Genomic DNA, 191,053 nt, shown 5'->3' on the forward strand with positions numbered 1-191,053 from the left:
CGGACACGCCCACTGGCGCCGCCCTGGTCGTGGTCGTGCTCGCCGCGGCGAGCATCGAGGCTGACGCGGCGATGAACGACCGCACGACTCTCGCTGATGTGCTGTCGGCCTCCAGCGAGGCGTCCAACGCCGGCTACGCGCGCAAGGCGCTGGTGGGCGCCGATCTTGCCGCTCTGGTGGTCGACAACACCAACGACCGGGTGGACCTTGACATCCCTGACCTGACGTACGCCAACGTGCAGGCGGCCGGCGGCGACTGGGGAAAGATCCTCATCTGCTTCCGGCCCGGCAGCGTGGTGCCCGACGCGCAGATCATCCCCGTGACGGCGCACGACTTCCCGATGAGCCCTGACGGCGCGAACATCATCGTCCAGACCGATGCCATCGGTTTCTACCGCGCTACCTGATGTTCATCGTTGAGGACTTCGAGGACGAGCCCCCCGTTCTCGACATCACCGGTACATGGGTCCGGACGAACGCCACAGCGGGCTCCGGCTCCTGGTCGATGCGCAGCGCGCCAATCGACCACAACGAGACCTCCGACATGGTCGTGCAGGTTCCTGTCGGAGCCACCCACCTGATCTTCGACATCCGCCTGTCGACCGAGGGAGGCGGCTACGACCCGTTCGAGCTGCGCGGGGTGGGCGAGTTCGGCGAGCTCCTCATCGACAACGCCTGGGGCGAGTTGTCCTGGTACAGATGGACGTACGCCGTCGAGGTCAGCTCCTTCACCTCGGTCATCTTCCGCTATACGCGGGACAATATCGACGGCGGCGGCCTCGATGCAGTCTTCGTCGACAATCTGACCTTTGCCGCCGCGGTGCCAGAGCGTCCCCCTGCGGTTGCGAACAACTTCGACCACGGCACCGATGAACAACTGCTCGTCCCGGAGGACTCCGGCGGGCTGAACGGCCTGGCGTTCGACTACTACTTCGGCGAGCCCCGCTACACCAGCGAGCTGGCGAGGTTCCCGGGCGCGCTCGCGATCGACTGCGGCACACCAGATTACGGCCAAGGCTTCTTCGGATGGGAAGGGCCGGAGCAGCTCGCGGGAGCGACGACGGTCTACGCCCGCTTCTACTGGTGCATGGTCGGCGCCATCGGCGAAGACGAAATGTACACGGTGCTGGCGATCGACAGCCTGTCCGACTGGCTCATCGGCCTCTGGACCACCGCGTCCGACGAACTGCGGCTGGACTTTGCCGGTCAGGCCGGTCCTACGCTTGTGGGGCTGCCCGCAGATCAGTGGATCCGCGTCGAGGTATGTCTCACCATGGACGGGTCCCTGTCGGGCCACGCCGAGGCATGGGTCTTCTACGATCCTGACTCCACCATCGCTGATCAGCACGTCGTCACTTCGACGGCCACGTTCGGCGGCCTGCCGTACAAGTACGACTTCGGTGTCCAACTGGACTCCACCGGCCACACGCTGATCGACGACATCGCCTTGGGCACCACTATGATCGGCCCGGCCGGGCTGCCGAGCACGGGGGCGATCGACGCGGTGGTTGCGCCGGAGACGGCGATGGGCCTCTACCGCCTCACGCGGGGGAGCATCGCGCCGGTCACGGGTGTCGACACGGCGCGGCTGATCAGCGGCGGCAAGCAGGGCCTGCTGGTGCCGCCCGTGGGTGTCGAGACGGCGATCACGCTTGGCGCGGCCAAGGGACGGGTTGCGGGCGCGGCTGTCGCGGCTGATCTGGCCAGGCCGCTGATCGCCGCGAAGGTGGTCACGCTCGGCGCGGCCACGGAGGACAACCAGGCCCTACGGCTGTTCAGCGACCGGCGACTCGGCCTGGCCCGTGACCAGTCACAGGCCAGGCCGCTCATGCGGATCAAGGCGCGCGGCATCGGCGCGGTCACGGAGCACGGCATCCCCGCCGCCCTCCATCCGGGGCGAGGTCGCGTTCTGGGACCGGCTGTCACGAGCGAGACCGGCACGTCCCTGCGCTGGACCAAGCTCCGGGCCATCGGACCCGTGACCGGCCAGAACGTGGCTGGCGTCTTCTACCCCGTGCTTCCGCCGCTGCAGGTGGGCCTGCCGTACCGGTCGTGGGGCGTGCGCACGCCTGAGCTGCTGAGAGGAGTCGTTGTGGACCCGATCTCTTCCCTGTCGCTGGAGTACCTGAAGGTCTTCGTGCAGCACGCCCGAGGCAACGAGCCGGTGGAGATTGCCTTTACCGCGCCCGGTGTCGAGCCGGGGCTTGAGGACTGGAGGCCGGCGAGCTGGGCCGAGACCAAGAAGAGAGGCGCGGTCGCGCAGATCCTCGTCGGCCCAGGCGGGACGGTGACGCTCCCGGACGGCACGTATCAGGTGTGGGTGCGCACGGTGCGGGCCGACGAGCGGCCGGTCCTGCCGTCCGGGCTGATCCCCATCATCTGAGCGAGGGTTACGTGACCGTCGATGAGGCCGTTCAAAATGCGGCCCGGCTGCTGTCCAATGCCGAGCTGGAGACGGATCTGGCCCGCATGGAGCGCATCGAAAAGCTAGCCGACTTATGGCTGTCGCTAGCAAATCTGCTTGCTGAAAGAGAGAGGGTGTGACGTGCCGCTCCCCACTGAAGATCAGGAGTGGCCGCCCCCGCATATGCGTGCCGAGACGCGCCTGTACCGGCAGCATGGGGCCTGGTACAGCGGTGACCCTGACCGGCTCGCCGAGGTGTACGGCAACGGGGCGGTGACGCCGGGCCTGGGCCTCGACTTGAAGGGCTGGGATCGGCCGCTGCAGTTCGCTGGCGGCGCGGTCGGCCGCGTTGCCCGGTGGTTCTGGGGCAGCCCGATCCCCGCCGGACAGTCGAGGTCGACGAAACTCCACGTCCCGCTGGCGGCGGACATCGCAGCCAAGAGCGCTGACCTGCTATTTTCTGAGCCGCCGACGCTGCGCGGCTCGGGGAAGAAGACGCAGAAGCGGCTCGACAAGATCTTGAACGAAGGCAGCGTCTATGCCGGGCTGTTGGAGGCCGGCGAGCTGGACAGCGCGTACGGCGGCGTCTATCTGCGGGTCGGTTGGGACACCGAGATGGCTGACCATCCGGTGGTCGACTCAGTCCCGGCCGACAGCGCGGTGCCGGAGTTCCACTCGGGCAGGCTGGCGGCGGTGACGTTCTGGCGGGTCGTGGGCGAAGATCAGAAAGTCGTGTGGCGGCACCTGGAGCGACACGAACGCGGGCGGGTTTACCACGGCCTCTACCAGGGCGACGATGCCCGCCTGGGCCACCCGGTGCCGCTGCAGGACCACCCCGCGACCTCCGGGTTCGCAGAGATGGTCGACGCGGACGGCGGGTTCGACTCCGGCTATCAAAAGGGCTTGCTTGTCTACTACGTGCCCAACATGCGCCCGCACCGGACGCTGAGGGGCACAGCGCTGGGCCGCTCCGACTACGCCGGGGTCGAACCCCTGATGGATGCGCTCGACGAGACGTGGACGTCCTGGATGAGGGACCTGCGGCTCGGCAAGGCGCGGATCATTGTGCCCGAGGTGTACCTGCAGAACACGGGCCGCGGCAAGGGCTCGTACTGGGACCCGGACCGGGAGATCTACAGCGGGCTCGGCATGCTGCCGCCAGCGAACGGCGGCGGCAACATGATCACCGTCTCCCAGTTCGACATCCGGGTGCAGGAGCACCAGCAGACCGCCAAGTCCCTGGTCGCGCAGATCCTTCGCGGCGCCGGGTACAGCGTGCAGTCCTTCGGCGAGGCCGGGGAGGGCGTGGAGGCGACCGCGACGGAGATCCACTCCCGTGAGCGGCAGTCCCTCACCACCCGAGGCCGGAAGATCGGCTATTGGACGCCCGCGCTGGCGTGGCTGGGCGACTGCCTCCTGCACGTCGACCACTACATCTACAAGTCGAAGGTCACCGCCGAGCGCCCGCAGATCGAATGGCCGGACGGCGTGTTCCTGGAGACCGAGGCCGTGGCCCGCACCGTGGAACTGCTCAACCGGGCGCAGGCCGCGAGCATCGACACCCGCATCCGGATGATCCATCCCGACTGGGATGACGAGCAGGTGAGTGCGGAGATGAAGCGGCTGCGGGACGAGATGGGCCTGAACGTGAAGGACCCGGACTTGTTCTCTGACCAGATCATCCCCGACGTCGCTGACGACCTCGATGGCTGACCTGATGGAGGCGGTGGACGAGCGTATCGCGTTCGCCGCCTCGATCTCTGCCAGGTACGCCGAGGCTGAGGAGCACCTGTTCGAGGTCATCGCCAAGGCGCTGGCCAAGGGCGGGAACACGCCGCAGCAGGCGAGCGCCCGGCTTGCCGAGGTTCAGGCGCTCGGCCTGCAGGCTGAGAAGGTCCTCAAGGAGTTGGAAGCGCTCGCGTCCAAGTCCCTTGAGGAGGGCGTCACGAAGGCGTGGCAGGACGGCTTCGTGCGGGCGAGCCAGGAGCTGGAGCGCTTGGGCGAGGACCAGGGCATCACTCCTGGGAAGGGTCTGGCGCAGCTGCTGAAGGAGGCGCTGGGCCTGCTGCCGCCCCTCACCACGGGGGCGTTGCGGATGGTCAACGACGTCTACCGTCAGGTGATCGCTGAGACGACGCCGTTGGCGTTGACCGGCGCGATAACGCGGGAGCAGGCGACGACCCAGGCGCTGCAGAAGTTCGCCGCGAAGGGCATCACGTTTTTCGACGGCAAGAACCGGACGTGGTCCATCTCCAGCTACGCGGAGATGGCGGCTCGTACGGCGATGGCGCGGGCAGCGAACGAGGGGCACCTGCAGACGCTGGCCGCGAACGGCCGTGACCTGGTCATGGTGTCGCGGGCGCCGTACCGGTGCCCGAGATGCTTGCCGTGGGAAGGCAAGGTGCTGTCCCAGACCGGCTCGACCGGGGACCGGCAGGAGAAGAACGTCCTGACGGGCGAGATGGTGACCGTGCGCGTCGCGGGCACGGTGGCTCAGGCCCGAGCGGCGGGCCTGCAGCACCCGAACTGCAAGCACACCTTCGGCGTCTACCTGCCGGGGATGACGAAGCCGCCGCCGAAGGTGGAAGCGAAGGGCACGTACGAGGACACGCAGCAACAGCGGTACCTCGAACGGCAGATCCGGGGGTGGAAGCGACGCGCGGCGGCGGCCCCGGCGGGCAGCCCGGAGAAGAAAGTCGCGGAGCAGCACGCCAAGGCGTACCAGGCCCAGATGAAGGAGCACCTGGACAAGACCGGGCTGCTGCGGCAGTCGTCTCGTGAGCGGATCCGCCCCGATGAGACAACGTCTCCGGATCTCCACCCGTCATTGAAGCCTCCGAAGCCCAAGCCGGCACCGGCTGGCCCGGCGGCATCTACCACGCAAGCAAAACAGCTTGCAGCTACTGCGCCGACCATCAGCGGCCGTACGTCGTCGATGCGAGACGCTGCCCGCCATCGGACTAACGCTGAGGGGCTGCAGTGGATTCAGTCCAAGATGCCCGGTATCCCTAAGAAGGGATGGGCTCGGGATGAGCTGCAGGCAATTCGGAAGTACACGGGCTTCTCGTACAGTCCGATGAACAGGGCTCTGAGGGGTCCTGCTGGTACCGGCAGCCCTGAGACTCGCCAGCTGATCGATGACCTCGATAAGGCGATGACTCGGCAGTCGGTTCCTGAGCCGGTCATCGTGCATCGAGGCGTTAAGTCGGACTTCACTAAGGCCAACGGCGTGGATCTTGGATCCCAGGAGGAGATGGAAGGGCTGGTCGGCCGGGTCCTACGCGACAAGGCATATATGAGTACCAGCGTCGGCCGGAATGCCGCATTTTCCGACAATCCTATTGCTCTCGCAGTGCGTGTTCCTGCTGGTCATAACGCACTTAATGTGGACGGCCTTACGGTCAATCCCGGTGAGCGTGAATTGATTTTGCGTCGCAATACGACGTATATCGTCCATGCGGTGTATAAAGTGAATAATAAATGGTTCGTGGAAGTCGAAGTTGTTCCCGACGATTGGTTTGATAACGGGCCACCTGCCGACTGGCGACCCGATCCGCTGGGTGACGTCGACACGGGATACAGCTACTAGGAGGATGGCGGAATGGCAGAGGAACAGAAGCCCCATCCACGGTTCTCAGAAACCATCACAGTCGTCGGCCGATCGGCTGGGACCTACAGCCGCAAGGCTGCAAACCCGGCTGACGTGCGCCGAGCGCCACTGAAGGACCAGGACGGCATGCTCCTCGGCCACGTGTGGACAGACGACAAGGACGCGGCCGGGTTCGTCAAGAACGAGGACGCGGGCAGGCCCGCCATTACGGCGGGCGCACGACTGTGGAGCATCCTCAAGGACGCCCACGATGCGGGCAGACCCGCCAGCGACGTCCTCGACCCCGCCCTGTACGCCCCAGAGTTTGAGCTGGTCGTCGACTAGCTCACCCTTTATCACCATGTGAAAGGCCCGCCCGGCGCGGGCCTTTCACATTTCCAGGCGCACCCCACCAGGTGCGCCTTTTTCATGCCCGCCCGCAGGCCGGGCGGCGTGCGACAGCCCGCAGGCCGGGCGGTACATCACGATTCGCAAGGAGTCAGCTCATGCCAGACGAGCAGATCGAGGTCACCTCCACCGTCGACCCGGCCAGCCAGGACACCCCCGCGCCGCCGGAGGTGGTCGAGGCCATCGTGCCCGAGCAGGCCCCGGCCGCCGACGACGACAAGGCCAAGCCTGACGCGCGGAAGATCAACGACCTTCCCGCGTGGGCGCAGGCTGAGCTGCGGCGAGCCCGTAACGACGCAGTCAAGTACCGCACACAACTCCAGGAAAAGGAGAAGGCCGCTGAGCAGCAGGCCGGGCCGTCCCCTGAGGAGGTCGCGGCGCAGGCGAAGTCTGAGCTGGCCCAGCAGATCGGTAAGGCCCTCGGCCTCGTCGCCGAGGAGGAGAAGCCGGTCGACCCGAAGGACATGATCGACCGGCTCACCACCGAACGGGACAGCACAGCGAAGGAACGCGACGCCGAGCGGGAGCTGCACCGACGTGCGCTGACTGAGCTGGGGGTGCACCGGACGGCGCTCAAGCTCGGCGCGGACGGGGACGCGCTGCTCGACAGCAGATCGTTCCTGCGATCCATCAAGGACCTCGACCCGAACGCCGAAGACTTCGGCACCGCTCTGGGTGAGCGGATTCAGCAGGCGATCGAGGACAACCCGAAGTTCAAAGCGGCCTCGCTGAGCGGGCCGCCCGCGAGGAGCGGAGGCGAGTTCACCGGTGGGCCCGGTGGCCGATCCAGCGACCCCGACGAGATGACCACCGACGACTTCCGCGCGCAACGGCGCCGGAAGGCCAACGCCAAGGAGTAGGCCCACATGCCGAACACTTTTCTGACCCCGACCGTGATCGCCCGCGCTGCGCTGGCCACCCTGTACGAGACCACCGTGATGGCGATGCTGGTGCACAGGGATTACGAGGAGGAGTTTGCGTCCCGCATCGGCGACACCGTGAACGTGAGGAAGCCGGCGGTTTTCACCGCGAACGAGTACGTCCGCGCGAACGGCATCCAGATCCAGAACGCGCAGGAGACCAGCATCCCGGTCACCCTGAACCACTTCGCCGACGTCAGCTTCGCCGTGACCACGGAAGAGCTCACTCTGAAGATCGAAGATTTCGGCGTGCAACTGCTCAATCCTGCGATGGAGGCCATCGCTCAGAAGATCGACCGCGACATCCTCGCCCTGCGTGACGATGTCCTGCAGGAGGTCGGTGTCGTCGGCCAGCACGCCGCGAACCCGGCTGGCGCAAACGTGTTCGCCTACGGCAACCCCAGGACCGCGATCGACGCGCGGCGCGTCCTGAACCAGCGCAACGTTCCGGCCGCGGACCGATACCTGGTGGTCGGCCCGGAGATCGAGGCCAAGTGGCTCGGCGACGAGCTTTTCCACCGGGCGGACGCCAGGGGCGACACCGATGGTCTGCGTGAGGCGTCGCTTGGTCGTCGCGTTTTCGGTTTCGACCCGTATCAGACGCAAAACATCAAGGTTCCCGCGCAGACCAGCGGCAATTCAACGACCGAGGTAGGAGTCGCTTTCCACAGGACCGCGTTCGCTCTCGTGACGCGCCCTCTGGTGCTCCCGCAGGGCGCGGCAAACGCTGCTGTCGCAAGCTATAAGGGTTTCGGGCTGCGGGTCGTGATGGACTACGACATCGACAAGAAGCAGGACGTGGTCAGCATCGACTGCCTGTACGGAACCAAGACCCTCGACCCACAGAGGGCCGTCCTTGTGAAGGGCGCTGACGTCGCCTAACGCAAGCTCTTCAGCTTGTACGTTCACCAGGCCCGCCCGCACCACGGGCGGGCCTTCCATCTCCCAGCCTCACAGGAGGGGCCACTGATGGGCCACAAGGTCAACAGCGTGGACGGCCGGGCAGGCGACGTCGATCTGTCCGCCGTCCGCACCTTCACCAAGGAGTACCGCGTCCCAGCGGGGAAGGCCGGCACCTACATGGTGACCAGGCTCCCGGTCGCCTGCACGGCTATCGCCGTGCGCGCCTACCGGGCAGGCGGGACGGGCGGCACCGTGAACGCGCAGCGCAACGGCGGCGACCTGCTCGCGGAGCCCCTTGCCACCGTCACGGACGCGTGGGCGGGCTGGACTCACCTGCAGAACGCGGTGTTCGCCGCTGGCGACGCCCTGTCGGTGGTCACCGCCGCCCCTGCCGGTAGCCCGGCCGAGGTGGTCGTGCAGGTCGACTTCCGAGTGAACCCGTAGGGCGGCGCGCGTGTACGTGTATCGCAACAGCAACACCGGCGGAATCTACGAGACGCCGCAGCGGTCGGCCCGGCTGGACGGCCTGCCGAACTGGCTGCTGATCGACGCCCCGGACGAGCAGCCGGCCGAGCCGGTGACCGCGCCCCTGGCTCGGCCGTCGCGACCGCTCGACACCGACAACAAGGCCGCGTGGATGGAATACGCGATCTCCAGAGGCATGCCCGAGAGGGACGCTCGCGCCCTCAGTAAGGCATCCCTCGTCAAGGAGTTCGGCCAGGAGGAGGACGACGATGCCTAGAGCCGACCTGCCAGTCACGAAGATCACCCGCGCCGGTCACGACCTGGCGGCTGCGCTGCCTACGCCCGCCGCAACGGACGGGCACGCGTTCGTCAACAACGGCCGCCGCATGGTCCGCGTGAAGAACACCAATGCCGCGCCGCGGACGGTCACGGTGCAGATCCCCGGCGAGGTCGAAGGGCAACCGCTGCCCGACGTGCCGTACACGATCCCGGCGGATGACGGGGACGTGCTGATCCCGCCGCTGCCCGCGATCTACAACCAGAGCGACGGCAAGGTCTACCTGGACTACTCGGCCCCGGCCGGGCTGACGGTCCACGTCCTCGAACTGCCTGCGGGGTAGCCGATGCCGACCTACGCCACGGCGGAGGAGTATCTCGACTACACCGGGCAGTCAGGCCCGGCCGACATTGACCGGCGGCTCGCGCGGGCGTCGGAACGCGTTGACGAGCTGCTGGCCGAAGCCATTTATGAGGTCGACGACCAGGAGTTCGCTCTCGATCCGGTGCTCAAGAAGGCGATGATGCAGGCGACCTGCGTCCAGGCCGCCTGGACGCTCGCCGTGGGCGACGAGTTCGGCACGGCGTCGGCGTTCAAGGACGTGTCGATGGGGTCCGTCCGACTCGCGCGGGTGGACAGCAAGGACGGGACCGCGCCCCGCTACGCGCAGGATGCCGTGTCGATCCTGCTCCGGGCCGGGTTCCTGATTGCGGTGATGACCTGGTGACCAGCATCCCGGACTTCATGTTCCGGCACACGGCGGCGATCGAGCCGCTCATCGGCGAAGGCGCGTACGGGCCGGTGTACGGGCCTGAAGTGACGGAGCCGTGCCTGGCCGACGACAAGCGGCAGCTCGTCCGGGACGCCAACGGCTTGGAGATCGTGTCCGACACGACGGTGTACTTCAAGCCCGGTGTCGTGTGCCCGCCCGGCAGCCGGGTCACGGTCAACGGCCGGTCGACCACGGCCATCACGTCGCTGATCCGCGATGGCGGCGGCTTGCCCACACCCGATCATGTGGAGGTGGCGCTGAAGTGAAGGACAGCATCGACGTAAAGCTGGACATGCACCTCAACCCGGTCGCCTTCAACGAGGAGACCAAGACGGTGGCCGCCCGGGTGCTCAAGGACGCGGCGCTGCACGTCCTGAACGTCGCGAACACCAGGGTTCCGCTGCAGGAGGGTCACCTGCAGAACTCGGGTGACACGGCGGTCGACCGCGACGAGATGCGGGCCTCCATCAGCTACAGCCAGCCGTACGCCGTGGCGCAGCACGAAAACCTCGACTGGAAGCACGCGCCCGGCCGCGAAGCGAAGTACCTGGAGAAGGCGCTGGAAGAGGAAGCCTCCGCGGTGCAAGCGCTGATCGCGCAGCAGCTCAAGGAGCTGTTCCGGTGACGCCGCCGCAGGGCTGGACTCGGCTGCTGCTGACGGGGCTTGGCCAGCTCCTGGAGGACGCTGGCGCGGGCGACTGGAACCCGGACGGCATCTACACCGCCGCCCAGACCGCGATAACGGTCGGTGGGCTGCCGTCCGCTCCGGACCTGGCCATCTCGCTCGCGACGTACGGCCTCGGCCAGGCCGGTGACGACATCGAGCAGACCGACTCGTCGGTGTTGGTGCAGTTCCGGATGCGGGGCGGCGCGGACCCGCGCGTCGCTGACGACCTGGCTGACGCCGTGTTCAACGCGGTGCACGGCTTGAGTAACCGCCGGCTGTCGACCGGCGTGTTCGTGCTGCTGGCTCAGCGGCGCATCATCGCCCCGCACACGCGGGACGGCTCAGGCCGGGTGGAGCGGGCCGACAGCTACGAGCTGCGGTGCGTCCGGCCCTCCACCTACCGGGACTGACCTTCCCCCTTTCTTCCCTTGCTGCCAGCAGTAGTGCTGGCGGCTTCCTCATGCGCTCACAAGGAGATGAGATGACGCTGCGCAGCCTGCTTGCCAAGGACTGGGTTGTCGAGATCAACACCGGCACACCCGTTGCACCGACCTGGACGCCCGTCAAGGGCCTGACCGAGTTCGCCGAGGAGATCAACACCGAAACCGAGGATGACTCGGACTTCGACGGCGACGGTTGGGCCAGCCAGGTCGTCACCCAGCGCGGTTGGACCCTGACTCTCAACGGCAACCGCAAGCGCGACGCCGACGCCACGACGTTCGTTCCCGACCCTGGGCAGGAGTTCCTGCGCAAGGCCGGTCTCGTCGTCGGCCCCGGCGCGGACGTGCATTGCCGCTGGTACCGTCGCGACGGATCGCCCGACGCGTTCGAGGGACGCGCCGGAGTCGACTACAAGGGCGCTGGCGGCGAGACAACCGACCTGGAGCCTTTCGAGGTCGAACTACTCGGCCAGGGCAAGCCCGAGGAGATCGAGAACCCGGTGGCGGCGTAACCCATGGCAAAGCTCAAGGCCCTCGACGAGTTTTTCGACGACACACTCACCTTGCCGGTCGGCGGCAAGGACTACACCGTTCCCGCGCCGACTGCGGAGACCGGCCTGCTGTGCCAGAGGCTCATGCAGGCCGGTGTCGCCGCCGCGTCCGGCAAGGAAACGGACCTGACGGACCTGGCGGACCTGGACGACGACCAGGAGACCGACCTCTACAAGCGCTGCCTCGGCCCGGTCTATGACCAGTTGCTCGCCGCCAAGGTGTCGTGGCCGGTGCTGAAGCACTGCGGCGTCACCACGTTCCTGTGGATCGCGGTCGACGTCGACGCCGCGATGAAGTTCTGGAACTCCGGCGGCGACCCGGAAGCCCTCGCCCCGAACCGGGCCGCGTCAGAGGCGGCGGCGAGTTCGACCCGGTCACGGGGCTCTGGGAGTGGTACGAACCCGTCCCGGCAGGCCCAGCGCTCACGTGGCAAGACCTCCTGAGCCACTGGGACCTCATCGAGGCCGATCTGCACAGCCACTACGGGATCGACCTCGAAGAGCCCGGTCTGATGGCGGGCCGCACCTGGCGGTGGCTCCGCACGAAGATTTTCGGCCTGCTGACGGCTGATACCCGGCTCAGCCGCCAGTTCGCCCCACCCCCCGACAAGACGGCCAGCCGTGCGCGTGGCCGCGCTCTCGACTGACCAGTGCCGTAGCTGCAAGCGCTACTGCTCGCAGCAGATGACCACCCGGGGAGGTGAACCGTGGCTCTGTCGATCGGCGACCTGTACGCGACCCTGAGCCTGCGCGACAAGATGTCGGGCCCGCTGGGCAAGGCCGTCGCGGGGATCAAGGTTCACGCCACCGGCATCGAGGCCGCCATGGTCGCCGCTGGCATGGCGGCCACGCGTATGTCGAGCACCGTCGCCTCGGCGGGCAAGTCCCTCGCCTCAGCCGGTGTGAAGAGCAGCGCGCTGCTGGCCGGGGTGGGCGCGGCCGGCGTCGCGGTGGGCGGCGGCCTGGCGGCCGTGTTCGCGGGCGCGACGCTCGCCATCGCCAAGATCGGCATCACCGCGGCCGCCGCCGCACCGGCCGTGAAGGCGGCCTTCGCCGACCTGGGTGCGTCGGTCAAGGGGCAGCTCGCGGACGCGGCATCGGTGTTCCAGGGGCCGCTGATCGCGGCAGCGGGCCAGCTCAAGGGCATGTTCGGCTCGCAGATCGCCCCGGCGCTGACGGGCATGTTCCAGCAGATCTCACCCTTGATCGGCCAGTTCACGGCCGGTCTTGGGCAGCTGCTCACGCCTCTGCTGCCCGCGATCCAGGGGATCGTGGGCGCGACCACTCCTCTGCTCAGCCAGCTCGCCGGATCTCTCGGACAGTTCGGTGGCCAGCTCGCCGGGTTTCTGGAGCCGGTGTCGGCCGCGTTGTCGCAGAACAGCGGCTTGCTGGCCACCTTGGTTACAGGGGTCGGCGGTCTTCTTCAGGCTCTCGGGCCGCTGCTGGCCGCTCTGGTGCAGCTTGCCGGGTCGGTGTCCGGGCCGCTGATGTCCGGGCTTCAGCTGATCGCGACCACGCTGTCCGCGCAGCTGGCTCCCGTCCTGGTGCAGCTTGGGCCGCTGATCGGTCAGCTGCTCACGGGTTTCGCGGGGATCGTGGCTGCGCTGATTCCGCTTCTGCCGCCGATTCTGCAGCTCGCGGGCACTTTGGCCAACGCCTTCATGCCGGTGTTGGTGCAGGTTGCTCAGACGATCGCCTCGTCACTGCAGCCCGTGCTAACTCAGCTTCAGCCGGTCATTGGCCAGTTGGCGACTGCCTTCGGCCAGGTGATCACCGCCGTGCTCCCTCTGCTGCCGCCCATCGCGCAGCTCGTCGGAACCTTGGCGTCAGCGCTTCTACCTGCGATAACACCTCTGATCCCGCTGGTGGCAGAGATCGCCGCAGCGCTGGGCGGCGCCCTCGTTCAGGCCCTTTCGACCATCATGACCGCTTTCACTCCGGTTCTTCCGGTGTTTGTCCAGCTGGGGCAGTCGCTCCTGCCTCCCATCCTGCAACTGATCCAGGCGCTAAACCCGATCTTGCAGTTCCTCGCGACCGTGTTTGCCCAGGTCGTCGGCGCGGTGACGCCGTTCCTTCCGCCCTTGATCCAGCTCAGCACGTCCATCCTCCCGTTGGTGATCAGCATCGTGACCGCCCTGGCCAAGCTACTCACCGGGGATTTTTCGGGCGCGTTCACGACCATCAAGAACGGCGTCGTCACCTTCGGCAACACGATCACCGGGGTCTTCAAGAAGCTGTGGACCTTGGGCAGCGATCTCGTCGCCGGGATCAAGGACGGCTTCATCAAGGCTTGGGACGCCTTCCTCAACACGATCAAGAATCTCGCCAGCGGCGCGGTCGACCTGGTTAAGGGCATCTTCGGCATCTCCAGCCCGTCCAAGGTGTTCGCCGAGATCGGCCGTCAGAACGTGCAGGGCTTGATCAACGGCATGGCCTCCAAGCAGAAGCTCCTGCAGAGCATGGCCAGCAGGGTGGCCAGCACTGTGCAGCGCTACGCGACACCCGCGCCGCAGGTGATCAGCGCGTCCCAGCTCGCCCCGATGGCCTCGGCGGACCCCGCCGCGCCGGCGAGCTCCGGCAGTGGCGGCGACGGCCGCCAGATCCACATGACGATCAACAACCACTACCCGCAGGCCGAACCCACCAGCAAGTCGATGAATCGCGGCTTGCAGTACGCCGCAGCGGTCGGCCTTCTCTCCTGACCTCCCCCACCCGCCAACGAACCTCAGGGAGGTGAGGCGTGGCGCTCAACGTCGGCGACTTGTTCGCCACGATCTCCCTGCGAGACAACCTCACCCCCGGCCTCGGCCGGGCGGTCGTCGCGCTGCGCGCCATGGCGAGCCGATTCGACGACGGGGCCGCCCAGATCGCGAAGACCGGCGCCGCGATCTCACTTGCGACCTCGGTGGCCAGCGCGGCACTCGCCGGGCTCGGCGTGGCCGCGTCCGCGGTCGCGGTCGGGGCCGCCGGGGCGTTCGTCGGCCTTGTCGGCGGGATCGCCGCGATCGGCATCGCCGCAGCCGCGACCGCTGACGGCGTCAAGGGGGCGTTCGCCTCGATGGCGAGTACCGTCGCGGCGCAACTGAAGGCGGCAGCGGCCACGTTCGAGCAGCCGCTGATACAGCTGGCAGGCAACCTGCAGACGATCTTCACCCAGATGATCGCCCCGCAGCTGGCGGCCATGTTCCAGCAGATCTCGCCGCTGATCGCGCAGTTCACCACGGCGCTGGTGCAGGTGCTCGTGCCGATCCTCCCGGCGGTGCGGCAGATCATCGCGGCCATCGTCCCGATGCTGTCGCAGTTGGCGGGCGCGATGGGCACCTTCGCCGGGCAGGTTTCCGCGTTCCTCGCTCCGATCACGGCCGCCTTCGCGGCGAACTCCGGCCTGCTCGCCCAGTTCGTGCTCGGCGTCGGCGGGCTCCTGCAGATCCTCGGCCCGTTCATCGCCGGGCTGGTCCAGGTCGCCGGGCAGCTCCTCGGCCCGGTGCTGGGCGCTCTGCAACTGATCGTGCAGGCCCTCTCCGGGGCGCTGCTGTCCGCGATCGTGCAGGTCACCCCAGCCATCTCCCAGCTGCTGGTGAGCGTCGGCCAGCTGGTCGCCGCCGTGGCACCGCTTCTTCCTCCGCTTCTGCAGCTCGTAGCGGTGCTCGCCACAGCGTTGATGCCAGTGATCGTGCAGGCCGTGTCGATCATCTCCAGCGCGCTGGTTCCGGTGCTGGCGCGGCTTCAGCCGGTCGTCGGCCAGATCGCGACGGCCTTCGGCCAGTTCCTCCTCGCCGTGGTGCCGCTGGTCGGCCCGCTGGCGGACCTGGTGGCACAGCTCGCGTCCGCGCTGCTCCCAGCCCTGGCTCCTCTTCTGCCGCTCGCCGGGCAGGTCGCGGCGGTCCTCGGCGGCGTCCTCGTACAGGCCCTCGGCGTGCTCGTCCAGGCCGTCACGCCGATTCTGCCGATGCTGTCGCAGGCCGTGGTCCTGTTCGGGGTGCAGCTCATGCAGGCGATGCTCGACCTGTCGCCAGTGACGCTGCAGCTCGTGCAGACGTTCTCCGCGCTGCTGCCCGCCGTGGCGCCGATTCTGCCGATGCTTCTGCAGCTCGGAGCGTCGATCTTGCCGCAAGCCGTGCAGCTCACCGTGGCGCTGGCCCCGCTGCTTATGCAACTCGCGGCGGGGTTCATCCAGATTCTCCAGGCCGTCATGCCGCTTCTGCCGTCTCTGGTGCAGCTGTCGGGCGCGGTGCTGCCACAGGTCGTCAGCCTGGTTTCCCTGATCGCACAGGGCCTGACGACACTGCTGGGCCCCGCGTTCCAGATGGTCACGACCATCGTGTCCACGATGGTGCAGAGCGTCGCCCAGCTGTTCGGCTGGCTGTACGACGTGCTGATCGGCCACTCGATCATCCCGGACCTGGTGACCGGAATCGGCCGGTGGATCGGCGGCACCCTCGTGGCCTTCTTCGCCGACCTGCCGGGCGGGATCGTACGCGCGGTCGGCGACATCGGCTCCGTGACGAGCGGCATCGGCCAGGCCATCATGACCGGCGTCTGGACCGGCGTCGTCAGCATGTACGACTGGCTGAAGAACGCCCTGTACGGCTTCTTCTCCTCGATCATGCCGGACTGGGTGCGGCAGGCCCTCGGCATCTCCAGCCCGAGCCGCGTGTTCGCGCAGATCGGCGGGTTCACGATGCTCGGCATGGCGCAGGGCATGCAGCAGTCGGCCGGCGAGGTGATGCGCACGGCCCGCAGCATCGCCGGGCAACTCACCGCGGCGTTCGCGCCGGATCTGTCCGCATCGGTCAGTCCAGGCGCGGCCGTGGGCGGCGGGCCGGGCCGGAGCGGGGGAGTGGTCATCAACCTGACCTCGATCAACCCGGTCGCTGAGCCGTCATCGCAGACGATCAACCGCGGCCTTCAGATGGCTGGCGCTATGGGGGTGGTGTGACGATGTCCGCGACGTACATCCTGGACGGGGTGCCCCTGGACCATCCGGCGGGGTGCTGGCGGCTGAAGAAGGGCACCCAGCGTCGGCCGTTGCCGGGGGTGCGAACGGTGAACCTGGCCGTGCCCGGCCGGTCGGGTGACCTGCCGGTCCTCGGCCTGGACCATGAGGCGGCAACGCTCGGGCTGGCGTTCACCGTCTACCCGTACACGCCGTCCGGCGCGGACGGCGGGGCCGAGCAGATGGAGCACAACCTCGAAGCGCTCGGCGCGCTGCTCGGGACGCGGCACCGGCTCATGGTGCTCAAGTGGGTGACAGGGTCGATCGTCCGCGTCGCCGGAGTGACCGTGGAGGCGACATCGGAACCGGAGTACTTCGCGGGTGCGGCCATGGCCCGGCTGACCGCCGTGGTGAAGATCCCGGAGGTGTACTGGCGTGACGAAGCCGACTCGACCTGGACCGGGACGCTGCCGGGCGCGGGCCAGATCGTCACGCCGCTGGCGGGCAGCACCGGCCCGATCGTGGACTCGGTGCTGCAGGTCACCGGCCCGGCCGTCCAGCCAGCTGTACGCGACGTGGCGACCGGCGGGACGGTGGCCTACACGGACACAGTGCAGGCCGGCCACCACCTGCTGGTCGACTGCGGCCGGTTGACGGCGGCGATCGTCACGACGGACACATGGGACCTTGACGCCGGGACGGACGTGACCAGCGACATCAACGCGACCGGCCCCGGCAGCGCGTTCCGCTGGCTGCACCTGACCCCGGCCATGGCGGTGGGTGACCCGCACTCCCGGGCCGTCCTGGTCGATACGACGGCCTCTGGCACGTCGGCAGCATCTCAGTTCGAGATTCGGGCTCGTCGTTCCTACCTGTGACCTTGGCGCGGTTCACCATGGTGCTGGCCAGTTCAGCCATTGGCCAAGCCCGGCATAGGCTCCCACAATCGCGATCAGAATTCCGATCCACCAACCTATAAGGGGCCACACCTTACGGTTGCTGGCACCACCGTCGCTGCTTACAAGCTCATTGACTCTGGCTGTGATATCCCCAGAATCACTCATCTGGACGGTCACGGTGTTGTGATCACCCTCGATCTTGATGTCTCCAACCGCTTTCCTGAGTGCCTTGTCCGTATCGGCCGGAGTGGGGAACTCTTGGCCTGCAGAAGTGGCCTCACGAAGTTCTGCCACGAGCACAACCAGAGCCGTCCGGATCCGGTCGAGCACGCCGAGCAGCACAGGACGAGGGATCTTCCAGTAGACGGCGGCGACAACAATGTTCGGCCTTATCGAGCCGTTCTGCTGCCAGCGACCGGTGAGGAACTGCGCCAACATCTCTGAGTTGCCGAAGGTAAAACGCAGTTCATCCTCGTGATCGTTGGCATGCTCTTCGAGAGTTCTGATCGGGTCAGGCAGGCGGAGCTCCTCGTCGATCCCGTCAAGCACGCCTTCGGGCAGATCCCGACTGAGAAGTTGCGGGCTGACTCGTTGCGACAGACGGTTGAGACCCGCCACGTTCGTCTGGTCCATGAAGAGGGACGCTGGCACGATGCGATAGTCCGGCAGGTCCTTCTTGCCCGCGTAGCCGTTGAGCTCATGACTTGCCCAATCTCGCAGGGCGGTAGACCCTACACGGCCTCCCAGCGCGATGCATATACGCAGGGCATCCGAAAGCGGGACGCTTCGGTCCAGCGCCGCGTTTTCGATCCGGTCGAGTAGGGATGCCCCGTTCTCGGGGGTCGGGGAAGCAGTCGACACCGTTCCAGTGTCCCGCGCCTGGATGGTGTCTTGCACCAGAAGTGGAGTGCCGTGTACGAGCTCAGGTTGGTTGCGTACGCCCCCAACGGCACCAGGTTGGGCCTGTTGCCACACCCGCTGTCAGTCGAGGTCGGGCACCCGCTGAACGACGTGCCCGCGATGACGTTGCGGTATAGCCGTCACGCCCTCGGCGCCGACTTGCTCACGCAGCCGCGCGAGGTCGCCGTGGAATGGTCGGAAGACGGGAAGACGTGGGTCGAACCGCCGGACGCGCGGTTCCTGCTGATCAGGCGCGGCACGGACGTCACCGACGAGACCGGCGTCGACACGTTCGAGCTGCCCGGCTACGGCTGGCAGCTTCGCAAGGTCGTGCTGTACGCGGGGCCCGCGCCGCTGGTCGACGGCAAGCGCGGGTTCACCTCGGCGACGCCCGGCAGCATCCTGCAGGCGTTCCTCGCTGAGGCGCAGGCGCGTGGCGCGCTGCCCGCGCTCGACTGGACGTTCGACACGACCCACGACAGCGCTGGCCAGCCGTGGGCGAAGATCTTGACGATCTACTACCAGCCGGGCCTGGACGCGCTCACGACGCTGATCAACCTCGCTGAGCAGTCCGTCGTCGACTTCCGGATGCAGGGCCGGACCTTGCACGTCTACAACGCGGACACCGAGTTGGCGCGCGACCTGACGACTGCACCTCGCGTGGACCTGCTGCTCGGCCGTGACGTGCTCGACGCCCCGGACACGGGCACCCTGGAGGACGCCGCGTCCGCCGTGCTCGTCGTCGGCGACGACGGGTTCCGCCGGTCGTACTCCTCCAGCGCGGTCCTGCCGTGGGGCCGGTGGGAGAACTACATCGGACAGGGCGGCGTGAGCGACGAGGGGACCGCGTTCCTGCTCGCTGAGTCGTCGTTGCTGCGCGCCTCCAGCGAGCGGGTGCAGCACACCCGAGAGATCACGCCGACCGGGGCGCGGTGGCTGCCGTGGCGGGACTACCAGCCGGGAGACAAGATCATCGCGCCCGCGAGCGGCGGCATCCTGGCACCGTTGCGGATCCGGCAGATCACGCTCACCAAGGACGCCAATGGTGTGATCGGCGGCAACGTGGTCTTGAACGACCGCTTCTTGGAGCAGTCGATCCGTCTCGCGCGCCGCACGGCCGGCATCGTCGGCGGGTCGACCGCGTCCGGCGGCTCCGGGGCGCAACCCGCCCCGCCGTCACCGCGTGGCCGTACGGCCGCTAAACCCTCGGGCCTGATCGTGGACCCGACCGCCTTCCTGGACGCAGCCGGGATCGCGCAGGGCCAGATCACCGCCACGTGGGGGCCCGTCCTCACGGACGTCAACGGCGAAGCGATCGACATCGACTCGTACGAGCTGTTTATGCGGTTCAACGTCGTCGGCGCGCCGTGGTTCCTCGTCGCAACCACAGAGCCGGGCGACACCACGGGGACCTACAGTCCGCTGCTCGTCGGTGAGGAGTACGCATTCAAGGTCCGGGCCACGTCGCAGGGCGTCAAGGGCGTGTTCTCCGACGAGTACGCCGTGTCCATCCCGGATGACGTCACCCCGCCGCCCGTGCCGACCACCCCTGTCCTGTCCACCCGGCTCGGCGTGATCCATGTCGCGTGGGACGGGATCGGCGTCGGACCGGCGCCGATGCCGGCCGACTTCCACCGGGTCCGGGTGTGGATGCAAGACCCGCTCGACCCTGGCGCGACCGAAGTCGGGTATCTGCAGGCGGCCGGGTCGGTCGTTGTCACCGACCAGCCGTACGGCGCGCTCCGCGAGTTCTGGCTGACCGCAGTCGACCACGCCGGTAATGAGTCGGCCCCGTCCGGGAGCGCGGTGATCGCCGCGGTGCAGCTTGTCAACGGAGACGCCGCCGACTTGTCGATCAGTACGGGCGCCCTGATGGCGAACGCTGTCACAACCGACCGGCTTGCGGCCGGTGCTGTCGAGGCCGGGAACATCGCGGCCAACGCGGTCACGGCCGACAAGCTGGAGGCGATCCTGGCGCTGGCCACGCGGATCGTCGCCGGGGACCCGATCGCGGCGCGGGTGGAGCTCAATGACGACGGGCTGGCCGCGTACGACGCGGGCGGCACACAGACGGTGCTGGTCTCCTCGTCCGGCGCAGTGAGCATCGTCGGGCAGCTCGCGACCGGGCTGATCGGCAACCGGCTCGTGATCAACCCGACCGGGGCGACACAGCCGGAGATCCGGTTTCTGCCGGGCACCGGGACGAACCCCGCGCGGATGTACGTGGACGGGTCCATGTACGCCGGTGAGGCGACCATCGTCACCGTGTCGGGCGTGAACGGGGCGAACACCGCGCAGTGCCGGGTGATCCACGCGGCGACCGACTACCGGATCGCCATCGTCAATCCGACGACCGGCCTCGCCGGCGGCGGCTACTTGTTCGCGAAACCGGCTGAACTCGAGGTGGGCTACAACGACGTCAGCGCGAACCTGCAGCGCTTCAAGTTCTCGGCCGCGTCGACCGAGTTCGCCGGAAAATGGTCGTTCTCAGGCAGTGAGGCCGGGCTGCTCATGCGGTCGGTGTCGCTGTCGGGCGGCGCGTCGTACGCAGTGAACTGGACATTCACGATGGTGACGGTGCCGCGCGTGGTGTTCACGGCGGACAACCCCATCCCGGACCGGCTGGCCTTCCACATGCGGACCCCGACCACCACGAACTTTTCGCTCCGCAGCTCGGAAAGCAGTCTGGGCGCGCCGACCGTCTTCACCGTGCAATTGAACATGTGGGCCTGGCGGATGTGAGGAGAAGCGATGCCGGTTGAGCAGTGGCGGATCACTGAGGTCCGAGAGGTGATCAGTCCCGGTGAGGACGCTTGGCTGATCACGTACGAGCCGGTCGACGGTGACCCGGACGCGGGATTCGTCTCGTACGTGCCGAAAGAAGCTGTCGAGGTGCGGGCTGCGGAGTACGGCCTGACCAGCGCGGATGAGGCGCTGGATGTGATCCTGCATGCGCCGCTGCTCGCGCACGCGCACGCGGCCGGGGAACTGGACATGCCGTCCCCGGCACTGGTCGACGTCGCCACCGCTCGCGCGCAGGTGGCCGAGCAACTGGCCACCTGCAAGGCCAAGTACGGAGTCGTCACCACGGCGGCAGCCGGGACCGGCCGCGCGGCCACGACGGCTGATCCGTTGCAGGTCATCCGAGATCGGACGCGGATCGACCCCGTCAGGAGCGCGACGATCCGCATGGAGATGGACCGATACCGGCTCGCCCACGAGGCCGACACGGAGAACGGAGGTGGCCGGTGAGCGTGATCCTGCCCGCTGATCTGCCCCGATACGGGCTGCGGCTGGTGGCGTACGCGCCGAACGGGCCGCGTCTGGGCCTGCTGCCGTTCCCGCTGTCGTTCGAGGTCGGGCACCCGCTGAACGATGTGTCGTCGCTGCGAGTGGACTACACGTCGTACGCGACCGGGGAGGATCTGCTCGCGCAGCCGTGCGAGATTGCGGTGGAGTACGCGGCGGGCGGCGACTGGGTCGAGCCGGACGGCGGCCGGTTCCTGCGGATCAAGCGTGGTTCCGACGTCACCGACCAGGCCGGGAAGCGGAGCTACACCTGCCCCGGCTACGCCTGGGCCTTCAAGAAGGCCGTGCTGTACCCGACTACCGGGATGGTCGATGGGAAACGCCAGTTCAACGCGGTGCCGGTGGGTGCGGTGCTGCGGACCCTCATCGATGAGGCGAAGGGTCGTGGCGCGCTGGCGGGCATGACCGCCGGGTTCAGCAGCAGCATCGACAGTAGCGGCCAGGCGTGGGCGGCCACCCTAACTCTCGCGTTAGAGCCTGGCGTCGACCTGCTGACGCTGCTGCTCAACCTTTCTGATCAGGGCGTCATCGACTGGCGGATGCGCGGCCGCGAGCTGCAGGTGTTCAACGAGGGCAGCGTGATGGCCGTGGATCGGTCGTCGGGCCCGGCGCTGGTCGACCTGCGGCTCGGCCGGGACGTCGACCAGGCCCCGGATGACGCCACGCTGGAGGATGTGTCTACCGCAATCCTTATTGCTGGCGAGAACGGGTTCACGCAGGAGGTCACCAACCCCTCGGCGGCAGCTCCGTGGGGCCGCTGGGAGACCTATCAGCAGCAGGGCGGGGTGTCTGACTCGGGGACGGCTACCGCGCTGGGGCAGGCCGCTCTGGGCCGCGCGGCGGGGGAGCGGGTGCAGATCACTCGGGCGGTGACGTTCGGCGCTGCACGGTGGCTGCCGTGGGTCGACTACGCGCCGGGGGATCAGGTGCGCGCGCCCGGCGACCAGGGCGTGATGCAGGGCCTCCGGGTCCGGCAGATCACGTTGTCTCGGAGCGGCGACGGCAGGCTCAGCGGCAACCTGGTGCTGAATGATCGGTTCTTGGAGGACGACATCAAGCTTGCCCGCAGGAGCGCGGGCATTCTCGCGGGCGGGGTGTCGTCGGGCGGTTCGGGGGCGACGCCGGCCCCGGACTCCAGCGGCCGTGTCCCGGCCGCGCCGCCGGGCCTGATTGTGGAACCGGTCGCGTATCTGGACGCGGCCGGTTACGCGCAGGGCCTCGCGGTGGTGACGTGGGGTCCGGTGATCGTGGACGTCAACGGGGTCGCGCTCGACATCGACGGCTACGAGGTTTACGCCAGGCCGAACGCTGAGGGTGAGCTGTGGTACCTGGTGGCGCAGACCGCGTCCGGTGACGTGTCGGCGGATGTGTCTCCGCTGCTCGTCAACGAGGAGTACGCCTTCAAGGTACGAGGTGTCGGCAATGACGGCACGAAGGGCGTGTTCTGCGACCCGGTTGCTGTCGTTGTCCCGGACGACGCGACTCCTCCTCCGGTGCCGTCGGCCCCGACGCTGACGACTCGGCTCGGCGTGATCCATGTCGCGTGGGACGGCCGAGGCGCTGGCGGCGCGACGATGCCGGTGGACTTCGAGCGGGTCCGCGTGTGGATGCAGGATCCGCTCGCTCCTGGCGCGGCTGAGGTCGGGTATCTGACGGCGGCCGGTGTGGTGGTGATCCCGGATCAGCCGTACGGGCAGGCCCGCGAGGTGTGGCTGACCGCGATCGACCGGTCGGGTAACGAGTCGGCTGCCACTCCGTCCGGGGTGATCGCCACGGTGCCGCTGGTGGACACGGATTTGATTGGCGAGGTCATCGACGGTGCCGAGCACATCATCACGGGGTCGATCCCTGCTGAGGCGAAGATCGTCGCCGGGTCGATCACCGCAGGCCTGATCCAGGCCCTCGCCATCCAGGCCGGGCACATCCAGGCGAACGCGATCGAGGCCGACAAGATCCAGGCCGGGGCGATCCAGGCCGGGCACATCTCGGCGAACGCGATCGAGGCCGACAAGATCGCCGCGAACGCGATCACCGCAGTGAAGATCGCCGCTGATGCGATTACCGGCAAGACGATCACCGGTGGCGTTGTCCGCAGCTCGGTGACCGGGCAGCGGTTCGTGCTCGACTCCTCCACTCTGGACCTGCGCTTCTACCCGGCAGGGAACACCAACTACAGCCGCTTCTACGCCGTCGATGGGCTGTATCCAGGCGAGACCACCACGTTCATCACCTCCGGCACCAACCAGTCCGCCAGCGCGCGGGCCGAGTTCCAGGTCGCCGCCGGCCTGATCCGGCTGCGGATCCGGAACGCGTCCGGATCCGGCGCCAACGGCGGAGTCCTCGACATCGCCGAGGGGTACGGCCGCTACGGATACTCCGATGGCATCTCCTCGACGGAGACGTACATCCACACGAACAGCACCGGCAGGTTTTACCTGCGAGGGCGGGTGTGGGACACCAACACGGCGGACTCCTACGACGCGGTGCACGCGGGCAGCGGCGTGGTCCCGCCGGACACCGGGGGAGCGACCGTCCACTACGGCCCGACGATGGCCTCCAACATGGGGCCGGTCGCGACGGTCCGCGACGGTGCGGAGAACCCGAACTTCTACTGGTGCCTCGACCTGTCCAACCAGACCGACTTCTCCTTCGGCTGGTCGGCGGGCGGCGGCGTGTTTTCCGGCAAAGCCTTCTACTGGTGGTCACACCGCCACTAACGATCATCACCAAGCCGGTAAGGGCAAGCACTTACCGGCTTCCTTTATGCCTGAGGGGGTGCCTGCGTGGCCGAAATCTGGACCATCTGGGACGCAGAGCTGGGCTACTCGACGACCAGCCTGCTGCAGGCCGGCGGCGAGCAGCCCGACCAGCGTCCGAGCCACGACGGCGCTGAGCCGATGTGGGGGATCAGCCGGGTGCGGCCGGACGGCGTGCCGCACATGCACATCATCCCGCACAGCACGTTCGAGTGGCGGTGCGCCGAGTATGGGATCGACCCCGACGACATGACGACGCTGCTCGACATCGTCCTGCATGAGCCGTGGATCCCATCACCGGACGACGCGCTGGCCCGGCTGAATCCCGTAGTGGCCGCGCAGCTGGAAGCCACGCACGGATTGCCCACATGCTGGACGCCCGGCGTGCCCGACAGCGAACGGCTTGCCGCGCACCGTGCGCGGATCGACGCGGTCAAGCAGCACCGGGTACAGATGCTGCCCGAGAACCAGCGGTTCCGGCAGGGCGTGCTTGACTACGTCGGCCTGCAAGTGACCGCGCCACAGGATCCGCTGGCGCCGGTCAAAACCGGCGCCCGGCTGGACCCCGCCCGGGTGCAGGCGCGTCGCCTGGCGGTGGAATGGTACCGCAACAACCGGGCCGCGCCGGCCACGCCGACGTATGAGGTCAAGCCGCCGGCAACCTGGATGGGTCGCAAGCCGTGGACGGTGGCTGGTGGATGAGATCCCGAACCTGGCGCTGGCGCTGGCGGAGCTGCGCGGCGCGGTTGATCTGGGGTTCGAGCGGACCAACGGCAGCACGGCGTTGATTCTGCAGCGCCTCGATCAGGTCGACGACCGGCACGCCGAGCTGGTCAAGCGCGTCGAGCAGGACCGCGCGTCGGCCGACCTTCGGTACGTCGCGTTGGAAGCCCGCCTGGACATGGTGGAGCGGGAGGCCGTGACGCGCTCGCAGTTCACCGAGCGGACACGGCAGATCATCGCCGTGGTGACGGTCCTGGTCGCCGTGGCGGGCACGGTTATCGCGCTGATCCAGCTCACCCAAAGGTGATCAGCCAGGAGACATCAACAAGAAGGGTGGTACCCGTGAGCATCAAGCTCGTCAGCCGTCGCACGTGGGGAGCGACTACCCCCAGGGGGGCCTACACCAGAATCCCCGGCGCCGAAGGGGTGAAGGTCCATTACACGGGCGGGCACGTCGACCCGAAGATCGTCACCGATCACGAGATTTGCGGCAAGCTCGTCAAGGAGATCCAGGCCCAGCACATGGCCGGGGCGCGCGAGCAGCCGTACATCGACGTGGCCTACAGCCTGGTCGCGTGCCCACATCGGCGGGTGTTCGTCGGCCGCGGCCCGCACGCGCTGCCGGCCGCGAACGGCAGCGGCTTGAACACCTCGCATTACGCCGTCCTTGCCTTGGTCGGTTCGTCGGGTTTCACGGAGCCGAACGACCTGCTGCTGCACGGCATCCGGGACGCGATCGAGTACCTGCGCGACAAGGGCAACGCGGGCAACGAGATCAAGGGGCATCGGGACGGTTTCGCCACGAGCTGCCCCGGCGGCCCGCTGTACGCGTGGGTGAAGAAGGGCGCTCCGCGTCCGCCGTCCGCGACTCCGACGCCTGTCAAGCCTGTCCAGCCCATCCCGAAGACCACGGAGGCCCTGGTGCGTAACCTACCCATCCTGAAGCCTGGCGACGAGCACCGGCACGTCAAGACCATGCGCGGCCTCCTCTTCGCGAGAGGGTACGAGCCGACGAACCTGCACAACATGACCTACGACCCGCATGACACCGACCTGATCGAGAAGGTCAAGCAGTTCAAGGCGACGAAGAAGATCCCGTCCGGCTTGGACCCGCTGGTCTGGGACGCCGCCTGCTGGGAGGCCGCTCTCACCTGACGCGAGCAATATCGCTGTCATTAACCGATCGTCCCGCCGTGGTGGCGGGCCTGTCCCTGAGGAGGGGCGCATGCATGCTGACCCGGACCCCACGTACACCCGCCCGGTCGAGGCCAAGGTCAAGGCCATGACCCTGACCGCCTACCTGTCCGGTGTCGCTGGCATGGCGGTGCTGCAGGTAGTCGCTGCCGATCCGTCGCTCATCTCGTTCCTGCCCGACTGGGTGGAGGCGATCACCCTGCCGCTGCTGCCGACCGCGCTGGCGGCCGTCGCCGGCTGGAAGGCGAGGCACACCCCACGGCCGGACCTCCCGGCCGACCAGCGGTAGCAGCCGCGCACCTGCACGCCCCGCTCCTTCCCGTCGCGGAAGGAGCGGGGCGTTTTCGCGTTTCCGATCTTGTGTCAGTCGAAGACAAGCGCGCGGAAAGCGTTCCGGATGTCCATGAGGGGGCCGCGCTTTCGGCTGTAGTGGATCTTGTTGGTGAGCAGCACGGCCCACCGATCCCCCTTGGGGGAGATCCACATGCCGGTGCCAGTGAAGCCGTAGTGGACGTACACGTGGTCGTCGGCGCTGTCGGCGGGGTACCAGAACAGGCCCCGAGGAGGGGTCAGCTCGCCGGTGTGGACCTGCAGAGATTCCTTGATCCAGGCCGCGCCGAAACCGGCCGGCCCAGCGATGCCGGGCGCGAGCAGATGCTGCTGGAAGCGGGCCAGATCACTGAGCACGGAGAACACGCCCGCGATGCCGCAGACGCCGCCAAGGAGGCGCGCGGAGTAGTCGTGAGCGACCCCCTTGAGATGAGCGCCCGTGGCCTCGTCGTACTCGGTGGGTGCGCACCGGGCCGCCGCGCTCTGCGGTAGAGGGCCGAAACAGGTGTTACGCATCCCCAGCGGATGCCAGATCCGCGTCTCGGCGAGCCGGTCCAAAGACGTGCCAGTGAGACGTTTGGCGAGGAAGCCGAGGATGAGCGCGGCCCGGTCGGTGTACTCGACGGCCTGCCCCGGCTGTTGGTGCAGCGCCTCCTGGAGGACGCCGTCCTCGATCGCGCGCGGGTCGGTCCCATAAAGCGCCCGCAGGTTGGCTCGTAGAGGGACACCGGCGGTATGGGTGAGCAACTGCCGGACGGTCACCTGGCCCAGCGGATAGTCCGCCAGCTCAGGCAGCAGAGCAGCCATGGCGTCATCCAGGCTTAGCCGCTGCTCCTCCCACAGGCTGCCGATGACCGCCCATACGGCCACGATCTTGGTGAGACTGGCCACGTCGAAGACGGTGTCGAGCTGCATTGCGGTGGCCGGATCGGCCGGGTCGGCGAGACCGCACACACCAGCGTCAGTGAGGTCGTCCGCGTCGCCCATGCCCCACACGGCGCCTGGGAACACCTGGTCGCGAACGCCGCCATCGAGAAGCTGAGCGATCTTGTCATGTAGGGCCATCGGTGTCCTCAGGATCGGGTGTCTCGTGATCAGCGTAGTGACATGGGCCGTAGACCTGCCGGATCCTCGCCTGGAGCTGGTCAGGCGATTTGCGCGGTCAGGTCCGTGAGTGCGGTGGCCGTGGCGCTGAGCGGGAACCGGGCGGCGTTGCGTCGGCCGGCGGCGCGCAGGTCGTCCAGCATGCTCGGGTCAGCCTCGGCCTGAGCGAGGACGCGGGCCAGGGCGGCGGAGTCGGCCAGGTCTACAGGCAACGCGGAGTCGCCCACGACCTCGGTAAGGCCGGGAACAGGCCGGTAGGCCACCGGCAGCCCGCACGCCTGCGCTTCGACGGCGACCAGGCCGAACGCCTCCAGCGTGGTGGACGGCATGAGCAGCAGGTCGTGTTCGGCGAAGACGCGCCACAGCATCCGCCGGGGGAGCCAACCGAGGTAGGACAGGCGGCAGCCCGTCCGCGCCAGGTCGGCCTTGCAGGCGGCGTACTCGGCTGCTGGGGCGGCGACGCTCAGGTGCAGGCCACCGACATCGGCCAACGCACGGGCGAGCGCAGCAACGCCTTTCTCGGAACTCAGCCGACCGGCGTACAGCAGCCGCAACGCCCCTTGGCGCATTGCCCGCTGGGGTGGGGTGTGCAGGAGCTCGTCGGGGATGCCCCACGGGATCTGCACAATGTCGGTGCCCCGGACCTCCGTGAGCTGGGCGAGCATGTCGGCCATGGCCGCAGTCGGGACAACGATGCGCCGGGCGGCCTTTACGGCATGGAGGAGGACACGCCGCTGAGTCTGGTGTCGCGCGGCGAAGATCAGGTCGGTTCCATGCACCAGGACGAGCCGCGGGTGCTTGGGGAGCAGGCCGATCAGGGCAGGGGTGGCGCCGAACGTGAGGTGCTGCAAATGGACGGCGGCGACCTCGCCACGGTTGATGTGCGGGTCGAGCGCTCGGCGCAGGTGCTCGACGTAGCTCCAGAACGGCGGCCCGCTCACGCATTTCCCGCGTGCCGTCACCAGCCGGATGCCTGCCGGAGCCTTCACCTCGGGGGACTCGGGGGCGAGCATGAACACCTGCGCGGCGATCGGCGGCGCAACGCCGGTGTAGAGGTCATACAGCAGCTCGACGCTACCTCCGGGGCTGCCGGCGGGCAGGTCGAGCGCGGTGATCACGGGGCTCACAGGCTGCCTCCGATTTCTTCGTACAGATGGGAGATGTCGATGCCTGGGGTGGTCCGGTACTTGCCCGCGTTCTGGTAGCTGGATGGGCCGCCGAAAGTCTGGAGGAAGACGAGCTTGCCAAAGGTCATCCCGGGATAGATGCGCACCGGCCGGGCGGCGCGGATCTCCAGGGTCCAGCGGATGGCGTGCCCGGCGTGGCCGAGTGGAGCGGAGACGTGGACCCAGATGCCGAGAGCTCCGATGGTCCGGTCGCCGTTGAGTAGTTGGGCGTAGCGCTCGCTACCCGTCCGCTCGGCCGTCAGCCCGAGATACAGTTCGCCAGGCATCAGGACGAACCCGTCTCGTGGGATGGTCATCTCGCGGAAGCTGGTGGGGGCGGCGGCGTCGAGGTTGCCGTCGCAGACGCGGATCGTGTACCCCAGCCGCCAGTCGTAGGCGTTCGGGGACAGCCGCTCAGGCTCGAACGGGTCGATCACGATTTCGTTGGCGGCGACGGCAGCGGCAATCGCAGGTCCGGTCAGGATCACGACGCCACCGCCGGGATCGGGTCCTGCCAGTAGCCGGACGGCTGCGGGCCGCGCGCGTCCTGGTATTTGCCGTGGTAGAGGTCAACGGGGCCAACGGATAAGAAGAACATGATCTGGCCGATCTTCATGCCCGCGTAGACCCGCAGTGGCCGGATGGGCGAGAGCATCAGGGTCCATTGGCCGTGGAAGCCGATGTCACCGATCGGCGCGGTGATCTCGACGAACAGGCCGAGACGCCCTACTGAGGAGCGGCCGAACAGCAGCGGCACGAAGATGTCGCTGCCGACCTGCTCTTGGGTGTGCCCAAGATACAGCTCGCCTGGCTGCAGCTCGTATCCGCTGTCGGGGATGCGCAGGCTGCGGGTCGGGTTGTGGCGGTGGGCGTCGATGACGCGGTCGGTGTAGATCATCAGGGTCTCGCCCAGGCGGACGTTGTAGGAGTTCGGGTTTACCTGGCCTGAGATGAAGGGTTCGATGCGTACCCTGCCGTCGCGGACGGCGGCAGTGATCTCGGGGCCGGTGAGGATCACCGTCTGCGCCTGCCTTTCTGGTCGGGGTAGTCGCCGGTGAGGACTTGCTGAACGACTTCCGCAAGCCGCGGACCGGCGTGTGACTTTGTGGGATCCAGGAAGTTGGTGGCCAGATAGCTGGTGGTCAGGATGCGGTGCAGGCCCGGCGGGAGCGGTGCCGGGTCCGTGATGATCGGGCCTGCTCGATCAGTGAGCATGGCGACCAGCGCGGCGGGATTGTCGGCGAACCACAGAGAGATGGCCGCGGTGACGAGCTGGTTGCCGAACGGCTCGATCGTGAGGAGGTCACCCCTGGTCAGTTCGCTGCCGAGGTCGGCGGTGCGGAGGCAGGTTTGGTTGAGCACCACGGCGTCGGCGTCGGACACAAGGCGTAGGTCGGCGGCGACAGCGGTCAGCAGCTCTGCCCGGATCAGCGTCCGGTTGCGGAACGCGCTTGTGAGCGAGCCGACCGGTTCGGCCAACTGGCCGCGCATCCGTTCAATCCGCGCCATGACCGGCTTGAGAGCGGCGGGGACCTGGTTCGCGTGCGGGAAACGGTGCACGCTGGCCTGCCAGCCGTGGTCGGTGGGGCGGGCCAGGGCGTAGCCCATGCCGAGTTCGTGCCCCTTGACTACCCAGGCGCTGCCAGCGGCCGTGGGCTCGTACCGGTCGCTGTGGCAGTGCCCGGCGAAGATCACATCCACACCGGGGCATGCCTCAGCCAGGTGGAGATCATGGTCGTAGCCGGAATGGCTCAGCACGATCCAGGCGTCAGCGCGGTGGGCGCCCATGAGCCGACGCAGGGCCTCAGCGGGATCCAGCAGGCGCGCGTCGGCTCGTTCAGCGGCGGGGATCGCCGCGAACGCCTGCTCTCCGATGACCGCAGTGACCGCTACCTGCCGCCCGGCCACGACAGCCTCGTGAAGAGGCCGCCACAGCAGGTTGCCGGCCGGGTCGGTGACGTTGGCGCACACCGTCAGCGGGCGCAGGGCGGCAGTCAGGTGGAGTCGCCAGCCGTGGTTTCCAGGGGCTATGACGTCGTACAGGCTGCCCAGCAGGTGCCGCTCCACGACGCCTCCCCCGAGGGTGTAGTAGCCGCTGCCCTCGAACCAGTCGCCGCAGTCGGCAACCAGATACCGCGTCCGGGCATGGTGGAGGTGGGCGAGCATGGGAGCCGGATTCTCCAGCGAGGAATGCACATCGGTGGTGACCATGACAGCGTCCACGCTTCGAGCCGCCGCCATAGCTCACACCAGGGTGATGATGTCGGCGCCCAGGGCATGGAGCTTGCCCGGGAGGTCAGCGTGACCGCGCTGAAGTTGAGTCAGGCCGGCCAGCTCGGTGGTCCCAGCAGCGGTAAGCGCGGCGATCAGCAGCGCAGAGCCGGTGCGTATGTCGATGGCCTCCACTGATGCCCCGGCGAGCCGCTGAGGGCCATTCAACTCGCAGGAAGTGGAGGAGACCTCGGTGATGACCGCGCCGAGACGGCGGAGCTGCGGCAGCAGATTGGCATGCCGACCGGGGTTGATCTCGTCGATGAATGTGTGGCTGCGACCGGCCAGCGTGAGGGCCAGGGCTATGAGCGGCGGCTCGAAGTCCGCGTCCAGGCATTCGGGGGATGACAGAGAATTCAGGGACGCGTCGGCGTATATCGACGTGCCGGTCAGCGTGGGCGGTGCGGACAGTTCCACTCCGTCGTTGGTGATGGTGATGGGGAATCCGAGGTCGTCCAGCAGATCAAGGAGCGGTGACATGTGGGTGGGGTTCACGCCGGAGACACGGCCGTGGCCGCCGGTGGCCGCCAGCGCACACAGCAACGTCCCGGCCTCAATCTTGTCTCCCGGCACACACCATGTGGCTGGACAGCCGTTGCCGGGCTGAAAGGACAGTACGTCATCGGGCAGATAGCTCACCTCGTGGCCAGCCTGCGCGAGAGCTTTCACCAGGCCGGCCACCTCCGGGGAGGTGTTGGGTCTGTGCAGCAGCAGCGGCCTGCCTGCCACGACTGCGCGAAGAAGCGCCACCACCGTGGTTCCACGGCTCGGGAAAGGCAGCTTGATCTCCACCGGCGTACGTCGCTGTAGAGGGCTGGCGGTGATCTGGTATCCCGCCTCGCAGGTGTGGACCCTGTCACCGAACGCCTCGTAGACCATGAAGTGCAGCTCCATGCCGCGGTCGCCGACGTTGCAGCCGCCAGGCCACGGCAGTTCGGCCCGGCCGGACGCCAGCAGCGCGGGAGCGAGGTAGTAGGAGGCGCGGATGCTGGCTGCCAGCGCGCGGTCCGCTTCGGCTGCATGGTCGAGGTCGGGGATGACATGCAGCGCCTTGTGGCCGTCGAGTACTACCCGTGCGCCAGTGGCGTGGATGAGCCGAACTAGCTTGCCTACGTCGGAGGACATCGGCACGTTCGTCAGAGTGACGGGGCGGCCGATGGCGGCAGCGGCGGCAACCAAAGGGAGCGCGGCGTTCTTGGAGCCGTCCACGGCTACGGTTCCCCTCAAGGGCCGTCCGCCGCGTACGGCCAATCCGCGGGGCAGGTCCACGCCTGTGCTGGTCTGCTGAATCATCACTGGGTCCCGTTTTCGTCGCTGTCGTGATGGATCCCGGCCCGGAGAGACGTCCCGCCTTCCCCTTCCCAAGCCCCTTGATCAGGGCGGGACCGGTCGTCTTCTCCGGGCCGTGGACGTTATGCCTGGCGGGCCTCGCTTGCAGCCTGGGGTGTGGACTGCCAGTGGGGGATGTATGAGGCCCGCCAGAGTTCGAGTTCCGCGTGGAGTATTCGGCTGCGCAGTTCGTCCGGGGTCTTGGCATGGACAGGGCGGCATTCGCAGGGGTCGGCCAGGTGCCACGCGGTGAATGCCCTGGCCCAGGACCCCCACATGACGAACCAGCCAGGGCGCTCGTGCTGGAGCATGGCCGCTTCGACGACTCTCTCGGGATCAAGACGCATGGCGGGCCCCGACATCGTCCAGTGAATCGCCGGTCAGTAGCCGGATACAGCCGGAGGCCAGGAGTTCTTCGATGGGGATGGATCGCAGGTCCTGGTAGTGCTTGGCGACCCGGTCGGCCGCGCCGCCTGCGGTGTGGGCGTAGGTCCGGAGCGGCCGGTCGCGGGTGCCGGCGATGTCGGGGATGGTCCACCAGATGATGTGATCGACGTGGGTGATGAGTCCCGGGAACACCCGTACGACGACGCCGCAGGGCGGGGTTTCCACGGTGGCGGGGATGTTGTGGCGTTCGGCGAGCAGGATCACCAGTTGCGCGGCCTTGCGTAATGGCTGCTCGTGCTCGTCTGGTGGGAGTGCGTGGCGTGGTGTCACGGTGGCGCTTCCTTCTGGCCGTATCAGGAGTCGGCGAGCCGTTCGGCCATCCACATGAGGAAGTGCGGTGCTTCCTCCGCGGGCGGCCCCTCTTGCGGGGGCATGAAGTCGATGGTGCGGACGACTCCCGGCGGCTGGATCGCGAACGGCCCGGCCAGTGCCGTGATCTCGTCCTCGCTGCGGAGGTAGATCTCGACGCCGTTCAACCGCTCGTAGACTTCTTTGCCCCGTGCTGCGTCCTCGGGGAGCATGCCGGTGCTGGTCACGTGGGTGACGACGACGAGGCTGCCGGGGACGAGATGCTCGTGCAGGGCGGAGATGAGGGCAGCAGCTTCCTGGTCGGTCATGAAGTGCAGCACCGCACCCAGAATTACCACGATCTTCTGCTTGACGCCCAAGTGGAGGTCGAGCAGGGTCAGCACTTCCGGTAGCCGGCGAAGGTCTTGCCGGTCCACATGCACGTTGGGGTTCCTGCCGACGAGCGCGCGGCCGTACACGATGGCCAGGTGATCGGAGTCCACCAGCAGCCACCGCAGGCCGGGCTGGACGCCGGAAGCGATGTCGTAGAGGTCGGGTAGTCCCCAACTGTCCGACTTCTGAATCGGAATGCCGCCGCCCAGGTCCGCGAACAGCGTGTGCCCCTGCTCGGCGGCGTGCTGTACTGCCCGTCCGAGGGCGAAGGCGTTTTCGAGGGTAACAATGTCAACTACGCCGCCGAGCGCTTTGTTCAGCTCCTCTCCGGCGGCGCGGGCAGCGGGAAGGACGCCCTTCGATCCACGCAACGCGGCATAGGTGGTTGCAGGGGTTGTCACTGACGAATCGAAGGTGCTTCCAGGGCCGCTGGGGCGAGTGCCGTCGGCGGATGGGGGGTTGGGAATGCTCATCAGAATCGTGGCCTCGTGTCGTTGTTAGCGACGTAGCGGGGCGCATGGCCGAGCTGGCGGACAGTCCGTAGGGTGGTGGAACCGCTATCACCCCGCAGCATCAAGGCCGCCAGCGCATGAGCGGCACCGGCAGGATCAGTCGCCCTGTGCCATCCCCACCTGCTACCGGGAACGGGGAACCACCGAATCCATTCAGGTCCGCAGGTGACGCTCAGCCCTTGTAGGTTCAGGATGCTGTAACAGCCGCCGCGCAGCTCCCGCACGTCCTCATCGCGTGTGCTGACACCACGGGCGGCCAGCGCAACTCGGAGTTGACTCATCGCCACGGTCGGTGTCATGGGCCGACTGTAGGTCGCTGATTGTGAAGGAGGGGACACAGATGTGTCCCCTGCTTTCGGTCACACCATTAGGCCGATTTGATCTGCCAGGTGGTGTGCCGGGACGCGCAGATAGGACGGGCCCGTTTCCACCAACTCGAACGCCATTCTCTTGGCATAGCCGTTGTACTTGATCGTCTCAGGAGCGGTCTGCTGAGCAAGCTGCAGCGCGCCCAGCATCGCGTCATAGTCCCGCTGGAGCTGGTACGCGCGAGCTACTTCGATCAGGTGACGGCCGCGCCGAGGCTGCGACGGAATGGGGACGCTCTCCGCGCTGGCGGCCTGCCGCGCCGACTCTCCGCCTTGGTGGAGTTCGACGGCGACCGTCACCGCATGGGCCTTCATGATCACGCGGGAGAACGAGGTCCACGGCTGGTAGTAGTCCTTCGGCAGCCCTTCCGCGACGCGCTGGGCCTCGCTCCAGTGACGCCATGCCTCGCCGGCCTCGCCGAGGCGAGCCGCGGTGTAGGAGAGTTCAAAGCTGAGCGCTCCCCACATGGCCCGCAGATCCACGGTGGGGTCGTCGTCGAGGTGCGGCTGGATGGCGAACATCCCCTGCTGGTTGATGTCCCGGGCCGCTTCGTAGTCGCCGGTGTCGCGGTGAGCCTGGGCGAGGAACCACACGGCGCATGCGATAGCCAGCGGGTCTTCCGACTCCTGGGCGGCCAGGAGCGCGCGGTCGGCGACGCGCCACAGCAGGTCTTGGGCCGGCTGGTAGGCCACGAACATCTGCGTTAAGCCGTAGACCTCCGCCAGGAGCGCCTGGGCGCGCCGGCGGTCGGCGGCGTGGTACATGCTGGCTGCGAGCTGCGTATCGCGCAGCAGATCAGGCAGAAGTTTGCCGAGCGCGGTCCGGTGATCTGGCGAGGTGTGGCGAGTCCGCCAGGCAGCGTCGAGACGTGCGCGGATCACGTCCAAGGGCTGGACTGTGCCGTGGGGGATCAGGAGAGGCGAAACGTTGATCGCCGTCCTCACTTCCGCCAGTGCGGGGTGGCCGGGGCCGGCGAACATTCGGATGGGCATGGACTGGACGCCGGTGAGGTCGGCCAGGTTCCGGATTTGGAGGACGTCGGCGATCCGGAGCAGGACCGATAAGGAGTCGGCGGGCCGCCGGTCGTTCTCCGCTTGCTTCAGCCAGGAGGTGGATCGGCCGATCAGCCCGGCCAGCGTTTCCTGGCTCATGCCCCGGCGCTCGCGCCAGTAGCGGATTCGCTGCCCGATGGTCAATACCACTGCGGCGGGATCGTTGGTACCTTGGTCCACAGGCCCTGCACCCTTCCTGATGACTCGACATCCTCAGGCTACGGCGCAGGGCTTATTTCATGCGAGGGGTTCTCGGCGGCGAGATCCGCGACTCCGTATCGGGTCCAAGGCGAAGTGATGCGGCAGGCGCTGAACGGACTCACCGCCGCCGATCCTGACGTATCAGGGTGGCGGCGGGTATGGGAACGGCGGCTGATCAGTCGGCGTCGCGGTCAGGGCCGTATCGCTTGTCGTACTCCTTGGCCACCAGGGTCGCGCAGTACCAGGCGATCGGCACCGCGCCGCCGCCGGTGTAAAGGGTGAGCTTGTCGGCCTGGTTCTCGTTCGCGGAGATGAGCCCGTAGAGGGCGAAGAAGACCACGACGAACACCTGGAAGCGGACCCGCAGGACATTCTGTGCGTGGGTGAGATCGGTCGATGGGGCTACCGCCAGGTCCTTGGCGACCTGGGTCTCGAAGGCCAGCGGTTTGATGTCGTCGAATGCGTCGCCGCGCAGTGCAGCTGGGACGGCTACGGCCATGAATCGGACCCACTGCTCGGAGTTTAGGTCGAGTCCGTGATCGAGGTCGAGGCTGCGGGCGAACCGGTAGAACAGGACGTCACGTACAGACTTCTCGATAGCCCCCTTCGGCGATGAGCTGTGCGTGCGGATCGCGGCGAGCAGTTCCCCCCACGCGGTGTGGGCCCTGGCACTTGTCATACTTAAAGCGTAGGCAACTGCACCGACGCTTAAGGCTGGCCGAGGTTTCTCAGCGACAGGTCGTCGGTCTGGAACCGGATCCGCCGCGCGTTCGCCACCCGCTGCAGCAGCTCCACCGGCTGGGCTTCCCCGTCTCGGGTCACGCGCTCAGCGGTCAAGACAGAGACGCCCGGCCGGAGCCGTAGCGTCTCCGCTTCGTCCTTCGTTGCGGCACGAGCTCCGATGCGTTCGCGGACGCGGGTGGTCTGCGGATCGAGCACACCGGCGGCGATGAGTGCGGCCAGGGTGCCGCCGCCGACCTTGCCGCTGCCGGCCACGGGAGTGTCGTCGACCAGGGCGAGCGGGTAGTACCCCGTGTCGAGCATGACGGCCTGGCCGTCGACAAGCGCGCGCCGGTCACGGCGGACGACGGTCGCGCCGACGCTGAGTTGCAGGGCTCGGGCGACCTCAGCTTCGGCCGGGCCACGATCGACGGAGACCAGCTGCATGCTGCCGGTGCGTCCCACGTTGTGGCAGGCGGTTTCCCAGGGTCCGAGTCCGTTGCTGGGCGTGGTGGCCATGCTGAGGTCGATGTAGAGGGGCCGGGTGTCTTGGACGATGAGGCCGCGGTTGGCGACGCGCCAGATGAGGCCCTCGTCGCGGAGGATTTTCACGGCGGCGCTGATGGTGTTGCTCGTGGTCTGGTAGGTGGCTTTCATGCTTGTCTGGTTGGGCAGCACGTCACCGGGCGCGTAGGTGCCGCTGGTGATGAGGTCGCGAAGGTGGTTCGCGATCTCGTCGCGCCTGGTTGTCACGGTGCGCCCCTCCTGCTGATGTTGTGCCTCGATCCCAGGATGTTGCCACAAGCGTTTGACAAATGATCGCGTAGTGCTTCATCATGCTCTCAGTTCGACATGTTATCTAAATAACAGAGCTTGATGATCTCATCAGAAAGCGGCCCCCGGAACACTGCGGGTACCCATCCCGCACCGGAGGCCGCCTCGGCTCCCAACCAACCCGATTAGGAGAACACGACCCGAAAGGTCTGTGGTGAGAAAAGTATGACACGCGCCAAGTCCCCGACGTCGGATCTCGCCCGACTCCGCTCCCTGTACGACCAGATCACCGAAGAGGGTCTGTGCACCAGGCCCGGAGTCGACCCTGACCACTGGTTCCCCGACGCAGAACCCGCTGGCAACGCCACGACTCAGCGCCGCTTCTACGAGCAGGCCGCCACCGCCCGCTGCGCCGGATGTAAGGCCCTGGCCGCGTGCCAGGTGACCGCCGAGGTCGAGGAACGCGCCGACCTCATGCTGCACGACTGCGCGCCGCACGGCATTCGAGGCGGCCTCGCCCCCTGGGCGCGCTTCGAACGTCTTCTTGCAAGCAATATCGCTGTCGAGACTGATAAGGAGGAAGCTGCATGACCCCCTCCGCTCTGTTCGGCTTCGCCGCCACCGCGTTCGCCTACATCACCGCGAACCCGATCAGCTCGGCCGTCATCGCGGCCATCGCATTGGCGGTCCTCGTCGGGGCCTTCCTGGGCGGTCGCGCACTCTTCCGGATCGGTCGCCGCTGGTGGACGGGCCGCCCGACCGAGGACGCCATGACCATCGTGGCCGCGTCCATCGCAACCGGCGTGTCCGCGCAAGGCATGTGGCGGTTCTCGGGGGACGTACTCGGCTTCAGCGGCCCGCTGCAGCTCCTGCTGTTCGCGTTCATCGAGGTCGCGATGGTGACCAGCGCGGTACGGGCCCGCCGGAACATGCGGGAGAACCACAAGGCGGGCGTCGACGGCCTGGCCGTGTGGGCGCTGACCTGCCTATCCGCGGTGCTGTCGTCGATGGACTCGGCCAGCTTCCCCGAGGCCGTGTTCCGGCTGGCCGCGCCGATCGTCGCCGCCTGGTTGTGGGAACGCGGCATGGCGATCGAGCGGCAGCGGCTCACCGGCCGGACCCGGATCAACTGGCGGATGACCCCGGAAAGGATGCTCGTCCGGGTGGGGCTGGCCGAGTCGTCCGACCGCACCGCGACCGAGGTCGACACCCACCGCCGCCTCACCCGCGTCGCCCTCACGGCGAAGAAGGCGAGGGCGCTGCGCGAGGCCGGCGCCTCCGGTAACAAGCAGGCTCGCGCGCTGGCCAAGCTGGACAAGGCGATGGATCGCGCGGTGGAGCACACCGGGCTGGTGCAGGACCCGGCCAAGCAGAAGCGGATGCTCGCCCAGATCGCCGCGTTGTACAACACCGCCGAGCTGACGAAGGTCGAGGCTCCCGCGTTCTGGCAGCAGCCGAAGGAGCCGAGCGGCTTCGACCAGCTCGCCTTGGAGACCAGCCGCATGAACGAGAGGTTGGAGGTGCGGGGCGAGATCCGCGAGGCCCGCGACGAGATGAATGAGGCGCGGACGGAGATCCGTGAGGCGATGGCGAACCTAGTGCCGCTGGTGGCGCTCGCGACCGGGGGTCGCGTGGTCGGCCGCAGTGTCGTGAGAGGTGGCCTCGGCGGGGGTGACACGGTGAGGGGTGACACGGGCAATGGCGCGTCAGGCGGCGCGGCACCGGCCCCGAAGCCGCCCGTGACACCTCGCGTGACACGGCCCGTGTCACGCGCACAGAAGACCGTGTCACGCAAGCAAAATGGCTTGCGTCGTGGCACACCGACGCAGCCCAGCAGAGAAGAGCTTGAGCGGCGCATCAAGTGGCTGCATGACCTGGCCAAGACCAACCCGGACATGGATGTCACGGACCTGCGTGACAAGGCCGTTGAGGAGTACGGCGTCAGCACGCGCACCGCGTACCGGTACATCGAGCAGGCCGGGCTGGCGCCCAGTGACACGGACCCCGGTGACACGCCCCGTGACACAGCTGGTGATGCATCTGATGGCACGGCCCGTGACACGCCCGATGGCCCGACACCCGGCGCGACGTGACATGACAAACGACACAGACGCCCAGGAAGACACACCATGCGACGGCCCACGCGACGACCCACCGCATTCAACGTCGTCATGTTCGTCGTGATCTACGCGTTCGTGCAGGCGGCGGCTATCGCCGTCGTCGCGGTTCTCGCCAAGTAGCCCCCGAACGACACCCACCAACCTGACACCGAAGGACACGACATGGATCCCGAGGCGAACCTCATCAAGCTCAGCACGTGCCTAGCGATATGGCAGGCCGACAACGACTCGAACTTCCTCACCGCGTGGCTGCACTACAGCCCGGCCGACCCGTGGTTCGTGCGGGTGTACGTCAGCGGCGGCATCGTCACGCTGGACGTGCCCCGCGATGTCCTCATGAAGGGCCTGCATGAGGTGGCCGCCTGCGAGGACCTGAAGGTCCGGCCGTCCGGTGAGTCGATGTGGACGCTGTGGACGCTGCGGTGGAACCCCGAGGAGCCCCTGACGTTCCGCGTGCCGACTGCCAACGTCCGGGCGTACCTGGCCGAGACGTTGAAGCTCGTGCCGTCCGGCACCGAGGAGTCCCGAATCGACTGGGACGTCGAGGTGGAAGCGCTGTTCGAGGAAGGTGACGTTCTGTGACTCGGCTGCAGGGCCGATCAGTCGCCCGCCAGGCTCTGACCGGCAGCGTCGCGGACCGCCCAACGCGCGCCCGCGCTGCGCGGCGCGCACGCCCGCGCATGCACGCGCGCGAGGCGGAGCCTATCAAAGATCACAGCCCGTAAGCAGGAGGAGTTGAAAGTGGCCAGGACCCGCACCGGCCCGGAGGAGCGGAAGGCGTTCCACACCGGCCGGATCGACGGCGAGCGGAACGGCGTGCGCCGCTTCTGGTTCGCCGTGTGCTGGGCGGCGGCTGAGCTGACGCAGCTCGCCAAGCGCGACCCCGCCAAAGCCCACGCGGACGGCCTGCACCTGGCCAAGCAGATGCGGGCCATCGCCGAAGACCTGAACACCAAGCACGTCAACCACCTCAACGCCCGGAAGGGAGGAGCGAGCCGTGTATGAGCTGAGCCTGCCCGCCGACGACAGCGACGAGCAGCAGGACAACGTGGTCATCGGCCCGTTCCCTGCGCCGGCCGACGACGCCGTCTCACCCGCTCAGCCGGACGAGCCAGCCGAAGACGCGGTGTCCGTCTGGTCGGTGGCCGCCGCCGAGATGCTGCCCCGGCTGGAGAAGCTGCTCGACGACATGGTGGTGGGCGACGGCCTGTTCGGGCAGCGGCCCGCGTCGATCGCAGCCCTGGCCCGGCAGTACTGGTTTGACCCGCCGCAGTTCGTCCGCGAGGCCATCGCCCTGCGGGTGCTCTACGGCCTGTACGGGGTGCCGGTCATCCTCGCGAACGTCGCCGCGCAGACCCTCCTCCTGATCATCCGCTATCCGACGCTGCTGGCCGCCGTGGTGGTCGTCGGCGCGGTGGTGTATCTCGTCACGTTCATCCTCGCCTGAAAGGCATGCCCCTCATGAAAGTCGAACTCTCCGTTGGCCTGGTCCTCGGCGGCCTCGTGGTGTGCCTCGTGTTCGCAGGCCCGGCCGTCGTGGTCATGCACTACAGCAAGCTGTTCAGGAAGATCCACTTCATCGTCGCCTTCTTCATGCTCCTTGGCGGGGTAGGCCTCATCGGCGTCGTCGCATGGCTGGTCCGTGTCGGCTCCGACTGGGGGTTGACCGTATGGATCGGGGTCCCCGGGTTCCTCGGCCTGGTGGCCGTCTTCATCGGCGTCCTGATCGGCGTCTCCGACTGGGGCATCGGTAGGCCGTCGCAATATGGCCTGTTCGCCCTTCCCGCGCTCATTACGCTCGTCGTGATGACGTCTGGGCCGACGTGGGCCTACGTCAGCTCGCAGTTCACCTCCAACGCCAACACCCTCAAGACGCAGTTGGAGGGGTCGAAATGATGATGGTCATCCTCGCCTTGGTGCTCGCCGCGCTCTTCACTGGCGTCATCCTGTGGCGGCGGCCGGACGCCCGTACCGCCACGAAGGCCGTCACCTCCGGCTCGTGGCAGGCGGGCCGGGCCCAGGCCGCAACCGAGTTCCGCGACGGCTACAGGGCGACCCACGACGCGTACGACCGGGCGCAGAAGGCGCTGCAGGGACGCGGCACCAAGCGCGCCCGCCTCACGTCGGGGCTGCTGGAGCTGCTGGGCGTCACGGTGGTGACGGCGGGCGGGGCGGTGTACGGCGCGGCCAAGGCCATCGGCGCGACCCAGCGCATCCTCGTCGAAGCCGCCAAGGGCGGCCTCGAAGCGTACAAGACGCTCGAGGTCGAAGCTGAGGTCATTGACGACGTCGTGCACGAGGACCCGACCTACGCGGTGCCGCCCGTGGCGAACGGGGCCAAGCTGATCACGAACACGATCATCATCGCTACCACCGAGTGCGAGAAGTGCGGCACCAAGCACTCCGTGATGCTCCAGGCAGGCCAGGACAAGTCCGTGACCAAGTGCTCGTGCGGTCAGGAACTCCGCTTCTCCCGAGCCGTCCCAGCAGAGCCGAACACGCAATCAAAAACGCAAGCAGGAATCGACAACCCCGGCGCCGGGCAGGCGCCGCAACCGGAAGGACCCGACATGTCCATCTCTCAGGAAGCAACCGGCCTGACCAGCTACGCGATGGCGCACGAGCAGATCGCGCAGCAGCTGAACGACCTCAGCGTCACCAGCAACAACCTCGTCGCATCCATGGGCGACACCATCGCCCAGCACTCGGCACTGATCGGCAACGCCGCCGTCCTCCAGGACCTGCTGAACCAGGCCGCCAGCGTCGCGACGCAGATCGCGAAGGACGCGGCGGCTGTCGCCACCGCCTGACCGCTGAGGTTGCGGGTTCCCGCCACGGCGTCGTCGTGGCGGGCTCCCGGAGCAGAGCGATCACCCGCGCAGAAGGGACCCCGTCTGATGGCCGCCACCGCCGTCAAGGTCAAGCTCAAGGACATCAAAGCCGACGAGGAAACCGAGAAGCCCGCGCCGCGCCGGGTTCGCCGCGCCCTCCGACGCATCAAGCACCGGCAACGCGGGCGCATGGCGTACGCCCGACCGGTGATGTGGCTGGCCACCATCCAGACCACCGCCGCCCTGGCCGACGTGACCGGCCTCGGCCTGAACATCACCGGGCCGGCCGTCGTCCTCGCCACAGGGGTGACCCTGGTCAAGGCGAGGCGACGCGGCCAGAAGCCCGCCATGAAGCGGACGTCGGCCGCGTGTCTCTGGCTGCTGGTGGCCACGTTCGTCGGCCCGTACGGCCTGATCGCGCTGGTGCTGTGGGTCGTTGGCATCGTCTGGTCGGTAAACGACTGGTGGGCCCTTTACCGGGCGGCGGGCCGTCCGGCCCCCCGGCCGAAGGCTCTGCCGAAGAGCACCGTGTCCGGTGTCCAGAAGTGGTGGGAGGAGACCGTCGTGCCGAACAGCGCGGCGTTCGCCGGTACCACCCTCGCCGCTCCGGAGCCCGTCCAGGGCGGGTTCACTACCGTCGTCGTCGGCGTGCCCGGCAAGACCCAGTTCGACCAAATGGAGAAGGCCCGGGGCACCATCGCGTCAGCGCGTGAGGTCCCTCTGGACCAGGTCGAGCTAGGGCGGGCGCCGGGCGGCAGCCACTCCAGGGCCCGTCTCACGGTGGTAGAGGGCGGCGACAACCTGCGGCAGGTCCGATACGTGGACGACCACGCCGCGGCCATCGACCTGGAGACCGGTACGGCGCAGGTCGGCTGGTTCTTCGACCTCAAGCCCACGCACTGGTCGTTCTGGACGACGGACGCGGGCGCGCAGATGGGCATCAACGCGGGCTCGACCGGCATGGGCAAGTCGGCGTTCGGCGGCACGAAGCTCGGGCTCGTGCATCAGTGCCCGCTCGCCGTTGCGGTGCTGCTGGACAACCAGGACGGCAGCTCGCAGCCGGACTTCAATGGCCGCACAGCGATCAGCCGCGAAGGTGTGCAGGCGTGCTGGGAGGAGCTGCTCGCGCTCGACTACGTCATGGGCCGCCGCAGCGACTTCGTCGCGCACGTCCCCTGGGCCGACAACATGGGCAGGGAGCGGCACGGCAAGCCGTTCTTTGTGCCCGGCGACCCGGACATGCAGGGCCTGATGCTGATGTACATCGCCATCGAGGAGCTGCCGTTGCTGCTCAAGGATGCCGAGTACGGAGCGTCGGCCACCGAGCTGCTGGCTGACGCGGTGAAGACCTGGCGGAAGCCGGGCGGCGCGGTCGACGTCTACCTGCAGAACTTGGGACTGGAGAACTTCGGCGGCAAGCCGATCAGCAACACTCTCCGCTCGAACCTCTCGGCCGGCGGCTCTGTCGCAGCGTTCCGCACCGGCTCCGGCGTCGACTACAACATGGTCGGCCTCGCCGCTGACCCGTCGAAGCTGCCCGAGTTCTGGGAGGGCACGCAGCAGAAGAGCCGCGGCCTCGCCTACACCAGGGGCCTCGACAACCGGCCCAGCGGCAAGTGGCGGGCGTCGATCTGGCGTGACCTGTTCGGCATCGCATCCACCCCCGCGGCCGCGCAGCTCGACGAGATGACGCTGAGCTTCTACGAGGAGTACGGCGACATGGTGCGGCGCGGCGTCGACCCGCGTGACCCGGCGGCGTCGACGCCAGCGAACGCGACGCCGGTTGCGAAGCCGCAGTGGTCGTCGGGGGACGTGGAGGCCGTGGTCGAGCACGCGCTGATCAGCGGCCCGAAGGAGGTCGGCGCGGTCTGCGTCGCGGCACGGCGGCGGCTTGGTGACGTGCCGCTCGGCGAGGTCCCGGCCGCGTTGCGGGCGTTGGAGAAGGCAGGCCGGGTGAGGAAGTCCGACGACTTGTATCAGCTGGTGAAGGAGGTTCAGTGATGAGCGTTGTTCCCGCGCCGTACGCCGGATGGTTCGACAACGGGCTGCGTGTGACGGCCGTGACGTTGTCGTGGCTGGCGGTTGTGCTGGCCACAGGACTGCTGTGCCGGCCGACGCCGGGTACCGAGGTGCTGGTGCCGATGGTGGTCGCCGTGGTGGTCGCGGTGGTCATGCTGGTCGGCCGTCCGGTCGGCGGTGCGCTGCTGCTGTTCAACACGGCGGTTCTCGCCATGACCGTGTGGGGCCAGGTGGGCGGCGCGGTCCTGGTCGTGTCGACCCTCGCCGCGCTGGTGTTGCTGCCCGTTCACGCTGTTCAGCCAGGCCCGGGGAGGGGCCGATGATGTCGAAAACCGAGGACCTGACGTACCTGCCGAGGGAGTGGCTGACCAGCCTGTCGGACCCGTGCAGCCGAGGACACTGCGCTGGCTGCAGGTACAGCCGGTGCGGCCACGGCTGCCACAACGACCCCGATCCCGCAAGCACTTCTGCTGGCGTAATCTCGACCCCCAAGGAGGCGCAATGCCAAGGAAGATGACCGGCCCGGAGCACGCTGAGGCTGCTCTGGACTACCTGGCAGAAGCGAAGAAATTCGCGATGCAGGCGGATAAGGCCAGGGCCTGCGACTGGAAAGAGGTTTACTCCGCGCAGGCTTCGGCTTGCGCCCTCATCGCCGCCGCGGAGTTCCAAGCCGCCGACCTGGCCTTGAAGGCTGTCGCGACGCCCATGGCGGACGTCGACCCGCATCAGGTCAAGGAGTGGCGCCGCGTCACGGGCGCGTACGGCTGATGGCGGACTGGAAGAGGTGACGTGAAGCCCTGCTCAAGCTGGATAAGCGATAGCGATGAGGAACGTCACTGTGGCGCCACCCCTACGAGGTTGTTCCTGCAGGGGTGGCGCTGCGCCAGTCACACTCCGTCCGCGTTGGCTGGGCGGCCGGAGCCGGGTGGCGGGTACTGCGCTCCGGCGCGGTGCTACTGCCGGAAGTGCCCCTGGTGGACGGATGCGACTCGGCCTGTCAATGCAAGCGAAACTGCTTGCGTTAAGCCGCAGAGGTAGCCCTGGTGGTCCGTGCTCGCTCGCGCTGGGCGCGGATCGAAGCCTCCAGGTCCTCCAGGGGAATGCCTCCAGGCCGGTGGGCGAGCCTGGCCGCTTCGGCGGGGGAGAGGGTGTCGCGTTCGGCGCGAGCGTGGGCCAAGAGCTGGCCAGCTGTCGCTAGCGCTTTTGCCCGCGTGATGTTGGACGGGTTAGGCCCGGAGAGGGGAGAAGTGGTCACGTGTTGATGATAGATCGCTGGCTGTGCGGCTCGCGGGAGGTGTCGCGGTGGTGAAGATCTGCCCTAGTCTCGTCGGCGTGGGGAGGCCCGAGGGGAGCCCGGATGCGGGGTCCAAAGATGTCGCTACTAATTTGAGCGCAGTACTTGAACGCGTCACCTACGCCAACGAGGAGACCGGCTACACGATCGCCCGGGTGGCGACCGACCGGTCCGGCGCCGACCTGCTGACCGTGGTCGGGCCGCTGCTGGGCGCCCAGGTGGGGGAGTCGCTGAGGCTGACCGGCCGCTGGACCTCCCACCCCCGCTACGGCAGGCAGTTCGAGGTGTGGTCCTACACCACCGTGCTGCCCGCCACCGTCCAGGGCATCCGCCGCTACCTGGGCTCCGGCCTCATCAAGGGCATCGGCCCGAAGATGGCCGAACGCATCGTCGACCACTTCGGCACCGACACCCTGGAAGTCATCGAGCAGACCCCCGAACGCCTCGTCGAGGTGCCCGGACTCGGCCCCAAACGCACCAGGATGATCGCCGCCGCCTGGGAGGAACAGAAGATCATCAAAGAGGTGATGATCTTCCTGCAGGGCGTCGGCGTGTCCACCTCCATCGCCGTACGCATCTTCAAGGAGTACGGCGAGGCGTCCATCTCCGTCGTCAGGACCCAGCCCTACAAGCTGGCCGACGACGTGTGGGGGATCGGCTTCAAGACCGCCGACACCATCGCCCAGGCCGTCGGCATCCCGCACGACAGCCCCGAACGCGTCAAGGCCGGCCTGCGCTACACCCTGTCGCAGGCGGCCGACGACGGCCACTGCTACCTGCCCGCCCCCAACCTCGCCGGCGACGCCGTCAAGATCCTCGACGTGCCCGCCGACCTGGTCAGCCGCTGCCTGGACGAACTCCTCGCCGAGCAGGGCGTGGTCCGCGAGGACCTCCCCGTGGCAGACAACCTCGTCCCGGCCGTCTACCTGCTGCCCTTCCACCGCGCCGAGCTGTCGCTGGCCTCCGGCCTGCTGACGCTGCTGCGCGGCGGCCACGACCGGCTCAAGGTGTTCGCCGACGTCGACTGGGACAAGGCCGAGACCTGGCTGCACGGCCAGACCGGCGCCGAACTGGCCGCCGAGCAGCGCCAGGCCGTCCGGCTCGCGCTGACGGAGAAGGTCGCGGTGCTGACCGGCGGGCCCGGCTGCGGCAAGAGCTTCACCGTCCGCTCCATCGTCACCCTGGCCCGCGCCAAACGCGCCCGCGTCATCCTGGCCGCGCCCACCGGCCGCGCCGCCAAACGCCTGGCCGAGCTGACCGGCCACGAGGCCACCACCGTGCACCGGCTGCTGCAGCTGCGGCCCGGCGGCGAGGCCACCTTCGACCGCGACAACCCCCTCGACGCCGACCTCGTCGTGGTCGACGAGGCCTCCATGCTCGACCTGCTGCTGGCCAACAAACTCGTCAAGGCCGTCGCGCCCGGCGCCCACCTGCTGTTCGTCGGCGACGTCGACCAACTGCCCTCCGTCGGCGCCGGCGAGGTGCTCAAAGACCTGCTCGCCGCCGACGACGTCCCCCGCGTACGGCTCACGCAGATCTTCCGCCAGGCCGAGGAGTCCGGCGTGGTGGTCAACGCCCACCGCGTCAACACCGGCCGCCACCCCGTCCTCGAAGGCATGAAGGACTTCTTCCTGTTCCCCTGCGAGGAACCCGAGGAGATCGCCGCCCTGACCGTCGACGTGGTCGCCCGGCGCATCCCGCGCAAGTTCGGCCTCGACGCCCGCCGCGACATCCAGGTGCTGGCCCCCATGCACCGCGGCGCGGCCGGCGCCGGCGCCCTCAACACCGCCCTGCAGGAGGCGCTCACCCCCGCCCGCGAGGGCATGCCCGAACGCCGCTACGGCGGCCGGGTGTTCCGCGTCGGCGACAAGGTCACCCAGCTGCGCAACAACTACGACAAGGGCGCCGCCGGCGTCTTCAACGGCACCGTCGGCATCGTCGTCGACATCCGCCCCGACGAGCACAAGCTGACCGTCCTGACCGACGAGGACGAGCAGGTCGACTACGCCTTCGACGAGCTCGACGAACTCACCCACGCCTACGCGGTCTCCATCCACCGCTCCCAGGGCAGCGAGTACCCCGCCGTGGTCATCCCGCTGGCCACCAGCGCCTGGATGATGCTGCAGCGCAACCTCCTCTACACCGCGATCACCCGGGCCAAGAGGCTCGTCGTCATCGTCGGCTCCCGCCGGGCGCTGGCCCAGGCCGTCCGCACCCGGGGCGCCGGACGGCGCCACACCGGCCTCACCCACCGCCTCGGTGAGCGGTCCGCCCAGCGCTGACCGATCCGGCTTCCCTTTTCTTGACCGGCCGTTGACCTGCGGCTGACCTCGATAAGTGATCCAAATGTGACCGAACTCTCCTAAATGCTTCCGCGTCTTACATGCAGGAGCATTAGAGTTTTGGGGTGCACTTTGCGCGCATTAGGAAGGACTGACGTGAACATGACGCCTGGTTGGAGGAAGCCCGCGGCGGGCATCGCCCTGCTCACCGCGGCCGCCCTGACCGCGGCATGCTCGAACGGCAACGCCGCCACCAACGGCGACGGCGCACCCGGCGCCACCATCTCGGCGACCCCACAGGCGCCGACGATCAAAATCTCACCCGCCGAAGGCAGCTCCAACGTCAGCCCCGACAAGAAGATCGTCGTCGCCGCCGCCGGCGGCACCCTGGACGACGTCATCGTCGAAGGCGCGGACGAACAAGTCGAAGGCAAGTACAACGCCGACAAGACCCGATGGGTCTCCAAGGGCCCCCTCAAGCCCTCCACCGACTACACCGTCACCGCCGCCTCCGGCGTCACCAGCGTCACCAGCGAGTTCCGCACCCTCAAACCCGCCATCGAACTCGCCGTCGCCGACGTCACCCCCAACGCCAAAGGCGAGAAACTCGGCGTCGGCGCCCCCATCATCGTCACCTTCAACCAGCCCGTCTCCGACAAGGCCTCCGTCGAACGAGCCCTCGACGTCGACGCCGAAAAGCCCGTCAAGGGCGCCTGGCGCTGGATCAACGACACCGTCGTCATCTACCGCACCGCCACCTACTGGCCCGCCCACCAGAAGATCAAATTCACCGCCGACCTCGAAGGCGTCAAAGCCGGCAAGGGCATGTACGGCGTCAAGGACTACACCACCACCCTCAAGATCGGCGCCAAGGTCATCAGCAAGGTCGACGTCAAGAAACACATGATGTACGTCTACCGCGACGGCAAACGCGTCCAGACCATGCGCATCAGCGCCGGCAAGGCCACCACCCGCGAATACACCACCACCTCCGGCGTCCACCTCACCATGGAACGCGCTAACCCCGTCCGCATGATCTCCCCAGGCCGCGAGAAGGACGACCCCGAGTACTACGACGTGATGATCAACCACGCCGTACGCATCTCCAACTCCGGCGAGTACGTCCACGCCAAGGACAACGTCTGGGCCCAGGGCGTCCGCAACGTCAGCCACGGCTGCATCAACTCCCGCCCCGACCAGGCCAAATGGTTCCACGACACCATGCAGCGCGGCGACATCGTCGACGTCACCGGCACCGACCGCGAGCTCGAATGGAACAACGGCTGGGGATTCTGGCAGATGTCCTTCACCCAGTGGAAGAAGGGCAGCGCCCTCAACGGCAGCCGGTGACGACCGGCTCCGACCACGGCGCAGGGAACGCGACACACCGGACAGACGACACACCCGGACAGACGACCACCCCGGCCGCGCGGTCACCCGCGCGGCCGGCGTCATCAAGCGCCGGACGGAGACAGACGACGCTGAAGGATCATCCCGGGCCACGCACCGACCGTGAACGGCTCGGCCCGGGTGAAACCACACCCCTCGTAATAGGCCACCAACCGGCCGTCGTCACCGGCGTAACAATCGACCCGCACCAGCCCCACCCCACGCCGCGCCGCCTCCTCCAGCGCCCAGCCGAGCAGCGCCCGCCCCACCCCACGGCCCGAGAACCGCTGATCGATCACCAGCACCTGCACGTACAGCTCGGGCTCCCGCGCCGGCGTCACATAATCGTGCGGCGCCCCCACCACGACACACCCCGCGGGCTCGCCATCGACCTCCGCGATGCGCATCCCGCCGCCCCCGGCCCAGCCCTCCACCTGCGCGGCGCGCCTGGGATCACCGGTGAACGGATCGGCACCCCACTGCCCGGTGCGCCCACGCGCCACCAGGAACGCCACGGCGCTGTCGAACATGCCCAGCACCGCCGCCACATCCTCCGGCCCACCCTCACGAATCCTCATCCGGCCAGCCTAGAACCCGCCACCGACACCACGCCGGGGGAGTGGCCGGACCTCAGCCCCGCACCGCCCGCCCCAGCGCCGTCTCGTCATCCGGCGCCCACGGCCTGACCAGCATCACCGGCGCCTGCGACATGAACCGCGGCCGGCTCCCCAGATGCTCGTCAGCCGCGTGCACCGTGAACGGATGCACCAGGAACACATCACCCGGCCGCCCCACCGCATGCGCCACCGGCCGCTCCACGCTCACCCGATCGACCATCGGACCGGCCACGAACGGATCCAGGACCTCACCACCCCGCTCCGCCAGCAACGCCGCCACATCCCGCTGCGAACCCACCCGGATCCGGGTCGGCGCGTCCTCCGCCCCCACCTCCGACAGCAACACCAGCAGCAACATCGTCGACGGCCGCCCGCTCACCCCCCACGTGCCATCCGCCCCCTGGGTGTTGGAGTCGATATGCCACCCGCGATCATCGGCCGGCGGCACCTTCGGGAAACGGACCGGGATATTACCCAGGGAACCCATCGGCAACCACCCGCCCCGCCCGGCCACCAGATCCAGCGCCGCGCCCAGCCGCGGACTCCGCACGATCTCACCGAACGGCCCGGCCCCCGTCAGATCGGCCGCCCACACCACCGGCTGCGTCCACCCCGCCGGATCATCGGGGGACAGGCCGATCTGCCGCCACAACCCCGCCCGCGCCTTATCGGCCACCTCACGCGGCACCACCGACTCCACCTTGACGAAACCGTCGGCGACGAACCGCTCCACATCGATGATCTGTTGCATACGCAGCACGCTAACAACGCCGTCAAGCGAATTCTCAGACCAGCGACAACTGCGGGAACCGCGGCGCCCGCGCCACCTGCTCAGGCGCCCCCGACCGCATCCCGTACATCTCACACAACTGCCCGATCTGCCCCATGATGCGCTGCTCATACGCAGGGGAGGGGAGCCCCGCGGCATCGTAGAGCTCCTCATAACGCTCCACCAGACGCGGATGCGCACCGGCCAGCCACGACATGTACCACTGCCGCGTACCCGGCGGCAGCCGCAACACCACCGGCTCCACCGCCGACGCCCCCGCCGCCGCGATCCGCCGCACCGTCGCCGACAACTGATCGGCCGCGTCACTCAGCAACGGCAACACCGGCGCCATCAGCACCCGGCACGCCACCCCCGCCTCCACCAGCGCCGACACCAACTCCAACCGAGCCTGCCCACCGACCGCCCCCGGCTCCACCGCCCGCCGGATCCGCTCGTCGACGAACGCGATCGACACCGCCACCTGCGCCCCCGTACGCGCCAGCAACCCGGCGTCACGCAACACCAACGGGCCCTTGGTATAGACGGTGAACGCCACCCCCGCCCCGGCCAGCGCCTCCACCACACCCGGCATCAACCGATAGGTCCGCTCGGCCTCCTGATAACAGTCACCCGTCACACCCACCGCGATCGGCTCACCACCCCAGCGGCCCAACTCGGCACGCAACCGCGCCACCGCGTTCGCCTTCACCACGACGCGGGTGTCGAAATCACGCCCGGAATCCAGACCCAGCCGCCGGTGACCCGCACGGGCACCGCAACCACGGCAGGCATGGGCGCAACCCCGGTAGGGCGAGACCGCCCACCGCTGAGCGATGCCCGCGATCCGCGGCACCCGCTCGATCATCGTGCGGGCCTGCGTCTCATAGAACCCGCCCCGCAGAACCGCGCGCCGCTCGATCAGCGGACGGTCGTCGTCGGCGTCCACCAGCGAAAGCGCGTCCCAACCCACACCCCACAGTGGAACACGCTTTCGACTAGCTTTTCAACCGCTTCTCACACTCGGCCAGCCGCGCCCTCAGCACGGCCACCTCACGCTCCAACTCCAGGATCCGGCCGACCGAGACGAGCGTCATGCCCTCACCGGTCAGCCGGATCACCTCCCGCACCCGCACGATGTCGTCACGCGAGTAGCGCCGCTGCCCGCCCTGCGAACGCCGCGGGCTCACCACCTCGTGCGAATCGAGCCTGCGCAGGAACGCCTGCTGCACCTGCAGCATGTCGGCCACCTGGCCCAGCGTGTAGAGGGGCGCACGGCTGTCGTCGAAAGGAAGCGAAGTCATGCGAACCCCCTCACCGGATCAGGCCACGATGGCCTTGACGTCCTTACCCCGCCGCACCTCCACCTTGCGGGGCTTGGCCTTCTCCAGCACCGGAATCCGCACCGTCAGCACCCCGCCGGAGTAGCCGGCCTCGATCCGCTCGGCGTCGAGGTGCTCCGACAGGTAGACGCGACGGGTGAAGGCGCCCATCCGGCGCTCACGCAGGAACGGACGGTCGTCCTCCTCCAGCGCCTCCTCACGCCTGGCGCCGACGGTCAGCACCCCCCGGTCGACGGTGACCTCGATCGAGTCGGGGTCGATGCCCGGCAGGTCGAAGCGGAGCAGGACGTCGTCCTTGCGACGAACCCCGTCCATCGGCATCCCGGCCGGCTCGCCAAGAGTGGCTCGCGCGAGCCGGTCGAACTGGCGCTCGAACTCCTGGACGAACGGGTCGATGGTCGTGAGCAGCATGTCTACCTCCTCGCTGAAACTCTCCTGAGAGGAAACCTCCAACTCAATTCATAGGTTAACTACACGCCGAGCTCCATGCAACCGCCAGAACTAAACTGGTACGAGCGTCCCACTCCTCCGAAGGAGACCCCCATGGCCTGGCTCCTCCTCGCCCTCGCCATCGCCACCGAGATCATCGCCACCACCGCCCTCAAACTCAGCGACGGCCTCACCCACCACGCCTGGACCGCAGCCGCCGCCACCGGCTACCTCACCTCCTTCGCCCTCCTCGCCCAAGCCCTCAAACTCCAACTCGACATGGGCACCGCCTACGCCATCTGGTCAGGAGCCGGCACCGCCGCCATCGCCCTCATCGGCGCCCTCCTCCTCGGCGAAACCCTGACCCCCTTCAAGATCGGCGGTATCCTCCTCATCATCATCGGCGTCGTCGTCCTCAACCTCGCAGGTGGCCATTGACCTCCCACACCCCACCACCCCAAGAACGCGGACGCAGACGACGCGCCACCCTCCTCACCGCCGCCGTCGAACTCCTCACCCAAGGCGGCTTCGCCGCCGTCACCCACCGCGCCGTCGCCCACCGCGCCCACCTGCCCCTCGCCGCCACCACCTACTACTTCACCTCCCGCGACCAACTCCTCGCCGAAGCCTTCGCCCAACTCGTCCAGACCGAGCTCACCACCCTCCACACCTGGATCACCGACCACGGCCTCACCGCCCTGGCCGACCAGATCGCCACCGCCGACCGCCACCGCCAACTCGGCCTCTGGGAGCTCTACGTCCACGCCGGCCGCGACCCCGTCCTCCAGCAGATCGCCCGCCGCTGGACCGACGGCTGCGTCCACCTCATCGCCCAAACCCTCGCCCACCCACCCGACCACCCCCGCGTCCGCCTCCTCTACACCACCGTCTCCGCCCTCTGGCTCGAACAACTCGTCGAACAACGCCCCGTCCACGAAACCCGCACACTCCTCACCATCGCCATCGAAAACGCCTCGCCCCCCACCTGACCGTTCCCTACACTGCCCACGTGCTCCGACCCCGCTACCCGATCACCACCGACCGCCTGCTCCTCCGCCCCTTCACCACCGCCGACCTCCACGACCTGCACGCCTACGAATCCCGCCCCGACGTCGCCCGCTACCTCTACTGGGAACCCCGCGACCTCGACACCGTCCGCACCCACCTCGACAAGAAGATCACCCGCACCGCCCTCCACCACGAAGGCGACGCCCTCGACCTCGCCATCACCCTGCGCGACACCGGCCGCCTCATCGGCAACTGCATCCTCATCTGGACCAGCGCCCACCATCGCCAAGGCGAGATCGGCTACGTCCTGCACCCCGACCACCACGGACACGGCTACGCCACCGAAGTCGGCGCACCCCTGCTGCGCCTCGGCTTCCAGGACCTCCGCCTGCACCGCATCGTCGGCCGCCTCGACGGACGCAACACCGCCTCCGCCCGCGTCCTGGAAAAACTCGGCATGCGCCGCGAAGCCCACCTCATCCACAACGAACACGTCAAAGGCGAATGGGCCGACGAGGTCATCTACGCCATGCTCGAAAGCGAGTGGACCCCATGACCATCCTCCACCTCGCCCGCCACACCGACTGGCAGCACGCCCGATCAGCCGGCGACTACCGCGTCTCCACCCTCGGCCGCACCCTCGACCAGGAGGGCTTCATCCACTGCAGCCACGACCTCACCCAACTCCACGAGGTCCACGACACCTTCTACGCCCACCTCACCGAACCCCTGGTCATCCTCGAGATCGACCCCACCGGCCTCGACATCCGCGACGAAGGCGGCTACCCCCACCTGTACGGGCCACTCCCGCTGCACGCCGTCACCACCACGCGCCCCTACCGGCCCCGCTGAACCCGCCACCGAAACAGCCCGCACAAACCCGCGCCGACCACCACAATGACCACCATGGACCCCCGAACCGCCGCACAACGCTTCGCCGACACCTGGCAACACGGATGGACCCACCACGACGTCGACAGCATCCTCACTCTGTACGCCGACGACGCCGTCCACACCTCGATGCCCTTCCGCCCGCCACACCGGGGGAGAGGGGCCATCGCCGACTACATCCGCTGGTCATTCACCAACGAGACGAACCCCGAGATCACCTTCGCCACACCCATCGTCGACGGAGACCAGGCGGCCATCGAATTCCACGCCCACACCATCGACAACGGCGCACCCGTCACCCTCGCCGGCTGCGTCTTCGCCCGCTTCGACCCCGACGGCCTCGCCGTCCAGACCCGCGACTACTGGCACACCACCGACGGCCACCACTGACCGGCACACGAAGCAGGGGAGTGGCCCCCACCGACACCCCGCACCGCGTCACACCCGACGCGGCCCCCGACGACCCACCCCGGTCAGCGAACCGCGCGCAACGCGGGCGCCACGCGAGCCGGCGGCACCTGAGCACCCGGCTGCTGAACCTGCTGCTGCATCGGCGCCACCGGGCGCGCCATCTGGCGCGTCTGCTCCGCCTCGGCCCGCCGCTCCTCGCAGCCACCCCCGCAGTAACCGTTCGTGACGATGAGCCGCCCCCGCAGCGTTGTGTACGAATCCCGCCCCGAAGCAGGCAGAACCCCCTGACAGACCGGGCATAAAACCGATTGGTTCCCCACGTGCTGCTCCTCTCGCGGCGCGATAGCAGATTCCCACCCTACGGGCCACGACCTTGCGAGAACAGCGAATCAACTGAAGGTCAAGCGTACGGTCACGGTCACGCATCGTCGCGAGAGCGGTCTACTTGACATAATGTTCATTATCAAGCAATGGGAGATGTCGTCCTCTGGACGGGCCGTGATCGCCAGATAGGATCCGCGCATGCCATAAATGGGTCTCCCCGAATTACTCATGCTGCTCTTCGCCGCCTTCGTCGTCATAGCCGTCGTCACCGGAGTCGTTCTCCTCGTCCTGGCCGTCAAGCGGCGATCGCGCTAGAACGACACAGTTCGCCAACGGCCTCTGACGCCGCCGCCGGGACGGCGCTACGATCAGTGCATGCTCAGCCTGGCGATCTCCACCCCGGGCCTTGTCGCGCTCACCGCCGTCGTCACCGCCGCGATCATCTACCTGATCATCCTGGCGGTGCGTCTGACCCATCGCCCCCGCAACAGCCCGGCCCCCAGCGACGACATGGTCGACAAGGCCCGCGAGCTCAAGGCGCTGGGTCAGGTGCGCGAGGCCGTCTTCCTGGTCCGCGGCGAGACCGGCATGAGCCACCGCGCCGCCACCCGCTACGTCAACCGCCTCTGACCTTCCCTGCGCCCCACCCGCACCCACGCCACTTCAGGGCCGAGCCACTGCGGATGCCGGGACGTGCGAGTGTTCACGGCCGAGGACCGCGCCGAAGGCGGCGGCCAGCAGAGGAAGCCCGACGACGACGGCCACAATCGCCGACCACGGGGTCTCGAACGGCACCCGTGCCGGATCATCCCACGTGATAGGCATCGTCAGGGGCCACAGCAGCAACATCCCGGCGGGGCAGCCGGCGACCGCGCCGAGGACCGTTCCGTACAGGGCGCTCAGACCCGCGCGAGAGGCGCAGAACCACTGGAAGGCCGCGGCCGATCCGTTTCCGGCCCGCCTCAGGACCCGGCCCTGGCGCGCGTTGGCGGCCTCGCCGAAGCCGGCGGTCAGCGCGCACGCGAGGGCGGCGAGGAGGGCTGCCACGACGCCGGGCACCCACCCGGTCGAAGCCTCGAAGCCTCGTTCGACGTACGCCTCCGCGACCGCGTCGTCCAGCCGGTCGTCAAGGCGCTTCTGCTCCTGCACCGTGACCTGGCGAAGGGTGGGATCGACGATCAGCTCATCCGGTTGCAGCCGGTAGCCGAGGTCCCGCACGATCTTCGAGGGGACGAAGATCGTCTCCATGTGCGGGTCGACGGTCCTGGCGGTGACCGCCGGCACGGTCTTGGTCTCCATCGTGTCGTCGTTCTCCTCGATCTCATAGAAGAGGTCGACCGAGTCGACCTTCACGTCGGCTGACGTGATCACCACGGCCGTGCCCTCGTCGTACGGCGTCGACTGATCGCCGGTGAGATACCGCAGCAGCTTCTCGTCACCGATGGCCTGATACTCGTAGAGGGCCTCCTCCGGCATCTCGACGTTCTCCGCGCGCGCCCCGAAGTGCCGAGATTCGCTCGAAGGGCGCTCGCTCTGGGCGATCGGCACCCCGGGTATCTCCCGTTCGATCGCCGCACGTACGGCGCCGGCATCGGCCGCCGAGAAAGGCTCTGCGAGGAAGACGCTCGACCGGACCAACAAGGTGCCCGGCCGGGCACGGGGAGAGTATTCGGCCCTGCTCTGCGACGTTTGGCCGACCGCGATGACCGTCAGCCCGACACCGAAGACCGTCGCCGTCATCGTCAGCGTGATCGCGCACGCCGCGCGAACACGACGACCGGCCAGGTCCCGGGCAGCCAGCCGCAAGGGCAGCGGCAGCCGTTCCGCGTACCGGCCGGGGATCTCCAGCAGCCACGCGGGCAGCGGGCCGAGACCGGCGACGAGCAGGCCCGCGCCGATGAGGGTGATCAGCAGTATCCCGAGGGCTTCGAAGCCGCCGTAGCGCGAATCCTCACGTGCCAGCCAGGCGCCGAGCCCCATCAGCCCGGCGCCGGCGAGTGACACGGACAGTCCCATGACGACGAATCGCCGGCTCATGGACTCATGGCGGTTGGGCGGGGCGGAGTGCATCGCGGCAAGGACGGCCCCGGATGCGATCGCTAAGGGAAGGCCCACGAACACGATCACAAAGGCGTAGGACACAAGATCGAGGAACATGGCGGAATGGTAGTGAGTCGCGACGGCGCCGCATAAGCATCAAGTCACCACATACGCGCGCCCGCCACGCTGGCCCACCCCCAGGAAAGACGGCCTGCCGTCTGAACGGAACACAGATTCGATACCGGACAGAAGGTGGATTCTGTTCGGTATAGCCGATATCCCATGCTCCGCCACGAAGCTACGCCGAACGCCCTGCTGCTTCTGGAGTACGAGGTGACCGGCCCAGCGCGCCAAGGCGAGTACGAGGGCGTCACCGCCTTCGCGTTCTGACAGCGCGCCGCTCGTGAGCGGCCAGGCGGCCCCACTCCCCCGGCGCGTGAGCCGCGCCGCCGCTTGGCCATCTCCTGACCGGTAGATGGAGGCGACGAGATGGTCTCGCCGCGACCCCTTCGACTACCGTGTGCGATATATCGAGCACATTGTGTCACTAAGGGGGTTGTTATGAAGGTCGCCTGCGTCGGTGGCGGACCCGCCAGCCTGTATTTCTCGATCCTGATGAAGCGGACCGACCCGTCCCATGACATCACCGTGTACGAGCGCAACCCGGCCGGGTCGACGTACGGGTGGGGGGTGACCTACTGGGACGAACTGCTCGATAATCTGCGCGGCGCCGACCCTGAGTCCGCTCAGGCCATCGACGAGAGCTCGGTCCGGTGGGACAGCTGGGCCGCGCACCTGGACGACCGCGCGGTGGTGACGGTGGAGAACGGTGAGGAGGGCTTCGGTCTCGGCCGGCACCGGTTGCTGTCGATCCTCACCGAGCGGGCCCTGTCGCTCGGTGTGCGTGTCGAGTTCGAGCGTGAGATCGCCGCCGAGGAGGAGGTGGCCGGCGCCGACCTGGTCATCGCGGGCGACGGCGTGAACAGCGGGTTGCGCGAGCGTCATGCCGAGCATTTCGGCACCGAGGTCGCGGTCGGCCGGAACATGTACATCTGGCTGGGCACGACCAGGGTGTTCGAGGCGTTCACGTTCGCCTTCGTGGAGACCGAGTGTGGCTGGATCTGGTGTTACGGCTATCCGTTCAGTGAGGGGCAGAGCACCTGTGTCGTCGAGTGCTCCCCCGCGACGTGGAGTGGGCTGGGGTTCGGGGAGGCGAACGAGGCCGACTGCCTGGGTCTGCTGGAGAAGTTGTTCGCGGGGATGCTGGACGGGCATCCGCTGGTCGGCCGGGCGCAGGCCGATGGCGGGGCGCACTGGCTGAACTTCCGTACGGTGACGAACCGGACGTGGTTCCGCGGCAATCTGGTGTTGCTCGGGGATGCCGCGCATACGACGCATTACTCCATCGGGGCGGGGACGGCGCTCGCGTTGGAGGACGCGGCCTTTCTGGTCGGCGCGTTGCACGGGGGGATGGAGTTGGAGCCCGCGCTGGCCGGTTTCGAGCGGGGGCGTCAGGTCGCGATCCGGGGTTCTCAGCGGGCGGCCCGTTACAGCGCCCGGTGGTACGAGAGTCTGCCGCGGTACATCGGTCTGCCGCCGGAGCAGTTGATCGCGGTGCTGGGCCAGCGGCATTCGCGGTTGCTTCCGCATGTGCCGCCGCGGTTGTTCTACCGGCTTGATCGGTTGTCGGGGTGGTGGGGGTCGTTGCGTGGGGGTGACCACTGACGGGCGCTCTCTTTTGTGGTGATTTGTCAGCGAAGTTTGCTCGGACGTGTCAAGATCGACGGGCTTGCCCATCCCCTCGAACGTCCGGAGGAACCTTCCGTTGCGGATCCTGCTTCTGTGCTCGTCGTTCAACGGCCTGACCCAGCGCGCCTGGCTGGAGCTGCGCCGGGCCGGTCACGATGTCAGCGTGGAGCTGGCGCTGTCGGAGCGGGTGATGCTCGAGGCGGTCGAGCTGGCCAAGCCGGATCTGGTGATCTGCCCGTTCCTGAAGGAGCGGGTGCCGGGGCGGCTGTGGCGTCACCACCGTACGGTCGTCATCCATCCGGGGCCGCCGGGTGATCGGGGGCCGTCGTCGCTGGACTGGGCGATCGCCGGCGCGGAGCCCGAGTGGGGGGTGACGGCGTTGCAGGCGGTGGAGGAGATGGACGCGGGCCCGATCTGGGGGTGGCGGACGTTCCCGCTGCCGGCCGAGCCGCCGCGCAAGTCGGCGTTGTACAACGGGGCGGTGGCGGACGCGGCGGTGGAGCTGGTCGTGGAGGTGGCGGCGAAGGCGGCGGATCCGGGGTTCGCGCCGGTGCCGCTGGACTATCGGCGGCCGGAGGTGCGGGGGCGCGCGCGGCCGGCGATGCGCCGGGCCGATCGGGAGTTCTCGTGGGCGGAGCCGACGGACGCGGTGGTGCGGCGGGTGCGGGCCGCCGACGGCGCTCCGGGCGGGCGGGCGGAGTTGTGCGGTCTGCCGGTGCGGGTGTTCGACGTGTACCGGGGTCCGGTGCCGCCGCTGCCGTCCGGGCCGCCGGGATCGGTGGTGGGCAGGGGCGAGGGTGCGGTGCTGGTGCGTACCGGCGACGGCTCGGTGTGGGTGGGGCAGTTGCGGCTGGACGCGCCGGGAGGTGTGAAGCTGCCGGCTGTCGCGGTGCTGGGTGAGCGGGTGGCCGGGGTGCCGGAGCGTCCGGGGTGGGGTGAGGTGACCTACGACCGTGGCGGGGATGTCGGGGTGGTGAGTTTCGACTTCCACAACGGGGCGATGTCGGCGGAGCAGTGCCTGAGGCTGGCGTCGGCGTTGCGGTACGCCGTGGCGCAGGACACGCGGGTGCTGGTGCTGCGCGGTGGTGAGGTGTTCTCCAACGGGATTCATCTGAACGTGATCCAGGCGGCGCTTCATCCGGAGGTGGAGGCGTGGCGCAACATCAACGCGATCAACCAGGTGTGCCGGGAGGTGATCGCGTGCACGGGGCAACTGGTGGTGGCGTCGGTGGCCGGCAACGCGGGTGCGGGCGGGGTGATGATGGCGCTGGGCGCGGATCGGGTGGTGGTGCGAAAGCCGGTGGTGCTGAATCCGCACTACCGGACGATGGGGTTGTACGGGTCGGAGTTCTGGACGTACGTGTTGCCGCGCCGGGTGGGGGCGTCGGTGGCGCGGCGGTTGACGGATGAGGCGTTGCCGGTGGGGGCCGTGGAGGCGGTGGAGCTGGGGCTGGCCGACCGGGTGGTGGCGGGGTCGCGGCTGGAGTTCGAGCGGCGGGTGGTGGAGTACGCCGAGCGGCTGGCGGCCGGCGGCGGCTTCGGGCGGTTGCTGACGGCCAAGCGGGAGGCGCGGGAGGTGGATGAGCGGCGTAAGCCGTTGGACGCGTACCGGGTGCAGGAGCTGGCGGAGATGAGCCGGGACATGTTCGATGATCGGAGCGGGTTCCGGGCGGCGCGGGAGGCGTTCGTGGGTAAGCGGGCGGCGGAGTCGACTCCGGCGCGGTTGGCGGTGCATCGGGAGTTGTCCGGCGCGTCGGGCGCGGATAACCCGATCGCATCTCATATGTGAGATATGGTCTCGTCCTGTGACAGACGATTATCTTGTACGGATTGGCCGGTTGATTCGGGACGCGCGTCAGCATCGTGGTTGGACGCAGCTTCAGCTGGCCGACGCGCTGGCGACGAGTCAGAGCGCGGTCAACCGGATCGAGCGCGGCAACCAGAACATCAGTCTTGAGATGATCGCGCGCATCGGTGAGGCGCTCGACAGCGAGATCGTGTCGCTGGGGTACGCGGGGCCGATGCATCTGCGGGTGGTGGGCGGCCGGCGGCTGTCGGGCAGCATCGACGTCAAGACGTCGAAGAACGCGTGCGTGGCGTTGCTGTGCGCGTCGCTGCTGAACTCGGGGCGGACGATCCTGCGGAAGGTGGCGCGGATCGAGGAGGTCTACCGGATCCTGGAGGTGCTCGCCTCGATCGGGGTGCGGGCGCGGTGGATCAACGAGGGCAACGATCTGGAGATCGTGCCTCCGGCGCGGCTGGAGCTGGAGGCGATGGACACCGAGGCGGCTCGCCGTACCCGGAGTGTGATCATGTTCCTCGGTCCGCTGATGCACCGGACCGAGCAGTTCAGGATCCCGTACGCGGGCGGGTGCGATCTGGGCACCCGTACGGTGCAGCCGCACATGTCGGCGCTGAGGCCCTTCGGCCTGGACATCACGGCCACGGGCGGCTTCTACCACGCGCGGGTGGATCGCAAGGTGTCGCCGTCGCGGCCGATCGTGCTGACCGAGCGGGGCGACACGGTGACGGAGAACGCGCTGCTGGCGGCGGCGCGGCACGACGGGGTGACGGTGATCCGCAACGCGTCGTCCAACTACATGGTGCAGGACCTGTGTTTCTTCCTGGAGCAGCTGGGCGTGCGGGTCGAGGGCATCGGCACGACGACGCTGACGGTGCACGGGGTGGCCTCGATCGAGCGGGACGTCGACTACTCCCCTTCCGAGGATCCGGTGGAGGCGATGAGCCTGCTGGCGGCGGCGGTGGTGACGTCGTCGGAGCTGACGATCTGCCGGGTGCCGGTGGAGTTCCTGGAGATCGAGCTGGCCGTGCTGGAGGAGATGGGCCTCGATCACGATCGGGGGGTGGAGTATCCGGCGGCGAACGGGCGCACCCGGCTGGTGGATCTGACGGTGCGGCCGTCGAAGCTGGTCTCCCCCATCGACAAGATCCATCCGATGCCGTTCCCGGGGCTGAACATCGACAATGTGCCGTTCTTCGCGGCGATCGCGGCGGCGGCGCAGGGCTCGACGCTGATCCATGACTGGGTCTACGACAACCGGGCGATCTATCTGACGGAGCTGACGCGGCTGGGCGCGTCGGTGAAGCTGCTGGATCCGCATCGGGTGCTGGTGGAGGGTCCGACGCGGTGGCGCAGCGCGGAGATGATGTGCCCGCCGGCGTTGCGTCCGGCGGTGGTGGTGCTGCTGGCGATGATGGCGGCCGAGGGCACGTCGGTGCTGCGCAACGTGTACGTGATCAACCGGGGGTATGAGGATCTGGCCGAGCGGTTGAACGCGCTGGGGGCTCGGATCGAGACGTTCCGCGACATCTGATTTTCTGTCGGTGGCGGCCGCTACCGTCTCCTCGTGGATCCTCGGGGTTGGGTTCTCGTGGCGAGGGTGAGGGGTGACGGTGCGGCCTGCGGAGCTCGAACGGGTGACGGTGGCGGAGGCGGCTGACCGCTATGTGGAGTTGGTGCGGGCCAAGTCGCTGACGGGCGCGTTGTCGCGGTCGACGGCCGAGGTCTACGCGCGTGACGTGGTGACGTTCGTGGCGCTGGCGGGCGCGGAGACGGTGCTCGACGATCTGACGGGCGCCGACATGGACGCGGTGCTGCTGGCGTTCGCCCGCAAGCCGGACGGGCGGCGCTCGGCCGCCCGGGGCGGCGGAGCCACCGGGGGTGCCGGGGGCGGCGGTGCGGGCGGTGAGGGGCGGGCCGGGGGCGCGTCGCAGTCGCCGTCGTCGCAGGCGCGTTTTCGCCGGTCGGTGTCGGCGTTGTTCAAGCACGCGGTGCTGGCCGGCTGGGTGCAGGTCGATCCGATGGCGTCGTCGACGGTGACGGCGCGGGAGCGGGGCGGGCTGCGGCCGGAGCGGCGGGCGTTGACGCGCGAGCAGGCGCAGGGGCTGATCGGCGCGGCGCGGTCGATGAGCGAGGAGCGCGGCGAGGGCCGGCGTGATCAGCGGATGGAGACGCGCGACGCGTTGATCGTGCTGTTGTTGTCGACGATGGGGCCGCGGGTGTCGGAGCTGGTGCGGGCCAACGTCGAGGATTTCTACACCAATGACGGGGTGCGTTACTGGCGGATCTTCGGCAAGGGGGGCCGCACGCGTGATGTGCCGCTCCCCCGCGACGTGGCGGCGGCGCTGGACGACTATCTGGCGCGGGGCCGGGCGGCGGTGCCGGACAAGGCGTTGCTGTTGTCGTGGCGGGGGCGGCGACTGGCGCGGGGCGACGTGCAGGCGGTGATCGACCGGGTGCGGGCTCGGGTGGATCCGGAGCGGCGGCGTTCGGTGACGCCGCACGGGTTACGGCATACGACGGCGACGCATCTGCTGGCCGACGCGGTCGACATGGACGCGGTGCGGCGGGTGCTGGGGCACAGCGACCTGTCGACGCTGGGGCGTTATCGTGACGAGTTGCCGGGTGAGCTGGAGGTGGCGATGCGGGCGCATCCGCTGCTGCGGGAGCCGCGGCCGTCCGAGTGACAGGTCTCCCCTGGGCGGTCTCCCCGGGCCGTCTCCCCTGGGCGGTCGTCGCTGGACTGGTCGACGGTGGCCCCCCCCGGGGGCGCTTGTGCCCTGAGCGGGCGGGTGCGCTCGGGTCAGTATCGGGTTCTTCACCGGTGGCGTGCCGAGCGGGCCGGCGGGTGTGCTCAGGTGGGGACGCTGGGGGTGAGCCGGGCGGCGAGGTGGTCGAGGGGGATGTGGAGGACCTCGGCGAGGGCGGCGATGGTGAAGAAGGCGGGGGTGGCGATGCGGCCGGTCTCGATCTTGCGGAGGGTCTCGGCGGACATGCCGGCGGCGGCGGCGACCTCGACGATGCTGCGTTCGCCTCGGGCTTGACGCAGGAGCAGGCCGAGGCGTTCGCCGCGCAGGCGTTCCTCGGGTGTCAGCGGAGGCCGTACCATGTGCCTCATTCTACAACCGGGATACAAATACCGTTCGGGATAGGAATACCGGTATGCGGGCCGGGTGGGCGGGTGCTCACGCCCGGCAGGCGCGGCCGGCCCGCAGGCGCGGGCGGCGCCGCGGCATGAGCGTGATGTTCTCGTCCGGGCCGTCAGGGTGCGCATGCGCGGCCCGCTCGGCACCGACGGACGCTACCCGCAGATGGACACCGGTTCCAGCTTCCTGAGGGCCGTCGCGCTCACCCCGGACAGGCCGCGCATGCGTACCATCCTCACCTACTTCCTGTCCGCCAACCCCGCCTCGGCGCACCACACCGACCAGACGGACCTCTTCTCGCGCGGCCCGTGGGTCACCGGGCGGTTCACCGAGGCCGAGATCGCCGCCGACCCGCATCTGAGGACCACCACGGTGCGCGGATGAGGTCTACGGCGTTCCGCGCCCGCGCCCGCGGCGGTGTGCCGGGTGCGGGCGCGGAAACCGCGGAACGTCACCTCGGGTGGGTCATCTGAAGGCGGCGATGTTGCGGATCGCCCACGCGGCGAACGTGCGGGGCGTGCGGCCGAGGACCTGTTCGACGTCGGGGCTGATCCTCCGCTCGGCGGGAGTGGGATCGCCGAGGATGTCGAGGGTGGTCTCGACCACGGGCTCGGGCATGAACCGCAGCATCTGCGCGCGGGCCTCGTCGCGGGTCTGCTCGACGAAGCGGATCGGCTCGCCGAGCGCGTCGCTGATCACCTCGGCTCGTTGCCGGGGCGTGCTGAGGGCCGACCCGGTCAACTCGTAGATCCGCCCGGCGTGACGGTCCTCGCGCAGGGCGGCCGCGGCTACCTCGCCGATGTCGGCCGGGTCGATGAGCGGCAGTCCGGTATCGCCGAAGGGCGCGGCGGCCGTGCGCCGCGTGCGGATCGTCTCGGCCCACGCCAAGGCGTTGGAGGCGAAGCCGCCGGGCCGCAGGATCGCCCAGTCCATGCCCGACCGCCGGATGGCGTCCTCGATGGACAGTCCCATGCGCCCATGGGAGGGCGACTCCGGCCGGGTTGCGACTCCTTAACGCGACCTCACCGCCCAGTACGGCTGCCCCACCGGAACCCTGGCCTCGGAGCTCGACAAACGCGCCGACGGTCTCGACCGGACCGTGGCCGAGGTCATGCGGGTCCTGATCGACTGGACCGAGCAACAGTTCCGCTCGATGGGCCGAAGCGACTCCCGCGACCTCGCGGTCGCCCTGATCGCCGCCTACCAGGGGATCTCGCTGCTCACCAACACCTTCCGCGACCCCGAGCTCATGACCCGCGAAGGCGACCGGCTGGAACACTGGATCGACTCGCTCGGCCGGCCGCCAGGAGATCCCGACGTCCGGCCGGCCGGCCCGCCACGAACTCGTCGGGCGAGCCGGTGACCAGCACGGCGGTGTCCGTGCCACATCTTTCGGCCCGCCGTTTGTCCTGCAGGGTGCACTCCGGTGAGCGCAAGGGTGAGCAGCCGGTCGGCCTGGGCCGCGCCGTCGGGTTCCCGCTCAACGGCCAGGCAGACAGTTGCTGCCGGGAGGGGAAGTGGCGGTGCAGCGTGGCCGAGCCGAAAGTGGCGGATCGAACAGCACATCACCCGGCTGAGCCTGCCCGCGACCTTCTTGCGCCCGGTCTCCTTCATGGAGAACTACACCGGCGCCTACCACCTGCACGACGCCACCGTGGCCACCGCGTTCGCCGCTGACGTACCCCAGCAGGTCATGGCCGTCGACGACGTCGGCGCCTTCGCCGCGTTGGCCTTCGCCCAGCCGGGCGAGTGGATCGGGCGCGCGGTCGACCTGGCCGGGGACGAACTGACCCCGCGCCAGATCGCCGCGGCCATCTCCGAAGCCGTCGGCCGGCCGCTGCCGTACATCCAGATCCCGATCGAGGCGATCGCGCAGATCGGCGAGGAGTTCGCCTTCGCCTATACCTGGCTCAACGAACGCGGCTACCGCGCCGGCCTCCCCTTCACCCGCGTGCTGCACCCCGGCCTGATAGACCTGCGCACCTGGCTGCAGCGGACGGGAGCGGCCCAGATCACCGGTTTCCTGGCCGCCCAGGACACTGCCAAGCAGGACCGATGAGCGCGCTCGGCCTCCGAGGGCCTCGGCTATCCGGCCCTGTGGTTTCCCGAGACGACCGGCCGCGAGGCGATGACCCAGGCCGCTCTGCCGCTGTCGGCCACCCGGCAGACGGTCATCGCCACCGGCACCGTCAGCATTTACGCCCGCGACGCGGTCAGCGCCGCTGCTGCGCAGCGCACCCCGCACCGCCCAGAGTCCTGGCCGCGCTGGGCCCGAAGATGCTCCAGCTCGCCGCCGAACGCGCCTGCGGCGCCCACCCGCTGGGCATGCCGGTCAAGCACACTCACCGGGCCAGAAGCCTGCTCGGGCCGCAAGCGCTGCTGGCGGTCACCCAGCTCGTTGTCCTGGACTCATCCCGCGCCCGCGCGGCCGAGCTGGCCCGGGCCTACGCGGCCGCCGCCCTGCCCAACCGGCTCGCGCTGCTGCGCGACCTGGGATTCGACGACGCCACATCCCTCAGCGACCGGCCGGTCGACGCCTTGGTCGCCACCGGCGGGCCCGAGGACATCGCTCGAAGGGTCGAGCTGCACCTCGACGCCGGTGCGGATCACGTCAGCCTGCATGTGCTGACGGCCACACCAGACGAGCCGCCATTGCGTCAATGGCACGAGCTTGCCGCACAGTTGCTGTGAGCGAGCTCCTGATCAACATCCACGCTCACGGCGTCAGAGCGGCGGCCAGAAAGCCGCGCAGCGCGGCGGTCACCTCGACGGGACGTTCCAGCGGTGGCAGGTGGCCGGTCTCCGGCAGGTCGACGCGGCGCGCACCCGGAATGCCCGCCGCCAGCAGCCCGGACACCTCCTGGATGCCCGGCACGTCCGCCAGCCCATTGATCACCAAGGTGGGCGCGGCCACCTCACCCAGCCGGCCGGCCGCCGGCGGGTCGAGCTGCCGCTCGGCGGCAGGCGGGCCGCTCCACTCGCGGCGGAACACCTCCCGGCACATCTCCACCGCGGCCTCCCACACCTCGTCGGACAGATCGGCCCGGCCCCGGTCGGGACCGGCCACCTGCCACAACGTGTGAGCCCTGGCGATGGCCAGCGTGTCAGCCGGATCGACCCGGCCCGCGGACCCGTCGCGATAGCGGGCCAGCCGGTCGGCCGGCACCGCGCCCCGCACCCGTTCGCCCGCCTGGGCCAGCATCTCCGGCGGCCACGAGTGCCCCGACAGGCCGGAACAGATGAGCACCAGCCCCGCCACCCGCTCCGGCGCCACGAGCGCGGCCTCCAGAGCGTAGGCGCCACCCATCGACGAACCCACCAGCACGGCCCGCCGCACGCCCAGCGCGTCGAGCACCGCCAGCAGATCCTCGTGATGGCACACCCACTCGCCGGGATCACCCGACTCGCCGTGGCCACGCCAGTCGTAGCGGATCACCCGGTGCCACCGCGACAGCTCCCGGAACTGGTGCTCCCACATGCGCCGATCGGCCACCCCGGCGTGCGAGAACACCACCGCCACGTCACCGCCCGGCCCCGCCTCGTCGTACCCGATCCCCAACGTGTCGATCAGCGCCATGCGCGCACCGTACCGCCGGGAAGACGGCGGCAGGCGGCCCGTTCGCCACCAGCACACCTCGCTCGTCTGGCGGTGTGCGGCGGCGTGGCGGATGTGGTGGAGCTGGTGCGGTACCACCCGCGAGAATGCCGACCGCCGCCCCAGACCCCGCCCGCGACCCCCCCAGACCGGCCACAGCACCCGCCCGGCGACCACCCCCGCGCCGGCCGACGCGCCGGCTCCAGGGCGCTCCCGCCGGCCCAGACCCGGCTCACGCACCGAGACCGAGAGCAGCCGCCGTGACCGCGCGCGCCCGCGACGGCGCCATCAGCAACTCCGCCGAATCCGACACCTGGTCCACGTTCCCCACCAACGGCAACGCCCTGACCACCGGATCCGACACCGCCTCCAGCAACGCCCGCGCGAACCGGTCACCCCCGATCACCTGGAACGGCCGATCGTGGAAACCACGCACCCGCTCATCCAGCCGCTCCGCCAGCGCCACCCGGTTCTGCAACGCCGCCACCCGCCCGTACGCCGCCGCCAGACCGCTCTCCCGAGCCCGCCACGACCGCGCCGCCAACGCCGACCCCAACGCCTCCCCCAGCTCCGCCGACCCTGGCAACCGCGCCAGCGCACTACCGAGCCACTTCGCGTACGGCGGATAACGCCGCCGCAACAACAACGCCAGCCGCATCACCTCACGCGCCAGCCGCGCCGCCACCACCGCCGACCCCAGCTCGTCACCCACCTCCCCGCACCGCCCGGGAAACGGCTCCTCCTGCGCGATGCGCCGCCACTGACACGCCAGCACATACCGCCACACGTCAGCCGGATACCACCGCAACGCCGCCCGGACCTCCTCCAACCGGCCCAGCCCATCATGGAAGACCTCACCCCCCGTCACCTCGGCCAGGCTCTGCCACGGCACCGACAACCAGTCGAGCAGCGAAATCCCACCGCCGCCCTCCGGATCGAACCCGAGCCGCCCCTCCAGCCACACCCCCAGATCCGCCACCTCGACCCCCGGCCGCACCACCCCGTGATAGTCGAACACCGTCTCAAAACCGCGAAACCGGCCAGGCAGCCCCGCCACCACCCTCGTCTCCACGGCCTCCACGGCCTCCGGCGCCGTGAACACCAGTACCCGCGGACCCCAGTCATGGTCGGCCGAACGCCCCGTGTCGAACGCCAGCACCTCAGACCCCGGCCCGATCAACGCGGCACTGTGCGGCACACCGGCCACCAGCGGCGCCACCACCTCGGCGTAGAACGCGCGGGACAACTCAATACCAGGCACAAAATCGGACATCACACCGCCCACTGTGCCTGACGTCCTCCGCAACCTCACCCGAATTAATCCCCCGAACCGTTCGCCCCGGGCTCAGCCGCAGCGAACAGGCTCAGCGGAGCCGCGACGACCTCACCGGAACCCGCCCGTACCCGATCCGCTCGTACACCCCGATCGCCGACGGATTGTCATCGTCCACCATCAGCGCCACCCGCCCATGCGCCGCCACCAGCTCACCCGACACCCACCGGCACACCCGCTCGGCCAGCCCCCGCCCCCGCCAGGCCACCGCCGTCGCCACCCCCGCCACCAACCCCACCGACGGAGCACTCCACGCATCGGCCGCCACCGCCACCAACCGCCCCTCCACCCGCAACCCGGCCCACCGCCGCACCCCGGCCCCGCCCGGCACCGCGTACGACCGCGGCGCCGCCTCCGCCAGCAACGCCGCCACCTCCCCGTCGACCTCCGGCCCCAGCCACCCCACCTCACCCGCGGCAACACCGGATCGAGCCCCACCCGCACGCACCACACCATCACCACGCGTGAACGACCCGCCGGGCAGGCTCATCCACGAGAACGCCCCCGAGACCTCCAGCCCCTCGACCTTCGACGCCACCTCGGCCACCAGCTCAGCCCCGCCCAGCGGCCGGAACGACGGCCCCACCTCCGCCAGCGCGTACCGCACCAACTCCACCGCGTCCGCCACGCCGCCCCACACCGCCAGCCGGTCACCCCGCGCCACCCCCGGCGCCGCCGCCACCACCGCGTCACCCAGCGCCCACGCCCGAGCCCCGCCCGTCAGCCCCTGCGCCACCCACACCAGCAGATCGTCATCACCACACGCCGCCCGCACCCGGTCCGGCGAGGTCAGCTCACGCATCACAAAATCGCGCCCGGACGGTAGGCGGCCGCCTCCGGATACGCCGCCACCAGCTCACCCACCTGCTGCGACACCGCCTCCACCTGATCAGCAGCCGCCCCCGTGAACGACACCCGATCAGCCAGCAACCCCTCCAACGCCGCCCGATCCAGCGGGAACCGCTCATCGGCCGCCAGCCGATCCAGCAACTCGTTGGCCACCCCACGCGACCGCATCGCCAGCGCCGACGCCACCGCGTGCTCCTTGATCAGCTCATGTGCCTGCTCACGGCCCACACCCGCCCGCACCGCCGCCATCAGCATCTTCGTCGTCGCCAGGAACGGCAGGTAACGATCGAGCTCCGCCGCGATCACCGCGGGGAACGCCCCGAACTCGTCCAGCACCGTCAACATCGTCTCCACCAGACCGTCGAAGGCGAAGAACGCGTCCGGCAACGCCACCCGGCGCACCACCGAACACGACACGTCACCCTCGTTCCACTGGTCGCCCGCCAGCTCCCCCACCATCGAGGCGTAACCCCGCAACACCACCGCCAGCCCGTTGACCCGCTCGCACGACCGGGTGTTCATCTTGTGCGGCATCGCCGACGAGCCGACCTGCCCCTCCTTGAACCCCTCCGTCACCAGCTCGTGCCCCGCCATCAACCGGATCGTCTTGGCCAGCGACGACGGCGCCGCCGCCAGCTGCACCAACGCCGACACCACCTCGAAGTCCAGCGACCGCGGATAGACCTGCCCCACACTCGTCAACCGCCGCCCGAACCCCAGATGCGCCGCCACCCGCCCCTCCAGCTCGGCCAGCTTGCCGCGATCACCGCCCAGCAGGTCCAGCATGTCCTGCGCGGTGCCCACCGGCCCCTTGATCCCGCGCAACGGGTAGCGCCCGACCAGCTCCTCCAGCCGCCGGAACCCCACCAGCAGCTCGTCGGCCGCCGACGCGAACCGCTTGCCCAGCGTCGTCGCCTGCGCCGCCACATTGTGCGAACGGCCCGCCACCACCGTCGCCTCGTGCTCCTCCGCCAGCGACGCCAGCCGCGCCAGCAACGCCACCACCCGATCACGCACCAGCAGCAGGCTGTCACGCACCTGCAACTGCTCGACGTTCTCCGTCAGGTCACGCGAGGTCATCCCCTTGTGCACCTGCTCATGCCCGGCCAGCGCGTTGAACTCCTCGATGCGCGCCTTCACGTCGTGCCGGGTCACCCGCTCCCGCGCCGCGATCGACTCCAGATCGACCCGCTCGACCACCTTCTCGTAGTCGGCCACCGCGCCCTCGGGCACCGCCACGCCCAGCTCCGCCTGCGCCCGCAACACCGCCAGCCACAACCGGCGCTCCGCCACCACCTTGTACTCGGGCGACCACAACCGGGCCAGCTCCGGCGAGGCATAACGAGCGGCCAGGACATCAGGGATACGCGGCTTCGAAGTCACGTCGGACAAGTCTATTCACCCGGCTCCACCCGCACCGCACCAGGCCCGCGACCGGATCGGCCGCCCGTCAGACCTCACCCCGATCGGGGTATGACCGGCAACGAGCACACCCGGGGGAAGGAGGACGGCGATGGACAACGACCAGGTGAACGCCTTCATGGAACGGTTCGTGACCGACCTGGCGGCGACCGACGCCGCCGGCTCCGTCGTGATCGGTCACCGGCTCGGCCTCTACCGCGCCCTCACCCGAGGACCCGCGACCCCGGAGGAGTTCGCCGAACGCACCGGATGCCACCCGCGCTACCTCACCGAATGGCTGCGCGGCCAGGCCGCCGGCGGCTACGTCGAGCACGATCCCCGAACCGGCCGGTTCTCCCTGACCGAGGAACAGGCGTTCTGCCTGGCCGACCCCGACGGCCCCAACGTGCCGGCGGCCTTCCTCATCGCCCTGGGCATGCTGCGCGCCGAACCACGCATCACCGAGGCGTTCCGCACCGGCGCCGGCGTCGGCTGGCACGAACACCACGAGGACGTCTTCATCGGATGCGACGCCTTCTTCCGGCCCGGCTACGCCGCCGCGCTGGTCCCGGACTGGATCCCCGCCCTGGACGGCGTCGACGCCAAGCTCACCGCCGGCGCCCGGGTCGCCGACGTCGGCTGCGGCCTCGGCTCCTCGTCGATCCTGCTCGCCGAGGCCTACCCGCGCACCACGGTCACCGGCTTCGACTACCACGCCGAATCGATCGCGCGGGCCCGCGCGCGGGCCGCCGAGAAGGGGCTCACCGACCGGGTCGGCTTCGAGGTGGCCACCGCGCAGACGTTCACCGGCGCCGACGTCGACCTGGTGACCATGTTCGACTGCCTGCACGACATGGGAGACCCGCTCGGAGCGGCCCGGCGGGTACGCGAGGCGCTGGCTCCGGACGGCACGTGGCTCCTGGTGGAGCCGTTCGCCTCCGACCGGGTCGAGGAGAACTTCACCCCCATAGGGCGGCTGTACTACAGCGCCTCCACGTTCCTGTGCGTCCCCAACGGGCTGTCCCAGCCGGGCGGGTACGCGCTCGGCGCGCAGGCCGGTGAGGCCGCGATCCACGAGGTGATGACGGACGCGGGCTTCACCCGGTTCCGGCGGGCCGCGCAGACCCCGTTCAATCTGGTCTACGAGATCCGGCGGTGACCCCTCCTCCGCCGGTGGCGGAACCAGCCGGCCACCAGCCCGTCGGACCGGGCACTCGACTCCGGGCGGCATTGGCGGATGTTGTGGTTGTTCTGTCGGTGTATGTAATTTGCGTGAACGACATGTCCTTTACAATGTAGATTCTTTCCTGCGATATTCCGCCACACCCTCTGACTGGCTCATCAAGTATTTTCCAATCGCTTGATGAGCGAACGAGCGCACGGTGAAGCCTCAAACAAGCACCTGGGACAGCAGGGGGAAACGAACACATGGAACAGACGATCCTCACACCGCTCCAGTCCGGCGACACCAAGCTGCTGACCGCGAAACTCTTCCTCGACGAGCTGATCGCGTGGACCGACGCCAACCTCGACACGATCACGGGATGGTGGGCCAACCCGGGAGAGGGCTGGGAGGACTCGCTGAGAACCGCCTTCACGCTGCACCTGCAGAAGAAGTACCTCTGGGCCGACCTGGGAGCTCCGCTGACGCGGAACGTCTACCCCACCGCGAAAATGGCCTGCGACTGGGTGCTCAACGGCACCGTCGCCGCCCGCGCCTCCGACAAGGTCATCGTCGAGGTGAAGGTCCAGACGATCGACGCGGCGAAGAACTTCAGAAGCAACTTCGAAAACGACATCGAGAAACTCGACAAGGTCGACACGGCCTACGCCGACTGCCTTCGGCTGGCCATCGGCGTCTTCTTCACCAGAGATTACGACCCGAACCAGAAGAAGTCCGCTCCCAAACCGAAAAAGGCTCACGAGCCCATGGAGTCCGCCGGCACCTCGCAGGGCTTCACGAAATGGCTCAACGCGTTCCACCACGTCTACTTCTCCGACACCTACAATCCGGACCCGCGGAAGCCGGGATCGGTGACCGCGACCCGGGTGCGCAAGGCCGGAGCGATCCACAGCGACAAGGGCGGCGAGGGCATCGTCAGAGCCGAGGGCGTCCCGCTGACGGACGAGGACGTCAGCGAGCTCGGCATCGTCTGGGCCCTGCTCCCCTCGAAGAACGAGCTGCGGAGGCAGCAGCAGGCGGAGAAGGCGGCCCAGGAGAAGGCGGCCCAGGAGAAGAGGGGGAAGTCGGAGAAGAGGGCGAGAGAGGAGACCGACTCGGATCAGGAAGAGGGGGCGAGTTCGTCCGACTCGGTGTTCGAGAAGAAGCCGCCGACCAAGCGGGCCAACACCACCGACAAATGATCGACCGGCGCTCGTGCACCGGCCTGGAGAAGTCAGCTCAGCGTGGCCGCCTTGCGCAGCAGCACTGAGCGTTCGCGCTGGTTGACGCACAGCCGGGCCGCCAGCTCCCACTCGGCGCGTGCCTCCGGTTGCCGGCCGAGTCGGGCCAGCAGCTCACCGCGTACGGTCGGGACCAGATGCGAACCGGGGAGCCTGTCCGAGGCGATCAGCTCGTCCACGATGGCCAGGGCTTGCGCCGGGCCCGAGGCCATGGCCACGGCGACGGCCCGGTTGAGCTCGACCACCGGCGAGGGCGCGACCCGGCCGAGTGCCTCGTAGAGCAGCACGATCCGGTCCCAGTCGGTCGCCTCGACCGAGGACGCCGACGCGTGGGTGGCGGCGATCGCGGCCTGCAGGCCGTAGGGGCCGAGACCGCGAGTCGACGCCTTCGCCAGCGCGGCCAGCCCACGACGGATCGCCGAGAAGTCCCACAGCCGCCGGTCCTGGTCCTCAAGCAGGACCGGCGAACCGTCCGGCCCGGTCCGGGCCGGGAAACGCGCGGCCGTCAGCTCGCACAACGCGAGCAGGCCGTGCACCTCGGGCTCGTCCGGCTGCAGCGCGGCCAGCGTACGGGCCAGCCGGATCGCCTCGTACGCGACGTCGGGGCGCAGCAGCCGGTCGCCCGACGTGGCCGTCGACCCCTCGGTGAAGATCACGTAGAGGACGCTCAGCACGCCGCCCAGCCGCTCCCGGCGCTCGGCGGCCGGTGGCAGCTCGAACGGCACCCCGGCCGCCGCGATCGTCTTCTTGCCCCGGGTGATGCGGGCCTGCACGGTCGGCACGGGCACGAGGAACGCGCGGGCGATCTCCTCGCTCGACAGGCCGCCGACCACGCGCAGGGTCAGCGCCACCCGGGCCTCCGGGGAGAGCACCGGATGGCAGCTGATGAACATCAGCGCCAGCACGTCGTCGTCGATCTTGTCGGGATCGATTTCGTCGTCGACCACCGGGCCGGCCGCCAGCAGGGCGTATCGGTCCTGAAGGGCGGTCCGGCGGCGGATCGCGTCGATCGCCCGCCGCCGGGCCGTGGCCATCAGCCAGCCGGCCGGATTCGCCGGAGAGGCGAGCGGCCATGACACCAGCGCCTCGGCCACCGCCTCCTGGGCCGCGTCCTCGGCCAGCCCGAAATCACCGGTGAACCGGGTCAGCGCGGCGACGATCCGTGCCGACTCGATCCGCCAGACGGCCTCGACATCGGCCGTACCCATCAGATCCGGCCGATGCTCTCGCACCCGGCCCAGTCCTTGATGATCACTCGTCGACCTGCGGGACCTCGTCGTTCCCCGGCACCCGCCGGACCTCGATCTTGGCCCCGGGGGCCGCCGGGACCCGCTTGGCCCACTCGACCGCCTCCTGTCCCGAGGCGACGTCGAGCAGGAAGAAGCCCCCGAACAGTTCCTTGGTCTCGCCGTACGGACCGTCCGTGACCACCGGGACCTCGCCGCTGAAATCGACCACAACGCTCCGGGCCGGATCGTCCAGCCCTTCCGCCGCGAGGAGAACACCGGCCTTGACCATCTCCTCGATGAACTGGTGGGTCGAGGCCATCATCTCGTCGATGTCGGCCATCATGGCCGCGTTCGACTCGTCGGTGCCCCGCATGATCAGCATGTACTTCGGCATCGCGCTCTCCTCGTCCGGCGAGGCCGCCTCTCGGCCCTCGCACCCACACGTCGAACGAGCGGCCCACGGATCGACACGGCCCCGGAGAAATCTCTCGCCGCGGCGCAGCCGATCCCTCCGGCCCGCGTTTCGCCCGTCACAGCGGCCCCTGAGCGAGGGCTGACGCGGACGCCCTGCTGATCAGAAAGCCTATCTTCCTATCTCACGAGCAAGACCGGCTGGTCGGTGAGGACCGCATCGACGCGCTGCTCGACCTCACTCCGAGGCCGGGGACCACCGAGGTATTCCTGAACCTCAGGATCGGTCGAGAGGAGGAAGCCCTCGCCATCCTGTGATGGCGAGGGCTCGCTCATGGAGCGCGGGATGTGGTGACCCGCCGGGCGGCTGACGCCTCAATGGGGTCAGGCCGGCTGACCGGCCAGACTCTCCTTCCCCGCGCCGTCCACGTCCGGGCTGGACGGCGCACCGGCGCCGGGACGGCGCCGCAGCCGCTCCTTCGCCCGCTCCACCATGACGTACAGCGTCGGCACCAGCACCAGCGTCAGCAACGTCGACGTCACCAGCCCGCCGATCACCACGATCGCCAGCGGCTGCGAGATGAACCCGCCCGACCCCGTCACCCCCAACGCCATCGGCGTCAGCGCGCAGATCGTGGCCACCGCCGTCATCAGGATCGGCCGCAACCTGCGGCGGCCGCCCTCGATCACCGCCTCCACGACCCCCATTCCCTGATCCCGATACTGGTTGATCAGGTCGATCAGCACGATCGCGTTCGTCACCACGATCCCGATCAGCATCAACATGCCGATCAACGCCGGCACGCCCATCGCCGTGTCCGTCACGACCAGCAGCCCCACCGCGCCCGTCGCCGCGAACGGGATCGACACCAGCAGGATCAACGGCTGCACGAAACTCCGGAACGTCGCCACCATGATCATGAACACGATCGCGATCGCCGCCAGCATCGCCAGCCCCAGATCCGCGAACGCCTCCTCCTGGTCCGCCGACGCGCCACCGATCTCGTACGACGCGCCGCCGCCCAGCGCCAGCCCCTTCAGCCGGTCGGTCAGCGACTGCGTCACACTGCCCAGGTCACTGCTCGTCGTCTTGGCCGACACCGTCGCCGAACGGGCGCCGTCGATCCGCGTCACCTGCGTCGGCCCGCCGACCTGCTTCACCTCGGCCACCGACGACAGCTTCACCAGCCCCGAGGCCGTCGGCAACGACAGCGCCCCGATCTCCTTGACGTCGGCCGGCGCCACGCCGCCGCGCAGCACCAGATCACTCGCCCGGCCGTCCAGCGTCACCTGGCCCAGCGGCGCCCCGCGGAACGCCTGCGCCACCGCCTGACCGATCTGCGCCTCCGACAGTCCCTTCTCGGCCGCCTTCGCCCGATCGACCCGCACCTCCACACGCGGCGCGCTCGTCTCCAGGTTGGACGACACGTCACGCAGGCCGGACACCTGACCCATCTCCGACGCGACCGTCTCCGCGGCCGTCCGCAGCGCCGCGAGGTCCGGCGCCTTCACGATCACCTGCACGGTGTCCGTGGCGAACCCGCCGCCCTGCATGCCGCCGACCTGCACCTCGCCGACGTTCGACAACCCGGCCAGCCGGTCGCGCAACGCCTGCTCCACCGCCGGCGTGTCGGCGTCCTCGGCGACCGTCACCGAGTACGACGCCCGATCCGCGCTGCCACCGGCGCCGCCCATCATGGCGTTGCCGCCGCCCACGGTCACCTGGTAGGACTCCACCCCGTCGAGGTCCGCCAGCACGCCCTCCACCTGCTGGGCCGCCTTGTCGGTGGTCGCCAGGTCGGTGCCGGCCGGCATCCGCTGGCTCACCGAGATCGTGTCCTGTCCCGAAGAGTCCAGGAAGTTCGTCTGCAGCTGCCCGGCCAAGCCCATCGTGCCGACGAACACCGCCAGCCCGATCAGCACCGTCACCAGCTTGAACCGCGTCGCGAACCGCAACACCGGCAGGTACGCCCGCTGCAACGGACTGCGCAGCTCCTTCGCCTCCGCCTCGGCGCGCTGCGCCCGCGCCTCCTCCGGCGTCAGCTCCGGCGCCTTCAGGAACCAGTACGCCAGCACCGGCACCACCGTCAGCGACACCAGCAGCGACGCCAGCAGCGCCACCGCCACCGTGATCGCGAATGGCGAGAACAGCTCGCCCACCATCCCGCCGACCACCGCGATCGGCGCGAACACCGCCACCGTCGTCAGCGTCGACGCCGTCACCGCGCCCGACACCTCGCGCACCCCGGTCAGGATGGCCGCGCGCTTCTCCTCGCCGTAGCCGAGGTGCCGTTTGATGTTCTCCAGCACCACGATCGAGTCGTCCACCACCCGGCCGATCGCGATCGTCATCGCGCCCAGCGTCAGCATGTTCAGCGAGTGGTCGCCCACCCACAACGCGATCAACGCGATCACCACCGACAGCGGGATCGACACCGCCGTCACCACCGTCGAACGCACCGACAGCAGGAACACCAGGATGACCAGCACCGCGAACGCGAGCCCCAGCAGACCCTCGGTGGTCAGGTCCTCGATCGACTTCTCCACGTACGGCGCCTGGTCGAACACCACCTCCACCGCCCTGTCCGACGAGTCGCCCAGCGCCTTGGTCAGCTCGGGCAGCTTGTCGCGCACCTCGTGCGAGATGGTCACCGCGTTGCCGTCCGGCGACATCGTCACCGACACGCCGAGGCTCGTCTTGCCGCCGGTCCGCGTGATCGTGGTCGGCTCCGCCAGGGCGCGCTCCACCTTGGCGACATCACCGAGCTTGACCGGCTTCAGCGCCCGCTGCACGGTCTGCGGCTGACCCGCCTGCGGCTGACCCGCCTGGGGCTGGGTCTGCCCCGTCTGCGGCTGGCCGGTCTGCGGCCGGCCCGGCTGGGGCTGCGCCGGCTGGGCCTGCGGCTGCGCGGGCGTCAGGTACAACGCCTTCAGCTCGGCGATCGAATCGACCCGGGCGCCCACCTGCACGGTCAGCGACTTGCCGTCGGCGGTCAGCGTGCCCGCCGGGATCGGGGTGCCGTTCGCCTTCAGCGCCTCGGGGATCTGCGCCGGAGACACGCCCGCCAGCGCCATCTTCCCGAGGTCGGGCGTGATGGTCACGACCTCCTCGCGGGTGCCGGTGACCGCGACCTCCCGCACACCCTCGATCGCCTGCAACTCCGGCACCATGGTCTGGCGCAGCTTGTCCGCCATCGCGCGCGGATCGCCACCGTCGCCCACCGCCAGCACCATCACCGGGATGTCGTCGGTGCTGCCCGCCACGACCTGCGGCTCAACCCCCACCGGCAAGCGCCCCTGGAGCCGGCTCACGGCCTGCTGCATCTTGCTGATCGACGACTCGATGTCCGTGCCGTACTCGAAGGCCACCTGGATCTGCGCCAGGCCCTCCTGGGACGTCGAAGTGGTCTGCTCCAGGCCGGCGATGCCCTGGAAGGACTCCTCCAGCGGGGCGGTGACCTGCTCCTCCACGATCTCCGGTGAGGCGCCGGGATAGGGTGCCACCACGAACGCCCCGGGAAACTCCAGCGACGGCAGCAACTGCTGTTTCAACTGCGGGATCGTGAACGCGCCGAACGCGGTGATCACGACCGCGATGAGGATCACGAGGCTGCGGTTGGCGAGGCTCAACCGGGCGAATGCGGTCATCAGGGTCCTTCCGAGAGTTCGGCCCAGACTAACACTTCGCCTCATACGAATATTTAGCCTCACCCGATCTTCCTGGTAACCTTCTCAGGAACGAGAGGTGAGCGTGAAGAACGAACGCGATGACCTGATCCACCGGATCACAGAAGCCCAGCGTGGCCTCGGCCGGGCCTTCGCCCAGCACCAGTCCCCTCTTTTCGCGTCCAACCTCACGATGCGCCAGCTGAAGGTCGTCATGCTCCTGTCGATCCACGGCTCGGCCTCCGGCCAGGAGCTCGCCACCGGCCTCGGCGTCGGCCTCGGCACGGTCACCGGCATCGTCGACCGCCTCGTCGCCCAGGGCCTGGTGAGCAGGCACGAGGACCCGCACGACCGGCGCGTACGCCGCGTCGAGCTGACCGACGCCGGCCTCAGGCTCATGGAGGAGATCAACGACGCCGGCCTGGAGCAGTACAACCTCATCATGCGGCATCTCGACATCGACACCCTGCGCGCCCTCGACATGGTGCTCGGCCGTATCTGCGCCGTGGCCGACGAGCTCTTCGGCCCGTCGAGGGGTTCGGGTTGTGGTGGTTGAGAGGGTCAATCAACCGCCCAGCGCCTTTACTTTGTAGATTTCTGGGTCAGGCGGGACAGGACGCCGGGCAGGTCACCGTCGTGGACGACCGTCAGGCGCCTGGTCGCCCTCGTCACCGCCACGTACAGATCCTGGCCGCCCATCGGCGACTGACCGAGGATGCCCGCCGGGTCCACCACCAGCACCGCGTCGAACTCCAGGCCCTTGGCCTGCGTCACCGTCAGCGCCACCACGGCCGCGTCGAGGTCGTGCCCGGGAAACAACGCCGCCACCTCGGCGTGCCGCGCGTCCGAGGTGATCACGCCGACCTTGCCCTCCCCGACGGCCGCGAGCTCCTCCCGCACCAGCGCCGGCAGCTCGGCCACCCCGCCCCGCACGGCACGCGGCTGCGATTCGCCCTCCCGTACCGACTCAGGAGGCACCTGACCGGGATCCACCGCCCGCAGCACGTCGGCCGCCACCCGCATGATCTCCACCGGCGTGCGGTAGTTGACCAGCAGCCGCTCCTCCCGCCACCGGCCCGCCAGGTGCGGATCCAGCACCTCGCCCCACGACCGGGCGCCCGCCGCAGACCCCGTCTGCGCCAGATCGCCCACCACGGTCAGCGAACGCGCGGGCACCCGGCGCATGACCATCCGCCAGGCCATCGGCGACAGCTCCTGCGCCTCGTCCACGATCACGTGCCCGTACGCCCACGTGCGGTCGGCCGCCGCCCGGTCCGCGGTGGTCAGCTCGTCATCCGGGCCGGCATGGCGGGCCGCCAGCCGGTCGGCCTCGCCGAAGATGCCTTCCTCCAGCAGCCCGGTCGTCTCCAGCACCTCTCGCGCGAAGAGCTCCCGCTCCTCCCACTCGGCCCGCGCCCGCCTGGTCGCCGCACGATGGGCCGAGTCGTCCTCGCCCAGCAGCTCGGCCGCCTCGTCCAGCAGCGGCACGTCACCCACCGTCCAGCCGGCGTCCGCCGGCCGTACCAGGGCCCGCCAGTCCAGGCCCGGAGGCGAGACCTGCCGGAGCGCCTCGGGCGCGGCCAGCAGCTCGCCGACCAGCCGGTGCGGCGTCAGCTCCGGCCACAGCCCGTCGACCGCCCGCCGCACCTCCGTCAGCTCCCACAGGCGGCGGCTCGCCAGCTCGATGTCCAGCTCGTCCAGGTCGCCCTCGAGGTCGAGCGGCTCGGCCAGCTCGGGGTCCTCCAGCTCCACCTCCTCCAGCCGCAGCGCCGCCTCCAGGGCCCGCGCCTCGGCCAGGGCCAGCTCCTTGAGCAGCTCGGTGACGTACAGCTTGCGCGCCATGTTGTGCCTCAGCCGCACCGCCCGAGCCCGCTCGCGCAGCCGCGCGCACGTCTCGTGCGGCACCCGCAGGACCAGGCCGTCGAGCTCCACCTCCAGATCGCCGGCCGGCACCCGCTGGCGCTCCCGCACCGCCCCCGCCATCACCTCGGCCATCCGCGGATCGCCCTTGACCACGGCGGTACGCGGCTCGTCGACGGCCGTCGCCCGCACCCCCGGGAACAGCTCGCCCACCGTCGACATCACCACCTGCGTCTCCCCCAGCGCCGGCAGCACCTGGCCGATGTAGCGCAGGAACATCGCGTTCGGCCCCACCACCAGCACGCCGCGCCGCTCCAGCGTGTCGCGGTGGGTGTAGAGCAGGTACGCGGCCCGGTGCAGCGCCGCCACCGTCTTGCCGGTGCCGGGGCCGCCCTGCACCACCAGCGCCCCCTGCCACGAGGCCCGGATCACCCGGTCCTGCTCGGTCTGGATGGTGGCCACCACGTCGCCCATCCGTCCGGTGCGGCCGCGCCGCAGCGCCGCCAGCAGCGCCGCCTCCCCCACCAGCGTGCGCCGGTCGCCGTCGCTCATCCGCTCCAGGTCGAACACCTCGTCGTCCAGCCCCACCACCGCGCGGTCACGCAGATGCAGGTGGCGGCGGCGCACCAGCCCGCCCGGATCGCCCGCCGTGGCGACGTAGAACGGGCGGGCGGCCGGCGCCCGCCAGTCGATCAGCACCGACTCGTACTCGTCGTCGCGCAGCCCGATCCGCCCGATGTAGACGGTCTGACCCGCCGCGTCGTCGACGCGGCCGAAGCACAGGCCGCGCTCGACGGCGTTGAGCTGCGCCAGCCGGCGGGCCTGCTCACCCGCCGCCGCGTCGCGCTCCAGCCTGGCCTGGCGCGTGCCGCCCGCTCCGCCGCCGCCGTGCGCGCGGGCCAGCGCCGCCTCGGCCCGTGACCGCGCCAGGTCGAGCCGGCCGTAGAGCATCGACACGGTCTCCTGCTCGACGTCAAGGGCCTCGGCCAGAACTTCTTGACGATTAGTCATTAGGTGATATACTCCTAACGGGTGACGTGTGGAAGCTCTTTGATTTGCGTCCAAGCAGAAGAGCTTACTCCTTTCGCGCGCCGCCGGGCAAGCCTCGGCCCGTGAGCCCGTCCCGGCATGAGGAGGCGCTCATACCGGGGAGCGTCGTCCGGCATTGGCGCCAGGGTCCGCATGCCGCGATAGTCGGCTTCATGCGCTCCCGCCTGACCATCGCACTCGTCGGCGACCACGACCCTGCATTCCCTCCGCACATCGCCACGGAGGACGCCCTGCGCCACGCCGCCGAACACCTCGGCGTCCGCGTGGACGCCCGCTGGGTGCCGACTCTCCCCCTGGAGACCGACCTCTCCCCCGTACGGTCCGCCGACGCCGTCTGGTGCGTCCCCGGCAGCCCGTACCAGAGCCTCGACGGGGCGGTGCGCGCGCTGCGGCACGCCCGCGAGCACGGCCTGCCCACGCTGGGCACGTGCGGCGGCTGCCAGCACATGGTGATCGAGTACGCGCGCGGCGTGCTGGGCTTCGCCGACGCCCAGCACGCCGAGTACGACCCCTACGCCTCGCGCCTGTTCGTCACCGAGCTCGCCTGCTCGCTCAAGGGCGCCACCATGCCGGTCGCGCTCGTGCCCGGCTCCACCGCCGCCACCCTGTACGGCGAGAACACGACCGAGGAGCAGTACTACTGCGACTTCGGCCTCAACCCCGAGTACCAGCGGGCCCTGCACGACGGCGGCCTGCGGGTGAGCGGCACCGACGCCGACGGCGAGGCCCGCGTCCTCGAACTGCCCGGCCACCCCTTCTACCTGGCCACGCTGTTCGTCCCCCAGGCCCGCTCGCTGCCCGGCAGGCCGCACCCGCTGATCACCGGCTTCCTGCGGGCGGCACTCGCCCGATGACGTTCAGCCAGCTCCGCGTCCTGGTGGCGGTCGCCCGCACCGGCAACATGACCCGCGCCGCCGCCGAGCTCGCCACCACCCAGTCGGCGGTGAGCCACGCCCTGCGCCTGCTGGAGGGCGAACTCGGCCTGACCCTGTTCACCAGGAACACCCACGGAGTGACGCCCACCGACGCCGGTCGCGCCGTCACCCGCCGGGCCGTGCTCGTCCTGGCGCAGCTCGACGCCCTCGAACAGGAGGCGGCCACCGCTCGCGGCGAGTCCCTGGGCCGGCTGCGCGTCGGTGTCATCCCCAGCGCGAACGCCTCGCTGCTACCGCGCGTGCTGCGCGCCTTCACCACCGCCCACCCCGGCGCCCCCCTGACCGTCCTGGAGGGCTCGGACGAGGAGGTGCTGGACTGGCTGGCGACCGGCGCGGTCGACGTGGCCACCCTCACCACCGCCGCACCGGGGGCGGCCACCACGCCGTTCGCCCGCGACCGGATGCTCGCCATCCTGCCCGCCGCCCACCGGCTGAGCTCCCGGCCCTCCGTCGCGGTGACCGACCTGGCGCGTCACCCGTTCATCATGTCCACGGGCGGGTGCGAGCCGCTGATCACCGACCTCGTACGGCGGGCCGGCGCGTCCCTGCGCTGCCACTACCGGGTCCGCGACACCGGCAGCATCCTCGCCATGGTCGCCGAGGACCTCGGTGTGTCGATCGTCCCCGAGCTGGCCCTGCCCGCCCGGACCACGGGCGTCTGCGCGATCCCCCTCGAACCGGAGGAGACCCGGACCATCCTGCTCGGCCTGCCGGAGGCCGGGGCGGCCTCGCCCATGGCCACCGCCTTCGCCGCCCTCGCCCTGGAGCAGGTGCCTCCCGCCCACCGCTGCCACGGAGATCGGCCGTAGTGGATGGTGAACCGTGGCTTGACGAACCCCCCTTACCTGATACACGCTATTCCCACTCGACATAGTAGGAAAAGAAGGAAAGGTGGACCCGTGCGCGCGCTCGTCCTGCTCGGTCTGGTCGGCTTCGCCGCCCAGCTCGTCGACGGCAGCCTAGGCATGGCCTACGGCGTGACGTCCACGACCCTCCTGCTGGCCATCGGCACCAACCCGGCCGCCGCGTCGGCCACCGTCCACCTCGCCGAGATCGGCACCACCCTCGCCTCCGGCGTCTCCCACTGGCGCTTCGACAACATCGACTGGAAAGTCGTCGCCAAGATCGGCATCCCCGGAGCCGTCGGCGCCTTCGCCGGAGCCACCTTCCTGTCCAGCCTCTCCACCGACGTGGCCGCCCCGGTCATGTCGCTCATCCTGCTGACGCTCGGGATCTACATCCTCATCCGTTTCACCGCCTTCGGCCTGCCCAAGGGCAACCTGGGCAAGCCGCTGCGCAAGCGCTTCCTCGGCCCGCTGGGCCTGGTCGCCGGCTTCGTCGACGCCACCGGAGGCGGCGGCTGGGGCCCCGTCGGCACGCCCGCCATCCTGGCCAGCGGCCGCCTGGCGCCCCGCAAGGTCATCGGCTCGATCGACGCCAGCGAGTTCCTCGTCGCCATCGCCGCCAGCGTCGGCTTCTTCGTCGGCATCGGCTCGGAGAACATCGACTTCTCCTGGGTCGCCGTCCTGCTCCTCGGCGGCGTCATCGCCGCGCCCATCGCCGCCTGGCTCGTGCGCCACATCCCGCCGCGCATCCTCGGCTCCGCCGTGGGCGGCGTCATCATCCTGACCAACGTCCGCACCCTGCTGCGCTCCGACTGGATCGACGCCCCCGGCAACGTGCAGACCATCGCCTACATCACCATCGCCGTCATCTGGGCCGGCGCGATCGCCATCTCGGTCCGCGCCTACCGCCGCGCCAAGGCCGAGGAGTCCGTCGAGGCGGTCGAGGCCGAGCTGCGAGCCCGCCGCGGCGAGGAGGAGACGACGTCCGCATCCTGAAGCCGCCCGTGAACGCACGTCACCCGGTCCCGGCCGCCCCGAGCAGCCGGGACCGGCCTCGTCGGAACACCCGGCCGGGACGCCACCCCATCCGTCCCGCGGCGACCGGCCCCGCCGCCCCTCCGTCCCGGCGCCGGCCCGCCACATGATGCGCATCTCCGCCCGTACGCACTACGCCCTGCGGGCCATGGTGGTGCTCGCCGCCACCGACGGCCCCGTACGCGCCGAACACATCTCGGCCAGCCAGGACATCCCCCGCCGCTTCTGCGACGACATCCTGCTCCAGCTCCGCCGCTCCGGACTGATCAACAGCCAGCGCGGCCCCGACGGGGGCTACTGGCTGGCCCGCCCGGCGGAGAAGATCTCGCTGGCCGACGTGATCCGCGTGACCGAGGGCGTCGAGACCGGCGTGGGCCACTTCCCCGGCGTCGCCCGCCCGCTCGCCGAGGTGTGGGACGAGATCCGCCAGCACGAGAACGCCCTGCTCAGCGAGATCACCCTGGCCCACATCGTCGCCACCGCCACCGACCCCTCACCGACCGACCTTGGACCTAACCGACGCCGGACCCGGCTGACGCCGGACCCGGCTGACCCCGCACGCGCACGGGGCCGCGCCTGCCCCACCTGCGCCACGCGCGCCCACGGGCGGCCCATGCCGGGCGGCACGGAGCCCATGGGCTGATCCGGCCGAACGCGGCGCGGATCACGCCTGCTAGCTTGGCGAGCCGTGTCTGCCTATCTTCGCGAACTCTTCTCCCTCCACGGCCGCCGCGCCCTGGTGACCGGCGGCAGCTCGGGCATCGGCTACGCCATCGCCGAGGCGATCGGCCGCGCGGGCGCCGACGTGGTGATCGTCGCCCGCCGGCCGGGCGAGCTCGACCAGGCCACCGAACGGCTGCGCCGCCATGGCGTGACCGCCTCCAGCATCAGCGCCGACCTGGGCCGGCGCGACGCCGTCAAGCATGTCTGCGAGGTCGCCGGCGAGATCGACATCCTGGTCAACGACGCCGCCAACAACATCCGCAAACCCATGGCCGAGCTCACCGAGGACGACTACGAGCAGACCGTCGCCGTCAACCTGACCGCGCCCTACCTGCTCGGCCAGCACTTCGGGCCGCGCATGGCCGAACGCGGCTGGGGCCGCATCATCAACCTAGGCTCGCAGCAGAGCGTCAGCGCCTTCGGCGACAGCGGCGTCTACGGGGTGTCCAAGGCCGCCGTCGCCGGGCTGACCCGCTCGCAGGCGGAGGCCTGGTCGGCGCGGGGCGTCTGCGTGAACACGATCATCCCCGGGTTCATCCTGACCCCGCTCACCGAAGCGGCCCAGGCGGTGCCGGGACGCGTCGAGCAACTGGCCGCCCGCCACATGAGCGGCCGCAACGGCGTGCCCGCCGATTTCGCCGGCGCCGCGGTGTTCCTGGCCGGCGATGCCTCCGCGTTCGTCACCGGCCAGATGTTGTTCGTCGACGGAGGTTTTTTCGTGCACTAGAACGTGCTCGAACGGCCTACCGGACGTGTTCGAACCGCCGACTGCCTTTACAATGTAGATTACTTACGGCGGACCTGCCGGACCTCCGCTCCCTCGTGACACGCGTCGATGACCACCCGTTCGTCGCCCTGCACGTGGGTCCACACCACCTCGGACAGCTCGACCCTGAACAGGTGCGCGTCGCTGTCCGGCAGGTCGAACGAGGCCAGCAGCTCCCCGTCGGTGACCTCCACCGCGCGCCCGGCCAGCTTGACGTCGCCCCTCCAGGCCGACAAGTCGCCCTCGCCGGGGTCGGCGGAGGTGACGTGCAGCGCCATCCGCGGGTCGCGCCGCAGGTCGAGGGCCTTGACCGACCGCGGCATCGACCCCATCCACAGATCGCCGTCGCGGAACTGCGACTCGGTGCCGCTCACCCGCGGCGACCCGTCCTTGCGCAGGGTGGCCAGCACCTTGTGCTGGTGATCGTCCATCAGCGCCCGCGCGATCTTCGCCAGCTCCGGCGCCTGCCGCTCGCATTCGTGCCACGAAACCATGGTCGTCATCCTGTCCTCCGCCACCGACAGAAACCGGGCCCCCGCCCTTCACAAAGGAGACCACGGGCCTGCCGGCGCTGGGCGGACGTCGCTCCGACCACGACGGCTCTCCTGGGCGGCGCTGAGATCGACGCCGCTAAGATCGACGGCACCTGACCGCCGAGCTCGCCCGCCGGTCCCCCACCCGACAGGAAGACCCCGAACAGGAAGCCCATGGACGACGCGAGACTGGAGGCGCTCGCCCGGGAGCTCACCGGGATCCCCTCGGTGGTGGCCGTGGTGCTCGGCGGAAGCCGGGCACGCGGCACGCACCGCCCCGACTCCGACTACGACCTCGGGCTCTACTACCGCGGCGAGCTCGACGTCGCGGCACTCCGGGCCGTGGCCGTGCGGCACGCGGGCGACCAGGCGGAGCTGACGGAGCCATGCGGCTGGGGGCCCTGGGTCGACGGCGGCGGCTGGCTGACCGTCGACGGCGCCCGGGTCGACTGGATCTACCGCGACCTCGACCGCGTCCACCGGGTCTGGGACGACTGCCGGGCGGGCCGCTACGAGATCGGCGTCCAGGCCGGACACCCCCTGGGCTTCTACTCCCACGCCTACGCCGGCGAGGTGGCGCTCTGCCGGGTGCTCGCCGACCCCGGCGGGGGGCTCACCGAGCTGCGCGAGCGCATGCGGGCCTACCCGGCCGCGCTGGGCGAAGCGCTCGTGCGTGGGTTGTGGGAGGCGCACTTCTCCGTACGCCTGGCCTCGTACGGGGCCTCGGGCCGGGACCCCGTGTACGCCGCCGGCTGCCTCTTCCGGGCCGTCGGCGTGGCCTGCCAGGCCCTGCACGGTCACGCGGGCCGCTGGCTGGTCAACGAGAAGGGCATGGTGGCCTCGGCCGGGCGGCTGCCCGGCGCCCCGCGCGACTTCGCGGCCCGCGCCGGAGAGGTGCTCGGCCGGGTCGGCGGCTCCGCGGAGGAGATCGGGCAGGCCGTGGCGGCGGCGGACGCCCTGATGGAGGACGTGCGGCGGTCCATAACTCCGTAATAGGGATTTTTTGGTATCTAGGGCGAAATTTGCCCAGCGGTTAACTTGACAGCACCCCCCACAAAGGAGCGCACATGTCGAGTAAGCGCTGGGCACTGGCAGGCGCCACCATCGTGGCCGTCTGCCTGGCCACCCCCCTCAGCCCCGCCGCCGCCTCCGAGCCTCCGTCCCAGTCCGCCGACACGGCGCCGCCCACCATGGTGGACGCCCTCGAACGCGACCTGGGGCTGTCCGAGCAGCAGGCCGTCACCCGCCTGGCCAACGAGCAGCGCGCCGCGGCGACCGAGGCCCGGCTGTCCACCGCCCTCGGCGCGTCCTACGGCGGCTCCTGGCTGAACGCCGACGCCTCCAAGCTCATGGTCGCCACCACCGACCCCGCCGCCGCACCCGGCATCGAGGCGCAGGGCGGCCAGCCGATCGTCGTCGCCCGCACGCTCACCCAGCTGAACACCGTCAAGGACCAGCTCGACCGGGCGCCGGAGCAGGCCAAGGCCGGCGCGGCCCTCTGGTACGCCGACGTGACCACCAACAGCGTCGTCATCCAGGCTCCCACGCAGCAGGCCGGCGACGCCCTGGCCGCCGCCGCGGGCGTGGACGGCAAGGCGGTCCGCGTGGTCGTCAGCGCCGAGAGCCCCCAGACGTACATCAACCTCATCGGCGGCGCCGCCTACTACATCGGCTCCAGCCGGTGCAGCATCGGCTTCTCCGTCACCCGTGGCAGCACCCCCGGCTTCGTCACCGCGGGCCACTGCCGCCTGGCCGGCTCCACGACCACCAACCCGTCCGGCACCTTCCAGGGCGCGTCGTTCCCGGGCAACGACTACGCGTGGGTGGCCACTCCGGGCCACACCCCGCAGCCGTGGGTACGCGGCTCCGGCGGCTCGACCGTGATCGTGCGCGGGTCCACGCAGGCCACCGTCGGCGCGTCGATCTGCCGCTCCGGCTCGACCACCGGCTGGCGCTGCGGCGTCATCCAGCAGCACAACGCCACCGTCAGGTATTCGCAGGGCACGGTGACCGGCCTCACCCGCACCAGCGCGTGCGCGCAGCCCGGTGACTCCGGCGGCTCGTTCATCTCCGGCAGCCAGGCCCAGGGCGTGACCTCGGGCGGATCGGGCAACTGCTCCATCGGCGGCACCACCTACCACCAGCCGGTCAACGAGATCCTCGGCGCGTACGGGCTCACCCTGCGTGTCGGTTGACCCGGCCCATCCCAGCCGCAGCGCGCCCGGCCACCTCCGGGCGCGCTGTGCCGCGTTCTCCGCGAACCCCGGCCGCGCCGGATCGCCGGTCGAGGAGTCGCAGGACGGTCGTGGCCCAGCGCAGGTTCGCCTGCTCGTAGGCACGCCCCCCCATCAGCGTCAGGTACGGCCCGACCCGCTCCGCCTCACGCAGGAACTCCTCCTCGTCGCGGCCCTGGAGCAGGTCGTCCCTGAGGCGGTCGTACAGGGCCAGCTTGACCCGTGACCGCTCCATTCGCTCGGTCAGGGCCTTCATGACCGCTTCCACGTCACCTGTGTCCACGGCCTGCAGCTTGACCAGGAGGTCGTCGCGCATCGCCGTGGGCCGGGCGGCCCGGGCGGTGAACGCGTGGAGTTCGTCACGCCCGGCGTCCGTGAGCGTGTAGACGCGCTTGTTCGGCCGGCGGGCCTGCTCGACGACGCGCCCGCTCACCAGGCCGGCGCTTTCGAGCTGCTCCAGCTCTCGGTAGACCTGCTGCGGTGTGGCCGACCAGAAGTTGGCGACCGACACGTCGAAGCGCTTGGCGAGCTGGTAGCCCGAGGCCTCGCCCTCCAGGAGAGCGGTGAGTGCCGCGTGGCGCAACGTCATCTGGTCAACCTCCCTTGTCCGTGGTTAGTATCCTACGCAGCTATTCAATTTGTTGACTATAGGGAGAGCGAGTCGATGCACCCCTTCCGCGCTGCCGTCGAGGCCCGCGACATGGCGGCGGCCGTCGCGCTGCTCGCCGATGACGTCGTCTTCCACAGCCCCGTCGTGTTCAAGCCGTACCGGGGGCGGGACACCGTCGCGCCGATCCTGCACGCGGTCCAGCGCGTCTTCGAGGACTTCCGGTACGTACGGGAGGTCGGCGCCGACGACGCCCCCGATCATGCGCTCGTCTTCCGCGCCCGCATCGGCGAGCGCGAGATCGAGGGCGTTGACCTGCTGCACCTCGCAGAGGGCGGCTCGGTGGCCGAGCTCACGGTGATGGTCCGCCCGCTGACGGCGGCGCAGGCGCCGGCGGAGGCGATGCGCGCCCAACTCACCGCCGGCAAGGGCGGCATCGGCGCATGAGAACGCCACGGCGAGCCCGCCCCCTGGAGCCCGAGATGCGCCCATCCCATGCCCCTCACCTGGACGAACACGCGATCTTCATCACGGCCGACCGCGACGACGTGTGGCGCGCGATGCTCGAAACGGTCGAGCGGATCTTCTCCCGGCCCCACGCGGCCGGCTACGCCAGGCTCGTCCGGTGCGCCGACCGCGCCGCCTCCGGGCCGCGGCCGCTGGCCGTGGGCTCGGCCGTCCCCGGGTTCCTGGTGACCGCCGCCGATCCGGGGATCGCGCTGGTGCTCGAAGGCCGTCACCGGTTCTCGTCCTATGCGCTGATCTTCCGTATGGAGCCGGCCGGTACGGGCAGGACGCGGCTGCGCGCAGAAACCCGCGCCGTCTTCCCCGGCGTGGCCGGAGGCGCCTACCGGCTGCTCCTCTTCGGGACGGGCGGACACGTGGCCGGCGTGCGGAGCCTGCTCCGCGCCATCGCGGCCCGATCCGGCACACCCGCCTGATCGCCACCGACCACGCGATCACGCCCGGCCCCCCTCCGGGCGCGCCGCGCCGCGTTCTCCGCGAACCGGCGCCGCCCCGAACGCCGTTCGCGAGGCCGGTCCGCCGCGCGGCAGGCCCGTCAGAGGGCCGTGGGCAGGACGGGACGGCCGCGGACGCCGGGGTCGGCGGCGAAGAGGGCGCCGGCGTCCGGCTGCCGCGAGCGGTCGACGCCGAGGCGCGAGGTGGTGATGAACAGCCGGTCGAGCCGCTCGCCGCCGAACGCGACGGCGGTGACCTTGGTGACGGGCAGCGGCACCACCGCGTCGAGCGCGCCTTCGGGGCTGTAGCGGTGCACGGCGCCGCCCTGCCACAGCGCGACCCACACCCCGCCCTCGGCATCGACGGTCAGCCCGTCGGGAGCGCCGCTGCCGGGGTCGACGACGGCGAACGGCCGGCGTCCGGTGAGCCCCCGCTCAGGGTCGTAGTCGAGCACGTCGACCCGCCCGGTGACCGTGTCGGCGTAGTAGGCCCGGCCGCCGTCGGGGCTGAAGTCGAAACCGTTGGAGATGGTCGCCCCGGAGAGCACCACGCGTAAGGAGCCGTCGGGCTCGACGACGTGCAGGGCGCCGCGTCCCGGGCTCTGGTCATAGGCCATGGTGCCGACGTAGAGGCGGCCGTCGGGGTCGCAGCCGCCCTCGTTCATCCGGATCGACGGGTCGCTCCACGCCTGGCCGAACGAGCGCAGCGGCGCGTCGAAGGCGTCGTCGTCGGAGACCAGGAGCTCGCGCTCGGCCGCGACCACGAACCCGCCGCCGGTGCGCGGCCTGATGATCGCGGCGACGGCGCCCACGTGCCGGCGCCGCACCGTGCCGTCTGCGCCGAGCTCCAGCAGGTCACCGGCCAGCATGTCGACCCATCGCAGCCCCGCCCAGCGGGCGGACCACACGGGCCCCTCCGCGTGCTGGGCGACGGGTCCGGTCACGGTGTGGGCGGCGATGGTCACGCCGGTCTCCTCTCCTCACGGCAACGTGGCAGTCGATTGTCACGCCCGGGCCCGGCCGAGCGCGAGCGTCGACGCGGAATCGAGGCGAAGCATGACGCGTTGTCCCAGGTGAGGGGCATGAGGAGGGGGCATGAAGATCAATTCGATCCAGGCCGGGCCGTGCCGCGTCACCCTGTCGCCGCACGGGGTCAGCTACACCTTCGGCATCCGCAAGCTCTATCTGACGACCACGCCCGACGGCCGCAAGCAGGTGAAGGTGCGGCTGCCCGGCGGCCTGAGGGTCGGCAAGACGTTCGGCAAGAGACGGTCACATGGTCATCACTGAATTTTGATAGATCGTCGCTTTTCCGGGTAGCTGGTGGTCCTCGCGATCTCAATGGAGGAAGAGCGATGGGCTGGAGCTACCGGAAGTCGTTCAGGAAGGGGCCGTTCCGGCTGAACCTGTCCCGTGGTGGTGTCGGACACAGCTGGGGCAACCGCCTGTTCAGGGTCACCCGCACCGCCGACGGCCGGCGCACCTTATCGGTCAACCTGCCGGGTGGGCTGCACTGGCGCAAGACGCTGAGCAGCCGTTCCCGGGGTTGATCTCCCGCTGTCCCTGGGGAGGAGGGCCGGAGGCGCGTCGCGCGTCTCCGGCCCTCCCCGTGTCAGGGGAGGCCGGCGCTCACATCTCCAGCCCGCCGTCGTGCAGCACCGGCCGCACCTCCACCACCCCGTACGGCGCCTCGGGCAGCTGGGAGCCGATCTCCACGGCCCGCTCGAAACTCTCGCAGTCGACGAGGAGGATCCCGGCGAGCCGCTCGTCCGCCTCAGGGGCGGCAGCCGCGCCCCCGTCCGCGGGCACCCGTCTGGCGAGCGAGGCGTCGGCCAGCGCCGCGGACACGACCAGTTCCCCGGACGCCACCACCTCGCCGGTGACCGCGGCATGCGCCCGCCAGCCCTCCACCAGCCGCTCGTCGGGCAGCTCACGCCAGATCCCACGGGTGACCTGGTTGCCGTAGATCAAGATCATGTACCTCACCTGTGCCTCCACCAGGGTGTCGCGACGCGCCTGTCACTCTCTGGTCGGCGCCGGCCGCCGGATCTCGACAGCCCGGCGGCGGCGGTCCGGCCCTTCGGGCGGCGTCCGCGGGTGCTCCGTTCAGGCCGGCGGGATGTTGTGGGTGCGGCCGAACAGGTTGCCCGGGTCCCAGGCCCGCTTGACCTCGGTCAGGCGCTCGTGGTCGGCCACGGTGTAGGCGTCGCGGGTCCTGGCGGTGTCGGTGAGGAAGTTCAGGAACGAGCCGCCGGTCGCGTGCGGGCGCAGGCCGGCGGCCAGGTCCCGGAGGCTGGAGAGGGCTGGGTCGCCGGGTCCGTCCGGCATCGCCGTGGCGATGACGGAGTACGGCACGTCGCGGTGGCCGACCGGTCCGGCGTCCGGCGCGGGCCGGGCCATCGCGCCGCCCCAGTGGCGCAGCTCCACCGCCGCGATGGGCGAGCCTGTCACGGCCAGGACGGTCTCGATCACGTCGTCGGGCACCTGGTGGAGTAGTTCCAGGTGCTGCCTGACGGCCATCGGCTGCGGCGCCGGGCCCCCGAAGGCCGTCGCCGCCTCTCCGAAGGTCATCGTGGCGAAACCGCCCGCCGTCACCGGTCCCGCCGCCTCCAGCAGCGGCGCGAGCAGGCGGCGGCCCTCGTCGGCCGGGCCCGCGTGACAGGCGCGGACGGCCAGGGCCCAGCCGTCCGGGCCGGGCGTCCGCATGAGGATGACCGAGGTGTTCAGCTCGTCCGGCTCGGCCGGGGCCCACTCGCGGTAGCGGGCCAGCGTGGCCGCGGCCCGGTCCACGGAGTGCAACGTCATGCCGGCGTAGACCTCGGCGACCGGGTGCAGCCGGAACTCCAGCGCGGTCACCACGCCGAAGTTGCCACCGCCGCCGCGCAGCGCCCAGAACAGCTCCGGGTGCTGCGCCGGACCGGCCGTGACCGTCTCGCCGCCGGCCGTCACGAGCTCGGCTCGCAGCAGGTTGTCGGCCGCGTACCCGTGCAGGCGGGACAGCCAGCCGGTGCCGCCGCCCAGCGTGTAGCCGGTCACGCCGATCGCGGGCGTGCCGGACAAGGGGGCGAGGCCGTACGGGGCGGCGGCCGCGATGACGTCGGACCAGAGCGCGCCGGGCTCGGCGCGCGCGGTGCGGCGCTCGGGGTCGACGTGGACGGCGGCCAGCCGCGACGTCTTGAGCAGCAGGCCGCCGTCGGCGGGCACGTGGGTGCCGTGGCCGGTGGCCTGGACGGCGAACGGCAGGCCGTGCTCACGGGCCGTCATGACGGCGGCCCGGACGTCGCGGACGTGCGCGGCCTCGGCCACGAGGGCCGGGTGCGGGTCGAGGGCGCGGTTCCAGGCGAGCCGTTCGGCGTCGTAGCGTTCGTCGCCCGGCAGGTGCAGGTTTCCGTCGAACGCGCCGCGCAGATGGCCGGCGGCGTCGGTGATCGCGGGTCCGGAGGTCGAGGGTGCGGAGGTCGAGGGTGCGGAGGTCGAGGGTGCGGAGGTCGAGGGTGCGGAGGTCGAGGGTGCGGAGGTCGAGGGTGCGGAGGTCGAGGGTGCGGAGGTCGTGGACATGAGGAGATCGTCGCCGCCGGAGGGGAGCGTGGTCGTCCTGCCCGCGAAGACATCTTGGACTACCCGGCCGGGCGTAGGCCCGGCGCGGATACCTCGCCGGGAGTAGTCCAGGGATCCGACCTTGTGCGGAGGACCGTGATCGAATCAGGCTCTACTGTTCGGGGATGAGCTCTGAGCGCATGGCCGACGTGGCGCTCGCGCTGGTGGTCGCCGTCCTGCTGGAGATCGGCGCGCTGTCGCTGCCCGGGGTACGGCCACTCGACCATCTGGTCATCGTGGCGGGTTCGCTGGCGCTGGTCGCCTGGCGGACCGCGCCGCTGGTGGCGCTGACCGTGGCCACGGCGTGCATGCTGGTCCACTCGTCGCGGCTGGATCCGGGCCCTTCGGCGGCCTTTCCGTTGCTGGTGGCGGTGTTCGCCGCCACCCGCAACGGTCACCGGCTGCCCGCCGCGGCGGCCGGGGCGGTGTTCCTCGGTGTGTGGCTGGCCGATGACCTGGCCGGAGCCGCGGGCGGGCCCGCGCAGCCGCTCGTCGAGCGTACGGTCCTGCTCCTGGGCTGGTTCCTGGCGGCCGGGGTGGCGGGCACCGTGTCCCGGCACCGGCGGGCCTACCTGCGTCAGGCCGAGGAACGGGCCGCCGAGGCCGAGCGCACCCGCGAGGAGACGGCGCTGCGGCGCGCCGGGGAGGAACGGCTGCGCATCGCGAGAGAGCTGCACGACTCGCTCACGCACAGCATCTCGATCATCAAGGTGCAGGCCGGGGTGGCCGTGCACCTGGCCCGCAAGCGGGGCGAGGAGGTGCCCGAGGCGCTGTCGGCCATCCAGGAGGCCGCCGGCGAGGCCATGCGCGAGCTGCGCGCGACCCTGGAGGTGCTGCGCGACTCGGCCGGCGATCCGCCGGGCAGCGGGCTGGACCGGCTCGACGAGCTGGTGCGGCGGGCCCGCGCCGCGGGACTGCCCGCCAGCGTGACCGTCGACGGCCGCCCGGAGGCGCTGCCCGCCGAGGTCGACCGGGCCGCCTACCGGATCGTCCAGGAGGCGCTGACCAACGTGGCCAGGCACGCCGGGCCGGCGTCCGCGTCGGTGCGCATCGGCTGCGCCGGCGGCCATCTGGTCGTGCAGGTCGACGACGACGGCCGGGCCGGCCCGCAGGGCGCGCCCGAGCCGGGGGTGGGGCTGCGGGGCATGCGAGAGCGCGTCGCCGCGCTCGGCGGGCGGCTGCGGGCCGGGCCGCGTCCCGGCGGCGGCTTCACCGTCCGCGCCGAACTCCCCCTCGCTGAAACTCCCGGCGCCGAAACTCCCGGCGCCGAAACTCTCGACGCTGAAACTCCCGACGCCGCTCCCCCTCTGGAGGAGAGCCGGTGATCCGCGTGCTGCTCGCCGACGACCAGGCGCTCATCCGCGCCGGGTTCCGCGCCCTGCTGAGCGCGGAGGACGACATCGAGGTGGTGGCCGAGGCCGCCGACGGCGAGCAGGCCGTCGCCCTGGCCCTGCGGCACCTGCCCGACGTGGCGCTCGTCGACGTGCAGATGCCGGTGATGGGCGGCATCGAGGCGACCCGGCGCATCGCCGCCGACGAGCGGCTGAGCGGGGTGCACGTGGTGATCCTCACCAACTACGGCCTCGACGAGTACGTCCTCGACGCCCTGCGGGCGGGGGCGGGCGGCTTCCTGGTCAAGGACACCGAGCCCGCCGACCTGCTCCAGGGGGTGCGCGTCGCGGCTCGGGGCGACGCGCTGCTCTCCCCCGCGATCACCCGCCGGCTGATCTCCGAGTACGTCGCCCGCCGCCCCGAGCCGTTCCCCGTCGGCCTGGAGATCCTCACCAACCGGGAGCGCGAGGTGGTGGCGCTGGTCGCGCGCGGGCTGTCCAACGACGAGATCGCCGCCCACATGGTGATCAGCCCGACCACGGCCAAGACGCACGTCAGCCGGGCCATGACCAAGCTGGGAGCCCGCGACCGCGCCCAGCTCGTGGTCCTGGCGTACGAGTCCGGGCTGGTCACTCCCCGCGGCCCGCTCACCTGAGGGGATAGGCAAGTTTTTTTTCGCAAATTATATTGCGCAATTTTTCCTTCGCTTCTACGGTGAACACATGGCCGAATCCCGGACGACCCGGCGCATCGACGATCTCGGCGAGCTCAAGGCGTTCGCCCATCCGCTGCGCCTGAAGCTCTACCGGGCGCTCGTCGTGGCCCGCACGGCGACCGCCTCGCAGCTGGCCGACCAGGTCGACGAGGCCGTCTCCCTGGTCAGCTACCACCTGCGCAAGCTCGCCGCCCTGGGCCTCATCGAGGAGGCCGAGCCGCAGAGCGGCGACGGCCGCGAGCGCTGGTGGCAGGTGGCCTACCAGCAGCTCAACGTGACGACCAGCGCGCACGACGCGCCGGAGACCGCGGCGGCGCGCCTCGCGCTGACCCGCGTCGCCTTCCGCCAGCAGCGCGAGATGCACGACGCCTACCTCGACGTGCAGTCGACCTGGGAGCCGCAGTGGCAGGAGGCCGCCATCGGCTCCGAGTACCTGACCGAGATGACCGCCGCGGAGCTGCGTGAGCTGAGCCAGGAGATGCACGCCCTCATCCAGAAGTGGCAGACCCGGGGGCGGGCGGCCCTGGAGGCGGGCGACACCGAGGGCCGCGAGCACGTCGCCCTCCACCTGTACGGATTCCCGTTCAGGACCTGACGTGAGGAGGAAGCGCATGGATCCCGGCATGCACCTGTACATCGACCGGTTCCGCGCCCAGGAGCTGCGCGAGGAGGCCGCGCGCCGGCGCCTGGCGCGCGGGCACGAGCCTCCGCCCGCCTGGTCGGCCGGCGCCCACGCCCTCGGCTGGCTGCTGGTGGAGCTCGGGTTGCGCCTGGTGCGCGTGCCGGGCCCGGCGGGGCATCACCCCTATCCTTAGCCGGTGAACGGACTCCCGAGACGGTGGACAGACGAGGAGCGGCATCTTGGTGGTCTTCGCCGGGCAGGGTGACGCGCGCCGGTCCATGGCCCTGCTGTGGGACGCCGGCGACTCCCCCGAGGCGCGCCCGGGGCCCAAGCCCGGTCTCAGCGTCGAGCGCATCGTGGACGCGGCGATCGCGGTCGCCGACGCCGAGGGCATGGCGGCGCTGTCCATGCGGGCCGTGGGCGAGCGGCTCGGCCGCTCGGCGATGGCCCTCTACACGTACGTGCCCGGCAAGGGCGAGCTGGTCGACCTCATGTACGACCGGGCGCTGGGCGAGCTGCCGACCCGCTACGACCTGACGGCGGGCTGGCGGGCGGCGCTGACCGCGTGGGCCGAGGACACCTGTGCCTGCTACCTGCGCCACCCGTGGCTGCTGCTGGTGTCGCAGGCGCGCCCGGTGCTGGGCCCCAACGAGTACCTCACGCTGGAGACCCTGCTGGGCGTCCTGCGCGAGACCGGGCTCGACCGCGACGTGCTGCGCCGCGTGGTGGGCACGCTGTTCCACTTCGTACGCGGCGCGGCGCAGACGATCGCCGAGGCCCGCCAGGCGGAGGCCGCGACGGGGGTGTCCGACGACGCGTGGTGGCTCGACCGGTCCGGCACGCTGAAGGAGGCCGCGCCCGACTTCGCGGCCCGGTTCCCCAACGTCACCTGGCTGGAGGCCGCCGCCGCCGCGCCGCGCTCAGACGACGAGAGCGGCCCCTACCTGGAGCGCGAGGCCAGGAAGACGTTCCACGGCGGCCTGGCGATCATCCTCGACGGCATCGAGGCCGCCTGACGCGGTCCGCCGGCACAGAATGCGACGCCCACCTCCGTGGCCGGAGGTGGGCGTCGCGGTCGTGGCCGCTACTTCAGCCAGGCGGTGCGCCGGACGATCGGCAGGTTGCCCAGGCCGAGCGTGGTGCCGGCGCCGGCCAGGGCCAGGCCGACCATCACGATCGCGTAGATGATGTGGTCGTCCATGAAGGGGTTGGTGGTCAGGGGCAGGGCCGCGGCCCACATCATGACCATCAGGAGGCTGCCGGTGGCGGCGGCGATCCGCAGGCCGACGCCGAGGACGAGCGCGGTGCCGATGCCGAGCAGGCCGATCATGAACAGCCAGTCCACCCAGACCTGTCCGGCCAGCGAGCCGAAGAAGCCGCCGAGCGCGTTCTCACCGGTGCCCTTGAGGAAGCCGGTCGTCGGGCTGCCACCCGCGACCCAGGCCCGCTCGGCGGGAGTGGCGAATCCCCAGCCGAAGGTCTTGTCCAGGAACGCCCACAGGAAGATCCAGCCGAGCGAGATCCGGGTGATCGCCCAGACGTAGTCGGCGGGGCGGCGGCTGGTGATGGCACCGGTCTCCGTGGCGGGGGTGTGGACCATGGTGGCCATGACTGCTTCCTCTCCTTGGGGGGCGTTCTGCTCGCACCCCAAGTACATCGTTTCGGGCCCCCCTTGATCAGGGCCACAGGACCCCGCCGCGCCGGGACCTTGGTCACTTCAGGGTCCCGGTAGCGGTGAAGAAATCTCCCATCCGGCCCGGTGTGCTCATTTCTGGCCAAGATGGTCGGCACGGCTCGCAAGGGCGTCTCCGACCTGCTGCGGGCCGGCGTGGTGGGAGCCCGAACCCCTGTCTGCTGGGGACTACGTTAGGCATTCCAACCTGGAGCCCCTCGCCGGAGTTGATTCGATACATGGACCGTTACGAGGGGTTCCATGAGTTCGTACGCACACGTCAGCAGTCGCTGATGCGGACGGCGTATCTGCTCACCGGGAACCCCCATCTCGCTGAGGACCTGCTGCAGACGGTCCTCACCCGTGTCGCTTCGCACTGGACGAAGCTCGCCAAGGGCGGCAATCCCGAGGCCTACGCCCGTAAGGCTCTGGTGAATCAGACCATCTCGTGGCGCAGGCGCAAGCAGGTCGAGTTACCGGCGGCCGAGCTGCCGGAGCCGGCCGAGCCGGGGCAGCCACACGACGAGGCGACCGTGCGCCGTCTCGTCCTGCGCCACGCGCTGGCGAAGCTCACGCCGAAGCAGCGGGCCGTGATCGTGCTGCGCTTCTACGAGGACCGCTCAGAGCACGAGACCGCGCAGCTCATGGGCGTCTCGATCGGCACCGTCAAGAGCCAGACCAGCTACGCGCTGTCCAAGCTGCGCGCGCTCGCCCCGAAGGAGGTGTACCGATGAATCGCACGTTGCGCGAGGACCTGCACGCGCTGGCCGAGCAGGCGCCCACCGTCGATCTGGCGGCACAGGCGGTGCGGGGGGCGCGCAGGAGGCGCGCCGCCCGGCGGGCCGTGGTAGCCGCCGCCGTGACCTGCCTGGTCGCGCTCGGCGGCGGAGCCATACTGCCGCAGGTGCGGCCGACGCCCCCGATCGTGCTCGTACCGCCGGAGACCAAGGCCCTCCCGTTGCCCGCGAAAGGAGTCGGGCCGGTGGAGCAGGCCTTCCGGCCGCGCTGCGTCGGTAGCTCGTGCACCGGCAGTCCTTGGCAGATCGTGACGCGCCAGGGCGACACCTACCGGCTGGGCAAGGAAGCGACCGGGCCGCTGGAGGTCACGGCAGACGGCCGCAGGATCGCGTACTACAGCTCGAAGCATCGCGGCATCGTCGTACGCGATCTGGCGAGCGGCAAGACGTGGCAGGCGCCGCTGAAGCAGCCCGCGGAAGACTTCGTGGTTGAGTACGCGCTGCGGCTGTCGCCTAACGGGCTGCGGTTCGTCGTCTCGGGGTGGGGCGGCCGGCGGGAGCCGAACAAGCTGGTGGACGTGGAGCGCGGGACGGTGACCAACCTCAAGCGGGGATGGTGGCCGGTGAGCGTGTCGGACGGTTCGGGACCCGTCGTGCTGGCCAAGCCATACGACATGACCAGCCAGGTGTGGGTGCTCGGCCATGACCCGATCACCATCCGGGACTTCACGTACTACTACAGCAGCCTCGCACCTGACGGGCAGACGCTCGCCCGGCTGGGACAGACCGTCGACCGGGATCGGCGACCGATGGTGCAGCGGGACGGGTCTCTCGTGACCTTCAGTGCGACGCAGGCCGATCGGGAGAGCCGTACCTCGATCTCCGGGCTGCCGGAAGGGTTCCATCCCTCGAGGCTCGGGAGCTGGTTGAACGCCACAGAGGTAACCTTGCTGGCCGTCCCCGAGTCTCCCGGCGGGACTGCGCCGGTGGTCTACGCGGTGGATGTGCGGACGGGCAAGAGCAGGGAGCTGTTCGCGGTGCGCAAGAACGGCCTGAACGTGGTGCCGGGGCTGGTGCGCTGAGCGCGGCGATGCGACACAGAATCCGGCCCGCGCACGCCCGTGTTTCGGCGGCGGCGCGGCTACCGCACCGAGGGCGGCGCCGGGTCGCCGTCCCGTTGGACGGCGGCGAGGTAGGCGAGGATGGCGTCGCGGTTGCGGCTCAGGCACTCGACGCGCTGCGTGATCCGATCGGCCTCCTCCTTCAGCAGCGCGGCGACCTCGTCGCTCAGACAGCCCGGGTGGATCTCGCCGGGCCGGTCGAGGAAGGGCAGGATCCTGCGGATGATCTCCGTGGTGAGGCCGGAGTCGAGCAGCCCCCGGATCTGCTGGACCCGGTGGACCGCGGCGGCGTCGTACAGGCGGTAGCCGTTGGCGGCCCTCTCGGGATGCAGCAGGTCCTGCTCCTCGTAGTAGCGCAGCATCCTGGCCGGCACGCCGGTGCGCCGGGAAAGCTGGCCGATGCGCATGAACACCCCGTCCGGAGGATTTGCCTTCACATCGATGTGAAGGTTTGACCATGGTCGCATGCCTGTCGCCTCCACCCCGCCCGCCCCCGCCGCCGCCGCCGAGACCGCCAAGCTGCCGCTGGGCGGGCTGCTGGCCCTGTTCGCCGCCGCGTTCACCGCGGTGATGACCGAGTTGCTCCCGGCCGGGCTGCTGCCCCAGATGAGCCAGGCCCTTGGCGTGCCGCAGGGCGCCGTCGGGTTTCTGGTGACCGGCTACGCCGTCGCCTCGTTCCTGGCCGCGATCCCGGTCACCGCGGCGCTGCGCGGCCTGCGCCGCCGCCCGGTGCTGGCCGGTCTGCTGACCGGCTTCGCGCTGCTGAACGCCGTCACCGCCCTGTCGTCGTCCTACCCGCTGACGTTCGGGGCCCGGGTGCTGGCCGGCGTCATGGGCGGCACGCTGTGGGCGATGCTCGTCGGCTACGCGGCGCGCATGGTCGCTCCGGAGCGGCGTGGCCGGGCCATCGCCATCGTCTCGGCCGGCATCACGGTCGCGCTCTGCCTGGGCATCCCGGCCGGCACCGCGCTGGCCACCGCCGCCGGTTGGCGGGCCGCGTTCGCCGTTCTGGCCGCCGGGGCGCTCGTCCTGGTGGCCTGGGTGTGCTGGAAGGTGCCCGACTTTCCCGGCGAGCCCGCCGCCGAGCGGCTGCCGCTGCGCCGCGTGACCACGCTGCCCGGCATCCGGACCGTCCTGGCCGTCACCCTGGTCGTGCTGCTGGCCCACCAGGCGGTCTACACCTACCTCGCGCCGCTCGCGGACGGCGTCGCGCGGACGAGCGTGGTGCTGCTCGTCTTCGGCGTCGCCACGGTGGCCGGCGTCTGGGTCACCGGCGTCCTGGTGGACCGGCGGCCACGGGCGACGCTGCTGGCCGCGCTCGTCCTGGTCGCGGCCGCGATGCTCGCCCTGGGCTTGGCCGGGCGCTCCGCCGCGGTGCTGCTCGTGGCGGCCGCCCTGTGGGGAGCCGCCTTCGGCGGGGCGCCGACCCTGCTGCAGTCGGCCCTGATCGGCGCCTCCGGTCCGGCCAACGCGGACGTGGCCACCTCTCTGCAGACCACCGTCTACAACGCCGGCATCGCGGCCGGCTCGCTGACCGGTGGCGTCGTGCTGGAGACGGCCGGCGCGGGGGCCCTGCCGTGGACCGCGCTCCCCCTGGCCGCCGCCGCGCTCGTCGTCGCCGCCACGCGCCGGCACGCCTTCCCCACGGCCTCACCGGCCGGGTGAGCGCTCCTCCAGCCGGCGGCCCAGCTCGTCCAGGTCGTCGACGAACCAGATCTGGGCGCCCCGGTTGGACTCGCGCACCCAGTCCTGGAGGGCGGTGCTGGCGGCGGTGTGGCGGGATATGTCGCCCACGATGGCCACGCCGATCCGGTAGTTGGCGAACTTCTGCACGAGGTCGCCGGCGACCCGGGTACGCAGCCGGTAGAAGTCGTCGTGCAGCCGCCCGGCCGGGATGGCGACCCAGCGGGCACCCTGGTGGCCGGCCTCGCCGATGAGGTCGAGGGCGTCCCTCTCCTCGCGCAGGGGTGTCCCCTCCGGCTCGCAGAGGAGGACCTGCCCGTACGTGAGCCGGGCGGGCGGGTCGTCGGGCGGTGTGTTCACAGCTGTTCCCTCGTCAACGCGTCGATGATCCTGAGCAACTGGGCGCCCGGCTCCAGGTCTCCCAGGATGATGATCTTCAGATGGGCGCGGTCCTCGTCGTACACGACCTGGACGTTCAGTCGCTGCGGGCCGCTCGTGACGGAACCGATGACCATGGTGCTCAGCCGGTCCATCTCGGCCCGGCCGATCCCGTCGATCTGCACGATGGAGGACGCCTCCACGTGACGGCCGGGCTCCGGCGACTCCGGGAGCCCGGCGAACGCCTCCAGCTCCTGACGGGCGATCCGGTAGCGCCTGCCGACCTTGACCGCCTTGAGCCGCCCGTCACGTATGTACGCGCGGACGGTCTTGACGTGCAGGCCCAGCCGCTCGGCCGCCTGATCAACGGTGTATTGCTCCATAACATTCCCTAGTATGGCGCATTGAGGGAATCTAAGGGAAGTTCGCATGACATGGAGTCGTCGTCACCCTTCCGGCCCCCTTCGACGATCGGCGGCGCGCCGCCGATCGTCGCTCTGTCGAGCCTCACCTGGAGTCGATGCGCCCCAGCGGCTCGGCGCTCTCCGCCAAGGCCGTGCGCGCCGCCGGCCAGCTGGAGTCCTCGGGGTCGAGCGCGGAGCGAAGGTAGGCCGAGGTGAGCCGCTGGATCAGGGCGACCCGTCCGGGGTTCTCGTCCGTCGTCTCCGTGACGGCGTGGCCGGGGATCCCGCCGAGCGAGTGTTCGGCGCCGAACAGAGTGAGCAGGCTCTTGCCTCCCGGGCTCAGGACGTACGGGTCGGTGAACCAGTCCGCCCCCCTGACGGACAGGGGCGATCGGTCCCGGTCCCCCGCGACCACGAGGGCCGGCGTGGTCATGGTGGCGAAGCCCGGATTCATGAAGGGGAAGTGCTCGGCCGCGAACGGAGTCAGGTCGGCACCGCCCAGGCCGGGCAGAGCGAGCAGCACACCCGCCTTGATCCGGGGGTCGGACAGGTCCTCTCCCGCTCCGCCGTCGGGATCGAGGACCCGCGCGCCCAGCAGCACGCTCGCCGTCTGGGCGCCCCAGGAGTGTCCGGCCGCGGCGATGCGGCTCCGATCCAGGCGCCCGCCGAGGCCGGGAACGGAGGCTTCGACGAGATCGAGCCGGTCGAGGACGCGCTTCAGGTCCTCGACCCGGAACCGCCAGATCAGGGGGGTACGGGGGTCGTCAGGAGGAAGGTTCAGCGTCCTCGAGTCGAGATGGGTGGGTTGGATCACCACGAAGCCGTGGGCGGCCCAGAAGTCGGCCAACGGGCCGTAGCCGTCCATCGACCAGCCGAAGCCGTGCGAGAACACGATGATCGGCAAGTCGTGGCCGTGGGCGGGCGCGGACACGCGTACCCGCAGATCCTCACCGCGGCCGGGGGCCGGCAGCACGACCGGCTTCGCCGAGATGATCGGAGCGGGCGCGCTCGTGACCATGTCCGGGATCGCCAAGGCTGATTCGCTCACAGGTAGACCTCTCTCACGGTTGACGGGGTCGGCGGGTGACGCGGCGCGGGTCGTCGCCGAGCGGCGTCACGGCCAGGTGATGACAGGCCGTTCCGCTCCGGCGTCACGGCCGATCCGCCGGCGGGAGCGTCGTCCGGGGTGGTCGACGGGCCCCCGCTCTGGCATCATGAGTAAGCGGAACGTTGTCCCGTTTGACGATATGGGACGCTGTCCCGTTTAGCAAGCCCGGCACTGGAGGGAACGACGCGATGAACGACGGCGACCGAGGCTCAGGGCGCGCCGCCCGGCCCAAACGGGCGGACGCCCGGCGCAACGAGGAGACCCTGCTCGACGCGGCCGCCTCGATCTTCGTCAGGTCAGGTGTGGAAGCCCCGATCCGCGACATCGCGGCCGAGGCCGGCGTCGGGACGGCCACCATCTACCGCCACTTCCCGACCCGGGCGGATCTCATCATCGCCGTCTACCGGCATCAGGTCGAAGCCTGCGCCGAGGCCGGTCCGGCCCTGCTGGCGTCCAGCGCGACCCCTTACGCCGCGCTGGGGCGCTGGATCAACCTGTTCGTCGACTTCCTGGCCACCAAGCACGGACTCGCCGCCGTGCTGCAGTCGGACAACACCGGCTTCGAGACGTTGCACGCCTACTTTCTCGACCGCCTCGTTCCCGTGTGCGCCCGGCTGCTCGACGCGGCGGCCGGTTCTGGCGAGATCCGCTCCGACCTGGAGGCCTACGAGCTCATGCGCGGCATCGGAAACCTCTGCATCGGCGCCGAGCACGATCCCCGCTACGACGCACGCCGCCTGGTCGCACTCGTCATCGCAGGACTGCGCCTCCCCTGAGAAGCGGATCGGGAGGCCCTCACGACAGGCGGGCGGCCCGGCCCTCCAGGTAGCGCTGCTCGGGCAGGCTGGTGGTGAGCCGGGCGGCCTCGCGGTAGCCGGCCACGGCCGCGTCCACGTCGCCGGCCATCTCCAGCAGGTGGGCGCGCACCGACGCCAGCCGGTGGTGCCCGGAGATCCGCGCGTCGCCGGCCAGGCCGTCGAGCAGGTCGAGCCCGGCCCGGGGCCCGCGCACCATGGCGACGGCGACCGCGTGGTTGAGCCTGACGACCGGGTTGTCGTCCAGCCCGGCCAGCACCCCGTACAGGGCGAGGATCTGCCGCCAGTCGGTGTCCTCGGCCTTCGCCGCCTCGTCGTGCACGGCCGCGATCGCCGCCTGCACCTGGTAGGGCCCGACGGGCGAGGTGGACAGCGCCTCGGTGACGAGCGCGACCCCCTCGGCGATGGCCTGCCCGTCCCACAGCGCGCGGTCCTGCTCGGCGAGCGGGATCAGCCGCCCGCCGGGGCCGGTGCGGGCGGGGCGGCGCGCGTCGGTGAGCAGCATGAGCGCCAGCAGCCCGGCCACCTCACCGTCGGCGGGCAGCAGCCGCCGCAGGGCCCGGGCCAGCCGGATCGCCTCGCGGGTCAGCTCGGTGCGGTGCAGCTCGGGCCCGCTCGTGGCGGTGTAGCCCTCGTTGAAGATCAGATACAGCACGTGCAGCACGACCCGCAGCCGGTCGGCCCGCTCAGGCTCGGGCGGCAGCCGGAACGGCACGCCGGTCGCCTTGACCCGCTGCTTGGCCCGGCTGATGCGCTGTGCCATGGTCGCCTCCGGCACCAGGAACGCGCTGGCGATCTGCGCCGTCGTCAGACCGCCGACGGCTCGCAGGGTGAGCGCCAGCTGCGAGGCCCGCGACAGCGCCGGATGGCAGCACAGGAACAGCAGGGTCAGCGTGTCGTCCAGGTCGGAGGCCCGCTCGTCACCGGGCGCGGGCAGCACCGACTCGTCGGCGGGCACGCGGGCCGCTGCCGTCTCCTCCCTGCGCCGGCGGGCGTGCTCGCTGCGCACCAGGTCGGTCATCCTGCGACCGGCGACCGTGATCAGCCAGGCCCGCGGGCTGTCGGGCAGCCCCCGCTCGGGCCACTGCACGGCCGCGTCGAGCAGCGCCTCCTGCACGGCGTCCTCGCACGCGTCGAACTGGCCGAAGCGGCGGACGAGGACGCCGAGCACCTGAGGCGCCAGCTCGCGCAGCAGTCGCTCGATGGTGTTCATCAGGCGTCGGTGATGATCGGCCGCACCTCCATCGCGCACAGCCGCGCGTCCGGCCAGCGGGCCGCGATCTCGATGGCCCGCTCGACGCTGTCGCAGTCGACGATCAGATAGCCGGCCAGGTGCTCCTTCGTCTCCAGGAACGGCCCGTCGGTGACGGCGGGCGCGCCGTCACGCACCCGCACCGTCCTGGAGCTCGCAGGTTCGGCCAGCGCCTGCCCGCCGACCCACTCGCCCGACTCGCTCAGCTCCTTCATCAGCGCGTCGACCTCGGCCATCACCGCGTCGACGCTGCCCGCGACCGCCTCCTGGGAGGCGGGGTTGCTGTAGATCAGCAGCATGTACTTCATCAGGTCTCCTTAGCCGGTCTGTTCCTTGGCCGTGCACGGGGAGGTCGGCGCCGTCATCGGCTTCTCGACGTCCCGGGCCTGCCATTTTCTCCTCTTCTTCCGGCGGCTCGTCCCTCACGTCCGAAACGGAGGTGCGCGTGGCGCTCCCGGCTCTCTAGGTTTGAGTACGTGAGAGACATCGCTCAGCTGCCCAAGGCGCACCTGCACGTCCACCTGGAGGCGACCGTACGGCCCGAGACCGTGCGCGAGCTGGGCGGGCCGCCCGAGCCGGAGGGGCCGTTCGCGAGCTTCCGCGAGTTCGCCGACCAGCGGGCCCGGGTGCGCGAGCGGCTGCGCACGGCGGAGCACTTCCGGCGGGTGGCGCTGGAGTTCTGCGAGGACGAGGCCGCGCAGGGCACCCGCTACGCGGAGGTGACGTTCACCGCCGCCTCCCACGGCGAGCGGCTCGGGGCGCTGGAGATGCCGCTGGAGGCGGTCCTCGACGGTCTGGCCGAGGGGGCGAAGTACGGGATCGAGTGCCGGGTGCTGCTCGACCACTCGCGGCGGCGCTCCACCGAGCGGCTCTGGCGCACGCTGAAGCTGGCGACCCGCTACGAGGCGGTGGCCGGCATCGGCCTGGCCGGCGACGAGAGCCACCCGATGGCGCCGTTCGCCGAGGTGCTCGACGCGGCCAGGGACACCGGCCTGCACCTCGTGCACCACGCCGGCGAGGCGGCGGGGGCGGCCAGCATCCGCGAGGCGCTCACGCTCGGCCACGCCGAGCGGCTCGGCCACGGCATCCGCGTCCTCGACGACGACACGCTGGTGGACGAGGTCCGGGAGCGCCGGATTCCGCTGGAGGTCTGCCCGACCTCCAATGTCCTGCTGGGGTTCGTCCCTTCGCTGCGCGAGCATCCGCTGCCGCGCCTGCACGCCGCCGGGCTGGTCGTCACGGTCAACACCGACGGCGAGACGGCGCTGGCCGCCGAATACACCCGGTTGCGCGAGGTGTTCGGGTACGACGACGCGGAGCTGGCCGGGTTCGCGCGGGCCTCGATCGACGCGTCGTTCGCCGACGAGGCGGTCAAGGCGCGGCTCCGGGCCGAGGTCGACCGCTGGCTCGACTGACGCCTCCTTTTGCGGGGATTCGTGGTCAATACGGCGGAGTTCTGGGGCCTGTTCGCGCTGCCCGCCGACGCCACCACGCTGAAGGTCGAGACCGCCACCTTCCGCGAGCTGGAAGTGCCCGTCCACCGAGCCCGGCGGGCCGGGCCCGTCAGGCGTGGGCGCCCACGGTGACGGGGCCGATGGTCAGCTCCGGCTCGCCTTCCAGGATCTCGCCGACCCGGGCCACCTGCTCGTCGAGCTCGCGCAGCCGGGCCGAGGTGAGGGTGCGCAGCGGCTCGACGGTGACGCGGATCTTCCGGCCGGAGCGGCGCTGGTGCCAGACGCCCGCCACCGTGCCGTCGACCAGCAGCACCGGGAAGTTGCCCGCCTGGCCGCCCGCCAGCGCCCGCGCCGCCGCCGCGCCCGGGTAGAGCAGCTCACGCGGCCTGCCGGCCACGACGTAGGCGTCGAAGTACGGCAGCAGCCGCACGCCACGCGGCGGGTCGCCGGGCACGCCGGTGTCACCGGCCACGACCCAGGCGGGCTCGCCCTCGAACAGGACCTCCTCCAGGTCCGCCGACTCGAACAGCCGCGCAGCCCACGTTTTCGGCGCCCCGAGCCACTGGGCGAACTGCCCGGGCGTGGCGGGGCCGTAGGCCGTCAGATAGCGCCTGACGAGCTCGGTCCTTCCGTCGACCGGCTGGAACCCGTCCGGCGGGCGGGTGTAGGTGACCTTGCGCCCGCGCGCGGGCCCGAAGACGAACGCGCCCCGGTGCGCCGCGATGGCCATCGCCTGCCGCCAGCGCGGCCACATGGTCTGAAAGGCGGGCATGACGAGGTCTCCGGCCCAGGAGCCCGTGGCGCCGACGACCGCGTCGCCCAGCTCCTCGATGGTCAGCGCGTCGCCGTCGAGCACGGCGCGGATCGCCTCGACCACCTCGTCGGCCTGCGCGGGCGTCAGCCTCACATCCTCGGGGAAGGGGTTTCGCTGCACCGGCAACCGCGACATCGCACCCACCCACATCGGCAGGTCACGGGCGGCCAGCACATGCACGGTGCCGCGCGGGCCGTGCGTCTTGACCAGGCTGCGTTCGTCCCACAGCGCCTCGCGCACCCCGGTCCGGGTGACGCCGTCGAGGCGTGATCCGATCGACAGCTCGGCCGCCGACATGACCTGGGCGTGCGCCCCGCACATGGCGCTGACCATGTCGGCCGGAGTGCCGCCTGCCGGGGAGTCCAGCCCCTGCCGCGCCAGCCGCCTCGCGCTGACCTCGGGCCATGACAACTTGATCACATCGTCCTCCTGGGTGGTCGCACCCACGCTAGAGGGCGATGCGGAAAGGTTCGTTCCGCGTCAGCCGAGGTAGTCGCGCAGGGCCATCGCGCGCGACGGGTGACGCAGCTTGGACATGGTCTTGGCCTCGATCTGCCGGATCCGCTCGCGGGTCACGCCGTAGACGCGGCCGATCTCGTCGAGCGTCATCGGCTTGCCGTCCCGGAGGCCGTACCTCATGGAGATCACGCCCGCCTCGCGCTCGGTGAGCTCGTCGAGCAACGAGCGCAGTTGCTGCTGCAGCAGCGTGAAGGAGACCGCCTCCGCCGGGGAGACGGCCTCGGTGTCCTCGATGAGGTCGCCGAACTCGCTGTCACCCTGCTCACCGAGCGGGGTGTGCAGGGAGATCGGCTCGCGGCCGTAGGCCTGCACCTCGGCGACCCGCTCCGGTGGCAGGTCGGCCTCGACGGCGATCTCCTCGGGCGTGGGCTCGCGGCCGAGCTCGGACTGCAGGCGGCGCTGCACCCTGGCGACCTTGTTGATCAGCTCCACCATGTGGACCGGGATGCGGATGGTGCGCGCCTGGTCGGCCATGGCCCTGGTGATGGCCTGCTTGATCCACCAGGTGGCGTAGGTGGAGAACTTGAAGCCGAGGCGGTAGTCGAACTTCTCGATGGTGCGGATGAGGCCCAGGTTTCCTTCCTGGATCAGGTCCAGGAAGAGCATGCCGCGGCCGGTGTAGCGCTTGGCGATCGAGACCACCAGCCGCAGGTTGGCCTCCAGCATGCGTTGCTTGGCCCGCGCCCCCTCCTCGGCGATCCACACGAGATCGTCGCGCAGCTCACGGGACAGGTCGGGCTCGGTGTCCAGGCGCTCGGCCGCGAACAGCCCGGCCTCGATGCGCTTGGCCAGCTCGATCTCCTGCTCGGCCGAGAGCAGCGGCACCCGGCCGATCTCCTTCAGATAGGTCTTGACCGAGTCGGTGCTCATGGCTGGAGAGCCGTCGCCGCCGACCTCGTCAAGCTCGAGAACCTCTGCTGCTTGGGACAAGACACCCTCCTCGCAGGCCTGCTCCTAAGCTACCCAACGGTTCGCGCTGCTCGGGTCGGACGAGATCACGATCTTCGGGCCGCGACGGCTGAGACCATCCTGACCGGCTTGTTCCCTCCGAGACGACCACCTACCCTCGCGCCCCCGCAGGGCCTGTCTCCACCGGGATCCGGTAGGCCCGGTTCCCACCGCCGGGCTGCCCGCCGACCTGATCGAGTCCGGCAGGACCCACGGTCCGGTGACGGTCACCGTCCACCCCACGGACCGCGGGTTCGCGACCGGCGGTTGCGAGGAGTGGGTCAAGGTTCCGCGTTGAGCAGTTCGTCGAGCGCGTCCCTCAGGTAGCCGGTCAGCTCCCAGGCGTCGGGCACCATGGCCCGGTCGGTGACGACGCCGATGTCGAGCGAGCCGTCGTAGGAGAAGGCGGTGATGTTCACCCCGCCGCTCACGTCGGTGATCACCGAGACCGGGTAGTGGGCGAGCAGCCGGGCCCCGCACACGTACAACGGCAGCTGCGGCCCGGGCACGTTGGAGACGGCCACGTTGACGGGCGGCGCGGTCTGTCCGAGCAGCCCGAACGCCGACCTCGAGGCCAGCCCCATGAGCGCGGCCGGCATCGACTCGCTGAGCTCGCTCAGCCACGGCGCCGGGGCGAGCGCGAACCTCTCCTTGATCCGCCGCATGGCGTGGCTCACCTGGCGCAGCCGCGCGAGCGGATCGTCCAGGTGCACGCCCAGCGGCGCGGTCATGAACGACACCTGGTTGCCGGGGCCCTCGATCCCGGTGGCCCGCAGCGAGAACGGCACCCCGGCCACCAGCGGCCGGCGCGGAACGCCGCCGTGCGCCGCCAGCCAGAGGCGCAGGGCGCCGGCGCACACGGCCATGACGACGTCGTTGACCGTCACCTCGTGCGCCTTGCGGACCTGCTTGATCTCGCCCAGCGGCAGGGAGACGAACGCGAAGCGGCGGTGCTCGGAGACGGGCCCGCTGAACGGCGTCCGCGGCGCGGGCAGCGAGGGCAGCCCGGGCGCCCGTCCCGCCCCGGCCAGCCTGCGGGCCAGCCCGGACACCGTGCCGCTGCCCGGGATCCGGGACACGACGGGGATCTCGTCCAGATGGGGCACCGCGCGGGCGGCGAACCGCACGGCCTGCGCCGGGTTGCCGGCGAGCCGGGCCAGACCGCGGGCGAGCATCTCCGCCAGCCCCGGCGGGGGCGGGTCGTGCTCGGGCGGCTCGGCGGGCGGCGGCTTGGGCACCGGGCCGGTGTCGAGCAGCGCGGCCAGCACGTCGGCGCCGCCGATCCCGTCGACGGCCGCGTGATGGATCTTGGTGTAGAGACCCGTGTGCCCGCCGGCCAGGCCGTGGATCAGGTAGATCTCCCACAGCGGCCGGCCGCGGTCGAGGCGGCGGGAGTGCAACCGGGAGACCTGCTCGGCCAGCTGCGCGTCGTCACCCGGCGACGGCAGGCCGAGCTCGCGCACGTGGTAGTCGAGGTCGAGATCGTCCTCCTGCGCCCAGTAGGGGTGGTCCAGGCCGAGCGGGACGCGGGCGAGCCTGCGGCGCAGCGCCGGCACGTACGGCAGCCGGGCCTCCAGCAGGGCCAGCAGGCCGGCACGGTCGAGCTCGCCTTCGACGATCCCCAGCCCCGCGATGTTGGCGATGTTGGTGGCCGTCTCGAACTGGAGGAACTGCGCGTCCAGGGCGGTCAGCTGCGGCATGACTCACACCTCCGACCCCGAACAAATCAGACTCCGCCCACCACTTCAAGGGAACGGGCACGCGTGTCCCGCTTCACCTGATTGAGGACACGCCCCGTTGAGCATGAACGCATCATGCTCTTCCCTCTCGAAAACGTACGTTCCGCCTATCCCGCGCTGACCGACGGCTACGCCTACCTCGACGGCGCCGCCGGCACCCAGACGCCGCAGGCGGTGATCGACGCCATCTCCGGCGCCTACCGCACGGGCATCGGCAACGTCGGGGGCGCCTTCCCCGCCAGCCACCGCTCCGACGCGATCGTGGCCGGCTGCCGCGCCGCCGTCGCGGACCTGGTCGGCGGCCACCCCGGCGGCGTGATCCTCGGCCCCAACATGACGACCCTGACCTACCGGCTGTCGGCCGCCCTGGCCAAGGACTGGCGGCCGGGCGACGAGGTGGTGCTGTCGCGGCTGGACCACGACGCGAACGTCCGGCCGTGGACCCAGGTGGGCGCCACGGTCCGCTGGGCCGAGGTGGACCCGGTCACCGGCGAGCTGCCGGTGGAGCAGTACCGGGAACTCATCGGCGAACGGACCCGCCTGGTGGCCGTGAGCGCCGCCAGCAACGTGCTCGGCACCCGCCCCGACGTGGCCGCGATCTGCGCGATCGCGCACGAGGCCGGCGCCCTGACGTACGTGGACGGGGTGCACGCCACCGCGCACGGCCCGGTCGACATGCGGGCGCTGGGCGCCGACTTCTACGCCACCAGCGCCTACAAGTGGTCCGGCCCGCACATCGGCGCGGTCGTGGCCGACCCCGCGTTGCTGGAGCGGATCAGGCCGGACAAGCTGGCCTCCTCGGTCGACACCGTCCCCGAGCGGTTCGAGCTCGGCACCGCGGCCTTCGCCGATCTCGCCGGGGTGACCGCCGCCGTGGACCACCTGGCCGCGATGGTGCCGGGCACGGGCAGCCGCCGCGAGCGGGTGCTGGCCTCGATGGCCGCGGCCGAGGCGCACGAGCTGGAGCTGTTCGCCGTGCTCGTCGAGGGGCTGGAGACGATGCCGCACGTCACCGTCTACGGCAAGCCCGCCAGGCGCACCGCGACCGCCTACTTCACGGTGGCCGGGCTGAGCCCCCGGGAGGTCGCCGAGCGGCTGGCCGCGGCCCGGGTCAACGTGTGGAACGGGCACAACTACGCCTGGGAGCTGACCGCCGCGCTGGGGGTCCGCGACGCGGGCAGCGCCGTGCGCGCGGGCCTGGTCCACTACAACGACCGTTCCGACGTCGACCGCCTCCTGGAGGGTGTGGCCGCCATGGGGCGTTGAGACCATGCGGCGGTGAGACCATGCGCCGGTCAGGGCGGCTGACGAGGCACCTGTCGAGGCGGCTGACGAGGCGGCGAGAGCGTCCACCGCCGGACACGTCGAGGGGTCGCGGCAGCGCGCCGTTAAGATCGGCGGGGTGAGCCTGCCCGCCGTGACCGATCTGGCGGCGCCGCCCGTCGAGCCGGCGCGCGACCCCTACCACGTCTACCTCGACTCGCTGACCAGTCCCGAGTCGCGCCGTACGATGCGCGGGTGCCTCGACCGGCTGGCCCGCCTGCTCACCGGCGACGAGACGGCCACGGGCGCGGGCCAGCCGTGGCATCTGCTGCGCTACGAGCACACCGTCCGCATCCGTACGATGCTGACCGATCAGGGGTGGTCCGCGGCGTACGTCAACAAGCATCTGGTGGCGCTGCGCCGGGTGCTGAAGGAGGCGTGGCGGCTCGGCCAGAGCAGCGCCGAGGACTACGCCCGCGCCTCGGACCTGGCTCCGGTGCGGCAGAGCCGGCTGCCCACCGGCCACCACGTGCCGCCCGAGGTGGTCGGCGCGGCCCTGGCGGCCTGCGACGACTCGGCGGCCGGGGTGCGCGACGCGGCGCTGATCGCGGTGCTCTACTCCACGGGCTGCCGCCGGGCCGAGGTCGGCGGGCTGGCGCTGGCCGACTACGACCCCGGTGCGCGCTCGCTGCGGGTGCGCGGCAAGCGCGACAAGGAGCGGATGGTCTACCTGACGGCCGACGCCATCGGGCTGGTCGAACGCTGGCTGGCGGTGCGGGGCGGCGCGCCGGGCGCGCTGTTCAGCCCGATCAGCAAGGCGGGCCGGCTGCGGCTGCGTGACGGCCGGCCGGTGGGCCTGACCGGTCAGGGCATCGCCGACATCCTGGCGCGGCGGCTCAGCCAGGCGGGCGCGTCGCGGCGCACCGCGCACGACTTCCGCCGCACGTTCATCGGCGAGCTGCTCGACGCGGGCGTCGACCTGGCCACGGCCCAGGCGCTGGTCGGTCACTCCTCGCCGGCCACCACTGCCCGCTACGACCGCCGTCCCGAGCGCACCCGCCGCGAGGCCGTCGACCGCCTCCGGCTGCCACCGTCCCGCCCTCTCGCCTGATCACCTCCGGCCGCCGGATGCGTGATCGCCCTCTTGGGCCGTCCGGCCGCCGGGCGAGTGAGCCGCCCGGTCAACCAGGCGAGTGAGCCGCCCCGTGGCTTCTCCGGCGGGCAGGCGGCTGAGCCGCTACCCCTTGAGCAGGGAGAAGGCGTGGTCGGCGGCGCGCACGGCTTCGGCCTCGACCTCGGCGAACGGGCGCCCGTCGGCGAGGGCCTGCCAGGTGCGCCGGGAGAGGACCCGCTGGACGGCGAGCACCTGCCCGGCCAGCAGGCCGGCGGTCAGCTCGTCGGTGGTCTCGCCCAGGGCCTCGGCGAGCGCCGCCTCGTCCTGCGACATGTAGTGGAACACCCGCGAGGCCAGGCTGGGCGTGAAGAAGACCATCCGGTGGTAGCCGAGCACCTCGGGGTGGTCGTTGAGCCCGGTGACGGGGTCGTGGCGGGCCAGGGCGTCGAGGAAGTGGCGGTGCAGCGCGGTCACCGGGTCCACCCCCGGGGCGCGCTCCCTGACCACCCGCGCGGCCTCGCCCTGGTGGTCGGCGATGCGGTGCAGGACGAGGTCCTCCTTGGTCGGGAAGTACTTGAACAGCGTCGGCTTGGACACCCGCGCGGCCGCGGCCACCTCCGTCACGGGCACCTCGTCGAAGCCGCGCTCCAGGAAGAGGGAGATGGCCGCGGCCGAGATGGCCTCACGCACGCGCTGCCGTTGCAGTTGTCGCAGACCTGTCATGAGCCCACTCTAACAAAGTGTTAACCTGGTTAATCTCTTGACCGAGTTAACGATTGGGAGGGTGCCGTGGAAGGGCTCGAAGAGGAGCGGGCGTACGTCGAGCGGTGCCGGGCCGGGCTGCGCAGGATGCTCGACTCCGCACGCGACACGGTCATCGTCGGCGAGACCGTGGCCGGCGACCGCTACAGCGCCGAGCGGCTCGGGCGCCATCTCAAGAGCCTGGCCAAGGAGCTGAGCGAGGAGCCGGAGGGCCCGCCGTTCTTCGGCAGGCTCGACTTCGGCCACGGCTCGGCCGAGCATCCGGGGCGCGCCTACCACATCGGCAGGCGGCACATCTCCGGCGAGCACGGCGCCCCGCCGGTCGTCGTCGACTGGCGGGCGCCCGTCTCGCGCGCCTTCTACCGGGCCAGCGCCGGCGACCCGCAGGACGTCGCGGTGCGCCGCCGGTTCGGCTGGTCCGGCGGCACGCTCACCTCGTTCGAGGACGAACGGCTCGCGCTCGGCGAGCAGGGCGAGAGCCGGATCCTGGCAGCCGAGATCGAACGTCCCCGCGTCGGCCCCATGCGCGACATCGTCGCCACCATCCAGCCCGAACAAGACGATCTGGTGCGCGCCGACCTGGAGGAGTCGATCTGCGTGCAGGGCGCTCCCGGCACCGGCAAGACCGCCGTCGGCCTGCACCGGGCCGCCTACCTGCTGTACGCGCACCGGCAGCGGCTGCGACGCGGCGGCGTGCTGGTCCTGGGTCCCAACCGGGCCTTCCTCGGCTACATCTCGGCCGTGCTGCCCACCCTCGGCGAGGTCGACGTCGAGCAGACCACCCTGGAGGGGCTGCTGGCCGCCGTGCCGGTGACGGCGGCCGACACCCCGGCCGCCGCCGCCGTCAAGCACGACCTGCGGATGGCCGAGGTGCTGCGCGCGGCCCTGTTCCGCCGCGTCCGGCGGCCGGTCGAGCCGGTCGTGGTGACCGACGGCTCCTACCGGTGGCGGGTCGGCGAGAGCGAGCTGCGCCGCGTCGTCGACGACACCCGGCGCGAGGGCCTGCCGTACACGGTCGGGCGCGAACGCGTACGGGCCAGGGTGGTCTCGCTGGTCGAACGCCAGGCTGAGGCGCGCGGCCGGACGATCGACGCGGCCTGGACGCGCCGGGCCGGCCGGGCCGTCACTCCCTGCCTGGACGCCGTCTGGCCGGCCGTACGACCCGAGGAGGTGCTGTTCGAGGTGCTGACCGGCAGCGCCGGCGACGGTGTCCTCACCCCCGGCGAGCGGGCCGCCATCACCTGGGCCCGCCCGCCGCGCACCTACAAGAGCGCCAAGTGGTCATCCGCCGACCTGGTGCTGCTCGACGAGATCGCCGGGCAGCTCGAACGGCCGCGCGGCTACGGCCACGTCATCGTCGACGAGGCGCAGGACCTGTCCCCGATGGAGTGCCGGGCGGTCGCCAGGCGCACCGAGTACGGCTCCGTCACGGTGCTGGGCGACCTGGCGCAGGGCACCACCCCCTGGGCCGCCGGATCCTGGCCCGCGGTGATGGAGCGGCTCGGCAAGCCGGAGGCTCGGTTCGTGGCGTTGACCACGGGCTTCCGGGTGCCCGGCGCGGTGGTCCGGCTGGCCAACCGGCTGCTGGCCACGCTCGACGCCGACGTGCCCGCCACCCGCTCCTACCGCTCCGACGGGCGGCTGCGCGTCACCCGTGTGACCGGCCTGGAGCGGGGTGTCGTCGCGGCGGCTCGCGACGCCCTGACCTTCGAGGGATCGGTCGGCGTGATCGCGGCCGACTCCGACGCCGAGTCGCTGACGGCCGCGCTGTGGGACGCCGGCCTCGACGTGAATGACCGGCTCAGCGTGCTGCCCGCCTCGCTGGCCAAGGGGCTGGAGTACGACCACGTGGTGGTGGCCGAGCCCGCCGCGATCGCCGAGGCGGAGCCGCGCGGGCTCAACCGGCTGTACGTGGCGCTCACCCGGGCGGTCTCCCGGCTGGACGTGGTGCACGCCCGGCCGCTGCCGCCGGGGCTTTCCTGACCGCGATGGGGGTCTTTGCGGCATTCGGTCGACATGGAAGTAGATTCGGTATGTGATGTGAATCACGTGAGGAACGGGCCGCCACCTGGTGCGTTTCGAGAGGAGACAGGTCATAGCCTCCCCGCAGAACCCGCCCACAGGCGACGATCCGCGCGCCGGCGACCCCCAGTCGTCGCAGGCACCACCACCGCCGCCTCCGGCCTACAGTTCGCCCTACCCGCAGCCCCAGGCCCGATCGACGCCGATCCTGTCGATCATCGCGTTCGTCTGCGCGGCGGTGGCCCTGCTGTTCATTCCCATCCTGTTCGGCCTGGCCGGCATCGTGCTGGGCATCGTCGGTCACACCCCGGGCGAGTCCCTGGGCAAGTGGGCGGCCATCACCTCCGGCGTGACCATGATCATCGGTTTCATCCTCGGCTGGCTCGTGGTCAGCAACATGATGTGATGACCGTACGCCGCCCTGACCGGAGTCCCGGGCAGGGCGGCAGGGAGCGGCGAGCCGTACGGATCAGGTGGTCGTCAGGGCCACCGTCGGTGACAGGCGCGCGGCGCGCATCGCCGGGTAGATCCCGGCGACGGTGCCGATGAGCAGGGTCGCGCCGATGGCCCCGCCGATCGCCCAGGGCGGCACCACGGGCGGCCAGTCGCGCGCCAGCGCGTAGCCGGTGGTGGCCAGCGCCCCGAAGACCGAGCCGACCACGCCGCCCAGCGCTGACAGCAGCAGCGACTCCGACAGGAACTGGACGCGCACCTGCCCCCGCGTGGCGCCCAGCGAGCGGCGCAGCCCGATCTCCCTGCGCCGCTCCAGTACGGAGATCACCATCGTGTTGGCCACGCCGACCCCGCCGACCAGCAGCGCGACCGCGCCCAGCCCGAGCAGCAGGTTCGTGAACGCGCCCGCGGCCGCCGCCTTGGCGGCCAGCGCGTCCGACGGCCGGCTGACGGTGACCTCCTCCGGGTTCTCCGGGTTGACCGTACGCGGCAGCACCGCCCGCACCGCCTCCACGGCCTCGTCGGCCGACCGCTCGTAGATCGTCGTGGGGTGCCCGTCGAAGCCGAGGAACTCCTCCGCCGCGGGGAAGCCGACCAGCGCCGACCGCTCGATCTCCGGCGCCAGCGGCATCGGGCCGAGGATGCCGATGACGGTGAACCACCGCCCGCCCATCCACACCTGGACCCCGGCGCGGGCCAGGCCGAGCCGCCGGGCGGACTCGGCGCCGAGGACGACCGCGGGCCGGCGTTCGGTGGCGGCGTTCAGCCAGGCGCCTTTCACCACCGCGCCCTCCAGCGTGGCGAGCAGGCCGGTGGTGGTGGCCTGGACGGCGATGCCGCCGGTGACGGCCTCAGGGATGTGCCGGGTGCGCCGGACGGTGGCGTCCGTCCCGCCGGTGGCGGCGGCGGTGCGGACCGGGCCGATGCGCTCGACCATGGCCAGCGCGCCGATGGGCAGCTTGGCCTCCTCTCCGAACATGGTCTGGCCGGGCGCGACGGTCAGCAGGTTGGTGCCGAGCCGGTCGAGCTGGCGCAGCAGCTGCTCGCGGGAGGAGGACGAGATGCCGATCACCGCGATCATGGTGGCGATGCCGATCGCGATGCCCAGTGCCGACAGCACCACCCGGGTGGGACGCGCGCGCAGCCCGGACGCCCCGACCCGCAGCACGTCGGCGACGGCGAGCCGGGCGGGCGCCGGCCCCCGCTGACGTTCACGCTTCACGACCGCCCCCCTCACCGATCGGGACACCGGCCTCAGCACGGACCTCAGCACCCATCTCGGCGCCCATCTCGGAGCCCATCTCGGCGACGATCCGGCCGTCGCGGACGCGGACCTGGCGCGGACACCAGGCGGCGATCTCGGTGTCATGGGTGATGATCGCGATCGTGGTGCCGGCCGCGTGCAGCTCGCCCAGGACGGCGAGCACCTCGGTGCCGGAGGCCGAGTCCAGGTTGCCGGTGGGCTCGTCGGCCAGCAGCAGGGGCGGGTCCCCGGCGACCGCGCGGGCGACCGCGACCCGCTGCTGCTCGCCCCCGGACAGCTGGGACGGCCGGTGGGTCAGCCGGTGGCCGAGTCCGACCCGTTCCAGCGCCGCGGCGGCCCGCTCGCGGCGGGCGCGCCGGCCGGTGCCCGTGTAGAGCAGCCCGTCGGCCACGTTGTCCAGCGCGCTGACGCCGGGAGCCAGGTGGAACTGCTGGAAGACGAAGCCCAGCTGGCGGGCGCGCAACGCGGACAGCTCACGGTCGGACAACCCCGCGACGTCGTATCCGGCGATCCGTACGGTGCCGCCGCTGGGCCGGTCCAGGGTGCCGATCATGTGCAGCATGGTGGACTTGCCGGACCCCGACGGCCCGACGATGGCCAGCAGCTCACCCGGCTCCACGGTCAGATCCACCCCGCGCAGGGCGTGCACCCGCCCCGGATACACCTTCGACACCCCGCGCAGCTCCACGACGGGGCAGGGACCGTTCATGAGGCGGGCACCCCGACCTTCATGCCCTCGGCCAGCCCGTCGCCCTCGATCTCGACCAGCCCGCCGCCGAACGCGCCGGTCTTCACGGACACGATCCGGGTGGCGGCGCCTTCGACCACCTCGACGCCGAAGCCGCCCTCGCGCAGCGCGAGCAGCGCCTCCACGGGCACCGCCAGCACGTTCTCGTGCCGCTCGCTCTGCATCTCGACCTCCACGGGAGCCTGATCGAGCCTGGTCTTGGGGGGTTTGGCCAGCGTGATGTCCACGTCGACGGTGGTGGTGCCGTCCCGCTCGTCGCCGGAGCTCTCGGCCACGGTGCCCACCGAGGTGATGGTCCCGGTGGCCCGCTCGCCGCCGGGCAGTTCGACGGTCACCTTGGCGCCCCGGCGGGCCATGGCCTGGTCGCCGGTGCCGAGGTCGACGTGCACCAGTCGCCGGACGCCGCTGACCGTGAGGACCGGCCGTCCGGGGCCGGCCTTGCCCCCGACCTCCGCCTTGACGTCGGTCACGCGGGCCACCCCGGGCAGGAAGACCACCTGCGCGGCGTCCACCCGGCCGGTCTCCGGCAGGCCCCGGTCGTCCTGCCAGCGCTGGACCGCCAGGTGGGTGGCGTAGCTGAAGTGGTCGTCCACCGTCAGGTACTCGCCGTAGCCGAGCGCCTTGAGGTTGCGCTCCAGCTGCCTCACGTCCGGGCCGTCGGAGACGCCCTGCCGCAGCTCCCGGTAGAGCGGCAGCTTGCCGTACATGAGGACGACCGGTTTCCGGTCGACCCTGAGCAGCGGGCGCCCGCGGCGGATGAGCGCGCCCTGCGCGGGCACCCAGGTGACCGTGCCGGAGGCGTCGGTGCCCACCTCGCGTTCACCGGAGTAGGTGAGCGAGCCGTCGACCGTCTTGGTGTCCACCAGGTCCTGCCGGGTGATCTGCGCCGTGGCCGGGACGGCCGGCGTGGCGGGCTCCGCCGAGCCGGTGCCGGACTCGCCGAGCAGGACCATCCCCGTCCAGGCCGCGGCGGCGGCCAGCAGGCCGCCGCCGGCCAGGGTGAGGCTTCTCCTCATCGCGGGCCACCGCCGAGGTCGAACTCCTTGCACGCCTCGTGGGCCGCGTTGAGCTTCTCCTCCGGTGTTCCGGCCGGGATGTCAATCTTGAACTTGCCGTCGGAGCTCGGGTCCTCCATGTGGATGCCGTGCTCGCGCATGCACTGGGCGAACTTGAGCGCCCGGTCCTGCGTCTTCTGGTCAGGCCGGCCCATGCGGTCGCCGATGGCGGCGTCCATGAAGTGCTTGCACGCCTGCTGGGCCTCCTCGACCTGCTGCTCCATCCCCTTCTTCATCTTGATCCTGATGGCGCCGTTGGGCTCGGGGTCGTCCATGGGCACGCCGTGCTCGCGCATGCACTGGGCGAACTTGAGCTGGGCCTCCCTCGGATCGGCGGGCGCCGAGGCGCCGCCCGTCGCCGTGGCGGCCGTCGAGGCCGTGGCCGTGGCGGAGCCGCTGGCCGCGCTGGCCACCCCGTCCTGCTTCGCGGGAGCACCGCCGCACGCGGCCAGCGCCAGGATCAGGGGCAACGTGGCCAGTACCGGTCGGACGTTCATGACTGTCACTCCTTCGCGCCGCGGGTCGTTCGCCCGGGGCGCGATGCACACTTCACCGGTCCTGGTGCTAAACGCAGATAAGCCGGTGATCTCCTTATTCGCGGCTAACACCTGATCCGCCACGCTCGACAGCGGAACGGGAAAGGGGTGGCCGATGCGGGTGCTCGTCGTGGAGGACGAGGAGGAGCTGGCCGACGCCGTCGCGCGGGGCCTGCGGCTGCACGCCATGGCGGTCGACGTCGTGTACGACGGGCAGGAGGCCCTGGAGCTGGCCGGCTACGTCGACTACGACGTCGTCGTCCTGGACCGCGACCTGCCCGAGGTGCACGGCGACGACGTGTGCGCCGAGCTGGCCTGCGCCGCGCCGGCCAGCCGGATCCTCATGCTGACGGCGGCCGGGCGGGTGAGCGAGCGGGTCGGCGGGCTGTCGCTGGGCGCGGACGACTATCTGGTCAAGCCGTTCGTGTTCGCCGAACTGGTGGCCCGGATCCGGACGCTGGCCCGCCGTTCCCCCCGGGCGCGGCCGGCCGCGCTGGAGCGGGCCGGGATCAGGCTCGACCCCGGCCGCCGCACGGTGACCCGCGACGGGCGGCAGATCACCCTGAACCGCAAGGAGTTCGACGTGCTGCGCGAGCTGCTGCGCGCCGACGGCCGCCTGGTCGCCTCGGCGGAGCTGCGCAGAAGCGCGTGGGACGAGTACGCCGACCCCGCCAGCGGCGTGCTGCGCGTCACCCTCACCTCGCTGCGCAAGAAGCTCGGCGCACCCACGGTGATCGAGAACGTGCCCGGCCGCGGATACCGGTTGTGAGACGCGTCGCGCCGCCGTGGAAGAGGCTGGGCCTGCGGATGCGGCTCACCCTCCTGTACGGCGGCCTGTTCTTCGTGGCCGGCTCGCTGCTGCTGTGGTCGACCTACCTGCTGACCGGGCGGGCACTCAACGAGCGGTTCGCGGTCAAGTCGACGGTGATCGGCCCGGCGGCCTCTCCGGGAGCCGGCGGCTCGCCCCTCCAGCACGACGTCATGTTCCGGCAGCTGGAGACGGACGTCCGACAGCGGGCCGACGGCGTGCTCGACGAGATGCTGCGCTCCTCCGTGGTCATCATGGTGCTGATCGGGATCGTGGCGGTGGTCCTGGGCTATCTCGTGGCCGACCGGGCGCTGCGCCCCCTCGACCGGGTGACCGACACGGCGCGGCGGCTGTCGGAGAGCACGCTGCACGAGCGGATCGCGCTGAACGGCCCGCCGGACGAGGTCAAACGGCTGGCCGACACGTTCGACGCGATGCTGGACCGGCTGCACCGGGTGTTCGACGGTCAGCGGCGGTTCATCGCCAACGCCTCCCACGAGCTGCGCACCCCGCTGGCGATCAACCGTACGGTGCTGGAGGTGTCGCTGGAGGAACCCGAGGCGTCGCCGGATCTGAAGGCGCTGGCGCGGGCGCTGCTGGGCACCAACGCCCGCTACGAACGGCTCATCGAGGGGCTGCTGCTGCTGGCCGAGTCGGAGCAGGAGCTCGCCGTGCACCGGACCGTCGACGCCGAGCAGGTCGTACGGGCCGCGCTGGAACAACTCGACCCGCATCCCCGCAGGCGGCGGCTCACCCTGCGCGACGACCTGCGGCCGGCCCTCGTCGTGGGCGACCCGCTGCTGCTGGAGCGGTGCGTGTTCAACCTGCTGGAGAACGCGGTCAAGTACAACGTGCGCGACGGCGAGGTGACGGTGAGCCTGCGCCTGGACGGCGACGACGCGATCCTGACCGTGGACAACACCGGCCATCCCGTCCCGGCGTACGAGGTGGAGGATCTGTTCGAGCCGTTCCGGCGGCTGCAGGGCGACCGGGTGCGGTCGGCGCGCGGCTCCGGGCTCGGCCTGTCGATCGTGCGCGCGATCGTCGACGCGCACGGCGGCGCGGTCACCGCCCGGGCGCGCCCGGCGGGCGGGCTGAGCGTCACCGTACGGCTGCCGGGGGCCGGGCGCGACGGGGTGACCGTGTCCTGAGCTGCGGGCGGGCGCGTGAGAAGCTGGGCGGGTGCTTCCCCCGATCGACGAGCTGCGCGAGCTGATCAGCGCCAACCTGACCGCCTTCGACCGCAGGCAGGTGCCGCCCGCCGAGGGGGTCCGCCGCGCCGCCGTCACCGTGTGCGTGCTCGAGGACCCCGATCGCCGGCCGTACACGATCCTCATCAGGCGCGCGCCGCACGGCCGCAACCCCGGGCAGTGGGCGCTGCCCGGAGGCCGGCTCGACGACGGCGAGCAGCCGGTCGAGGCGGCGCTGCGGGAGCTGGCCGAGGAGACCGCGGTCACCGGGGTCGAGGTGACGGGGCTGCTCGACGACTTCGTCACCGACTCGGGGTTCGTCATCACGCCGGTGGTGGCCTTCGGCGGCAGGCAGCGACCGGTGCCCGACCCGCGCGAGGTGGCGTCGGTGCACGACGTGCCGCTGGAGTGGTTCCTGGCGCCGGGGGTGCCGCGCTGGCGAGGCGAGCTGCTGCAGATGCCGCTCGGGCCGTCGATCGTCATCCACGCGCCCACCGGGGCGATTTTGTGGCAGTTCGCCGAGGTCGCGTTGCGTGGCCGTGAGCTGCGGGTCTTCGACGTGGTCCAGCCGCACTGGACCAGAACGTGACCGATTCTTTGGGGCAGGTGGAATACGGCCTGCCGGATGTCCGTTAGAGTCGAATGGCCGATGTGGTCTGTGTCCCCCGGGCCGCAAATTACCGCCTTCACGGAATACCGTTCGGCTGGAGCCGTGTTGTGCATCTCGCCGAGGAGGCGACCGCCACATCGGCCTTAACGTGTTTTTTGTAGGCGCTCCGGTCCCAGCCGGGGCGCCTGCTTTATGGTGGGGTGGCCGACCAACGATCATCAGGAGCGCATGTTGCTGTACCAAGTGGTCAAGTTCGCCGCCACGCCGCTCGCGCATGTGATGTGCCGCCCGCACATCTCCGGCGCGACGCACGTGCCTCGGACGGGGCCGGCCATCCTGGCCGCCAACCACCTCTCGGTGCTCGACTCGTTCCTGCTTCCCGCGCTGTTGCCACGCCACGTCACGTTCGCCGCCAAGAACGAGTACTTCTCCGGCAACCCGGTCTCCGGCTGGTTCATGCGGCTCGGCGGCAGCCTGCCCACCGACCGCGACAGCGCGCACGCCGCGCAGTCGATGCTGGACGCCGCCGCCGACCTGCTGGAGCGGGGTGAGCTGTTCGGCATCCATCCCGAGGGCACCCGCTCCCCCGACGGCCGCCTCTACCGCGGCAAGATCGGCGTGGCCTGGCTGGCGCTCAAGACCGGCGCGCCGGTGCTGCCGGTCGCGCTCTCCGGCACCGAGAAGGTGCTGCCCGTGGGCGCCAAGGTGCCGCGCCCGGCCAGCATCGGCATCCGCATCGGCGCGCCGCTGACGTTCAAGGGCGACCACGCCAACGCTCGCGACCGGCGGCGCGTCACCGACGAGATCATGTCGGCGATCCAGAAGGAGTCCGGGCAGGAGTACGTGCCCACCTACGCCGCCAGCTTCAAAGCCGCCAGCGGCATGTCCTGATTCGTCCCCGCTAAGCTCGGGGACCCATCCGAGGAAACGCTGCCGACGACCAGGGGGCTGACCAGTGGCGCGTGGCCGCACCATCGCAATCGTGTCCGGCGTCTCCCTGCTGGTGGCGGGCGCCGCCGGCGGGGGCGCCTACTACCTGCTGCACACCCGGGGCACTCCCGCCGAGACCGCGCAGCGGTTCGCCGCCGCCTGGCAGGCCGGTGACAAGCCGGCCATGACCGCCGAGCTCGCCACCCCGCAGCCGCTGACCGCCTACGACCAGATGCGCACCGGCCTGGGCGTCGAGTCGACCACCGTCGAGCTCGGCCAGGTCAGCCCGGGCGACGACCGGGCCACCGTCCCCTACACCGCCACCGTCAAGCTGAAGAACGTCGGCGAGTGGACCTACCAGGGAAGGCTCGACCTGACCGTGGCCGACCGCGCCTGGAAGGTCGCCTGGACACCCGCGACCCTGCACCCGTCACTGACCTCGGGCGCGTCGTTCGCGCTGAAGACGCGCTGGCCGGACCGGGCCGAGATCACCGACGCCGGCGGCGAGCGCATCGACACCGGCGCCGTCGGCGGGTCGGTCCAGCAGCTCGTCGGCTACCTGGACAAGGCGACCAAGAAGGACGTGGGCAAACTCGGCGCCGCCTACAAGACCGGCCAGGCGGTCGGGCGCGGCGGGCTGCAGGAGACCTTCGAGAAGCGGCTGGCCGGCACTCCGACCACCGAGATCCAGGCCGGCGGCAAGACGCTCGCGACCATCGCCGGCACCGACGGCGAACCCGTGCGCACCACCCTCGACGCCGCCACCCAGGCCGCCGCGGTCGCCGCCGTCAAGGACGTCGACAAGCCCACCTCCCTGGTCGCCATCAGACCGAGCACGGGCGAGATCCTGTCCGTGGTCAACAACCAGGGCGGCTTCAACCGGGCGCTGGACGGCCGCTACCCGCCCGGGTCGACGTTCAAGGCCGTCACCGCCATCGGGCTACTGGCCGCCGGGCTGTCGCCCAAGGACACGGTCACCTGCCCGCAGTACGCGACCGTGGGCGGCCTGAAGATCCGCAACTCCGAGAAGGAGCACTTCGGGTCGCTGTCGTTCCTCGACTCCTTCGCCCACTCGTGCAACACCACGTTCGCCCCGCTGGCCAAGCAGCACCTCGGCGCCGCCAAGCTGCTGGAGACGGCCGAGCAGGTCGGCTTCAACCAGCCGCTGAACATCGGCGTGCCCGCCACCAAGGCGAGCTTCCCCCGCGCCCAGTCCGACGCCGAGCTGGCCGCCGAGGCGTTCGGGCAGGCCCGGATCACCGCCAGCCCGCTCTCGATGGCGTCGGTCGCCGCGGCCATCGCCGACGGCACCTGGCGGCCGCCCACCCTGGTGCCCGACCTGAAGCAGAAGGCCGGCGAGCAACCGCTGCCCGACGGGGTCAAGTCGGGGCTGCACGCCATGATGGCCGCCGTCGTCACCAAGGGCACCGCCAAGTCCGCCGGCCTGCCGGCCGGCACCCGTGGCAAGACGGGCACCGCCGAGTACGGCACCGGCGAGAAGCTCGACTCGCACGCCTGGTTCATGGGCTTCAAGGGTGACGTCGCGTTCGCGGTCGTGGTGGAAGGCGGCGGCGGGGGCGGCAAGGTGGCCGCCCCCATCGCGGCCGCCTTCCTCCGCGGCCTCTGACGCCTCACCGCGTCCCCTTCGACCTCGGGGCGGCCTGACTCGGGCCGGACGAACGGCGGCACGCGGGGTGATGACGGTCGTCAGAGGGACGCGGCCAGGGTGGCCGCCTCGTGCTGGAGAACCATGATCAGGAGTGTGGCGACCAAGGTCGCGATGAGCAGCCAGCTGATCAGGATGATGATGGTGGAGCGGCGCGGCCCACGCCTGCCGCCACCGTCGGCGCCGTCCCTGGCCTCGCTGCGGCGCACTCGCTCGTTGAACGACTCCAGCCGGGCGACGAGCCGGGGGTCGTCATCGACCAGATGCCGCTCGATCTGCGCGAGCATCCGCTCCTCATCCTGCGACCAGGCCATAGACGCACCTCCGGAACGCAAGCTCTGTCCGGGTTTCCTGCCCAACCCTGAAGATCATTAGCCCCCGCCTGGGCAGGTAATTGCCGTCACTTTGCGTTTGCGATCATCATCGAACCTTTGTTCTAATCATGGGATGCGCTGGGACAACCTGCGCCTGACCGCCACCGGCGACCAGGCCGATCCGGCCGTGCCGCTGTTCTCCGGCGGCGCGGTCACCCGCACCTTCGACACCCCCGAGTTCAGGGGCATGACCTTCTACGAGATCCGGGCTCGCTCGATCATCAACCGGGTTCCGGCGGCCAGCCAGGTCCCGTTCACCCATACGATCAACCCCTACCGGGGCTGCGGGCACCGGTGCGTCTACTGCTTCGCCCGCAAATCGCACGAATACCTCGACCTCGACGCCGGAGCCGACTTCGACTCCAAGATCGTCGTCAAGGTCAACGCGGCCGAGCTCGCCCGCAGGGAGCTCGCCGCGCCCCGCTGGCAGGGCGGCCACGTGGCGATGGGCGCCAACGTCGACTGTTACCAGCGCGCCGAGGGCCGCTACCGCCTGATGCGCGGCATCCTGGCCGCGCTGCGCGACGCCGCCAACCCGTTCTCCATCCTCACCAAGGGCACCCTCATCCTGCGCGACCTCGACCTGCTCACCGAGGCGGCCGAGGTCACCGAGGTCGGCGCCAACGTGTCGGCGGGCTTCCTCGACCCCGACGTCTGGCGCGCGGTCGAGCCCGGCACCCCCGCCCCGCACCGGCGGCTGGAGGTGTGCGCCACGCTCAACGACCACGGCATCGGCTGCGGTGTGCTGATGGCGCCGATCCTGCCCTACCTCACCGACTCCCCCGCCCAGCTGGCGCGCACGGTCAGGGAGATCGCCGCGTCCGGCGCCACCCACATCGCGCCGATCGTGCTGCACCTGCGTCCGGGGGCGCGCGAGTGGTGGCTGGCGTGGCTCGCGCGCGAGCACCCACGACTGGTGCCGCGCTATCTCGAGCTGTACGGCAGAGGCGCCTACGCGCCCAAGGCCTACCAGGAGCGCGTCACCGGCCAGGTCAAGGAGCTGGCCGCGCGCCACGGCGTCGGCCGGGCGTCCCCGGCCCGGGCCAGGCGGCTGCCGTCCCGGCCCGCCGGTCGACAGCGGCCCCAGCCGCAACAACTGACCCTGCTGTGACATTTCGGAGTGGTTATTGATGCTATGTCGGGTTTCAGTGTCAAACGGGTATTAAGCGGCTTAGTGTGCCGATCGGCACAAGAATCCACACGGGGGAAACCATGTCCGAGATCAAGAAGAAACCGTCCGCCAAGTCCGGCAAGGCCAAGAAGCAGGCGATGAAGGCGGATCGCCAGGCCAAGGAGATCAAGAAGGAAACCAGGAAGCCCGACGAGGCGTGACCCGGTGACATGACCGGACGGCCGGGCCGGCGTCCCGGCCGTCCGGTTCACCCTGTTCGTCCCATGCCCGCCCGCACGTGGGCCCCGCGTCAGTCGCACATGCAACCTTAAGACCCTTTATGGCGTCTAATGATCATAGGTGGGGATAGCGCCACGGGGACTGACGGCGCACTCCATCTGAGCCAATACGAAAGCGCCGGTGGCGAGAACGTCTCGCCACCGGCCATGTGTGTTGTGACACTCTCGCGACAAGGAGGGATCCCACAGGTGCGCGCACTGGCACGCAAGGGCAAGTCAGCGATGGTCCGGCTGTACAGGGGATACAACCGGCGCAAGAAGCGCGGCGCGCCGCCTCCGTCGATCGACCGGATCCGCATCCTCCTCCTGCACGCCAACGGCATGGGCGGCACGATCAGGACCGTGTTCAACGTCGCCGGCTACCTGGCACGTGAGCACGACGTCGAGATCGTCAGTGTGCTGCGGGAGGCCGAGGAGCCGTTCTTTCCCGTCGATCCGCGGGTCAAGTTCCGATATCTGGACGACCGGGTCAATCCGGGTCTCGACCCGATGCGCGCGATGCTGTCCAAACTGCCCAGCAAGCTGATCCCCCCGGGCGAGTCGGCGTACCATCGCTTCACCCTGTGGACCGACCTCAAGCTGGCCCGCTACATCCGCTCGCTCGACACCGGCGTGCTCATGGCCACCCGGCCGGGGCTCAACCTCGTCATGGCCCAGTTAGCCCTGCCCGGTGTCATCACCATCGGCCAGGAGCACGTCGCCCTGCGCACGCAGCCCGACTCCATGCAGGCGCTCATCAAGTGGCGCTACCGCCGCCTCGACGCGCTCGTCACCCTCACCAAGGCCGACCAGCGCGACTACCGCGCCACCCTGACCAAGAAGCCCAGGAAACTGGCCCGCATCCCCAACGCCGTGCCGCCGCTGAGCGGCGACGTCGCCAAACTCGACGCCAAGGTCGTCATCGCCGTCGGCAGGCTGACCCGGCTCAAGGGCTTCCACCGGCTCATCACCGCCTGGGAGGAGGTCGCCCGGGCCCATCCCGACTGGAAGCTGCGCATCTTCGGCGCCGGCCCCCAGGAGGACAACCTGCGCGCCCAGATCACCGAGGCGGGGCTCGACGGCGTGGTCGAGCTGCCGGGAGCCACCTCCGACGTCGGCGCCGAGCTGGAGAAGGCCTCCATCTTCGTGCTCAGCTCCCGCCACGAGGGCTTCCCCATGACCATCCTCGAAGCCATGGCCAAGGGGCTCGCGATCGTCAGCTTCAACAGCCCCCACGGCCCCAAGGAAATGATCACGCACGAGTCCGACGGGCTGCTGGTCAAGCCGCGCACCAACGCCAACCTCGCCGCCGCCATCCTGCGGGTCATCGAGGACGAGCCGCTGCGCCGCAGACTCGCCGCGGGCGGCGTGGAGACCGCGCGCCTCTACGACGCCGACGTCATCGGCGCCCAGTGGGAGGCGCTGCTGGGCGAGCTGCTCGCCCGCCGCGACGGCACCTGGGTCAAACCCCCGGCCCGTTCGGCTTCACAGGTCCGGCCATGACGCCGGCCGGCGAGCCGTAGATCGTGATCGGCGTACCCGGCCGCCCCTGAGCGGCGCGGCGGCCATCGGCCGCCCGCCGCCGTCATCCCCGGCCGTTCCTTCACCGACCGGAACGTCCTTCACCGACCGGAACGGCCACATTCTCCTCTCCGCGCCGCCCGCAAGGCCTTACCGTGTCAAAGCAGACCAGGCTGGGGAAATCCTCTCTAGAGAACCTCCCTCACCCCCGGAGGCGTGCTTGAGCACCAAGGACGTGGTCGCCATCCTGGCGGGAGCCGCACTCGTCGCAGCACTCCTCGGCTCCGGCACCTCCAGCCCCGCCACCGCGGCCAGCCCGCTCGGCAACGCCAGCGGCACCCTGCCCGGCCTGGCGCCCATCACCACCGCCGCCGACAAGGCCACCGCCCGCCGGCTCATCCAGCGGTTACGCGTCAAGGGCCGCGGCCCCGCCACCGGCTACACGCGCACCCGCTACGGCGCCAACTGGGCCGACGACGCCACCGGAGTCCCCTACGCCCGCAACGGCTGCCGCACCCGCGACGACCTGCTCGCCCGCGACGGACAGGACATCAGATACCGCGATGGCTCCCGCTGCGTGGTCGTCTCGATGCGCCTGGCCGACCCCTACACCGGCCGGACCATCCACTGGCACAAGGACCGCGCCGACGAGGTCCAGGTCGACCACGTGGTGCCGCTCGGCTACGGCTGGCGCATGGGCGCCCCCCGCTGGCCCATGTCCAAACGCCTCGACTTCGCCAACGACCCGCTCAACCTGCTGCCGGTCGACGGCGCGGCCAACGAGCAGAAGGACGCCTCCGGCCCGGCCGGCTGGCTCCCGCCGCAACGCCGCGTCCGCTGCGCCTACGTCACCCGCTTCGCGCAGGTCGCGCTCAAGTACGGCCTGCCCGTGACCAGGGCCGACAAGACCGCCATGCTCGCCCAGTGCCGCTAACGCGGATCCAGCCAGTCGAACCCTCGCCTGAACGTCTGCTCCGCCAGCACCCGCTGCCCCGCGGAGTTCGGATGGAAGTAGTCCCACCGGCTGACCTGGTCCAGCGTGAAGCGGTAGGAGAACACCGAGCCCCCGTCCGTACGGCAGGACTCCCCCAGGGACGCGCAGGCCGCGGCCGCCTCCCGGTTGTAGGCCATCACCCGCTCCCGCACCCGCGCCCGCCGCTCCACGTCCGCCCGCTTGACCGACGTCGGCTCGGCCAGCATCGCCGGGCAGATCCGCCCCAGCGCCCAGAACGTGCGCGCGATCGCGTTGCCCTTGCCCACCTGCCACAGCCGCCGCAGGTCGGGGATGCTCGACACGAACACCCGCACCCCCGGCACCCCGTCGCGCAACACCGTCAACGCCTGGTCCAGCCGCTGCCGGTAGACGGCCACCGGCGTCATCTCCCGTTCGGTGCGCACGCAGGCGTCCTGGGCGCCGATCAGCACCGTGACGTAGCCGGGCTTGAGATCGATGGCCCGCCGCACCTGTCCCATCAGGTCGGCGCTGGTCGCCCCCGGCGCCGCCAGGTTGTCGTTGTGCCCCTTGATGTCGCGGTCCAGCCGCAGCAGCCGCAGGTAGTGGCTGGAGACCTCGGGGTTGTCACCGGCGGACCACGAACGTGAGGTGCACGACACGTACCAGCCGCACGCGTTGAAGCCCGACGAGATGGAATCACCCAGGGCCACCATCCTCGCCGGCACCGGAGGGACCGACGTGGCCTGCGCCGCTCCGGAACCGAGAACCACCACCACAGCGCCGAGCAACGGCGACAGACGACCGATCATGAGCTCAAGGTAGGGAGCCGGTCAACGGCACACCATGACCTGACGGCAAGGACTGCCATCTCAGGACCGACTTCATATCGCGGCTTGACAGTGCCGCCCCGGCCGCGTGCGCCCAAAACCCCCCTGGATGCGCACCTTTCTCCGTCGAACGACCGTAACCAGTCATTAGCCGGGGCCCCAGTCGAACGTGTTCAGTTCACGCATAGAGTGTCTCGGGTGAGTGTCGCGCTCGGAACCACCCGCCCACTACCGGTTCGCACCACCCCCGTAGGTGACCCGGGTGACCTGCTGGCGTCCCTGCCGAGGTCCGCGCCCTACGCGTGGATCAGGCACGGCGAGGGGCTCGTGGGCTGGGGAGAGGCCGCCCGTGTCGCGGTGCCTCCCGGCCCCCACCGGTTCGCCTGGGCCCGCGAGTGGCTCGCGGACATCCTGGGCGAGGCCCACGTCGACGACGCCGTCAACACTCCCGGCTCCGGTCCCGTCGCCTTCGGCAGTTTCACCTTCGACGAGAGTTCTCCCGGCTCCGTGCTCACCGTCCCGCAGGCGATCCTCGCCCGCCGCGGCGGCCGCGCCTGGCTCACCACCATCGGTGACACGCCCCTGGAGACCTTCACCCCGATCCGCGATCCCGGCCACATCAGCTACGGCGACGGCAGCCTGACCGCTCCCGAGTGGGAGCACGTGGTGGCCCGCGCCGCCGCGCGCATCCGCGACGGCGAGCTGGAGAAGGTCGTCCTCGCCCGCGACCTGCTCGCCACGGCCGAGCACCCCATCGACATCCGCCTGCTCCTCACCCGGCTGGCGCACCGCTACCCCGACTGCTACACGTTCTCCGTCGCCGGTCTCGTCGGCGCCACCCCCGAGCTGCTCATCCGCCGCACCGGCCAGGAGATCGAGTCGCTCGTCCTGGCCGGCACCACCCCGCGCGGCAGCAGCGCCGCCGACGACCTCGCCCGGGGCGCGGCCCTGTTCGCCTCCGAGAAGGACCGGCACGAGCACGAGTGCGCCATCGCCTCCGTGCGCCAGACCCTGGCGCCGCTCTGCGCCTCCCTGCACACCCCCGACGAGCCCGAGCTGCTGGTCCTGCCCAACGTCCAGCACCTGGCCAGCCACGTCGTCGGCCGCCTGGCCGACGGGGCCTCCGTCCTCGACGTCGTCGCCGCCATGCATCCCACGGCCGCCGTCGGCGGCACCCCCACCGCCACCGCCATCGACGTCATCCGCGAGCTCGAGGGCATGGACCGCGCCGGCTACGCCGGGCCCGTCGGCTGGATCGACGCCCACGGCGACGGCGAGTGGGGCATCGCGCTGCGTTCCGGCCTGATCAGCGGCAGACGCGCCCGGCTGTTCGCCGGCGGCGGCATCATGGGCAACTCCGACCCGGCGTCCGAGCTGGCCGAGGCCCAGGCGAAGTTCCGGGTCATGCAGTACGCGCTCGAAGGCTGACCCCGCGAAGGCTGACCCCGCGAAGGCTGAAGCCGCCGGTCACACGGGCTCGGGCACATGGATGTCGGCGGCGACCACGACCGTGGCCCGGCCTGAGGTCAGGGTCGCCACCCAGTCCGCGAAGGCGCCGAGCTCGGCGTCGGCGACCGCGACCGAGAAGTCCACGGCCTGGCCGTAGCCGACGTCGTGGACGGGGTGACGGGAGGCGCGCAGGTCGTTCTCCACCCGGCCGGCCTGGTCGTGGGCCACCGAGACGCGCACCAGCTTGGCCGGGACCATCCGCACCGGGTCGGCCCGGTCCAGGGTCTCGGTCACCGCCGAGCCGTAGGCCCGCACCAGGCCGCCCGCTCCGAGCAGGGTGCCGCCGAAGTAGCGGGTGACCACCGCCACCACATCGTCGTACCCCCTGCCCAGCAGGGCCTGGACCATCGGCGTGCCGGCGGTGCCGCCCGGCTCGCCGTCGTCGTCGCCCTTCCGCAGGCGCTGCCCGATCAGGTAGGCCGTGCAGTTGTGGGTGGCGCCCGGATGCAGGCGGCGGCGCTCGGCGATGAACGCCGCCGCCTCCTCGACGGTCCGGGCGGGCGCCACCGCGCAGATGAAACGTGACCGCCGCGCCTCCGTCTCGTGCTCGACGCTGGTGGTGAGGGTGAGGAACGGGGCGGCCATGCCTCACAAGCTACCGCCTTTACATCGTAGATCAACACTGGGGGGCTACGCGATCGCCCGCGCCGCACAGCGCCTCAGGCGCCGGTCTCGGAACCGGTTTGCCCGTACGAAACGTATGCCGTACGGTACAGCGTACCGAACCGAGCTGGAGGTATACCCCCTTGACTGCGAACGACATCCGGCCCTTCCGCTTCGAAGCCTCCCCGAGCGAGCTCGACGACCTGCGGGACCGGCTCGACCGGGTGCGCTGGCCGGACGAGGTGCCCGGCCTCGGCTGGCGCCACGGCGTCCCGCTCGCCCATCTCAAGGAGCTGGTCCACCACTGGCGCACCGGCTACGACTGGCACCGCGCTTACGCCGAGCTCGACCGGTACGACCAGTTCGTCACCGAGATCGACGGCCAGAGCATCCACTTCCTGCACGTCCGCTCCGCTCGCCGGGACGCGCTGCCGCTGCTCATCACGCACGGCTGGCCCAGCTCCCCCGTCGAGTACCTCGACGTGATCGGCCCGCTCAGCCAGGACTTCCATCTGGTCATCCCGTCGCTGCCCGGCTACGGCCTGTCCGGCCCCACCCGCGAGTTCGGCTGGGGCTCGACCCGCGTCGCCAGAGCCTGGCTGGAGCTGATGACCAGGCTCGGCTACGACCGCTTCGGCACCCAGGGCGGCGACTGGGGCACCTGGATCTCCCGCGAGGTCGGCGTGCTCGCCCCCGAACGCGTCGTCGGCATGCACGGCAACGGCATCATCTGTTTCCCCATCGGCGCCCCCGGCGAGCTCGACGACCTCTCCGAGGTCGAACAGGACCGGATGGCCTTCCGCGAGCGCTACCTCACCGAGCAGTACGGCTACAAGCTCATCCAGTCGGCCCGGCCGCAGACCTTCGCCTACGGGATGGCCGACTCCCCCGTCGCGCTGCTCGCCTGGTTCGCCGGAGTCTTCCACGAGTGGAGCGACGACGCCGTGGACACCGACCGGCTGCTCACCACCGTCATGCTCTACTGGCTCACCAACACCGCCGGCTCGGCCGCCCGCTCCTTCGTCGAGACCCCCGACACCGACCAGGACACCAGCGTCGAGTGGGAGCTCAAACCGGCCACCGTGCCCACGTCCATCTCGGTGTTCCCCCAGGACATCCTGCGGCCGATCCGCCGCTTCGCCGAGCGCGACAACAACATCGTCGGCTGGGTGGAGCACGAGCGCGGCGGCACGTTCGCCGCCCTGGAACAGCCCGCCGCCTTCGTCACCGACGTCCGCGCGTTCTTCACGTCCCTGAAGTCAGCTCCTTGACGTCAGCTCCTTGACGTCAGCTCCTTGACGTCAGCTCCTCGACGCCGGGTCCCTGAAGTCACGTCCCTGAAGTCACGTCCCTGAAGTCAGCGCGCTGAGGTCGCCCCGTTGACCTCACCCCGCATTTCGGCCGGCCCTTACCGCGTAGATTCACGGCATACCTTCACAGAAGAACCGCTCTGAGGCTTACTCTGGAAGTCATGTCGGTGACGCCCCTGCGAGGAGGGGCCGCGCGTGAGGCGGAGTTGCTCAGCGCGGTGCTCGAGGTGCTGCGCGAAAGCGGCTACGACCGGCTGACCGTCGACGCCGTCGCGGCGCGCGCCAGAGCCGGCCGCCAGACCGTCTATCGCCGCTGGCCGACCAAGGCCGACCTGGTGGTGGCCGCGTTCGTCAACGCCGTGTCGGCGCCGCCGGGCATACCTGACACCGGGGAGCTGCGCGGTGACCTGCTCGCCCTGATGGAGTCGCTGCTCGACGAGGTCATACGCCTCGGCGACGTCTTCGCCGGCCTGGTCGGCGAGACGCGGCACAACCCCGAGCTGGCGGTCGCGATGGAGCAGCACTACGTCGCGACCCGCCGCCGCGCCGTCCTGGCCGTCTTCGAGCGGGCGTGGGAGCGGGGTGAGCTGTCCGGCAGCGCCGACACCGACCTGCTCTGGGAGGTGGGACCGGCCACGCTGTTCTTCCGGGCGGTGGCCAGCGGCGAGACCGTCGACTCCGAGCTGACCCGCCGGATCGTCGACCACATCGTGCTGCCGCTCGCCACCGCCGGCCGGCAACCGGGTTAGAGCTCGCGCCCCAGCTCGTGCGCGAGCTCGTCCAGCTCCGCGCCGCCGGCCATCAACGTGGTGAGCTCCTCCCTGGTGATGTCGGCCTTGCCGTACTCGCCGAGGCTCGTCCCCCGGTTGAGCAGCAGGAACCGGTCTCCCACCGGGTAGGCGTGATGCGGGTTGTGGGTGATGAACACGACCCCGAGGCCACGGTCGCGGGCCCTGGCGATGTAACGCAGCACCACGCCCGCCTGCTTGACCCCCAGCGCCGAGGTGGGCTCGTCGAGGATCAGCACCCGGGCGCCGAAATGGACGGCCCGCGCGATGGCCACCGACTGCCGTTCGCCTCCCGACAGCGTGCCGACCGGCTGGTCGACGTCGCGGATGTCGATGCCCATCGCCCGCAACTCCTCGCGGGCCACCTTCTTGGCCTTGGCCACGTCGAAGGACAGGCCCTTGCGCGGCTCGGAACCGAGGAAGAAGTTACGCCACACCGACATCAGCGGGATCATCGCCAGGTCCTGGTAGACCGTGGCGATCCCCCGGTCCAGCGCCTCGCGGGGGCTGGCGAACCGCACCTCGGCGCCGTCGACCAGGAACGTGCCCGCGTCGTGCCGGTGCACCCCGGACAGGATCTTGATGAGGGTCGACTTGCCCGCGCCGTTGTCACCGAGCACGCAGGTGACCCGGCCCTCCTCGACGCCCATCGACACCTCGCGCAGCGCCAGCACCGAGCCGAACGTCTTGCCGATGCCCCGCGTCTCGATGATCAATGCTTCACCTCCTCCGCGTAGCGCCGCACCAGCCGGTTGGCGAGCGTGGCCAGCAGCAGCATGGCGCCCAGGAAGAACTTGAACCAGTCGGCGTCCCAGCCGAGGAACACGATGCCCTTGTCGGCCATGCCGAAGATGACCGCGCCGATCGCGGCCCCGATGGCGGAGCCGTACCCGCCGGTGAGCAGACAGCCGCCGATGACGGCGGCGATGATGTAGATGAACTCCTGCCCGATGCCGATGTTGGCCTGCACGGACGTGTAGCGCAGCGCCAGGATCGAGCCGACCAGCCAGGCCGCGAACGCGGTCGTCATGAACAGCGCGATCTTCGTGCGGGCGGCGGGCACGCCGACCGCGCGGGCCGCCTGCTCGTTGCCGCCGACGGCGAAGATCCAGTTGCCGGCCCGCGAGCGCATCAGCACCCAGGTGGCCACGGCGGTGACCAGCAGCCACCACAGGATCGCCACCCGGAACGAGGTGCCGCCGATCTGCACGCTGCCCGCGAAGATCGTGCGGGCCTCCTCGTAGCCCGCGGCCCGGCGCAGGCCGCTGACCTGGACGGTGCCGGTCAGCGCCTTGGTGACGCCGAGGTTGAGCCCCTGCAGCATGAGGAACGTGCCGAGCGTGACGATGAAGCTGGGCAGCCTGGTCCTGGTCACGATCAGGCCGTTGAGGAACCCGATGCCCAGCGCCACGACGAGCCCGACGAGCATCGCGGTCCACACGTCTAAGCCGTAGCGGGTGGCCAGGGTGACCAGGATGAGCCCGGTGGTGCCGGTGAGCACGCCGGCCGACAGGTCGAACTCTCCGCCGATCATCAGCAGCGCGATGGCGACCGCCATGATGCCCAGCGTGGCGGCCGGGTCGAGCCAGTTGGCGACGCCGTCGAGCGAGCGGAAGACCGGTGACTGGCTCGCGAAGAACGCGAAGACCACGACCATCCCGACGACCGCGCCCAGTTCGGGGCGGATGAGCAGCCGGCGCAGCAGGCCGACCCCGGCGACCCGTTCGTCGGCCCGCTCGGCGACGCCGGTCACGCCGCCTCTCCGGCGCCGCTCATCGGGTGCCCGCCTCGGCCAGCTTGGCCACCTGGTCGGCGGTCTCCTTGGTGACGAAGCCGGGTCCGGTGTTGACCGGCAGGCCGCCGCCGACGGTGTTGAGGTTGGTCCTGTACAGGTTCAGGAACGTGATGGGCAGCCAGCCCTGCAGGTACTGCTGCTGGTCCACGGCGAACAGGATGTCGCCGTCCTTGATCGCTGTCACCACGTCGGCCGACAGGTCGAAGGTGGCGAGCTTGGCCTGCGACCCGGAGTCCTTGATGGCGTCCCTGGCCGCCACCGCGATCGCCGGGTTGAGCGCGAGCACGCCGTTGACCTGCTTGTCCGACTGCAGTTTGGCGGTGACCTTGGAGGTCACGTCCGCCAGGTTGCTGACGTCGACCTGGAGCCGCTCGACCGTGCCGCCGAGGCCCTCCTCGGCGCCCTTGCACCGCTGGTCGAGGCCGATGTTGCCGGCCTCGTGGATCACGCACAGCAGCTTGGTGACGCCTCCGGCCTTGAGCTGCTCGCCCGCGCCCCGCCCGGCCACGTCCTCGGACTGGCCCACGTGGGTGATCGCGCCGAGCTCCTTGGAGGAGTCGGCGCCGGAGTTGATCGTCACCACCGGGATCTTCGCGGCGACGGCCTTGCCGATGGCCTCCTTCAGGGCGTCGGGGTTGGCCAGGGAGACCACGATGCCGCCCACCTTCTCCGACACGGCCTGGTCGATGAGTTGCGACTGCTTGCCCGGGTCGCCGTCGCCCTGGTAGGTGACCGTGGCGCCGTACTGCTTGCCCGCGGCCTCCGCGCCGTTCTTGACCACGTCCCAGAAGGCGTCGCCGGGCGCGCCGTGGGTGATGACGGCGAAAGTGGCCGCATCCGCCGAGGCCGGGCCAGCGGCCGGCGCGCTCTCGGCGCCGGGCTCTCCCGAGGAGGAGCAGCCGCCCAGGGTCAGGGCGCCCAGCAGGGCCAGCACGATCGGGGTTCGTCTCATCGGGATACCTCCAAGGCCGACGGGCTCGCCCCAGGTTTACCCCAATCAAGTGTCATTTGTATAGACATGCGGACCAGCGCGGGAGATCTCGATCGGGTTGCGCGCCAAGACCCGGCGACGTCCGGATGTCACGTCACAGCACTCCGGCAGGGCCGAGGAGCCGCGGGGCCACTGGGTCCCGTGACCCGGTTCTCCGGCGCCGAGCTGCTCGGCGTGACCCGGCTATCCGGCGCCGAGCTGCTCGGCCAGGGCCACGGTGCGCCGGGCCCTGGCGACGATCGGCGCGTCCACGAAGCGCCCGTCGGGCAGGGCGACGACTCCCCTGCCGGCCTTCTCGGCCTCTTCGGCGGCCTCGACGATCTCGGCGGCCCGGGCCGCCTCCTCGGCCGTGGGGGTGAACGCCCTTTTGATCGCCGGAAGCTGGCGGGGGTGGATCGCGGTCCGGCCGAACATGCCGAGGCCCCGGCCCGCCAGGCACGAGGCGACGAGCCCCTCCTCGTCCCGCAGGTCCGGGTAGACGGACATGGGCACCGGCGGCAGGCCCGCGGCGGCCGCGGCGAGCACGACGTCCAGCCTGATCTGGTTCATCGCCGACTCGGCGCTGATCGACAGCTCGGCCGCCAGGTCCTGCTCGCCCAGCGCCACGCCGCCGACGCTCGGATGCGCGGCGATCTCGGCGACGGCGACGACGCCCGCGGCCGACTCCAGCAACGCGTGCGCGGGGACCCCCAGCCCCTCCAGCGCGCCGAGGCCCTCGGCGGACTCGACCTTCGGCAGGCGGACCGCGTCGAGGCCCGGCAGCCCGCCGAGCTCGGCCACGTCCGCCAGGCCCCGCGGCGTGGCCAGGTCGTTGACCCGCACGTGCACCGCCACCCCCTCCCGGTCCGTACGCTCGCGCAGGAAGGCCGCCGCGTTGGCCCGGGCCTCGTCCTTGCGGGCGGGCACCACGGCGTCCTCCAGGTCGATGATCACCACGTCCGCGCCGGAGCCGACGGCCTTGGCGAACCGCTCGGGCCGGTCGCCGGGAACGTAGAGCCAGGTGACGGGCACCCGGGCGGCGGTCGCGGTCATGCCACGACTCCCTTCTCGCGCAGCTCGGCGATCTCCGCCGGGCCGTAGGACAGCTCGGCGAGCACCTCGTCGGTGTCGCGGCCGAGGGAGCGGCCGGGCCAGCGCACCTCGCCGGGCGTGTCCGAGAGGCGGAACAGCACGTTCTGCATGGTGACCTCACCGAGTTCCTCGTCGGGCACCTCGACGAAGGTGCCCAGGGCGGCGTACTGCGGGTCCTGGGCGATGTCGCTCACGTCGTAGATGGGGGCGACCGCGGCCTGAGCCTCCTCGAAGCGGGCGATGACCTCCGCGGCGTCGCGTTCGGCGATCCAGGTGGCGACCGCCTCGTCGAGCTCGTCGACGTGCCGCACGCGGCCGGCGCCGGTGCCGAACCAGGGCTGCTCGACCAGGTCGGGGCGGCCGACGAGGGTGACGACCCGCTCGGCGATGGGCTGGGCGCTGGTGGAGATGGCCAGCCAGCGGCCGTCGCGGGTGCGGTAGGTGTTGCGGGGCGCGTTGCTGCTCGACCGGTTGCCGGTGCGCTCGGGCACCACGCCGAGTGCCCGGTAGGCGGTCATCTGGGGGCCGAGCAGGCCGAGGATGGGCTCGATGATCGCCATGTCGATGATCTGGCCACGGCCGGTCGCCTCACGGGCCCGCAGCGCCACCATGATCGCGTACGACATCGCCAGTCCGGCGATGCCGTCGGCCAGGGCGAGCGGCGGCAGCGTGGGCGGCCCGTCGGGCTGACCGGTCATGGCCGCGAACCCGCTCATGGCCTCGGCCAGCGTGCCGAACCCCGGCTGGCCGGCCATCGGGCCGAACTGCCCGAACCCCGTCATGCGCGCCACGATCAGCCGGGGGTTGAGCTCCAGCAGGTTCTCGGGCGCCAGATCCCACCGTTCCAAGGTGCCGGGGCGGAAGTTCTCGATCAGCACGTCGGCGCGCCCGGCCAGGCGGCGCAGGACGTCCTGCCCCTCTGCGCGTGACAGGTCGACCGCGGCGGCGCGCTTGTTGCGGCCCAGCGTCTTCCACCACAGGCCCACCCCGTCGACGGCGGCGCCATGGCCGCGTGAGGGGTCGCCGCGCCTGGGATGCTCGATCTTGACCACGTCGGCGCCGAAGTCGCCGAGCATCATCGCGGCGGAGGGACCGGCGAACAGCGTCGCGGCGTCGATGACGCGAAGGCCGGCGAGACTCATCATGAGTATGTAACTTATAAGAAATATGTCATAGGTCAATCCCGGACATACGGAACATTGGACGACATGCCGACCAACGAGCCCCGGCCGCCGATGAGCAAGGCCGACTACGTCTACACCGTGCTGCTCGACGAGATCCGCACCGCCCGGATCCCCGGCGGCACGGCGCTGCGGGCCGGCGCGGTCGCCCGCCGGCTCGGGGTCTCGGTGACGCCGGTCCGCGAGGCGCTGCGCCGGCTGGAGAAGGACCGCCTGATCAGCTACGAGGCCCACCACGGCGCGACCGTGATCGATCTCGGCGACGACGCGCTGGAGGAGTTCTACGGCCTGCGCGCCGTGGTGGAGGGCCTGGCCGCCCGGCTGGCCGCCGGCCGCGTCACCGCCGCCGACCTCGACTGGCTGCGCGAGTTGCACGCCTCGATGGCCGAGGACGTCCGGCAGGGCAGGTACGACCGGCTCGCCGAGCAGAGCAGGCACTTCCACCTGCGCATCGCCGACATCGGCGGCCCCGCCTTCCTCGGCCAGCACGCCCGGGCGGTGCGCAACAGCGTCCCGGTGCCCGCCACGGCCTCACTCTGGCTCGACGGCGAGCAGGCCCGGCTGCAACTGGAGGCCCACGAGCGCATCCTCGCCGCCCTGGCGGACTCCGACGGCCCCGCCGCCGAACGCCTCATGATCGAGCACGTCCGCCGGGCCGGAGATCACCGCAGGACCCACTGACCGGACGCGCCGGCCGCCGCCTCCGCGCCGACCACGGGGGTCGATCCGCTCAGGCGCGCCCGGACGTCCCGCAGGACGTCAGGGGTGAAGTCGATCCGGAAGGACGCCAGCGCCAGCCGCGCGAACACCTGATGGTGCTCCTCGGCCAGCCGCGGGTCGTCGACCAGCACCGGCTCCCGTTGCAGGTGAAGCACCAGCAGATCGGGCCGGTCACGCTCGGGGAAGCGCAGCAGCGTGAACGGCGGGCCCTGGTAGAGGAAGCCGGTCTCGGCGACGGGCCGGGCCACCTGCACCGCGACGTTCGGCCGCCTGGCGGCCAGGGCGAGCGCGTCGAGCTGCTCCAGCCGGTCCTGCGGCCGGGGCAGCGGCGGATCCTCGATCGCCTCCCGGTCGAGCACCGCCCACAGGCGCGGCCCGCCCGCCCGGTCGAGCAGCCGCTGCCCGCGCATGACGAGGCAGGCGCCGCCGGCGACCTGCTCGGCCGTGGCGCGGGGCCGCCGGGACGCGCGCACGGCGGCCTCGGCGTAGGCACGGGTCTGCAGCAGCGGCGGCACGCCCCGGGGCCGGTAGGTGTAGATGACCTCGGCGTCGTCCTCCTGCTCGAGGAACCCGGCCAGCGCCAGCGGCACCTCGGGCGCGTCGAACCAGCCCGGCTCCCGGTCGCCCCGCAACAGGGACAGCACGTGCGCCTGCTGCGCCCGCTCGCGCACGCCGTACAACTCCAGCAGGGCCCGCGCGGTCGACTCGCGCGCCGCGACGAGGCCGTGCTCGATGCGGTAGATCGTCGACGTGTTGAGCCCGGCCGCCCGCGCGGCCGCCTGCATGGACAGGCCACGGGCCCGTCGCAGGGCCGCGAGCCGGGCCGCCACCGAGATCGTATGCATACGCGCGCCACCATGGTGAATGAAAGAAAACTCCGCCTTGACGTGGAATGTTGCAAGTTATCGACCCGTGATGGACGATGTCCCCTTGCGATCTGGAAAGCCTATTGCAGACGCCGATCGGGCAGGATGAAACCGTGATCAGAGGCATCCTGTTCGACCTCGACGGCACCCTGCTCGACCACCGCTCGGCCGCCGACGGCGCGATCACCGCCTGGGTGTCCGGGCGCGTTCCGGGCCATCCCCGGCTGGCCGAAGCGGCCAGGTTGTGGAGGGAGCTGGAGGAGCCCCATCTGGGGGCGTGGCAGCGCGGCGAGTGCTCCTTGGAGGAGCAGCGCCGCCGCCGCATCCACGCGCTCTGCCTGGAGCTCGCGATCGCCGTGCCCGGCGACCTCGACAGGGCGTTCGCCGCCTTCGCCGACCACTACCGGCGCGGCTGGTCCGCCTACCCCGACGCGGCGCGGGCGGTGCGATCGCTCGGCGGGTTCCGGCTGGGGGTGCTGACCAACGGCACCCAGGAGATGCAGGAGGCGAAGGTCGAGGCGATCGGCCTCGGCGGGCTGGTCGGGCCGGTGCTGACCGGCGAGCTGCTCGGCTCCTGCAAACCGGCGGCCGCCAGCTACACGAGAGCGGCCGCGGCCCTCGGCCTCGCGCCCGGCGAGGTGCTGCTGGTGGGCGACGACGTGGACAAGGACGTGACGGCCCCGGCCGTGACCGGGATGCGCTCGGTCTGGCTCGACCGCCTCGGCGTCGATCCGGCACCGGCCGGCTTCCCCCGGATCACCTCGCTCATCCAGTTGCCCGCGCTCGTCGCCTGAGCAGGCGATCCCGCCCTGGTCAACCGCGGTCATCCCGTCAAGGAAGTCACGACCGACGGTCATATTTGTCAGGACATTCTGACCTCGGTTAATCTGATCAGCATGACCGCGAACCTGGCGATCGACCTGGACCGATCCAGCCCCGTGCCGCTCTACTTCCAGGTGGCCGAGCAGATCGCCGAGGCGATCCGGCGAGGCGACCTGGCGCCCGGCTCCCGGCTGGACAACGAGATCCTGCTGGCCGACAAGCTCGGCCTGTCACGGCCGACGATCCGCCAGGCCATCCAGTACCTCGTCGACAAAGGGCTGCTGGTGCGCAAGCGCGGGGTCGGCACCCAGGTGGTGCACGGCCAGGTGAAGCGCTCGGTCGAGCTGACGAGCCTCTACGACGACCTGCGCCGCGCCGGCCAGGAGCCCGCCACCCAGGTGCTCACCCTGGAGTCGCGCCCCGTCGCGGAGGAGATCGCCCCCATCCTCGGCGTCGAGCCCGGCACCGAGGTGCTCCACCTCGAACGCCTCCGCTTCGCGGCCGGCGAGCCGCTGGCCCTGCTGAGCAACTGGCTGCCGCTCGGGCTCGCCCAGCTCACCGCCGCCGACCTGGAAGGCCGCGGCCTGTACGAGCTGCTGCGCGGCGCGGGCGTGCGGATGCGGGTCGCCAACCAGCGCATCGGCGCCCGGGCGGCCAGCCAGGCCGAGGCCAGGCTGCTGGACGAGCGGCGCGGCGCCCCCCTGCTCACCATGATCCGCACCACCTACGACGACCAGGGCCGGGCGGTCGAGCACGGCTCACACGTCTACCGGGCCTCCCACTACTCCCTGGAAGTCACCCTCATCGAGCGCTGAGACCCACAGCGCGCTCCGGGTCACCTCGCCGAACCCGATGGACCGGTAGAGCCGGCGCGGCACCGGATGGCCGTCGTCGCCGCGGGCGCAGACCACGGCCCGGGTGGCGCCCGCGTCCCGGGCCGCGCGCAGTGCCGCCAGGCACACCGCCCGGCCCAGCCCCCGCCGCCGGTGGGCCGGCACGGTGCCCGTCGGCTCGATCTCCGCCACCCGCCGGGCCGGATCCAGCCAGGCCAGGCAGTAGGCGGCCACCTCGCCGTCCGGCGCCTGCGCGATCCAGTCCAGCCCGCCGTCGTACGGCCAGGCGGCGCGCACCGCGTGATAGCTCTCCACGGTCACCCGCGACGGGTGGAAGGCCGCGCGATGGGCCGCGACCCGGCCCGGCACATCACCGGCGCCGACGGGGCGCAGCCGGAACCCCGGCGGCGGCGCCGGCTCCGCCAACCCGTCGAGGTCTCGGGTGAGCTGGACGAAGAACGGCCCGTCGCCGGAGCGCAGGTAGCCGGCCCGGCGCAGCGCCGGCCACAGGTGCGTCTCGGAGTCGAGCACGGAGACCGAGCGCCGGACGCCGGGCGCCGTCTCGGCGAACCAGGCCAGCACCTCGTCCGCCAGGTGCGCGCGGGCCGGGTCGACCGCCAGGTCGAGATGGCCGGGCAGCTCGATCCAGCCCCACGCCACGGTCGTGCCTCCGGCGCGCCACAGCCGGGTGGGCCACTCGGGCTCCCGGCCGGTGTGCTGGAACCGCCCCCACGCCAGGTCGCCGGCGTGCCACCGCGATGCCGGCGACCAGATGCGGCTGCTGAGCTCCTGCATGGCCCGCAGGTCGCCGCCGCCCGTGTAGGCGGCGGCGGTGACGGCGGGCGAGGGGACGGCCATGGCCGCCAGTCTGGCCGGGACGGCGCCCGGCTCGCACCTGAATATCCCGCCCTGCCCGCCACCCGCCAGCCCGCCAGCCCGCCAGCCCGCCAGCCCGCCAGCCCGCCGGGTCGCCGGGTCGCCGGGTCGCCGGGTCGCCGGGGTCAGCCCACCGCCGCGCGGACCGCCTCCAGGGCGGCGTCGCGCAGGCGGGCGTGCAGCTCGGCGTTCGCCTCGCGGTCGGTGCGGACCTCCACCACCCGCGGCCCCTCGCCCCGCAGCGCCTTGGGCAGCTCCGTGACCTCCTCCACCAGGGTGTACGGGGTGCCGGTCGAGGCGGCCACGTAGCCGAGGTCCACCCCGTGCGGCGTGCCGAAGACCCGTTCGAACGGGTCGCGGACCGCCGCCTGGGGCAGCAGCGAGAAGATCCCGCCGCCGTCGTTGTTGACCACCACCAGGCACAGGTCCGGGCGCGGCTCGCGGGGCCCGAGGATCAGGCCGTTCTGGTCGTGCAGGAACGACAGGTCGCCGATGAGCGCGTAGGACGGCCCGTTGTGCGCGAGCGCCGCCCCCATGGCCGTGGAGACCACGCCGTCGATGCCCGACGCGCCCCGGTTGGCCAGCAGCCGCAGCCCGCGACGCGGTCGCATCGCCTGGTCGAGGTCGCGGATCGGCATCGAGGAGCCGGCGACCAGCAGAGAGCCGTTGGGCAGCGCGTCGACCAGGTCCCGGGCGATCCGCGGCTCGCTCGTCCCCGACATGTCGAGCAGCTCGTCCACGGCCGTACGGGCGGCGGCGTCGGCCTGTCGCCAGGAGTGCAGCCAGCTGTCGTCGCCCGAGGCCACCGGGATCTCGACCGCCTGCGCCACCTGGGTGGCCGAGCGGGTGGGGTCGGGCCAGCGGTCGAGGTCGGCGGCCACCACGATGTGCTCGCCGGCCTGCCCCAGCCACGACAGCAACGGCCGCGACAGCCCGGGCCGGCCGAGCGTGACGACCACGTCGGGCACGTGCGCGTCGGCGAACTCGGGGGTGCCCAGCAGGTAGTGGTAGGTGGAGATGGCGTGGTCGCCGTAGCGGCCACCGCCGCTCGGCTCCGACAGCACCGGCCAGCCGGCCATCCCGGCCGCGGCGACGTAGCGGCGCACGTTGACCGCGCCGTCGCCGACCACGAGCACGCCGCGCCGGGTCGGCGGGAGGTGCAGGGCGACGGGCGGCGGCGCGACCCGGGTGCGCACCCAGGGGCCGCTCTCGGCGCCGTCGAGCGGCTCGCACCACCGGGTGTCGCCGTCGGGGATCAACGGCTCGCGGAAGGCCAGGTTGAGGTGCACGGGGCCGGCTCCGGCGGGGCCGTGGGCGCGCTGGTAGGCGCGGCAGGCCAGCGAACGCCAGTAGGCCACCTGCCCGGGGCGCTCCTCGGGCACGCCGACCTCGGCGAACCAGCGGGCGGCCGGGCCGTACATCTTGATCTGGTCGATGGTCTGGTTGGCTCCGGTGCCGCGCAGCTCGGGCGGGCGGTCGGCGGTCAGCACGAGCAGCGGCACGCCCGACTCGCTCGCCTCGACGACGGCGGGATGGAAGTTGGCGGCGGCCGTGCCGGAGGAGCAGATGAGCGCGACCGGCCGCTCCGAGCGCCGGGCCAGCCCGACCGCCAGGTAGGAGGCCGACCGCTCGTCGACGCGCACGTGCAGCCGGACCCGCGACTCGGCGTGCAGGGCCAGCGCGAGCGGCGCCGAGCGCGAGCCCGGCGCCAGGACGACGTCGGTCAGGCCGCATCGCACCAGCTCGTCGACCAGAACGGTGGCCAGCGCGGTGGCGGGGTTCACAGTGACGCCTCCTGCATCCGGCGAAGCCACGAGGGAGATTCGATCTCAAATGCCGACAAATGCTCATAATTTACGTCAGGACGCCGTACCGCCAGCCGGCCGTCCACCGGCACCAGCGAGTCGGCCACCACGTCCCCCGACAGCAGCGACATCGTGCCGAGCCCGCACGCGTAGGGCAGCTCGGGCAACGCGGCGGCCAGCGCGAGCCCCGCGGCCAGCCCCACCGAGGTCTCCACGGCGCTCGACACCACGGCGGGCAGCCCGCACGCCTCGACCACGCGCAGCGCCTCACGCACCCCGCCGAGCGGCTGCACCTTGACCACCGCGATGTCGGCCGCCTCGGCGGCTCTGACCCGCAGGGGGTCCTCGGCCCGCCGGATGGACTCGTCGGCGGCGACCGGCACGTCGCAGGCCCGCCGCACCGCGGCCAGCTCGTCGAGCGTGGCGCACGGCTGCTCGGCGTATTCGAGGCCGAACCGGTCGAGCTCCTTCAGCCGCCGCACCGCCTGGCCGACGTCCCACGCGCCGTTGGCGTCGACGCGCAGCGCGCCCGACGGGCCGAGGGCGTCACGCACCGCCTCCACCCTGGCCAGGTCGTCGGCGAAGCTCTGGCCCGGCTCGGCCACCTTGACCTTGGCCGTGCCGCAGCCCGAGTCTCGCACCATCCCGAAGGCCCGCTCGGGGCCGACGGCGGGCACGGTCGTGTTGACCGGGACACTGTCGCGCACCGGCTCCGGCCAGCCCTCGAAGGCGGCCTCGCGGGCGCACGCCAGCCAGCGCGCGCACTCGCGCGGACCGTACTCGGGGAACGGCGAGAACTCGCCCCACCCGGCCGGGCCGTGCAGCAGGAGTCCTTCCCTGACGATCTGCCCGCGGAAGCGTGTCCGCATGGGAATCCGGAAGACCACGGGAGAACGCGTCACGACCCTCCCAGCGCCTCTGTCCGACCTTGTCGCCACTAACCTTACGAGCATGCCGAGCAAGCCGTCGCATCCGGATCGTCCGTTGCGTGCTGTTGTGCAGCCGCCTGGTCTCGAGCTGTTCGAGGCGATTCGCGATGCTTTGTCCGGCGAGGGTCCGGCAATCCTGCCCCTCTCCCCCGACCACGCCGAGGCGGCGCTCGCCGCGCTGCGCCCCACCGACGTCGACGGCGTCCCCCGGGCCGGCGGCGAGGGCGTGCCCGCCGACGTGGCCGTGGTGATCGCCACCAGTGGCAGCACCGGCGCCCCCAAGGGCGTGTTGCTCTCCGCGACCGCGCTGCGCGCCTCGGCCGCGGCGTCGCTGCGGCGGCTGGAGGCGGCCAAGGGCGAGCGCTGGCTGTGCTGCCTGCCGCTGTCCCACGTGTCCGGGCTGCAGGTGCTGGTCCGCGCCCTGCTGAGCGAGACCGAGCCGATCGTCCACCCGCGCTTCGACCCCCGCGGGGTGCTCGACTCGGGCGCCGACCACGTGTCGCTGGTGCCCACGCAGTTGCACCGGCTGGTCGAGCTGGGCGCCGACCTGTCGGTGTTCCGCACGATCCTGCTCGGCGGCGCCGCCCCGCGTCCCGGCCTGCTGGCCGAGGCCCGTGATCTCGGCGCCCGGGTGGTCACGACGTACGGGATGAGCGAGACCTGCGGCGGCTGCGTGTACGACGGCCAGCCCCTTTACAATGTAGATCTCAAAATCGGTGACGACGGGCTGATCCGGGTCGCCGGGCCCGTGCTGTTCTCGGGCTACCGGTCCGGCGAGCCGGCGCCCCTCGACGGCGGCTGGTTCGTCACCTCCGACCTGGGCGAGCTGCACGGGGGCCGGCTGCGGGTGCTCGGACGCGCCGACGACGTCATCAACACCGGCGGCGAGAAGGTGGTGGCCGGGGCGGTCGCGGGCGTCCTCGGCGAGCATCCCGCGATCGCCGACGTGGCCGTGGTCGGCTCGCCCCACCCCGAGTGGGGCGAGGTCGTGGTCGCCGTCGTGGTGCCCGCCGATCCCGCGAGCCCGCCCACGCTCTCCCAGCTCCGCGCCTACTCCAGCGACCGCCTGCCGGCCTACGCCGCGCCCCGTGAGCTCCGGCTGACGTCCCGGTTGCCGCTGTTGCCCAACGGCAAGACCGATCTCGTACGACTAAGGTCAGGAACCTGACAGATCGCGAATGCGTCATAGTGGGCAGAGCACGAAAGGAGCCTTCATGAACCGGTCCCGCAGGATGCTGGCCTCCGCGGCGGTCGTCGGTGTGATCGTCGTCGGCGGCGTCTCGGTAGCGGCCGCCGCCTCGGCGGGCAGGCTCCAGCAGGTCGGCGAGGAGACCGGAGCAGTGCTGGAGAAGGCGTCACCCTCCGGCGGGCCCCTCACCGACCAGATGACGGAGCTGACCTCGTCCCCCGAGCCGAGCGACGGCTTCGTCGTGTCGAAGGAGGTCAACCCTGACCCCGACGCGGCCGGCGACTACTGGACCGAGGACCGCATGGAGGACGCCGAGCCCATGCCGATGCCCGAGGTCAAGCCGGGCGAAATCGTCATCGGAGACTAGACGCGGAGGGGTGGGTCGCCTTCGGGCGGTCCACCCCTATTTCCTGCCTACGGGAACAAATCAGGCTATATGGCGTTATTGATACTGGTGCGCTGAGCGGCCGGGCCGCCCCACCACAACCTGCCTGACTCGCTTCTACTCCGTATGGAGGAGGTGTCCTCATGCCCCGAACCGCCGTGGCGAACCCACCCGCGCCCCTCGACCAGCTTCTTGACCGAGGGCGAGCACAGGGTCACCTCTCCCTGGCGGAGCTGCGCGGAGCGTTCGCCGAAGCCGGGATCAGCCCCGCCGACGGCCGGTCGATCCTGCGCGAACTCACCGACGCCGGCGTCAGCCTGGCCGCGGAGGACGAGCCGTCCCTCGGCACACCCGCCGCGAAGACCACCAAGAAGACCACCAAGCGGTCGACCAAGGCGAAGTCTACCGGCTCCCGCACCGCCGGCGCCAAAACCGAGCCCGAGGCGGCTCCCCAGGCCGTCGCCGAGGCCGCCGACCACAAACCCGAGGCCGAGGCCGAGCCCGAGCCCGAGCCCGACGTGATCGCCATGAACGCCGAGGAGGCCGAGCTGGAGAGCGAGGTCAACGACCTCGACGACACCCAGTCGGCCATGGGCGACTCCGTGCACACCTACCTCAAGTCCATCGGCCGCCGGAGCCTGCTCACCGCCGCCCAGGAGGTCGACCTGGCCAGGCGGATCGAGGCCGGCCTGTACGCGGAGTACAAGCTCGAGACCGCCGACGACCTCTCGCCCGACGACCGCGAGGACCTGCTGATGGTCGCCGAGGACGGCAAGGAGGCCAAGAACCACATGCTGGAGGCCAACCTCCGGCTCGTGGTCTCGGTCGCCAAGAAGTACACCGACCGCGGCATGTCCCTGCTCGACGTGGTCCAGGAAGGCAACCTGGGCCTGATCCGGGCCGTGGAGAAGTTCGACTACAGCAAGGGCTTCAAGTTCTCCACCTACGCCATGTGGTGGATCAGGCAGGCCATCCAGCGCGGCTTCGCCGACTCCGCCCGTACCATCCGGCTGCCGGTGCACGTGCTGGAGATGCTGTCCAAGCTGTCGCGCATCGAGCGCGACATGCACCAGCGCCTGGGCCGCGAGCCCACGCCGGAGGAGCTGGCCGTCGAGCTGGACAAGACACCCGACCAGGTCGAGGAGCTGCTGCGGACCAGCCGCCAGCCCATCTCGCTCAACGCGACCATCGGCGAGGACGGTGAGACCACGATCGGCGACCTCATCGAGGACGTCGACTCGCCCGAGGCGTCGGAGATCGTCGACCGCCAGCTACTGGGCGACCAGCTGCGCGGCGTCCTCGAGAACCTCTCGCCGCGCGAGTCGAAGATCATGGCTCTGCGCTTCGGCCTGGTGGACGGCAAGCCGCACACGCTCGACGAGATCGGCAAGCATCTCGGCCTGACCCGTGAGCGCATCCGCCAGCTCGAGAAGGAGTCGCTCTCCAAGCTGCGCCACCCGAGCAACACCCGCCCGTTGCTCGACTGGGCCAGCTGACCCGCGAAGAAAGCCCCGGCCGAGGTGGCCGGGGCTTTCTCGCGTCGCCGGCCCCCTGGGGGCCCGCCGATCAGAAGGTGGGCACCAGGCGCGGCACGCGCGGGATGCCCGACAGCCGGTTGTCCTCGCGCAGCGTGCGCAGCCGCTCCACCTCGGAGGTCCACATGGCCCCGGCCGGCGTCGCCCTGGCCTTGCGTCGGGCGATGCGGTCGTCATAGGACGTGACGCCGAACGTGCTCCGCTGCCCCGCCTCGGCCGCCCGCAGCGCCTCGGTCAGCGCCCGGTCGAACGCCAGCCCGGCGGCGCGCAACTCGACCTCGTCGGCGTCACCGGCCCGCAGCTCGCGCACGACCTGCTCGGCCTGCCTGGCCTTCTCCAGCAGCTGAGGGTAGCTCTTGGAGATCTCCAGGTCCGCGTGGTAGCGGACCTCGGCCTCGCGGCTCACCCGCGGACGGAAAAACGCCATCGACTCTGCCCCTTCGCCCCAACGGCTCGATTACCGCGACCAGGGTACGCGCTCCGGCGACACGCGGCGCAATCGGACCGGCGCGACGCCCTTTACATAGTAAGATGATCTCCATGCCCGCCAAGAGACCGCCCGTGCCCCTGTCCCGCGAGCGCATCATCGAGGCCGCGCTGCACATCGCCGACACGCAGGGGCTGCGCCGGCTCACCATGCGCAGGCTCGGCGACGCCCTCCAGGTCGAGGCCATGGCCATCTACCACCACCTGCCGAGGGGCAAGGAGGCGCTGATGGACGCGCTGGCCGAGCATGTGACGGCGGTCCACGTCGAGCAGGCGGCCACCTGGCAGGACACCGCCAGGGCCTGGTGCCGGGCGAGCCGCGAGCTGCTGCGCGACCACCCCGGCGTGCTCGCGCTGGCCCTCACGAAGCCGCCCAAGGGCGGCACCGCCGTGGCCGTCAGGGAGCAGACGGAGCAGCTCGCCGACGGCGGCCTGGACGACGCGGCCGAGGCCGTGCGAGCCCTGCGCGCCTACGTCTTCGGCAGCGTGGCGGTGGAGGTGCAGCAGTCGGGCTGGGCCGACCCCGAGGTCGACGAGTGGATCAGGCGCGACGAGCGGGCCGACCTCGACTTCGAGCGCGGGCTGGAGGCCTTGCTACGGGGCTTGCGAACCTAGTGGGCGTGTCGAGCTTGGACCGTTATCCTGCATAAGGCACGCTGTGTCGAAGGTCACACGATGGCGCATCCTCCTCTAACAGTCCTAACGGACTATGTCGGATCGTGTGACATACGCCTCACACTTGCTACAACGACCAACCCGAGCCGCTCCCGTCCTTGCAACGCGGGGGCCATCCACGAGATATCGGAGGCACGCCGATGTGCCCGCACGACCCGGCCTGTCCGTCTGCCGAGGCGCCCGACCGTGAGGCCGCACGCACCCTCGCGAGCCACCCCGAGCAGGGGTGGAGCCTCCTCTGCAACGGCGTGGTCCTGTTCGAGGACACCGGGGAGCTGCTGCCTGGCGGCACCGCCATCGCACCCCACCGCCCTGTGGTGGGCGCCGCCTGACTCAGGCGTAACGGACGATCCACTCCGCTACCACCTCGCCCACCCGGGCGGGGTCCTTCTTCAGGTCATGTCCCTCTCCGGGCAGCACGACCAGCCGTGCCGCGTCGGCCGCCTCGGGCACGCCGAACGGATCCCGGTCCCCGTTGACCACGAGCACGTCCACCCCGGCGTCGCGCAGCTCGTCGGCCCTGGAACGTTCCGGCCTGCCCGGCGGATGCAGGGGGAAGGCCAGCGCCACCACCGCGACCGCGCCGACGGCCCGCGCGGTGCGGCAGGCGACCCGGGCGCCGTTGCTCCGCCCGCCCTGCACCAGCGGCAACTCCGGCCACCGGGCCCGCAGCTCGCCGAGCACCACGCCCCAGGCCTCGTCCTGCCGGACGGCCGAGCCGGGCGCTCGGGCCCCCGCCAGCCGGAACGGCTGCGTCACCCGCGCCACGCTGGCCCCCACGCCCAGCGCCGCGTCGCGCACCGCCAGCAGGTCGGGCGCGTCCACTCCCCCGGCCGAACCATGGGTCAGCACCAGCAGCATCCTGGGCCGCTCCGCCTCATCGACCTCGACCGTCGCCGGACCACGCGGCGTCTCCACCTTCATGGGCAGCACCGTACTCAGGGAGGAGGGCGGCATGCCCCTCAGGTGGGATGACGGCGTGCCGCCCCTCGGGGAGGATGGGCTTCATGCCGGACCACCGACCCATCCGTGAGGATCTCCAGGCGACGCTCGACGCCCGCCGCGACCTCGGCCCCGACTACGAGGCGGCGCTGGTCGACTCGTTCGCCGAACGGCTCGACGCGACGATCGCGGCCCGGGTGAGCGCCGAGCTGCACCGTCATGGCCCAGCGCCGCGCCCGTCCAAGGGCCCCGGCGCCTCGATGATCCCGCTCGCGCTGGGCTCCATGGGCCTGGGCGTCCCGCTGACCGCCATCGCCTCGGCCAACGCCGGCCTGCTCGGCCTCGCCGTCACCTGGATGGCCATCGCGATCATCAACATCGCCGCCGCCATGGCCATCATGCGCCGCGGCTGACCGCGCGAGCAGGCGCCGCCGGGCGGGACAGACGCCGGGCGGGGTGGGCGGGCGCCGGGCGGGCGAAGCGCGTCAGGTGTCGCGGTCGTGACGGAGCCGGACCTCACCCGCGAGCGCCTCGTCCTCGTGGTCGAGGCCGTAGGCCCAGACGCGGTCGGCATCGTCGAGCCGGCCGCGCAGTGGCAGGGTGCGGGCGAGCAGCTCGATGGCCAGGCCGCTGGTCGCGGCGTCGCCGCCGTCGTCGACCGCCTGGGCGAACTCCGCGCAGGCGAGCTCCAGATGCGCGATGCCGAGCTGGACCCGCAGCCGGGCCACCGAGTCAGGCGGGGCGCTCCCCAGAGCCTCCAGCAGCACCTCGGCCGCCGCGCCGGGCTCGCCTCGCTCCAGCAGCAGGTCGGCGAGCTGCTGCGCGGCGTGCACACGCAGCTCGTCGTCGTCGCCGGCCACCTCGGCGGCTGAGCGCAGCGCGCTCTCGGCCTCGTCGTAGTCGTCGGCCTCCGCGGCGAGCCGGGCCAGCGCGAGATGGGCCAGCGGGACGTAGGCGGGGGTGCCGACACCGAGCACCGCCTGCCAGGCGCCCCTGGCCTGCTCGGCTCTCCCCTCGCGTTCGAAGCCCTGCGCCAGGTGGCAGGCCGCCTGGGCGGCGAACTCGGGATGGCCGGTGGCCAGCGCGGTCCTGGCCGCGGCGCGGGCGCCCTCGACGTCGCCACGCTCCTCCAGCACCACGGCCAGACCGACGGCCGCCTGTGCCCGGTCGGGCCCGTCGGGGTCGGCGGCGAGCTCGGTGAGGATGGCCGCGGCCCCCTCCAGGTCGCCGTCCTCGGCCAGGCGGCGGGCGGTGTCGAGAGGCGGGGTCTCCAGCTCGGATGACGTCAAGAGAGCTCCTTCGGCGACGATCGCACCGAGCCTAACCACTCCGGCTGATCATGTCTGCCGACTTGACACTCCCGGTCCGGAACGTCCCTCGGCCCTCCCCCGGCGGGCGGGAAGGCCGCGGGACGACGCGGAGGTCAGTCCTCGTACGCCTCGAGCGGCGGGCAGGAGCACACCAGGTTGCGGTCGCCGTAGGCCTGGTCGATGCGGCGCACCGGAACCCAGTACTTGCCGTCGCGCAGCGAGGGCACCGGGTAGGCCGCCTCGCCGCGGGAGTAGGGGTGCTCCCACACGTCGGACGTGACGGCCTCGGCGGTGTGCGGGGCGTTGCGCAGCGGGTTGTCGGTCCTGTCGTACTCGCCGGAGGCGACCCGCGCGATCTCGCCCCGGATGGCGATCATGGCGTCGGCGAACCGGTCGAGCTCGGCCAGGTCCTCGCTCTCGGTGGGCTCGATCATCAGCGTGCCGGCCACGGGGAACGACATCGTGGGCGCGTGGAACCCGTAGTCGATGAGCCGCTTGGCCACGTCGTCGACGGTGACGCCGGTCTCCTTGGTGATCTGGCGCAGGTCCACGATGCACTCGTGGGCCACCAGCCCGCCGCGCCCGGTGTAGAGCACCGGGTAGTGCGGGGCGAGCCGCCGGGCCAGGTAGTTGGCCGACAGGATGGCCTGCTCGGTCGCCGCGGTGAGGCCGTCGCCGCCCATCATCCTGATGTACGCCCAGGAGATCGGCAGGATGCCGGCCGAGCCGTAGGGGGCGGCCGACACCGGGCCGACCGGCGAGCCGTCGCGCAGCGGGTGACCGGGCAGGTAGGCGGCCAGGTGACCGCGGACCGCGACGGGGCCGACGCCGGGACCGCCGCCCCCGTGCGGGATGCAGAACGTCTTGTGCAGGTTGAGGTGGGACACGTCGGCGCCGAAGTGGCCCGGCTTGGCCAGTCCGACCAGCGCGTTGAGGTTGGCCCCGTCGACGTAGACCTGGCCGCCGGCGTCGTGCGCCTTGGCGCAGATCTCGGTGATGGTCTCCTCGTAGACGCCGTGCGTGGACGGGTAGGTGACCATGATGGCGGCCAGCTCGGGGCCGTGCTTGGCGATCTTGGCGTCGAGATCCGCCAGGTCGACGTTGCCCTCGGTGTCGCAGGCCACGACGACGACCCGCATCCCGGCCATGACGGCGCTGGCCGCGTTGGTGCCGTGGGCCGACGACGGGATGAGGCACACGTCGCGCCCGGTGTCGCCGTTCGCCCGGTGGTAGGCGCGGATGGCCAGCAGCCCGGCGAACTCGCCCTGGGAGCCCGCGTTGGGCTGGATGGAGACAGCGTCGTAGCCGGTCAGCTCGGCCAGCCAGCCCTCCAGCGTCTCGATCAGCTCGCGGTATCCGGCGGTCTGCTCCTCGGGCGCGTAGGGATGGATCGCGGCGAACTCGGGCCAGGTGATGGGCTCCATCTCGGTGGTCGCGTTGAGTTTCATCGTGCACGAGCCGAGCGGGATCATCGACCGGTCGAGCGCGATGTCCTTGTCCTGGAGCCTGCGCAGGTAGCGCAGCATCGCGGTCTCGGAGCGGTGGCTGTGGAAGACCGGGTGGGTCAGGTAGCCGGACTCGCGGGCCAGCGTGGCGGGCAGCCGGTCGAGCCCGGCGTCGGCGGCCAGCTCGTCGAGCTCGGCCCGCGTGACGGCCTCGTGGCCGAGCACCTGGCCGAAGGCCGCGAGGACGTGTTCGAGCTCGGCCGTCGTGGTCTTCTCGTCGCAGGCGGCGGAGACGTGGTCGGCGTCGGCGCGCCAGAGGTTGACGCCGCGTCCGGCGGCCTCGCGCACGACGTCGGCCGCGCGGCCGGGCACGCGGGCCAGCACGGTGTCGAAGAACTCGTCGTGCACGACCTCGACGCCGGCCCGGCGCAGCCCCTCGGCCAGCACGGCGGCGTGCCGGTGCACCCGGGAGGCGATGCGGCGCAGCCCCTCGGGGCCGTGGTAGACGGCGTACATCCCGGCGATGACGGCGAGCAGCACCTGGGCGGTGCAGATGTTGCTGGTCGCCTTCTCGCGGCGGATGTGCTGCTCGCGGGTCTGCAGGGCCAGCCGGTAGGCCGGGTCGCCGTCGGCGTCGATCGAGACGCCCACGAGGCGGCCGGGCATCTGGCGCTGCAACCCCTCGCGTACGGACATGTACGCCGCGTGCGGCCCCCCGAAGCCGAACGGCACGCCGAACCGCTGGGAGGAGCCGATGGCGATGTCGGCGCCCAGCTCGCCCGGGGCGGCGAGCAGGGTGAGCGCCAGCAGGTCGGCGGCGGCCACCACGAGGGCGCCCGCGTCGTGCGCGGCGGCGGCGACCGAGCGGAAGTCGCGGGCCCGGCCGGAGGCGCCCGGATACTGCACGAGCACGCCGAAGCACTCGGGCAGGTCGCCGTCGAGGGAGTGCTCGACGAGCGTGATGCCGAGCGGCTCGGCGCGGGTGGTCAGCACCGCCTTGGTCTGGGGCAGCGCGTCGGCGTCGACGACGAACACGGCGCTCTTGGACCGGCCGGCCCGCCGGGCCAGCGTCATGGCCTCGGCGGCGGCGGTGGCCTCGTCGAGCAGCGACGCGCCCGCCACGTCGAGCCCCGTGAGGTCGGTCACCACGGTCTGGAAGTTCAGCAGCGCCTCGAGGCGGCCCTGCGAGATCTCGGGCTGGTAGGGCGTGTAGGCGGTGTACCAGCCGGGGTTCTCCAGCAGGTTGCGCCGGATGACGGCGGGCGTGATGGTGTCGTGGTAGCCCAGCCCGATCATGGAGGTCTGGACGCGGTTGCGGCCGGCCAGGGCGCGCAGCTCGGCGATGGCCTCGTGCTCGCTCGCCGCGGCGGGCAGCGCCAGCCGGTCCTTCGTCCTGATGCCCTCGGGCACGGCCACGGCCACCAGGTCGGCGACCGATTCGAAGCCCACGCTCTCGAGCATGCGCTGCTGCTCGGACTCCGATGGGCCGATGTGCCGGGTCGAGAACGGCGGAAGTGACAGGTCGGTCATGGAGATGCCTCCCGAGGCTGTGGAGACCGGCGCCGGGGCGCGGGCGCGTGCCGGATCTCCCCCTCTGTCATGTCGACCTGAGAGCTTCACCCGGAGGGCTTGCACCGTCGGTGAGACGCGCCTGGCGGACGCGCCTGCTTTCCAGAGTTGCCTCGCCCGAGCGGTACGGGTGCCTGAGAGATTCCGGGGAGGTTGCTCCTTCGGCGCCCCGGTCAGGCCGGGGACTCTCCCGCACGGGGTTGCCAGCTTGTCCTAGATTACTACCCTGTGCGGCGAGCCCGTCGCCGCTGGGCCAGTTCGTCAGCGGGGTGGTCGGCCGGGACGGTGTCCGCGACCGCCGCGCGTTCCCCCGGCAGCTCCGCGAGCGAGCCCTCGACCTCACGCCAGACCCGGCCGAGCGCGATGCCGAACACGCCCTGGCCGCCCTGGAGCAGGTCGATCACCTCGTCGGCCGAGGTGCACTCGTAGACGCTGACGCCGTCGCTCATCAGGGTGATCTGCGCGAGGTCTCCCACTCCGCGGTCACGCAGGTGCTGGACGGCGGTGCGGATCTGCTGGAGGGAGACCCCGGTGTCGAGCAGCCGTTTGACGACCTTGAGCACCAGGATGTCGCGGAAGCTGTAGAGGCGCTGCGAACCGGAGCCCTGAGCGGCCCTTATCGTGGGTTCGACCAGGCCGGTGCGCGCCCAGTAGTCGAGCTGCCTGTAGGTGATGCCGGCCGCCGAACAGGCCGTCGGGCCACGGTAGCCGATGTCCATCGGCAGCGTCGTCGGCTGCTCGTCGAAGAGCAGCCCCTGCTCTCCGGCACGCTGCCGCGCACTCTCACGCCGCACCGGATCTTCCTGGCCGGCCGTCTTTCCCTCGCCGCTGCTGACCGCCACGCGGACCTCCGGCTTTCTCTCATCCCATGGTCTGATCTGGGGGTTAGTAAAGGGCGACCACGGGTTTCACTTGCACCGTAGGACCGTGACCATGCGCAGTCAACGATCCGGCTCGGCGCGTCGTGAAGCGTAAATGCACTGAAATACCTACCCCGCCCTGCCGAAGTCCTCGGGAGTGATCGTGTCAAGAAACTCCCTGAACTTCTCCACCTCGTCCTCCTGGTCGTCAGGGATGATCACCCCTGCCTCCTGGACGACCTCCTCGCTGGCGAAGATGCGCGCCCCGGTGCGCAGGGCGAGCGCGATCGAGTCGGACGGCCGCGCGCTCACCTCCACGCCGTTGGAGAAGACGAGGTCGGCGAAGAAGATGCCCTCGCGCAGGGCGACGATGTTGACGGCACGCAGGCCGACGCCCAGCGCGCTCAGCACGTCCCGGAAAAGGTCGTGCGTGAGCGGCCGGGGAGGTGGCTCCTCCGCTTGGGCCAACGCGATGGCCGTCGCTTCGGTCATGCCGATCCATATAGGAAGGAACCGCTCCCCGTGTGCCTCCTTGAGCAAGACGATCGGCTGATTTGTGGGCATTTCTACCCGAACGCCCACGACCTCCATCTGCAACACGGGCTGCTCCGTATCGACCGGCCGGTGACCCGGCACGGCTCATTTCTGGTCCGCTTCTGCAATTCAACGTAACACCCGGTGGGCCTCGAATGTCCCGCCGGTCCGGTTCATCGCCCCAGAACGCCGCGCACCCCCGCGCGCACAAGGGCGGCGTGCAGTTCGAGCAGCAGGGAGGACAACTCCCTGGCGATCTCGTCGGCCTCGCCGATCGCGCCCGGCGCGCGGCGTTTCAGGATCGGCGCGACCGCCTGTTCGACCAGGCCGCTCTCACGCTCGGCCGCCGCCTTGACGGCGCGCAGGTGGCGGGCGTGCAGCCCGAACCGGGACAGCGCGCCGACGCTGCGCGCGACGTCGAGCGCGTCCTGGTCGTAGCGCCTGGCCCGCGCGGCGAGCAGGCCGTAGTCCTCGAGCTCGGCGAGGGTCTCCTCGTCGAGCCCGGCCGCCTCCAGCAACTCCGCGCGGCTGAGCAGCACCTCGCGGCTTTCCGGCACGGCACGCGGACGGCCGAGCTCCTCGGCCATCTTGTCCTTGATCACCCGCAGCGGGAGGTAGTGGTCGCGCTGTTCGGTGAGGATGTAGCGCAGTTGCTGCACGTGCAGGTGGGTGAACTTACGGTAACCCGACGGACTGCGCTCGGGCTCGATGAGACCCTCGCCCTCCAGGAAGCGGATCTTGGAGATCGTCACGTCGGGGAACTCGCCCTGCAGGAGCGCGAGCACCTCCCCGATGCTCATGTGCGAGCGTGCCGCCTGCGAGCTCATGCGCCTGCGGCGGTCCGCATCAGGAAGACCAGCCGGAACTTGCCGATCTGCACCTCGTCGCCGGAGTGCAGCGGCACCTCCTCGATGCGCTCCCTGTTGACGTAGGTGCCGTTGAGGCTGCCCACGTCACGCACCGAGAACTGGCCCCCGCGGTGCCGGTAGAACTCGACGTGACGCCGCGAGACCGTGATGTCGTCGAGGAAGATGTCGCTCTCGGGATGGCGCCCGGTGGTGGTCAGGTCCTTGTCCAGCCGGAACCGGCTGCCCTGGTTGGGGCCCCTGGTCACGCTGAGCAACGCCGTGCCGGGCGGCAGCTGTTCGACCAGCGCCCGCTCGGCCAGGAGCATGTCTCCGGTCTCAGCCTCGTACGCCTCGATTCCCGCGACGGAGATCGTCGAGGTGGTATCCGCGGAGACCTCGGGTCTGGTCAGCGGTGACCCACAACGGGAACAGAAACGGGCATCCTCGGGGTTGGCGTGCCCGCACTGCGTGCAGTAGACGCTCGGCATCGATCGGCTCGGCCTCCTACCGCGAAGACGCGGCGACGGTGCTCGGGGCGCGCCTCGCTTCGCTCTTCAAGTTTGCGAATGCCGCAACTTACGCTGCTGAACGGCAAAGGTCAAGGCGGGGCGCTGGACGACAGTTCGGACGGTGACAAAGTTACCGCCGCCCGAGCCTGAAGGTCCATGCCGCCGCGCGTTTCCCACCATACGATCATGCAAGCCCCGGCGCGAGCGTCCGGTCAAGATCACAGAGGGCGATATTACCCTCAAGTGGCCGCGTCCTCGACGATTCTGGCCCAACGTTCCAGAAGCGACTGGGCGGTGTCGACGTCCTGGGCCTCGGCCCACAGGTCGGTGACCGGCTCGGTGGCGGCGGGCAGGATCAGCACCCAGCTGCCGTCGTCGCCCACGACCCGCACTCCGTCGGTGGTGTCGATCCGGTGCCCGTCGGAGCCCGCCTCGGCCGACTCGATGACCGAGCGCATCACCGCACCCTTGGCCGCCCAGCGCGTCGGCACGGTCCGCTTGAGCAGCTTGGCCTCGGGGATGCGGGCGTCGATCTGGCTGAGCGAGAGCCGGGTGCGGGCGACGAGCCCGAGCAGCCGCATGAACGCGGCCAGCCCGTCGATGGCCGGGGTGAACTCCGGCACGACGAAGCCGCCCCGGCCGTCGGCCGCGAAGATCATGTCGTCTTCCGCGGCCGCGGAGGTGAGCGCGTCGAGGGCGGTCGAGGTCCACTGCACCTGTACGCCGTGGAAGCGGCAGACCTGCTCGGCCACCCTGGTGGTGGTGACGGGCAGGGCCACCCGGCCGCCCCCGCGCTCGGCGGCGATCAGGTCGAGCACCACGAGCAGCGCCCGTTCCTCGCCGATCAGCTGGCCCATCTCGTCCACCAGCGCGATCCGCTCGCCGACCGGGTCGAAGCGGACCCCGAACGCCGCCCGCGAGGAGCTGACCAGCTCCGACAGGCGTTGCAGGTCGCGGCGGCGCTCGGCGAGCGTCTCGGTGGGCGAGGCTTCGTCGAGCCGGGCGTTGACCGTGAGCACCTCGACCCCGACGCGGCCGAGCAGGGTGGGCAGGACGAGCGAGGAGGTGCCGCCCGCGCAGTCGACCACCACCTTCATGTCGCGGATGCCGGTCATGTCCACGCGGCGCAGCAGCTCGTACGCGTAGTCCTCGACGACCCTGGCCGGATAGGCGAGCCCGGCGATCTCGCCGGGGAAGGCCCGGCGGAACTCCTGCCGGGAGAAGACCCGTTCCAGCTTGCGCTGGGCGGCCGCCGGCAGGTCGGCGCCCCGGTCGTCCATGATCACGATGTCCACGCTCTGCGGGTCGCCGGCGCTGGTGCGCAGCGCGATGCCCCCGGCGGCCGACTCGCGGGAGGTGTGGAAGCGGGCCACGGGCAGCGGGGCGGCCTGCAGGTCGAGCACGTTGATGGCGCTGGCGGTGAGCGCGCCGATCACGGCCCGCTTGAGCGCCCTGGCCGCCAGCGAGGAGTCGCGGGCGGTGACGACGTGCTCGCCCTTCTTCAGGGTCGTCGCGTAGGCGCTGGCCAGCCGTACGCACAGCTCGGGGGTGATCTCCACGTTGACCAGCCCGCTGACCCCCTTGGGCCCGAAGAGGCTGCGCTGGCCGCGCGACTCCCAGATGACGCTGGTGTTGACGACCGCGCCGGCCTCGATGGTCTTGAACGGGTAGATCTTGACGCCGCTGGAGACGTACACCTCGGGCTCGATGACGCACTCGTCGCCGATGACCGCGTTCTCCTCGATGCGGGCGCCGGTCATCACGTCGGTGTTCTTGCCGATGACGCAGCCGCGCAGGTGGGTCCCGGGGCCGAGGTAGACGTTGTCGTGCACGACCGCCCGGTGCAGGAACGCCCCCTCGCGGACCACCGCGTTGTTGCCCAGGACGGTGTATTCGCGCAGCTCGGCCCCGGCCTCGACCTTGGCGTAGTCGCCGATGAGCAGCGGGCCCTTGAGCACCGCGTCGGTGTCGATCGAGGCCGACTCGGCCACCCAGACGCCGGGCGAGAGCTCGAAGCCGCCGATGTCCAGCTTGACCCGGCCGGACAGGGCGTCGGCGTGGGCCTTGAGGTAGCTGTCGTGGCTGCCGACGTCCTCCCAGTAGCCGTCGGCGATGTAGCCGTAGATGGGGGCGCCGGCGGCGAGGAGGTCGGGGAACACGTCGGCCGACCAGTCGACGGGCTCGCCGGCCGCGACCCGGTCGAGGACCTCGGGCTCCATGACGTAGACGCCGGTGTTGACGGTGTCGGAGAAGACCTGGCCCCAGGTGGGCTTCTCCAGGAAGCGCTGCACCCGGCCGGACTCGTCGACGATGATGATCCCGAATTCGAGCGGGTTCGGGACGCGTTTCAGGCCGATCGTGATAAGCGCCGAATTTTCGCGATGAAACCGGACCATATCCGACAAATCGATATCGGTGAGAGCGTCGCCGGAGATGACGAGGAAGCGGTCGTCACGCAGCCGGTCGGCGGCGTTCTTGACGCTGCCCGCCGTGCCGAGGGGCAGCTCCTCCGTGGCGTACTGCAGGCTCATCCCGAGCTCGTCGCCGTCGCCGAAGTAGTTGCGCACGAGTGCGGCCAGGAACTGGACCGTGACGACGGTCTCGGTGACCGCGTGCCGCTTGAGCAGGCGCAACACGTGTTCCATGATCGGGCGATTGGCTACGGGAAGCAGGGGTTTGGGCTGGTTGGCGGTCATCGGACGCAGCCGAGTCCCCTCCCCGCCCGCCATGACGACCGCCTTCACCCGATCACTCCTTAGAGGTCGCAGTTACGAGCCGACGCACCTGTATCACATACAGCAACCCTGCCCACCAGTACAGACCCGTTCCCCAGAGGGCGAAGGCCCACCCGACAATTCGGGCCATATCGGCGTACCAGCCAGTGTGCGAGGCGAGGAACAGCAGAGGGAAGGCGTACATGAGACTAAACATGGCGGCCTTGCCCAGAAAATGCACTTGAAGTGCCTTATATCCGTGTTTGCGAAGTACAGGAATGAAACAGGCGACGAAGAGTTCACGCCCCAGAATGGCGACCACCAGCCACCACGGGATGATGTCGCGCACCAGCAACGCCAGGATCGTCGCGAAGACGTACAGTTTGTCGGCGGCCGGGTCGATGAGCCTGCCGAGCCGGCTGGTCTGGTCGAACCTGCGAGCGATCACGCCGTCGAGCCAGTCGGTGAACCCGGCGAGGGCGAGGACGGCGATGGCCCAGCCGTCGGCCTTCGGCCCCAGAACCAGCCAGAGGAACACAGGCACGCCGAGAAGACGTAGGAAGCTCAACAGGTTAGGAATCGTCCAGATGCGGTCCTCGGCGGAAGTTTCGCTCACGCAGCAGACCCTACTGCGTCACCTGTGGCCCCAGCGGCCCGCCGGGTGACCCATCACGGCCACCTGCCCGCCCTGACACGCGAAAGCCCCGGGCGGCGATCTCATCGCCGGAGGCCGAAGCCGCTCAGCCCGGACGGCGGGCGGCCCGGACGAACTCCGCGATCAGCTTCGGGTCCTTGACCCCGGGCGCCACCTCCACGCCGCTCGACACGTCGACCCCCCAGGGCGCGGCGGCGGCGACAGCCTCGGCCACGTTGGCCGGACCCAGCCCGCCCGCGAGCATCCAGCGGCCGGAGGGGCGGCCGCGCACGGCGGCCCAGTCCCACGGCTCTCCCGAGCCGGGGCGGGGCGCGTCGACGATGAGCAGGTGCTCGTCGTGGGCGCCGCAGCGCAGGTCGGCCGCCGCGTCGACGGCTCTGACCAGGGTCAGGCCGAGGTCCTTCAGCGCGGTGAAGTCGTCGTGCGGGTGGGCCCCGTGCAACTGGATCGCGCGCACCCCGGCCGCCAGCGCGGCCGCCCGCACCGTCGCCGGGTCCTCGCCCCGGAAGACCCCCACGGTCAGCACGTGGGCGGGCACCGGCCGGGCCAGCTCCGCCGCCCGCTCGGGCGTCACCCGGCGGGGGCTCGCGGTCAGCACGAATCCGATGGCGTCGGCGCCCGCCTCGACGGCGGCCGTCACGTGGCCGGGCTCACGGAGGCCGCAGATCTTCACATACACACCGCCGAGGTTACTTGCGCCTGGCGGCCCGCGGCGACCAGACCCAGATCAGCACCGCGGTGATGAGCCCGAACATGACCACCCCGTTGGGCAGGTGGGCGCCGAGCGCCGACCAGGTGACGTGCTGGGCCATCCCGGCCAGGAAGAGCGCCGTGCTGGCGAGCGCCGGCCAGCCCGCCCCGTGTCCGGGCCGCCAGACGAGCACCGCGAAGACGATCTGCGCCAGCCCCACCAGGTGCACGACCAGTCCGGCCATGACGTGGGCCTCGGTCAGCGCCTCGCCGGAGGCCACCGACTGGCCGGCCAGCGACGCGGCCACGAGCAGGGCCGCCGCGTGCGCGATGACCACGACGCGCAGGCCGTAGAGGAGCCCGGCGGGCACCCGCGCGGCCTGTCCCTGGGCGGGGGGCGCGGCCGGAGCCGTCGTCTCGTGCATGGTGTGGTCCTTTCCTGGAACGGTGAGGACCACATGGTCGCGGCGCGGGGCGCCGCCGGTCGTCAGCCTGCCGGATTATCCGGCGGTCCGCCCCGGGGATGACGTACGGGGCGGAAGTCCTCGTCCACCAGTCCGCTGCGGTGGGCGACGACGGCCGCCTGGATGCGGTTGCGCAGCCCCAGCTTGTCCATCGCGGCGCCGATGTGGGTCTTGACCGTGGTGACGCCGACGTGCAGCTCCTCGGCGATCTCGGCGTTGGACAGACCGGTGCCGACCAGGGCGAGCACCTCCAGCTCGCGCGCGGTCAGCCCGGCGGGCACGGACGTGGCGGCCGGCTCTCCGGCGGCCAGGAAGCCCTCGACGACCCGGCGCAGCGCGGACGGGCCGAGCAACTGCTCGCCCGCCGCGGCCCGGCGCACCGCGTCGACCATGCGTTCGGGCTCGTCGTCCTTGACCAGGAAGCCGACCGCGCCGGCGCGCAGCGCGGCGTAGACGTCGGCGTCCTCGGAGAACGTGGTGAGCACGACGATCCGGCTGTTCGGCCGGACGGCGAGCAGGCGCCTGATCGCCTCAAGGCCGTCGACCCTGGGCATCCGCAGGTCCATCAGGATCACGTCGGGCAGGTGCCGTCCGGCCTGGCGTACGGCCTCGGCGCCGTCCTCGGCCTCGCCGACGACCTCCATGTCGCCGGCGGCCTGCAGCAGCATCCGGACGCCCGCGCGGACCAGGGCCTGGTCGTCGGCGACCAGCACCCGGATCACGTGGCGGCCCGCGCGGCGGGCACAGCGGCGGGCACAGCGGCGGGCAGGCTCGCGCTCAGCCGCCAGCCGCCCTCCCCATCGGGGCCGGCGGTCAGGGTGCCGCCGAGCGCCCGGACCCGTTCGCGCATGCCGGCCAGCCCGCGGCCCGAGGAGGGCAGGCGCTCGATGGCCGTGGGCGGGCGGCCGTTGCGGATCTCGATGGCCAGCCCCTCGCCGGCGGACGCGAGGGTGACCCGGACCTCGGTGCCGGGTCCGGCGTGTTTGAGCACGTTGGTGAGGCCTTCCTGGACGATGCGGGCGGCTGAGGCGCGCGCCACGAGCGGCGCCTGGTCGGCGGCCGGATCGAGGTCGAGGTCCACCAGCAACCCGGCGGCTGCCATCCTCTCGGCGGACTCGCGCACCACGTCGGCGGGGTCGGCGAGCAGGCCCGGCCGGCGTTCGGGGTCGCGCAGCACGTCGAGCAGGCCGCGCAGGTCCTGCAGCACCTGGTGGCCGGTGTCGCGGATGTCGCCCAGGGCGTCGGCGACGGGCCCCTCCGGCGCGGCGTACCGGGCCGCGCCGGCCCGCAGCACCATCGCGCCGACGTGGTGGGCGACGATGTCGTGCACCTCGCGGGCGATGCGCTCGCGCTCGGCCAGCTGGTCGGCGCGCACCTGCGCGACGGCCAGGCGGGCCGACTCGCCCGCGCGCAGCCGTTCGGCCGCGGCCACGGCCTGCCGGACGCCGAGGTAGCGGCCGATCGCGATGGGCGTGATCACCAGCGCCATCAGCACCGCCACCCGGAACGGCGTGACCTCGGTGCCGGCGTCGGCCACGACCGCCGTCGCGGTCAGCAGGCAGCCCGCGAGGTAGGCGGCGACGGTCCAGGTCCAGGACGCCACGCGGAAGGCGAACACGGCGAGCGCGATCAAGGTCAGCACCAGGCAGGTGGTGACCACCTCGGCGAGGTAGCGGTCGGCGGCGACCAGCAGCGCGCCCTGGAAGAGGAAGACCAGCCCGGGCATCCTCCGGCTCACGCCGAGGGAGAGCCCGGCGAACACGGCGAGCATCCCGGCCAGCCACACCGGCAGCCCGTCACCGTGCCAGTCGGTCCAGGTGCTCAGCACGGCGACGGCCACCCCGCCGCCCGCCAGCAGCACGTCGGGCGTGATGTCGTCGTTCTCCAGCCGGCCGGCGGGGCCGCGCAGGTAGCCGCCGATCACGGCGGGCAGCAGGGGCACGAGCACGGTGAACAGCCAGTTTTCGGCGGTGAGCGCGATGCCGGGATCGGCCAGGTTGATCGCGGTGGCTACGGTCGTGGCGGCCAGCGACAGGACGACGGCGCGCCAGGCGCACCGGTGGGCGACCGATCCGACGGCGACGCAGAGCAGCACCTGGACGGTGTGGGAGGTGAAGGAGCCGACCTGGTCGGTGAAGATCAGGAAGGCCGCGAGGTAGAGGCTCACCGCGAACGGCCACCGCCTGACGAACCCCATGGGCGCGCCGGCCAGGACGGCCATCGGGACCATCATGAAGGCCGGCAGGTGCTCTTCGCCGCCCGCCTTGCCCGCCAGCAGCAGGTCGAGCACGACCCCCGAGACCGCCAGCAGGATGTCGAGCGGCACACCACGCCAACGCATGGTGCACACGGTATCCCGGACGATACGATTTCCCGATCCTCCGCCCGGAGGACCCGGCCTCCTCCTTGTGGCCGAAACCACGTCCCCTTGGCGGAGTGGCCCCCTGCGATCTCCCCTCTACTTTCGGATCATGTCCAACGACACCGCCTTGCTCTTCGGCCAGTTCCTGCGCGCTCCCACCCGGGTGGGAGCCATCGCGCCAAGCTCCCGGAAGCTGGCCGCGTCGGTCTGCGCCCCTGTCCCCGAACGGGGCGAGCCGATCGTGGTCGAGCTGGGGCCCGGCACCGGCCCGTTCACCGCGGAGATCCAGCGCAGGCTCGGCGGGCGCGGCCGGCACCTGGCCGTGGAGCTCAACGAGGCGCTGGCGAGCCTGCTGGCCGACCGCTTCCCCACGGTCGACGTGGTGCACGGCGACGCCGCCGAGCTGTCGGCGCTGCTCGGCGGGCACGGGGTGGACCAGGCCGACGTGGTGATCAGCGGGCTCCCCTGGGCGTCCTTCCCTGAGGGGCTGCAGCGCGACCTGCTCGGCGCGGTCGCCTCGGCGATGAGCCCGGCCGGGGCGTTCACCACCTTCTCCTACATCCACGCGATTCCGCTGAGCTCGGCGCGCCGCTTCCGCACGCTGCTCGGGGAGCGTTTCGAGGAGGTCGTGCAGGGCCGCACCGTGTGGCGCAACGCTCCCCCGGCGTTCGTCTTCCACGCCCGCAGACCCCGCCCCTGAACGTCCGCGAACCCGGACGCGTACGGTCCTCGACCCCGAACAGAACATGGTTCTACTATGGCGTGATGGATTTCACCCTTACCGAAAGCGCCCTGGCCGTGCAGCGCGGAGTCGGCGACATCTGCTCGCGTTACGACCTCGACTACTGGCAGCGGTGTGAGGCCGACAAGCGCTGGCCCGAGGAGGTCTGGGCCGACCTGGCCAAGGGCGGCTGGCTGGGCCTCGCCGTCCCCGAGGAGTACGGCGGAGGCGGCCAGGGCCTGCTGGAGCTGGCGGTGGCCACCGAGACGCTGTCGGCGTCGGGGGCGGCGGGCGGGTCGGCGTTCACCTACGTGCTCACCCCTGGGTTCGGCGCGCTCACCCTGGCCAGGCACGGTTCGGCCGAGCAGCGGGCGGAGCTGCTGCCCAGGCTCGCCACCGGGGAGGTGGAGACCTGCTTCGCGCTGACCGAGCCCGACGCCGGCTCCAACTCGCTGGCCATCAGCACCTCGGCCAGGCGCGACGGCGACGAGTTCGTGATCAACGGGCAGAAGATCTGGATCACCGGCGTGCAGCGGGCCACCTGGATGCTGCTGGTCACCCGGACCATCCCGGCCGCCGAGGCCAAGCCGCGCACCAACGGGCTGACGGTGTTCCTGGTGAACGTGCCCGACGCGGTCGCCGCCGGGCGGCTGACCTACCAGCCGATCCCGAAGATGGGCGCCAACACCACGCCGTCCAACATGGTCTTCGTCGACGACCTGCGGGTGCCCGCCTCCAGCGTGGTGGGCCAGGTCGACCAGGGCGCCGCCGTGCTCTGGGACATCCTCAACCCCGAGCGCGTCCTGCTGGCCGCCTCGGCGCTCGGCGGGGCCGAGGTGGCCCTGCGGGTCGCGGTCGCGTACGCCAAGGAGCGCGAGGTGTTCGGCCGCCCGATCGGCGCCAACCAGGCGGTCGCGTTCCCGCTCGCGCAGGTCAAGGCCAAGATCGAGCTGGCCCGTCTGATGCTGTACAAGGCGGCCTGGAGCTTCGACCAGCGGCTGCCCTGCGCCATGGAGGCCAACATCGCCAAGCTGACCGCGTCGCAGGCGGCCTGGGAGGCGGCCGACGCGGCCTTCCAGACGCACGGCGGGATGGCGTACTCACTGGAGTATCCGGTGGCCAGGCTGCTCACCGACGCCCGCATCGGGAAGGTCGCACCTGTGACCGAGGAGCTGCTTCTTAACTACCTCGCGACCCAGGTGCTGGGGCTGCCCCGCAGCTTCTGACCTCCGGGCCCCGCCTGCCCACGGCCCTCGTGGTTGCGCGGAACGGCGTCGATGTCCGCGGTCATGGCGCCGTTCCCCTGCCTGATCTCCCCCTCGCGGTCTCGTACGCGGCCGGGAGCGGACCGTCCCTCAACGGCGCCCCCGTTCTGCCTCCGGGCCTGCCTTCTGGACCTCGGCCGACAGGCTTTCGTCACCGCAGGCCGGCGCGGCGGCAGGGCCGCGCTGACCTTGGCTCTCATGCTGACTGCGCCTACCCCGAGTCGGGGCCCAATCACCTCGTCACGAGAACGAGGGCGGTCGTTTCTCCCTCAGCGCGCGCACACCCTCGGCCACGTCAGGGCCGGTGAAACCGAGAAACTCCATCGCCAGCGAGGCGTCGAACGAGGGCCCGGCCATCCGCAGCCAGTTGTTGAGCGCGTACTTGGTCAGCCTGATCGCCTCCTGCGCTCCGGAGGCCAGCTTGACGGCGATCTCCATCGCCGTCTCGTGCACCCGGTCGTCGTCGACGCACAGGCTGACCAGGCCCATCCGCTCGGCCTGCTCGCCCGTGACGGGCTCACAGAGCAGCAGATGGTATTTGGCCTTGGCCAGCCCGCACAGCAGTGGCCAGACGATCGCGGCGTGGTCGCCGGCGGCCACGCCGAGCCTGGTGTGGCCGTCGATGATGCGGGCGGTGCGGCCGGCCACGGAGATGTCGGCCAGCAGCGCGACCGCCAGCCCGGCTCCGACGGCGGGGCCCTGGATGGCCGAGATGATCGGCTTGGAGCAGTTGAGGACGTTGTAGACGATGTCGCGGGCCTCGCCGAACACCCGCAACCGGGTGGCGTGGTCGCGGGTCATCTCCTCGATCATCGACAGGTCGCCGCCGGCCGAGAACGCCTCGCCCTCCCCTCTGACGACGACGGCCCTGACGGAGTCGTCGCGGTCGACGTCGCGCCAGATCTCGGCCAGCTCGCGGTGACCGGTCATGTCGACGGCGTTGAGCCTGCGCGGCTCGCTGATCGTGACGCGCAGCACGCCGGCCTCGGGCATGTCGGTCTTGAGCTTCTCGTACGTCATGCCGCCCCCTTGGCGAAGGCCTCGCGCAGCCGTTCGGCCACGTAGGCACGGGCTTCGATGGCCTGGTCGAACAGGCCGGGCAGGCCGAAGAAGCCGTGCACGGCGCCCGGGTAGCGGCGCACCTCGGCGGGCACCCCGGCCTCGGCCAGCCGCGCGGCGTAGCGCTCGCCGTCGTCGCGCAGCACGTCGCACTCGGCGGTCACCACGGTCGCGGGCGCCAGCCCGGCCGGGGACCCGAGCCGCAGCGGCGACAGGCGGGGGTCGCCGGGATCGGCGTCGCGGGCGTAGCGCTCGGCGAACCACGCCATCTCCGCGGCGTCCAGGCCGAAGCCGGTGGCGAACTCACGGTAGCTGGGGGTGTCCATCGCCAGGTCGAGCGCCGGGTAGACGAGCACCTGGTGGGCCAGGGCGAGCCCGGCGTCGCGGGCCTGCCAGGCGGCGACGGCCGCGAGGTTGCCCCCGGCGCTGTCGCCGAGCACCGCGACGGCGCCGTTGCTCTGGTAGAAGGCGGGGCGGGCGAACAGGTCGCGCACCACGGTCCAGGCGTCGTCGGCGGCGGCCGGGAAGGGATGCTCCGGCGCCAGCCGGTAGTCGACCGAGACCACCACCGCGCCCGTGCGGATCGCCAGGTCGCGGCCGAGGGCGTCGTTGCGCTTGACGCTGCCGAACACCCAGCCGCCGCCGTGGAAGTAGACCACCACGGGCAGCGCGCCGTCGCCCCGGTCGGCCCGGTAGACGCGGATCGGCACCCCCTCGGCCTCCTCGTCGCGGACGAAGGGCAGGTGGGTGAGCGGCCCTCGCTGGGTGGCCAGCTCGTCGTGCGCCCGGACCTCCCGGATCCTCGCCAGGTCCAGCGTGGCCAGGTCGGCGCCGAGATCAGACGGGTGGAGCGCGATGTACTCCCGCGCCTGGGGGTGCAGCGGCATGATCGCAGCCTAGCGGGCCGCCTCCACGAACGCATCGAACAAGCCGGCTTCCCCGCCCCGCTCGGGATGCCACTGCACGCCCACGCCGAACCGGTGCCCCTGCAGCTCGACGGCCTCGACGATCTGGTCGTCGGCCCAGGCCACGGCGAGCAGCCCGCTGCCCAGCCGGCGCAGCGACTGCACGTGCGGCGCGACCACCTCGACCCGGTCGCCCACGGCCTTGCCGAGCGTGCTGGAGACGCTCACCTGGATCACGTGGGGGGTGCCGGGCTCGCCGTGCCGGTCGTGGTCGAGCATCTCGGGCAGCCACGGGATCAGGGTGCCGCCCTGCGCGACGTTGAGCACGTGCATGCCCCGGGCGATGGCCAGGATCGGGACGTCGGCCTCCACGGCGGCCCGGGCCAGTGCCAGCTCGAACCGGTCGCGGTGGACCTGCGCCCCGGCCACCCGCTCGTCCTGCTCGTCTCCGTAGGCCGCGGCGCCCACCTCGACGCCCCCGGCCAGCACCACGCCCCGCAGCCCGCGCACGTAGTCGGCGACCGCGTGCGGGCCGAGCGGCGGCAGGATCACGGGGGCGCCGCCCGCCCGCTCGACCGCCTTGGCGTAGGCGGGAGGCGAGATCACCGCCTCGCGCACCCAGTCACCCCAGCGGGCGGCCTCGAAGTAGGCGGTGATGCCGATCAGCGGTCGGGACATGCGATCTCCAGGGGGCGTGCAGGAGGTGTGCCGCCATCGTGTCGGGCGACGGCCACTGACCCATCATGGCGCACTCCATTTCGGTTATGTCACCTCTCTCGGAGATCCCCTTCCGTCACTGCCGTTCAGGACCGAAAACTGACCACGCATGACATTTCGTCAAATGATCCGGTCAGGCCGCGTGTCTCCGCGTGACCGGTCGCCTGGGAGTCGTCCTGCCGGCAGACCGCGCGATCGGGCCTGCGAGCCCCGGGAAAGCCGGTTGCCGGGCCCGGCCGGCGGGTGCTGCAGTGGGCGGATGAATCGGATGGATCACGATGCGGTGCTCGCCCTCTTCGACCGGGAGATGCGGCGGGAGGTGCCGCCCGAGGGCTCCGGGGTCCGGGTCGAGCGCGCGGACGACGTGGTGCGGCAGACCGGCGACTGGAACGCGGTCGTCTGGTCGTGCCTCGACGAGGCGGGCGCGGACGCGGCGATCGCCGCGCAGGTGCGCCACTTCACCGCGCTGGGCGTCGAGTTCGAGTGGAAGCACTACGGGCACGACCGGCCGGCCGACCTGGCGGAGCGGCTGCGGGCGGCCGGTTTCGTCCCCGAGCCCGCCGAGACGCTGATGGTGGCTCCGGTCGCCGCCCTGCCCAAGGAGGTCCGGCCGCCGGACGGCGTCCGTCTGGCGCCGGTCACCGACGCGGCCGGCGTCGAGTTGCTGACGCGGGCGCACGAGGAGGCGTTCGGCGAGGCCCGGCCCGAGATGGGGCGCCAGTTGCTCGACCGGCTGACGCGGGAGCCGGACACGGTGGTCGCGGTGGTGGCGCTGGCCGGGGATCGGCCGGTGAGCGGGGGGCGGATCGAGCTGACCCCCGGCGTCGCGTTCGCCGGCCTGTGGGGCGGGGGCACCGCGCCGGCCTGGCGAGGGCGCGGCGTCTACCGAGCCCTCGTCGCCTACCGGGCCCGCGTCGCCGCCGAGCGCGGTTACCGCTACCTCCAGGTGGACGCCTCCGACCAGAGCCGCCCGATCCTGGGCCGCCTCGGCTTCACCCCGCTGACCAGCACGACTCCGTACATCTACCGGCCTCGGCGCTCCTGACGAGATGACATGGAGCGGCGTCTCGCGGCGGCCGGGCCCGGCCTCAGCCGAACCGACCATGTTCGCGATCCGTTCCGATAGACGTGATAACACGGATGATGATGGTCCTCTCCCTGGTCGCTGCCTTCTTGATGATCTCGGTGGACACCGTGACCGCCCACTCGGGCTGCTCATGCGTGACGCGTACGCCACAGCAGCACGTGAACGAGGCGGCCGCCGTCTTCTCCGCCACAGTCACGGACGTCCGCGTGGACGAACCGATCCTGGGCGGCGGCAGTGTCACCGCCACGTTCCGCACCGACCACGTCTACAAGGGTGACCCCGGGGCCGAGCCGGAGGTGTTCACCAAGGCGCAGGGGTCGGCCTGCGGATACCCGTTCACGAAGGGCGCTGTGCGACGCCGGGCCCGCACCCGCCGCCGGCTGGACCGGCCCCGCGATGATCGCCGTGGCCGTGGGGGCGACCGTCCTGACGGGCATCGCCTGGGCACGCAGGAGGGCTCGGGCTCGAAGATGAACGATCCTCCCGAACACACTTTTAGTTATTTATTTGGATAAATGGCTGTAAATACGAATGCAATACACGTTCACTTGTCGCCGACAATCACCGGACATTCGATCAACAAAAATAACGCTACCGTTACACATAGCTCTGCTTAGCCCCCTATCGGGGTGAAACGGTTGTGGTGCCCAGGTGGTGGTGGAAGACTCGATTTCGAGCGCTCGGATGAGCCGGGGCCCGCCGGACGCTCGACACCCGGAGCCGTCAGGGAGGTGGAACAACGCGACCGGAAACCGATTCCGGTCACCTAGGGTGGGGTTGATTAGGCATATGTCGTTGAATCCGCGCCTGGTAAAGGAGAGTTTCTCCGTCATCGAACCGGTGGCGGACAAGGCCGCCGCCTACTTCTACGGCCGGCTGTTCGCCGAGAATCCGCACCTGCGGAGCATGTTCCCGCCGGCCATGAACGTCCAGCGCGACCGGCTGTTCGGCGCTCTGACCCGTATCGTGTGGAGCCTCGACAGCCCTGGCGGCCTTTCCTGCTTCCTCGGCCAGCTGGGGCGCGACCACCGCAAGTACGGCGTGGTCGCCGAGCACTACACCGCGGTCGGCAACGCCCTGCTCGCGACCGTCAGGAGGTTCGCGGCCGACATCTGGACCAGCGAGATCGAGGCCGCCTGGGTGGCCGCCTACGGCTCCGCCGCCAACCAGATGATCGAGTCGGCCGACTCCGACGCCGGGATGTCGCCCGCCTGGTGGCTGGCCGAGGTCGTCGACCACGAGCGCCGCGCCCGCGACATCGCGGTCATCACCCTGCGGCCCACGCAGCGGCTGCCGTACACCGCGGGGCAGTACATCAACGTGCAGACCGCGCGCTGGCCGCGCGTGTGGCGGACCTTCTCCATCGCCAACGCGCCGCGCGCGGACAACACGATCCGGCTGCACGTGCGCTCGGTCCCGGGCGGCTGGGTCTCGACCACGCTGATCCGCGACACCCGCGTGGGCGACACGGTCATGGCCGGGCCCCCGATGGGCACGATGACGCCGCCGGAACGCGGCGCGCGCGACCTGCTCTTCGTCGCGGGCGGCACCGGGCTGGCTCCGCTGAAGGCCATCATCGAGCAGGTCATCGAGTCGGGCCACCGGCCCAACATCCACCTGCTGTACGGCGCGCGGACCGCCGAGGAGCTGTACGACCTGCCCGACCTGATCCGGATGGAGTCCTCCTTCCCCTGGCTGCGCGTGGTGCCCGTGGTGTCGGACGACCCGGGTTACGAGGGGATGCGCGGCGCGCTCCCGGAGGTCACGCGGCGCTTCCACTCCTGGACCGAGCACGAGGTGTACGTGTGCGGGCCGTCACCCATGGTCAACGAGACGGTCCGGCGGCTGCAGGCGGACGGGGTGCCGCTGTCGCGCATTCACCGCGACATCGTCCACGGCGAACGGTAGGCGCGGCTACCGGAAGGCCGCGGCGGTCTCCTCGTCGCTGGGCCAGAACGTCTCGATGGCCAGCTCCGACACCGTCACGTCCACCGGCGTGCCGAAGGTGGCGATCGTGGTGAACATCGACAGGATCCGGTCGCCGTGCCTGATCCGCAGCGGCACCAGGATGTCGGTCGGCCCCGGCACGTGCGCCACGTTCAGGTCCACCCCCGGGTAGACGTAGCCGGCCAGTTCGTCGTGCAGCTCGGCCAGCCGCCCGTCGCCCGACACCTCCGCCTGCCTGCGCAGCCGGTGCAGCAGGTGGGCGCGCACCTCCGCCAGGTTGGCCAGCCGGCCGCCCATCGCGTCGGGGTGCAGCGACAGCCGCAGCGCGTTGACCGGCTCCGTCAGCAGCTCGGCGGGCACGCCCTCCATGAACATCCCGGCCGCCCGGTTGGCCGCCACCAGGTTCCAGGCCGCGTCCACCACCAGGGCGGGGTACGGCTCGTGGCCGGCGAGGATCTTGTCCAGCGCCTGCCGTACCGCGTGCATCTCGGGGGCGCGCACCTCACGCTCGGGGAACATCGGCGCGAACCCGGCGGCGACCAGCAGCCGGTTGCGGTGCCGCAGCGGCACCTCCAGCTCCTCGGCCAGCCTCGCCACCATCTCGCGGCTCGGCCGGGCCCGCCCGGTCTCCAGGAAGCTGAGGTGGCGGGCCGACACGTCGGCCTCGATCGCCAGGTCCAGCTGGCTCACGCGGCGGCGCTGCCGCCACGACCGCAACAAATCACCAAAAGTCTCATCTTGTACGGCAAGGGCTCCCATGTCGCCCAACTCTAGGAGCAGGAGGGAAGCGGCACGATTACCTGGCGGGTAATCGGCCGCCAAATCTCCCACCTCCCGGCGGCCTCCGCGATGCCGTGACACGATGGCCGGAAAGCGAACATAGGAGCGATGGGAGCTAGGCATGAGTGATGTGATGCTCGCGATCGGCACCCGCAAGGGCCTGTTCCTGGCCCGCTCGGCGGGAGGCGGCGCGTTCGAGGTCGAACCCATCCGGTTCTCCACGGTCGGTGTCCCCTCGGTGGCGATCGACACGCGCACCGCCACCCCCCGGCTGCTGGCCGGGATCGAGTACGGCCACTTCGGCCCCTCGGTGACCTACTCCGACGACCTGGGCGCCACCTGGCAGGAGGCACGACAGGCGCCTGTCGCCTTCCCCGAGAAGACGGGCGCCACGCTCACCCGGGTGTGGCAGCTGACGCCGTCGCCGTCGGAGCCCGACGTGGTGTGGGCGGGAGCGGAGCCGGCCGCGTTGTTCCGCTCCGAGGACCGCGGGGTCACCTACGAGCTCGTCGAGGGTCTGTGGGAGCACCCCCACCGGGAGCTCTGGCAGCCGGGCGGCGGCGGGCTCTGCCTGCACACGATCATTCCGCACCCGACCGACCCCAGGATCATGGGCATCGCGGTGTCCGCGGCCGGCTTCTACCGCACCCTCGACGGCGGCGTGTCGTGGGAGGCGGCCAACCAGGGCATCCGGGCGCCGTTCCTGCCCGAGGGGCAGCAGTATCCCGAGTTCGGGCAGTGCGTGCACAAGGTGGGCATGCACGCCTCGCGTCCCGACCGGCTGTTCCTGCAGCACCACTTCGGCGTCTACCGCAGCGACGACTTCGGCGGCTCCTGGCACGACGTCGGCGCGTCGCTGCCGTCCGACTTCGGCTTCCCGATCGTGGTGCACTCCTCGCGGCCCGACACGGCGTACGTGCTGCCGCTGCGAGCCGACATGGACCGCACTCCCGTCGACCACCACCTGCGGGTCTACCGCACCGACGACGCGGGGGCGAGCTGGCATGGGTTCGACCGGGGCCTGCCCGAGCCGCCGGTGCACGCGACCGTGCTGCGCGACGCGATGACCGCCTCCGAGGCGGGCGTCTACTTCGGCACCCGCGACGGCGAGGTCTACGCCTCGCGCGACGACGGCGAGAGCTGGTCGCTGGTGGCCGGGCACCTGCCCGACGTGCTGTCGGTGCGCGCGGCGGTGCTGTAGCCGATGGCCAAGCCCGTGACGATGGTCGTGTTCGTGCTGCCCGGCTCGTTGCGCCGCTGGGTGAGCGGCCGGAGCGAGGTCAAGGTCTTCGCCGTCGGCGCCGACACCGAGACCCCGCCCACCCTGGGCGCCGCGCTCGACACGCTCCGCCGCACCCACCCCCTGCTGGAGGAACGGCTGCGCGACGAGTACGGCCGCATCCGCCGCCACATCAGCATGATCATCTCAGGTGACAGCATCCGCGGCCTCGGCAGCCTCGACTGCGCTCTGCCGCCGGGCGCCGAGGTGTACGTGATGCCGACTCTCGCCTGAACCCGGCGCTGGGGCGGCATGACCCCGCCCCAGCGCCCTCTCGTCAGGGACAGACGCGGCCGTTGGCTTCGAAGGCCGCGTGGGTGAGAGGCATGAGCCCCGCCCACAGCTCCTCCATCCGCTCGGCGACCATCTCGATCTCGCGCTGCGGGAACGAGGGGAACGCGGAGTCCTCGCGCTTGGTCCGCAGGGACAGGAAGTTCATCAGAGCGCGAGCGTTGCAGGTGGCGTACATCGACGAGTAGAGGCCGACCGGGAGCACGGTGCGGGCCACCTCCCGGGCCACTCCCGCCTCCAGCATCTCCAGATAGGCGCGGTAGGAGCGCCGGTAGCTCTCCTGGGTCACCTCGGTGACCAGCTTGTGCTGCTCGGGCGTGCCGCCGGTGAAGACATATCTGCCGGGTTTGCCTTCTTGGACCAGCTTGCGATCGGGCCCTGGCACGTAGAAGACCGGGACCAGCTGCCGGTATCTGCCGGACTCCTCGTTGTAGGAGAAGGTCCGATGCCGCATGAACTCACGGAACACGAAGATCGGGGCGCTGACGTAGAAGGTCATCGACGAGTGCTCGAACGGCGTGCCGTGCCGATCTCTCATCAGATAGTTGATCAGGCCCTTGGACCGCTCAGGGTCGGCTTCGACCTCGGCCAGCGAGCTCTCACCCTTGGTGGAGACCCGTGCGGCCCACAACACGTCGGCGTCGGACGCGGCGGACTTGACCAGCTCCACGTCCATGTCGCTGCGAAAGGTGATCTCGATCTCCGGTTCGACGGCGTGCACGGCGAGCCCCCGCTCGGTTCAGATGGTGTGACGGCCCCAAGCAAACCAGGTCGGGGGCTCGCCCGCGACTCGGGGCCCGGGATGGGACCTCAGGTGATGTCGCGGCGCAACGTGGTGGCCGAGGCCACTGCGGCGAACACCAGCGCGTAGCCGAGCAGCACCACGCCACCGGCCCAGGCCGGCAGCAGCCAGTCGGTGCCGAGGCCGAGGTCGACGCCGCTGTTGGTGAGCGCGGTGGCGGCGCCGCCGGGTGTCCACCGGCCCACCGGCCGCAGCGCGGGGATCGCGCTGACGATGGCCTCGATGACGAAGACCCAGGCGACGGCCGCGACGATGGCGCCGAGCTGGTTGCGGATCAGGGCGCCGATCCCGATGCCGAAGAGCGTGTAGAGCATCAGCACGGCCAGGGTGCCCACGACGATCCGGGCGGTCGATCCGGTGAAGGACAGCTCGCCGCCGGCGAGCGGCACCGTGATCACCACCGCGACAGCGGTCAGCGCCAGCACGACCAGGCCGAAGACCAGGCCGACGACGACCCCGGCGCCGAGCTTGCCGGCCACCACCCGTTCGCGCCGCGGAGTGGTCAGGAACGTGCTGGTGATGGTCTGGTAGCGGTATTCGGCGGTCATCATGACCACCCCGAGGATCATCGGGAAGACCGCCCCGCTCGCCCCGAGGCCCCACATGAGCTCCTGGAAAGGCGCGGTGTCGCGGCCGGGGATCGCGGGCGCGCCGGGCTGGCCGCCGGTCACTCCCGCGAAGCCGATGGTGATCCCCAGCTGCAGCAGCGCGTAGGCGATGGTGACGGCCAGCATCACCCACCAGAGCCGGGTGGTTGTGAGTTTGAGCAGCTCCGCGCGGATCAGTCTCATGAGGTCTCCCCCTCGCCGGTCAGCTCCAGGAAGACGTGTTGCAGGTCGCTGCGCTCCTGGCTGACCTCGGTGAGCACGACCCGCTCGTCCAGCGCGATCCGGCCGATGCGTTCGGCGTCGAGCCCGGTCACCCGCAGGACGCCGTCGGACTGCACGACCGTGGCGCCGGCCCGTTCGAGGGCGGGCACCAGCTCGCCGGGGTCGGCCGCGCGCACCCGGATGGCCGTGTCGCCGTTGGAGACGAGCTCCGCCAGGCTCCCCTGGCGGACGAGCCGGCCCTTGGCGATGATCACCACGTTGTCGACGATCTGCTCGACCTCGGCCAGCACGTGGCTGGAGACCAGCACCGCGGCGCCCCGCTCGTGGGCCAGGTGCCGCAGGAAGCCGCGCAGCCACTGGATGCCGGCCGGGTCGAGCCCGTTGGCGGGCTCGTCGAGGATGAACACCCGGGGGTGACCGACCAGGGCGGTGGCCAGCGCCAGGCGCTGCCGCATGCCGAGCGAGAAGGTCATCACCCGTTTGCCGGCGACTTCTCCGAGGCCGACCTGTTCGAGCGCCTCCGCCGCGCGCTCGGGGGGCAGCCCGGCCGCCGCGCAGATCACCCGCAGATGGTTGAGGGCCGTACGGCCCGGATGGAAGTTGGTGGCTTCGAGCACCGCGCCCACCTCGGTGAGCGGGTGCGGCAGCTCGACGTAGCGCCGGTCGTTGACCAGCGCCGTCCCGGAGTCGGCGGTGACAAGGCCCAGCAGGCAGCGCAAAGTGGTGGTCTTGCCGGCGCCGTTGGGGCCCAGATAGCCCGTGATCGTGCCCGGCTCGACCGTGAAGGACACCCCGTCGACCGCCCGCACCGCTCCGAACGATTTGCCAAGATCTCGAATCTCGATCGCACTCATTTGTCGGCGATTATGGCGAAGTCAGGACTGCCCGCGCCTCCTACCGGAGGAGGAATTCCCGGAGAAGGAACGCCCGGAGGAGGAATTCACAGGCGGTAGACGCGGCGGGCGTTGCCGGAGCCGATCATGTGGGCCACGCGGGCGGCGTCGGCGGTGCTCCACTCACCCGCGTCGAGCCGCGTCTTGAGCGCCCCGCCCAGCGAACGCCGGAAGAAGAACGCGCCCAGGTGACAGGTCTCGGCCACACCGGCGCAGCCGGACCCGAACAACTGCTTGTGAAACGGCGCCAGCTCCAGCAGCTCGTCCATCGCCCGCCACGCCCCGGCCGCGCCGCGGGTGAGGGCGGGCCCCACGTCGACGTGCACGTGGGGGTGCACGTCGGCGAGGTGCGCGGCCTGCCGGTGGTAGGGGTAGCAGTGCAGCAGGACCACCGGCACCCCCATCGGCTGCAGCGCCCTGATGAACCCGGTCAGCCGCGACGGGTCGGCCAGGTGCGGGCCGGCGCCGCCGGCGCCGAACCCGGCGTGCACCTGCAGCGGCAGCCCGCGTTCCCTGGCCACGTCGACCGCCGTCCAGAGCAGGTGGCGCAGCAGGATCGGGTCGGTCACCGGCTCCTTGGGCTCGGACAGCCGCCGGTTGGCCGCGGCGAGCACCGAGCCGCGGGCCGGCCGGGACGGGTCGAAGCCGAGGCCGCAGCGGTGGGCGACGACCGTCTTCATCCCGACGGCACCGACGGCCCGGGCGGTGAGCTCCTCGGCGAGGCTGTCCACGTAGTCGAGGGCGGCCTCGGCCACTTCCGCCACGTCCTGCTCGATCTGCTCGATCCGGATGATCTCGTCGGCCACGGCGGAGCCGAACCGGCCCAGCTCGGCGGCCGACAATAGCTCTCCGCTCTCCACCCCGGTGTCGACGAGGAATGTCAGCGCCCCGGCCGCCCCCAGCAACCGCCGGTTGACCTCGTCGGCGCCGAGCTCGGCCCGCCGCGCCAGGTAGACGGTGGGGGCGACGTGCGGCTCCAGATCGAGCACGGGGGCGCACCAGCGGCGGATCGCGGCGCCGAGCGGGGTGTCGAAGTGGGTGGTGCCGGGCGGCGCCGGCAGGCCGCCCGTGCTGATCAGCGTCTCGAAGGGGGCCCTGGTCAGGTCGTCGCGGCGCACCCCGTGGCAGTGCTGGTCGACGAGCGGGGCCGACAGGGCCTCACGCACCGTGTCCGGTAGGTCTACGGGGAGCATGCGGAGACTCTAGGGGGTCACCGCATGCTCCCGGGGTGGTTTTACCGACGCGAGAGCCGCAGCACGTTCGCGATGACCTTCGCGCCCGCGCCTCCCTCGGCGGTGAGGATCGACTCGGGGTGGAACTGCACCGCGAAGCGGCGGTTGCGGGTGTCCTCGATCGCCATCACGTTGCCGTCGGGCGTGAGGGCGGTGGCGGTGAAGCCGACGACGCCGGGCCGCTTGGCGTGCAGCGAGTGGTAGCGGGCCGCGGTGAACTCGGCGGGCAGCCCGTCGAGCAGCGCGCTGTCGCCGAGCCGCGTCACCTGGCCGCGCTTGCCGTGCTCGGGGTAGTCGAGCAGCTCCAGCGAGCCGCCCGCCTGCTCGACCATGGCCTGCAGTCCGAGGCAGACGCCGAAGACGGGCAGCTCGCGGGCGTAGATCTGGTCGATCAGCGCCGACATGCCGAAGTCGGACGGCCAGCCGGGGCCGGGCGAGAGCACCACCAGGTCGGGCCCGACCTCGTCGATCGTCTCGGCCGGGAACCCGTGGCGCAGCGTCACCACCTCGGCGCCCTCCTGGCGGAAGTAGTCGGCCAGCGTGTTGACGAAGGAGTCCTCGTGGTCGACGAGCAGCACCTTCATGCCCTGGCCGGGCAGCTCGCGGACGGGCTTGGCGGGCACGGCGTGCGGCTCGTTGACGGCGGCGAGCGCGCCGAGCAGGGCGCTGGCCTTGAGCTCGGTCTCGCGCTCCTCGGCGGCGGGGTCGGAGTCGAACAGCAGGGTGGCCCCGGCTCTGACGGTGGCGACGCCGTTCCTGATCTGGGCGGTGCGCAGGGTCAGGCCGGTGTTCATGGAGCCGTCGAAGCCGATGAAGCCGATCGCGCCGCCGTACCACCTGCGGGTGGTGGCCTCGTGGTCCTCGATGAACTGCATGGCCCAGGTCTTGGGCGCGCCGGTGACCGTGACGGCCCACATGTGGGTGAGGAAGGCGTCGAGCGCGTCGAACTCGGGGCGCAGCCGGCCCTCGATGTGGTCGACGGTGTGGATCAGGCGGGAGTAGAGCTCGATCTGGCGCCGGCCGATGACCTGGACGGAGCCGGGCACGCAGATGCGCGACTTGTCGTTGCGGTCGACGTCGGTGCACATGGTCAGCTCCGACTCCTCCTTGACGCTGGTCAGGAGGGTGCGGATGGCCTCGGCGTCCTCGACCGGGTTGCTGCCGCGGGCGATGGTGCCGGAGATGGGGCAGGTCTCGACGCGGTCGCCGCTGACCCGGACGTACATCTCGGGCGAGGCGCCGACCAGGTGCTCGCCCTCGCCGAGGCTGATGATGAACTCGTACGGGGCGGGGTTGCTGTGACGCAGGCCGCGGTAGAAGGCGGCCGGGTCGGCGCAGGTGGCGTGGAAGACCTGGCCGGGCACGACCTCGAACAGGTCTCCGCGCTTGAACTTCTCCTTGGCGGCGGCGACGACCTTGGCGTAGGAGCCCTTGACCGGGTCGGGCGGGATCGCGGCCGGGGCGGCGGGCGGGGCGGTGTCGCCGGAGCGCTCCAGCCCCCGGGTGGTGGCGCCGTCGACGGTGAACTCGTAGCGGTGCTCCAGGCAGGTCTCGCGCTGCCGGTCGATCACGATGAGCCGGTCGGGCAGGTGCAGCACGAGGTCGCGCTGGTCGTCGGGCCGGACGAGCTCCTGCCGGATGGGCTCGAACTGGAAGGCCAGGTCGTAGCCGAAGGCGCCGTAGAGGCCGAGATGGGGGTCGTCTCCCCGGAAGGCGGCGATGACCTCGCGGATCGCGGTGAACACCGTGGGCCGGCGGCTGCGCATCTCCTCGGGCAGCAGGCCCTCCGACTCGGGCACGTGCACCTCGACCCGGTCGGCGGTGGGCTCCTCGACCGGCTTGCCCGCGGCCAGCAGGCAGGACACGACGGCCGGCAGCACCACCCGGCCGCGCGCGTTGAGCGCCCTGGCGGAGATGGTGCGGCCCCGGGCGACCAGCTCCAGGCAGGGGTCGACATAGCCGAAGGCCCATCGGCTGTAGCGGCCGGGATAGTCCATGCCGGAGGAGAACGCGCCGCCGCGCCTCTCGCCGAGGGCCGTCACGATCTCTTCGAGGGCGTCCTCCGACACCTCGCGCGTCTCGCGCTCGACGCCGATGCCCCCGGCCGTGACGTATCCGCTGGTATATCCGCTCGTCTCCACGTGCTGCCCCTTGTCGAATGATGAGCCGTCAAATGATGAGCCCCGGGGGCGGACACGAAAAAGGCCGCCATCCGGGGCGGCCGTCCGTTGAAATGCGAGTATCGCGCCGCCTAGGAGCGGCGCCACCACTGGAGCTCGACGCGATTTCGCATGCCCACCAGGGTAGCCGCCCGAACCAAGATCACGCAACGCGGCTCGCCGAACCCGGCTTCACGCGGATGGCCTTCAGCGGCTAGCTTCTCCGGTCATGGGGCTCCCCTTACCGGCGTGGCGATCGGTCACGTCCATCGCTGTCGCGTTGTTCGCCATTCTGCTGTCCGTCAGCCCTCGTTACGGCTATCACCGTGACGAGCTCTACTTCCGCTTCCTGTCCGACCATCTCGACTGGGGATACGTCGACCAGCCGCCGCTGACGCCGCTGCTGGTCAGGGCGTCCAGAGCGGTGTTCGGCGACTCGCCGCTCGCGTTCCGGCTGCTGCCCGCCCTGGCCGCGGCGGTGCTGGTGGTGCTGGTGGCGCTCATCGCGCGCGAGCTGGGCGGCGGCGGCCCGGCGCAGGTGCTGTCGGCGTTCGGCGTCGCCACCGGCGCCTACACCCTCATCCTGGGCCACACCGTGCTGACCGCCAGCCTCGACCTGCCGTTCTGGGCGGCGGGCATCCTGTGCGTGCTCAGGGCGCTGCTGCGCGAGGAGCCCCGGTGGTGGGCGGCCGCCGGCCTGGTGCTGGGGCTGGCGACGTACAACAAGCTGCTGATCGCGATGCTGGTGCTGGGGCTGGCCGCCGGGCTGGTGCTGGCGGGGCCGCGCCGGACGCTGGCCGGCCCCTGGCTGTGGGCGGGGGTGGCGATCGCGCTGGCGATCGCCGCGCCCAACCTGATCTACCAGGCCACCCATGACTGGCCGCAGGTGACGATGGCGGGGGCGCTCGGCGAGGACAAGGGCGGCGAGATGCGGGTGCTGTTCGTGCCCATGCAGCTGATCCTGTTCGGGCCGGTGGTGTCGGTGATCGGCGCCTTCGGCTGGTGGCGGCTGTGGCGCGACCGCCGGGTGCGGGCACTGGCCGTGGCCTATCCCGCCATCGCCGTGCTGACCCTGGTCAGCGGCGGCCGCTTCGACTACACGGCGGGGCTCATCCTGCTGCTGTTCGCGGCGGGGTGCGTGAGCGCGGAGCAGGCGGGGGTCGACCGGGCGCGGCAGGCGAGGGCGTCGCTGGTGTTCAACGGCCTGGGCTCGGCGCTGCTCGCGCTGCCGCTCATCCCGGTCGGGGTCCTGGCCGCCACCCCCGTGCCCGCGATCAACGAGGTGGCGCGCGAGTCGATCGGCTGGCCGGAGTTCGACGCCGCCGTGCTCGGCGTGCTGCGCTCGCTGCCGCCGGACGAGCAGGCGCGGGCGGTGATCGTGACCGGCAACTACGGCGAGCACGGCTCGCTCGTGCGCGCGGGCCTGCCGCGCGTCTACTCCGGGCACAACCAGCTCTGGGAGTACGGCCCGCCGCCCGAGTCGGGCACCGTCGCCGTCCTGGTGAACACCGGCCGGCGCGACTATTTCGACACCTGCGAGGCCCGGGCGGAGGTGGACAACGGCGTCGGGATCGACAACGAGGAGCAGGGCATGACCGTCTGGCTGTGCCGGGGGCTCCGGCAGCCGTGGAGCGACCTCTGGCCGCACTTCCGGCATTTCAGCTGAACACCCCCGGGCTATCGCATCCCCGCAGGCATCTGTTAGTGGTAGGACATGCGACGCGTACGGCTCCAGCGTGACCTGCCCGTGCCGATGCCCGACGGCGTGATCCTGCTGGCCGACCGCTACGCCCCCGAGGGGGTGGAGCGGCCGCCGACCATCCTGGTCCGCTCGCCATACGGCAGGCGCGGCCTGTTCGGCTGGATGTACGGCCGGGGGTTCGCGCGGCACGGGTTCCAGGTGGTGATCCAGAGCTGCCGGGGCGGTTTCGGCTCCGGCGGGCGGCTCGACCCGCTGGGCGACGAACGCGACGACGGCCTGGCCACCCTCGCCTGGCTGCGCGGGCAGCCCTGGTACGGCGGATCGCTGGCCATGTTCGGCCCCTCCTACCTCGGCTACACCCAGTGGGCCGTGGCGGCCGAGGCCGGTCCCGAGCTGAGGGCGATGGCCACCCAGATCACCGCCTCGCAGTTCAGGGACGCCGCCTACGTGGGCGGCGCGTTCGCCCTGGAGTCGGTGCTGAGCTGGACCACGCTGACCGACGTCATGTCGCGCCGGTTCGGCGGCACCGCCGTGCTGACCGCGCCCCGGCTGACCCGCCGGGCCGTGCTGTCGGGGCGGCCGATGGCGGAGCTGGACCTGGTGTCGGCCGGCCGGCCGCTGCGCTTCTACCAGGACCTGCTGGCCCACCACGCCGATCCGGCCGCGCCGTACTGGGACAGGCGGGACTTCTCGCCCAGGGTGGGTGAGGTCCACGCGGCGGTCACCATGCTGGGCGGCTGGTACGACGTCTTCCTGCCGTGGCAGTTGAAGGACTACCTGGCGATGCGGGCCGCCGGGCACCGGCCGTACCTGACGATCGGCCCCTGGTACCACATCGACAGGCGGCACGGGCGGCCGTCGATGGCCGAGGCGCTGGCCTGGTTCCGGGCCCACCTGATGGGCGACGACTCCGGGCTGCGCGAGCAGCCGGTGCGGCTGTACGTGACGGGAGCCGAGGAGTGGCGCGACTACCACGACTGGCCGGTGCCGGGCGTGCGGACCCAGCGCTGGCACCTGCGGCCGAGGTTGGGACTGGGCACCGGCGATCCCGTCGAGTCGGAGCCCGACCGGTTCCGCTACCACCCGGAGCATCCGACGCCGGTGGTCGGCGGGCCGGTGCTGCTGGCCGACTCCCGGCCGCGCGACCAGCGCCGCCTGGAGGCCCGGCGCGACGTCCTGGTCTACAGCTCTTCCACGCTGGACGCCGACGTGGAGATGATCGGCCCGGTCTCCGCCGAGCTGTTCGTCCGCTCCAGCACGCCGTACGTGGACGTGGTGGTGCGCCTGTGCGACGTGCACCCGGACGGCAGGTCGTTCAACCTGGCCGAGGGCGTGCGACGGCTCGGCCCCGGCGACGCCGCCGACGCCGACGGGGTGCGCCGGGTCACGGTGGACCTGTGGCCGGTCGGGCACCGGTTCCGGCGCGGCCACCGGATCCGGGCGCACGTCGCCGCGGGCGCCTACCCGACGATCGCCCGCAACCCCGGCACCGGGGCTCCGTTCGCCGACGGTGGTCCGATGGTGCCCGCCGACGTCGAGGTCTTCCACTCCCCCGCCCACCCGTCCGCCGTGCTGCTGCCGCTGTGCGCGCCGCGCGGCTGATGTCGCTGGTCCTGCTGCTGCAGGGCCGGGGCGGCATGACGGCGGCGGAGCTGGCCCGGGAGCTGGAGGTGTCGGAACGCACCGTGCACCGCGACGTGCTGGCGCTGGCCGAGGCGGGCGTGCCGGTCTACGCCGACCGGGGACGCGGCGGCGGCTACCGGCTGCTCGACGGCTACCGGACCCGGCTGACCGGGCTGGACCGGGCCGAGGCCGAGGCGTTGTTCCTGTCGGGGGTGCCCGGGGCGCTGCGCGAGATGGGGCTGCAGGAGGTGGCGGCGACCGCCCGGCTGAAGGCCGCCGCCGCGCTCTCGCCGGGCCTGCGCGACGCCCCCGCGACGGCCGCGCAGCGCTTCCACCTCGACGCCCCCGGCTGGTTCGCGGCCGGCGACCCGCCGCCCGCCGCGCTCGCGCCGCTGGCCAGGGCCGTCTGGAAGGACCGCCTGGTCACCGCCGTCTACAAGGAGCGGGCGCGGACGCTGGAACCGTACGGGCTCGTGCTCAAGGCGGGCGCCTGGTATCTGGCCGCCCGTTCGCGGTCGAGATTCCTGATCTTCCGGGTGGACCGGTTCGGCCCGGTCGAGGTCGGCGACGCCGGCTTCGACCGGGACACCGGTTTCGACCTGGCCGCGTTCTGGGCCGAGCAGGCGAACTGGTTCACCCGGTCGCTGCTGCGGACCGAGATCACGCTGCGGCTCACCCCGCGCGGGGTGCGGCTGCTCCGCCACATCGCCGACCCGGCCGCCCTGACCGGCGCGCTCGGCTCGCTCCAGCCCGACGGCACCGTACGGCTCGCGGTCGAGTCGGACGAGGTGGCCTTCGGGCAGGTGCTGAGGTTCGGCCCGGAGGCCGAGGTGCTCGCGCCGCCGGAGCTGCGGGCCGCGGTCGCCGAGGCCGCCACCCGCATGTCAGGCCTGTACGGGACCGGTCAGGCCCGCACGGCGGGCTGGCGGTGGTCGTCCGGGTCGCCAAGCCGGTCGCCGGGCCGGTCGCCGGGGCGGTCGGCTTGAGGCCTCAACGGTGGTCCGCCGGGCCGACCGGCTCCCGGCCTCATCGGTAGTCCGCCGGGTCGGGGGCGACGCCCTTGTCCGCGGCGTCCGTGAGGTAGCCGACGTCCGTGAGGTATCTCCACACCTGGGGCCGGCTGCCGTCCACGTCGGTGAACCCGTACGCCAGGGCCACCTCCTCGCTGGAGACCGACCGGCCCGACCAGCGCCCCCGGTCGGGGTCGGCGGCGAGGGCGGCGACCGCCCGGCCGGTGTAGGCGGGGGTCTCGGAGACCGCGAACGCGGCGTCGGCGCCCTTGGCGACCGCCTCCCGCCAGGTGTCCTCGGTGACGCCGAAGTGCTCCAGCATCGCCTCGGAGCGCAGGAAACCGGGCGAGACGGCCACCGCGGTGCCGCCGTGCGGGCGCAGCTCGTGGGCCTGGGCGAACGCCAGCCGGTTGACCGCCATCTTGGCCAGGTCGTAGACGAGCGACTCGCGGTAGCGGGTGACGTTGAAGTCCCAGGTGCCGTCGGTCACCTCCACGACCAGGCCGTCGCCGCCCTTGATCAGCAGCGGCAGCAGGTGGTGGCTGGTGATGATGTGGGTGTCGATGCCCAGCCTGAGCAGCCGCAGCCCCTTGTCCAGATCCTGCTCCCAGATCGGCGTGTTCCAGCTCCACAGGGAGTCGGCGCCCCAGACGTCGTTGACCAGCACGTCCAGGCGCCCCTGCTCGCTGTCGATCCGCTCGGCCAGCGCCTTGACCTGGTCGCTCTCCAGATGGTCCACCCGGACCGCGATGCCGGTGCCGCCGGCCGCGGTGACCAGCTCGGCGGTCTCCTCGATCGTCTCGGACCGGTTCATCTCCGACCGCCGCTCGCGGGTCGTCCTGCCGGTGCAGTAGACGGTCGCGCCGATCGCGCCCAGCTCGCGTGCTATTCCTCGTCCCGTGCCGCGGGTCGCTCCCGCCACCAGTGCAATCATGCGGCGAGCCTGCCCGGTAAAGAGGACATCTCATGTCATGTTTTTTGGCTGAACCCTGTGATAAGTACGTAGTTACTATGAACAGCGAATTCGAGCTTCGCGGGGTCAACCACATCGCTCTGGTCTGCTCCGACATGAAGCAGACCGTCGACTTCTACTCCGGCGTCCTGGGCATGCCGCTGATCAAGACGATCGAGCTGCCGATGGGCTGGGGCCAGCACTTCTTCTTCGACTGCGGCGGCGGCAACGCGCTGGCGTTCTTCTGGTTCCCCGACGCGCCGGAGGGCGTGCCGGGCGTCTCCGCGCCGAAGAACCTGCCCGACCGGGGCGAGCTGGTGTCGGCCGTCGGATCGATGAACCACATCGCCTTCGACGTGCCGCCCGAGCGGATCGAGGAGTACCGCGACCGGCTGCTCGCCAAGGGCATCGACGTGGGCGTGCTGCTCAACCACGACGACAGCGAGTTCGGGGTGGCGCCGAAGATGCACGACGGGGTGTTCGTCCGGTCCATCTACTTCAAGGACCCCGACGGCGTGCTGGTGGAGTTCGCCGCCTGGACCCGCCCTGTCGGGCAGCCGGGCGACGTGCGGCACGAGCCGAGGACCGCCGCCGACAGGACCGTCTGATGCCGAGGCTGCGGCAGGTGCCGCGCGAGGAGATGACCGACCCGGTGGTCACCTTCTTCAACGACCGGCTGCTCGAGCCCGGCCGACAGGGCACGGCGACCGGCTCGCCCGGCGACTGGTGGACGGTCTTCGCGCTCGACCCGGCGATCTTCCGGCACTGCGTCAAGGGCTTCCAGCTCTACCGCGAGTCCAGCCTCGACCCGGTGCTGCGCGAGCTCGGCCAGACCAGGGCCGGATGGGCGCGGCAGAGCCAGTTCGTCTACTCCCAGCACTGCAAGCAGCTACGGGCCCTCGGACTGCCCGAGGAGAAGATCAAGGCGATCGCCCACTGGGCGGTCAGTGACCTGTTCGGCGAGCTGGAACGGGCCGTGCTCGCCTACACCGACGCGCTCGTGCTCGACGGCGGCCGGGTGCACGACGAGGTGTTCGCGGTGCTCAAGCGGCACCTGCCGGACGAGCAGATCCTGGAGCTGACCTACATCACCTGCCTGTACGAGATGCACGCCACGATGGCGCGGGCCCTGCGGCTGGAGTTCGACGACCGCCCCGACCCGATCGTGGAGGTGCCGGCGCCCGACGGATACGGCACCCGCGACATCTCCGAGGACCTGACCGGCCGCCCGGCGACCTGACGCGCCAGGGGCCGCGGAGTCGAGGTGACCCGATCCGGGCCCGGCTCGTCAGGGGCGCCCGGAGTCGAGGTGGCCGGGATTGGCGACCAGCAGCTTGGCGCGGACCGCCTGCTTCAGGAGCGGGGCGAGCGTGTCGTCGCCGTCGAGGCGGCCCTCGCGGACGGCGGCGGCCAGCTCGGCGTCGGAGCCCACGCCGAGCGCCTCCAGACGGGCGGCGTGCTCCCGCGCCTGGGCGGGCCCGAGTTCGAGCTCGCGCTCGACCATGCCCAGGACGTTGATCGCCACCCGGGCGTGGAAGCGCACCCGGCCGTCCACCGCCGGCAGCACGTCGGCGGCCAGGAAGTCGCGCACCGCGGCCACCAGCTGCGCGGCCGTGGGCACGTCGTGCGGCCCGCTCGCCGGGGACTCCTCGTCCAGCGCCATAAGGGACCCCTTATCCGTTGACCCGGCAACGATTTTCGGCTGAGATCCTCTCATGAGCTTCGCCGTTCCCGACAGCGTCCGACCGATCCGCGACGCCGTCCACACGTTCATGACCGAGCGGGTCGAGCCGGCGGAGGCCGTGCTGCACGAGGGCGGCCCCGCGGCCGCCGAGGCGCTCGGCGAGCTGCAGCGGGAGGCGAAGAAGGAAGGCCTGTGGGCGCTCGGCCACCCGCGCGAGCTCGGCGGCGGCGGGCTGCCGTTCCTCGACTACGTGTACGTCAACGAGGTGCAGGGCCGCAGCGAGTTCGGGCAGCTCGCGCTCGGCACGTTCACCCTGCAGGACTCGCTCATGCTGGGCGAGCACGCCTCCCCCGAGCAGCGCGAGCGCTACCTGGAGCCGCTGGTGCGCGGCGACATCTGGCCGAGCTTCGCGATGACCGAGCCGGCCGTGTCGAGCAGCGACCCCACCCAGCTCCGGACGTCCGCCGTGCTCGACGGCGACGAATGGGTGATCAACGGGCACAAGTGGTTCACGACCGGCGCGTCACGGGCCGCGTACACGACCGTGATGTGCCGCACCGAGCAGGACGCGCCGCCGCACCTGGCCTTCTCCATGATCCTGGTGCCGACCGACACCCCGGGCTACACCATCGTGCGTGACACCCCGGTGCTCGGCCTCGACGGCGCCCACTGCGAGGTCCGCTACGAGGACGTCCGGGTGCCCGCGGCCAACCTGCTCGGCCCGCGCGGCCAGGGCTTCGTCATCGCGCAGAAACGGCTCGGGCCGGGCCGGATCTTCCACTGCATGCGCTGGCTCGGGCAGGCGCAGCGGGCCTTCGACCTGATGTGCCGCAGGCTGCACGAACGCACCGCCTTCGGCGAGCCGCTGGCCAGGAAGCAGCTCATGCGCCAGCACGTGTTCGACTCCTACACCGAGATCCAGGCGGCCCGGCTGCTCACCCTGCACGCCGCGCAGGCCGTCGACGCCGGCTCCGACGCCCGCGTCGAGATCGGCGCGATCAAGGTGGTGGGCGCGCGCACGCTGCACAACGTGATCGACCGGGCCATCCAGGTGTACGGCGCCATGGGGCTGACCGGCGACACCCCGCTCGACCGGATGTACCGCCACGCGCGAGCCGGCCGCATCTACGACGGCCCGGACGAGGTGCACGTCGACTCGGTGGGCCGGCGCGTCCTCGGCGTCTACGCGGCGGGCGGCAACTGGGAGTTCGGCCTCCGATGACCACCGCGCGTGCTCACCCGTCCGACACCTTCGACGCCGAGGCGCTGGTGCGTGAGGTGTTCGGGACGGAGGCGACGGTCGCCTTCAGCGCCCGGCTGCCCGGCGGGGCGTCCCGCGAGACGTGGGCGCTGGACGCGGTCACGCCGGACGGCGAGCGGCACGAGCTGATCCTGCGTCTCGACTCCCCCGGCACGCCGCTCGACGCGGGCGCGCCGCTGGCCGCCGAGGCGACGCTGATGCGGGCCGCGCTGGACGCCGGGGTGCCGGTGCCGCGGATCGTCGCGGCGGCGGGGCCGTACATCCTGATGACGCGCGTCGCGGGTGAGACCATCCCGCGCCGCATCCTGCGGGACGAGGCGTACGCCGGGGCCCGGCCGAGGCTGGCGGCGCAGTGCGGGCAGGCGCTGGCCGCGATCCACCGGATGCCCCTGTCCGCCCTTCCCCCACCCCCGTCGGGGACGCTGGAGGAGGATCCGCTGCGGCAGTGGCGGGACCTGCTGGACCTGACGGGTGAGCCGCATCCGGTGTTCGAACTCGCGCTGCGGCGGCTCGCGGCGAACCGGCCGCCGGGCGGGCGGCGGACGGTGGTGCACGGCGACTTCCGCAACGGCAACCTGATCGTCGGCCCGGACGGCGTCAGGGCGGTGCTGGACTGGGAGCTGGCCCACGCCGGCGACCCGCTGGAGGACCTCGGCTGGCTGTGCGTGAAGGCGTGGCGGTTCGGCTCGCCGCTGCCGGTGGGCGGGTTCGGCGGCTACGACGACCTCGTCACCGCGTACGAGAAGGCGGGCGGGCAGCCCGTGGACCGCGAGGCGCTGCGCTGGTGGGAGACGTTCGGCGTGCTCAAGTGGGGGATCATCTGCGTCATGCAGACCATGCGGCACCTGCGCGGCGGCGCCGGGTCGGTGGAGCTGGCGGCGATCGGGCGCCGGGTCTGCGAGAACGAGTGGGACCTGCTGGAACTGCTCGGGTCAGCTTCTCAGCCTTGAAGGACTGAGCTTGCAGCTCCTGGCCGTCGGTGGCTTCGACGGTCTGGTCCGCGTCAGGCAGCGTGACTCACTGCCCAGCCCGTCTCACCGCGTGCGGCGATGTTGCGGGCTGCGTTGACGTCGGCGTGCTCAGCGAAGCCGCACGACGTACAGGCGAAGGCGGCCTGGCCGGGCCGGTTGTTCTTGGCCACGTGCCCGCAGGCCGAGCAGGCTTGCGAGGTGTAGGCCGGGTCCACCCAGACCAGGGCGACACCGGCGCGGGCCGCCTTGTAG

At 70.9% G+C, this 191,053-nt stretch carries 201 protein-coding genes, 2 pseudogenes and 2 riboswitches (1 of these 205 running past the window's edge); of the genes and pseudogenes, 117 read left to right on the forward strand and 86 right to left on the reverse strand.

Going from position 1 to position 191,053, the window contains the following annotated elements:
• The 20 genes from IEY82_RS04680 to IEY82_RS04775 form a co-directional block, all read left to right on the forward strand.
• Positions 1 to 407: the 3' portion of a hypothetical protein gene (locus IEY82_RS04680; RefSeq protein WP_189122724.1), read on the forward strand. The gene continues 64 nt to the left of window position 1, outside the view; the window shows 407 of its 471 coding nt (coding positions 65-471); its start codon lies off the left edge, out of view; the stop codon is at positions 405 to 407.
• Complete coding sequence (locus IEY82_RS04685; protein WP_189122725.1) at positions 407 to 2,383, forward strand: hypothetical protein; 1,977 nt, start codon at positions 407 to 409, stop codon at positions 2,381 to 2,383. Before IEY82_RS04680 ends, IEY82_RS04685 begins: the two co-directional genes overlap by 1 nt.
• 11 nt (positions 2,384 to 2,394) lie before the next feature.
• Complete coding sequence (locus IEY82_RS04690; protein ID WP_189123152.1) at positions 2,395 to 2,544, forward strand: hypothetical protein; 150 nt, start codon at positions 2,395 to 2,397, stop codon at positions 2,542 to 2,544.
• 1 nt (position 2,545) lies between these two features.
• Positions 2,546 to 4,117: a phage portal protein gene (locus tag IEY82_RS04695; RefSeq protein WP_189122726.1), complete on the forward strand. Its 1,572-nt coding sequence runs from the start codon at positions 2,546 to 2,548 to the stop codon at positions 4,115 to 4,117.
• The gene (locus IEY82_RS04700) at positions 4,110 to 5,993 is read left to right on the forward strand and encodes a phage minor capsid protein (protein ID WP_189122727.1); all 1,884 of its coding nucleotides are present in this window, start codon (positions 4,110 to 4,112) and stop codon (positions 5,991 to 5,993) included. Before IEY82_RS04695 ends, IEY82_RS04700 begins: the two co-directional genes overlap by 8 nt.
• 114 nt (positions 5,994 to 6,107) lie before the next feature.
• Positions 6,108 to 6,338: a hypothetical protein gene (locus tag IEY82_RS04705; protein ID WP_189122728.1), complete on the forward strand. Its 231-nt coding sequence runs from the start codon at positions 6,108 to 6,110 to the stop codon at positions 6,336 to 6,338.
• A gap of 161 nt (positions 6,339 to 6,499) precedes the next feature.
• Positions 6,500 to 7,261 carry a hypothetical protein gene (locus IEY82_RS04710; protein ID WP_189122729.1) on the forward strand — a complete coding sequence of 254 codons (762 nt, stop codon included), beginning with the start codon at positions 6,500 to 6,502 and terminating at the stop codon, positions 7,259 to 7,261.
• 6 nt (positions 7,262 to 7,267) lie between these two features.
• The gene (locus tag IEY82_RS04715) at positions 7,268 to 8,203 is read left to right on the forward strand and encodes a major capsid protein (protein ID WP_189122730.1); all 936 of its coding nucleotides are present in this window, start codon (positions 7,268 to 7,270) and stop codon (positions 8,201 to 8,203) included.
• An 87-nt stretch (positions 8,204 to 8,290) separates the two neighbouring features.
• Positions 8,291 to 8,668 (forward strand): hypothetical protein, encoded by a 378-nt coding sequence (locus tag IEY82_RS04720; protein ID WP_189122731.1) that lies wholly within the window; start codon positions 8,291 to 8,293, stop codon positions 8,666 to 8,668.
• Positions 8,669 to 8,678: 10 nt separating this feature from the next.
• Positions 8,679 to 8,966: a hypothetical protein gene (locus IEY82_RS04725; protein ID WP_189122732.1), complete on the forward strand. Its 288-nt coding sequence runs from the start codon at positions 8,679 to 8,681 to the stop codon at positions 8,964 to 8,966.
• A complete protein-coding gene (locus IEY82_RS04730; RefSeq protein ID WP_189122733.1) occupies positions 8,959 to 9,309 on the forward strand; it encodes a hypothetical protein in 351 nt (116 codons plus the stop codon). The genes IEY82_RS04725 and IEY82_RS04730 overlap by 8 nt, the downstream gene beginning before the upstream one ends.
• Before the next feature lie 3 nt (positions 9,310 to 9,312).
• Positions 9,313 to 9,693: a hypothetical protein gene (locus tag IEY82_RS04735; RefSeq protein WP_189122734.1), complete on the forward strand. Its 381-nt coding sequence runs from the start codon at positions 9,313 to 9,315 to the stop codon at positions 9,691 to 9,693.
• Complete coding sequence (locus tag IEY82_RS04740) at positions 9,690 to 10,004, forward strand: hypothetical protein (RefSeq protein ID WP_189122735.1); 315 nt, start codon at positions 9,690 to 9,692, stop codon at positions 10,002 to 10,004. The genes IEY82_RS04735 and IEY82_RS04740 overlap by 4 nt, the downstream gene beginning before the upstream one ends.
• A complete protein-coding gene (locus tag IEY82_RS04745; protein WP_225262290.1) occupies positions 10,001 to 10,363 on the forward strand; it encodes a minor capsid protein in 363 nt (120 codons plus the stop codon). The genes IEY82_RS04740 and IEY82_RS04745 overlap by 4 nt, the downstream gene beginning before the upstream one ends.
• On the forward strand, positions 10,360 to 10,815 hold the full coding sequence (locus tag IEY82_RS04750; RefSeq protein ID WP_189122736.1) for a minor capsid protein: 456 nt from the start codon (positions 10,360 to 10,362) through the stop codon (positions 10,813 to 10,815). The genes IEY82_RS04745 and IEY82_RS04750 overlap by 4 nt, the downstream gene beginning before the upstream one ends.
• Positions 10,816 to 10,886: 71 nt before the next feature.
• Positions 10,887 to 11,357: a phage tail tube protein gene (locus tag IEY82_RS04755; protein WP_189122737.1), complete on the forward strand. Its 471-nt coding sequence runs from the start codon at positions 10,887 to 10,889 to the stop codon at positions 11,355 to 11,357.
• 3 nt (positions 11,358 to 11,360) lie between these two features.
• Positions 11,361 to 11,840 carry a DUF7426 family protein gene (locus IEY82_RS04760; RefSeq protein ID WP_189122738.1) on the forward strand — a complete coding sequence of 160 codons (480 nt, stop codon included), beginning with the start codon at positions 11,361 to 11,363 and terminating at the stop codon, positions 11,838 to 11,840.
• 263 nt (positions 11,841 to 12,103) lie between these two features.
• On the forward strand, positions 12,104 to 14,098 hold the full coding sequence (locus IEY82_RS04765; protein ID WP_189122739.1) for a phage tail protein: 1,995 nt from the start codon (positions 12,104 to 12,106) through the stop codon (positions 14,096 to 14,098).
• A 38-nt stretch (positions 14,099 to 14,136) separates the two neighbouring features.
• Positions 14,137 to 16,335, forward strand: a complete 2,199-nt coding sequence (locus IEY82_RS04770) for a phage tail protein (protein WP_189122740.1) — start codon at positions 14,137 to 14,139, stop codon at positions 16,333 to 16,335.
• Between the two features lie 2 nt (positions 16,336 to 16,337).
• Complete coding sequence (locus IEY82_RS04775; protein ID WP_189122741.1) at positions 16,338 to 17,210, forward strand: hypothetical protein; 873 nt, start codon at positions 16,338 to 16,340, stop codon at positions 17,208 to 17,210.
• Positions 17,211 to 17,222: 12 nt separating this feature from the next.
• On the opposite strand, the gene IEY82_RS04780 is transcribed toward IEY82_RS04775, so the two are convergent.
• Complete coding sequence (locus IEY82_RS04780; RefSeq protein ID WP_189122742.1) at positions 17,223 to 18,128, reverse strand: AbiTii domain-containing protein; 906 nt, start codon at positions 18,126 to 18,128, stop codon at positions 17,223 to 17,225.
• 15 nt (positions 18,129 to 18,143) lie between these two features.
• On the opposite strand from IEY82_RS04780, the gene IEY82_RS04785 reads away from it, so the two are divergent.
• The 7 genes from IEY82_RS04785 (at position 18,144) to IEY82_RS04815 (ending at position 26,402) form a co-directional block, all read left to right on the forward strand.
• Positions 18,144 to 20,873, forward strand: coding sequence for a hypothetical protein (locus IEY82_RS04785; protein ID WP_189122743.1), 2,730 nt, complete (start codon positions 18,144 to 18,146; stop codon positions 20,871 to 20,873).
• A gap of 9 nt (positions 20,874 to 20,882) precedes the next feature.
• The gene (locus tag IEY82_RS04790) at positions 20,883 to 21,383 is read left to right on the forward strand and encodes a hypothetical protein (protein WP_189122744.1); all 501 of its coding nucleotides are present in this window, start codon (positions 20,883 to 20,885) and stop codon (positions 21,381 to 21,383) included.
• Positions 21,380 to 24,157 carry a fibronectin type III domain-containing protein gene (locus IEY82_RS04795; protein ID WP_189122745.1) on the forward strand — a complete coding sequence of 926 codons (2,778 nt, stop codon included), beginning with the start codon at positions 21,380 to 21,382 and terminating at the stop codon, positions 24,155 to 24,157. Before IEY82_RS04790 ends, IEY82_RS04795 begins: the two co-directional genes overlap by 4 nt.
• Positions 24,158 to 24,223: 66 nt before the next feature.
• Positions 24,224 to 24,898: a hypothetical protein gene (locus tag IEY82_RS04800; protein WP_189122746.1), complete on the forward strand. Its 675-nt coding sequence runs from the start codon at positions 24,224 to 24,226 to the stop codon at positions 24,896 to 24,898.
• Positions 24,891 to 25,226: a hypothetical protein gene (locus tag IEY82_RS04805; protein WP_189122747.1), complete on the forward strand. Its 336-nt coding sequence runs from the start codon at positions 24,891 to 24,893 to the stop codon at positions 25,224 to 25,226. The genes IEY82_RS04800 and IEY82_RS04805 overlap by 8 nt, the downstream gene beginning before the upstream one ends.
• A gap of 35 nt (positions 25,227 to 25,261) precedes the next feature.
• A complete protein-coding gene (locus IEY82_RS04810; protein WP_189122748.1) occupies positions 25,262 to 26,074 on the forward strand; it encodes a peptidoglycan recognition protein family protein in 813 nt (270 codons plus the stop codon).
• 70 nt (positions 26,075 to 26,144) lie between these two features.
• Complete coding sequence (locus IEY82_RS04815; protein WP_189122749.1) at positions 26,145 to 26,402, forward strand: holin; 258 nt, start codon at positions 26,145 to 26,147, stop codon at positions 26,400 to 26,402.
• Positions 26,403 to 26,476: 74 nt separating this feature from the next.
• On the opposite strand, the gene IEY82_RS04820 is transcribed toward IEY82_RS04815, so the two are convergent.
• The 11 genes from IEY82_RS04820 to IEY82_RS04870 form a co-directional block, all read right to left on the reverse strand.
• Positions 26,477 to 27,508 (reverse strand): serine hydrolase domain-containing protein, encoded by a 1,032-nt coding sequence (locus tag IEY82_RS04820; protein ID WP_189122750.1) that lies wholly within the window; start codon positions 27,506 to 27,508, stop codon positions 26,477 to 26,479.
• 80 nt (positions 27,509 to 27,588) lie between these two features.
• Entirely contained in the window at positions 27,589 to 28,674 is a 1,086-nt protein-coding gene (locus IEY82_RS04825) for a glycosyltransferase family 4 protein (protein ID WP_189122751.1), read from the reverse strand.
• Complete coding sequence (locus tag IEY82_RS04830) at positions 28,671 to 29,201, reverse strand: dCTP deaminase (RefSeq protein WP_189122752.1); 531 nt, start codon at positions 29,199 to 29,201, stop codon at positions 28,671 to 28,673. Before IEY82_RS04830 ends, IEY82_RS04825 begins: the two co-directional genes overlap by 4 nt.
• Positions 29,198 to 29,731 (reverse strand): dCTP deaminase, encoded by a 534-nt coding sequence (gene dcd / locus IEY82_RS04835; protein WP_189122753.1) that lies wholly within the window; start codon positions 29,729 to 29,731, stop codon positions 29,198 to 29,200. The genes IEY82_RS04830 and dcd overlap by 4 nt, the downstream gene beginning before the upstream one ends.
• The gene (locus tag IEY82_RS04840) at positions 29,728 to 30,924 is read right to left on the reverse strand and encodes a bifunctional UDP-sugar hydrolase/5'-nucleotidase (protein ID WP_225262289.1); all 1,197 of its coding nucleotides are present in this window, start codon (positions 30,922 to 30,924) and stop codon (positions 29,728 to 29,730) included. Before IEY82_RS04840 ends, dcd begins: the two co-directional genes overlap by 4 nt.
• A gap of 33 nt (positions 30,925 to 30,957) precedes the next feature.
• Positions 30,958 to 32,277 carry a carboxyvinyltransferase gene (locus IEY82_RS04845; RefSeq protein ID WP_189122755.1) on the reverse strand — a complete coding sequence of 440 codons (1,320 nt, stop codon included), beginning with the start codon at positions 32,275 to 32,277 and terminating at the stop codon, positions 30,958 to 30,960.
• 372 nt (positions 32,278 to 32,649) lie between these two features.
• Positions 32,650 to 33,030 carry a hypothetical protein gene (locus IEY82_RS04850; protein ID WP_189122756.1) on the reverse strand — a complete coding sequence of 127 codons (381 nt, stop codon included), beginning with the start codon at positions 33,028 to 33,030 and terminating at the stop codon, positions 32,650 to 32,652.
• Positions 33,031 to 33,053: 23 nt separating this feature from the next.
• On the reverse strand, positions 33,054 to 33,914 hold the full coding sequence (locus IEY82_RS04855) for an SAM-dependent methyltransferase (protein WP_225262288.1): 861 nt from the start codon (positions 33,912 to 33,914) through the stop codon (positions 33,054 to 33,056).
• Between the two features lie 398 nt (positions 33,915 to 34,312).
• Positions 34,313 to 35,554 carry a helix-turn-helix domain-containing protein gene (locus tag IEY82_RS04860; protein WP_189122758.1) on the reverse strand — a complete coding sequence of 414 codons (1,242 nt, stop codon included), beginning with the start codon at positions 35,552 to 35,554 and terminating at the stop codon, positions 34,313 to 34,315.
• 196 nt (positions 35,555 to 35,750) lie between these two features.
• The gene (locus tag IEY82_RS04865) at positions 35,751 to 36,254 is read right to left on the reverse strand and encodes a hypothetical protein (protein ID WP_189122759.1); all 504 of its coding nucleotides are present in this window, start codon (positions 36,252 to 36,254) and stop codon (positions 35,751 to 35,753) included.
• Between the two features lie 29 nt (positions 36,255 to 36,283).
• Positions 36,284 to 37,048: a GntR family transcriptional regulator gene (locus IEY82_RS04870; protein WP_189122760.1), complete on the reverse strand. Its 765-nt coding sequence runs from the start codon at positions 37,046 to 37,048 to the stop codon at positions 36,284 to 36,286.
• A gap of 246 nt (positions 37,049 to 37,294) precedes the next feature.
• Between IEY82_RS04870 and IEY82_RS04875 the strand changes: the two genes are divergently transcribed.
• From IEY82_RS04875 to IEY82_RS04930, 12 genes are all read left to right on the forward strand, one after another.
• The gene (locus IEY82_RS04875; protein WP_189122761.1) at positions 37,295 to 37,660 is read left to right on the forward strand and encodes a hypothetical protein; all 366 of its coding nucleotides are present in this window, start codon (positions 37,295 to 37,297) and stop codon (positions 37,658 to 37,660) included.
• Positions 37,657 to 39,162 carry a hypothetical protein gene (locus tag IEY82_RS04880; RefSeq protein ID WP_189122762.1) on the forward strand — a complete coding sequence of 502 codons (1,506 nt, stop codon included), beginning with the start codon at positions 37,657 to 37,659 and terminating at the stop codon, positions 39,160 to 39,162. The genes IEY82_RS04875 and IEY82_RS04880 overlap by 4 nt, the downstream gene beginning before the upstream one ends.
• Positions 39,163 to 39,351: 189 nt before the next feature.
• Positions 39,352 to 39,771 (forward strand): SsgA family sporulation/cell division regulator, encoded by a 420-nt coding sequence (locus IEY82_RS04885; RefSeq protein ID WP_189122763.1) that lies wholly within the window; start codon positions 39,352 to 39,354, stop codon positions 39,769 to 39,771.
• A gap of 159 nt (positions 39,772 to 39,930) precedes the next feature.
• On the forward strand, positions 39,931 to 40,194 hold the full coding sequence (locus IEY82_RS04890; protein WP_189122764.1) for a hypothetical protein: 264 nt from the start codon (positions 39,931 to 39,933) through the stop codon (positions 40,192 to 40,194).
• Positions 40,187 to 40,636: a hypothetical protein gene (locus IEY82_RS04895; RefSeq protein ID WP_189122765.1), complete on the forward strand. Its 450-nt coding sequence runs from the start codon at positions 40,187 to 40,189 to the stop codon at positions 40,634 to 40,636. Before IEY82_RS04890 ends, IEY82_RS04895 begins: the two co-directional genes overlap by 8 nt.
• 14 nt (positions 40,637 to 40,650) lie before the next feature.
• Complete coding sequence (locus IEY82_RS04900) at positions 40,651 to 41,085, forward strand: hypothetical protein (RefSeq protein ID WP_189122766.1); 435 nt, start codon at positions 40,651 to 40,653, stop codon at positions 41,083 to 41,085.
• 20 nt (positions 41,086 to 41,105) lie between these two features.
• Positions 41,106 to 41,999, forward strand: a complete 894-nt coding sequence (locus tag IEY82_RS04905) for a hypothetical protein (RefSeq protein ID WP_189122767.1) — start codon at positions 41,106 to 41,108, stop codon at positions 41,997 to 41,999.
• An 87-nt stretch (positions 42,000 to 42,086) separates the two neighbouring features.
• Positions 42,087 to 44,021, forward strand: coding sequence for a hypothetical protein (locus IEY82_RS04910; RefSeq protein WP_189122768.1), 1,935 nt, complete (start codon positions 42,087 to 42,089; stop codon positions 44,019 to 44,021).
• Positions 44,021 to 44,362, forward strand: coding sequence for a hypothetical protein (locus IEY82_RS04915; protein WP_189122769.1), 342 nt, complete (start codon positions 44,021 to 44,023; stop codon positions 44,360 to 44,362). The genes IEY82_RS04910 and IEY82_RS04915 overlap by 1 nt, the downstream gene beginning before the upstream one ends.
• A 178-nt stretch (positions 44,363 to 44,540) precedes the next feature.
• Positions 44,541 to 44,807 (forward strand): hypothetical protein, encoded by a 267-nt coding sequence (locus tag IEY82_RS04920; RefSeq protein ID WP_189122770.1) that lies wholly within the window; start codon positions 44,541 to 44,543, stop codon positions 44,805 to 44,807.
• A 618-nt stretch (positions 44,808 to 45,425) separates the two neighbouring features.
• Positions 45,426 to 47,615 (forward strand): SF1B family DNA helicase RecD2, encoded by a 2,190-nt coding sequence (gene recD2, locus IEY82_RS04925; RefSeq protein WP_189122771.1) that lies wholly within the window; start codon positions 45,426 to 45,428, stop codon positions 47,613 to 47,615.
• 162 nt (positions 47,616 to 47,777) lie between these two features.
• The gene (locus IEY82_RS04930; RefSeq protein WP_189122772.1) at positions 47,778 to 48,965 is read left to right on the forward strand and encodes a L,D-transpeptidase; all 1,188 of its coding nucleotides are present in this window, start codon (positions 47,778 to 47,780) and stop codon (positions 48,963 to 48,965) included.
• Positions 48,966 to 49,069: 104 nt separating this feature from the next.
• Here the strand turns inward: IEY82_RS04930 and IEY82_RS04935 are convergent, their stop codons facing one another.
• From IEY82_RS04935 to IEY82_RS04955, 5 genes are read right to left on the reverse strand one after another with little or no spacing between them, the layout of a single operon-like run.
• The gene (locus IEY82_RS04935) at positions 49,070 to 49,582 is read right to left on the reverse strand and encodes a GNAT family N-acetyltransferase (RefSeq protein ID WP_189122773.1); all 513 of its coding nucleotides are present in this window, start codon (positions 49,580 to 49,582) and stop codon (positions 49,070 to 49,072) included.
• 52 nt (positions 49,583 to 49,634) lie between these two features.
• Complete coding sequence (locus IEY82_RS04940; RefSeq protein WP_225262286.1) at positions 49,635 to 50,372, reverse strand: phytanoyl-CoA dioxygenase family protein; 738 nt, start codon at positions 50,370 to 50,372, stop codon at positions 49,635 to 49,637.
• A gap of 34 nt (positions 50,373 to 50,406) precedes the next feature.
• Entirely contained in the window at positions 50,407 to 51,360 is a 954-nt protein-coding gene (locus IEY82_RS04945) for a radical SAM protein (RefSeq protein ID WP_225262285.1), read from the reverse strand.
• A 25-nt stretch (positions 51,361 to 51,385) separates the two neighbouring features.
• Positions 51,386 to 51,691, reverse strand: coding sequence for a MerR family transcriptional regulator (locus tag IEY82_RS04950; protein WP_189122774.1), 306 nt, complete (start codon positions 51,689 to 51,691; stop codon positions 51,386 to 51,388).
• 18 nt (positions 51,692 to 51,709) lie between these two features.
• Positions 51,710 to 52,141 (reverse strand): Hsp20/alpha crystallin family protein, encoded by a 432-nt coding sequence (locus IEY82_RS04955; protein ID WP_189122775.1) that lies wholly within the window; start codon positions 52,139 to 52,141, stop codon positions 51,710 to 51,712.
• 132 nt (positions 52,142 to 52,273) lie between these two features.
• Between IEY82_RS04955 and IEY82_RS04960 the strand changes: the two genes are divergently transcribed.
• From IEY82_RS04960 to IEY82_RS04985, 6 genes are all read left to right on the forward strand, one after another.
• Positions 52,274 to 52,597, forward strand: a complete 324-nt coding sequence (locus IEY82_RS04960; protein WP_189122776.1) for a DMT family transporter — start codon at positions 52,274 to 52,276, stop codon at positions 52,595 to 52,597.
• Positions 52,594 to 53,148, forward strand: a complete 555-nt coding sequence (locus tag IEY82_RS38885) for a TetR/AcrR family transcriptional regulator (protein WP_225262283.1) — start codon at positions 52,594 to 52,596, stop codon at positions 53,146 to 53,148. Before IEY82_RS04960 ends, IEY82_RS38885 begins: the two co-directional genes overlap by 4 nt.
• 20 nt (positions 53,149 to 53,168) lie before the next feature.
• Complete coding sequence (locus IEY82_RS04970) at positions 53,169 to 53,723, forward strand: GNAT family N-acetyltransferase (RefSeq protein WP_189122777.1); 555 nt, start codon at positions 53,169 to 53,171, stop codon at positions 53,721 to 53,723.
• On the forward strand, positions 53,720 to 54,019 hold the full coding sequence (locus IEY82_RS04975; protein WP_189122778.1) for a DUF952 domain-containing protein: 300 nt from the start codon (positions 53,720 to 53,722) through the stop codon (positions 54,017 to 54,019). Before IEY82_RS04970 ends, IEY82_RS04975 begins: the two co-directional genes overlap by 4 nt.
• A gap of 54 nt (positions 54,020 to 54,073) precedes the next feature.
• Positions 54,074 to 54,448, forward strand: a complete 375-nt coding sequence (locus IEY82_RS04980; protein WP_189122779.1) for a nuclear transport factor 2 family protein — start codon at positions 54,074 to 54,076, stop codon at positions 54,446 to 54,448.
• A 720-nt stretch (positions 54,449 to 55,168) separates the two neighbouring features.
• The gene (locus IEY82_RS04985) at positions 55,169 to 55,423 is read left to right on the forward strand and encodes a hypothetical protein (RefSeq protein WP_189122780.1); all 255 of its coding nucleotides are present in this window, start codon (positions 55,169 to 55,171) and stop codon (positions 55,421 to 55,423) included.
• A gap of 33 nt (positions 55,424 to 55,456) precedes the next feature.
• Here IEY82_RS04985 and IEY82_RS04990 read toward each other — a convergent pair whose 3' ends face one another.
• Positions 55,457 to 56,950: a hypothetical protein gene (locus IEY82_RS04990; protein ID WP_189122781.1), complete on the reverse strand. Its 1,494-nt coding sequence runs from the start codon at positions 56,948 to 56,950 to the stop codon at positions 55,457 to 55,459.
• Positions 56,951 to 57,394: 444 nt separating this feature from the next.
• Between IEY82_RS04990 and IEY82_RS05000 the strand changes: the two genes are divergently transcribed.
• The 4 genes from IEY82_RS05000 (at position 57,395) to IEY82_RS05015 (ending at position 63,070) form a co-directional block, all read left to right on the forward strand.
• Positions 57,395 to 58,558: an FAD-dependent monooxygenase gene (locus IEY82_RS05000; RefSeq protein ID WP_189122782.1), complete on the forward strand. Its 1,164-nt coding sequence runs from the start codon at positions 57,395 to 57,397 to the stop codon at positions 58,556 to 58,558.
• 100 nt (positions 58,559 to 58,658) lie between these two features.
• On the forward strand, positions 58,659 to 60,371 hold the full coding sequence (locus IEY82_RS05005) for an enoyl-CoA hydratase-related protein (protein ID WP_189122783.1): 1,713 nt from the start codon (positions 58,659 to 58,661) through the stop codon (positions 60,369 to 60,371).
• Positions 60,372 to 60,420: 49 nt separating this feature from the next.
• The gene (locus tag IEY82_RS05010; RefSeq protein WP_229697549.1) at positions 60,421 to 61,917 is read left to right on the forward strand and encodes a UDP-N-acetylglucosamine 1-carboxyvinyltransferase; all 1,497 of its coding nucleotides are present in this window, start codon (positions 60,421 to 60,423) and stop codon (positions 61,915 to 61,917) included.
• Between the two features lie 79 nt (positions 61,918 to 61,996).
• Positions 61,997 to 63,070: a tyrosine-type recombinase/integrase gene (locus IEY82_RS05015; RefSeq protein WP_189123114.1), complete on the forward strand. Its 1,074-nt coding sequence runs from the start codon at positions 61,997 to 61,999 to the stop codon at positions 63,068 to 63,070.
• 167 nt (positions 63,071 to 63,237) lie between these two features.
• Here the strand turns inward: IEY82_RS05015 and IEY82_RS05020 are convergent, their stop codons facing one another.
• On the reverse strand, positions 63,238 to 63,492 hold the full coding sequence (locus IEY82_RS05020) for a helix-turn-helix domain-containing protein (RefSeq protein WP_189122785.1): 255 nt from the start codon (positions 63,490 to 63,492) through the stop codon (positions 63,238 to 63,240).
• A gap of 163 nt (positions 63,493 to 63,655) precedes the next feature.
• Here IEY82_RS05020 and IEY82_RS05025 point away from each other — a divergent pair, with 163 nt between their 5' ends.
• A complete protein-coding gene (locus tag IEY82_RS05025) occupies positions 63,656 to 63,913 on the forward strand; it encodes a penicillin acylase family protein (protein ID WP_225262279.1) in 258 nt (85 codons plus the stop codon).
• A gap of 81 nt (positions 63,914 to 63,994) precedes the next feature.
• Here IEY82_RS05025 and IEY82_RS05030 read toward each other — a convergent pair whose 3' ends face one another.
• The gene (locus IEY82_RS05030; protein ID WP_189122786.1) at positions 63,995 to 64,501 is read right to left on the reverse strand and encodes a Rossmann-fold NAD(P)-binding domain-containing protein; all 507 of its coding nucleotides are present in this window, start codon (positions 64,499 to 64,501) and stop codon (positions 63,995 to 63,997) included.
• A gap of 70 nt (positions 64,502 to 64,571) precedes the next feature.
• Here IEY82_RS05030 and IEY82_RS05035 point away from each other — a divergent pair.
• From IEY82_RS05035 to IEY82_RS05045, 3 genes and pseudogenes are all read left to right on the forward strand, one after another.
• Positions 64,572 to 64,892 (forward strand): annotated as a pseudogene (locus IEY82_RS05035) (hypothetical protein); the annotation flags it as partial.
• A 75-nt stretch (positions 64,893 to 64,967) separates the two neighbouring features.
• Positions 64,968 to 65,588 (forward strand): NmrA family NAD(P)-binding protein, encoded by a 621-nt coding sequence (locus IEY82_RS05040; protein ID WP_225262341.1) that lies wholly within the window; start codon positions 64,968 to 64,970, stop codon positions 65,586 to 65,588.
• A 218-nt stretch (positions 65,589 to 65,806) separates the two neighbouring features.
• Complete coding sequence (locus IEY82_RS05045; protein ID WP_189122788.1) at positions 65,807 to 66,220, forward strand: LLM class oxidoreductase; 414 nt, start codon at positions 65,807 to 65,809, stop codon at positions 66,218 to 66,220.
• A 25-nt stretch (positions 66,221 to 66,245) separates the two neighbouring features.
• Here the strand turns inward: IEY82_RS05045 and IEY82_RS05050 are convergent, their stop codons facing one another.
• The 4 genes from IEY82_RS05050 to purB form a co-directional block, all read right to left on the reverse strand.
• Positions 66,246 to 67,106, reverse strand: a complete 861-nt coding sequence (locus IEY82_RS05050; RefSeq protein ID WP_189122789.1) for an alpha/beta hydrolase — start codon at positions 67,104 to 67,106, stop codon at positions 66,246 to 66,248.
• A gap of 250 nt (positions 67,107 to 67,356) precedes the next feature.
• Positions 67,357 to 68,397 (reverse strand): DUF4037 domain-containing protein, encoded by a 1,041-nt coding sequence (locus IEY82_RS05055; protein WP_189123115.1) that lies wholly within the window; start codon positions 68,395 to 68,397, stop codon positions 67,357 to 67,359.
• Between the two features lie 91 nt (positions 68,398 to 68,488).
• Positions 68,489 to 69,259: a GNAT family N-acetyltransferase gene (locus IEY82_RS05060; protein WP_189122790.1), complete on the reverse strand. Its 771-nt coding sequence runs from the start codon at positions 69,257 to 69,259 to the stop codon at positions 68,489 to 68,491.
• Positions 69,259 to 70,689, reverse strand: a complete 1,431-nt coding sequence (gene purB, locus IEY82_RS05065; RefSeq protein ID WP_189122791.1) for an adenylosuccinate lyase — start codon at positions 70,687 to 70,689, stop codon at positions 69,259 to 69,261. Before purB ends, IEY82_RS05060 begins: the two co-directional genes overlap by 1 nt.
• A gap of 130 nt (positions 70,690 to 70,819) precedes the next feature.
• On the opposite strand from purB, the gene IEY82_RS05070 reads away from it, so the two are divergent.
• The gene (locus IEY82_RS05070) at positions 70,820 to 71,866 is read left to right on the forward strand and encodes a class I SAM-dependent methyltransferase (protein ID WP_189122792.1); all 1,047 of its coding nucleotides are present in this window, start codon (positions 70,820 to 70,822) and stop codon (positions 71,864 to 71,866) included.
• Between the two features lie 269 nt (positions 71,867 to 72,135).
• Entirely contained in the window at positions 72,136 to 73,071 is a 936-nt protein-coding gene (locus IEY82_RS05075) for a hypothetical protein (protein WP_189122793.1), read from the forward strand.
• A gap of 32 nt (positions 73,072 to 73,103) precedes the next feature.
• On the opposite strand, the gene IEY82_RS05080 is transcribed toward IEY82_RS05075, so the two are convergent.
• The 3 genes from IEY82_RS05080 to IEY82_RS05090 all read right to left on the reverse strand — a co-directional run bounded on the left by IEY82_RS05080 (position 73,104) and on the right by IEY82_RS05090 (position 78,398).
• Complete coding sequence (locus IEY82_RS05080) at positions 73,104 to 74,318, reverse strand: RNA polymerase sigma factor (protein ID WP_189123116.1); 1,215 nt, start codon at positions 74,316 to 74,318, stop codon at positions 73,104 to 73,106.
• A 43-nt stretch (positions 74,319 to 74,361) separates the two neighbouring features.
• Positions 74,362 to 74,733, reverse strand: coding sequence for a YciI family protein (locus IEY82_RS05085; RefSeq protein WP_189122794.1), 372 nt, complete (start codon positions 74,731 to 74,733; stop codon positions 74,362 to 74,364).
• A 401-nt stretch (positions 74,734 to 75,134) separates the two neighbouring features.
• Positions 75,135 to 78,398 (reverse strand): efflux RND transporter permease subunit, encoded by a 3,264-nt coding sequence (locus IEY82_RS05090; protein ID WP_189122795.1) that lies wholly within the window; start codon positions 78,396 to 78,398, stop codon positions 75,135 to 75,137.
• A gap of 97 nt (positions 78,399 to 78,495) precedes the next feature.
• Between IEY82_RS05090 and IEY82_RS05095 the strand changes: the two genes are divergently transcribed.
• Positions 78,496 to 78,972: a MarR family winged helix-turn-helix transcriptional regulator gene (locus tag IEY82_RS05095; protein ID WP_189122796.1), complete on the forward strand. Its 477-nt coding sequence runs from the start codon at positions 78,496 to 78,498 to the stop codon at positions 78,970 to 78,972.
• Positions 78,973 to 78,998: 26 nt separating this feature from the next.
• Here IEY82_RS05095 and IEY82_RS05100 read toward each other — a convergent pair whose 3' ends face one another.
• A complete protein-coding gene (locus IEY82_RS05100; protein ID WP_189122797.1) occupies positions 78,999 to 81,287 on the reverse strand; it encodes a HelD family protein in 2,289 nt (762 codons plus the stop codon).
• 191 nt (positions 81,288 to 81,478) lie between these two features.
• Between IEY82_RS05100 and IEY82_RS05105 the strand changes: the two genes are divergently transcribed.
• From IEY82_RS05105 to IEY82_RS05125, 5 genes are all read left to right on the forward strand, one after another.
• A complete protein-coding gene (locus IEY82_RS05105) occupies positions 81,479 to 82,180 on the forward strand; it encodes a CTP synthase C-terminal region-related (seleno)protein (protein WP_189122798.1) in 702 nt (233 codons plus the stop codon).
• Complete coding sequence (locus IEY82_RS05110) at positions 82,177 to 83,070, forward strand: LysR family transcriptional regulator (RefSeq protein ID WP_189122799.1); 894 nt, start codon at positions 82,177 to 82,179, stop codon at positions 83,068 to 83,070. Before IEY82_RS05105 ends, IEY82_RS05110 begins: the two co-directional genes overlap by 4 nt.
• Positions 83,071 to 83,160: 90 nt before the next feature.
• Positions 83,161 to 84,102 (forward strand): sulfite exporter TauE/SafE family protein, encoded by a 942-nt coding sequence (locus IEY82_RS05115; protein WP_189122800.1) that lies wholly within the window; start codon positions 83,161 to 83,163, stop codon positions 84,100 to 84,102.
• 145 nt (positions 84,103 to 84,247) lie between these two features.
• A complete protein-coding gene (locus IEY82_RS05120; RefSeq protein WP_225262274.1) occupies positions 84,248 to 84,784 on the forward strand; it encodes an RrF2 family transcriptional regulator in 537 nt (178 codons plus the stop codon).
• Between the two features lie 45 nt (positions 84,785 to 84,829).
• Positions 84,830 to 85,591: an SDR family NAD(P)-dependent oxidoreductase gene (locus IEY82_RS05125; RefSeq protein ID WP_189122801.1), complete on the forward strand. Its 762-nt coding sequence runs from the start codon at positions 84,830 to 84,832 to the stop codon at positions 85,589 to 85,591.
• 59 nt (positions 85,592 to 85,650) lie between these two features.
• Here IEY82_RS05125 and IEY82_RS05130 read toward each other — a convergent pair whose 3' ends face one another.
• The gene (locus IEY82_RS05130) at positions 85,651 to 86,133 is read right to left on the reverse strand and encodes a pyridoxamine 5'-phosphate oxidase family protein (protein WP_225262271.1); all 483 of its coding nucleotides are present in this window, start codon (positions 86,131 to 86,133) and stop codon (positions 85,651 to 85,653) included.
• 204 nt (positions 86,134 to 86,337) lie between these two features.
• Here IEY82_RS05130 and IEY82_RS05135 point away from each other — a divergent pair, with 204 nt between their 5' ends.
• Positions 86,338 to 87,156, forward strand: a complete 819-nt coding sequence (locus IEY82_RS05135; RefSeq protein ID WP_189122802.1) for a nucleotidyltransferase domain-containing protein — start codon at positions 86,338 to 86,340, stop codon at positions 87,154 to 87,156.
• A gap of 74 nt (positions 87,157 to 87,230) precedes the next feature.
• Complete coding sequence (locus IEY82_RS05140; RefSeq protein WP_189122803.1) at positions 87,231 to 88,358, forward strand: S1 family peptidase; 1,128 nt, start codon at positions 87,231 to 87,233, stop codon at positions 88,356 to 88,358.
• Here the strand turns inward: IEY82_RS05140 and IEY82_RS05145 are convergent.
• Positions 88,339 to 88,986 (reverse strand): PadR family transcriptional regulator, encoded by a 648-nt coding sequence (locus IEY82_RS05145; protein WP_189122804.1) that lies wholly within the window; start codon positions 88,984 to 88,986, stop codon positions 88,339 to 88,341. The genes IEY82_RS05140 and IEY82_RS05145 overlap by 20 nt on opposite strands.
• Positions 88,987 to 89,061: 75 nt before the next feature.
• Here IEY82_RS05145 and IEY82_RS05150 point away from each other — a divergent pair, with 75 nt between their 5' ends.
• Both IEY82_RS05150 and IEY82_RS05155 read left to right on the forward strand, forming a co-directional pair.
• Positions 89,062 to 89,451 (forward strand): nuclear transport factor 2 family protein, encoded by a 390-nt coding sequence (locus tag IEY82_RS05150; protein ID WP_189122805.1) that lies wholly within the window; start codon positions 89,062 to 89,064, stop codon positions 89,449 to 89,451.
• 35 nt (positions 89,452 to 89,486) lie between these two features.
• Complete coding sequence (locus tag IEY82_RS05155) at positions 89,487 to 89,945, forward strand: hypothetical protein (protein WP_189122806.1); 459 nt, start codon at positions 89,487 to 89,489, stop codon at positions 89,943 to 89,945.
• A gap of 119 nt (positions 89,946 to 90,064) precedes the next feature.
• On the opposite strand, the gene IEY82_RS05160 is transcribed toward IEY82_RS05155, so the two are convergent.
• Complete coding sequence (locus IEY82_RS05160) at positions 90,065 to 90,928, reverse strand: SMP-30/gluconolactonase/LRE family protein (RefSeq protein ID WP_189122807.1); 864 nt, start codon at positions 90,926 to 90,928, stop codon at positions 90,065 to 90,067.
• 130 nt (positions 90,929 to 91,058) lie between these two features.
• On the opposite strand from IEY82_RS05160, the gene IEY82_RS05165 reads away from it, so the two are divergent.
• Positions 91,059 to 91,253, forward strand: coding sequence for a DUF4236 domain-containing protein (locus IEY82_RS05165; protein ID WP_189122808.1), 195 nt, complete (start codon positions 91,059 to 91,061; stop codon positions 91,251 to 91,253).
• A 65-nt stretch (positions 91,254 to 91,318) separates the two neighbouring features.
• Positions 91,319 to 91,513, forward strand: coding sequence for a DUF4236 domain-containing protein (locus tag IEY82_RS05170; RefSeq protein ID WP_189122809.1), 195 nt, complete (start codon positions 91,319 to 91,321; stop codon positions 91,511 to 91,513).
• Positions 91,514 to 91,592: 79 nt separating this feature from the next.
• Here IEY82_RS05170 and IEY82_RS05175 read toward each other — a convergent pair whose 3' ends face one another.
• Positions 91,593 to 91,940, reverse strand: a complete 348-nt coding sequence (locus tag IEY82_RS05175; RefSeq protein WP_225262269.1) for a YciI family protein — start codon at positions 91,938 to 91,940, stop codon at positions 91,593 to 91,595.
• Between the two features lie 129 nt (positions 91,941 to 92,069).
• Positions 92,070 to 93,521: an FAD-binding oxidoreductase gene (locus IEY82_RS05180; protein ID WP_189122811.1), complete on the reverse strand. Its 1,452-nt coding sequence runs from the start codon at positions 93,519 to 93,521 to the stop codon at positions 92,070 to 92,072.
• 164 nt (positions 93,522 to 93,685) lie between these two features.
• Between IEY82_RS05180 and IEY82_RS05185 the strand changes: the two genes are divergently transcribed.
• The 5 genes from IEY82_RS05185 to IEY82_RS05205 all read left to right on the forward strand — a co-directional run bounded on the left by IEY82_RS05185 (position 93,686) and on the right by IEY82_RS05205 (position 97,245).
• Complete coding sequence (locus IEY82_RS05185; RefSeq protein ID WP_189122812.1) at positions 93,686 to 94,885, forward strand: sensor histidine kinase; 1,200 nt, start codon at positions 93,686 to 93,688, stop codon at positions 94,883 to 94,885.
• A complete protein-coding gene (locus IEY82_RS05190) occupies positions 94,882 to 95,547 on the forward strand; it encodes a response regulator (RefSeq protein WP_189122813.1) in 666 nt (221 codons plus the stop codon). The genes IEY82_RS05185 and IEY82_RS05190 overlap by 4 nt, the downstream gene beginning before the upstream one ends.
• Positions 95,548 to 95,614: 67 nt before the next feature.
• On the forward strand, positions 95,615 to 96,202 hold the full coding sequence (locus IEY82_RS05195) for a winged helix-turn-helix domain-containing protein (RefSeq protein WP_189122814.1): 588 nt from the start codon (positions 95,615 to 95,617) through the stop codon (positions 96,200 to 96,202).
• A gap of 16 nt (positions 96,203 to 96,218) precedes the next feature.
• Positions 96,219 to 96,422: a hypothetical protein gene (locus IEY82_RS05200; RefSeq protein WP_189122815.1), complete on the forward strand. Its 204-nt coding sequence runs from the start codon at positions 96,219 to 96,221 to the stop codon at positions 96,420 to 96,422.
• Between the two features lie 49 nt (positions 96,423 to 96,471).
• Complete coding sequence (locus IEY82_RS05205) at positions 96,472 to 97,245, forward strand: TetR/AcrR family transcriptional regulator C-terminal domain-containing protein (protein WP_443686081.1); 774 nt, start codon at positions 96,472 to 96,474, stop codon at positions 97,243 to 97,245.
• Positions 97,246 to 97,313: 68 nt separating this feature from the next.
• On the opposite strand, the gene IEY82_RS05210 is transcribed toward IEY82_RS05205, so the two are convergent.
• Positions 97,314 to 97,838 (reverse strand): hypothetical protein, encoded by a 525-nt coding sequence (locus tag IEY82_RS05210; protein ID WP_189122817.1) that lies wholly within the window; start codon positions 97,836 to 97,838, stop codon positions 97,314 to 97,316.
• Positions 97,839 to 98,140: 302 nt separating this feature from the next.
• Here IEY82_RS05210 and IEY82_RS05215 point away from each other — a divergent pair, with 302 nt between their 5' ends.
• Both IEY82_RS05215 and IEY82_RS05220 read left to right on the forward strand, forming a co-directional pair.
• Entirely contained in the window at positions 98,141 to 98,635 is a 495-nt protein-coding gene (locus tag IEY82_RS05215; protein WP_189122818.1) for a SigE family RNA polymerase sigma factor, read from the forward strand.
• A complete protein-coding gene (locus tag IEY82_RS05220; RefSeq protein ID WP_189122819.1) occupies positions 98,632 to 99,720 on the forward strand; it encodes a hypothetical protein in 1,089 nt (362 codons plus the stop codon). Before IEY82_RS05215 ends, IEY82_RS05220 begins: the two co-directional genes overlap by 4 nt.
• A gap of 59 nt (positions 99,721 to 99,779) precedes the next feature.
• On the opposite strand, the gene IEY82_RS05225 is transcribed toward IEY82_RS05220, so the two are convergent.
• Positions 99,780 to 100,166: a MerR family transcriptional regulator gene (locus IEY82_RS05225; protein WP_189122820.1), complete on the reverse strand. Its 387-nt coding sequence runs from the start codon at positions 100,164 to 100,166 to the stop codon at positions 99,780 to 99,782.
• A 58-nt stretch (positions 100,167 to 100,224) separates the two neighbouring features.
• Here IEY82_RS05225 and IEY82_RS05230 point away from each other — a divergent pair, with 58 nt between their 5' ends.
• Positions 100,225 to 101,424 (forward strand): MFS transporter, encoded by a 1,200-nt coding sequence (locus IEY82_RS05230; RefSeq protein WP_189122821.1) that lies wholly within the window; start codon positions 100,225 to 100,227, stop codon positions 101,422 to 101,424.
• Here the strand turns inward: IEY82_RS05230 and IEY82_RS05235 are convergent.
• From IEY82_RS05235 to IEY82_RS05245, 3 genes are all read right to left on the reverse strand, one after another.
• Positions 101,410 to 101,802, reverse strand: a complete 393-nt coding sequence (locus IEY82_RS05235) for a DUF4180 domain-containing protein (protein WP_189122822.1) — start codon at positions 101,800 to 101,802, stop codon at positions 101,410 to 101,412. The two genes, IEY82_RS05230 and IEY82_RS05235, sit on opposite strands and share 15 nt — an antisense overlap.
• Positions 101,799 to 102,203: a helix-turn-helix domain-containing protein gene (locus IEY82_RS05240; protein WP_189122823.1), complete on the reverse strand. Its 405-nt coding sequence runs from the start codon at positions 102,201 to 102,203 to the stop codon at positions 101,799 to 101,801. Before IEY82_RS05240 ends, IEY82_RS05235 begins: the two co-directional genes overlap by 4 nt.
• Before the next feature lie 124 nt (positions 102,204 to 102,327).
• Positions 102,328 to 103,242 carry an alpha/beta hydrolase family protein gene (locus IEY82_RS05245; RefSeq protein ID WP_189123119.1) on the reverse strand — a complete coding sequence of 305 codons (915 nt, stop codon included), beginning with the start codon at positions 103,240 to 103,242 and terminating at the stop codon, positions 102,328 to 102,330.
• Between the two features lie 278 nt (positions 103,243 to 103,520).
• On the opposite strand from IEY82_RS05245, the gene IEY82_RS05250 reads away from it, so the two are divergent.
• Entirely contained in the window at positions 103,521 to 104,108 is a 588-nt protein-coding gene (locus tag IEY82_RS05250; protein WP_189122824.1) for a TetR/AcrR family transcriptional regulator, read from the forward strand.
• Positions 104,109 to 104,127: 19 nt separating this feature from the next.
• On the opposite strand, the gene IEY82_RS05255 is transcribed toward IEY82_RS05250, so the two are convergent.
• Positions 104,128 to 105,360, reverse strand: a complete 1,233-nt coding sequence (locus IEY82_RS05255) for an RNA polymerase sigma factor (RefSeq protein WP_189122825.1) — start codon at positions 105,358 to 105,360, stop codon at positions 104,128 to 104,130.
• Positions 105,360 to 105,707, reverse strand: coding sequence for a YciI family protein (locus tag IEY82_RS05260; protein ID WP_189122826.1), 348 nt, complete (start codon positions 105,705 to 105,707; stop codon positions 105,360 to 105,362). Before IEY82_RS05260 ends, IEY82_RS05255 begins: the two co-directional genes overlap by 1 nt.
• Before the next feature lie 168 nt (positions 105,708 to 105,875).
• On the opposite strand from IEY82_RS05260, the gene add reads away from it, so the two are divergent.
• Positions 105,876 to 106,814: an adenosine deaminase gene (gene add / locus IEY82_RS05265; RefSeq protein ID WP_189122827.1), complete on the forward strand. Its 939-nt coding sequence runs from the start codon at positions 105,876 to 105,878 to the stop codon at positions 106,812 to 106,814.
• A 21-nt stretch (positions 106,815 to 106,835) separates the two neighbouring features.
• Positions 106,836 to 106,985, forward strand: coding sequence for a hypothetical protein (locus IEY82_RS05270; RefSeq protein ID WP_189122828.1), 150 nt, complete (start codon positions 106,836 to 106,838; stop codon positions 106,983 to 106,985).
• Here the strand turns inward: IEY82_RS05270 and IEY82_RS05275 are convergent.
• A complete protein-coding gene (locus tag IEY82_RS05275) occupies positions 106,963 to 108,087 on the reverse strand; it encodes a winged helix DNA-binding domain-containing protein (RefSeq protein ID WP_225262265.1) in 1,125 nt (374 codons plus the stop codon). The two genes, IEY82_RS05270 and IEY82_RS05275, sit on opposite strands and share 23 nt — an antisense overlap.
• Positions 108,088 to 108,147: 60 nt before the next feature.
• Positions 108,148 to 109,053 (reverse strand): annotated as a pseudogene (locus IEY82_RS05280) (RNA polymerase sigma factor); the annotation flags it as partial.
• Between the two features lie 274 nt (positions 109,054 to 109,327).
• Here IEY82_RS05280 and IEY82_RS40535 point away from each other — a divergent pair.
• On the forward strand, positions 109,328 to 109,432 hold the full coding sequence (locus IEY82_RS40535; RefSeq protein ID WP_506336431.1) for an Rv1352/Rv1906c domain-containing protein: 105 nt from the start codon (positions 109,328 to 109,330) through the stop codon (positions 109,430 to 109,432).
• On the opposite strand, the gene IEY82_RS05285 is transcribed toward IEY82_RS40535, so the two are convergent.
• Positions 109,416 to 110,834 (reverse strand): WS/DGAT/MGAT family O-acyltransferase, encoded by a 1,419-nt coding sequence (locus tag IEY82_RS05285; protein ID WP_189122829.1) that lies wholly within the window; start codon positions 110,832 to 110,834, stop codon positions 109,416 to 109,418. The two genes, IEY82_RS40535 and IEY82_RS05285, sit on opposite strands and share 17 nt — an antisense overlap.
• Positions 110,835 to 110,948: 114 nt before the next feature.
• On the opposite strand from IEY82_RS05285, the gene IEY82_RS05290 reads away from it, so the two are divergent.
• Together IEY82_RS05290 and IEY82_RS05295 are read left to right on the forward strand one after the other, a co-directional pair.
• Positions 110,949 to 112,139, forward strand: a complete 1,191-nt coding sequence (locus tag IEY82_RS05290) for a cysteine desulfurase-like protein (protein ID WP_189122830.1) — start codon at positions 110,949 to 110,951, stop codon at positions 112,137 to 112,139.
• A gap of 136 nt (positions 112,140 to 112,275) precedes the next feature.
• On the forward strand, positions 112,276 to 113,247 hold the full coding sequence (locus tag IEY82_RS05295; RefSeq protein WP_189122831.1) for a tyrosine-type recombinase/integrase: 972 nt from the start codon (positions 112,276 to 112,278) through the stop codon (positions 113,245 to 113,247).
• A 126-nt stretch (positions 113,248 to 113,373) separates the two neighbouring features.
• On the opposite strand, the gene IEY82_RS05300 is transcribed toward IEY82_RS05295, so the two are convergent.
• Positions 113,374 to 113,973, reverse strand: coding sequence for a TetR/AcrR family transcriptional regulator (locus IEY82_RS05300; protein WP_189122832.1), 600 nt, complete (start codon positions 113,971 to 113,973; stop codon positions 113,374 to 113,376).
• A 66-nt stretch (positions 113,974 to 114,039) separates the two neighbouring features.
• Between IEY82_RS05300 and IEY82_RS05305 the strand changes: the two genes are divergently transcribed.
• Entirely contained in the window at positions 114,040 to 115,995 is a 1,956-nt protein-coding gene (locus tag IEY82_RS05305) for a HelD family protein (protein WP_225262262.1), read from the forward strand.
• A gap of 88 nt (positions 115,996 to 116,083) precedes the next feature.
• A complete protein-coding gene (locus IEY82_RS05310) occupies positions 116,084 to 116,440 on the forward strand; it encodes a hypothetical protein (protein WP_189122833.1) in 357 nt (118 codons plus the stop codon).
• Between the two features lie 63 nt (positions 116,441 to 116,503).
• Here IEY82_RS05310 and IEY82_RS05315 read toward each other — a convergent pair whose 3' ends face one another.
• From IEY82_RS05315 to IEY82_RS05330, 4 genes are read right to left on the reverse strand one after another with little or no spacing between them, the layout of a single operon-like run.
• Complete coding sequence (locus tag IEY82_RS05315; RefSeq protein WP_189122834.1) at positions 116,504 to 117,709, reverse strand: ABC transporter permease; 1,206 nt, start codon at positions 117,707 to 117,709, stop codon at positions 116,504 to 116,506.
• The gene (locus tag IEY82_RS05320) at positions 117,699 to 118,460 is read right to left on the reverse strand and encodes an ABC transporter ATP-binding protein (RefSeq protein ID WP_189122835.1); all 762 of its coding nucleotides are present in this window, start codon (positions 118,458 to 118,460) and stop codon (positions 117,699 to 117,701) included. The genes IEY82_RS05315 and IEY82_RS05320 overlap by 11 nt, the downstream gene beginning before the upstream one ends.
• Positions 118,457 to 119,515, reverse strand: a complete 1,059-nt coding sequence (locus IEY82_RS05325) for an efflux RND transporter periplasmic adaptor subunit (protein ID WP_225262260.1) — start codon at positions 119,513 to 119,515, stop codon at positions 118,457 to 118,459. The genes IEY82_RS05320 and IEY82_RS05325 overlap by 4 nt, the downstream gene beginning before the upstream one ends.
• A complete protein-coding gene (locus tag IEY82_RS05330) occupies positions 119,512 to 120,051 on the reverse strand; it encodes a hypothetical protein (RefSeq protein ID WP_189122836.1) in 540 nt (179 codons plus the stop codon). Before IEY82_RS05330 ends, IEY82_RS05325 begins: the two co-directional genes overlap by 4 nt.
• A 154-nt stretch (positions 120,052 to 120,205) precedes the next feature.
• Here IEY82_RS05330 and IEY82_RS05335 point away from each other — a divergent pair, with 154 nt between their 5' ends.
• The 5 genes from IEY82_RS05335 to IEY82_RS05355 all read left to right on the forward strand — a co-directional run bounded on the left by IEY82_RS05335 (position 120,206) and on the right by IEY82_RS05355 (position 125,255).
• Complete coding sequence (locus tag IEY82_RS05335) at positions 120,206 to 120,859, forward strand: response regulator transcription factor (RefSeq protein ID WP_189122837.1); 654 nt, start codon at positions 120,206 to 120,208, stop codon at positions 120,857 to 120,859.
• Positions 120,856 to 122,049, forward strand: a complete 1,194-nt coding sequence (locus IEY82_RS05340; RefSeq protein WP_225262258.1) for a sensor histidine kinase — start codon at positions 120,856 to 120,858, stop codon at positions 122,047 to 122,049. Before IEY82_RS05335 ends, IEY82_RS05340 begins: the two co-directional genes overlap by 4 nt.
• 31 nt (positions 122,050 to 122,080) lie before the next feature.
• Positions 122,081 to 122,677: an NUDIX hydrolase gene (locus IEY82_RS05345; protein ID WP_189122838.1), complete on the forward strand. Its 597-nt coding sequence runs from the start codon at positions 122,081 to 122,083 to the stop codon at positions 122,675 to 122,677.
• A 249-nt stretch (positions 122,678 to 122,926) separates the two neighbouring features.
• Entirely contained in the window at positions 122,927 to 123,589 is a 663-nt protein-coding gene (locus IEY82_RS05350; protein WP_189122839.1) for a lysophospholipid acyltransferase family protein, read from the forward strand.
• A 91-nt stretch (positions 123,590 to 123,680) separates the two neighbouring features.
• Positions 123,681 to 125,255 (forward strand): penicillin-binding transpeptidase domain-containing protein, encoded by a 1,575-nt coding sequence (locus IEY82_RS05355; RefSeq protein ID WP_225262256.1) that lies wholly within the window; start codon positions 123,681 to 123,683, stop codon positions 125,253 to 125,255.
• 80 nt (positions 125,256 to 125,335) lie between these two features.
• On the opposite strand, the gene IEY82_RS05360 is transcribed toward IEY82_RS05355, so the two are convergent.
• The gene (locus IEY82_RS05360) at positions 125,336 to 125,608 is read right to left on the reverse strand and encodes a DUF3040 domain-containing protein (protein ID WP_189122841.1); all 273 of its coding nucleotides are present in this window, start codon (positions 125,606 to 125,608) and stop codon (positions 125,336 to 125,338) included.
• Between the two features lie 133 nt (positions 125,609 to 125,741).
• Between IEY82_RS05360 and IEY82_RS05365 the strand changes: the two genes are divergently transcribed.
• The 3 genes from IEY82_RS05365 to IEY82_RS05375 all read left to right on the forward strand — a co-directional run bounded on the left by IEY82_RS05365 (position 125,742) and on the right by IEY82_RS05375 (position 129,512).
• A complete protein-coding gene (locus tag IEY82_RS05365) occupies positions 125,742 to 126,779 on the forward strand; it encodes an Rv2578c family radical SAM protein (RefSeq protein ID WP_189122842.1) in 1,038 nt (345 codons plus the stop codon).
• 488 nt (positions 126,780 to 127,267) lie between these two features.
• Positions 127,268 to 128,560, forward strand: coding sequence for a glycosyltransferase family 4 protein (locus tag IEY82_RS05370; RefSeq protein WP_189122843.1), 1,293 nt, complete (start codon positions 127,268 to 127,270; stop codon positions 128,558 to 128,560).
• A gap of 238 nt (positions 128,561 to 128,798) precedes the next feature.
• Positions 128,799 to 129,512, forward strand: coding sequence for an HNH endonuclease family protein (locus IEY82_RS05375; RefSeq protein WP_189122844.1), 714 nt, complete (start codon positions 128,799 to 128,801; stop codon positions 129,510 to 129,512).
• Here the strand turns inward: IEY82_RS05375 and IEY82_RS05380 are convergent.
• Entirely contained in the window at positions 129,509 to 130,342 is an 834-nt protein-coding gene (locus tag IEY82_RS05380; RefSeq protein ID WP_189122845.1) for a GDSL-type esterase/lipase family protein, read from the reverse strand. The genes IEY82_RS05375 and IEY82_RS05380 overlap by 4 nt on opposite strands.
• Positions 130,343 to 130,558: 216 nt before the next feature.
• Between IEY82_RS05380 and IEY82_RS05385 the strand changes: the two genes are divergently transcribed.
• Complete coding sequence (locus IEY82_RS05385) at positions 130,559 to 131,788, forward strand: isochorismate synthase (RefSeq protein WP_189122846.1); 1,230 nt, start codon at positions 130,559 to 130,561, stop codon at positions 131,786 to 131,788.
• 39 nt (positions 131,789 to 131,827) lie between these two features.
• Here the strand turns inward: IEY82_RS05385 and IEY82_RS05390 are convergent, their stop codons facing one another.
• Positions 131,828 to 132,454: an IMPACT family protein gene (locus IEY82_RS05390; RefSeq protein WP_189122847.1), complete on the reverse strand. Its 627-nt coding sequence runs from the start codon at positions 132,452 to 132,454 to the stop codon at positions 131,828 to 131,830.
• 161 nt (positions 132,455 to 132,615) lie between these two features.
• Here IEY82_RS05390 and IEY82_RS05395 point away from each other — a divergent pair, with 161 nt between their 5' ends.
• Together IEY82_RS05395 and IEY82_RS05400 are read left to right on the forward strand one after the other, a co-directional pair.
• Entirely contained in the window at positions 132,616 to 133,743 is a 1,128-nt protein-coding gene (locus IEY82_RS05395; RefSeq protein WP_189122848.1) for an epoxide hydrolase family protein, read from the forward strand.
• Between the two features lie 200 nt (positions 133,744 to 133,943).
• Positions 133,944 to 134,531 carry a TetR-like C-terminal domain-containing protein gene (locus tag IEY82_RS05400; protein ID WP_189122849.1) on the forward strand — a complete coding sequence of 196 codons (588 nt, stop codon included), beginning with the start codon at positions 133,944 to 133,946 and terminating at the stop codon, positions 134,529 to 134,531.
• Here IEY82_RS05400 and IEY82_RS05405 read toward each other — a convergent pair.
• The 5 genes from IEY82_RS05405 to IEY82_RS05425 all read right to left on the reverse strand — a co-directional run bounded on the left by IEY82_RS05405 (position 134,528) and on the right by IEY82_RS05425 (position 139,572).
• On the reverse strand, positions 134,528 to 135,286 hold the full coding sequence (locus IEY82_RS05405; protein ID WP_189122850.1) for an ATP-binding cassette domain-containing protein: 759 nt from the start codon (positions 135,284 to 135,286) through the stop codon (positions 134,528 to 134,530). The genes IEY82_RS05400 and IEY82_RS05405 overlap by 4 nt on opposite strands.
• On the reverse strand, positions 135,283 to 136,323 hold the full coding sequence (locus IEY82_RS05410) for an ABC transporter permease (RefSeq protein ID WP_189122851.1): 1,041 nt from the start codon (positions 136,321 to 136,323) through the stop codon (positions 135,283 to 135,285). The genes IEY82_RS05405 and IEY82_RS05410 overlap by 4 nt, the downstream gene beginning before the upstream one ends.
• Before the next feature lie 19 nt (positions 136,324 to 136,342).
• Positions 136,343 to 137,317 (reverse strand): sugar ABC transporter substrate-binding protein, encoded by a 975-nt coding sequence (locus IEY82_RS05415; RefSeq protein WP_189122852.1) that lies wholly within the window; start codon positions 137,315 to 137,317, stop codon positions 136,343 to 136,345.
• A gap of 222 nt (positions 137,318 to 137,539) precedes the next feature.
• A complete protein-coding gene (locus tag IEY82_RS05420) occupies positions 137,540 to 138,388 on the reverse strand; it encodes an HpcH/HpaI aldolase/citrate lyase family protein (RefSeq protein WP_189122853.1) in 849 nt (282 codons plus the stop codon).
• Positions 138,385 to 139,572, reverse strand: a complete 1,188-nt coding sequence (locus IEY82_RS05425) for a CaiB/BaiF CoA transferase family protein (protein WP_189122854.1) — start codon at positions 139,570 to 139,572, stop codon at positions 138,385 to 138,387. The genes IEY82_RS05420 and IEY82_RS05425 overlap by 4 nt, the downstream gene beginning before the upstream one ends.
• 63 nt (positions 139,573 to 139,635) lie before the next feature.
• On the opposite strand from IEY82_RS05425, the gene IEY82_RS05430 reads away from it, so the two are divergent.
• Positions 139,636 to 140,289, forward strand: coding sequence for a GntR family transcriptional regulator (locus tag IEY82_RS05430; RefSeq protein ID WP_225262254.1), 654 nt, complete (start codon positions 139,636 to 139,638; stop codon positions 140,287 to 140,289).
• Here IEY82_RS05430 and IEY82_RS05435 read toward each other — a convergent pair.
• A complete protein-coding gene (locus IEY82_RS05435) occupies positions 140,271 to 141,173 on the reverse strand; it encodes a Scr1 family TA system antitoxin-like transcriptional regulator (protein ID WP_189122855.1) in 903 nt (300 codons plus the stop codon). The two genes, IEY82_RS05430 and IEY82_RS05435, sit on opposite strands and share 19 nt — an antisense overlap.
• Positions 141,174 to 141,307: 134 nt before the next feature.
• On the opposite strand from IEY82_RS05435, the gene IEY82_RS05440 reads away from it, so the two are divergent.
• Positions 141,308 to 141,988 (forward strand): HAD family hydrolase, encoded by a 681-nt coding sequence (locus IEY82_RS05440; protein WP_189122856.1) that lies wholly within the window; start codon positions 141,308 to 141,310, stop codon positions 141,986 to 141,988.
• 102 nt (positions 141,989 to 142,090) lie between these two features.
• The gene (locus tag IEY82_RS05445) at positions 142,091 to 142,831 is read left to right on the forward strand and encodes a GntR family transcriptional regulator (RefSeq protein ID WP_189122857.1); all 741 of its coding nucleotides are present in this window, start codon (positions 142,091 to 142,093) and stop codon (positions 142,829 to 142,831) included.
• On the opposite strand, the gene IEY82_RS05450 is transcribed toward IEY82_RS05445, so the two are convergent.
• From IEY82_RS05450 to IEY82_RS05460, 3 genes are all read right to left on the reverse strand, one after another.
• On the reverse strand, positions 142,775 to 143,707 hold the full coding sequence (locus IEY82_RS05450) for a GNAT family N-acetyltransferase (RefSeq protein ID WP_189122858.1): 933 nt from the start codon (positions 143,705 to 143,707) through the stop codon (positions 142,775 to 142,777). The genes IEY82_RS05445 and IEY82_RS05450 overlap by 57 nt on opposite strands.
• Before the next feature lie 143 nt (positions 143,708 to 143,850).
• Positions 143,851 to 145,509 carry a 2-succinyl-5-enolpyruvyl-6-hydroxy-3-cyclohexene-1-carboxylic-acid synthase gene (menD, locus tag IEY82_RS05455; protein ID WP_189122859.1) on the reverse strand — a complete coding sequence of 553 codons (1,659 nt, stop codon included), beginning with the start codon at positions 145,507 to 145,509 and terminating at the stop codon, positions 143,851 to 143,853.
• Positions 145,506 to 146,399 carry an o-succinylbenzoate synthase gene (locus IEY82_RS05460; RefSeq protein WP_229697555.1) on the reverse strand — a complete coding sequence of 298 codons (894 nt, stop codon included), beginning with the start codon at positions 146,397 to 146,399 and terminating at the stop codon, positions 145,506 to 145,508. The genes menD and IEY82_RS05460 overlap by 4 nt, the downstream gene beginning before the upstream one ends.
• Positions 146,400 to 146,481: 82 nt before the next feature.
• On the opposite strand from IEY82_RS05460, the gene IEY82_RS05465 reads away from it, so the two are divergent.
• From IEY82_RS05465 to IEY82_RS05475, 3 genes are all read left to right on the forward strand, one after another.
• Positions 146,482 to 147,627 (forward strand): AMP-binding protein, encoded by a 1,146-nt coding sequence (locus IEY82_RS05465; protein WP_189122861.1) that lies wholly within the window; start codon positions 146,482 to 146,484, stop codon positions 147,625 to 147,627.
• 46 nt (positions 147,628 to 147,673) lie between these two features.
• Entirely contained in the window at positions 147,674 to 148,015 is a 342-nt protein-coding gene (locus tag IEY82_RS05470; RefSeq protein WP_189122862.1) for a hypothetical protein, read from the forward strand.
• A 161-nt stretch (positions 148,016 to 148,176) separates the two neighbouring features.
• Positions 148,177 to 149,529: an RNA polymerase sigma factor gene (locus tag IEY82_RS05475; RefSeq protein ID WP_189122863.1), complete on the forward strand. Its 1,353-nt coding sequence runs from the start codon at positions 148,177 to 148,179 to the stop codon at positions 149,527 to 149,529.
• A gap of 70 nt (positions 149,530 to 149,599) precedes the next feature.
• On the opposite strand, the gene IEY82_RS05480 is transcribed toward IEY82_RS05475, so the two are convergent.
• Positions 149,600 to 149,995: a hypothetical protein gene (locus tag IEY82_RS05480; protein ID WP_189122864.1), complete on the reverse strand. Its 396-nt coding sequence runs from the start codon at positions 149,993 to 149,995 to the stop codon at positions 149,600 to 149,602.
• 113 nt (positions 149,996 to 150,108) lie between these two features.
• Here IEY82_RS05480 and IEY82_RS05485 point away from each other — a divergent pair, with 113 nt between their 5' ends.
• Together IEY82_RS05485 and IEY82_RS05490 are read left to right on the forward strand one after the other, a co-directional pair.
• Complete coding sequence (locus tag IEY82_RS05485) at positions 150,109 to 150,669, forward strand: TetR/AcrR family transcriptional regulator C-terminal domain-containing protein (RefSeq protein ID WP_189122865.1); 561 nt, start codon at positions 150,109 to 150,111, stop codon at positions 150,667 to 150,669.
• A gap of 200 nt (positions 150,670 to 150,869) precedes the next feature.
• Positions 150,870 to 151,061, forward strand: coding sequence for a DUF5999 family protein (locus IEY82_RS05490; RefSeq protein ID WP_189122866.1), 192 nt, complete (start codon positions 150,870 to 150,872; stop codon positions 151,059 to 151,061).
• A 1-nt stretch (position 151,062) separates the two neighbouring features.
• Here the strand turns inward: IEY82_RS05490 and IEY82_RS05495 are convergent, their stop codons facing one another.
• Complete coding sequence (locus IEY82_RS05495) at positions 151,063 to 151,653, reverse strand: alpha/beta hydrolase family protein (protein ID WP_189122867.1); 591 nt, start codon at positions 151,651 to 151,653, stop codon at positions 151,063 to 151,065.
• An 83-nt stretch (positions 151,654 to 151,736) separates the two neighbouring features.
• On the opposite strand from IEY82_RS05495, the gene IEY82_RS05500 reads away from it, so the two are divergent.
• On the forward strand, positions 151,737 to 152,084 hold the full coding sequence (locus tag IEY82_RS05500) for a hypothetical protein (protein ID WP_189122868.1): 348 nt from the start codon (positions 151,737 to 151,739) through the stop codon (positions 152,082 to 152,084).
• 72 nt (positions 152,085 to 152,156) lie between these two features.
• Here IEY82_RS05500 and IEY82_RS05505 read toward each other — a convergent pair whose 3' ends face one another.
• From IEY82_RS05505 to IEY82_RS05560, 12 genes are all read right to left on the reverse strand, one after another.
• Complete coding sequence (locus tag IEY82_RS05505) at positions 152,157 to 152,960, reverse strand: tetratricopeptide repeat protein (RefSeq protein WP_189122869.1); 804 nt, start codon at positions 152,958 to 152,960, stop codon at positions 152,157 to 152,159.
• Between the two features lie 134 nt (positions 152,961 to 153,094).
• A complete protein-coding gene (gene gcvP / locus IEY82_RS05510) occupies positions 153,095 to 155,956 on the reverse strand; it encodes an aminomethyl-transferring glycine dehydrogenase (protein ID WP_189122870.1) in 2,862 nt (953 codons plus the stop codon).
• Between the two features lie 54 nt (positions 155,957 to 156,010).
• Positions 156,011 to 156,107, reverse strand: a riboswitch (glycine riboswitch).
• Positions 156,108 to 156,198: riboswitch (glycine riboswitch) on the reverse strand. It lies immediately after the preceding riboswitch.
• Positions 156,199 to 156,216: 18 nt separating this feature from the next.
• Positions 156,217 to 156,837: a MerR family transcriptional regulator gene (locus IEY82_RS05515; RefSeq protein ID WP_189122871.1), complete on the reverse strand. Its 621-nt coding sequence runs from the start codon at positions 156,835 to 156,837 to the stop codon at positions 156,217 to 156,219.
• Positions 156,838 to 156,984: 147 nt separating this feature from the next.
• Positions 156,985 to 157,455, reverse strand: a complete 471-nt coding sequence (locus IEY82_RS05520; protein WP_189122872.1) for a bifunctional nuclease family protein — start codon at positions 157,453 to 157,455, stop codon at positions 156,985 to 156,987.
• Positions 157,456 to 157,562: 107 nt separating this feature from the next.
• The gene (ftsR, locus tag IEY82_RS05525; protein ID WP_225262251.1) at positions 157,563 to 158,189 is read right to left on the reverse strand and encodes a transcriptional regulator FtsR; all 627 of its coding nucleotides are present in this window, start codon (positions 158,187 to 158,189) and stop codon (positions 157,563 to 157,565) included.
• 23 nt (positions 158,190 to 158,212) lie between these two features.
• Positions 158,213 to 158,725 (reverse strand): double zinc ribbon and FHA domain-containing protein, encoded by a 513-nt coding sequence (locus IEY82_RS05530; protein ID WP_189122874.1) that lies wholly within the window; start codon positions 158,723 to 158,725, stop codon positions 158,213 to 158,215.
• 260 nt (positions 158,726 to 158,985) lie between these two features.
• A complete protein-coding gene (locus IEY82_RS05535) occupies positions 158,986 to 161,490 on the reverse strand; it encodes a mannose-1-phosphate guanyltransferase (RefSeq protein WP_189122875.1) in 2,505 nt (834 codons plus the stop codon).
• 4 nt (positions 161,491 to 161,494) lie between these two features.
• Entirely contained in the window at positions 161,495 to 162,076 is a 582-nt protein-coding gene (gene clsA, locus IEY82_RS05540) for a cardiolipin synthase ClsA (RefSeq protein WP_189122876.1), read from the reverse strand.
• A 124-nt stretch (positions 162,077 to 162,200) separates the two neighbouring features.
• Positions 162,201 to 162,794, reverse strand: a complete 594-nt coding sequence (locus IEY82_RS05545) for a phosphoribosylanthranilate isomerase (RefSeq protein ID WP_189122877.1) — start codon at positions 162,792 to 162,794, stop codon at positions 162,201 to 162,203.
• 10 nt (positions 162,795 to 162,804) lie between these two features.
• Positions 162,805 to 163,230 carry a hypothetical protein gene (locus IEY82_RS05550; RefSeq protein ID WP_189122878.1) on the reverse strand — a complete coding sequence of 142 codons (426 nt, stop codon included), beginning with the start codon at positions 163,228 to 163,230 and terminating at the stop codon, positions 162,805 to 162,807.
• A gap of 62 nt (positions 163,231 to 163,292) precedes the next feature.
• Positions 163,293 to 163,991 (reverse strand): response regulator, encoded by a 699-nt coding sequence (locus IEY82_RS05555; RefSeq protein WP_189122879.1) that lies wholly within the window; start codon positions 163,989 to 163,991, stop codon positions 163,293 to 163,295.
• The gene (locus IEY82_RS05560) at positions 163,988 to 165,610 is read right to left on the reverse strand and encodes a sensor histidine kinase (protein WP_225262249.1); all 1,623 of its coding nucleotides are present in this window, start codon (positions 165,608 to 165,610) and stop codon (positions 163,988 to 163,990) included. Before IEY82_RS05560 ends, IEY82_RS05555 begins: the two co-directional genes overlap by 4 nt.
• Before the next feature lie 130 nt (positions 165,611 to 165,740).
• Here IEY82_RS05560 and IEY82_RS05565 point away from each other — a divergent pair, with 130 nt between their 5' ends.
• Both IEY82_RS05565 and IEY82_RS05570 read left to right on the forward strand, forming a co-directional pair.
• The gene (locus IEY82_RS05565) at positions 165,741 to 166,331 is read left to right on the forward strand and encodes a class I SAM-dependent methyltransferase (protein ID WP_189122880.1); all 591 of its coding nucleotides are present in this window, start codon (positions 165,741 to 165,743) and stop codon (positions 166,329 to 166,331) included.
• Between the two features lie 65 nt (positions 166,332 to 166,396).
• Positions 166,397 to 167,578, forward strand: a complete 1,182-nt coding sequence (locus IEY82_RS05570; RefSeq protein WP_189122881.1) for an acyl-CoA dehydrogenase family protein — start codon at positions 166,397 to 166,399, stop codon at positions 167,576 to 167,578.
• 279 nt (positions 167,579 to 167,857) lie between these two features.
• Here the strand turns inward: IEY82_RS05570 and IEY82_RS05575 are convergent, their stop codons facing one another.
• The 3 genes from IEY82_RS05575 to IEY82_RS05585 are packed head-to-tail and all read right to left on the reverse strand — an operon-like array spanning position 167,858 to position 170,259.
• Positions 167,858 to 168,637: an enoyl-CoA hydratase/isomerase family protein gene (locus IEY82_RS05575; RefSeq protein WP_189122882.1), complete on the reverse strand. Its 780-nt coding sequence runs from the start codon at positions 168,635 to 168,637 to the stop codon at positions 167,858 to 167,860.
• Positions 168,634 to 169,563, reverse strand: a complete 930-nt coding sequence (locus tag IEY82_RS05580) for an alpha/beta hydrolase (protein ID WP_189122883.1) — start codon at positions 169,561 to 169,563, stop codon at positions 168,634 to 168,636. The genes IEY82_RS05575 and IEY82_RS05580 overlap by 4 nt, the downstream gene beginning before the upstream one ends.
• 9 nt (positions 169,564 to 169,572) lie before the next feature.
• Positions 169,573 to 170,259 (reverse strand): gamma-glutamyl-gamma-aminobutyrate hydrolase family protein, encoded by a 687-nt coding sequence (locus tag IEY82_RS05585; protein WP_189122884.1) that lies wholly within the window; start codon positions 170,257 to 170,259, stop codon positions 169,573 to 169,575.
• A gap of 307 nt (positions 170,260 to 170,566) precedes the next feature.
• Between IEY82_RS05585 and IEY82_RS05590 the strand changes: the two genes are divergently transcribed.
• The 3 genes from IEY82_RS05590 (at position 170,567) to IEY82_RS05600 (ending at position 173,293) form a co-directional block, all read left to right on the forward strand.
• Positions 170,567 to 171,343, forward strand: a complete 777-nt coding sequence (locus tag IEY82_RS05590; RefSeq protein WP_189122885.1) for a GNAT family N-acetyltransferase — start codon at positions 170,567 to 170,569, stop codon at positions 171,341 to 171,343.
• 140 nt (positions 171,344 to 171,483) lie between these two features.
• On the forward strand, positions 171,484 to 171,900 hold the full coding sequence (locus IEY82_RS05595; RefSeq protein WP_189122886.1) for a hypothetical protein: 417 nt from the start codon (positions 171,484 to 171,486) through the stop codon (positions 171,898 to 171,900).
• A 274-nt stretch (positions 171,901 to 172,174) separates the two neighbouring features.
• Positions 172,175 to 173,293, forward strand: coding sequence for a globin domain-containing protein (locus IEY82_RS05600; RefSeq protein ID WP_189122887.1), 1,119 nt, complete (start codon positions 172,175 to 172,177; stop codon positions 173,291 to 173,293).
• A gap of 6 nt (positions 173,294 to 173,299) precedes the next feature.
• On the opposite strand, the gene IEY82_RS05605 is transcribed toward IEY82_RS05600, so the two are convergent.
• Entirely contained in the window at positions 173,300 to 174,091 is a 792-nt protein-coding gene (locus IEY82_RS05605) for a helix-turn-helix domain-containing protein (RefSeq protein ID WP_189122888.1), read from the reverse strand.
• Positions 174,092 to 174,233: 142 nt separating this feature from the next.
• On the opposite strand from IEY82_RS05605, the gene IEY82_RS05610 reads away from it, so the two are divergent.
• The gene (locus IEY82_RS05610; protein ID WP_189122889.1) at positions 174,234 to 175,313 is read left to right on the forward strand and encodes a WD40/YVTN/BNR-like repeat-containing protein; all 1,080 of its coding nucleotides are present in this window, start codon (positions 174,234 to 174,236) and stop codon (positions 175,311 to 175,313) included.
• Between the two features lie 3 nt (positions 175,314 to 175,316).
• Positions 175,317 to 175,625: a ubiquitin family protein gene (locus IEY82_RS05615; RefSeq protein ID WP_189122890.1), complete on the forward strand. Its 309-nt coding sequence runs from the start codon at positions 175,317 to 175,319 to the stop codon at positions 175,623 to 175,625.
• Positions 175,626 to 175,668: 43 nt separating this feature from the next.
• Here IEY82_RS05615 and thyX read toward each other — a convergent pair whose 3' ends face one another.
• From thyX to IEY82_RS05640, 5 genes are all read right to left on the reverse strand, one after another.
• A complete protein-coding gene (thyX, locus tag IEY82_RS05620) occupies positions 175,669 to 176,403 on the reverse strand; it encodes an FAD-dependent thymidylate synthase (protein ID WP_225262247.1) in 735 nt (244 codons plus the stop codon).
• Positions 176,404 to 176,492: 89 nt separating this feature from the next.
• The gene (locus IEY82_RS05625; RefSeq protein WP_189122891.1) at positions 176,493 to 177,275 is read right to left on the reverse strand and encodes an ABC transporter permease; all 783 of its coding nucleotides are present in this window, start codon (positions 177,273 to 177,275) and stop codon (positions 176,493 to 176,495) included.
• Complete coding sequence (locus tag IEY82_RS05630) at positions 177,272 to 178,168, reverse strand: ABC transporter ATP-binding protein (RefSeq protein ID WP_189122892.1); 897 nt, start codon at positions 178,166 to 178,168, stop codon at positions 177,272 to 177,274. Before IEY82_RS05630 ends, IEY82_RS05625 begins: the two co-directional genes overlap by 4 nt.
• Positions 178,169 to 178,254: 86 nt before the next feature.
• Complete coding sequence (locus tag IEY82_RS05635) at positions 178,255 to 179,400, reverse strand: amidohydrolase family protein (RefSeq protein WP_189122893.1); 1,146 nt, start codon at positions 179,398 to 179,400, stop codon at positions 178,255 to 178,257.
• A gap of 41 nt (positions 179,401 to 179,441) precedes the next feature.
• Entirely contained in the window at positions 179,442 to 181,580 is a 2,139-nt protein-coding gene (locus IEY82_RS05640) for an anthranilate synthase component I (protein ID WP_189122894.1), read from the reverse strand.
• 247 nt (positions 181,581 to 181,827) lie between these two features.
• Between IEY82_RS05640 and IEY82_RS05645 the strand changes: the two genes are divergently transcribed.
• Genes IEY82_RS05645 through IEY82_RS05655 form a run of 3 tightly spaced genes read left to right on the forward strand, consistent with a single transcriptional unit; the run spans position 181,828 to position 185,909 of the window.
• Positions 181,828 to 183,264 (forward strand): glycosyltransferase family 39 protein, encoded by a 1,437-nt coding sequence (locus tag IEY82_RS05645; RefSeq protein ID WP_189122895.1) that lies wholly within the window; start codon positions 181,828 to 181,830, stop codon positions 183,262 to 183,264.
• A 48-nt stretch (positions 183,265 to 183,312) separates the two neighbouring features.
• On the forward strand, positions 183,313 to 184,902 hold the full coding sequence (locus IEY82_RS05650; protein WP_189122896.1) for a CocE/NonD family hydrolase: 1,590 nt from the start codon (positions 183,313 to 183,315) through the stop codon (positions 184,900 to 184,902).
• Positions 184,884 to 185,909, forward strand: a complete 1,026-nt coding sequence (locus IEY82_RS05655; RefSeq protein WP_189122897.1) for a helix-turn-helix transcriptional regulator — start codon at positions 184,884 to 184,886, stop codon at positions 185,907 to 185,909. Before IEY82_RS05650 ends, IEY82_RS05655 begins: the two co-directional genes overlap by 19 nt.
• Positions 185,910 to 185,949: 40 nt before the next feature.
• On the opposite strand, the gene IEY82_RS05660 is transcribed toward IEY82_RS05655, so the two are convergent.
• Positions 185,950 to 186,867: an SDR family oxidoreductase gene (locus tag IEY82_RS05660; RefSeq protein WP_189122898.1), complete on the reverse strand. Its 918-nt coding sequence runs from the start codon at positions 186,865 to 186,867 to the stop codon at positions 185,950 to 185,952.
• A gap of 77 nt (positions 186,868 to 186,944) precedes the next feature.
• On the opposite strand from IEY82_RS05660, the gene IEY82_RS05665 reads away from it, so the two are divergent.
• Complete coding sequence (locus tag IEY82_RS05665; RefSeq protein WP_189122899.1) at positions 186,945 to 187,493, forward strand: VOC family protein; 549 nt, start codon at positions 186,945 to 186,947, stop codon at positions 187,491 to 187,493.
• Positions 187,493 to 188,125, forward strand: coding sequence for a carboxymuconolactone decarboxylase family protein (locus IEY82_RS05670; RefSeq protein ID WP_189122900.1), 633 nt, complete (start codon positions 187,493 to 187,495; stop codon positions 188,123 to 188,125). Before IEY82_RS05665 ends, IEY82_RS05670 begins: the two co-directional genes overlap by 1 nt.
• A gap of 48 nt (positions 188,126 to 188,173) precedes the next feature.
• Here IEY82_RS05670 and IEY82_RS05675 read toward each other — a convergent pair whose 3' ends face one another.
• Positions 188,174 to 188,548 carry a DUF6285 domain-containing protein gene (locus tag IEY82_RS05675; protein ID WP_189122901.1) on the reverse strand — a complete coding sequence of 125 codons (375 nt, stop codon included), beginning with the start codon at positions 188,546 to 188,548 and terminating at the stop codon, positions 188,174 to 188,176.
• Positions 188,549 to 188,600: 52 nt separating this feature from the next.
• Here IEY82_RS05675 and IEY82_RS05680 point away from each other — a divergent pair, with 52 nt between their 5' ends.
• Positions 188,601 to 189,791, forward strand: coding sequence for an acyl-CoA dehydrogenase family protein (locus IEY82_RS05680; RefSeq protein WP_189122902.1), 1,191 nt, complete (start codon positions 188,601 to 188,603; stop codon positions 189,789 to 189,791).
• Positions 189,788 to 190,780 (forward strand): phosphotransferase family protein, encoded by a 993-nt coding sequence (locus tag IEY82_RS05685; RefSeq protein ID WP_189122903.1) that lies wholly within the window; start codon positions 189,788 to 189,790, stop codon positions 190,778 to 190,780. Before IEY82_RS05680 ends, IEY82_RS05685 begins: the two co-directional genes overlap by 4 nt.
• Positions 190,781 to 190,833: 53 nt before the next feature.
• Here the strand turns inward: IEY82_RS05685 and IEY82_RS05690 are convergent.
• Positions 190,834 to 191,053: zinc ribbon domain-containing protein (locus IEY82_RS05690; RefSeq protein WP_189122904.1), on the reverse strand; the 220-nt coding region annotated here is incomplete at its 5' end.

Source organism: Nonomuraea cavernae, from assembly GCF_014646355.1.
Classification (GTDB): domain Bacteria; phylum Actinomycetota; class Actinomycetes; order Streptosporangiales; family Streptosporangiaceae; genus Nonomuraea; species Nonomuraea cavernae.

What these genes read in the sequence shown, in the direction of transcription:
- IEY82_RS05185 (WP_189122812.1), top strand. Translation starts at nt 93,686, where the DNA reads ATGAGCTCTGAGCGCATGGCCGACGTGGCGCTCGCGCTGGTGGTCGCC.
- IEY82_RS05480 (WP_189122864.1), bottom strand. Translation starts at nt 149,995, where the DNA reads ATGGCGTTTTTCCGTCCGCGGGTGAGCCGCGAGGCCGAGGTCCGCTAC.
- IEY82_RS05245 (WP_189123119.1), bottom strand. Translation starts at nt 103,242, where the DNA reads ATGGTCACGAGCGCGCCCGCTCCGATCATCTCGGCGAAGCCGGTCGTG.
- IEY82_RS04755 (WP_189122737.1), top strand. Translation starts at nt 10,887, where the DNA reads ATGACGCTGCGCAGCCTGCTTGCCAAGGACTGGGTTGTCGAGATCAAC.
- IEY82_RS05425 (WP_189122854.1), bottom strand. Translation starts at nt 139,572, where the DNA reads ATGATGAGTCTCGCCGGCCTTCGCGTCATCGACGCCGCGACGCTGTTC.
- IEY82_RS04730 (WP_189122733.1), top strand. Translation starts at nt 8,959, where the DNA reads ATGCCTAGAGCCGACCTGCCAGTCACGAAGATCACCCGCGCCGGTCAC.
- IEY82_RS05105 (WP_189122798.1), top strand. Translation starts at nt 81,479, where the DNA reads ATGCGCTCCCGCCTGACCATCGCACTCGTCGGCGACCACGACCCTGCA.
- IEY82_RS05680 (WP_189122902.1), top strand. Translation starts at nt 188,601, where the DNA reads ATGAGCTTCGCCGTTCCCGACAGCGTCCGACCGATCCGCGACGCCGTC.
- gcvP (WP_189122870.1), bottom strand. Translation starts at nt 155,956, where the DNA reads ATGACCGACCTGTCACTTCCGCCGTTCTCGACCCGGCACATCGGCCCA.
- IEY82_RS04960 (WP_189122776.1), top strand. Translation starts at nt 52,274, where the DNA reads ATGGCCTGGCTCCTCCTCGCCCTCGCCATCGCCACCGAGATCATCGCC.
- IEY82_RS04815 (WP_189122749.1), top strand. Translation starts at nt 26,145, where the DNA reads ATGCATGCTGACCCGGACCCCACGTACACCCGCCCGGTCGAGGCCAAG.
- IEY82_RS05330 (WP_189122836.1), bottom strand. Translation starts at nt 120,051, where the DNA reads ATGAACGTCCGACCGGTACTGGCCACGTTGCCCCTGATCCTGGCGCTG.
- IEY82_RS05255 (WP_189122825.1), bottom strand. Translation starts at nt 105,360, where the DNA reads ATGAACACCATCGAGCGACTGCTGCGCGAGCTGGCGCCTCAGGTGCTC.
- IEY82_RS05495 (WP_189122867.1), bottom strand. Translation starts at nt 151,653, where the DNA reads ATGAAGGTGGAGACGCCGCGTGGTCCGGCGACGGTCGAGGTCGATGAG.
- IEY82_RS04975 (WP_189122778.1), top strand. Translation starts at nt 53,720, where the DNA reads ATGACCATCCTCCACCTCGCCCGCCACACCGACTGGCAGCACGCCCGA.
- IEY82_RS05625 (WP_189122891.1), bottom strand. Translation starts at nt 177,275, where the DNA reads ATGAGACTGATCCGCGCGGAGCTGCTCAAACTCACAACCACCCGGCTC.
- IEY82_RS05070 (WP_189122792.1), top strand. Translation starts at nt 70,820, where the DNA reads ATGGACAACGACCAGGTGAACGCCTTCATGGAACGGTTCGTGACCGAC.
- IEY82_RS05325 (WP_225262260.1), bottom strand. Translation starts at nt 119,515, where the DNA reads ATGAGGAGAAGCCTCACCCTGGCCGGCGGCGGCCTGCTGGCCGCCGCC.
- IEY82_RS05210 (WP_189122817.1), bottom strand. Translation starts at nt 97,838, where the DNA reads ATGGCCACCATGGTCCACACCCCCGCCACGGAGACCGGTGCCATCACC.
- IEY82_RS05250 (WP_189122824.1), top strand. Translation starts at nt 103,521, where the DNA reads ATGAACGACGGCGACCGAGGCTCAGGGCGCGCCGCCCGGCCCAAACGG.
- IEY82_RS05565 (WP_189122880.1), top strand. Translation starts at nt 165,741, where the DNA reads ATGTCCAACGACACCGCCTTGCTCTTCGGCCAGTTCCTGCGCGCTCCC.
- IEY82_RS04990 (WP_189122781.1), bottom strand. Translation starts at nt 56,950, where the DNA reads ATGTTCCTCGATCTTGTGTCCTACGCCTTTGTGATCGTGTTCGTGGGC.
- IEY82_RS05050 (WP_189122789.1), bottom strand. Translation starts at nt 67,106, where the DNA reads ATGGCGCTGATCGACACGTTGGGGATCGGGTACGACGAGGCGGGGCCG.
- IEY82_RS04900 (WP_189122766.1), top strand. Translation starts at nt 40,651, where the DNA reads ATGAAAGTCGAACTCTCCGTTGGCCTGGTCCTCGGCGGCCTCGTGGTG.
- IEY82_RS04715 (WP_189122730.1), top strand. Translation starts at nt 7,268, where the DNA reads ATGCCGAACACTTTTCTGACCCCGACCGTGATCGCCCGCGCTGCGCTG.
- IEY82_RS05110 (WP_189122799.1), top strand. Translation starts at nt 82,177, where the DNA reads ATGACGTTCAGCCAGCTCCGCGTCCTGGTGGCGGTCGCCCGCACCGGC.
- IEY82_RS05130 (WP_225262271.1), bottom strand. Translation starts at nt 86,133, where the DNA reads ATGACGACCATGGTTTCGTGGCACGAATGCGAGCGGCAGGCGCCGGAG.
- IEY82_RS04775 (WP_189122741.1), top strand. Translation starts at nt 16,338, where the DNA reads ATGTCCGCGACGTACATCCTGGACGGGGTGCCCCTGGACCATCCGGCG.
- IEY82_RS05240 (WP_189122823.1), bottom strand. Translation starts at nt 102,203, where the DNA reads ATGGAGCAATACACCGTTGATCAGGCGGCCGAGCGGCTGGGCCTGCAC.
- IEY82_RS05660 (WP_189122898.1), bottom strand. Translation starts at nt 186,867, where the DNA reads ATGATTGCACTGGTGGCGGGAGCGACCCGCGGCACGGGACGAGGAATA.
- ftsR (WP_225262251.1), bottom strand. Translation starts at nt 158,189, where the DNA reads ATGAGCATCGGGGAGGTGCTCGCGCTCCTGCAGGGCGAGTTCCCCGAC.
- IEY82_RS05550 (WP_189122878.1), bottom strand. Translation starts at nt 163,230, where the DNA reads ATGCACGAGACGACGGCTCCGGCCGCGCCCCCCGCCCAGGGACAGGCC.
- IEY82_RS05635 (WP_189122893.1), bottom strand. Translation starts at nt 179,400, where the DNA reads ATGCTCCCCGTAGACCTACCGGACACGGTGCGTGAGGCCCTGTCGGCC.
- IEY82_RS05140 (WP_189122803.1), top strand. Translation starts at nt 87,231, where the DNA reads ATGTCGAGTAAGCGCTGGGCACTGGCAGGCGCCACCATCGTGGCCGTC.
- IEY82_RS04865 (WP_189122759.1), bottom strand. Translation starts at nt 36,254, where the DNA reads ATGACAAGTGCCAGGGCCCACACCGCGTGGGGGGAACTGCTCGCCGCG.
- IEY82_RS05685 (WP_189122903.1), top strand. Translation starts at nt 189,788, where the DNA reads ATGACCACCGCGCGTGCTCACCCGTCCGACACCTTCGACGCCGAGGCG.
- IEY82_RS04855 (WP_225262288.1), bottom strand. Translation starts at nt 33,914, where the DNA reads ATGAGCATTCCCAACCCCCCATCCGCCGACGGCACTCGCCCCAGCGGC.
- IEY82_RS05080 (WP_189123116.1), bottom strand. Translation starts at nt 74,318, where the DNA reads ATGGGTACGGCCGATGTCGAGGCCGTCTGGCGGATCGAGTCGGCACGG.
- IEY82_RS05170 (WP_189122809.1), top strand. Translation starts at nt 91,319, where the DNA reads ATGGGCTGGAGCTACCGGAAGTCGTTCAGGAAGGGGCCGTTCCGGCTG.
- IEY82_RS05150 (WP_189122805.1), top strand. Translation starts at nt 89,062, where the DNA reads ATGCACCCCTTCCGCGCTGCCGTCGAGGCCCGCGACATGGCGGCGGCC.
- IEY82_RS05300 (WP_189122832.1), bottom strand. Translation starts at nt 113,973, where the DNA reads ATGACAGGTCTGCGACAACTGCAACGGCAGCGCGTGCGTGAGGCCATC.
- IEY82_RS05590 (WP_189122885.1), top strand. Translation starts at nt 170,567, where the DNA reads ATGGATCACGATGCGGTGCTCGCCCTCTTCGACCGGGAGATGCGGCGG.
- IEY82_RS05420 (WP_189122853.1), bottom strand. Translation starts at nt 138,388, where the DNA reads ATGACCGCGACCGCCGCCCGGGTGCCCGTCACCTGGCTCTACGTTCCC.
- IEY82_RS05400 (WP_189122849.1), top strand. Translation starts at nt 133,944, where the DNA reads ATGTCGGTGACGCCCCTGCGAGGAGGGGCCGCGCGTGAGGCGGAGTTG.
- IEY82_RS04920 (WP_189122770.1), top strand. Translation starts at nt 44,541, where the DNA reads ATGCCAAGGAAGATGACCGGCCCGGAGCACGCTGAGGCTGCTCTGGAC.
- IEY82_RS05645 (WP_189122895.1), top strand. Translation starts at nt 181,828, where the DNA reads ATGGGGCTCCCCTTACCGGCGTGGCGATCGGTCACGTCCATCGCTGTC.
- IEY82_RS05460 (WP_229697555.1), bottom strand. Translation starts at nt 146,399, where the DNA reads ATGCGGACACGCTTCCGCGGGCAGATCGTCAGGGAAGGACTCCTGCTG.
- IEY82_RS05025 (WP_225262279.1), top strand. Translation starts at nt 63,656, where the DNA reads ATGCGCGGCCCGCTCGGCACCGACGGACGCTACCCGCAGATGGACACC.
- IEY82_RS05485 (WP_189122865.1), top strand. Translation starts at nt 150,109, where the DNA reads ATGCCCGCCAAGAGACCGCCCGTGCCCCTGTCCCGCGAGCGCATCATC.
- IEY82_RS05100 (WP_189122797.1), bottom strand. Translation starts at nt 81,287, where the DNA reads ATGACTAATCGTCAAGAAGTTCTGGCCGAGGCCCTTGACGTCGAGCAG.
- IEY82_RS05365 (WP_189122842.1), top strand. Translation starts at nt 125,742, where the DNA reads ATGCGCTGGGACAACCTGCGCCTGACCGCCACCGGCGACCAGGCCGAT.
- IEY82_RS04915 (WP_189122769.1), top strand. Translation starts at nt 44,021, where the DNA reads ATGAGCGTTGTTCCCGCGCCGTACGCCGGATGGTTCGACAACGGGCTG.
- IEY82_RS04985 (WP_189122780.1), top strand. Translation starts at nt 55,169, where the DNA reads ATGCTCAGCCTGGCGATCTCCACCCCGGGCCTTGTCGCGCTCACCGCC.
- IEY82_RS04790 (WP_189122744.1), top strand. Translation starts at nt 20,883, where the DNA reads ATGCCGGTTGAGCAGTGGCGGATCACTGAGGTCCGAGAGGTGATCAGT.
- IEY82_RS05630 (WP_189122892.1), bottom strand. Translation starts at nt 178,168, where the DNA reads ATGAGTGCGATCGAGATTCGAGATCTTGGCAAATCGTTCGGAGCGGTG.
- IEY82_RS04700 (WP_189122727.1), top strand. Translation starts at nt 4,110, where the DNA reads ATGGCTGACCTGATGGAGGCGGTGGACGAGCGTATCGCGTTCGCCGCC.
- IEY82_RS05430 (WP_225262254.1), top strand. Translation starts at nt 139,636, where the DNA reads ATGCCGACCAACGAGCCCCGGCCGCCGATGAGCAAGGCCGACTACGTC.
- IEY82_RS05470 (WP_189122862.1), top strand. Translation starts at nt 147,674, where the DNA reads ATGAACCGGTCCCGCAGGATGCTGGCCTCCGCGGCGGTCGTCGGTGTG.
- IEY82_RS05195 (WP_189122814.1), top strand. Translation starts at nt 95,615, where the DNA reads ATGGCCGAATCCCGGACGACCCGGCGCATCGACGATCTCGGCGAGCTC.
- IEY82_RS05220 (WP_189122819.1), top strand. Translation starts at nt 98,632, where the DNA reads ATGAATCGCACGTTGCGCGAGGACCTGCACGCGCTGGCCGAGCAGGCG.
- IEY82_RS05580 (WP_189122883.1), bottom strand. Translation starts at nt 169,563, where the DNA reads ATGCCGCTGCACCCCCAGGCGCGGGAGTACATCGCGCTCCACCCGTCT.
- IEY82_RS05225 (WP_189122820.1), bottom strand. Translation starts at nt 100,166, where the DNA reads ATGCGCATCGGCCAGCTTTCCCGGCGCACCGGCGTGCCGGCCAGGATG.
- IEY82_RS05055 (WP_189123115.1), bottom strand. Translation starts at nt 68,397, where the DNA reads ATGTCCGATTTTGTGCCTGGTATTGAGTTGTCCCGCGCGTTCTACGCC.
- IEY82_RS05665 (WP_189122899.1), top strand. Translation starts at nt 186,945, where the DNA reads ATGAACAGCGAATTCGAGCTTCGCGGGGTCAACCACATCGCTCTGGTC.
- IEY82_RS05200 (WP_189122815.1), top strand. Translation starts at nt 96,219, where the DNA reads ATGGATCCCGGCATGCACCTGTACATCGACCGGTTCCGCGCCCAGGAG.
- IEY82_RS05360 (WP_189122841.1), bottom strand. Translation starts at nt 125,608, where the DNA reads ATGGCCTGGTCGCAGGATGAGGAGCGGATGCTCGCGCAGATCGAGCGG.
- IEY82_RS05290 (WP_189122830.1), top strand. Translation starts at nt 110,949, where the DNA reads ATGCTCTTCCCTCTCGAAAACGTACGTTCCGCCTATCCCGCGCTGACC.
- IEY82_RS05180 (WP_189122811.1), bottom strand. Translation starts at nt 93,521, where the DNA reads ATGTCCACGACCTCCGCACCCTCGACCTCCGCACCCTCGACCTCCGCA.
- IEY82_RS04720 (WP_189122731.1), top strand. Translation starts at nt 8,291, where the DNA reads ATGGGCCACAAGGTCAACAGCGTGGACGGCCGGGCAGGCGACGTCGAT.
- IEY82_RS05585 (WP_189122884.1), bottom strand. Translation starts at nt 170,259, where the DNA reads ATGTCCCGACCGCTGATCGGCATCACCGCCTACTTCGAGGCCGCCCGC.
- IEY82_RS05020 (WP_189122785.1), bottom strand. Translation starts at nt 63,492, where the DNA reads ATGGTACGGCCTCCGCTGACACCCGAGGAACGCCTGCGCGGCGAACGC.
- IEY82_RS04840 (WP_225262289.1), bottom strand. Translation starts at nt 30,924, where the DNA reads ATGGTCACCACCGATGTGCATTCCTCGCTGGAGAATCCGGCTCCCATG.
- IEY82_RS05085 (WP_189122794.1), bottom strand. Translation starts at nt 74,733, where the DNA reads ATGCCGAAGTACATGCTGATCATGCGGGGCACCGACGAGTCGAACGCG.
- IEY82_RS05165 (WP_189122808.1), top strand. Translation starts at nt 91,059, where the DNA reads ATGAAGATCAATTCGATCCAGGCCGGGCCGTGCCGCGTCACCCTGTCG.
- IEY82_RS05215 (WP_189122818.1), top strand. Translation starts at nt 98,141, where the DNA reads ATGGACCGTTACGAGGGGTTCCATGAGTTCGTACGCACACGTCAGCAG.
- IEY82_RS05090 (WP_189122795.1), bottom strand. Translation starts at nt 78,398, where the DNA reads ATGACCGCATTCGCCCGGTTGAGCCTCGCCAACCGCAGCCTCGTGATC.
- IEY82_RS05075 (WP_189122793.1), top strand. Translation starts at nt 72,136, where the DNA reads ATGGAACAGACGATCCTCACACCGCTCCAGTCCGGCGACACCAAGCTG.
- IEY82_RS05155 (WP_189122806.1), top strand. Translation starts at nt 89,487, where the DNA reads ATGCGCCCATCCCATGCCCCTCACCTGGACGAACACGCGATCTTCATC.
- IEY82_RS05390 (WP_189122847.1), bottom strand. Translation starts at nt 132,454, where the DNA reads ATGGCCGCCCCGTTCCTCACCCTCACCACCAGCGTCGAGCACGAGACG.
- IEY82_RS04955 (WP_189122775.1), bottom strand. Translation starts at nt 52,141, where the DNA reads ATGCTGCTCACGACCATCGACCCGTTCGTCCAGGAGTTCGAGCGCCAG.
- IEY82_RS05465 (WP_189122861.1), top strand. Translation starts at nt 146,482, where the DNA reads ATGCCGAGCAAGCCGTCGCATCCGGATCGTCCGTTGCGTGCTGTTGTG.
- IEY82_RS05650 (WP_189122896.1), top strand. Translation starts at nt 183,313, where the DNA reads ATGCGACGCGTACGGCTCCAGCGTGACCTGCCCGTGCCGATGCCCGAC.
- IEY82_RS04875 (WP_189122761.1), top strand. Translation starts at nt 37,295, where the DNA reads ATGACACGCGCCAAGTCCCCGACGTCGGATCTCGCCCGACTCCGCTCC.
- IEY82_RS04710 (WP_189122729.1), top strand. Translation starts at nt 6,500, where the DNA reads ATGCCAGACGAGCAGATCGAGGTCACCTCCACCGTCGACCCGGCCAGC.
- IEY82_RS04910 (WP_189122768.1), top strand. Translation starts at nt 42,087, where the DNA reads ATGGCCGCCACCGCCGTCAAGGTCAAGCTCAAGGACATCAAAGCCGAC.
- IEY82_RS05675 (WP_189122901.1), bottom strand. Translation starts at nt 188,548, where the DNA reads ATGGCGCTGGACGAGGAGTCCCCGGCGAGCGGGCCGCACGACGTGCCC.
- IEY82_RS04845 (WP_189122755.1), bottom strand. Translation starts at nt 32,277, where the DNA reads ATGATTCAGCAGACCAGCACAGGCGTGGACCTGCCCCGCGGATTGGCC.
- IEY82_RS04935 (WP_189122773.1), bottom strand. Translation starts at nt 49,582, where the DNA reads ATGAGGATTCGTGAGGGTGGGCCGGAGGATGTGGCGGCGGTGCTGGGC.
- IEY82_RS05670 (WP_189122900.1), top strand. Translation starts at nt 187,493, where the DNA reads ATGCCGAGGCTGCGGCAGGTGCCGCGCGAGGAGATGACCGACCCGGTG.
- IEY82_RS05335 (WP_189122837.1), top strand. Translation starts at nt 120,206, where the DNA reads ATGCGGGTGCTCGTCGTGGAGGACGAGGAGGAGCTGGCCGACGCCGTC.
- IEY82_RS05120 (WP_225262274.1), top strand. Translation starts at nt 84,248, where the DNA reads ATGATGCGCATCTCCGCCCGTACGCACTACGCCCTGCGGGCCATGGTG.
- IEY82_RS05000 (WP_189122782.1), top strand. Translation starts at nt 57,395, where the DNA reads ATGAAGGTCGCCTGCGTCGGTGGCGGACCCGCCAGCCTGTATTTCTCG.
- IEY82_RS05030 (WP_189122786.1), bottom strand. Translation starts at nt 64,501, where the DNA reads ATGGGACTGTCCATCGAGGACGCCATCCGGCGGTCGGGCATGGACTGG.
- IEY82_RS05610 (WP_189122889.1), top strand. Translation starts at nt 174,234, where the DNA reads ATGAGTGATGTGATGCTCGCGATCGGCACCCGCAAGGGCCTGTTCCTG.
- IEY82_RS05475 (WP_189122863.1), top strand. Translation starts at nt 148,177, where the DNA reads ATGCCCCGAACCGCCGTGGCGAACCCACCCGCGCCCCTCGACCAGCTT.
- IEY82_RS05500 (WP_189122868.1), top strand. Translation starts at nt 151,737, where the DNA reads ATGCCGGACCACCGACCCATCCGTGAGGATCTCCAGGCGACGCTCGAC.
- IEY82_RS05260 (WP_189122826.1), bottom strand. Translation starts at nt 105,707, where the DNA reads ATGAAGTACATGCTGCTGATCTACAGCAACCCCGCCTCCCAGGAGGCG.
- IEY82_RS05530 (WP_189122874.1), bottom strand. Translation starts at nt 158,725, where the DNA reads ATGCCGAGCGTCTACTGCACGCAGTGCGGGCACGCCAACCCCGAGGAT.
- IEY82_RS05615 (WP_189122890.1), top strand. Translation starts at nt 175,317, where the DNA reads ATGGCCAAGCCCGTGACGATGGTCGTGTTCGTGCTGCCCGGCTCGTTG.
- IEY82_RS04760 (WP_189122738.1), top strand. Translation starts at nt 11,361, where the DNA reads ATGGCAAAGCTCAAGGCCCTCGACGAGTTTTTCGACGACACACTCACC.
- IEY82_RS05380 (WP_189122845.1), bottom strand. Translation starts at nt 130,342, where the DNA reads ATGATCGGTCGTCTGTCGCCGTTGCTCGGCGCTGTGGTGGTGGTTCTC.
- IEY82_RS05320 (WP_189122835.1), bottom strand. Translation starts at nt 118,460, where the DNA reads ATGAACGGTCCCTGCCCCGTCGTGGAGCTGCGCGGGGTGTCGAAGGTG.
- IEY82_RS05285 (WP_189122829.1), bottom strand. Translation starts at nt 110,834, where the DNA reads ATGCCGCAGCTGACCGCCCTGGACGCGCAGTTCCTCCAGTTCGAGACG.
- IEY82_RS05605 (WP_189122888.1), bottom strand. Translation starts at nt 174,091, where the DNA reads ATGGGAGCCCTTGCCGTACAAGATGAGACTTTTGGTGATTTGTTGCGG.
- IEY82_RS05045 (WP_189122788.1), top strand. Translation starts at nt 65,807, where the DNA reads ATGCTCCAGCTCGCCGCCGAACGCGCCTGCGGCGCCCACCCGCTGGGC.
- IEY82_RS05570 (WP_189122881.1), top strand. Translation starts at nt 166,397, where the DNA reads ATGGATTTCACCCTTACCGAAAGCGCCCTGGCCGTGCAGCGCGGAGTC.
- IEY82_RS04735 (WP_189122734.1), top strand. Translation starts at nt 9,313, where the DNA reads ATGCCGACCTACGCCACGGCGGAGGAGTATCTCGACTACACCGGGCAG.
- IEY82_RS05445 (WP_189122857.1), top strand. Translation starts at nt 142,091, where the DNA reads ATGACCGCGAACCTGGCGATCGACCTGGACCGATCCAGCCCCGTGCCG.
- IEY82_RS04880 (WP_189122762.1), top strand. Translation starts at nt 37,657, where the DNA reads ATGACCCCCTCCGCTCTGTTCGGCTTCGCCGCCACCGCGTTCGCCTAC.
- IEY82_RS05175 (WP_225262269.1), bottom strand. Translation starts at nt 91,940, where the DNA reads ATGATCTTGATCTACGGCAACCAGGTCACCCGTGGGATCTGGCGTGAG.
- IEY82_RS04820 (WP_189122750.1), bottom strand. Translation starts at nt 27,508, where the DNA reads ATGGCCCTACATGACAAGATCGCTCAGCTTCTCGATGGCGGCGTTCGC.
- IEY82_RS05490 (WP_189122866.1), top strand. Translation starts at nt 150,870, where the DNA reads ATGTGCCCGCACGACCCGGCCTGTCCGTCTGCCGAGGCGCCCGACCGT.
- IEY82_RS04950 (WP_189122774.1), bottom strand. Translation starts at nt 51,691, where the DNA reads ATGACTTCGCTTCCTTTCGACGACAGCCGTGCGCCCCTCTACACGCTG.
- IEY82_RS05575 (WP_189122882.1), bottom strand. Translation starts at nt 168,637, where the DNA reads ATGACGTACGAGAAGCTCAAGACCGACATGCCCGAGGCCGGCGTGCTG.
- IEY82_RS05230 (WP_189122821.1), top strand. Translation starts at nt 100,225, where the DNA reads ATGCCTGTCGCCTCCACCCCGCCCGCCCCCGCCGCCGCCGCCGAGACC.
- IEY82_RS05350 (WP_189122839.1), top strand. Translation starts at nt 122,927, where the DNA reads ATGTTGCTGTACCAAGTGGTCAAGTTCGCCGCCACGCCGCTCGCGCAT.
- IEY82_RS05600 (WP_189122887.1), top strand. Translation starts at nt 172,175, where the DNA reads ATGTCGTTGAATCCGCGCCTGGTAAAGGAGAGTTTCTCCGTCATCGAA.
- IEY82_RS05060 (WP_189122790.1), bottom strand. Translation starts at nt 69,259, where the DNA reads ATGCGTGAGCTGACCTCGCCGGACCGGGTGCGGGCGGCGTGTGGTGAT.
- IEY82_RS05145 (WP_189122804.1), bottom strand. Translation starts at nt 88,986, where the DNA reads ATGACGTTGCGCCACGCGGCACTCACCGCTCTCCTGGAGGGCGAGGCC.
- IEY82_RS05135 (WP_189122802.1), top strand. Translation starts at nt 86,338, where the DNA reads ATGGACGACGCGAGACTGGAGGCGCTCGCCCGGGAGCTCACCGGGATC.
- IEY82_RS04685 (WP_189122725.1), top strand. Translation starts at nt 407, where the DNA reads ATGTTCATCGTTGAGGACTTCGAGGACGAGCCCCCCGTTCTCGACATC.
- IEY82_RS04885 (WP_189122763.1), top strand. Translation starts at nt 39,352, where the DNA reads ATGGATCCCGAGGCGAACCTCATCAAGCTCAGCACGTGCCTAGCGATA.
- IEY82_RS04930 (WP_189122772.1), top strand. Translation starts at nt 47,778, where the DNA reads ATGACGCCTGGTTGGAGGAAGCCCGCGGCGGGCATCGCCCTGCTCACC.
- IEY82_RS05435 (WP_189122855.1), bottom strand. Translation starts at nt 141,173, where the DNA reads ATGCATACGATCTCGGTGGCGGCCCGGCTCGCGGCCCTGCGACGGGCC.
- IEY82_RS05560 (WP_225262249.1), bottom strand. Translation starts at nt 165,610, where the DNA reads ATGCGTTGGCGTGGTGTGCCGCTCGACATCCTGCTGGCGGTCTCGGGG.
- IEY82_RS04980 (WP_189122779.1), top strand. Translation starts at nt 54,074, where the DNA reads ATGGACCCCCGAACCGCCGCACAACGCTTCGCCGACACCTGGCAACAC.
- IEY82_RS05450 (WP_189122858.1), bottom strand. Translation starts at nt 143,707, where the DNA reads ATGGCCGTCCCCTCGCCCGCCGTCACCGCCGCCGCCTACACGGGCGGC.
- IEY82_RS04940 (WP_225262286.1), bottom strand. Translation starts at nt 50,372, where the DNA reads ATGCAACAGATCATCGATGTGGAGCGGTTCGTCGCCGACGGTTTCGTC.
- IEY82_RS05415 (WP_189122852.1), bottom strand. Translation starts at nt 137,317, where the DNA reads ATGAGACGAACCCCGATCGTGCTGGCCCTGCTGGGCGCCCTGACCCTG.